At 37.0% G+C, this 230,686-nt stretch carries 240 protein-coding genes, 1 tRNA gene and 3 pseudogenes; 186 read left to right on the top strand and 58 right to left on the bottom strand.

Going from position 1 to position 230,686, the window contains the following annotated elements:
* Positions 1-22 precede the first annotated feature (22 nt).
* The 3 genes from AN964_RS23635 to AN964_RS23625 all read right to left on the bottom strand — a co-directional run bounded on the left by AN964_RS23635 (position 23) and on the right by AN964_RS23625 (position 3,633).
* Entirely contained in the window at positions 23-802 is a 780-nt protein-coding gene (locus AN964_RS23635) for a TraR/DksA C4-type zinc finger protein (protein WP_055742508.1), read from the bottom strand.
* Between the two features lie 168 nt (positions 803-970).
* Positions 971-2,239, bottom strand: coding sequence for an MDR family MFS transporter (locus AN964_RS23630; protein ID WP_055742238.1), 1,269 nt, complete (start codon positions 2,237-2,239; stop codon positions 971-973).
* 158 nt (positions 2,240-2,397) lie between these two features.
* Entirely contained in the window at positions 2,398-3,633 is a 1,236-nt protein-coding gene (locus AN964_RS23625; protein WP_055742237.1) for an aminopeptidase, read from the bottom strand.
* A gap of 159 nt (positions 3,634-3,792) precedes the next feature.
* Here AN964_RS23625 and AN964_RS23620 point away from each other — a divergent pair, with 159 nt between their 5' ends.
* Complete coding sequence (locus AN964_RS23620; RefSeq protein ID WP_055742236.1) at positions 3,793-4,143, top strand: DUF488 domain-containing protein; 351 nt, start codon at positions 3,793-3,795, stop codon at positions 4,141-4,143.
* Between the two features lie 15 nt (positions 4,144-4,158).
* Here the strand turns inward: AN964_RS23620 and AN964_RS23615 are convergent, their stop codons facing one another.
* Positions 4,159-4,596 (bottom strand): RrF2 family transcriptional regulator, encoded by a 438-nt coding sequence (locus AN964_RS23615; RefSeq protein ID WP_055742507.1) that lies wholly within the window; start codon positions 4,594-4,596, stop codon positions 4,159-4,161.
* A 331-nt stretch (positions 4,597-4,927) separates the two neighbouring features.
* Here AN964_RS23615 and hmpA point away from each other — a divergent pair, with 331 nt between their 5' ends.
* Positions 4,928-6,148, top strand: coding sequence for an NO-inducible flavohemoprotein (gene hmpA / locus AN964_RS23610; protein WP_055742235.1), 1,221 nt, complete (start codon positions 4,928-4,930; stop codon positions 6,146-6,148).
* Positions 6,149-6,313: 165 nt separating this feature from the next.
* On the opposite strand, the gene AN964_RS26860 is transcribed toward hmpA, so the two are convergent.
* The gene (locus AN964_RS26860; protein WP_163258570.1) at positions 6,314-6,469 is read right to left on the bottom strand and encodes a hypothetical protein; all 156 of its coding nucleotides are present in this window, start codon (positions 6,467-6,469) and stop codon (positions 6,314-6,316) included.
* A gap of 174 nt (positions 6,470-6,643) precedes the next feature.
* Here AN964_RS26860 and AN964_RS23605 point away from each other — a divergent pair, with 174 nt between their 5' ends.
* The 4 genes from AN964_RS23605 to map all read left to right on the top strand — a co-directional run bounded on the left by AN964_RS23605 (position 6,644) and on the right by map (position 10,097).
* Positions 6,644-7,018 carry a DnaJ family domain-containing protein gene (locus AN964_RS23605; RefSeq protein ID WP_055742234.1) on the top strand — a complete coding sequence of 125 codons (375 nt, stop codon included), beginning with the start codon at positions 6,644-6,646 and terminating at the stop codon, positions 7,016-7,018.
* Between the two features lie 307 nt (positions 7,019-7,325).
* A complete protein-coding gene (gene motA, locus AN964_RS23600) occupies positions 7,326-8,120 on the top strand; it encodes a flagellar motor stator protein MotA (protein ID WP_055742233.1) in 795 nt (264 codons plus the stop codon).
* Positions 8,113-8,901 (top strand): flagellar motor protein MotB, encoded by a 789-nt coding sequence (motB, locus tag AN964_RS23595; RefSeq protein ID WP_055742232.1) that lies wholly within the window; start codon positions 8,113-8,115, stop codon positions 8,899-8,901. The genes motA and motB overlap by 8 nt, the downstream gene beginning before the upstream one ends.
* A gap of 443 nt (positions 8,902-9,344) precedes the next feature.
* Entirely contained in the window at positions 9,345-10,097 is a 753-nt protein-coding gene (gene map / locus AN964_RS23590; RefSeq protein WP_055742231.1) for a type I methionyl aminopeptidase, read from the top strand.
* 53 nt (positions 10,098-10,150) lie between these two features.
* Here map and AN964_RS23585 read toward each other — a convergent pair whose 3' ends face one another.
* Positions 10,151-10,372 carry a DUF1128 domain-containing protein gene (locus tag AN964_RS23585; RefSeq protein WP_055742506.1) on the bottom strand — a complete coding sequence of 74 codons (222 nt, stop codon included), beginning with the start codon at positions 10,370-10,372 and terminating at the stop codon, positions 10,151-10,153.
* A 366-nt stretch (positions 10,373-10,738) separates the two neighbouring features.
* Here AN964_RS23585 and AN964_RS23580 point away from each other — a divergent pair, with 366 nt between their 5' ends.
* Positions 10,739-11,581 (top strand): YihY/virulence factor BrkB family protein, encoded by an 843-nt coding sequence (locus AN964_RS23580; protein WP_055742230.1) that lies wholly within the window; start codon positions 10,739-10,741, stop codon positions 11,579-11,581.
* 384 nt (positions 11,582-11,965) lie between these two features.
* Here the strand turns inward: AN964_RS23580 and AN964_RS23575 are convergent, their stop codons facing one another.
* Entirely contained in the window at positions 11,966-13,138 is a 1,173-nt protein-coding gene (locus AN964_RS23575; protein WP_055742229.1) for an MFS transporter, read from the bottom strand.
* Between the two features lie 491 nt (positions 13,139-13,629).
* On the opposite strand from AN964_RS23575, the gene cax reads away from it, so the two are divergent.
* The 4 genes from cax to AN964_RS23560 all read left to right on the top strand — a co-directional run bounded on the left by cax (position 13,630) and on the right by AN964_RS23560 (position 18,317).
* Entirely contained in the window at positions 13,630-14,685 is a 1,056-nt protein-coding gene (cax, locus tag AN964_RS23570; RefSeq protein ID WP_055742228.1) for a calcium/proton exchanger, read from the top strand.
* Positions 14,686-14,848: 163 nt separating this feature from the next.
* Positions 14,849-15,661: a YfkD famly protein gene (locus AN964_RS23565; RefSeq protein WP_055742227.1), complete on the top strand. Its 813-nt coding sequence runs from the start codon at positions 14,849-14,851 to the stop codon at positions 15,659-15,661.
* Between the two features lie 653 nt (positions 15,662-16,314).
* On the top strand, positions 16,315-16,491 hold the full coding sequence (locus AN964_RS26855; protein WP_163258571.1) for an SE1561 family protein: 177 nt from the start codon (positions 16,315-16,317) through the stop codon (positions 16,489-16,491).
* Between the two features lie 278 nt (positions 16,492-16,769).
* Positions 16,770-18,317 carry a fumarate hydratase gene (locus AN964_RS23560; protein WP_055742226.1) on the top strand — a complete coding sequence of 516 codons (1,548 nt, stop codon included), beginning with the start codon at positions 16,770-16,772 and terminating at the stop codon, positions 18,315-18,317.
* 45 nt (positions 18,318-18,362) lie between these two features.
* Here AN964_RS23560 and AN964_RS23555 read toward each other — a convergent pair whose 3' ends face one another.
* The gene (locus AN964_RS23555; RefSeq protein WP_055742225.1) at positions 18,363-18,788 is read right to left on the bottom strand and encodes a hypothetical protein; all 426 of its coding nucleotides are present in this window, start codon (positions 18,786-18,788) and stop codon (positions 18,363-18,365) included.
* A gap of 267 nt (positions 18,789-19,055) precedes the next feature.
* On the opposite strand from AN964_RS23555, the gene pdaA reads away from it, so the two are divergent.
* Positions 19,056-19,853 carry a delta-lactam-biosynthetic de-N-acetylase gene (pdaA, locus tag AN964_RS23550; protein ID WP_055742224.1) on the top strand — a complete coding sequence of 266 codons (798 nt, stop codon included), beginning with the start codon at positions 19,056-19,058 and terminating at the stop codon, positions 19,851-19,853.
* Between the two features lie 40 nt (positions 19,854-19,893).
* Here the strand turns inward: pdaA and AN964_RS23545 are convergent, their stop codons facing one another.
* Positions 19,894-20,166, bottom strand: coding sequence for a hypothetical protein (locus AN964_RS23545; RefSeq protein WP_055742223.1), 273 nt, complete (start codon positions 20,164-20,166; stop codon positions 19,894-19,896).
* A gap of 18 nt (positions 20,167-20,184) precedes the next feature.
* A complete protein-coding gene (locus AN964_RS23540) occupies positions 20,185-20,751 on the bottom strand; it encodes a helix-turn-helix domain-containing protein (protein WP_055742222.1) in 567 nt (188 codons plus the stop codon).
* A 178-nt stretch (positions 20,752-20,929) separates the two neighbouring features.
* Here AN964_RS23540 and rlmD point away from each other — a divergent pair, with 178 nt between their 5' ends.
* The 5 genes from rlmD to AN964_RS23515 all read left to right on the top strand — a co-directional run bounded on the left by rlmD (position 20,930) and on the right by AN964_RS23515 (position 27,902).
* Positions 20,930-22,315: a 23S rRNA (uracil(1939)-C(5))-methyltransferase RlmD gene (rlmD, locus tag AN964_RS23535; RefSeq protein ID WP_055742221.1), complete on the top strand. Its 1,386-nt coding sequence runs from the start codon at positions 20,930-20,932 to the stop codon at positions 22,313-22,315.
* A 470-nt stretch (positions 22,316-22,785) separates the two neighbouring features.
* Positions 22,786-23,715: a DpnII family type II restriction endonuclease gene (locus tag AN964_RS23530; RefSeq protein WP_047334632.1), complete on the top strand. Its 930-nt coding sequence runs from the start codon at positions 22,786-22,788 to the stop codon at positions 23,713-23,715.
* 19 nt (positions 23,716-23,734) lie between these two features.
* Positions 23,735-25,018 carry a hypothetical protein gene (locus tag AN964_RS23525; RefSeq protein ID WP_055742220.1) on the top strand — a complete coding sequence of 428 codons (1,284 nt, stop codon included), beginning with the start codon at positions 23,735-23,737 and terminating at the stop codon, positions 25,016-25,018.
* 15 nt (positions 25,019-25,033) lie between these two features.
* Positions 25,034-26,992 carry a DEAD/DEAH box helicase gene (locus AN964_RS23520; protein WP_055742219.1) on the top strand — a complete coding sequence of 653 codons (1,959 nt, stop codon included), beginning with the start codon at positions 25,034-25,036 and terminating at the stop codon, positions 26,990-26,992.
* Entirely contained in the window at positions 26,967-27,902 is a 936-nt protein-coding gene (locus AN964_RS23515) for a protein NO VEIN domain-containing protein (protein ID WP_055742218.1), read from the top strand. The genes AN964_RS23520 and AN964_RS23515 overlap by 26 nt, the downstream gene beginning before the upstream one ends.
* Positions 27,903-27,930: 28 nt before the next feature.
* On the opposite strand, the gene dcm is transcribed toward AN964_RS23515, so the two are convergent.
* Positions 27,931-29,382: a DNA (cytosine-5-)-methyltransferase gene (gene dcm / locus AN964_RS23510; RefSeq protein ID WP_083489529.1), complete on the bottom strand. Its 1,452-nt coding sequence runs from the start codon at positions 29,380-29,382 to the stop codon at positions 27,931-27,933.
* Positions 29,383-29,557: 175 nt separating this feature from the next.
* Between dcm and AN964_RS23505 the strand changes: the two genes are divergently transcribed.
* The 17 genes from AN964_RS23505 to AN964_RS23435 all read left to right on the top strand — a co-directional run bounded on the left by AN964_RS23505 (position 29,558) and on the right by AN964_RS23435 (position 42,266).
* Positions 29,558-29,932: a helix-turn-helix domain-containing protein gene (locus AN964_RS23505; protein ID WP_047334635.1), complete on the top strand. Its 375-nt coding sequence runs from the start codon at positions 29,558-29,560 to the stop codon at positions 29,930-29,932.
* Positions 29,932-30,597 (top strand): ImmA/IrrE family metallo-endopeptidase, encoded by a 666-nt coding sequence (locus AN964_RS23500; RefSeq protein ID WP_047334636.1) that lies wholly within the window; start codon positions 29,932-29,934, stop codon positions 30,595-30,597. Before AN964_RS23505 ends, AN964_RS23500 begins: the two co-directional genes overlap by 1 nt.
* A gap of 88 nt (positions 30,598-30,685) precedes the next feature.
* The gene (locus tag AN964_RS26545) at positions 30,686-30,856 is read left to right on the top strand and encodes a hypothetical protein (protein WP_161794071.1); all 171 of its coding nucleotides are present in this window, start codon (positions 30,686-30,688) and stop codon (positions 30,854-30,856) included.
* A gap of 154 nt (positions 30,857-31,010) precedes the next feature.
* Positions 31,011-31,169 (top strand): hypothetical protein, encoded by a 159-nt coding sequence (locus AN964_RS26850; protein ID WP_163258572.1) that lies wholly within the window; start codon positions 31,011-31,013, stop codon positions 31,167-31,169.
* Between the two features lie 163 nt (positions 31,170-31,332).
* The gene (locus AN964_RS23495; protein WP_055742217.1) at positions 31,333-31,902 is read left to right on the top strand and encodes a sigma-70 RNA polymerase sigma factor region 4 domain-containing protein; all 570 of its coding nucleotides are present in this window, start codon (positions 31,333-31,335) and stop codon (positions 31,900-31,902) included.
* A gap of 45 nt (positions 31,903-31,947) precedes the next feature.
* A complete protein-coding gene (locus AN964_RS23490) occupies positions 31,948-32,166 on the top strand; it encodes a hypothetical protein (protein WP_055742216.1) in 219 nt (72 codons plus the stop codon).
* Positions 32,141-32,464 (top strand): hypothetical protein, encoded by a 324-nt coding sequence (locus tag AN964_RS23485; protein ID WP_055742215.1) that lies wholly within the window; start codon positions 32,141-32,143, stop codon positions 32,462-32,464. The genes AN964_RS23490 and AN964_RS23485 overlap by 26 nt, the downstream gene beginning before the upstream one ends.
* Entirely contained in the window at positions 32,457-33,593 is a 1,137-nt protein-coding gene (locus tag AN964_RS23480; protein WP_055742214.1) for a DUF2800 domain-containing protein, read from the top strand. The genes AN964_RS23485 and AN964_RS23480 overlap by 8 nt, the downstream gene beginning before the upstream one ends.
* Before the next feature lie 4 nt (positions 33,594-33,597).
* Positions 33,598-34,146, top strand: coding sequence for a DUF2815 family protein (locus tag AN964_RS23475; protein WP_001064737.1), 549 nt, complete (start codon positions 33,598-33,600; stop codon positions 34,144-34,146).
* Positions 34,147-34,353: 207 nt separating this feature from the next.
* Positions 34,354-36,153, top strand: coding sequence for a DNA polymerase (locus AN964_RS23470; protein WP_496197093.1), 1,800 nt, complete (start codon positions 34,354-34,356; stop codon positions 36,151-36,153).
* Between the two features lie 93 nt (positions 36,154-36,246).
* A complete protein-coding gene (locus AN964_RS23465) occupies positions 36,247-36,999 on the top strand; it encodes a phage antirepressor KilAC domain-containing protein (RefSeq protein ID WP_055742212.1) in 753 nt (250 codons plus the stop codon).
* The gene (locus AN964_RS23460) at positions 36,999-37,433 is read left to right on the top strand and encodes a DUF7768 domain-containing protein (RefSeq protein ID WP_055742211.1); all 435 of its coding nucleotides are present in this window, start codon (positions 36,999-37,001) and stop codon (positions 37,431-37,433) included. The genes AN964_RS23465 and AN964_RS23460 overlap by 1 nt, the downstream gene beginning before the upstream one ends.
* Positions 37,430-39,796 carry a virulence-associated E family protein gene (locus AN964_RS23455; protein WP_055742210.1) on the top strand — a complete coding sequence of 789 codons (2,367 nt, stop codon included), beginning with the start codon at positions 37,430-37,432 and terminating at the stop codon, positions 39,794-39,796. Before AN964_RS23460 ends, AN964_RS23455 begins: the two co-directional genes overlap by 4 nt.
* 218 nt (positions 39,797-40,014) lie before the next feature.
* Positions 40,015-40,296, top strand: coding sequence for a VRR-NUC domain-containing protein (locus AN964_RS23450; RefSeq protein WP_055742209.1), 282 nt, complete (start codon positions 40,015-40,017; stop codon positions 40,294-40,296).
* Positions 40,277-41,638: a DEAD/DEAH box helicase gene (locus tag AN964_RS23445; RefSeq protein ID WP_055742208.1), complete on the top strand. Its 1,362-nt coding sequence runs from the start codon at positions 40,277-40,279 to the stop codon at positions 41,636-41,638. Before AN964_RS23450 ends, AN964_RS23445 begins: the two co-directional genes overlap by 20 nt.
* Positions 41,635-41,856: a hypothetical protein gene (locus AN964_RS23440; protein WP_015926212.1), complete on the top strand. Its 222-nt coding sequence runs from the start codon at positions 41,635-41,637 to the stop codon at positions 41,854-41,856. Before AN964_RS23445 ends, AN964_RS23440 begins: the two co-directional genes overlap by 4 nt.
* Positions 41,853-42,266 (top strand): DUF1492 domain-containing protein, encoded by a 414-nt coding sequence (locus tag AN964_RS23435; protein ID WP_055742207.1) that lies wholly within the window; start codon positions 41,853-41,855, stop codon positions 42,264-42,266. The genes AN964_RS23440 and AN964_RS23435 overlap by 4 nt, the downstream gene beginning before the upstream one ends.
* 114 nt (positions 42,267-42,380) lie before the next feature.
* Here the strand turns inward: AN964_RS23435 and AN964_RS23430 are convergent, their stop codons facing one another.
* Positions 42,381-43,010, bottom strand: a complete 630-nt coding sequence (locus AN964_RS23430; RefSeq protein WP_055742206.1) for a GIY-YIG nuclease family protein — start codon at positions 43,008-43,010, stop codon at positions 42,381-42,383.
* Between the two features lie 236 nt (positions 43,011-43,246).
* Here AN964_RS23430 and AN964_RS23425 point away from each other — a divergent pair, with 236 nt between their 5' ends.
* From AN964_RS23425 to AN964_RS27390, 36 genes are all read left to right on the top strand, one after another.
* Positions 43,247-43,627 (top strand): HNH endonuclease, encoded by a 381-nt coding sequence (locus AN964_RS23425; protein ID WP_437177123.1) that lies wholly within the window; start codon positions 43,247-43,249, stop codon positions 43,625-43,627.
* 264 nt (positions 43,628-43,891) lie between these two features.
* Positions 43,892-44,290: a P27 family phage terminase small subunit gene (locus tag AN964_RS23420; protein ID WP_435406650.1), complete on the top strand. Its 399-nt coding sequence runs from the start codon at positions 43,892-43,894 to the stop codon at positions 44,288-44,290.
* Positions 44,291-44,292: 2 nt separating this feature from the next.
* On the top strand, positions 44,293-45,477 hold the full coding sequence (gene metK / locus AN964_RS23415; protein WP_055742205.1) for a methionine adenosyltransferase: 1,185 nt from the start codon (positions 44,293-44,295) through the stop codon (positions 45,475-45,477).
* The gene (locus AN964_RS23410; protein WP_055742204.1) at positions 45,467-46,708 is read left to right on the top strand and encodes a site-specific DNA-methyltransferase; all 1,242 of its coding nucleotides are present in this window, start codon (positions 45,467-45,469) and stop codon (positions 46,706-46,708) included. The genes metK and AN964_RS23410 overlap by 11 nt, the downstream gene beginning before the upstream one ends.
* Positions 46,701-48,860, top strand: a complete 2,160-nt coding sequence (locus tag AN964_RS23405) for a DNA cytosine methyltransferase (protein ID WP_055742203.1) — start codon at positions 46,701-46,703, stop codon at positions 48,858-48,860. The genes AN964_RS23410 and AN964_RS23405 overlap by 8 nt, the downstream gene beginning before the upstream one ends.
* A gap of 100 nt (positions 48,861-48,960) precedes the next feature.
* Positions 48,961-49,653 carry a hypothetical protein gene (locus AN964_RS23400; protein ID WP_055742202.1) on the top strand — a complete coding sequence of 231 codons (693 nt, stop codon included), beginning with the start codon at positions 48,961-48,963 and terminating at the stop codon, positions 49,651-49,653.
* Positions 49,650-49,877, top strand: a complete 228-nt coding sequence (locus tag AN964_RS23395) for a DUF4314 domain-containing protein (protein WP_055742201.1) — start codon at positions 49,650-49,652, stop codon at positions 49,875-49,877. The genes AN964_RS23400 and AN964_RS23395 overlap by 4 nt, the downstream gene beginning before the upstream one ends.
* 23 nt (positions 49,878-49,900) lie before the next feature.
* Positions 49,901-50,089, top strand: a complete 189-nt coding sequence (locus AN964_RS23390) for a DUF5049 domain-containing protein (protein ID WP_015926203.1) — start codon at positions 49,901-49,903, stop codon at positions 50,087-50,089.
* A gap of 89 nt (positions 50,090-50,178) precedes the next feature.
* Positions 50,179-51,783: a terminase large subunit gene (locus tag AN964_RS23385; protein ID WP_055742200.1), complete on the top strand. Its 1,605-nt coding sequence runs from the start codon at positions 50,179-50,181 to the stop codon at positions 51,781-51,783.
* Positions 51,784-51,826: 43 nt separating this feature from the next.
* On the top strand, positions 51,827-53,071 hold the full coding sequence (locus tag AN964_RS23380; protein ID WP_001048933.1) for a phage portal protein: 1,245 nt from the start codon (positions 51,827-51,829) through the stop codon (positions 53,069-53,071).
* Positions 53,072-53,770, top strand: coding sequence for a head maturation protease, ClpP-related (locus tag AN964_RS23375; protein WP_055742199.1), 699 nt, complete (start codon positions 53,072-53,074; stop codon positions 53,768-53,770). It begins immediately after the preceding gene.
* A 19-nt stretch (positions 53,771-53,789) separates the two neighbouring features.
* Positions 53,790-54,983, top strand: a complete 1,194-nt coding sequence (locus tag AN964_RS23370; RefSeq protein WP_055742198.1) for a phage major capsid protein — start codon at positions 53,790-53,792, stop codon at positions 54,981-54,983.
* A 12-nt stretch (positions 54,984-54,995) separates the two neighbouring features.
* A complete protein-coding gene (locus AN964_RS23365; protein WP_055742197.1) occupies positions 54,996-55,208 on the top strand; it encodes a head fiber protein in 213 nt (70 codons plus the stop codon).
* Positions 55,209-55,234: 26 nt separating this feature from the next.
* A complete protein-coding gene (locus tag AN964_RS23360) occupies positions 55,235-55,555 on the top strand; it encodes a head-tail connector protein (protein WP_000257312.1) in 321 nt (106 codons plus the stop codon).
* Position 55,556: 1 nt separating this feature from the next.
* Entirely contained in the window at positions 55,557-55,892 is a 336-nt protein-coding gene (locus tag AN964_RS23355) for a head-tail adaptor protein (protein ID WP_055742196.1), read from the top strand.
* Positions 55,893-55,897: 5 nt separating this feature from the next.
* Positions 55,898-56,329 carry an HK97-gp10 family putative phage morphogenesis protein gene (locus AN964_RS23350; protein ID WP_040303601.1) on the top strand — a complete coding sequence of 144 codons (432 nt, stop codon included), beginning with the start codon at positions 55,898-55,900 and terminating at the stop codon, positions 56,327-56,329.
* A gap of 71 nt (positions 56,330-56,400) precedes the next feature.
* The gene (locus AN964_RS23345; RefSeq protein WP_244885904.1) at positions 56,401-56,667 is read left to right on the top strand and encodes a hypothetical protein; all 267 of its coding nucleotides are present in this window, start codon (positions 56,401-56,403) and stop codon (positions 56,665-56,667) included.
* 3 nt (positions 56,668-56,670) lie between these two features.
* Positions 56,671-57,261 (top strand): major tail protein, encoded by a 591-nt coding sequence (locus tag AN964_RS23340; protein WP_018664396.1) that lies wholly within the window; start codon positions 56,671-56,673, stop codon positions 57,259-57,261.
* A gap of 11 nt (positions 57,262-57,272) precedes the next feature.
* The gene (locus AN964_RS23335; protein WP_053995425.1) at positions 57,273-57,659 is read left to right on the top strand and encodes a hypothetical protein; all 387 of its coding nucleotides are present in this window, start codon (positions 57,273-57,275) and stop codon (positions 57,657-57,659) included.
* Positions 57,660-57,706: 47 nt separating this feature from the next.
* Complete coding sequence (locus tag AN964_RS26845) at positions 57,707-57,847, top strand: hypothetical protein (RefSeq protein ID WP_163258573.1); 141 nt, start codon at positions 57,707-57,709, stop codon at positions 57,845-57,847.
* Positions 57,848-57,861: 14 nt separating this feature from the next.
* Positions 57,862-60,282, top strand: a complete 2,421-nt coding sequence (locus AN964_RS23330; RefSeq protein ID WP_055742195.1) for a phage tail protein — start codon at positions 57,862-57,864, stop codon at positions 60,280-60,282.
* Positions 60,272-61,147, top strand: coding sequence for a phage tail family protein (locus tag AN964_RS23325; RefSeq protein ID WP_235950457.1), 876 nt, complete (start codon positions 60,272-60,274; stop codon positions 61,145-61,147). Before AN964_RS23330 ends, AN964_RS23325 begins: the two co-directional genes overlap by 11 nt.
* A gap of 2 nt (positions 61,148-61,149) precedes the next feature.
* Positions 61,150-63,087 (top strand): siphovirus ReqiPepy6 Gp37-like family protein, encoded by a 1,938-nt coding sequence (locus AN964_RS23320; protein ID WP_055742193.1) that lies wholly within the window; start codon positions 61,150-61,152, stop codon positions 63,085-63,087.
* A 167-nt stretch (positions 63,088-63,254) separates the two neighbouring features.
* On the top strand, positions 63,255-63,608 hold the full coding sequence (locus AN964_RS23315; protein ID WP_233276194.1) for a hypothetical protein: 354 nt from the start codon (positions 63,255-63,257) through the stop codon (positions 63,606-63,608).
* A gap of 16 nt (positions 63,609-63,624) precedes the next feature.
* Positions 63,625-65,979, top strand: coding sequence for a hypothetical protein (locus AN964_RS23310; RefSeq protein ID WP_055742192.1), 2,355 nt, complete (start codon positions 63,625-63,627; stop codon positions 65,977-65,979).
* A gap of 75 nt (positions 65,980-66,054) precedes the next feature.
* Positions 66,055-66,495, top strand: a complete 441-nt coding sequence (locus AN964_RS23305) for a phage holin family protein (RefSeq protein WP_027625352.1) — start codon at positions 66,055-66,057, stop codon at positions 66,493-66,495.
* Positions 66,496-66,526: 31 nt separating this feature from the next.
* A complete protein-coding gene (locus tag AN964_RS23300) occupies positions 66,527-67,228 on the top strand; it encodes an N-acetylmuramoyl-L-alanine amidase (RefSeq protein ID WP_055742191.1) in 702 nt (233 codons plus the stop codon).
* 198 nt (positions 67,229-67,426) lie between these two features.
* The gene (locus AN964_RS23295) at positions 67,427-67,675 is read left to right on the top strand and encodes an SHOCT domain-containing protein (RefSeq protein ID WP_083489528.1); all 249 of its coding nucleotides are present in this window, start codon (positions 67,427-67,429) and stop codon (positions 67,673-67,675) included.
* 52 nt (positions 67,676-67,727) lie between these two features.
* A complete protein-coding gene (locus tag AN964_RS23290) occupies positions 67,728-69,290 on the top strand; it encodes a recombinase family protein (RefSeq protein WP_055742190.1) in 1,563 nt (520 codons plus the stop codon).
* The gene (locus AN964_RS23285) at positions 69,291-69,704 is read left to right on the top strand and encodes a recombinase family protein (RefSeq protein WP_055742189.1); all 414 of its coding nucleotides are present in this window, start codon (positions 69,291-69,293) and stop codon (positions 69,702-69,704) included. It abuts the gene before it with no gap.
* Between the two features lie 3 nt (positions 69,705-69,707).
* Positions 69,708-71,279: a recombinase family protein gene (locus AN964_RS23280; protein ID WP_055742188.1), complete on the top strand. Its 1,572-nt coding sequence runs from the start codon at positions 69,708-69,710 to the stop codon at positions 71,277-71,279.
* 114 nt (positions 71,280-71,393) lie between these two features.
* Positions 71,394-72,599 carry a nucleotide exchange factor GrpE gene (locus AN964_RS23275; RefSeq protein WP_055742187.1) on the top strand — a complete coding sequence of 402 codons (1,206 nt, stop codon included), beginning with the start codon at positions 71,394-71,396 and terminating at the stop codon, positions 72,597-72,599.
* Positions 72,600-72,643: 44 nt separating this feature from the next.
* Positions 72,644-73,690 carry a hypothetical protein gene (locus AN964_RS23270; RefSeq protein WP_083489562.1) on the top strand — a complete coding sequence of 349 codons (1,047 nt, stop codon included), beginning with the start codon at positions 72,644-72,646 and terminating at the stop codon, positions 73,688-73,690.
* 79 nt (positions 73,691-73,769) lie between these two features.
* Positions 73,770-74,489: a restriction endonuclease gene (locus tag AN964_RS23265; protein ID WP_055742185.1), complete on the top strand. Its 720-nt coding sequence runs from the start codon at positions 73,770-73,772 to the stop codon at positions 74,487-74,489.
* A gap of 1,067 nt (positions 74,490-75,556) precedes the next feature.
* Complete coding sequence (locus tag AN964_RS23255; protein WP_055742183.1) at positions 75,557-75,973, top strand: hypothetical protein; 417 nt, start codon at positions 75,557-75,559, stop codon at positions 75,971-75,973.
* A 712-nt stretch (positions 75,974-76,685) separates the two neighbouring features.
* The gene (locus AN964_RS27390; protein WP_268888302.1) at positions 76,686-76,820 is read left to right on the top strand and encodes a hypothetical protein; all 135 of its coding nucleotides are present in this window, start codon (positions 76,686-76,688) and stop codon (positions 76,818-76,820) included.
* A gap of 256 nt (positions 76,821-77,076) precedes the next feature.
* Here the strand turns inward: AN964_RS27390 and AN964_RS27210 are convergent.
* Positions 77,077-77,422, bottom strand: a pseudogene (locus AN964_RS27210) (IS4 family transposase); the annotation flags it as partial.
* On the opposite strand from AN964_RS27210, the gene AN964_RS26840 reads away from it, so the two are divergent.
* Both AN964_RS26840 and AN964_RS23240 read left to right on the top strand, forming a co-directional pair.
* Entirely contained in the window at positions 77,404-77,853 is a 450-nt protein-coding gene (locus AN964_RS26840) for a hypothetical protein (protein ID WP_055742181.1), read from the top strand. The pseudogene AN964_RS27210 and the gene AN964_RS26840 overlap by 19 nt on opposite strands.
* A gap of 15 nt (positions 77,854-77,868) precedes the next feature.
* Positions 77,869-78,555 (top strand): ABC transporter ATP-binding protein, encoded by a 687-nt coding sequence (locus AN964_RS23240; protein WP_200915645.1) that lies wholly within the window; start codon positions 77,869-77,871, stop codon positions 78,553-78,555.
* A 1,451-nt stretch (positions 78,556-80,006) separates the two neighbouring features.
* Here AN964_RS23240 and AN964_RS23230 read toward each other — a convergent pair.
* Both AN964_RS23230 and AN964_RS23225 read right to left on the bottom strand, forming a co-directional pair.
* Complete coding sequence (locus AN964_RS23230; RefSeq protein WP_055742179.1) at positions 80,007-80,285, bottom strand: glutaredoxin family protein; 279 nt, start codon at positions 80,283-80,285, stop codon at positions 80,007-80,009.
* Positions 80,286-80,310: 25 nt separating this feature from the next.
* Positions 80,311-81,093: a biotin--[acetyl-CoA-carboxylase] ligase gene (locus AN964_RS23225; protein WP_055742178.1), complete on the bottom strand. Its 783-nt coding sequence runs from the start codon at positions 81,091-81,093 to the stop codon at positions 80,311-80,313.
* 132 nt (positions 81,094-81,225) lie between these two features.
* Between AN964_RS23225 and AN964_RS23220 the strand changes: the two genes are divergently transcribed.
* Complete coding sequence (locus tag AN964_RS23220) at positions 81,226-82,023, top strand: hypothetical protein (protein ID WP_055742177.1); 798 nt, start codon at positions 81,226-81,228, stop codon at positions 82,021-82,023.
* Positions 82,024-82,673: 650 nt separating this feature from the next.
* On the opposite strand, the gene AN964_RS23215 is transcribed toward AN964_RS23220, so the two are convergent.
* The 3 genes from AN964_RS23215 to AN964_RS27585 are packed head-to-tail and all read right to left on the bottom strand — an operon-like array spanning position 82,674 to position 84,026.
* Positions 82,674-82,895 (bottom strand): hypothetical protein, encoded by a 222-nt coding sequence (locus AN964_RS23215; RefSeq protein WP_055742176.1) that lies wholly within the window; start codon positions 82,893-82,895, stop codon positions 82,674-82,676.
* A 1-nt stretch (position 82,896) separates the two neighbouring features.
* Positions 82,897-83,430 (bottom strand): sigma-70 family RNA polymerase sigma factor, encoded by a 534-nt coding sequence (locus tag AN964_RS23210; protein ID WP_055742175.1) that lies wholly within the window; start codon positions 83,428-83,430, stop codon positions 82,897-82,899.
* Positions 83,431-83,489: 59 nt separating this feature from the next.
* A complete protein-coding gene (locus tag AN964_RS27585; protein ID WP_367591998.1) occupies positions 83,490-84,026 on the bottom strand; it encodes an energy-coupling factor transporter transmembrane component T family protein in 537 nt (178 codons plus the stop codon).
* 249 nt (positions 84,027-84,275) lie between these two features.
* Between AN964_RS27585 and AN964_RS23200 the strand changes: the two genes are divergently transcribed.
* Positions 84,276-84,347 (top strand) — tRNA-Cys (locus tag AN964_RS23200).
* A 538-nt stretch (positions 84,348-84,885) separates the two neighbouring features.
* On the opposite strand, the pseudogene AN964_RS25835 reads toward AN964_RS23200, so the two are convergent.
* A pseudogene (locus AN964_RS25835) lies at positions 84,886-85,907 on the bottom strand (transposase).
* 107 nt (positions 85,908-86,014) lie between these two features.
* Between AN964_RS25835 and AN964_RS23180 the strand changes: the two are divergent.
* The 4 genes and pseudogenes from AN964_RS23180 to AN964_RS27205 form a co-directional block, all read left to right on the top strand.
* Positions 86,015-86,206, top strand: a complete 192-nt coding sequence (locus tag AN964_RS23180) for a hypothetical protein (protein ID WP_055742172.1) — start codon at positions 86,015-86,017, stop codon at positions 86,204-86,206.
* Between the two features lie 187 nt (positions 86,207-86,393).
* On the top strand, positions 86,394-86,660 hold the full coding sequence (locus AN964_RS23175) for a hypothetical protein (RefSeq protein ID WP_055742502.1): 267 nt from the start codon (positions 86,394-86,396) through the stop codon (positions 86,658-86,660).
* A 977-nt stretch (positions 86,661-87,637) separates the two neighbouring features.
* Positions 87,638-88,243, top strand: coding sequence for a C39 family peptidase (locus AN964_RS23170; RefSeq protein ID WP_055742171.1), 606 nt, complete (start codon positions 87,638-87,640; stop codon positions 88,241-88,243).
* Positions 88,244-88,616: 373 nt separating this feature from the next.
* Positions 88,617-88,950 (top strand): annotated as a pseudogene (locus AN964_RS27205) (NADP-dependent oxidoreductase); the annotation flags it as partial.
* A 281-nt stretch (positions 88,951-89,231) separates the two neighbouring features.
* Here the strand turns inward: AN964_RS27205 and AN964_RS23165 are convergent.
* Positions 89,232-89,543 carry a hypothetical protein gene (locus AN964_RS23165; RefSeq protein ID WP_055742170.1) on the bottom strand — a complete coding sequence of 104 codons (312 nt, stop codon included), beginning with the start codon at positions 89,541-89,543 and terminating at the stop codon, positions 89,232-89,234.
* Between the two features lie 199 nt (positions 89,544-89,742).
* On the opposite strand from AN964_RS23165, the gene AN964_RS23160 reads away from it, so the two are divergent.
* The 4 genes from AN964_RS23160 to AN964_RS23145 all read left to right on the top strand — a co-directional run bounded on the left by AN964_RS23160 (position 89,743) and on the right by AN964_RS23145 (position 93,859).
* Complete coding sequence (locus AN964_RS23160; RefSeq protein WP_083489525.1) at positions 89,743-91,107, top strand: amino acid permease; 1,365 nt, start codon at positions 89,743-89,745, stop codon at positions 91,105-91,107.
* 309 nt (positions 91,108-91,416) lie between these two features.
* The gene (tnpA, locus tag AN964_RS23155) at positions 91,417-91,872 is read left to right on the top strand and encodes an IS200/IS605 family transposase (protein ID WP_055742169.1); all 456 of its coding nucleotides are present in this window, start codon (positions 91,417-91,419) and stop codon (positions 91,870-91,872) included.
* A 645-nt stretch (positions 91,873-92,517) separates the two neighbouring features.
* Positions 92,518-92,979 (top strand): hypothetical protein, encoded by a 462-nt coding sequence (locus AN964_RS23150; protein WP_055742168.1) that lies wholly within the window; start codon positions 92,518-92,520, stop codon positions 92,977-92,979.
* 217 nt (positions 92,980-93,196) lie between these two features.
* The gene (locus AN964_RS23145) at positions 93,197-93,859 is read left to right on the top strand and encodes a putative endonuclease domain-containing protein (protein WP_055742167.1); all 663 of its coding nucleotides are present in this window, start codon (positions 93,197-93,199) and stop codon (positions 93,857-93,859) included.
* A gap of 418 nt (positions 93,860-94,277) precedes the next feature.
* On the opposite strand, the gene AN964_RS23140 is transcribed toward AN964_RS23145, so the two are convergent.
* Positions 94,278-94,490 carry a hypothetical protein gene (locus tag AN964_RS23140; RefSeq protein WP_244885910.1) on the bottom strand — a complete coding sequence of 71 codons (213 nt, stop codon included), beginning with the start codon at positions 94,488-94,490 and terminating at the stop codon, positions 94,278-94,280.
* Positions 94,491-94,764: 274 nt separating this feature from the next.
* Here AN964_RS23140 and AN964_RS23135 point away from each other — a divergent pair, with 274 nt between their 5' ends.
* The 8 genes from AN964_RS23135 (at position 94,765) to AN964_RS23100 (ending at position 103,795) form a co-directional block, all read left to right on the top strand.
* Positions 94,765-95,781 (top strand): oxidoreductase, encoded by a 1,017-nt coding sequence (locus tag AN964_RS23135; RefSeq protein ID WP_055742165.1) that lies wholly within the window; start codon positions 94,765-94,767, stop codon positions 95,779-95,781.
* Positions 95,782-95,949: 168 nt separating this feature from the next.
* Complete coding sequence (locus AN964_RS23130) at positions 95,950-96,321, top strand: DUF956 family protein (protein ID WP_055742164.1); 372 nt, start codon at positions 95,950-95,952, stop codon at positions 96,319-96,321.
* Positions 96,322-96,813: 492 nt separating this feature from the next.
* A complete protein-coding gene (locus AN964_RS23125; RefSeq protein ID WP_055742163.1) occupies positions 96,814-97,785 on the top strand; it encodes a mannose/fructose/sorbose PTS transporter subunit IIA in 972 nt (323 codons plus the stop codon).
* A gap of 35 nt (positions 97,786-97,820) precedes the next feature.
* Entirely contained in the window at positions 97,821-98,627 is an 807-nt protein-coding gene (locus AN964_RS23120) for a PTS mannose/fructose/sorbose transporter subunit IIC (protein WP_055742162.1), read from the top strand.
* A gap of 19 nt (positions 98,628-98,646) precedes the next feature.
* Positions 98,647-99,558: a PTS system mannose/fructose/sorbose family transporter subunit IID gene (locus AN964_RS23115; RefSeq protein ID WP_055742161.1), complete on the top strand. Its 912-nt coding sequence runs from the start codon at positions 98,647-98,649 to the stop codon at positions 99,556-99,558.
* 419 nt (positions 99,559-99,977) lie between these two features.
* Positions 99,978-100,940 (top strand): tRNA dihydrouridine synthase, encoded by a 963-nt coding sequence (locus tag AN964_RS23110; RefSeq protein ID WP_055742160.1) that lies wholly within the window; start codon positions 99,978-99,980, stop codon positions 100,938-100,940.
* 289 nt (positions 100,941-101,229) lie between these two features.
* On the top strand, positions 101,230-101,547 hold the full coding sequence (locus AN964_RS23105; protein ID WP_055742159.1) for a Uma2 family endonuclease: 318 nt from the start codon (positions 101,230-101,232) through the stop codon (positions 101,545-101,547).
* A gap of 175 nt (positions 101,548-101,722) precedes the next feature.
* On the top strand, positions 101,723-103,795 hold the full coding sequence (locus AN964_RS23100; RefSeq protein WP_055742158.1) for a DUF4179 domain-containing protein: 2,073 nt from the start codon (positions 101,723-101,725) through the stop codon (positions 103,793-103,795).
* A gap of 95 nt (positions 103,796-103,890) precedes the next feature.
* Here AN964_RS23100 and AN964_RS23095 read toward each other — a convergent pair whose 3' ends face one another.
* The gene (locus tag AN964_RS23095) at positions 103,891-105,942 is read right to left on the bottom strand and encodes a S9 family peptidase (RefSeq protein WP_055742157.1); all 2,052 of its coding nucleotides are present in this window, start codon (positions 105,940-105,942) and stop codon (positions 103,891-103,893) included.
* Between the two features lie 503 nt (positions 105,943-106,445).
* Here AN964_RS23095 and AN964_RS23090 point away from each other — a divergent pair.
* The 3 genes from AN964_RS23090 (at position 106,446) to pruA (ending at position 112,535) form a co-directional block, all read left to right on the top strand.
* Positions 106,446-108,116, top strand: a complete 1,671-nt coding sequence (locus AN964_RS23090; RefSeq protein WP_055742156.1) for a M4 family metallopeptidase — start codon at positions 106,446-106,448, stop codon at positions 108,114-108,116.
* 296 nt (positions 108,117-108,412) lie between these two features.
* Positions 108,413-110,641 carry an AAA domain-containing protein gene (locus AN964_RS23085; RefSeq protein ID WP_055742155.1) on the top strand — a complete coding sequence of 743 codons (2,229 nt, stop codon included), beginning with the start codon at positions 108,413-108,415 and terminating at the stop codon, positions 110,639-110,641.
* Positions 110,642-110,903: 262 nt separating this feature from the next.
* Positions 110,904-112,535: an L-glutamate gamma-semialdehyde dehydrogenase gene (gene pruA / locus AN964_RS23080; RefSeq protein ID WP_055742154.1), complete on the top strand. Its 1,632-nt coding sequence runs from the start codon at positions 110,904-110,906 to the stop codon at positions 112,533-112,535.
* 157 nt (positions 112,536-112,692) lie between these two features.
* Here pruA and AN964_RS23075 read toward each other — a convergent pair whose 3' ends face one another.
* Both AN964_RS23075 and AN964_RS23070 read right to left on the bottom strand, forming a co-directional pair.
* Positions 112,693-113,457 (bottom strand): SDR family NAD(P)-dependent oxidoreductase, encoded by a 765-nt coding sequence (locus tag AN964_RS23075; RefSeq protein WP_055742153.1) that lies wholly within the window; start codon positions 113,455-113,457, stop codon positions 112,693-112,695.
* Between the two features lie 86 nt (positions 113,458-113,543).
* The gene (locus tag AN964_RS23070; protein WP_235950461.1) at positions 113,544-114,893 is read right to left on the bottom strand and encodes an APC family permease; all 1,350 of its coding nucleotides are present in this window, start codon (positions 114,891-114,893) and stop codon (positions 113,544-113,546) included.
* Positions 114,894-115,345: 452 nt separating this feature from the next.
* Between AN964_RS23070 and AN964_RS23065 the strand changes: the two genes are divergently transcribed.
* From AN964_RS23065 to AN964_RS23050, 4 genes are all read left to right on the top strand, one after another.
* On the top strand, positions 115,346-116,953 hold the full coding sequence (locus tag AN964_RS23065) for an ATP-binding protein (RefSeq protein ID WP_055742151.1): 1,608 nt from the start codon (positions 115,346-115,348) through the stop codon (positions 116,951-116,953).
* The gene (locus AN964_RS23060; protein WP_126648689.1) at positions 116,946-117,629 is read left to right on the top strand and encodes a response regulator; all 684 of its coding nucleotides are present in this window, start codon (positions 116,946-116,948) and stop codon (positions 117,627-117,629) included. Before AN964_RS23065 ends, AN964_RS23060 begins: the two co-directional genes overlap by 8 nt.
* A gap of 101 nt (positions 117,630-117,730) precedes the next feature.
* Positions 117,731-119,089 carry a CitMHS family transporter gene (locus AN964_RS23055; RefSeq protein WP_268888303.1) on the top strand — a complete coding sequence of 453 codons (1,359 nt, stop codon included), beginning with the start codon at positions 117,731-117,733 and terminating at the stop codon, positions 119,087-119,089.
* Between the two features lie 98 nt (positions 119,090-119,187).
* Entirely contained in the window at positions 119,188-120,111 is a 924-nt protein-coding gene (locus AN964_RS23050; RefSeq protein ID WP_055742148.1) for an AEC family transporter, read from the top strand.
* A 205-nt stretch (positions 120,112-120,316) separates the two neighbouring features.
* Here the strand turns inward: AN964_RS23050 and AN964_RS23045 are convergent, their stop codons facing one another.
* Positions 120,317-121,120 carry an AIM24 family protein gene (locus AN964_RS23045; RefSeq protein WP_055742147.1) on the bottom strand — a complete coding sequence of 268 codons (804 nt, stop codon included), beginning with the start codon at positions 121,118-121,120 and terminating at the stop codon, positions 120,317-120,319.
* A gap of 709 nt (positions 121,121-121,829) precedes the next feature.
* Positions 121,830-122,189 (bottom strand): Lin0512 family protein, encoded by a 360-nt coding sequence (locus AN964_RS23040; protein ID WP_055742146.1) that lies wholly within the window; start codon positions 122,187-122,189, stop codon positions 121,830-121,832.
* Positions 122,190-122,401: 212 nt separating this feature from the next.
* On the opposite strand from AN964_RS23040, the gene AN964_RS23035 reads away from it, so the two are divergent.
* Entirely contained in the window at positions 122,402-123,799 is a 1,398-nt protein-coding gene (locus AN964_RS23035; RefSeq protein WP_055742145.1) for a right-handed parallel beta-helix repeat-containing protein, read from the top strand.
* A gap of 124 nt (positions 123,800-123,923) precedes the next feature.
* Complete coding sequence (locus tag AN964_RS23030; protein ID WP_055742144.1) at positions 123,924-124,763, top strand: DUF1835 domain-containing protein; 840 nt, start codon at positions 123,924-123,926, stop codon at positions 124,761-124,763.
* 196 nt (positions 124,764-124,959) lie between these two features.
* Here AN964_RS23030 and AN964_RS23025 read toward each other — a convergent pair whose 3' ends face one another.
* The 5 genes from AN964_RS23025 to AN964_RS23005 form a co-directional block, all read right to left on the bottom strand.
* Positions 124,960-126,891, bottom strand: a complete 1,932-nt coding sequence (locus AN964_RS23025) for a BglG family transcription antiterminator (RefSeq protein WP_055742143.1) — start codon at positions 126,889-126,891, stop codon at positions 124,960-124,962.
* Positions 126,892-126,953: 62 nt separating this feature from the next.
* Positions 126,954-128,405 carry a glycoside hydrolase family 1 protein gene (locus AN964_RS23020; RefSeq protein WP_055742142.1) on the bottom strand — a complete coding sequence of 484 codons (1,452 nt, stop codon included), beginning with the start codon at positions 128,403-128,405 and terminating at the stop codon, positions 126,954-126,956.
* Positions 128,406-128,410: 5 nt separating this feature from the next.
* Positions 128,411-129,658 (bottom strand): PTS sugar transporter subunit IIC, encoded by a 1,248-nt coding sequence (locus AN964_RS23015; RefSeq protein WP_055742141.1) that lies wholly within the window; start codon positions 129,656-129,658, stop codon positions 128,411-128,413.
* A 14-nt stretch (positions 129,659-129,672) separates the two neighbouring features.
* Positions 129,673-129,993 (bottom strand): PTS lactose/cellobiose transporter subunit IIA, encoded by a 321-nt coding sequence (locus AN964_RS23010; protein ID WP_055742140.1) that lies wholly within the window; start codon positions 129,991-129,993, stop codon positions 129,673-129,675.
* A complete protein-coding gene (locus AN964_RS23005) occupies positions 129,993-130,313 on the bottom strand; it encodes a PTS sugar transporter subunit IIB (RefSeq protein ID WP_055742139.1) in 321 nt (106 codons plus the stop codon). Before AN964_RS23005 ends, AN964_RS23010 begins: the two co-directional genes overlap by 1 nt.
* A gap of 279 nt (positions 130,314-130,592) precedes the next feature.
* Between AN964_RS23005 and AN964_RS23000 the strand changes: the two genes are divergently transcribed.
* From AN964_RS23000 to AN964_RS27385, 4 genes are all read left to right on the top strand, one after another.
* Positions 130,593-131,783: a macrolide family glycosyltransferase gene (locus AN964_RS23000; protein ID WP_055742138.1), complete on the top strand. Its 1,191-nt coding sequence runs from the start codon at positions 130,593-130,595 to the stop codon at positions 131,781-131,783.
* A 174-nt stretch (positions 131,784-131,957) separates the two neighbouring features.
* A complete protein-coding gene (locus tag AN964_RS22995; RefSeq protein ID WP_055742137.1) occupies positions 131,958-132,398 on the top strand; it encodes an Rrf2 family transcriptional regulator in 441 nt (146 codons plus the stop codon).
* 59 nt (positions 132,399-132,457) lie between these two features.
* Positions 132,458-133,363, top strand: a complete 906-nt coding sequence (locus tag AN964_RS22990) for an NAD(P)/FAD-dependent oxidoreductase (protein ID WP_055742136.1) — start codon at positions 132,458-132,460, stop codon at positions 133,361-133,363.
* Between the two features lie 36 nt (positions 133,364-133,399).
* Entirely contained in the window at positions 133,400-133,522 is a 123-nt protein-coding gene (locus AN964_RS27385; RefSeq protein ID WP_268888304.1) for a hypothetical protein, read from the top strand.
* 184 nt (positions 133,523-133,706) lie between these two features.
* Here the strand turns inward: AN964_RS27385 and gad are convergent, their stop codons facing one another.
* The gene (gad, locus tag AN964_RS22985) at positions 133,707-135,080 is read right to left on the bottom strand and encodes a glutamate decarboxylase (protein ID WP_055742500.1); all 1,374 of its coding nucleotides are present in this window, start codon (positions 135,078-135,080) and stop codon (positions 133,707-133,709) included.
* Between the two features lie 628 nt (positions 135,081-135,708).
* Between gad and AN964_RS22980 the strand changes: the two genes are divergently transcribed.
* The 5 genes from AN964_RS22980 to AN964_RS22965 all read left to right on the top strand — a co-directional run bounded on the left by AN964_RS22980 (position 135,709) and on the right by AN964_RS22965 (position 138,547).
* Entirely contained in the window at positions 135,709-136,305 is a 597-nt protein-coding gene (locus AN964_RS22980; RefSeq protein WP_055742135.1) for a hypothetical protein, read from the top strand.
* A 306-nt stretch (positions 136,306-136,611) separates the two neighbouring features.
* A complete protein-coding gene (locus AN964_RS26835) occupies positions 136,612-136,755 on the top strand; it encodes a hypothetical protein (RefSeq protein WP_163258568.1) in 144 nt (47 codons plus the stop codon).
* Between the two features lie 655 nt (positions 136,756-137,410).
* The gene (locus tag AN964_RS22975; RefSeq protein WP_055742134.1) at positions 137,411-137,806 is read left to right on the top strand and encodes a VOC family protein; all 396 of its coding nucleotides are present in this window, start codon (positions 137,411-137,413) and stop codon (positions 137,804-137,806) included.
* A gap of 23 nt (positions 137,807-137,829) precedes the next feature.
* Positions 137,830-138,195, top strand: a complete 366-nt coding sequence (locus AN964_RS22970) for an MmcQ/YjbR family DNA-binding protein (RefSeq protein WP_055742133.1) — start codon at positions 137,830-137,832, stop codon at positions 138,193-138,195.
* Between the two features lie 103 nt (positions 138,196-138,298).
* The gene (locus AN964_RS22965; RefSeq protein WP_055742132.1) at positions 138,299-138,547 is read left to right on the top strand and encodes a DUF6429 family protein; all 249 of its coding nucleotides are present in this window, start codon (positions 138,299-138,301) and stop codon (positions 138,545-138,547) included.
* A 104-nt stretch (positions 138,548-138,651) separates the two neighbouring features.
* Here AN964_RS22965 and AN964_RS26175 read toward each other — a convergent pair whose 3' ends face one another.
* The 5 genes from AN964_RS26175 to AN964_RS25810 form a co-directional block, all read right to left on the bottom strand.
* Positions 138,652-138,795: a DUF4021 domain-containing protein gene (locus AN964_RS26175; RefSeq protein ID WP_126648674.1), complete on the bottom strand. Its 144-nt coding sequence runs from the start codon at positions 138,793-138,795 to the stop codon at positions 138,652-138,654.
* Between the two features lie 459 nt (positions 138,796-139,254).
* Positions 139,255-139,428 (bottom strand): YjfB family protein, encoded by a 174-nt coding sequence (locus tag AN964_RS25820; protein ID WP_083489523.1) that lies wholly within the window; start codon positions 139,426-139,428, stop codon positions 139,255-139,257.
* A gap of 661 nt (positions 139,429-140,089) precedes the next feature.
* On the bottom strand, positions 140,090-140,284 hold the full coding sequence (locus AN964_RS22960; RefSeq protein ID WP_055742131.1) for a hypothetical protein: 195 nt from the start codon (positions 140,282-140,284) through the stop codon (positions 140,090-140,092).
* A gap of 71 nt (positions 140,285-140,355) precedes the next feature.
* Complete coding sequence (locus AN964_RS25815) at positions 140,356-140,475, bottom strand: YjcZ family sporulation protein (protein ID WP_083489522.1); 120 nt, start codon at positions 140,473-140,475, stop codon at positions 140,356-140,358.
* A 68-nt stretch (positions 140,476-140,543) separates the two neighbouring features.
* Positions 140,544-140,621, bottom strand: coding sequence for a YjcZ family sporulation protein (locus AN964_RS25810; RefSeq protein ID WP_209391946.1), 78 nt, complete (start codon positions 140,619-140,621; stop codon positions 140,544-140,546).
* Positions 140,622-141,473: 852 nt separating this feature from the next.
* Here AN964_RS25810 and AN964_RS22955 point away from each other — a divergent pair.
* From AN964_RS22955 to AN964_RS22945, 3 genes are all read left to right on the top strand, one after another.
* Positions 141,474-141,995: a CbrC family protein gene (locus AN964_RS22955; RefSeq protein ID WP_055742130.1), complete on the top strand. Its 522-nt coding sequence runs from the start codon at positions 141,474-141,476 to the stop codon at positions 141,993-141,995.
* A gap of 306 nt (positions 141,996-142,301) precedes the next feature.
* Positions 142,302-142,808, top strand: a complete 507-nt coding sequence (locus tag AN964_RS22950) for a GNAT family N-acetyltransferase (protein WP_055742129.1) — start codon at positions 142,302-142,304, stop codon at positions 142,806-142,808.
* A 378-nt stretch (positions 142,809-143,186) separates the two neighbouring features.
* Positions 143,187-143,822 carry a hypothetical protein gene (locus tag AN964_RS22945; protein WP_055742128.1) on the top strand — a complete coding sequence of 212 codons (636 nt, stop codon included), beginning with the start codon at positions 143,187-143,189 and terminating at the stop codon, positions 143,820-143,822.
* A 436-nt stretch (positions 143,823-144,258) separates the two neighbouring features.
* Here AN964_RS22945 and AN964_RS22940 read toward each other — a convergent pair whose 3' ends face one another.
* Positions 144,259-145,239, bottom strand: a complete 981-nt coding sequence (locus AN964_RS22940) for an aldo/keto reductase (RefSeq protein WP_055742127.1) — start codon at positions 145,237-145,239, stop codon at positions 144,259-144,261.
* 188 nt (positions 145,240-145,427) lie between these two features.
* Between AN964_RS22940 and sigZ the strand changes: the two genes are divergently transcribed.
* From sigZ to AN964_RS22920, 4 genes are all read left to right on the top strand, one after another.
* Positions 145,428-145,958: an RNA polymerase sigma factor SigZ gene (gene sigZ / locus AN964_RS22935; RefSeq protein ID WP_055742126.1), complete on the top strand. Its 531-nt coding sequence runs from the start codon at positions 145,428-145,430 to the stop codon at positions 145,956-145,958.
* Positions 145,959-146,059: 101 nt separating this feature from the next.
* Positions 146,060-146,263, top strand: coding sequence for a hypothetical protein (locus tag AN964_RS22930; RefSeq protein ID WP_235950462.1), 204 nt, complete (start codon positions 146,060-146,062; stop codon positions 146,261-146,263).
* A 907-nt stretch (positions 146,264-147,170) separates the two neighbouring features.
* The gene (locus tag AN964_RS22925) at positions 147,171-147,611 is read left to right on the top strand and encodes a hypothetical protein (RefSeq protein WP_055742124.1); all 441 of its coding nucleotides are present in this window, start codon (positions 147,171-147,173) and stop codon (positions 147,609-147,611) included.
* Between the two features lie 438 nt (positions 147,612-148,049).
* The gene (locus AN964_RS22920) at positions 148,050-148,544 is read left to right on the top strand and encodes a hypothetical protein (protein WP_055742123.1); all 495 of its coding nucleotides are present in this window, start codon (positions 148,050-148,052) and stop codon (positions 148,542-148,544) included.
* Between the two features lie 230 nt (positions 148,545-148,774).
* Here the strand turns inward: AN964_RS22920 and AN964_RS22915 are convergent, their stop codons facing one another.
* The 3 genes from AN964_RS22915 to AN964_RS22905 are packed head-to-tail and all read right to left on the bottom strand — an operon-like array spanning position 148,775 to position 151,480.
* A complete protein-coding gene (locus AN964_RS22915; protein ID WP_055742122.1) occupies positions 148,775-149,854 on the bottom strand; it encodes an NAD(P)H-dependent flavin oxidoreductase in 1,080 nt (359 codons plus the stop codon).
* A 3-nt stretch (positions 149,855-149,857) separates the two neighbouring features.
* Positions 149,858-151,054: a YbfB/YjiJ family MFS transporter gene (locus AN964_RS22910; protein ID WP_055742121.1), complete on the bottom strand. Its 1,197-nt coding sequence runs from the start codon at positions 151,052-151,054 to the stop codon at positions 149,858-149,860.
* A 36-nt stretch (positions 151,055-151,090) separates the two neighbouring features.
* On the bottom strand, positions 151,091-151,480 hold the full coding sequence (locus AN964_RS22905) for a tautomerase family protein (protein ID WP_055742120.1): 390 nt from the start codon (positions 151,478-151,480) through the stop codon (positions 151,091-151,093).
* A 184-nt stretch (positions 151,481-151,664) separates the two neighbouring features.
* Between AN964_RS22905 and AN964_RS22900 the strand changes: the two genes are divergently transcribed.
* The 8 genes from AN964_RS22900 to AN964_RS27380 all read left to right on the top strand — a co-directional run bounded on the left by AN964_RS22900 (position 151,665) and on the right by AN964_RS27380 (position 157,004).
* Positions 151,665-152,525: a LysR family transcriptional regulator gene (locus AN964_RS22900; RefSeq protein WP_055742119.1), complete on the top strand. Its 861-nt coding sequence runs from the start codon at positions 151,665-151,667 to the stop codon at positions 152,523-152,525.
* Between the two features lie 439 nt (positions 152,526-152,964).
* Positions 152,965-153,957 (top strand): NADPH:quinone oxidoreductase family protein, encoded by a 993-nt coding sequence (locus AN964_RS22895; RefSeq protein ID WP_055742118.1) that lies wholly within the window; start codon positions 152,965-152,967, stop codon positions 153,955-153,957.
* A 565-nt stretch (positions 153,958-154,522) separates the two neighbouring features.
* Complete coding sequence (locus tag AN964_RS22890) at positions 154,523-154,843, top strand: PadR family transcriptional regulator (RefSeq protein ID WP_055742117.1); 321 nt, start codon at positions 154,523-154,525, stop codon at positions 154,841-154,843.
* A 221-nt stretch (positions 154,844-155,064) separates the two neighbouring features.
* The gene (locus tag AN964_RS22885) at positions 155,065-155,418 is read left to right on the top strand and encodes a DUF1048 domain-containing protein (RefSeq protein WP_055742116.1); all 354 of its coding nucleotides are present in this window, start codon (positions 155,065-155,067) and stop codon (positions 155,416-155,418) included.
* Complete coding sequence (locus tag AN964_RS22880; RefSeq protein WP_055742115.1) at positions 155,415-155,747, top strand: DUF1048 domain-containing protein; 333 nt, start codon at positions 155,415-155,417, stop codon at positions 155,745-155,747. Before AN964_RS22885 ends, AN964_RS22880 begins: the two co-directional genes overlap by 4 nt.
* Before the next feature lie 56 nt (positions 155,748-155,803).
* Entirely contained in the window at positions 155,804-156,337 is a 534-nt protein-coding gene (locus tag AN964_RS22875; RefSeq protein WP_244885903.1) for a DUF3916 domain-containing protein, read from the top strand.
* Between the two features lie 251 nt (positions 156,338-156,588).
* On the top strand, positions 156,589-156,741 hold the full coding sequence (locus AN964_RS26830) for a hypothetical protein (protein ID WP_163258574.1): 153 nt from the start codon (positions 156,589-156,591) through the stop codon (positions 156,739-156,741).
* A 134-nt stretch (positions 156,742-156,875) separates the two neighbouring features.
* The gene (locus tag AN964_RS27380) at positions 156,876-157,004 is read left to right on the top strand and encodes a hypothetical protein (RefSeq protein WP_268888305.1); all 129 of its coding nucleotides are present in this window, start codon (positions 156,876-156,878) and stop codon (positions 157,002-157,004) included.
* A gap of 32 nt (positions 157,005-157,036) precedes the next feature.
* On the opposite strand, the gene AN964_RS22870 is transcribed toward AN964_RS27380, so the two are convergent.
* Positions 157,037-157,396: a darcynin family protein gene (locus AN964_RS22870; RefSeq protein ID WP_055742113.1), complete on the bottom strand. Its 360-nt coding sequence runs from the start codon at positions 157,394-157,396 to the stop codon at positions 157,037-157,039.
* Positions 157,397-157,570: 174 nt separating this feature from the next.
* Between AN964_RS22870 and AN964_RS22865 the strand changes: the two genes are divergently transcribed.
* Positions 157,571-157,864 carry an antibiotic biosynthesis monooxygenase family protein gene (locus AN964_RS22865; protein WP_055742112.1) on the top strand — a complete coding sequence of 98 codons (294 nt, stop codon included), beginning with the start codon at positions 157,571-157,573 and terminating at the stop codon, positions 157,862-157,864.
* Positions 157,865-158,023: 159 nt separating this feature from the next.
* Here AN964_RS22865 and AN964_RS22860 read toward each other — a convergent pair whose 3' ends face one another.
* Positions 158,024-158,401: a hypothetical protein gene (locus AN964_RS22860; RefSeq protein ID WP_055742111.1), complete on the bottom strand. Its 378-nt coding sequence runs from the start codon at positions 158,399-158,401 to the stop codon at positions 158,024-158,026.
* A gap of 390 nt (positions 158,402-158,791) precedes the next feature.
* Between AN964_RS22860 and AN964_RS22855 the strand changes: the two genes are divergently transcribed.
* The 14 genes from AN964_RS22855 to AN964_RS22775 all read left to right on the top strand — a co-directional run bounded on the left by AN964_RS22855 (position 158,792) and on the right by AN964_RS22775 (position 169,517).
* Positions 158,792-159,310, top strand: coding sequence for a GNAT family N-acetyltransferase (locus AN964_RS22855; protein ID WP_055742110.1), 519 nt, complete (start codon positions 158,792-158,794; stop codon positions 159,308-159,310).
* Between the two features lie 614 nt (positions 159,311-159,924).
* Positions 159,925-160,473: a P-loop nucleotide/nucleoside kinase family protein gene (locus tag AN964_RS22850; protein WP_055742109.1), complete on the top strand. Its 549-nt coding sequence runs from the start codon at positions 159,925-159,927 to the stop codon at positions 160,471-160,473.
* Between the two features lie 302 nt (positions 160,474-160,775).
* Positions 160,776-161,417, top strand: coding sequence for a DUF4304 domain-containing protein (locus tag AN964_RS22845; protein ID WP_055742108.1), 642 nt, complete (start codon positions 160,776-160,778; stop codon positions 161,415-161,417).
* A 164-nt stretch (positions 161,418-161,581) separates the two neighbouring features.
* Entirely contained in the window at positions 161,582-162,049 is a 468-nt protein-coding gene (locus tag AN964_RS26825; protein ID WP_055742107.1) for a hypothetical protein, read from the top strand.
* Between the two features lie 247 nt (positions 162,050-162,296).
* Positions 162,297-162,632: an MmcQ/YjbR family DNA-binding protein gene (locus AN964_RS22835; protein WP_055742106.1), complete on the top strand. Its 336-nt coding sequence runs from the start codon at positions 162,297-162,299 to the stop codon at positions 162,630-162,632.
* Between the two features lie 228 nt (positions 162,633-162,860).
* The gene (locus AN964_RS22830) at positions 162,861-163,316 is read left to right on the top strand and encodes a DinB family protein (RefSeq protein WP_055742105.1); all 456 of its coding nucleotides are present in this window, start codon (positions 162,861-162,863) and stop codon (positions 163,314-163,316) included.
* Between the two features lie 918 nt (positions 163,317-164,234).
* Positions 164,235-164,696: a UPF0715 family protein gene (locus AN964_RS22815; protein ID WP_055742102.1), complete on the top strand. Its 462-nt coding sequence runs from the start codon at positions 164,235-164,237 to the stop codon at positions 164,694-164,696.
* Positions 164,697-164,826: 130 nt separating this feature from the next.
* Positions 164,827-165,153, top strand: a complete 327-nt coding sequence (locus tag AN964_RS22810; RefSeq protein ID WP_055742101.1) for a hypothetical protein — start codon at positions 164,827-164,829, stop codon at positions 165,151-165,153.
* 141 nt (positions 165,154-165,294) lie between these two features.
* Positions 165,295-165,600 carry a hypothetical protein gene (locus AN964_RS22805; protein ID WP_055742100.1) on the top strand — a complete coding sequence of 102 codons (306 nt, stop codon included), beginning with the start codon at positions 165,295-165,297 and terminating at the stop codon, positions 165,598-165,600.
* 186 nt (positions 165,601-165,786) lie between these two features.
* On the top strand, positions 165,787-166,293 hold the full coding sequence (locus AN964_RS22800) for a DUF3916 domain-containing protein (protein ID WP_055742099.1): 507 nt from the start codon (positions 165,787-165,789) through the stop codon (positions 166,291-166,293).
* Positions 166,294-166,457: 164 nt separating this feature from the next.
* Complete coding sequence (locus AN964_RS22795; RefSeq protein ID WP_055742098.1) at positions 166,458-166,712, top strand: hypothetical protein; 255 nt, start codon at positions 166,458-166,460, stop codon at positions 166,710-166,712.
* 535 nt (positions 166,713-167,247) lie between these two features.
* Complete coding sequence (locus AN964_RS22790) at positions 167,248-167,823, top strand: hypothetical protein (protein ID WP_055742097.1); 576 nt, start codon at positions 167,248-167,250, stop codon at positions 167,821-167,823.
* 392 nt (positions 167,824-168,215) lie between these two features.
* Complete coding sequence (locus tag AN964_RS22785) at positions 168,216-168,776, top strand: hypothetical protein (protein WP_055742096.1); 561 nt, start codon at positions 168,216-168,218, stop codon at positions 168,774-168,776.
* Positions 168,777-169,280: 504 nt separating this feature from the next.
* A complete protein-coding gene (locus tag AN964_RS22775) occupies positions 169,281-169,517 on the top strand; it encodes a hypothetical protein (protein WP_055742094.1) in 237 nt (78 codons plus the stop codon).
* A 143-nt stretch (positions 169,518-169,660) separates the two neighbouring features.
* Here AN964_RS22775 and AN964_RS22770 read toward each other — a convergent pair whose 3' ends face one another.
* Positions 169,661-170,059, bottom strand: coding sequence for a hypothetical protein (locus tag AN964_RS22770; RefSeq protein ID WP_213083988.1), 399 nt, complete (start codon positions 170,057-170,059; stop codon positions 169,661-169,663).
* A gap of 369 nt (positions 170,060-170,428) precedes the next feature.
* Between AN964_RS22770 and AN964_RS22765 the strand changes: the two genes are divergently transcribed.
* The 3 genes from AN964_RS22765 (at position 170,429) to AN964_RS22755 (ending at position 172,091) form a co-directional block, all read left to right on the top strand.
* Positions 170,429-170,767, top strand: coding sequence for a hypothetical protein (locus AN964_RS22765; protein WP_055742092.1), 339 nt, complete (start codon positions 170,429-170,431; stop codon positions 170,765-170,767).
* A 275-nt stretch (positions 170,768-171,042) separates the two neighbouring features.
* Positions 171,043-171,240, top strand: coding sequence for a DUF5316 family protein (locus AN964_RS22760; protein WP_244885908.1), 198 nt, complete (start codon positions 171,043-171,045; stop codon positions 171,238-171,240).
* Between the two features lie 572 nt (positions 171,241-171,812).
* Positions 171,813-172,091, top strand: a complete 279-nt coding sequence (locus AN964_RS22755; RefSeq protein WP_055742090.1) for a hypothetical protein — start codon at positions 171,813-171,815, stop codon at positions 172,089-172,091.
* A gap of 870 nt (positions 172,092-172,961) precedes the next feature.
* On the opposite strand, the gene AN964_RS22750 is transcribed toward AN964_RS22755, so the two are convergent.
* Complete coding sequence (locus AN964_RS22750; protein WP_055742089.1) at positions 172,962-173,477, bottom strand: hypothetical protein; 516 nt, start codon at positions 173,475-173,477, stop codon at positions 172,962-172,964.
* 384 nt (positions 173,478-173,861) lie between these two features.
* On the opposite strand from AN964_RS22750, the gene AN964_RS22745 reads away from it, so the two are divergent.
* From AN964_RS22745 to AN964_RS26945, 9 genes are all read left to right on the top strand, one after another.
* Positions 173,862-174,896 carry a threonine aldolase family protein gene (locus AN964_RS22745; protein ID WP_055742088.1) on the top strand — a complete coding sequence of 345 codons (1,035 nt, stop codon included), beginning with the start codon at positions 173,862-173,864 and terminating at the stop codon, positions 174,894-174,896.
* Positions 174,897-174,963: 67 nt separating this feature from the next.
* Complete coding sequence (locus tag AN964_RS22740) at positions 174,964-176,565, top strand: PucR family transcriptional regulator (RefSeq protein ID WP_244885902.1); 1,602 nt, start codon at positions 174,964-174,966, stop codon at positions 176,563-176,565.
* Between the two features lie 119 nt (positions 176,566-176,684).
* Positions 176,685-177,953, top strand: a complete 1,269-nt coding sequence (locus AN964_RS22735; protein ID WP_055742086.1) for a cytosine permease — start codon at positions 176,685-176,687, stop codon at positions 177,951-177,953.
* Positions 177,950-179,053, top strand: a complete 1,104-nt coding sequence (locus tag AN964_RS22730; RefSeq protein WP_055742085.1) for an S-methyl thiohydantoin desulfurase family protein — start codon at positions 177,950-177,952, stop codon at positions 179,051-179,053. The genes AN964_RS22735 and AN964_RS22730 overlap by 4 nt, the downstream gene beginning before the upstream one ends.
* Positions 179,046-180,596: a hydantoinase/oxoprolinase N-terminal domain-containing protein gene (locus AN964_RS22725; protein WP_055742084.1), complete on the top strand. Its 1,551-nt coding sequence runs from the start codon at positions 179,046-179,048 to the stop codon at positions 180,594-180,596. Before AN964_RS22730 ends, AN964_RS22725 begins: the two co-directional genes overlap by 8 nt.
* Positions 180,597-180,715: 119 nt before the next feature.
* Complete coding sequence (locus AN964_RS22720; protein WP_055742083.1) at positions 180,716-181,258, top strand: GNAT family N-acetyltransferase; 543 nt, start codon at positions 180,716-180,718, stop codon at positions 181,256-181,258.
* Between the two features lie 167 nt (positions 181,259-181,425).
* Positions 181,426-181,824: an MMPL family transporter gene (locus tag AN964_RS22715; RefSeq protein ID WP_083489520.1), complete on the top strand. Its 399-nt coding sequence runs from the start codon at positions 181,426-181,428 to the stop codon at positions 181,822-181,824.
* 450 nt (positions 181,825-182,274) lie between these two features.
* Positions 182,275-182,625 carry a PadR family transcriptional regulator gene (locus AN964_RS22710; RefSeq protein WP_055742081.1) on the top strand — a complete coding sequence of 117 codons (351 nt, stop codon included), beginning with the start codon at positions 182,275-182,277 and terminating at the stop codon, positions 182,623-182,625.
* Positions 182,612-183,343: a permease prefix domain 1-containing protein gene (locus tag AN964_RS26945; protein ID WP_055742080.1), complete on the top strand. Its 732-nt coding sequence runs from the start codon at positions 182,612-182,614 to the stop codon at positions 183,341-183,343. The genes AN964_RS22710 and AN964_RS26945 overlap by 14 nt, the downstream gene beginning before the upstream one ends.
* A gap of 162 nt (positions 183,344-183,505) precedes the next feature.
* On the opposite strand, the gene AN964_RS22700 is transcribed toward AN964_RS26945, so the two are convergent.
* Positions 183,506-185,443 (bottom strand): hypothetical protein, encoded by a 1,938-nt coding sequence (locus tag AN964_RS22700; RefSeq protein WP_055742079.1) that lies wholly within the window; start codon positions 185,441-185,443, stop codon positions 183,506-183,508.
* Entirely contained in the window at positions 185,436-185,666 is a 231-nt protein-coding gene (locus tag AN964_RS22695) for a hypothetical protein (protein ID WP_152982454.1), read from the bottom strand. The genes AN964_RS22700 and AN964_RS22695 overlap by 8 nt, the downstream gene beginning before the upstream one ends.
* Before the next feature lie 689 nt (positions 185,667-186,355).
* Between AN964_RS22695 and AN964_RS22690 the strand changes: the two genes are divergently transcribed.
* From AN964_RS22690 to pepF, 8 genes are all read left to right on the top strand, one after another.
* Positions 186,356-186,712, top strand: coding sequence for a PadR family transcriptional regulator (locus AN964_RS22690; RefSeq protein ID WP_055742077.1), 357 nt, complete (start codon positions 186,356-186,358; stop codon positions 186,710-186,712).
* A complete protein-coding gene (locus tag AN964_RS22685) occupies positions 186,696-187,256 on the top strand; it encodes a DUF2812 domain-containing protein (RefSeq protein ID WP_055742076.1) in 561 nt (186 codons plus the stop codon). Before AN964_RS22690 ends, AN964_RS22685 begins: the two co-directional genes overlap by 17 nt.
* Before the next feature lie 42 nt (positions 187,257-187,298).
* On the top strand, positions 187,299-188,183 hold the full coding sequence (locus AN964_RS22680; RefSeq protein ID WP_055742075.1) for an ABC transporter ATP-binding protein: 885 nt from the start codon (positions 187,299-187,301) through the stop codon (positions 188,181-188,183).
* A 1-nt stretch (position 188,184) separates the two neighbouring features.
* Positions 188,185-189,396 carry an ABC transporter permease gene (locus AN964_RS22675; protein ID WP_055742074.1) on the top strand — a complete coding sequence of 404 codons (1,212 nt, stop codon included), beginning with the start codon at positions 188,185-188,187 and terminating at the stop codon, positions 189,394-189,396.
* A gap of 439 nt (positions 189,397-189,835) precedes the next feature.
* Positions 189,836-190,597: a MurR/RpiR family transcriptional regulator gene (locus AN964_RS22670; protein ID WP_055742073.1), complete on the top strand. Its 762-nt coding sequence runs from the start codon at positions 189,836-189,838 to the stop codon at positions 190,595-190,597.
* A 310-nt stretch (positions 190,598-190,907) separates the two neighbouring features.
* Entirely contained in the window at positions 190,908-192,470 is a 1,563-nt protein-coding gene (gene malX, locus AN964_RS22665) for a maltose/glucose-specific PTS transporter subunit IIBC (RefSeq protein WP_055742072.1), read from the top strand.
* A gap of 16 nt (positions 192,471-192,486) precedes the next feature.
* A complete protein-coding gene (locus tag AN964_RS22660; RefSeq protein ID WP_055742071.1) occupies positions 192,487-193,668 on the top strand; it encodes a MalY/PatB family protein in 1,182 nt (393 codons plus the stop codon).
* Positions 193,669-194,141: 473 nt separating this feature from the next.
* A complete protein-coding gene (gene pepF, locus AN964_RS22655; RefSeq protein WP_055742070.1) occupies positions 194,142-195,950 on the top strand; it encodes an oligoendopeptidase F in 1,809 nt (602 codons plus the stop codon).
* Positions 195,951-196,268: 318 nt separating this feature from the next.
* On the opposite strand, the gene AN964_RS22650 is transcribed toward pepF, so the two are convergent.
* The gene (locus AN964_RS22650) at positions 196,269-196,478 is read right to left on the bottom strand and encodes a hypothetical protein (protein WP_055742069.1); all 210 of its coding nucleotides are present in this window, start codon (positions 196,476-196,478) and stop codon (positions 196,269-196,271) included.
* Between the two features lie 283 nt (positions 196,479-196,761).
* Here AN964_RS22650 and AN964_RS22645 point away from each other — a divergent pair, with 283 nt between their 5' ends.
* Both AN964_RS22645 and AN964_RS22640 read left to right on the top strand, forming a co-directional pair.
* The gene (locus AN964_RS22645; RefSeq protein ID WP_055742068.1) at positions 196,762-197,730 is read left to right on the top strand and encodes a YncE family protein; all 969 of its coding nucleotides are present in this window, start codon (positions 196,762-196,764) and stop codon (positions 197,728-197,730) included.
* A 188-nt stretch (positions 197,731-197,918) separates the two neighbouring features.
* Positions 197,919-198,452: a ClbS/DfsB family four-helix bundle protein gene (locus tag AN964_RS22640; protein WP_055742067.1), complete on the top strand. Its 534-nt coding sequence runs from the start codon at positions 197,919-197,921 to the stop codon at positions 198,450-198,452.
* A gap of 212 nt (positions 198,453-198,664) precedes the next feature.
* Here AN964_RS22640 and AN964_RS22635 read toward each other — a convergent pair whose 3' ends face one another.
* The gene (locus AN964_RS22635; RefSeq protein WP_055742066.1) at positions 198,665-199,084 is read right to left on the bottom strand and encodes a VOC family protein; all 420 of its coding nucleotides are present in this window, start codon (positions 199,082-199,084) and stop codon (positions 198,665-198,667) included.
* Between the two features lie 248 nt (positions 199,085-199,332).
* Here AN964_RS22635 and AN964_RS22630 point away from each other — a divergent pair, with 248 nt between their 5' ends.
* Positions 199,333-200,211, top strand: a complete 879-nt coding sequence (locus tag AN964_RS22630) for a sigma-70 family RNA polymerase sigma factor (protein ID WP_055742065.1) — start codon at positions 199,333-199,335, stop codon at positions 200,209-200,211.
* A gap of 338 nt (positions 200,212-200,549) precedes the next feature.
* The gene (gene lepB / locus AN964_RS22625) at positions 200,550-201,089 is read left to right on the top strand and encodes a signal peptidase I (protein ID WP_055742064.1); all 540 of its coding nucleotides are present in this window, start codon (positions 200,550-200,552) and stop codon (positions 201,087-201,089) included.
* Between the two features lie 130 nt (positions 201,090-201,219).
* On the opposite strand, the gene AN964_RS22620 is transcribed toward lepB, so the two are convergent.
* Positions 201,220-201,915 carry a LuxR C-terminal-related transcriptional regulator gene (locus AN964_RS22620; RefSeq protein ID WP_055742063.1) on the bottom strand — a complete coding sequence of 232 codons (696 nt, stop codon included), beginning with the start codon at positions 201,913-201,915 and terminating at the stop codon, positions 201,220-201,222.
* A 183-nt stretch (positions 201,916-202,098) separates the two neighbouring features.
* Here AN964_RS22620 and AN964_RS22615 point away from each other — a divergent pair, with 183 nt between their 5' ends.
* From AN964_RS22615 to ltrA, 12 genes are all read left to right on the top strand, one after another.
* Positions 202,099-203,724: a flavin-containing monooxygenase gene (locus AN964_RS22615; protein WP_055742062.1), complete on the top strand. Its 1,626-nt coding sequence runs from the start codon at positions 202,099-202,101 to the stop codon at positions 203,722-203,724.
* A 44-nt stretch (positions 203,725-203,768) separates the two neighbouring features.
* Positions 203,769-204,503: an SDR family NAD(P)-dependent oxidoreductase gene (locus tag AN964_RS22610; RefSeq protein ID WP_055742061.1), complete on the top strand. Its 735-nt coding sequence runs from the start codon at positions 203,769-203,771 to the stop codon at positions 204,501-204,503.
* Positions 204,504-204,634: 131 nt separating this feature from the next.
* On the top strand, positions 204,635-205,606 hold the full coding sequence (locus tag AN964_RS22605) for an alpha/beta hydrolase (protein WP_055742060.1): 972 nt from the start codon (positions 204,635-204,637) through the stop codon (positions 205,604-205,606).
* 250 nt (positions 205,607-205,856) lie between these two features.
* Positions 205,857-206,480, top strand: a complete 624-nt coding sequence (locus AN964_RS22600; RefSeq protein ID WP_055742059.1) for a TetR/AcrR family transcriptional regulator — start codon at positions 205,857-205,859, stop codon at positions 206,478-206,480.
* On the top strand, positions 206,477-206,608 hold the full coding sequence (locus AN964_RS27375) for a hypothetical protein (RefSeq protein ID WP_268888420.1): 132 nt from the start codon (positions 206,477-206,479) through the stop codon (positions 206,606-206,608). Before AN964_RS22600 ends, AN964_RS27375 begins: the two co-directional genes overlap by 4 nt.
* A 56-nt stretch (positions 206,609-206,664) precedes the next feature.
* Complete coding sequence (locus AN964_RS22595) at positions 206,665-208,176, top strand: DHA2 family efflux MFS transporter permease subunit (protein ID WP_055742058.1); 1,512 nt, start codon at positions 206,665-206,667, stop codon at positions 208,174-208,176.
* A gap of 357 nt (positions 208,177-208,533) precedes the next feature.
* Positions 208,534-209,493: a LacI family DNA-binding transcriptional regulator gene (locus AN964_RS22590; protein WP_055742057.1), complete on the top strand. Its 960-nt coding sequence runs from the start codon at positions 208,534-208,536 to the stop codon at positions 209,491-209,493.
* Between the two features lie 50 nt (positions 209,494-209,543).
* A complete protein-coding gene (locus AN964_RS22585; RefSeq protein WP_055742056.1) occupies positions 209,544-209,870 on the top strand; it encodes a YnfA family protein in 327 nt (108 codons plus the stop codon).
* Between the two features lie 86 nt (positions 209,871-209,956).
* Positions 209,957-210,328, top strand: a complete 372-nt coding sequence (locus AN964_RS22580; protein WP_055742055.1) for a hypothetical protein — start codon at positions 209,957-209,959, stop codon at positions 210,326-210,328.
* A gap of 171 nt (positions 210,329-210,499) precedes the next feature.
* Positions 210,500-210,997, top strand: coding sequence for a hypothetical protein (locus AN964_RS22575; RefSeq protein WP_055742054.1), 498 nt, complete (start codon positions 210,500-210,502; stop codon positions 210,995-210,997).
* Between the two features lie 195 nt (positions 210,998-211,192).
* Complete coding sequence (locus AN964_RS22570; protein ID WP_235950776.1) at positions 211,193-212,062, top strand: putative RNA methyltransferase; 870 nt, start codon at positions 211,193-211,195, stop codon at positions 212,060-212,062.
* A 603-nt stretch (positions 212,063-212,665) separates the two neighbouring features.
* Positions 212,666-213,925 carry a group II intron reverse transcriptase/maturase gene (gene ltrA, locus AN964_RS22565; protein ID WP_055737770.1) on the top strand — a complete coding sequence of 420 codons (1,260 nt, stop codon included), beginning with the start codon at positions 212,666-212,668 and terminating at the stop codon, positions 213,923-213,925.
* 52 nt (positions 213,926-213,977) lie between these two features.
* Here ltrA and AN964_RS22560 read toward each other — a convergent pair whose 3' ends face one another.
* Positions 213,978-214,703, bottom strand: a complete 726-nt coding sequence (locus tag AN964_RS22560; protein WP_055742053.1) for a MerR family DNA-binding transcriptional regulator — start codon at positions 214,701-214,703, stop codon at positions 213,978-213,980.
* 163 nt (positions 214,704-214,866) lie between these two features.
* Between AN964_RS22560 and AN964_RS22555 the strand changes: the two genes are divergently transcribed.
* From AN964_RS22555 to ant(6), 3 genes are all read left to right on the top strand, one after another.
* Positions 214,867-215,745, top strand: coding sequence for an alpha/beta fold hydrolase (locus AN964_RS22555; protein WP_055742052.1), 879 nt, complete (start codon positions 214,867-214,869; stop codon positions 215,743-215,745).
* A gap of 414 nt (positions 215,746-216,159) precedes the next feature.
* Complete coding sequence (locus AN964_RS22550) at positions 216,160-216,573, top strand: YjdF family protein (RefSeq protein WP_055742051.1); 414 nt, start codon at positions 216,160-216,162, stop codon at positions 216,571-216,573.
* 871 nt (positions 216,574-217,444) lie between these two features.
* On the top strand, positions 217,445-218,308 hold the full coding sequence (gene ant(6), locus AN964_RS22545) for an aminoglycoside 6-adenylyltransferase (RefSeq protein WP_055742050.1): 864 nt from the start codon (positions 217,445-217,447) through the stop codon (positions 218,306-218,308).
* Between the two features lie 133 nt (positions 218,309-218,441).
* On the opposite strand, the gene AN964_RS22540 is transcribed toward ant(6), so the two are convergent.
* From AN964_RS22540 to uvsE, 3 genes are all read right to left on the bottom strand, one after another.
* On the bottom strand, positions 218,442-219,257 hold the full coding sequence (locus AN964_RS22540; RefSeq protein WP_235950823.1) for a class I SAM-dependent methyltransferase: 816 nt from the start codon (positions 219,255-219,257) through the stop codon (positions 218,442-218,444).
* Between the two features lie 13 nt (positions 219,258-219,270).
* Complete coding sequence (locus AN964_RS22535) at positions 219,271-219,705, bottom strand: MarR family winged helix-turn-helix transcriptional regulator (protein WP_055742048.1); 435 nt, start codon at positions 219,703-219,705, stop codon at positions 219,271-219,273.
* Positions 219,706-219,925: 220 nt separating this feature from the next.
* A complete protein-coding gene (gene uvsE, locus AN964_RS22530) occupies positions 219,926-220,891 on the bottom strand; it encodes a UV DNA damage repair endonuclease UvsE (RefSeq protein WP_055742047.1) in 966 nt (321 codons plus the stop codon).
* 133 nt (positions 220,892-221,024) lie between these two features.
* Here uvsE and AN964_RS22525 point away from each other — a divergent pair, with 133 nt between their 5' ends.
* Complete coding sequence (locus tag AN964_RS22525) at positions 221,025-221,210, top strand: hypothetical protein (protein ID WP_055742046.1); 186 nt, start codon at positions 221,025-221,027, stop codon at positions 221,208-221,210.
* A gap of 7 nt (positions 221,211-221,217) precedes the next feature.
* Here the strand turns inward: AN964_RS22525 and AN964_RS22520 are convergent, their stop codons facing one another.
* Positions 221,218-221,583 carry a carboxymuconolactone decarboxylase family protein gene (locus tag AN964_RS22520; RefSeq protein ID WP_055742045.1) on the bottom strand — a complete coding sequence of 122 codons (366 nt, stop codon included), beginning with the start codon at positions 221,581-221,583 and terminating at the stop codon, positions 221,218-221,220.
* Positions 221,584-221,738: 155 nt separating this feature from the next.
* On the opposite strand from AN964_RS22520, the gene AN964_RS22515 reads away from it, so the two are divergent.
* On the top strand, positions 221,739-222,029 hold the full coding sequence (locus AN964_RS22515) for a hypothetical protein (protein ID WP_055742044.1): 291 nt from the start codon (positions 221,739-221,741) through the stop codon (positions 222,027-222,029).
* A 39-nt stretch (positions 222,030-222,068) separates the two neighbouring features.
* Here the strand turns inward: AN964_RS22515 and AN964_RS22510 are convergent, their stop codons facing one another.
* On the bottom strand, positions 222,069-222,650 hold the full coding sequence (locus tag AN964_RS22510; protein ID WP_083489519.1) for a M15 family metallopeptidase: 582 nt from the start codon (positions 222,648-222,650) through the stop codon (positions 222,069-222,071).
* 219 nt (positions 222,651-222,869) lie between these two features.
* Here AN964_RS22510 and AN964_RS22505 point away from each other — a divergent pair, with 219 nt between their 5' ends.
* Positions 222,870-223,346: an SRPBCC family protein gene (locus AN964_RS22505; RefSeq protein ID WP_055742042.1), complete on the top strand. Its 477-nt coding sequence runs from the start codon at positions 222,870-222,872 to the stop codon at positions 223,344-223,346.
* A gap of 85 nt (positions 223,347-223,431) precedes the next feature.
* Here AN964_RS22505 and AN964_RS22500 read toward each other — a convergent pair whose 3' ends face one another.
* Complete coding sequence (locus AN964_RS22500) at positions 223,432-224,676, bottom strand: aminopeptidase (protein WP_055742041.1); 1,245 nt, start codon at positions 224,674-224,676, stop codon at positions 223,432-223,434.
* 274 nt (positions 224,677-224,950) lie between these two features.
* Between AN964_RS22500 and AN964_RS22495 the strand changes: the two genes are divergently transcribed.
* From AN964_RS22495 to AN964_RS22470, 6 genes are all read left to right on the top strand, one after another.
* Positions 224,951-226,570: a catalase gene (locus AN964_RS22495; protein ID WP_055742498.1), complete on the top strand. Its 1,620-nt coding sequence runs from the start codon at positions 224,951-224,953 to the stop codon at positions 226,568-226,570.
* Between the two features lie 281 nt (positions 226,571-226,851).
* A complete protein-coding gene (locus tag AN964_RS22490) occupies positions 226,852-227,331 on the top strand; it encodes a GNAT family N-acetyltransferase (RefSeq protein ID WP_055742040.1) in 480 nt (159 codons plus the stop codon).
* A gap of 73 nt (positions 227,332-227,404) precedes the next feature.
* Positions 227,405-227,989: a histidine phosphatase family protein gene (locus tag AN964_RS22485; protein ID WP_055742039.1), complete on the top strand. Its 585-nt coding sequence runs from the start codon at positions 227,405-227,407 to the stop codon at positions 227,987-227,989.
* Positions 227,979-228,434, top strand: coding sequence for a GNAT family N-acetyltransferase (locus tag AN964_RS22480; protein WP_055742038.1), 456 nt, complete (start codon positions 227,979-227,981; stop codon positions 228,432-228,434). Before AN964_RS22485 ends, AN964_RS22480 begins: the two co-directional genes overlap by 11 nt.
* A gap of 163 nt (positions 228,435-228,597) precedes the next feature.
* On the top strand, positions 228,598-229,353 hold the full coding sequence (locus AN964_RS22475) for an SDR family NAD(P)-dependent oxidoreductase (RefSeq protein ID WP_055742037.1): 756 nt from the start codon (positions 228,598-228,600) through the stop codon (positions 229,351-229,353).
* Positions 229,354-229,381: 28 nt separating this feature from the next.
* The gene (locus tag AN964_RS22470) at positions 229,382-229,813 is read left to right on the top strand and encodes a MarR family winged helix-turn-helix transcriptional regulator (RefSeq protein ID WP_055742036.1); all 432 of its coding nucleotides are present in this window, start codon (positions 229,382-229,384) and stop codon (positions 229,811-229,813) included.
* Positions 229,814-230,549: 736 nt separating this feature from the next.
* Here the strand turns inward: AN964_RS22470 and AN964_RS26165 are convergent.
* Positions 230,550-230,686, bottom strand: a 137-nt coding sequence (locus tag AN964_RS26165) for a transposase (protein ID WP_200915643.1), incomplete at its 5' end; no start/stop codon positions are given.

Raw genomic sequence — 230,686 nt, 5'->3', positions numbered from 1 at the left:
TTGCGCTTTTCTTATTGAATCTTTAATGTCGCGGATCACTATCGTCATTTTCATCCTCGACATACGGATCATGCTCATACCTTGGCAAATCTCCAAATGTCGTCATGATATTTTCCTCTTCCAGCACATCATTGTATTTCTCATACTGTTCATTCCGATAAATATATCGATAATTTCCTTCTATATCGGTTCCGACAAAGTTTTCGTAGTCTTCCACGTATCCAACATTTTCATCCGAATCAATATACATTTCATTATAGTGATCCGGTGGGTTCACAAAATCGGACGGTGATTCCGAGGTTCCCCATTTCGCAACATCCTGCCACGAATCTTCTGCATCATAAGCTTCTGACTCATCAAGGCTGTCATCAAAATTAAATTTTCCCCATGGAGGCATAAGGACGCCTTCTTCTATTGGACGATTAGTCGAAACTGTCTTATCTGGTGTATGGTCAATACAATAGAGTGTCTGTGGGATGGCTTCCAATCGTTCTAATGGGATTTCTTTTCCACAAACTATACATTTGCCATAGGTGCCATTTTGAATGGCATCAAGGGCACGCTCTATATTTTTTAATTCGTACTCACTATGTTCATTTAGGGCAATATCTTTTTCACGCTCATATAATTCTGTTCCTTCATCACCTGGATGATTATCATAGCTGGATAATTCGCCTACTGCATCATGAGGGTGACCATCCTCTAAGCCATAATTATCATTTAGTTGAAACTGATGTTCAAGTTCTTCTTTTGCCTTTTGTAGTTCAGATTGGAAGTGAGATAACTGTTGTGAAGTAAGAATAACAATCACTTCTTTCCTTTAAATTCTTCATCTGACTGTATTATTTAACAAAACAAAAGAAAACATGACTGTCAAAAAGTTCATATAAGAAATACGCTAGCCGATGCTGAAGCTAGACCGAGAATACACCTGTTCAATAATTTTTATAATATAAAAAAGGAAAGCATTTTAAATTTGCTTTCCTCTTTGCATCTCAAATTTCCGAAATACAACTAAATAAATTCCAGCTGCAACAATAGCTAATAATGCTAATACAATAAACGTACTATAATATCCTATCCAAGAAGCAAGCGGAATCGAGATTGGAGCAATCGTTCGCCCGATGGTATAACGCAAGCTTGCTGCTGCAAAATATTGACCGCGCATTTCTTCAGGCGCTAATTTCGAGATAAACGTTTGCTGGATACCGGCAACCATTAGTTCGGCAAACGAGAAAATGGCCATGGCAATGATGAATCCCCAGACAAACGGAAATTGTCCGAAGAAATAAATGGATATAGCATAGGCAAAGCACGATAAGATAAATACATTTTTTTCCTTATACACATTCATCCACCTTGTTACAAATACAGTCAAAAGTGCCACAAGCAATCCATTTTCAGACAGGATCAGTCCAAATGTTTGCTCTCCAGTTATAGATATATGCATAGACCCAAAGTGGAACAGGGTTGCCAGCTTAACCGTTTCTTTTGTAAAAACAGGTAAAAGAAGATCCAATTGCATAAAGGTCTGCGAGATTAGAATACCAGCAATAATAAACAGTAAAAAAATACGATCCTTTACAATGATGCTGTAAGAATGCAGCTGAGAAAGAAGGACTTGATACCAATTTTTCTCTTTATTGCTTTGTTCACTTATCTTGACCGGTGAAGTTTCGCGAGTATATTTTAATAAAAGCAATCCTAAAAAAATACAAACTGCTCCTGCAATAACAAGCAGCTCGAATCGGTAATTATTAAAAAAGATACCACCCAATATCGGACCAATTACGACTGAAATATTGGTAGATGTATAAAAAATCGCAAAAACATCACTGCGGTCTTTTTCCTTCACAACATCCGCAACCATTGCCTGACTTGCCGGATAATAAAAAGACCCAAAAACACTTGCAACAGTAAAACAAATAAAGCCGATACTAGCGGATTCAAACCAAGGGGAGTTAGAAAATCCAAAGATTAAAAAGGCAACCCCTTGTCCAATGGAAGAAAGAACCATCATTTTCTTTCTTCCAAAACGGTCTGCATAATAGCCGCCAAGTAAATTCGCTATCACCGAAAATATTTGTGAAATAATTAAGAGCCATCCTGCAGTGTTTTTTCCAAAGTTTTCCGTAAAATAAATCGTCAAAAACGGAAAGAACATCCAGAAGGTTAGATTCATCATGGATTCTCCGATAAGACGAATTTTCAAGTTTTGATCCCAATCACGTATTCTCATAGCTGTTACCTCTAAAATAATCTGTTAAGACAATATCATAAACGAAACAATATTGGAAAACAATAGAAAGGTATCAAAATTTACTATTGTCGGAATAGTGGAAAAGATAAACGAAAAACTTCTACTGAAATTCAGTAGAAGTATAAGACATACCTTGATTAAAATGCCCAATCCCCATTGCGGAAAATAGGTTCTGCTGTTCCATCCTCTTTAATGCCATCGATATTCATTTGGGCGGAGCCTACCATGAAATCGACGTGAGTAATACTTTGATTCAAGCCATGTTTTTCAAGCTCTTCTTTGGACATTTTCTTACCGCCTTCAATACAGAACGCATATGCACTTCCAATTGCAAAGTGATTAGAAGCATTTTCGTCAAATAATGTATTGAAGAAAAGAATATTGGATTGTGAAATTGGCGAATTATGAGGAACTAGGGCCATTTCACCTAAATAATGAGAGCCTTCATCTGTTTCCACTAATTGCTTTAAGATTTCTTCGCCTTCTTTTGCTTTTACATCGACAATGCGGCCTTTTTCAAAGGTAATCGTAAATTCGTCGATAATATTGCCACCGTAGCTTAAAGGCTTTGTACTTGAAACATATCCATCTACCGCATCTTTTTGAGGAACTGTAAATACTTCTTCTGTGGGCATATTTGCCATAAATTCGTTGCCTTGTTCATTGATGCTTCCGGCACCAACCCATAAGTGTCCATCTGGAAGACCAATTGTTAAGTCAGTACCAGGTGCAGTATAGTGAAGCTTTTTATATCTTTTTTCGTTTAAGTAATCCACTTTTTTATGAAGAGTTTTATCATGTTCCTTCCATGCTTGTACAGGATCCTCTGTATCTACGCGGGTAGCTTTGAAAATAGCATCCCAAAGCAATTGTACACTTTCTTCTACAGTTGGAGCTTGTGGAAATACCTTCGCAGCCCATGCTTTTGATGGTGCAGCAATAACCGTCCAGCTCACCTTATCAGATTGTGTATATTGACGGTATTTTTCAAGCGCTTGTCCGGCTGCTTTCTGGAAATTCGCAATACGTGCCGGTTCGACCCCTTTTAACAAATCAGGACTAGCAGAAACAATACCCATAAATGCAGCCCCATTTTCCGCTAATTCTATTGTTTCCTTCGCCCGCCATTTTGGATATTCAGTGAAAGCTTCATCCGGTGCTAAATCATATTTAATACGGGAAACAGTATCGTCACTCCAATTAACGACTACATTTTTTGCGCCAACTTCATAAGCTTTTTTTACAACTAGGCGCACAAATTCTGCCGCTTCAATGGAAGTATTAACGACTAGAGTTTGTCCCTTTTGGACATTCACACCAACCTTAACCGCTAATTCTGCATATTTCTCAAGATATTCTTGAAATTTATTCATATATGTATTCTCCTTTTTCCTCTTTTCAGAATGTTCTATTCTATTTTAGCAATCCCGCGTTATGATAACAAGTAAGTGCGAGGAAGAGTTTTTTCTGTTTTTTCAAACTGGATGATAAAATATGGTTATGAAAAAAAGCTAACAAATAGGAGCATGAACATGTTTAAAATAAAGCGAATTTACGATGAGTATAGTAGTGATGATGGAATACGAATTTTGGTTGATAGATTGTGGCCACGAGGGATTTCAAAGGAAAAAGCAAAGCTTGATCATTGGTTCAAAAATGTTGCACCAAGTACGGAGCTTAGAAAATGGTTTCATCATGAACCGGATAAGTTTCAGGAATTTATTTTGAAATATAGGCATGAACTTGATGAAAATAATCCAGTTGAATTGCAGGAGCTTATTAAATTAGGTAAGGACCATGTTGTCACACTTTTGTATTCTGCTAAGGATGAAGAACATAATCAAGCGAATGTGCTGATTGATTATTTACAAGATAGATTTTAAATGAGAAAAAAGGCACTATTTTGTGCCTTTTTCAAAAAGTTGCCGATAAACTAAAGGGTTATGAACAATATCTGCTAATGTATATCCGTCCAAAACCTCAAAATAAGCAGAAAGAGCCTTATGAAGCATATGCTTAAGACCGCATATTGGGGTTAATATACACGCCCCTCCATCGAAACACTCTACCACTTTAAAATCATCTTCCGTTTTGCGGACAATAGAGCCAATATTAATTTCGTTTGGCGGATGTGCTAATTTAATCCCGCCATTTCTTCCTCTAATCGTTTCAATTACTCCCATTTTCCCGAGATCATGGGTCACTTTCATCAAATGATTTTTGGAAATCCCATATACTTCTGCAATCTCTTTAATATTAGAAAGCTTGGAAGGCTCTTGGGAAGCTAAATATATTAAAACACGTAACGAATAGTCTGTGTAATTGGTTAATCTCATATACATCACCTGTTCATTGAAGGCTGTTTTCATATAAATTGTTGCTATCATGATGGTTTTAAATCCTAAAATACTCTTCGTTCTTAAAAGGATATCAAATTTTAAGCCGAATGAAGAGGTTCATAAGATTTTATTTTACAAAAGTGACAATAAAGAAAAGAGCCTTATTTAATGGTAATATTATAACTTTTTGTTCAATAACTGTCCAAAATTGTGACAACTTATTAAAAGATGTATTTGAAATATTGCTTTTAGGCTTGGAACGATGTAATTTAAAAACGTAGATTAAAAATGTATTTTAAATATATCTTTTTAATAAGGAGAGATAACCATGTTATCACAAAAAACAATCGATTTAGTAAAGTCTACGGTTCCAGCTTTAGAAGCAAACGGAACTACAGTAACTTCCACTTTCTATAAAATGATGTTTGCCGCACATCCTGAACTATTAAATATTTTTAATCATGTTAATCAGGCGCAAGGCCGTCAACAAACTGCATTGGCAAATACAGTACTAGCGGCCGCAAAGTATATCGATAAACTAGAAACAATCGTACCGGTTGTAAACCAAATTGCTCACAAACATCGTGGATTGGGAATTAAACCAGAGCATTATCCAATTGTAGGAGAGTTTTTACTTAAGGCAATTAAAGAGGTAATGGGTGATGCTGCAACAGATGAAATTATCAATGCATGGGCGGAAAGCTATGGTGCGATTGCACAAGTATTTATTGATATCGAACATAATATGTATGAAAGCGCAGAAAAACAAGAAAACGGCTGGTTGGATTTTAAAGAATTTGAAGTTGTGAAGAAAGTAAAAGAAAGCAATGTCATTACATCTTTCTATTTAAAAGCAAAGGATGGAAAGGGAGTACCGACATTCATTCCTGGACAGTATATTACGGTAAAGGTGAAGATACCTACTGAAACATATATATTAAACCGTCAATACAGCTTATCCTGTGCCCCTGGACATGACTATTTCCGTATATCTGTTAAGAGAGAAGCAGATCATGATCCAAATGGTAAAGTCTCTAATTATCTTCATGACTTTATTAATGAAGGGGATACACTTGAAATCAGTGCTCCAGCTGGAGAATTTACTTTAAATGAAAGAGAAGATGCACCAATAGCACTTATTAGTGGCGGTGTTGGTTTGACACCGATGATGAGTATGCTAGAAGCACTTGCAAATAGTGGATCCAAACGTGAAGTTTCTTATATTCATTCAGCGCGTAGTGAGGAATTCCATGCATTTAAAGATGCCGTATTAGAAAATATCAGTAAATTGGAAAACGGCCGTGTATTCTTTGGCTATGACAAACCTTTAAATAAAGAAGGAAATCATCATTTTGAAGGATATATCACAAAATCATTCTTACAAAATATTGTAGATGAAAACACGGTTTGCTATATTTGCGGTCCTGTTCCGTTCTTAAAAAATATTGTAACAATTCTTCAAGAAATCGGATTAAAAGATGAAAATATCCGCTATGAATTCTTCGGACCTGCTATGAATTTAACTGCAGAAACTGCTGCAACGAAGTAATGTAAAAAAGCTTGAACACCCTTATTGATGGGATGTTCAAGCTTTTCTCATTCTAAGCCTTCTTTTATTGGCGGATTGCTAGTCACATATGTAATAACATTAAAAATAACCTAAGCATGTCTAAAACAAAAAACACCCATTCAAAATGGGGAAAAGTATCATGGTTTACTCTTCTTCCACACGATTTTTAAACGCTTCTTGGGTCACGATAAATTCCTCATCTTCAATTCTTTCCTTCTGATGCTTTTCAGCGATAGAATTTTGCGGGAAATTACCGGGATAACTTTTTTTCTTATGATGAAAAGCATTACCGCGAGCCATATTTCTCCTCCTTCACTCATCTTTCAACATTAGGTTCTCCTCCAAAGGTTGATTTATCCGAGTAACGAAATCTAAATGTTGGAATATTGTCAATTTTTATCTTGTTTAAGATGATTCAATGTATTCCTTTCCGATATAATAAAGATATACCATGTCGGAAAGGAGAAAAAACGTATGGATTTTTTTAGAATAACCGAGCATCGAATTAAAGAAGCCTATAAGAACGGTGAATTAGATAATCTCCCTGGAATGGGGAAGCCTCTGCCCGAGGATGAATTTGCACATCTTCCTGAGGATTTAAGAATGGCTTATCGGATAATGAAAAATGCCGGCTTCACACAGGAAGAAACTGCGTTAAAAAAAGAAATGACATCGATCCAAGATTTAATCCGACAATGTGGAAATGATAAAGAGCAAGAAGAATTAAAAAATGAGCTTAATGAAAAATTGCTTAAATATAACGGGATGTTATCAAAACGAGGAGTGAAAACGAATTCCTCCTTATTTAAAAATTATGAACGGAAAATTGAAAATAAACTTTTGAAATAAGCACAAATGCGCGGTGCGCTTCAGATTTCGTAGTCACTGGGGAGACCAATTGAAACAATTTAAAACTGTGCATCCGCTAGCCGTTGGATGTTTGTGTAGATACAGACAGTTCACAGGGTTGAATTTTATAATTTCCATATTAATAATGCAGAGAGACAGGACTCCACCAAAAGTCCTGTTTTTTTATGTTTTTAAAGAAATCCTGGATATAACGAAGGATTTGTCGAACTTTCACAGAAAATCTCTTAAAAAAATACTTAGTCAGCCGATATAAAGGGAGAAGTGAATAAATTATAGGGTGAATAATATGGACAAAACATCGGTTATTGGAGTTATATTAGGTTTTATTGCTGTCGGAGTAGGAATGGTGTTAAAAGGAGTAAATCCTTCTGTCATCATCAATCCTGCAGCACTATTAATTATTATTGCAGGTACTATTGCATCTGTAATCATTGCGTTTCCGTTAAGTGAAATTAAGAAGGTTCCTAAACTATTTAAAATCATTTTTAAAGAACAAAAATTGCTCGATGCTAAATCGATTATTACGTTATTTTCTGATTTAGCACAGCTGGCACGTAAAGAGGGATTACTGGCATTAGAAGGGAAGCTGTTGGAAGTAGAAGATCCATTTTTGAAAAATGGATTAAGTCTTGCTGTCGATGGTCAGAGCGCTGAATATATTCGTGATGTATTAAGCGAAGAGATTGATGCTATGGAAGAAAGGCATCAGGCTGGAGCAGCGATATTTTCACAAGCTGGCACATATGCTCCTACATTAGGGGTTTTAGGGGCCGTATTAGGATTAATTGCTGCCTTAGGAAATATGGATAATACCGATGAATTAGGGCATGCAATTTCTGCTGCTTTTGTGGCAACTATGTTAGGGATATTTACTGGATATGTCTTATGGAATCCATTTGCAAATAAGTTAAAGCAAAAATCGAAACAAGAAGTGAAAGTGAAAGAAATGATGTTGGAAGGAATCCTGTCCATTTTAGAGGGTGAAGCACCACGAGTCATCGAACAAAAGCTTGCATCCTATTTACCTGCAGAAGAACGTAAAAAGATTATGGCAGAAGGCAGTGAGTTCGCTAATGAGTAGGAGAAAAAAGAAGAATCACGACGATTCTCATATCGATGAGGCATGGCTGCTCCCTTACGCAGATATTTTAACCTTGCTGTTAGCATTATTTATTGTTCTTTTTGCCATAAGTTCGGTAGATGCACAAAAGATGCAAAAGCTTTCAAAAGTGTTTAACGGCATTTTTGTAAGCGGCGTTGGCGTGCTGGATTACACAAAGCCTGCTCCGCAGGATAGTATCAAATCAAATGACGGGATGAAAAACCAGGTTACTGCTCCTAAAACTAAACAAAATATTGATCAATTAAAAAAATTGCAGGATCAGGACAAAGAGGAACTGAAGGAACTACAAGCAAAAGTTAATGCATATATTAAGGAAAAGAAAATGGAGGGAAAATTCGCCACTTCCTTAACAGATGAGGGTTTATTATTAACGATTAGGGATAATGTTCTCTTTGAATCAGGACGAGCCGATATACGACCTAAGGATGTTCATACAGCGAAAGAGCTATCGAATCTACTTGTGATGAACCCACCGCGCAATATTATGATCAGCGGGCATACGGATAACGTTCCTATACATAATGCTAATTTTCAGTCTAATTGGGAATTAAGTGTTATGAGAGCCTTGAATTTTATGAAAATTATTTTAGAAAATAAACAACTGGACCCTAAAAATTTCAGCATAAAAGGCTATGGAGAATTTAAACCGATTGCTAGTAACAGTACTGATGAAGGCAGAGCGAAGAACCGGCGTGTTGAAGTTCTAATTATGCCACGGGTAAAAATGACTAAACAATAAAGGCTTTTTGTACAAGTAGGTACAGAAAGCTTTTTTCTTTGGATGTGAAAGATTAAAGCTTAATGGAGAGTGATAATAACACAAGCGGCAGCACATAAGTGAAGTAATTCCACTAATCGACAAGATGTTATTATTTGCGGAATTATCAAATAATTTAACTTGATTTCTCGGGAAATAAATAGATTTTTGTCATTTGAAGTGAATTGTTTTGTCACGGAGTTATTTTAGCGATATGATGGTTGTGGTAAGTTCACATTAAATTGGGAATGACATACATATAGATAGGTAGGGCTGGTTCGGAATAATTGTCGTTACTCGTTTTGGTTAAAAAATCTTTGGCAGGGTTGGTTTCTGAATAATTTTTTACCATAATTAGAATTACGTATAAAAAGCAATAAAGTTAAGAAAAGAGCCATAGGTAAAGAAGTGAAAGGAAGATTAACATGATAACATTAAAATCACAGCGGGAAATAGATATGATGAAAAAAGCAGGAGAATTATTAGCAAGGACGCATAAAGAAATAGCAAAAATGATTAAACCAGGAGTAACTACTTGGGAAATTGATGAATTTGTAGATCATTTTCTAGCCGAAAATGGAGCGACTCCAGAACAAAAAGGATACAAAGGATATGAGTATGCGACATGCGCCAGTATTAATGACGAAATATGCCATGGTTTTCCAAGGAAACAGCCTCTCCAAGAGGGAGATATCGTAACGATTGACATGGTTGTCAATTTGAATGGTGCTTTAGCTGATTCAGCGTGGAGCTACGCAGTTGGGAATGTAAATCCGCTTACCCAAAAACTCTTAGATGTGACGAAGGAATCCTTATATAAGGGTATTGAACAGGTGAAGGTTGGTAATAGGATTGGAGATATCGGTCATGCTATTCAAACGTATGTAGAAGCGCAAGGATTCTCTGTTGTCCGAAACTTTATCGGTCATGGAATTGGACCAACGATCCATGAAAAGCCAGAAGTTCCTCACTATGGTCTACCTGGAAAAGGACCACGTATTAAAGAAGGAATGGTATTTACTATCGAACCAATGGTCAATATTGGCGGCTTCGATACGAAAATGGATAACAATGGCTGGACAGCCCGTACAAGAGACGGTTCCCTTTCTGCACAATATGAGCACACCATTGCGGTAACGAATAATGGAATTGTGATTCTTACAGATCAAGAAGATTAAATAAATAATATAAAAAACGGCATCTGAATTTAAAGATGCCGTTTTCATATTGCTTACTTGCGTATATTACCTAATTCCTCTACAATTGCTTGCATTTCATTCGGACTGAATGTGTTTTTCTTCATAACCATTTCATAAATATCGCGTAAATCATCGTACATTTCTTCTGTGTAATTAGCAGCTTTGATTGCTTCTGCATTAACCATTTTCAATTTTGTCGTTATTTGTGTAATCATGTATTCAATGTTTTCAGTCGTTTTATCAGTAAGATTCATGGCAAGCATCCTTTCGTGTCGTTTAGGAAATTTTCCTCCGTTTAGCTACAAGCGCTACGTCTCCTCCCTGTCGGTCAGGGCATCAGTTGAAAATGGAAGTACAATTTTCACTTGGTCAAAATTACATTTTAAATTATACCCGTTGAAAATTGAACTGCCTCGCCGTGTTTCCTTTATCTTAGTCGAAGATTCCGAAATTCAAGCAAGGCGCTTTCTCACTTGTTTTTAAAGGCTAATACTATATTTTCACGAAAAGAAACAGGTGTCAATTGGAATTTATCAGGATTATTTAATGGAATCATGTTTTTTCTATCTTGAACAAGGGAAAATAATGAACAAGCATGGTTACATAGTTGAGGTGAAAAAATGGGGAAAGGTTTTAATATTATTAAAAATGGATTATGGTTTGTTAAAGGCCTTGTGAAAAGAATTGATGGGAACGATATTAATGGTGTGGCGGCACAGTTAGCATATTTTTTTCTTTTATCCCTGTTCCCGCTTTTATTATTTATGGTTTCTTTACTTTCATTCCTTCCGATAACAACGGAAGATTTACTAAATGTAATCCGTGACTTCGCCCCTAAACAAACCACCGCCATGATTGAAGCAAATCTTCAAGAAATATTAAGTAACCGAAACGGGGGATGGTTGTCATTTGGAATCATTGCAGCACTATGGTCTGCTTCCCTAGGAATGAATGCCATTATTAGTGCAATGAATCGAGCATATGATGTAAAGGAAACGAGGCCCTTTTATATCACGAGAGGTTTATCTATTCTGCTAACGATTGCGATGATTCTTGTTTTATTAATTGCCTTAATCATCCCTGTATTTGGAGAAATCTTTGGGATCTATATTTTTTCTTATTTCGGTATATCTGAACAATTTATAAGTATATGGAATGGATTAAGATGGTTAATCAGTATTGTTATTTTATTTGTTGTATTTATGTGTCTATACTTCATTACACCAAATAAAAAGATAAAATGTTTAACTGTGATCCCAGGTGCTTTTATCGCCACAATAGGATGGGCGTTTGTTTCCTTTGCTTTCTCTTATTATGTTGGGCATTTCGGTCATTACTCCACAACATATGGAAGTTTAGGGGGAATAATTGTATTAATCCTTTGGTTTTATCTGACAGGCTTTATTTTAATGATTGGCGGAGAAGTGAATGCGATGCTTTCGGATAAACAAAAGCCTTGTTAAAAAGTCTCTTTCAAAAATCTAACAAGAAAAGATGCCCCGAAACCAAGCTTAATAAAAAAGAATAACTTAACAAAAGATACCACGAAAGCTTTTTATGTTAAGGAAGAAACTAATGATGCAAGTTCATTTCCGATGAAAAGAGGGATACGAATGGGCAAAACGAAGCAAAACAAAAAACAAAAGCCTAAGGGAAAAACATCCGGTTCAGCAAATGGGCAAAACGGGTACCACTAAAAATTAGGACAGTAAAAAGGGTGGCGAATCGGCCACCCTTTTATTAAAAGAGGAGAGAAGCGGGCATCGACTCGTCTCTTACTATAAACTGAAATAGGAACTCCACGTCTCGCTTATCCTTACACCGACGGGCAAGGCATTTTGGCTTTCTTATTTCTGTCTAACGGTGACAAGTGATTTATGCCCAAAGGTGAGAATAGTAAGAAAGACTACAAAAAGTATAGTACTAATAATATGGAAATAACTGATATTCCGGAAAAATTGAATAAATAAACCGCCGATAAATGGTCCGCCTAGGCTTCCCAGACTATAAAATATCCCACACATTAAATTTCCGGTGGGCAGTAAGTTCTTTGGCATTAAGTCTGCCATATAAGAAATTCCAAGTGAAAAAGTGGAACCTACCAACATTCCGGCAATAAACAGGCAGAGAAAAAGGGCTGTTATCGAACCTTCTACAAAGCTTGCCGTTGTAAAGCAAATACTTCCAAAAAGCAGAATGAAGATTAAGATGTTCCGCCTTCCATACTTATCACTCATCATGCCAAGCGGAAGCTGGAAGACAATAGCTCCAATTGCAAAGGCTGCCAAAAGGATGGATACATTTTTTACATCAATACCATTTCGGAGTGCATAGACCGGAAAACTGCCGTTTAAGGATGACTCTAAAAATCCATATCCTAAAGGCGGCAAAAAGGCAACCCAACCATATTTAAGGGCAGATGAAAACCGTTTGATAGTTTTTAAAAATGAATTTACTTCGATATCTTGATCCGGAAATTCATTTTTTAAGGTAAAAACAAATAACCAGCCGATTAAGCATAGTAACGATGAAATGATAAACGGCAATGCTTGATTGACTTTTACTAAAGGTGTCATCAAAGGACCTACCGCAAATCCAATTCCAAAGAACAACCCATATAATGAAATATTTCTTCCTAATTTTTTGGGGGAAGAAAAGGATGTAATCCATGTCTGAGTGGCAAAATGCAATGCATGATCGCCAATCCCAATAAGCAGACGTAAGAAAAACCAAAACCAAAATGTTTTCCATAAAGGAAAAGAGATTAAGGAGACAACGACTGCTAAACCACCAAAAATAATAATGGGTTTATAACCGAACCTTCTCAGCGGCTGTTCCATGAAAGGAGAGGCAACTAGTGTTCCAATATATAAGGCAGTTGCATTAATCCCATTCAAGGAGGATGGCAAACCGCTATTTTCAAATATGACAGAGATTAAAGGAAGCAGCATTCCTTGTGAAAATCCAGAAATCGAAACAATACTAACTAATATCCAAAATCTAAAATTATTTTTCCCCATATGTATTCCCTCGGTGATTATTTTTTTCTAACTATCATAATACCTAATTGTGGCAACTATTGAAATGCAATTTAACAAAATTCTTATTATTACAATTTATTGGCATAATTTTTTGTGGTGTTTTACATATCATTAAAGAAAGAATGTTTTCGTACAACTAGTTGTTTAGCTCTCTTTGAGATTTTCGGGGCATCTTTCGTAAAACATAACTGCTTTTCCAAGCCCAATTGAGAAATGATTAAAGAACGATAAAAAGAGCAGAATATCTTTCCTGCGTTTTCGTTTTTAGAAGGGGTTAACATAATAGAAGGCGGTGTTCGTACAGATTATAGCTTTTCGCTCTTTGTGCAAAATAATAAAAACAGTATAGTTTCGCGGGATCTTTTCTAAAAAAAAGCTTCGATTTTAAAATAAGCAGAGAAATGATTGCAAAAAGCAACAAAAGTTAAGAAAAGAGCCTTAGAAAGCAGCAAATTTTTTAGGAGGCTATTATGAATAAAGTCTTTGCAATAATGGTTTTCATTGGGGTACCAATATCAGTTATTGGAGCAATTTTTCATTGGCCAAGTGTCATCATGTTTATTATATATTGTTTAACGATCATTGCTTTAGCAAGCTTTATGGGAAGAGCTACTGAAAGTTTAGCTATTGTAGCGGGGCCGAGGATTGGCGGTTTATTGAACGCAACGTTTGGCAATGCGGTGGAGTTAATTATATCCATCTTTGCTATCCGAGCGGGGTTAAACGAAGTAGTTCTCGCTTCCTTAACAGGTTCTGTATTAGGAAATCTGCTTTTAGTAGCAGGTATGTCTTTTCTTGTAGGCGGACTTAAATTTAAACGTCAAAAGTTTAATGTTTATGATGCTCGGCACAATTCCGGATTATTGATTTTTGCAGTCCTCGTCGCTTTCGTTATTCCGGAAGTTTTCTCCATGAACCTAAATTTATCGAACACCATCCATCTTAGTGTTGGGGTAGCGATTATCTTAATTTTGCTTTACCTTGCCGCATTATTCTTTAAACTAGTAACGCATCGAGGAATATATCAAGATCCTTCAGTTAGTGAGGATGATGAGCAGGAGGAACCGGAATGGAAAAAAGGAAAAGCCATTACAATTCTTTTTTTGGCAACCATTGCAGTAGCTTATATCTCGGAAAATCTTGTTCATACTTTTGAGTCTGTAGCAAGAAGCTTCGGGTGGAGCGAACTATTTATCGGTATTATCATTGTTGCAATCGTTGGAAATGCAGCAGAACACGCATCTGCGATCTTAATGGCTTATAAAAATAAAATGGATGTTGCGGTGGAGATCGCTTTTGGCTCAACTTTGCAAATATCCATGTTTGTAGCACCATTACTTGTCATTTTATCGCTATTTTTCAATCATCCAATGCCGCTTGTGTTTACAATGCCGGAATTAGTTGCAATGGCAACCGCGGTTATGTTATCCATCATTTTAGCAAATGACGGGGAGACGAATTGGTTCGAGGGCGCTACCTTATTGGCAGCATATATTATTATGGGAATCGGGTTTTACTTACTTTAATGCTCAAGCTTCCGTTCTATTTTATATGAAAATGCGACCACTTAGTCCACATTACTAAGTGGTTTTTTCATCCGCGTAATATGAAATTTTGTGGATAAGAAATAATCCGACTGGAAAAATTAAAAACAAATGATTACTTATTTTTTGAAGGGAGTCTCTCACTATGAAATGGCAAAGGCTTTTACTTGTGTTTTTATTAATTTTTCTATCTGCAACGCCTAGCGCATTCGCAAATAAAGTAAGCCCACCACCTGCAGGGATGAAGAAAATGACGATTCCTTCTTCTGTGTTAGATATTACGAAGGAAAATACGTATCCAAACCCAACGCAGGATCTTCCATATTTGCAACCAAGTGAGTTTACCAAAAAGGTTTTAAAAACATCTAAAGTAAAGATTGATAATCCAAATTTAATAAGAATGTTAAATGAATCGTCTATTAATAATTCACCTTTATCCATTGGCCTAAGAGCCACTATTTATTTGGGAGAATGGCCGCTGAATTATGAATCAATGGAAACATCCCCAAATTGGCAATATCAAAAGATCAATACCAATTATTTTGACAATCGCGGTGGGAATTCCAATTACCAAATCCATTATGTGCAAGAAACTCAAAAAGTGGTGAGAGGCGGATTGACTGCAAAAGTAGACAAAGCAGAGGATGTTAAGAAAATGATGCTTTTAAAAGCAATGAACACCACAAATCTACCTCTTTCCTTTGAAACCATCATTGGCGGAGGTACAAAGAAAGACCGTGTTTATAATATTCCTCCGAAAAGACTTGGTTACCTTTATGCATATGCGCCTGCCATCAACGAAAAAGGCAAGGTTACTTATGGAGAAGTATATTTAGTATTAAAAGGAAAACAGAAAAAAATCATGGTTAAAAACGTAACATCCCAAGGAATAGGCGCTTGGATTCCGGTACAAGATCATATTTCTTTTGGGTTTTTGGCGAGCGATCATCCACGGTAAAAATGTAGTAAACTGCACCCCGCGAAGGTGCAGTTTTTCGCTTGAATAAGGTGGTAGTCTAGGCGGCTAAAACTTTAACCGGACAGAGGTTCCGTTATCTGTGACAAAAAGGGGGTTTTTTGGGAATTAGCGGACACACGATCCGTTATGGAGGCAAAAGGTAGCTATTTTCCAATGATTTTCATCCAATAACGGAATGAGAGTCCTCTAACATGATAAAAAAGCTGTTTTTGAAAGGAATAACGGAACGTGTGTCCGGAAAAATGCAGATAGCGGTAAAGGATAAGATAGCTAAACCACCGTCCGGACAGAGTTTCCGTTATCTGTGACAAAATTTGTACGTTTCACTGAATGTAAAATGCCTTATTCCAAAAATTCCACGAAAAATCTTGCATTTCTCCAAATAGATAATATAAATCCTTATTAAAAAGTCAAAAATAGAAATAAGTTGTCCTTTAACAATTGCACATCTAACAATTTTTGTTATTATATAAGTGGGTCTACAGAAACGTACTAGTTAAAAATCTATTAAGGGATGGTTTCGAGGCATTTTTTCTTAAAGGAATATCTATTTCTAAAGCCAACCTAAGGAATAAAGATTTTCGATTAAAAACATCAATGCATAAAAAACAGCCTTAGAAAGGAGAGACATCATGGGAAATGCCGTTCATGATAAAGAATCACAAGTAGAATATTTGAAACACCGTTTAAATATGTTCTTAGAGGTTATTGACTCCATGGATCCGGAAAAAACGGATCTTGAAGATATCGATCGTTTAATACAGATGATAGATGACTTAGAACTTAAATGCGAACAATTTAATAAGTAATGAAAAAGGTCAGCCTGAAAATGGTTTGGCCTTTTTTTCATGATAAAAGTTTAGCTACAGCGCCTATCGGCAAGCTTTCGTCTCTTCCCAGCGGATAAAAAATCAACGCGTGAACTACTTCACTGTGTTTTCGTTGATCCCGCCTGCAACTACGAAATCCGTACGATAGAACTGCGGCGCTTTGGAAAAATCTCTTCTTTAATAAATCCATTGATAGGAGTATAATTGGAGGCGGAAATATACATATAAAAGAACTAAGCTGCAAGGGAGAGAAGAAAATGAACGTAGAAAAGTTCCAAGAGAGCATGTACCAATTAATTGTGGAAACGTCTACAAACTTGCCTAAGGACGTCCGCAGAGCTGTAAAAAAAGCAAAGGAAAGTGAAAGTGCCGGCACTCGTGCAGCATTAAGCTTAGGAACCATTACAAATAACATTCAAATGGCAGACGAAAATATCTCACCAATTTGTCAAGATACTGGTCTTCCGACATTTAAAATCAAAACTCCAGTTGGGGTAAATCAAATAAAAATAAAAGAAGCAATCTACAATGCCATTGAACAAGCAACAAATGATGCCAAGCTCCGTCCAAATTCTGTTGATTCTTTAACAGGAAAAAACAGCGGGAATAATCTCGGCGGCGGAACACCGGTTATCAAATTTGATCAATGGGAAAAGGATTATATCGATGTGCGTCTTATTTTAAAAGGCGGCGGCTGCGAGAATAAAAATATTCAATACAGCTTGCCTTGTGAATTAGAAGGTTTAGGACGTGCTGGACGCGACTTAGATGGAATTCGTAAATGTATCCTTCATTCTGTGTACCAAGCTCAAGGTCAAGGCTGCAGTGCCGGCTTTATTGGGGTTGGAATCGGCGGGGACAGATCTTCCGGATACGATCTTGCAAAAGAACAATTATTCCGTTCCGTGGAAGATGTCAATCCAAACGAAGATCTTCGCAAACTCGAAGACTACATCATGGAAAACGCTAATAAGCTTGGTATCGGTACAATGGGATTCGGCGGCGAAACTACCCTTTTAGGCTGTAAAATTGGCGTTATGAACCGTATTCCGGCTAGTTTCTTTGTATCTGTAGCATACAATTGCTGGGCATTCCGTCGTCTCGGCGTAACTGTTGATCCTGAAACAGGCGATATTCAAGAATGGTTATATCAAGATGGTGAAAAAATTGAATTCCAAAATGATGCAGAAAAAGAAACTGCTGCAGCTTCAGAAGAACAAACAAAAGTAGTATCGCTAAAAGCTCCTATTACAGAAGAGCAAATCCGTGAATTAAAAGTAGGAGATGTTGTTCGTATCGATGGCCGTATGTATACAGGCCGTGACGCGATTCATAAATACTTAATGGACAATGATGCACCGGTGGATCTTAACGGACAAGTCATCTATCATTGCGGACCAGTTATGGCAAAAGATGAAGAAGGAAACTGGACAGTGAAAGCTGCTGGACCAACTACATCTATTCGTGAGGAGCCTTATCAAGGCGATATCATGAAGAAATTTGGTATCCGCGCTGTAATCGGTAAAGGCGGTATGGGTCCAAAAACACTTGCTGCGCTTAAAGAGCATGGCGGTGTATACTTAAACGCAATTGGCGGGGCAGCACAATATTATGCAGACTGTATCAAAAAAGTCGATGGTGTGGATTTAACACAATTCGGTATTCCAGAAGCAATGTGGCACTTAAATGTAGAAGGCTTCACTGCCGTAGTTACAATGGATTCTCATGGTAACAGCTTGCATGCTGATGTAGATAAATCATCATTAGAAAAATTAGCACAATTTAAAGAGCCAGTTTTTAAATAATAATTAAAACGAAACGCTTGGAGCCAATTACCTCCAAGCGTTTTCTTAATACCCACGCGGTTTATAATTCAACTTTCTCAAAAGAGTATTGGTTTCCCCTTCAAATAGAAAAAGATGGGTTCTATTTTTTTCATCCATTACTAAATAAAACGGGTGTTCTTTTGGTGGAAAAACAAGAATTACCTGATTCAATCTACCGTGCAGCCATTGATTTCGTATCTCCACAGCAGGCTCCAGCGGAACTTTTATCATAAAACCTCTGCTCGGAATAGGTTTTACTTTCGGATAAACACTTGTTGTTCGCTCTAAAAATCGTTTCACATCTTCTTGAATATCAGCAGACATAGGGACTTTCTTTACTACCCTTTCCTTGCCTATATCATAAATTTCAATTTGTTTATTGGTTTGTGCTGAGGCGTTTGTAGTCGTCAAAAAAAGGAGCAGAAAACTAAAAAACAGTTTTTTTATCATGGATTTCACCTCATTTTTAGTGATTCCCCAAACAATAGAATGTATTTTGCAACAAATCCCCCAATAACGGCAAATTATATAATTTTTATCCACAATCTTTCAACTATCCACAACAAATTTTTTGACAAATGGAAAGTTTTCCACTTTTCATTCGAAATAATCCACAAACTCTGAATAACTTTATTTTCTATCCACAATTTTGGCAATTATTAACCGGAATAGTTTTATTTCGGAAGTAAAAAAATATAGAAAAAGAGAGGTGCCAAAATGAAAAAGTGGTTTATGATTCCCATAGCAATTTCATTATTATTAGCTATCACCTATCCTACCTATGCCATTTCAAATCGAGCTGTCCATTGGGGCTTTACAAAAGGGAAGAACGAACAACAAGCAGATGCCGGGAAGGAATATGATGAACTGTTAAAAAAGCATCATGCTGTCTATAAAGGAAATCCACAAGACAAAATCTTGTATTTAACTTTTGATAATGGCTATGAAAATGGGTATACAGAAGCCATTTTAGATGTGTTAAAAAAGGAAAAGGTACCCGCTACTTTTTTTGTGACAGGTCATTATTTAAAATCACAGCCTAATCTAGTGAAAAGAATGGTAAAAGAAGGCCATATCATTGGTAACCATTCCTGGAGTCACCCTGATATGACGCAAATATCGGATGAAAAAATAAGAGAAGAATTACGAAAGGTAAAGGAAGAAACGGCACGCATTACGAAGCAAAAAGAAATGCACTATTTACGTCCTCCAAGGGGAATATTAAGCGAGCGCACAATGGAGATTGCTAATCAGGAAGGGTATACACATGTGTTATGGTCACTCGCCTTTTTAGATTGGAGAATCAATCAACAAAAGGGCTGGAAATATTCCTATGATAATATCATGGCTCAAGTCCATCCTGGAGCTATTATGCTTTTGCATACCGTATCAAGAGATAACGCTGAAGCACTTGAAAAGTCCATTAAGGATTTAAAAGGGCGCGGCTATCGTTTTGAAAGCTTAGACTACTTTATGATGAAGGAAAAAGTAAAAAGTCCGCTGCCCGGATCCTAAGGCAAAAAAATAAAGGCCTGTTGTTGGGACAGGTCTTTTCTTAGTTGTTTTTATTTTGTTCCATATCTTCCTTCGTTGCAATACGGAAAATCATGTCTAATCTTATTTCGCTCTCAGTAACTCCATATTCATGGCAAATACTGTCCCTGAATTTTTTGTTAAACTTAATCATCATTTGAAGGTCGTTTTCACACGCAACTCCAAATACATCTTTAATAACGTCTCCATACCGCAATTGTGTTTCCGTTGCAATAGTGGTGATATTTCTCTCTGGGTTATTTAAAAAGTATAAAGTCTCTATAGCTGTTGCCAATCATATCACCCTTTCATTTTAGATAAATTGTGGATTTGAATAATGAATAACCATATTAAATTCACATGGTTCCTCTTTTAGATTCCGATACATTTGATCAACGTCAGTGGAAAAGGAAATCGCATCCCCTTTTTCTAGTGTGTACTCTTCGTCCCCAATTTCAATCGATAAGCTCCCGGTATAAACGGTAACAATTTTAATAACGCCTATTCCTTTCGCTTCTGAATGATGAGTGCATCCTGGCATCATCCGAATATGATAGTTTTCTAAAGGAATTCCCGGAGAAGCGAATGTATTATATGTCTCAAACAGATCATTGTCTTCCTTTAAAAATGGCTGATCCTTCATCGGAAGATATTTAATGGACGGATTTTGCATTAAAAAGGAAGCAATTGGCACCTGCAAACCAGCTGCAATTTTCCAAAGCACCGCAACGGTTGGATTTGATGTACCGCGTTCAATTTGACCGAGCATTGGTTTGCTGACTCCCGTAATCTCTGCAACCTCATCCAAAGAAAGCTTTCGTTGCTGCCTGTAAAAGCGTAAACGCTGACCAATTTGTACAGATAAGAAGTTTTTGTCCATAACGCTCCTTTTGATGTGTATGCTATATTATTTCTTTATTTATATTATAACATTTTTTGCTCGCAATTGGGTGAATGGTGCATATTGGTAAAGATTATTGCTGTTTAACATTGTGGTATAATACAGAAAACTAAAATGCGAATTACATATGAAACATGGACAGGCGGAGTGATTATTGTTGAAAAACGAGAAAACATTATTGATAAAAGAAAAACAACAATTCCCTTTAACAATCAAACGATTAGGAATTAACGGAGAAGGGGTTGGCTACTTTAAAAAACAAGTCGTCTTCGTACCGGGTGCTCTTCCAGGTGAAGAGGTCGTAGTAGAGGTAACAAAAGCTCATCCCAAATATGCAGAGGCAATTGTGAAAAAGGTGCGAAAACGTTCTGAGCACAGAGTAAAAGCACCGTGCATCGTCTATGAACAATGCGGAGGATGTCAGCTTCAACATTTAGAATATGGCCAACAACTGAAAGAAAAGCGAGACATTTTGATTCAGGCGCTAGAAAGACATACCCGTTTTCATTTAGAGGAGATGGATATCCGAGAAACAATCGGAATGGACAACCCCTGGCATTATCGCAACAAGAGCCAGTTCCAGCTTGGAGAGGACCACGGAAAAGTCATCGCTGGAATGTACAGTATTGATTCCCATAGATTAATCAACATTCCAGAATGCATCGTCCAGCAACCAGTTACCAATAAAGTAACTAATGTCGTAAAACAAATCTTAGCTGATTTCAAAATCCCTATTTATAATGAAAAAACAAGAAAAGGTATTGTCCGGACGATCGTAACACGTGTAGGTATCGAAACAGGCCAAGTTCAAGTTATGCTTGTCACAGCTAAAAAAGAATTGCCACGTAAAGAAATGATCATTTCTGAAATTAAAAAGCGATTACCTGAAGTTGTGTCCATCATGCAAAACGTAAATCCGAAAAAGACGTCGATTATTTTGGGCGATGAAACTATTCATTTAGCCGGTGATAAAATTGTGGAGGAACGTCTTGAAGAATTTACATACGAGTTATCGGCCCGTGCATTCTTCCAGCTCAATCCTGTTCAAACGGTCAAACTATATAACGAAGTAAAAAAAGCGGCCGGACTTACAGGAAAGGAAAAAATCGTGGATGCTTATTGCGGTGTGGGAACTATTGGACTCTGGTTGGCAGACGGTGCCGCTGAAATTCGCGGTATGGATGTCATCCCTGAAGGTATCGAGGATGCTAAGAAAAACGCAAGGAAGCATGGTGTAGAAAATGCCAGCTATTTTACGGGCAAAGCGGAAGAGCTCATGCCGAAATGGGTGAAAGAGGGATGGCGACCAGATGTGGTAGTGGTGGATCCGCCAAGGACAGGCTGTGATGCGAAATTTTTAGATACGATTTTGAAAGTGAAACCGAAGAAGTTTGTATATGTATCGTGTAATCCATCTACGTTGGCTAAGGATCTTCAGGTGTTGAGTTCAAAGTATAAGGTGGAGTATTTGCAGCCTGTGGATATGTTTCCGCAGACGGCGCATGTGGAGTGTGTTGTCTTGATGTCACGGGTGGAGAAATAGCTCTACTAAAAATACTGATAAATAAAGGGTTTCCTGACATTGCATTTTTCGTTCAACTATTTTTACGAAGATGCTGATGCCGGGAAACCCTTATTTTTATTCTACGAGGGAACATATCAACTACCCTGAAAGCGATAGGGTTGAGTTGACAGATTAGATTTTTCGCTGGGGTTGAGGAGATAGGATAGATAACTTTGTGGGTTGAAGAGATAAATTAATATAATTATACGCTAGTACTAGTACGCTCTCATAATGGTATTTGAATTATTCGAAATAATCAAAATAAAATTACCATTTTATGGTTTAGGGGAAATTCTGTTGTACTGAACAGATGGTTAAAAATTATTGCGTAAATATGAAAATATGGCTCTCTAAAAAATTCTCAAATATGCGTAAAGTTTTGATTGTAAATATATGAAATGTGTGATACGATATTTACATACTAACCGAGGATGGGAAGGAGGAGTTAGATGTCTGAAGTAATAGCTCGGAAAATAGAATTTGATGAATTATTTAACTCGACAACTATGTTTTATGTGAATGAGCAATATGAACATGCAATAGAACAGGAAGTGAAAAACAAGGTTGATGAGTTATATCACGAATTGAGTTCCATAGACACAAAAGAAGACTTGAAAAGGTATATAGTAGAATACAAAGATTCACTTGATAACCTGACGAGCCTTATGGAAATCTCTACAGAGAGATTCAAGCGTATGGTATCTATGATAAGAAAAGAACGTGGATTTGTATTTTCTACTGAGTGGGGACTAGGTAAGATACGTACTGCAATGATGGAAAGCCCGGCGATGATGGAAAGTGTGCTAAACCTTATTTGGGCAGGCCGCGATGACGGAAAACTCAGAACCAAGATACCATATTTTTATTTAGAAAACATGGCAATAGATGACACAACACGTAAAAAGCTTACTGATAAAAATTCCATCCGACTCTTTGTTAAAAGGGGTCTGGAGGGAAGGTACAGTAATAATATTGGTGATCTTGTTTTGAACGAAGTAGAAGATAAGTTAAGAGCTGTATGTGCTAAACATGGGATTGAGTATCAGAAGAATGTTAGAGTGCCGATGCTAGACAGAGCAGTAAGTTTTGTTTTGGAAAGTCCTCAGAACCCGAAAATTATCATCGATGTTTCCTATAGTGTGACTACTTCAAGCAGTCAGGGAAGCAAGAAAGAAGCTGCACGTAAAACTGTTGAGGTGTTAAATCTTCAGCGTAAGTCAGGAAACAATATTATTTTTATAAACTTCCTTGATGGTGCTGGTTGGATTGGCAGACAGGCAGATATGAGAGAAATCCATAGATGTTCGGACTATGTTCTAAATTTCAATAATCTAAACTTGTTAGAAGACATTGTTTACAGCTATAGCGCTGAATTTTGAAAATTTGGAGGTTGCATTAATGAATGCTTCAGAAAGAAAAGCAAAGTTACGTGAACTAGTTGCGACCAAGGAACCTTGCCGTACTGGTATTCCGATTATGTATCATGGAGTGAGAAAAGAGTTTGACGCATATGAAATACCGTTAGAATATCTGATTTATAATCCTTATAACGGTCGTATAGGTAGTGTGGTTAAGTCCTATGAAAGACAGCACCACATAATCAATCCAGAAGATCCACAGGATAAGAAACTGATTGAAAAATTTCTTTGGGAATCCAAGGTTGAAGCCAATAAAAAGACGAAAGAACGTCTCCTTCGTGAACACCAGGAAAAGCACGGTATTGTAACTTCGGATGGTATTATTATTGACGGAAATAGAAGGTCGATGTTGTTAAATAATATAATGGCAGATAGCAGTATTCCATTTAATGAAAAGAGTCACTGCCAGTTCTTTATAGCGATAATTCTTCCGGATGACGCAGATAAAAAGGAAATCTTGGCACTTGAAACCACATACCAGATGGGTGAAGATGCAAAGGTTGACTACAATCCAATCGAAAAATATCTAAAATGTAAGGATTTACAGGACGCAGGATTTACAGCTGATGATATTGCTGGAATGATGGATGTAAAACCTGGAGAAGTCAGAACTATGCTTTCAGCATTGCAACTTATGGATGATTATTTGGATGAATATGGCTACTCCGGTATGTATACACAGTTAGATAAGAATGAAGATTCATTCTTGAAACTCGACTCTGCACTAAAAAAATATAAAGCTGGTGTGCCATCAATGTGGGCATATGATCCAGACGCGGATGTTTCCGATTTGAAGCTCATTGCATTTGACTATATACGTGAAGGTTTTGAACAGACCCTTTTCCGTAATATTATATCGGCTCCAAGTGCAAATAAGCCTGCAAGTAGTTTCTTTGCGAAAGAAGAAGTTTGGAAAGATTTTAGAGATAGACATTTTGCTATTACTGATGCTATCGAGGAAACATCTGTCGATGATATTATGGCTACCAATCCTCCTGATCTTGGTCGTGCCTTGAAAGCAAGGGATCAGCAGTGGAAACTTAAAGTTGAGGATGACTTTGAAGAAAACTATACGCGGAGTTTAGATAAATTGAACAACCATGCTGAAGCAGCACGGCCTCTTCAGTTACTTATAAAGGCTTGCCAAGCATTGGAGGTTGTCGATGTAACGCAAGACAGTTTTCAGACAGATGGAAATATTAGAGGTTGTGTAAAGTCACTAGATGAATTTGTGAAAAAATTCAAGAACATCCTCGAAATGTAAAGGAAGAGGTACCCTATGAAAAAACTATGTCTTGAATCCAATGAGAATACATCAAATTTAATCATTACTGGAGACATAGCAGCTATTTTTGACAATAGACGAGCATCGAGGTATCTGAAGGATACTCTGAAATATACTCTCCTAGAGGATAGCATCGTAATTGAAACTGAAGATAATATTAACAAAACGATCGACAGGGTCAAAAAAATCTGCGAATATATTTCAGCCGAATTGGTTTATTCGGGAGGGGTGTCAGAGGCAGTAAACAATTATGCCCTGGAAGAAGAGAAATTTATGGAATTTGCAGAAAAGGCAAGGTTGATTAGAGATAATCAATGTGAGAAGAGTGATTTCTCGGCATTCGTTGACTCGGTAAGTAAGCATCTTACTAACAGAAGCCTATACCAATTACAATTGCTGTCTGCATACCATCTTGCATTTTCACAGAATGGATGCAATTTCTCTGTTCCTGGTGCAGGAAAGACTAGTGTTGTTTACGGTGCTTTTGCTTACTTGTCAAACTTAGATCGCTCTGACAAGAAATTTGTAGATAAGTTGCTAATTATTTCTCCATTAAGCGCTTTTGGACCTTGGGAATTGGAATATGAGGAATGTTTTGGCGTAAAACCATCCTCTAAGAGACTTAATGGAAAAATTCCAGTTGAGGAAAAGAAGCAGTATTTGTATTCCTTGAATCCAGCGAAGATTACATTACTGTCTTATGCATCCGTTCCAGCACTCCGTGAAGAACTAATATATTTTTTAAAGAACAATAAGGTAATGGTCGTCCTTGACGAAGCACATAAGATTAAGAACACTTCTGGTGGAATCACTGCTACCGGTGTTCTTGATATTGCAACATACTGCTCGTCGAGAGTGGTTTTGACAGGTACTCCGGCACCAAATGGATATGAGGATTTATACAACCTTTATAAATTCATTTGGCCGACTCAAAAAATTATACCATATGAAGTATATCAATTAAAAGATATGAGTAAGTCTGATTCTGATGCGCGAGTAAATTCTTTACTTCATGCAATTGAGCCCTTTTTTATCCGTGTAAAAAAGAGTGATTTGGGTATACCTCCTGCTACTGAAAATGCACCAATCATTGTACCTATGGGTGAATCACAGAGAAAAATATATGATGTCATTGAAAAAAAATATATGAGTGACATTGTGTCGACAAAAGACAGCAGTTTTCAGCAGGATTTAGTTAAGGCAAGATTGATTCGAATGATGCAAGCTGCAACAAATCCAGATTTGTTAAGTGTTCCTCTACGTAATTTTGCTTCTTCAGAAGGTTTTGACGCTGAAGCTGTAACAGAAGATACTTCATTTATTAAAGAAGTACTTGAATATTCCGCAAATGAGACTCCTGCCAAGTTTGTGAAAGCTAAAGAGATTATCGAGCAAATTATTTCCAAAGGTGGTAAGGTAGTAGTTTGGTGCATCTATATTAAAAATATATTAGATTTTAAGGAATATTTGCTTACTAATGGCATACCATGTAAGACTTTATATGGAGCTACTCCAGTCGCGACCGGTAATGAGGACGATAACGAAGAGGAAACACGTGAAAAAATTATTGCTGATTTCCATCGACCAGATTCCGACTTCAGCGTGATTATAGCTAACCCGTTTGCTGTGTCAGAGTCGATTTCACTTCATAAAGTTTGTCACAATGCTATTTATATGGAGCGAAGTTTTAATGCTGCACACTTTATACAATCCAAAGATCGTATTCATAGATATGGTCTGAAACCAGGAATAGAGACCAATTATTACTATTTGCTTTCAGAGGATTCAATAGATAGTGCAATCCATGAAAGACTTATTGCAAAGGAAACGAGGTTGCGCGAAATCATCGAAAGTATGCCAATTCCCCTATTTGACAATGCAGAACTTGAAACAGGGGATGATGATATTAAAGCGCTAATTGCAGAATATGTTAATAGAACTAAAGCGATGTAACTCTATCGGGAATATTGATGGGCTGCTTTTTCTGGTTTCAATGCTGTCTAGCAAGAATTCCATAAGTAGAAAAGAAGTTGTAAATCGTTCTTCCTTAGAAAATGGATTAAACATAAATTGTAGCGGAGCTTTAGCATTCCTTGAATACTTAGAATATGTCGAGTTTTCCGAGGATAACATTATAGTAACAGAACGACTCAAAGAACTGAAATTATTAGAAGGGAGTAGTATTATAGATACACTTGTAAGATCCTGCATTTCAAAGCTAATTGATGAAGGAATATTCGATTCGGATAGAACAGGCTTCGATGTAGACAAGGGGCATATAAGCATAAAACGATCAGCATTTCCATTGGCATACGCTGCTATTAGGAACTTTTTGACTATTGCAGGAGCCCTAGATAAAGATGAGAATGGTGACATAGGTATATCTGAAACATATGAGTCTGATTTCTCATCACAAATTAGGAAACGTAAAAGTAAATTTACGTTGGAACAGTTACTTAAACAACAGGAGGAACAAAGCAAGCGTGGTCTTGAAGCAGAGGAGTTTATTTTGGAATTTGAGAGAAAAAGACTCCTGACGAAGGCCTGTAAAATCAAAAGAATTTCTGATATCGATGTTTCTGCTGGATATGATATAGTATCGTTTCAAAGTGATAGTAGTACAACTTATGATAGATTTATAGAGGTTAAATCATATTTGGGAAAACCACATTTTTATTGGTCAGAGAATGAATCTGACACTGCAAGAATAAAAGGTGATAAATATGTTCTTTGCCTCGTGGATTATGCACGAATTACAGAGCCGGGATATAAACCTGAGTTTATTCAAAATCCGCATAAAATTATCTTTGAAGATGACAACTGGCTTGTTAATACTGCGTCTTATAGAATACAAAAAATATAGGGCGTGTTTAATAACATGCCCTATAAAATCAAGCCTTGTACATGTCAGCTAAGCGTTCAGAAATAGCATGAATAACTGGAACACAGACTGTATTACCTAAGAGATCAAACGCTTCGCTCTCTTTTAGAAAAGAAAGGTCATAGTCATCTGGAAAACCAAACAGGCGCTGAATTTCTCGAATAGTTAACCTTCGTAGTCCACCATTGTCGATGACTCCAAGACGTGAAACATCCATAGCTACAAGTGTTGGTGCTAAATCGTTAGGGTCAAGGATTTTGGTGAATTCAAATGACAACTTGCCAGTTACAATGTTATACCCTTTTGGCTTAGTTTCGTCCGGCACTCTTCGATTGTTTTCTCTTTTGCGAGGATATTCCAAAGTAAGATATCCCATTTCAACTAGTTCATCAAGAATTTCACGTAGGTTTTCCTTTGGGTAAAAGGTAGATATTTGTTTCTCAGTGAGAGGCATACCATCCATCCAATCAATGCCGATTTCAGCTGCCCACTTTTTTTTCCTTCGCTCGCGAAGAAGAAGATTGAGAAGTTCTGTTTGTTCATGGGTTGTTTCACCTTTTAGACCAATTTCCCAACTATGAATGTTATCATTACCACCTCTCTTGTCCTTGATTGCTTTACCGATAACTTCTTTTGGAGTGAAGTGCTCAAATAACTTTCTTGTAAAAGTTGAATCTACTGTTGGTAGGTTATGATCCAAGATGTCACCGAGAACGGCTGTGTGTTCTTCAAAATTATCCAATGAGATGTGTGCATCTTTTGTCCCTACAATATAGACTCTTTTTCTCGATTGTGCCAAGCCGAAGTATTTACTATCAATCAATTTGTAGGATACATAATAATTAAGTTTCTTTAGACGGCTTACTATAATCGATAATGTACGCCCATTATCATGTTTAACAAGACCCTCAACATTTTCGAGCAAAAAACCATACGGCTTTTTTGCTTCCAGGATACGTTCTATTTCGAAAAACAATGTTCCACGAGTATCTTCAAAACCAAGTTGCAACCCAGCGGCTGAAAATGGCTGACATGGAAAACCTGCTAATAGAAAATCAAAATCTTCGATATTTTGCGCAGGAATTTTGGTAATGTCTCCCGATACCTCAGTATCCTTAAAATAATTTTTATATGCTTTAATGGCATAATCTTTGAGTTCACTACTAAATACACATTTAGGTTCAAACCCTTTTTCACGAAAAGCATTTTCAAATCCGAGTCTTATACCACCTAATCCGGCAAACAGGTCGATGAACTTAACTTCTTTGTTCTCAGAGCGTTTTCTACGCTCAAGCTGTGTGCTAATTAAATCTATACATTTCTCGGAGAAACTATTACCTTTTGCGTACGTTTCAATATCCTCGTGCTGGGTAGGAGTTATATAAATGGTTTTAGCTATTTTCTTTTGATTTGCAGGCAATGGAGTACGGCCAGAGCCCTCTCGTTTTCCTCCGTGATGCATAGCTTATACTCTCCTTTTCAAATATACACTATGATTATAACACAATCAACTTGATTTTGCAATGCGTAAAATCAAGTTATAAAAATTATTATTTAATATGCTGCTTGACATTATATGGACAGTAATATATAATTAAATTACGCATATTAGCGTAAAAGCGTAAGGAGGGGGAAACATGGCTGGTGAATTTGGAGCTTATATTGCTCAAAAGAGGCTTGAAAAAGATGTAAAATTGAAGCCTATTGCGGAAAAATTAGGTGTTTCTGTAACTTATCTATCGGACATAATTAAGGGAAGAAGAAATCCACCCGATATTGACGGATTAGAGGCTTTAGCTGAAATTCTGGGATTATCTGAGGAAGAGAAAAATGTAATGTTTGATTTGGCAGGACGTGATCGAAAGCAAGTATCGCCTGATTTGCCTGAGTATATTATGGATGAGACACTACCTAATGCTAGGGTAGCGTTAAGAAGGGCACGCAATGCGAAATTAGGAGACGACTTTTGGAAAGAGGTTAATCAAATCATCGATAAAAAAGGAGGCGAATAATGATGAATTATAATATGCGCACCCTGATTCCTATAATCCCGGCATCGGAGTATGATAACGTCGCAAAGGAATTTTTAGAGGATTATTTCCCTGAAGCTTTACTGGAGCCGAGACCTGTTCCCATATTGGATATTGCAAGAAACATGATGGGGTTAGATGTTCAATTTATTTGCCTGTCGGAGGAACTGGATGTTTACGGTATGACAGTGTTTGCCGATGGACTGGTTGAAATATATAACCCCGAAGAAGGGCTGTACGATAGCAAATTTTTCAAGCGAAAGACTATACTAATTGATCCAGAGGCGTATAAAAAGACGAATGTAGGATGTGTGAATAATACTATTGCTCATGAATGTGTCCATTGGTATAAACATCGGATGTACTATCGAATGCAGAACTATGTACTTCCTCGTCAAGCAAAATACTGTAAATGCTATATTGAGCAATTACCATACGCAACGGAGGAAGAAATTATTCTTGAAAACCAGGCTATAGGTATAGCGCCTCGAATATTAATGCCAAAAAGCTCTTTTATAGAAAAGGCATATGAATTTAACGTGGGGTACGGGAAAGATAACAGTTACGCAATTGCTCAATTGGCTAAATTCTTTGAGGTATCAAAACAGTCTGTAACAATACGACTAGAAGAGTGCAGTTTATTATGATTCTTGTTGCAGTTCAAATGCAGCAAGAAAATTTTTTAACTATATATTACGCAAATAAGCGTAAAAGTGTAATTGGGAGGTAGTTAAAATGAGGGATGTATATCATTATAAATGTCCAAATGAATCAACATGCATTGCTCATAAGCATTGCCATGTACTAAAGACTACAGAAAAATTAAAAACTTTAATCTCTGCAGTTGTAAAGTGCCCAGCACAGAAAAATAAGGAGATTATCGTTAAAATTGGAACAGAACAGTGACTATATGATATCAAGAGTGACTCACAGGTAAGCCGCTTGGACGCGCTATGCTGTAGGACTCAACTACAGGGAGAAACCCTTTGTTGATCTTACAGCATGCAATGTCCAAGCGGCTTTATTGTTATAACATTTCGGAACAAAGGAGGAAATCGAGATGAATCAAGTCACAAATCTAAATAAGAAAAGAGTGTGTGATCTGAGTGAGGACAAGCGTGTAGCTGAAATCCGGAAAGGAAATTGTTTGACTAGGATAAAGGCAAACCCAGATGGCACACTTGATATTACTCATCAATGTGATGAAAAAGTTTCATAAAAACAAACAGTAATTTAATAGCTAAATCCGCCAGAACGCAAGACGGCAGTGCGAAATCTTAGTCCTTTTCATAAGGCAAGATTCTACTGCCGTCTTTTTTTGTTTAGTGCGGATTTGGCGGCTCTGGCGGATTTCAGATTTTGAAAACCAAAGGAGCCAGGATATGAAAATTAAAATTATGTACGAAAACAAACCTACCTATTTGGAGGTACCGGACGAGGACTTTACCTTAATGATTGATATGGACTACGAGGACAGGCTATCTTGCGCCGAAGATAAGGAAACCGTTACTCGACGTTCGCCACAGGAGATTATGGACGAGCGTTTTAACAAGCCCGACTACAATAACTGGCGTAAACTTGATCGTCATTCAGCTACTACTACCCCTCCCAAGAAACTTAATGGAAAAAGGGGTTACACAAAAGCCAATGACGATAATGATGGTAAAAACATAAAGGAAAATACAATTGAGTTATTTCCTGACAATTCAAATGAAGAAGTTCGTGAGAAACAAGAAGAGTATGAATACCTCTGTGAAATTATCCGTAAGACCCTCAAGGAAAAACAAGCGGAGCTACTGATTGCTATAGTCTTGGATGGTGTTTCGGTAACAGAGTATGCAGAACGTGAGGGAGTAAGTGTAAGTGCCATTTCCCACCGATTAGATACAGCTAAAAAGAATTTCAAAAAAATCTATCCCAAATCCTCAACTTTCCCCTCTTGCCACGGCTAATAGTTAGAGGGCAGCACATAAACGCTCTCGGAAAGAGGTGAATACATGAAGCACAACTTGAAAATCAGTGTTTCAAAAAAACCACAGACTGGCGGGATTATTTCCTGTCGAAACGTCACCATTAGGGAGCGTTTCCTTCGTTTCTTACTTGGTGATAAGCAGAAACTGACCATCCTTGTTCCGGGTGACACCGTACAGGAACTCGCCATCAGTGAGATTAAGGAAGGAGGAATAAGCCATGAGCAAGATCAAGCTACTCCTTGATGTGGTTTCCGATATGCGCTCTTTGGCAGACAGCATGCAAGCGGTTGCTGATGTAATGGCGGGCAATGAACCTGTCGAAACAAAAGAACCGACTACACCTGTAAAAAAACCTGCGCCAAAGAAAAAGGAAATCACTTTGGAGGAAGTCAGAGCAAAACTCGCTGAAAAGAGTCAAGCCGGTCTTACTGCCCAAGTGAGAGAAATCATCCAAAAATACGGTGGCTCTAAATTAAGTGAAGTTGACCCGAAACATTATGCAGATATGTTGAAAGATGCGGAGGTACTAGGGAATGAGTGATCACGCAGTACTTTCCGCATCGGGGTCCCATAGGTGGCTGAATTGCCTTCCATCTGCAAGATTGGAACTAGAATTTGAAAATAACGAATCCAATGCAGCTGCTGAAGGCACCGCCGCCCATGCTCTTTGTGAACATAAACTTAAAAAAGCACTTCACATGAGAAGTAAGCGTCCTGTTTCAACTTATAACAACGATGAGATGGAAGAACACAGCGATGCTTATGTGGAATTTGTAATGGAGCAGTTTGAACTGGCAAAACAAAGCTGTACGGACCCGTTAATACTTATTGAACAACGTCTTGATTTTTCCTGCTATGTACCACAGGGGTTCGGAACTGGTGACTGCATCATCATTGGCGATAAAAAGCTTCATATTATCGATTTTAAGTATGGCATGGGTGTGTTAGTAGATGCGGTGGATAATCCGCAGATGAAATTGTATGCCCTTGGTGCTTTGGAAATCTACGATAGCCTGTATGATATCGAGGAGGTTTCCATGACCATCTTCCAACCCCGCAGGGAAAATGTCAGTACATGGACAATCCCGGTAAAGGAATTAAAAGACTGGGCAGAAAACGAGCTGAAGCCAAAGGCGAAAAAGGCCTATGAAGGCGAAGGTGACTACCTTCCAGGTGAATGGTGTACATTCTGCCGAGCGGCTGTTAAATGCCGTGCAAGAGCTGAAGAAAAGCTGAAATTAGCACAGATGGAATTTAAACTGCCACCCCTGCTTACAGATTCTGAAATTGAGGAAGTTCTCTCTAAATTGTCCGACCTTACAAAGTGGGCAAATGAAATCATTTCTTATGCTACGGATGCCGCCGTTAATCACGGGAAAGAGTGGCACGGTTTTAAGGTAGTTGAGGGTAGGTCTATCCGTAAATATAAGGACGAAGAGGCTGTGGCTGAAGCAGCCAAGGCAAACGGCTATAAAGATATTTACCGTCAGAGTCTCATTACCCTTACGGAAATGCAGAAGCTGATGGGTAAGTCGAAATTTCAAGAAATCCTCGGTGGTCTCATACATAAACCACCAGGTAAGCCAACGCTGGTTCCACTTTCGGATAAGCGGCCAGCTATGAATATATCAAACGTAAAAAACGAATTTAACGAGATAACGGAGGAATAGGAATATGAATAATCAAAACAGAACGAAGGTTGTTACAAGCGTCAACACACGTCTTAGCTATTTTCACGGCTGGGAACCCGTATCCATCAATGGCGGAGCGGAAAAGTACAGCGTATCTGTATTGATTCCCAAAACAGATAAGGAAACTATCAATGCTATCAATGCAGCAGTAGATGCAGCCATTGAAGAGGGCATTGCAAAGTTTGGTGGTAAAAAGCCGAATAAGGCGGCTATCAAACTGCCACTTCGTGATGGTGATGTAGAACGTGATGATGAGGCTTATAAAGGGCATTATTTTGTAAATGCCAACAGCAAGACTCCACCCCAAATAGTAGATAAAGCAGTCAGACCTATCTTGGATCGCAACGAGGTGTACAGTGGTTGTTATGCAAGAGTATCCCTAAATTTCTACGCTTTTAACTCTAATGGCAATAAGGGTGTAGCTTGTGGTCTTGGCAACATCCAAAAGATAAGAGATGGGGAGCCTTTAGGTGGAAGAACCAATGCAGCTGATGATTTCACAACTATTGAAGATGATGATTTTCTAGCATAAGGAATAAATACAGATGAGGTGGTGGAGGTTGTTCTTCTGCCACCTCGTTTGCATTGGAAAGGGTGGTAATACATGAACTCTATTTCTATTGACATTGAAACATTTAGTGGCGCCAATCTTCAAAAATCTGGAGTTTACCGTTATGCCGAGAGTGATGACTTTGAAATTCTACTATTTGGCTACTCGGTGGATGGCGGTGAAGTACAGGTGGTTGACCTTGCTTGCGGGGAGGAAATCCCCGATGAAATTATAAACGCACTTTTGGATGATTCCGTTACCAAATGGGCTTTTAATGCAATGTTTGAGCGTGTGTGTCTATCAAAATGGCTTAACCTTACAGAATATCTTGACCCCGCATCCTGGAAATGCTCCATGATATGGTCGGCATATATGGGGTTACCACTTTCTTTGGAGGGAGTTGGGGCGGTTCTAGGTTTGGAGAAACAAAAGCTAACAGAGGGTAAAGACCTCATCAAATATTTCTGTACACCTTGCTCCCCTACTAAATCAAATGGTGGTCGAGTTCGTAATCTGCCAGAACATGACATGGATAAATGGGAGCGGTTTAAAGCCTATAATCTTCGGGATGTGGAAGCTGAGATGTCAATACAACAGAGATTTTCTAAGTTTCTGGTGCCGGAAAATATCTGGGAGGAATATCATCTCGACCAGGAAATCAATGATCGCGGCATTGCCATTGACATGACTTTCGTAAAACAGGCTGTTGTGATGGATGAACATTCCCGTGAAAAGTTAATGGCTTTAATGCAAGATATAACCAATTTAGAGAATCCAAACTCTGTACAACAAATGAAAGACTGGCTTGCCGATAATGGGCTAGAAACAGATACCCTTGGTAAAAAAGCAGTTGCTGAGATGCTAAAGACGGCTCCTGAACCACTAGGAACTGTTTTAGAACTCCGTCAGCAGCTTGCAAAATCATCGGTGAAAAAATACACGGCAATGGAAAATGCGGTATGTAGTGACGGTCGTGCAAGAGGAATGTTTCAGTTTTACGGAGCCAACAGAACCGGCAGATTCTCTGGCAGGCTGATTCAGTTGCAAAATCTCCCCCAAAACCATATGCCCGATTTGGAACAGGCTCGTGCTTTAGTTCGAAGCGGAAACTTTGATGCTCTTACTTTACTCTATGATTCAATCCCAGAGGTACTGTCGGAACTTATCCGTACTGCTTTTATACCGCGAGAAGGTATGAAGTTCATTGTGGCAGATTTTTCAGCGATTGAGGCTCGCGTCATTGCTTGGCTTGCAAGTGAAAAATGGAGAATAGATGTATTCCAAAACGGCGGTGACATCTACTGTGCCAGTGCCTCTCAGATGTTTAATGTACCTGTTGAAAAGCATGGTGTGAACGGTCACCTTCGTCAGAAAGGGAAAATAGCCGAACTTGCCCTCGGTTATGGTGGATCTGTTGGAGCATTAAAATCAATGGGTGCTTTGGAGATGGGAATTGAAGAAGAGGAACTTCAGCCCCTTGTAACGGCTTGGAGACAATCCAATCCCAATATCACAAAACTTTGGTGGGATGTTGACCGTGCAGTAAAAACTTGTGTTAAGCAAAAAACTCCTACAGAGACACACGGCATTAAATTTATCTATCAAAGTGGAATGCTCTTTATTGTCCTCCCCTCTGGTAGACGGCTTGCCTATGTGAAACCTCGTATGGGAGAGAATATGTTTGGCGGTGAGTCGGTTACTTACGAAGGGGTCGGTGGGACGAAGAAATGGGAAAGAATCGATAGCTATGGACCCAAATTTGTAGAGAATATTGTTCAGGCAATCAGTCGTGACATTTTGTGTCATGCCATGCAGACATTAAAGAATTGTTCCATTGTGGCTCATGTACACGATGAAATTATCATCGAGGCAGATATGGGAATGTCACTTTCCGCTATCTGTGAACAGATGGCTAGGACACCAACATGGGCAAATGGTCTGTTACTTAGCGCTGATGGCTATGAGTGTCAGTTTTATCAAAAAGATTAAAATAAATTTTTTCAAAATCCTCAACAATCATTACCTCCTGTGGCTATTAGGTAGAGGAACTTTCCTCTGACTATATTGCAGGAGGTAATTCGTATGGACGAATTAGTAAAAATCAATTATGAAAATCAACGACCAACCGTACTCGGTCGTGATTTACATGAAGCCTTGGAAGTAAAGACCGCTTATAAAGATTGGTTTCCAAGAATGTGTGAGTACGGATTTGAGGAAGGGTCAGACTTTAGCTCATTTTTGAGCGAAAGTACTGGAGGCAGACCACGCATAGACCATCAGTTAACAATTGATATGGCAAAAGAGCTATGTATGATACAGCGTACTCCAAAAGGAAAACAATGCCGTCAATACTTTCTTGAAATAGAAAGACGATGGAATTCCCCTGAGGCGATTATGGCAAGGGCATTACAGTTTGCCAATCAACAACTAACTCAAGTAAGGAATCAAAATAAAGTGCTTGAAGGTACGGTTGCTGTTCAGAATCAGCAAATTGCAGAAATGAAACCGAAAGTCTCTTATTACGATGTAGTTTTAAATTGTAAAGACCTCATTTCCACCTCAGCAATTGCCAAAGATTACGGCAAGTCAGCTATTTGGATGAACCGCTATCTTAATAAAAAGGGCATCCAGTTTAAACAAGGCGGCATTTGGCTCTTATATCAGAAGTATGCGGAAAAAGGCTACACCAGTACTAAGACACATAGCTACCTTGGCAGTAACGGTGAACAGCATACAAAGGTCCATACATATTGGACTCAAAAAGGCAGACTCTTCATTTACGAACTGATGAAGGCGGACGGTATTTTGCCTCAGATAGAAATGGAGGGTGTGTAATGGGGATCAACAAATTTAACCATGAAGGATACCATGACCCAACTCCCCATGAAGCACTGACCAACATAATGAGAAAGGAAAAGGCAGAGAAAAAATCTGCCTTTAAGCCACTTGTATATATCTGTTCTCCCTATTCCGGTGATGTAGAAGGAAACATTAAAAAGGCTCGCAGTTTTTGCAGGTTTGCCTTAGACCAAAACTGTATCCCAATTGCTCCCCACCTTATGTTTCCGCAGTTTATGGATGATGAAAACCCAGAGGAACGAGAGCTTGCCATATTTATGGACATCGTTCTTATGGGCAAATGCTCTGAGGTGTGGGTGCTGGGCAATACCATCTCAAGCGGTATGGCAAGGGAGATTGAAGTAGCCAAGAAACGCAGACAAACGGTCAGGTATTTTAGTCCGGAACATGAGGAGGTCGAAAGTTTATGAAAATTGCAGTGGGCAATAGTCGGATGGACAGGAAATGGAAAAACAAAGATATCTCCTGGGGGGATTTTTGCTCCCGTGTAAAGACAACACAACGTACTACAGAAACGGTAGAAGAATATCGGAAACTTAAAAAAGGCCAGCAAGATGATATCAAAGACGTGGGCGGCTTTGTCGGGGGACATTTAAAAGAAGGAAGGCGAAAGAAGGGCAATGTTCTGTGTCGTTCTTTGCTTACCCTTGATATGGATTACGGTAGACCGGATATCTGGGAACAAATCAGCATGCTTTTTGACTTCAAATGTTGCGTTTACTCCACTCATAAGCACACACCAGAAAATCCGAGACTCAGACTTATCGTTCCCCTTGCTCGTGAGATCAGCGAAGAAGAATATGCAGCTGTTGGACGTATGGTGGCAAAAGAAATCGGCATTGACCTTTTCGATGATACGACATATGAAGCCCATCGCCTTATGTATTGGCCATCCACTTCCTCTAATGGTGAATTTGTCTACGAAGAGCAGGATGGAGCATTACTTGACCCGGATATTTATCTTGCAAAATATGAAAACTGGCGAGATACGTCAACTTGGCCAGTATCAAGCAGGCAGTCTGAGGTTATTAATCGCAGTCTTAAAGAACAAGCCGATCCGCTTTTAAAGGAAGGTGTGGTAGGAACTTTCTGTCGTGCCTATTCCGTTCGTGAAGCAATTGATAAATTTTTAGGTGCAGTTTATGCCCCATCTGCTATGGAAGGGCGATATGACTATATTCCAGCTGACAGTAGTGCGGGTGTGATTATCTATGATGATAAATTTGCATACAGCCACCATGCTACTGATCCAGCAAGCGGCCTGCTTCTTAATGCTTTTGATCTCGTTCGTATTCATAAATTCGGCTCTTTAGATGATAGAGCTTCCACTACTACGGCTCCTGGCAGGATGCCGTCTTTTGTGGCAATGTGCGAGTTTGCTATAAAAGATGAAGCGGTAAAAGCCGAGTTCGCAAAGGAAAGACAGGCTCAGGCTGAAGAGGAGTTTAGTGATGAGGATTGGCAGACAGGTTTGGAACTAGATAAGCAAGGTCGGATAAAAGACACTTTGGATAACATCGTCTTGATTATTCGGCATGATGAGGAATTACAGCATATCGCTTTCAATTGCCACCGTGACGGTATTGATGCCAAAGGTGGTCTGCCTTGGGAACAGATTAAATGTGGTTGGAATGATTCGGACAATGCACTGCTGAAGGTGTACTTAAGCAGCAAATACGGAGTCTATTCTCCTACCAAGACCAAGGATGCTGTGTTGGCGGTAGCGTCAGAACGAGCCTACCATCCTGTTAAGGAGTATCTTGACTCCCTGCCAAAATGGGATGGTATTTGTCGAGTGGAAAATCTACTTATTGATTATTTCGGTGCAACAGAAAATTCCTATACAAAGGCAATTATTCGCAAAACGATGGTTGCGGCGGTAGCCCGTATTTATAGACCAGGCACAAAGTTTGATAGTGTTCTTATCTTAAACGGTCCTCAAGGCATCGGTAAGTCAACTTTCTTTGCCAAACTTGCAGGGGATTGGTTTTCAGACAGTTTAACTCTCACGGACATGAAAGATAAATCTGGGGCTGAAAAACTTCAGGGATATTGGTTGTTGGAACTCGGTGAGCTTGCTGGGATGCGTAAGACGGATGTGGAGATTGTGAAGTCCTTTATTTCGAGGGCGGATGATAAGTACCGTGCCAGTTATGGGGTCAACGTGGAAAGCCATCCCCGTCAATGCGTGATTGTAGGTTCTACCAATGCGGAAAGCGGTTTTCTTCGTGATATTACGGGCAACCGCAGATTTTGGCCAGTCCGCATTAGTGGTAACAGTAGAAAGAAAGCTTGGCAGATGACTAAAGAAGAAGTACAGCAGATTTGGGCAGAGGCACTAGTATTATATGAGAAGGGCGAAAAACTCTACCTTGAAGGTGATGATGTAACCATGGCAACCAGTGAACAGGCAGATGCTATGGAAACAGATGAACGAGAAGGACTGGTTCGTACTTACTTGGATACGCTCTTGCCGGATGATTGGGACACGATGTCTTTGTACGAGCGTAGAAATTTCCTCGGCGGTAGCGAATTTGGTGGCGGCACCCGTGTTGGAACAGTAAAAAGGACTCTTGTCTGCAATATGGAGATTTGGTGTGAATGTTTCGGTAAAGAGGCATCAATGCTAAAGCCTTCAGATTCCTATGCCATCGGTGCCATTATGAGAAAGATCAGTGAGTGGAACAAGTACACTGGGAACAAGAATGGTGTTGTGACGTTTCCTGTCTACGGAAAGCAACGAGCTTATTCCCGAGTCGAGGAACAAAACTAAGTTGTACCTTACCTTGTTCCCATACTGGTTCTTTCCCTAAAGTTAGTAATGATAAGGAAAATCAACGGTTCGGAACAAGTGGAACAAGAAGTATCCTATTTATTTATAAATAGTAAAAAGAAGTAATAGTAGCCTGTGCATACACGCATACGCACGCGTATAGGAAAAATGGGTCAAAGTTGTTTTCTTGTTCCGAGCCTTTTATATGGGAGGTATTTATGCTTGAAAAATATATCGAAAAGAAACTGGTGGCTGAGGTAAAAAAGATGGAAGGCATTGCTGCGAAGTTTGTTAGCCCAGGTTTAGATGGAATGCCAGATCGCCTAGTGCTTTTACCACATGGGAAGATGGCATTTGTGGAATTAAAGGCTCCCGGAAAGAAACCTCGACTATTACAGATTAGAAGAATAAAACAATTACAGAAGCTAGGTTTTACCTGTTATGTCATTGATGATGTTAAGCAGATTGGAGTGATACTGGGTGAAATACAATCCTCATAAATATCAGACTTATGCAACGAACTTCATACTTGAGCATCCCATCGCTGCGGTGTTTTTAGAAATGGGTCTTGGCAAAAGTGTCATTACTCTAACGGCTATATTTGACCTATGTCTTGATCGTTTTGAAATTGGAAAGGTTCTGGTCATTGCTCCACTTCGGGTAGCGAGGGATACTTGGCCAGCTGAGATAAATAAGTGGGAGCATTTAAAAGGACTGGAGTTTTCGGTAGCCATCGGAACAGAACAGGAGCGGTTGGCAGCTCTTAGGAAACCTGCAAGTGTCTATCTTATAAACAGAGAAAATGTTGACTGGTTAGTAAATAAAAGTGGCATCCCTTTTGATTATGACATGGTGGTCATCGATGAACTATCATCCTTTAAGTCCTATGGTGCCAAAAGATTTAAAAGTCTACTAAAAGTCAGACCAAGGGCAAAACGGATTGTGGGTCTTACGGGTACACCATCGAGTAATGGATTAATGGATTTGTGGGCAGAGTTTCGTATTCTTGACATGGGTAAAAGACTCGGCAGGTACATAACTCACTACCGCAATTCCTTCTTTACACCAGATAAACGTAATCAGCAAATCATATTTTCATATAAACCATTGCCAGGTGCTGAAGATGCCATATATCGGCTCATTTCGGATATTACCATTTCCATGAAATCAGTGGACTTTCTGAAAATGCCAGAGTGCGTGATCAATGAAGTGCCTGTGTATCTAAATGACAAAGAACAATCCGTATATGATCACTTTCGTGAAGAGATGGTGCTTGAATTTGCTGATGAAGAAATAGATGCCATGAATGCAGCAGTCCTTTCAGGTAAACTCCTGCAAATGGCAAATGGTGCTATCTATGATGATGATAAAAACCCCCATATTATCCACGGACGCAAGCTAGATGCTCTTGAGGATTTAATTGAAGGTGCTAACGGAAATCCTGTCCTTATTGCCTATTGGTATAATCACGATTTAGAGCGTATTAAGGCAAAATTCAATGTCAGAGAAATTAAAACTTCTAAGGATATCAAGGATTGGAACAACGGCGATATTTCTGTGGGGGTTATCCATCCTGCATCAGCGGGACATGGTCTCAATTTACAAAGTGGTGGTTCAACGCTTATCTGGTTTGGACTTACTTGGAGTCTAGAACTCTATCAACAAACAAATGCGAGACTTTGGAGACAAGGACAAAATGAGACAGTGATTATCCATCACATTATTACTAAAGGCACAATTGATGAAGATGTGATGAGGGCTTTGAAACGAAAGGAAAAGACACAATCCGATCTTATCAATGCGGTCAAAGCAAATCTTGGGAAAGCGAGGGATGCTGTATGATGGACGCTTTTGAAAAACTAGCAAATGCCATTATTCTACAGGCGGTCAAGGATTATCGTTTTGCTTTGAAAAGATTAGCAAAACACCCTCGCAATGATTCTGCTTTATATACAAAACGTGAGGTGGAGTGCTTCTTTCATTCTGGATTGTTCAATGTCCTCACCTCCCTAAACCCTGACATGTTAATTCAACAGCTACAAGAGGAGGTGGTGCGATGATGACAGCTAAGGAATTCTTAAAGCAGGCTTATCGCTTGAATGAATTGATTAATTCCGACCTTGAAGAGTTACAAAACTTAAGGGAACTATCAAGAAGTGTTTCATCCCCCGTTCTTGAGGAAAAAGTCAGTCGAACCAAGTGTACTGACCCACCCTTTGAAAAATATGTGATTAGAATAGTAGATTTGGAGCAACAGATACAACAAGAGGTGGAACGATTAATAAAACTGAAATCAGATATCCGTGAAGCGATTAACCAGATGGAAAATGTGGATGAGAAGCTACTTCTTCGCTACCGATACATTAACTTTCTTAACTGGGAAGAAATCTGTGTTAACCTTAATGTTTCCATGAGAACCGTACACAGACTCCACTCATCCGCTTTGCAACATTTAAAAGTTCCAAAATAAAAAGGAAAACAGTTGTGGATAGGGTAAAAAATTAATACCAAATTTTAAATAAGGAAAAGGCATTACATATTTATACTGCTAATATGCAATGCCTTTTTTGCTCAACTAATTGTCCTAAACAGACAAATCTCTAGTTTTTCCATTTGCTATAGCTCCCGATAATCCATCTAAAACTCCACCAGCAGTTCTATTCAAAAGATATTTATTATCAAATTGATTAATTAATTTATCTTCGAGGCGATAAGTGTTAGATGTTAAATATACAAATATCCTTGTAGTATCTAAAGCCCTAAAGCTATTTATGGATAAAATTGAATTTTCTTTAGTGCCAAATATCATTCGATCAAAAAACATTTGCATACGCCAATGTTGTTGTATTCGCTTTTTGATGTCACGACTTGTACCAATATAAACTTGAGCATATTCGTCTAACACCATAATGTAATATCCAGATTTACCATCTACAGAAGTTAAGTCTGTAATTTCCTTAAAGTTCATATTTTCACGGATGAAATTTTCTAACTCTTTATTAAAATCTTCATGAGATAATGAATGAAAATAGTTCATATTCTTATCGTAATTATATAAACAAGCTTCTGTGTGGCTATTTATAATTGAATCAGTATAGAGTTTCTTTAAATGTGAATCTTTAAAAGTTACTTTCTCTATATAATTTTCTCTTGTTAATTTTAATCCACTAGGTTTTTCAACTACATTTACCCCAAAATGTTTAACGAACGGCATCTCTTCCCCCCCTCATATACATTTTACCAAGAATTACAACTCCTTTGTTAAGTTATTCTGTTACGCTAACATCAAAAGCTATAGTTCCAGACGATAATCTATAAAGTTGGCACACTTTGGCACAGTTTGGCATACGCTGACACTGTTTGTCCGTAGTGAAAGTTATATAATGGTAGTGTGGAGTATTAATAAACAGAAGCCTTCACGGGAGCATTTCTCCTGCGAGGGCTTTTTCTATGGGAAAAAGGAGGTGCAGTATGCCAAAGAAACCTAAGCGACCGTGCTCTTACCCTGGTTGCCCAGAGCTAACCGACAAGCGCTTTTGTGAAGAGCATAGCAAGAAGGAAGCCGCACGGTATGAAAAGTATGACCGTGACCCAGCAACACGTAAGCGTTATGGTCGTGCTTGGAAAAGGATACGTGACCGCTACATTGCAGCTCATCCTCTTTGTGAGGAATGCAAACGACAAGGAAAGCTGACCCCAGCAAATGAAGTCCATCACATTCTTCCTCTTGCAAGAGGAGGGACTCACGATAGAAGTAATCTGATGGCTCTTTGTACTCCTTGCCACTCTGCTATCACAGCAAGAGATGGAGACCGTTGGGGAACCCGGTAGGGGGAGTCAAATCTCCACAGCTTTTCATTTGTGTAACGGGCGTGGGGTAACGCGTGAAAATTCGCGGTTTCAAACGGGGTAATAGGTCCATCGATGAAAAGAGGTGAGTGAATGGCCAAAGACGGAACAAACCGAGGCGGCGCCCGTATAGGCTCCGGTCAAAAGAAAAAACCACTTGCTGACAAAATTGCAGAGGGAAATCCCGGTAAAAGAAAGCTTGAGGTCGTCGAGTTCAAGAATACTGCTGACCTGAAGGGGCAGGAAATGCCAAAGCCAAGGGCCATGCTCTCCGCAGTGCAAAAGGATGGGAAAACCTTAGAAGCGAGTGAAATCTATGAAATTACATGGAAATGGCTTGAGGAGCGAGAATGTGCCCATTTGGTACTTCCACAGCTTCTAGAACGGTATGCCATGAGTGCGGCCAGATGGATACAGTGTGAGGAAGCGGTAACCGAGTTTGGTTTTCTAGCAAAGCATCCAACTACCGGCAATGCAATTCAAAGTCCTTATGTAGCGATGAGCCAGAGCTTTATGAGTCAGACAAACAGGCTATGGATGGAGATATATCAAATCGTTAGGGAGAACTGTGCTACAGAGTACTCTGGTTTAAACCCACAGGACGATGTGATGGAGCGATTGCTATCTGCCCGCAGAGGAAAATAAAGATGAGGAGATACGGTGTAATGAGTAAGAGATATTTAACAGCAGAAAGTGTATGTGCTGGACATCCTGATAAACTATGCGACATTATTGCAGATAGCATTTTGGAAGCATGCCTACGTAAAGATAAGGCATCACGTGTCGCTTGTGAGGTAATGGCAACTAAGGGGAAAATTATCGTGGCGGGCGAGATCTCCTGCAGCGAGAAAGTAAATATTAGAGACATTGTAAAAACTGTACTGAAGGATGTGGGATACAATCCTCTAAAATTTTTGATTTATGTATATGTACATAATCAAAGTGTAGATATTGCGGCTGGTGTGAACACCGCACTGGAAGCACGAAATGGGATAAACGAACAGTACGGTTCTATCGGTGCTGGAGACCAGGGAACTATGTATGGTTATGCTACAAAGGAAACAAGAGAAATGCTTCCCATGCCCCTTGTACTTTCCCACAGAATCGTAAAGAGACTGGATGATTGTCGCAAAGGAAAACTGATAAAAGGGATTCTTCCTGATGGTAAAGCACAGGTAACAGTGGAGTATGAAGATGACACTCCAGTAAGAATAAAGACGATTGTGATTTCGGTACAGCATGATAAGAATAAAACACAGGAAGAACTTAAGGCGGATATCCTTAATAATGTCTTATGGCAGTGCTTTGAGGACTTCCCTTTTGATGATGAAACCGAACTTCTCATCAATCCGTCAGGGCAGTTTGTTCTTGGTGGTCCCGCTGCTGATACAGGTTTGACTGGAAGAAAAATCATGGTCGATACCTATGGAGGGCTTGCATCCCATGGGGGTGGTGCTCTTTGTGGCAAAGACCCAACCAAAGTTGACCGAAGCGGTGCTTACATGGCTCGGTATATTGCTAAACATATCGTTTGGTGTGGTTATGCCAAGAAATGTGAAGTGAGTATTTCCTATGCCATTGGTAAGGCAAATCCTGTAGCCTTTACTGTAAATACCCTTGGCACTGGAACTGTTTCTGATGAAGTATTAACTCTGGCTGCTCAGGAGACTTTCAACTTAAGACCTGCGGCCATCATTGAAAAGCTGCGTCTAAGAAATGTGATTTATTCTGATACAGCGGTTTATGGTCACTTTAATAGCTGTCTGTTCCCATGGGAGGATGTAAATAAATACGGTGAGTTTAGAAAGGCGGTGGAAAAGTATGTTGATTGAAAAGATTAAAACAAAACAACTCATCCCCGCTGACTATAACCCAAGGAAGGATTTAAAACCAGGTGATCCAGAGTACGAGAAACTTAAACGTTCCCTTGAGGAATTTGGGTATGTAGAACCCGTTATATGGAATAAGACCACAGGCAGAGTTATCGGAGGTCATCAACGCTTGAAAGTCCTGCTGAGTATGGGCATGGATGAAATAGAATGCGTAGTAGTTGAAATGGATGAGCAAAAGGAAAAGGCCCTGAACATTGCACTAAATAAAATAAGTGGTGATTGGGATAAAGATAAATTGGCGCAACTTATCACAGACTTAAATGCTTCTGACTTTGATGTATCTCTAACAGGTTTTGACCCAGGAGAGTTGGATGATCTTTTTAAGGATTCCCTTAAGGATAATATAAAAGAAGATGATTTCGATGTAGATAGCGAGCTGAAAAAGCCCGCTATTTCACATTTAGGGGATGTTTGGATACTTGGACAGCATCGATTGGTCTGCGGAGACAGTACAAGGAAAGACACCTTTGATGTCTTGATGGATGGGAAAGCTGCCAATCTAGTAGTTACAGACCCTCCATATAACGTCAACTATGAAGGTTCTGCTGGAAAAATAAAAAATGACAATATGGGTAATGAAGCGTTCTATGATTTCCTGCTTGCAGCATTTCAAAATACTGAAGCAGCGATGGCAAAGGACGCTTCTATTTATGTATTTCATGCCGATACGGAAGGACTCAATTTTAGAAGAGCGTTCTCCGATGCAGGATTTTATCTTTCCGGTACTTGTATTTGGAAGAAACAGTCCCTTGTTCTCGGCCGATCCCCTTATCAATGGCAACATGAACCAGTACTTTTTGGATGGAAAAAGAAAGGCAAGCATCTCTGGTATTCAGACCGCAAGCAGACCACCATCTGGGAGTTTGAGAAACCAAAGAAAAATGGCGACCATCCAACCATGAAACCATTGGCACTTGTAGCATACCCCATTATGAATTCGAGCCTTAGTAACTGTATCGTGCTTGATCCCTTTGGTGGTTCAGGAAGTACACTGATTGCTTGTGAGCAGACCGATAGAATTTGCTACACCATTGAACTAGATGAAAAGTACTGTGATGTCATTGTGAAAAGGTATATTGAGCAAGTCGGAAACTCGGATGGTGTGTTTCTTTTAAGAGATGGTTCGAAATTCAGATATGGTGACCTGCCGGAGGTGAATGCAGATGAGTAAATTGACACTCGGTTCCCTCTTTGATGGCAGTGGTGGTTTTCCTCTAGGTGCTTTGCTTTGTGGCATTGAGCCGTTATGGGCTTCTGAAATTGAACCGTTTCCTATAAGGGTTACGACTAAACGCATCCCACAGATGAAGCATTATGGAGATATAAACAAATTAAATGGTGCGGAGCTTCCGCCTGTAGATATCATAACCTTCGGTTCTCCATGCACGGATATGAGTGTGGCGGGTAAAAGAGCTGGTTTGGACGGAGAGCAATCCGTCCTTTTTTATGAAGCAATCCGAATTATTAAGGAAATGAGGTGTAAGACCAATGGACAATATCCAAGGTACGCAGTCTGGGAAAATGTCCCCGGTGCATTCTCGTCGAATAAAGGAGAAGACTTCAAAGCAGTCCTCGAAACGGTCATCAGTGTCAAAGAACCGAATACCTCGGTGCCTTTACCTGAAAAAGGACGATGGCCATACGCTGACATCTATATGGGAGACGGATGGAGCGTGGCTTACCGAACTATCGATGCGCAATATTTCGGAGTCCCCCAACGTCGTCGTAGAATCTACCTTGTCGCAGATTTTGCAGACGGATGTGCCGGAGAAATACTATTTGAGTCCGAAGGCTTGTCAAGGGATTTTACGCCGAGCGGCAGCCCGTGGCAAAGAACTGCCGGAAATGCTAAAAACCGCTCTGGAAAAACAGGCGATAGCATAATTTGCCTAAATGACCAAGGCGGAAGAGTGATGTCTGTTTCGAAGGATATTACAGCAACACTTCGAGCAGAGGAACATGGACATCAGCCTTGCGTAATGCAGTCAAGCGGATTTTGTACTGAACACAGTGCCAAGAGCAGAAGTGTAGGATATGAGGAAGAACGTTCCCCTACACTTAGAACAGGTGTTGTCCCAGGTGCAGTCATGTCCTTTGAACCGGGTGCTGCTTCTCGAGTTGGTGGCCATACTGACGAAAACTTAAGTGGATCACTTCGTGCAAACATGGGAGATAATCAAACAGCTGTTGTAATAGAAAACCATCCAACCGATAGCCGTGTGAAACTCTCGGAGGATAATAAAATACAGACGCTAACCTCTCGGATGGGAACTGGTGGCGGGAATGTACCCCTTATTATGAACACTCCTAAAACGTTAAAAATCCGCTCTGGCTGTGAAGGCGGTGGTAAGGGTGCATTGATACAAGATGATAAGTCTGCAACTCTTGGATGCAATAATGATCAAACCGTTTTTGTGCCTACCGCATATGGCATATGTTCTGATAAAAGCAATTCCATGCAGTCAAGCAATCCACATAGCGGTATATATGAAGCGGATACTTCTAGAACTATTGATGCCAATGGAGGAAATCCGGGGTGTAATCAAGGTGGTATTGCAGTAGTTGCTCTGCAAGGCTCGATGATTGGTAGAGAGGATAAAAACGGTCCCCAAGGAAGCGGTATAGATGAAGAGGTTTCTTTTACGCTTAATACCGCTGATCGTCATGCTGTTGCCTATGCCATGACTACCGGAGCCTATGCACAGGTTGAAGAAGATAAAGCACCTACTCTATTGTCGAGAGATTATAAGGATGCTCCTGTTGTGACTCAGCCTTCTTACGGTATTGATCGGGCGGCTTTTAATCAAGGACAGAACGCTCTTTATAAACCGACTATAGATGAAGAACAGCAACCTACGCTTACAGCAAAAGGTCCTGGAGCAGTGGCACAACCAGCATCATTTTATCCTCAGATGAAAGCTGAAAGTCAATGCTACAGACAGGACGGTACATCAAATACGATTATCAATGGCACCAATCCAGGCTATCAAAATGGATTGGTTGAACCGGACTATATTGTTCGAAGGCTTACACCAACGGAATGTGCAAGATTGCAAGGCTTCCCCGATGATTGGTGTGATGACCTTGGTACGGAAAATCCTACAGAAGATGAAATTTCATTCTGGACGGAGGTTTGGGAAACCCACCGCAAAATTATAGGTAAAAGTAAAAAGCCAAAAACAAGAAATCAGATTATAAAATGGCTTAACAATCCTCATTCTGATTCAGCTGAATACAAAATGTGGGGTAATGGTGTAGCACTTCCATGCGTTTGTTTTGTGCTGACTGGCATTGTGTTATCTACACAAAATACCGCCGATTAATGGAATCCTATTTTCTACAGAAAGATGCTCTAAATGACTTGATAATAACAGCTTTTAGAGTGATATATGTACGTACCGAAAGTAGAAAGGCGGTATGAAAATGCAGATTAACTATAATGTTACAGGACCAAAAAGAAAAGCACTGGTTAACGCAATCAGCCAAGAACTAAATGCCCCTGTAAAATATCTCGGAGCACCTACATTTGCATATGAGGTGGCAGACTACAATGTTAACAAAAACGGAGTTCTAAGTGGACCAGACAATAAGGAACTGGTCGATGATCTATTGAGATTTCACGATCTCAAAGCAATTTCAGAAGAATTTGACACACCACTTCCGAAAGCAGAAGTAAATGAAAGGGAAGAATCTATCAATCTGATAATTCAAATGCCACGGGCGGATTTTACCGACACGGCAATCGAGAACCTAAAAGGATTAGTAGAAAGTAAAGCTACTCTTATAAAGAAAGCACTTGATACGGACTCCATTCCCATCATTGAAGATGAGGAATATGTCACCTTCCCTTGGTTTCAAGGTAAGTGCGCCTCAGAGGAGGTTAAGGCATACACCCATTTTGTCACGGCACTTTGCGAAATGGCGAAAAAACAGACCCGTGTCAACTCCACCGAGAAATCAGTAGAGAATGAAAAGTACGCTTTCCGTTGCTTCCTGCTAAGGCTCGGCTTTATCGGACCAGAATATAAGATGGGACGAAAGATTCTCCTCTCGAAGCTTTCAGGTAGCTCCGCTTTCAAAAGCGGAACGTTCAAGCAGGAGGTGAGTGAACAATGAATATCATTCACCCTGAAATGCTAAAGCAACTTAGAAGCTATTACACTCCAGGAACACGTGTGATGCTACTTAAAATGAACGACCCTTATACTAAACTTCAGCCTGGATCTAAAGGTACGGTTACTAGTGTTGATGACATAGGAACAATTCATGTCAGTTGGGATTCGGGTGGTTCCCTTGGAGTAGCCTTTGGTGAGGATTTATGCAAGAGAATCGAAGAGTAAACATGAATCGGGGGAGGTAATCAATGAATGAGATAATCAAAGAACAAATCCTTTCCATCCGAGAAAGTGGAGTCACAAATATGTTTGATGCAAATCGAGTCCAGTATGAAGCAAATGAACGAGGGTTTTATGAATTGGTAGTCTATTTAATAGACCATAAAACGGAATATGCTCATTTCATACTGACGGGGGAAGTGGATGAAAAGAAGTAAATAAAATTTAACTAGGATAAGGAGAAGGGCTTCATCTATAGGATTGAGGCTCTTTTCTTTTGTCCTTTTTCATAAAAGGGGCGGTGTTTATGCGGAAACTAAAGAAATATAAGCCGACCGCCTTTATAGCTGATGGGTCATATTACGATAAGGATGCTGCTGATTACGCTGTAGCTTTTATCGAAGCACTCTCCCATACGAAAGGTTTATGGGCAGGTAAGCCTTTTGAACTTATCGATTGGCAGGAGCAAATAATCCGTGATTTATTCGGAATTTTAAAGCCAGATGGATATCGGCAGTTTAACACTGCTTATGTAGAGATACCTAAAAAGATGGGAAAAAGCGAGCTTGCCGCAGCAATTGCGCTTCTCCTCACTTGCGGTGATGGTGAAGAACGGGCAGAGGTGTACGGTTGTGCCGCTGACCGCCAGCAGGCATCAATTGTATTTGAAGTAGCAGCCGATATGGTGCGGATGTGTCCAGCGCTGAATAAACGAGTAAAGTTGCTTGCTTCAACTAAGCGATTGGTGTACCTGCCGACCAACAGCTTCTATCAGGTATTGTCGGCTGAAGCCTACTCCAAACACGGCTTCAATATACATGGTGTTGTTTTTGATGAACTTCATACTCAGCCAAATCGGAAACTATTTGATGTTATGACGAAAGGATCTGGGGATGCAAGGACCCAACCGCTGTATTTTCTTATCACCACTGCGGGGACGGATACTCAGAGTATCTGCTACGAAACACACCAAAAAGCGGTTGATATTATTGAGGGCAGAAAATACGATCCTACCTTTTATCCCGTAATCTATGGCGCCAAAGAAGAGGATGATTGGACAAATCCAAAAGTTTGGAAGAAAGCAAATCCAAGCTTGGGAATTACGGTGGGGATTGACAAGGTAAGGGCTGCTTGTGAAAGTGCAAAGCAAAACCCTGCTGAAGAGAACAGCTTCAGGCAGTTAAGATTGAATCAGTGGGTTAAACAGTCTGTCCGTTGGATGCCAATGGCAAAGTGGGATGCCTGTGCATTTCCAGTTATACCAGAAAGTCTTGAAAGGCGGGTATGTTATGGGGGTCTTGACCTATCTTCTACAACAGACATTACAGCCTTTGTGTTGGTGTTCCCACCAGAGGATGAAACAGATAAATACATTGTTCTTCCGTATTTTTGGATGCCAGAGGACAACATTGACCTCCGAGTCCGAAGAGACCATGTGCAATACGATCTTTGGGAGAAGCAAGGGTATATTCTAACCACAGAAGGCAATGTAGTGCATTACGGCTACATTGAGCGGTTTATTGAAGAACTGGGCGAAAAGTATAACATTCGAGAAATTGCGTTTGACCGTTGGGGAGCTGTTCAAATGGTTCAGAACCTTGAAGGATTAGGCTTTACTGTCGTTCCTTTCGGTCAAGGCTTTAAAGATATGTCACCACCAACCAAAGAACTGATGAAATTGACATTAGAAGAAAGAATAGCACACGGTGGGCATCCAGTGCTTCGTTGGATGATGGACAACATCTTTATAAAAACTGATCCGGCGGGCAACGTGAAGCCGGATAAAGAAAAAAGTACAGAAAAAATAGATGGCGCGGTGGCAACTATCATGGCACTTGATCGTGCTATTCGTTGTGGCTCAGGTAATAGTGGAGATTCGGTGTATGACGAGCGAGGTTTGATTGTCTTTTAAACCTTAATGGTTAGCACAATGTTTATATTCGGAGGTGATGCCTATGAATCTAATAAAAGGACTGTTTCGTTCAAGAGACAAACCGCAAAATCGTGTGGGTAGTGCGTTCTCCTTCCTGTTTGGCGGTACATCATCTGGCAAAATGGTTAATGAACGTACTGCAATGCAGGCAACAGCAGTGTATGCCTGCGTAAGGATATTAGCTGAAGCGATTGCCGGACTGCCACTTCATGTATATAGATATCGTTCTGATGGAGGTAAAGAAAGGATTCCTTTCCACCCGCTGTATTACCTTCTTCATGATGAACCAAATCCAGAGATGACTTCATTCGTGTTTCGAGAAACACTGATGAGTCATCTTTTACTTTGGGGAAATGCCTATGCACAGGTGGTCAGAAACGGTCGTGGGCAGGCAGTTGCACTTTATCCCCTACTTCCTAACAAGATGGAAGTTAGTCGAGCAACAAACGGAGAGCTGGTCTATACCTACTATCGTGATACTGATGAAAGTGGCCTAAACCCAAAAGGTGGCTATGTCACACTCCGTAAAGATGAAGTTCTACACATACCTGGCTTAGGTTTTGATGGACTCATTGGCTATAGCCCAATCGCTATGGCGAAAAATGCAATCGGTATGTCACTTGCTACTGAAGAGTACGGTGCGGCATTCTTTGCCAATGGTGCTAATCCCGGAGGTGTGCTGGAACACCCAGGAGTAATCAAAGATATACAGAGGGTCAAGGATAGTTGGAATAGTGCCTACCAAGGCACAGGCAATGCTCACAAAATTGCTGTGTTGGAAGAGGGCATGAAGTTCCAAGCCATTGGTATCCCGCCTGAACAGGCACAATTCCTAGAAACACGGAAATTCCAAATTAATGAGATTGCGAGGATTTTCCGAGTACCGCCCCATATGGTGGGAGATTTAGAGAAATCCAGTTTCTCCAATATTGAGCAGCAGTCTTTGGAGTTTGTAAAATACACCCTCGATCCTTGGGTGGTGCGATGGGAACAAAGTCTCCAGCAATCGCTTATTTTGCCTTCTGAGAAAACTTCACTGTTTATCAAGTTCAATTTGGACGGTCTGCTTCGTGGTGATTACCAAAGTCGTATGAATGGCTACGCTACAGGTCGTCAAAATGGCTGGATGTCAGCCAACGATATCCGTGAACTGGAGGACATGAACAGAATACCGGCTGAGGAAGGCGGCGATTTATATCTGGTTAACGGAAATATGACAAAACTGGCTGACGCAGGTGCGTTTGCCAAAACCGAAGGAGGTCAGTAAATGAGGAAGTTTTGGAACTGGGTGCGAGATTCTGATGAAGAACGTACCCTCTATTTAAATGGAGTGATATCCGAAGAAACGTGGTGGGGCGATGAGGTCACACCTAAGATTTTTAAAGATGAATTGCTGGCAGGCACCGGCGATATTACGGTGTGGATTAATTCCCCTGGTGGTGATGTGTTCGCAGCAGCCCAGATTTATAACATGCTGATGGAGTATACCGGAAAAGTCACTGTAAAGATTGATGGGCTTGCGGCAAGTGCGGCATCCGTTATTGCAATGGCAGGTGGGGATGTGTATATGTCCCCAGTTTCCATGCTGATGATCCATAATCCATCAACCATTGCTATCGGTGACAGTGAGGAAATGATGCGAGCAAAGGTTTTATTGGATGAGGTTAAGGAAAGCATTATTAATGCCTATGAGTTAAAGACAGGTCTTTCTCGAACAAAACTCTCCCATCTGATGGATGCAGAGTCCTGGATGAATGCCAATAAAGCGATTGAACTTGGTTTTGCAGATAAGATCATGTTCATGGAAAGTGAAACACCGGATTTGACAGATAGTCTTATCTTTAGCAGGATGGCGGTTACTAACTCGCTTATCAGCAAACTGCCAAAACAACCAAAACAACCAAAACAGAAAACAGGTACACCCATTGAGTCGCTGGATAAGCGGCTTTCTTTAATTTCGCACTAATTTTAAGGAGGAAATAACAATGAGTAAAATTCTTGAATTGCGTGAGAAACGCGCTAAAGCTTGGGACGCAGCAAAGGCATTCCTTGATTCAAAACGTGGCGGTGATGGACTGTTATCCGCTGAGGACACGACAACCTATGAAAAAATGGAAGCCGATGTGGTGGCTCTTGGTAAGGAAATTGAGCGTTTAGAACGTCAAGCATCTATCGACTTGGAACTGTCGAAAGCAACCAGTAACCCAATTACGAACGAACCTACTAGAACTGGAGAGGAAAAGACTGGTCGCGCAAGTGCTGAATACAAAAAAGCTTTCTGGAATGCGATGCGTGATAATGTCAGCTATGAAGTAAGGAACGCTTTAAAGATTGGCACTGATTCCGAAGGCGGATTCCTCGTGCCAGATGAGTTTGAGCGTACGCTTGTAGAAGCTCTAGAGGAAGAAAATATCTTCCGTAGGTTGGCCAATGTAATCACTACATCTTCTGGTGACCGCAAGATTCCTGTTGTTGCAAGCAAAGGCACTGCAAGTTGGATCGATGAAGAGGGAGCTATACCAGAGAGTGATGACAGCTTCGGTCAAGTATCGATTGGTGCTTATAAACTAGCAACGATGATCAAAGTCTCTGAGGAACTGCTAAATGATTCCGTGTTTAATCTCGAAAGCTACATCACAAGAGAATTCGCCCGTCGCATTGGTAACAAGGAGGAGGAAGCCTTCTTCATAGGTGACGGTACAGGAAAGCCAACAGGAATTCTGAATGCTACTGGTGGTGGTCAAGTTGGGGTTACTGCGGCAAGTGCCACTGCCATCACTTTGGATGAGGTATTAGATTTATTCTACAGCTTAAAAGCACCGTATCGAAATAAGGCAGTATTCGTAATGAATGACGCCACTATAAAAGCTATCCGTAAATTAAAGGACGGAAACGGACAGTACTTATGGCAACCTTCTGTCCAAGCGGGGACACCTGATACGATTCTTAACCGCCCGCTGTACACCTCATCATATGTACCTACTATTGAAGCAGGTGCAAAGACTATGGTATTCGGTGATTTTAGTTATTACTGGGTGGCAGACCGTCAAGGACGCGTATTCAAACGATTAAATGAACTCTATGCTGTTACAGGTCAAGTAGGATTTATTGCGACTCAGCGAGTTGATGGAAAGCTGATCTTACCGGAGGCCGTTAAGGTACTCCAACAGAAAGCCTAACGGAGGTGCTTTATGAGTTATAACACGAAGAATTATACCGAACAAGGCGGAGAAAAAACTGTCATCGGAGGTGTTTTAGAAATTAAAGAAGGGGCCTCGGTTATGGGGCTTCCTGTTGCTGTAAACCAGGCAGACAGCACCGCCACCGATGTTGCTGGTCTAGTTACGGACTTCAATGCCCTGCTTGCCAAACTAAAAGCAGCTGGGCTTATGGAGGCTGACTAAGGTGGAATGTAAAGGAGGTTGGTGGTATGGCAGTGGCAGATAATCTCTTGCCTAAAGTTAAAGCGAACTTAATTTTAGCACATGATCAGGATGATGCCCTCCTTATTGGATTTATCACTGCTGCAGTCTCCTATGCACAAAGCTATCAGCACGTTCCTGAAAACTATTATGAAACACATGCCATGCCTCCAACAACAGAACAAGCAGTGATCATGTTGTCGAGTCATTTCTATGAAAGTAGAGATGGCTCGACGGCAGGTTTCTTTGCTGACAGTGTACAGGCGGGGCAACAAGTATGGAACACAGTGAACCTGCTTTTACGGCTTGACCGAGAGTGGGGTGTTTAGCATGAGTTTTGGAAAGATGAACACATTCATAGATATCATCAGTACGGTACCAATAAAGGATGAGGAAGGCTTCTCCAAAAAAGGTGACAATATACTCGTTAGTGTACTTGCTTACAAGGAAGATCGTCATGGCAGTGAGCGGTGGACGAATATGGCATCATTTTCATCTGCAACTTCTTTGTTTCGGTTTAGGAAAATTTATGGACTTAAGGTGACGAATGAAATGGTCATCGTCTGTGATGATGGCAGATATCAGATTTTAAGTGTTGAGGATGTAAGAAACCGAGGGATGTATGTCGAGGTTTTAGCCGAAAAGCTAGAACCAACTGTGAGGTGATGGATATGGCAAAAGCGAATATAAAGATGCCAGAAGAATTCCTTTTAAAGGTATCTCGATTAGCTGACCAGACCGATGTGATTCTTCCTAAGGTTTTGGAAGTTGGCGGTGAAGTGGTGCTGGATAAAGTTAAGGGAAATTTGAGCAAGGTGGTTGGCAAGGACACGAAATATCCATCCAAAAGCACTGGTGAGTTGCTATCTTCACTGGGCCTTTCTGGTGCAAAACAGGATAGAAACGGAAACTTCAATGTAAAAGTCGGCTTTGCTGAGCCGCGCTCTGATGGTGAGAGCAATGCTAAACTTGCCAGCATTATCGAATATGGCAAACATGGTCAGCCTGCAAAACCCTTCCTAAAGCCTGCGAGGAATGCATCTAGGAAACCTTGCATCAATGCAATGGTCGCCAAGCTGGAGGAGGAAATCGAGAAGATATGAATATCTTAGAGGAATTGAATACACTTGTGACCGCTATACCGCTCCCCGTGGAAACCGGGGTTTTTTCAGGTTTGGCACCAGATGAGTATGTCGTGATTCTCCCTCTTTCGGATATTTTTGAAGTTCATGCGGATAACCGTCCAGGCTTTGATGTGCAGGAAGCGAGGATATCACTGTTCTCAAAAAATAACTACCTAGAGCGGAAAAGACAGCTCACAACGGCTTTAATAAATGCAGATTTTACTGTGACCGAACGAAGATATATCGGTCACGAGGATGATACTGGATATCATCATTACGCCATCGATGTGGCGAAAAACTATAGATTGGAGGATTAACACATGGCAACGATTGGTCTTGATAGACTGTACTATTCAAAAATAACCGAGGACGCTAACGGTGAGGAAACTTATGCCCAACCTTCTGTGCTGGCAAAAGCCATCACTGCTGAACTTTCGGTAGAACTGGTGGAAGCAATTCTGTATGCTGACGATGGTGCGGCTGAGGTTGTGAAAGACTTTAACAGTGGTACTCTCACTCTCGGTGTTGACGACATTGGTCCGACAGTTGCAGCGGATTTAACTGGTGCTTCTACAGATGACAACGGAGTATTAATCTCAGCCAGTGAAAATGTGGGTACACCAGTTGCAGTAGGGTTTCGTGCACAAAGGGCTAATGGAACATACCGCTATTTTTGGCTGTATCGCGTTAAGTTTGGACTACCAGCTACCAACTTACAGACAAAGGCTGATTCCATTACCTTTTCAACACCCACCATTGAAGGAACTGTTATGCGTAGAAATAAGCTGGATGGATTGGGCAAGCACCCATGGAAAGCGGAAGTTACAGAAGGTGATCCGGGTGTTTCATCGACCACCATAACAGGCTGGTTCACTGAGGTCTATGAACCTGTATATACACCTGAACCATAGGAGGAGAAATAATGGATAATGAAAGAAGTGCCTCAATCAACATAGGTGACAAAGAGTATGAACTGGTTTTAACTACACGTGCAACAAAGGCCATTGCCGGTCGTTACGGTGGTCTTGAAAACCTTGGAGAAAAACTGATGAAATCAGAAAACTTCGAGATGGCACTGGACGAGATTGTTTGGCTAATCACGCTGCTTGCAAACCAGTCCATTTTGATTCGCAATCTTAAGAATAAGAACGCACCAGAAGAATTGTTGACAGAGGAAGAAGTGGAGCTTCTTACCTCACCGCTTGACTTAGCGGCATATAAAACTGCAATTACCGAGGCGATGTTCAAAGGTACAAAGAGAAATGTAGAAAGTGAGGAGGAAACTCCAAAAAACGTGGAAGTCGGGTAACGGACGCTGAGGTCTTTACCCGGCTTCTTTATTATGGAACGGTTCAGATGGGCATGGAAGCAGAGGAATTCTGGCTTATGCCAATTGGGCTGTTTTTTGATTTATGGACTTGCCACAAGCAATGGCATGGTATTGAAAAACCAAAGAAAACTCGGACAATTGACGATATTATCCCACTAGGCATATAGGAGGAGGTGAAGGGATGGCGGACAATTTTGGATTAAAAATAGGTGTCGAGGGTGAGCGAGAATTTAAGAAGGCACTCTCGGAAATTAATCAATCATTTAAGGTACTAGGTAGTGAAATGGCCCTTGTAACCAGTCAATTTGATAAGAATGATAAATCCATTCAATCGATCACGGCACGAAATGCCGTTTTAAATAAAGAAATTGACGCACAGAAAGAAAAGATTTCAACCCTTAAGGCTGCCCTTGACAATGCCTCCTCCTCTTTCGGTGAAAATGACCGCCGCACCCAAAACTGGCAGATCCAATTAAATAGGGCTCAGGCAGAACTGAACCTTATGGAACGTGAACTTGAGGAGTCTACAATTGAAGCGGATAATCTCGGTGAAGAGTTAGAGGATTCCGGTAAAAGTGCAGAGGATGCTGGTGGCAGGTTTGAAAAGCTTGGCGGTGTACTCAAGGGAATTGGTGTGGCGATGGGTGCGGTTGCCGTTGCCGCTGGAGCCGCGGCTATTAAGTTAGGTAAAGAGGTAGTTACTCAGTTCGGAGAATTAGAACAAAACCTAGGTGGATCGGAGGCGGTTTTTGGAGCATATGCTGCATCGATTCAGAAAACTGGTGAGGAAGCCTATAAAAATCTAGGTGTTTCCCAAAGTGAGTACCTTGCAACTGCTAACAAAATGGGCGCGTTATTCCAAGGTTCTGGTATACAGCAACAGAGAAGTCTTGAGCTAACTGAAAAGGCCATGCAACGTGCGGCAGACATGGCATCTGTTATGGGTATTGATATGTCCTCGGCATTGGAGGCAGTCACTGGGGCGGCAAAGGGTAACTTTGATATGATGGATAACTTAGGTGTTGCGATGAACGCTACAAACATCGAAGCCTATGCTCTCGCAAAGGGTCTGGATTTCACTTGGAATACTGCAACACAAGCGGAAAAAGCCGAAGTAGCAATGCAAATGTTCTTTGAGAACACAGAGCAGTATGCAGGTAACTTTGCAAAAGAATCAACCGAGACAATCTCCGGTTCTATTGGGTTACTACAGGCCGCACTTGGTTCATTTACAGCTGAACTCGGTAATGCCAATGCTGATATGACGAATCTGACTGAGAATCTTGTTGATGCTTTCGAGGCGGTTGTCACTAATATTGTACCGGTTTTAGAAAATATCGTAGCCGCCTTGCCAACAGCGACAGGCGCAATATTAGCGGCGGTTGCAGACTTGCTACCAATGCTTCTTGAATTGGTTACAAATATATTTGCGCAAGTACTGGAAACAATTTTAAATCTTTTACCAGAACTTATCCCAGCAGCAGTAAGTGCTCTAATGACGATTGTTGGAGCGTTAATTGATAACCTTCCGCTACTGATAAATGCAGCAATCGAACTAGTAACAGCACTAGTGGAGGGGATCGGCATCGCTTTACCACAACTCATCCCTGCGGCAGTTTCTGCTGTTATGCAGATTGTCCAAGGATTGATGGATAACCTACCACTCATTTTGAATGCCGCTTTGCAGTTGATTATAGGGTTAGCACAGGGATTGGTAGAGGCAATACCTCAGCTTACTTCTGCCTTACCGGTCATCATCAAAGCAATAGTGGATTTTATCATTAAATCTATTCCGCAGATTATTGAAGCGGGTATTCAATTATTGTCCTCACTGGTTACAGCTTTGCCTACCATTATTACAGCAGTTGTGGAAGCAATCCCGCAAATTATCGACAGTATCATCAGTGCTGTTATTGGTTCAATCCCTTTGATTATTGATGCAGGTATCCGGCTTTTGGTATCTCTCATTCAAGCATTGCCACAGATTATTACTACTGTTGTAGGTGCTATTCCCAAGATTGTTACCTCGCTGGTCAATGCCATTATTGGTAACATCGATAAGGTTATTTTAGCGGGTGTTCAACTGTTTGTGGCACTGATTGCAAATCTGCCAAGGATAATCGTAGAGATTGTTAAAGCAGTACCGCAGATCATCTCTGGACTGGTCAGAGCCTTTACTGGTTATATCGGTCAAATGGCTCAAGTGGGTGGCAATTTGATTAAAGGTCTATGGCAAGGTATATCAGATGCAGGTGCATGGCTATGGAGTAAAATATCTGGATTTTTCGGAAATGTTGTATCGAAGATTAAAGACTTCTTTGGTATCCGCTCCCCTTCAACTCTATTTGCTGGAATTGGCCGCAACATGGGTGAAGGTATCGGTGTGGGGTTTGAGGATGCAATGACAGCAGTTTCAAGGGATATGCAAAATGCAGTACCAACCAGCTTTGATTTTAATTACAGAGGTATATCTGGGCAAGGCAATGCCACTGGTGCAAGTATCACTCAAAACATCTCGGTAGTGACACCTAAGGCTCTATCAGAAAAAGAACTAGCACGGCAGTTTAAGAACTTATCCCGTAAACTGGCACTTGAATTGTAAAGGAGGTACGGAAATGGAGCTAACATACACCAATAGAGATGGAGAGAGCATTACGCTTAAGCAAAGCCGACCGTATTTTCTTATGAAGATAGATGGTACTGGCAACATCCGTCAAACTGTCAACACTTTCAAGGCACCAGACCAAGATGGCGCTTTTTATATTTCCTCCACACTAGATATGCGAAACATAACGATTGAAGGTACGGTTGTTGCTGATACTCCCGATGAGGCGTATAAAAGGAGACAACGCTTCCTTCAAATATTTAGTCCAAAGCTATTAGGGACGCTTCAATACCGCGAGCGACAGATATCCTGTGTTGTGGAGGAGGCAGGTTTTAGTGTTTCTAATCGGCAACGAATACCAAACTTCTTTGTCAGTCTGCTCTGCCCATCCCCTTTCTTTGAGACATTAAATGAAGTGCGAGAGGAACTAGCATCATGGATACCGCTATTTGAGTTTGAATTGGAAATTCCAATGACTGGGATGGAGTTCGGAATGCGTCAACCTAGCCAAATCATTACGGTGGAAAATATAGGGGATGTATCTTGTGGATGCGAGATAGTGTTTAGGGCCTTAGGTACTGTGTCGAACCCTGAACTATTAAACATAGACACGGGAGAATATATCCGACTTCTCACTACAATGAGCGCTGGGGATGAACTTCGTGTATATACCCATTTCGCTGGTAAGCGTGTAGTCCAGATTGATGGGTCAACGGTTACAAATGCATTTTCACTGTTAGATACGAATTCGGTGTTCTTTCAACTAGCGGCGGGTCTTAATACACTGCGTTACGATGCTTCTGTCAATATGGAACTGTTAGAGGTTAGTATTTACTTTCGTCCGCAGTTTCTGGGGGTGTGAAAATGGAACTGTATATCTACAATTCAAACCGAGAGCTTGCGGGCATTGTGGAATCTTTCGAGTACTTACGCTGGACGAGACGCTATTCCCAGTGTGGCTCATTTGAGTTAAAGGCGATAGCAACTCCAGAGAATACAGAACTCTTAAAGGAAGGGAATATCATCTGGAAAAATGATGATGAGGAAGCCGGGATCATTGAGCATCTGGAACTTTCTCAAACCGAGCATGAAATTATTACTGCAAGTGGTCGTTTTGCAACTTCCTTCCTCTCCCGCCGCATTGTTTGGCAAACGGAGAAACTGTCTGGTGACATTTCTACTTGTGTAGAGCAACTTTTAAATAATAATCTTATCAATCCTTCTGATACAGCAAGGAAGATTTCAAACATAACCTTTTCTGCTCCAAACTTAAATGTTCCCATCAGCACACAAATATCGTATAGAAATTTGATGGATGCGGTGACAGGACTATGTGTTGCCTCAGATATTGGCATTAAGACCGTGTTCTCTCCTGCGACAGGGGGATTTACCATATCGTTGTATAGAGGAAAGGAATCACAAGCAGTATTTTCTAAGGAATATGAAAATCTTACGGAACAGATTTATACAATAAGTGCAGGAGATTATGCCAACACTGCCCTTGTTGCTGGTGAAGGAGAAGGCACAGAGCGAACCTTTATTTCGATTACAGGTGGCTCAGGTGAGACAAGACATGAAATTTTTGTGGATGCTAAGGATTTGCGGGCGGAAGACTTTGGTTCGGATTACATTGATACACTAATCTTTCGAGGTCAAAGTAAGCTTAGTGAGCAGGCAATACGCTATTCATTTGATACATCTGTCAATCCACACGGTAATTTGTCATATAAGATAGACTTCGATCTTGGGCAAACCGTCAAAGTTATTTCCAAAGCATGGGGTGTATCCATGACGACACGTATCACCGAAGTCGAGGAAACCTATGACGCAGACGGCCAGAGCATCAGTGTAGTGTTTGGAAAAGCGGAGTTAACGATAGCACAAAAAATCCGCTCTGACTTAAGCGAGGTTAAAACAGCGATATTTGCTCCAACGGGCATATCCGAAATTGCACAGGCTATAGGGACCGTGGAGGAAACGTTGGGAATTGTGGAGGAAACCTTAGGTGACTTGACTGAGGTAGATTCAGAGATTCAAGGAGACAGCGTAGCATCTACTATCAATAATCTGTATGGTAAACTACCAGCACTCGAAATCAATGTGGGCGGAGGTACTATATCCATTGGACAATATGCGTTGTACCATATGAACTCTGGGGATGCCTTTTATTTCACCTCATGGAGTGGCAATAAGTTTAGTGACCAGCCAAGTGATGACGGTCATGTCTTTTTGGTAAAGCATAACGGGGATAACACGGGGAATGGCTATCAGCGGGCAATGGGTTTCTTTATTTCTCGTAATACCATGACATTTTATGTGATTTCTGTTTTCGTATTTAACAACCCTTCTGTTCAAGCAAACTGGCTTAATATCAATAACGAACCTGTAACTACTGCAAGGATTGCCAATGGAGCAGTCACTGGCTTGAAAATTACAGACCGTACAATTACAGCCACTAAACTGGCTTCTTCCTTTAGCGACTATTCAACTACAGAACAAAACACAGGGCGGCTATGGATAGATGGCAAGACGATTTATCGTAAAGAGATAAATCTCGGTTCGCTTACGGATACAACACCAAAACATGTACCTCATGGTATAGCAAACCTCAGCACTGTTGTCAGTTTAACCGGTTTTGTCACGAATGGGAGTGTTTTCTTGCCACTGCCCCTTGCTCGTTACAACAACTTTGCATCTCAAATCGGACTCTTCGTGAATATGACCGACATTGTAGTCGAACCAGGCAATGATAGAACTGCATATACAGGCTATGTAGTTATAGAGTACACAAAAACCGTTTAGTAAGGAGGGAATAGTTTATGGAGAAAAGTGGATTTTTCAACTCATCTGATGGAGATAGAATCTATGACGCAACAGATTTCGCTGCATATTTTGGAAGCCTTGTCTCGAATGGTGTATTTTATTCTACACCAACAAACCTTCTGGTGTCTCCAGGGATTGGGTTGGTAGTGAGCATAGCAGCGGGCAGTGCGTGGATTAATGGTTATCGATATGAAAATACGGATGTTTTAAACAAACCACTTTCTACAGCAGACGGAAGCAATCCTCGCATAGACCGGGTTGTGGTTCGCTTAAGTCAAATTACGAGGAGCATTCAGCTTGCCATTGTCACGGGTACTCCCGCAGCAACACCCATAGCTCCAGAGTTGACAAGAACAAGCGATGTCTATGAACTTGGCATCGCTGATGTTTTAGTACCTTCGGCTGCCACATCGATTTCAGCAAATAACATTATAGATACCCGATTGAATACTAGCCTTTGTGGGCTGGTAAACTCGCTAGTTTCGGCTGTTTATGAATAGGAGGAGGTGAATGTAAGTGGCGGATATTAATGGCATCACTCTGCAGGCGGGTTCTAGCCCGACCGTCCATTACACAATTACTTATACCAAAAGCCGTCTAAATAATAGTCAGATGAGATACAATTTCACCATATCCGCTGCGTTGGGTTCATCAGGTTCCTTTATCCGTAGTGGTTATGCATTGCTTTGCACTATGACTGTAAATGGATCTTCTTCACAGGTACGTATTAAAGCGGCGGATGGAGATAACTGGGAAGGGACCACACCAAGGCTCAGATATGTTTCGGTAACCTGCGCTTCTACTACAGGTAATGCAACCCAGCCAGTCACATTCAAAGTGGTATCTGATGGACGATTGCCATTATCCTCTGGTGTAATTACCAATTCAAGCTATACGGTACTAAGTGCTCCATTGCTTACTACAGCTTGTGGAGCCCCAACATCTTGTACTGTTTCTCCAACACTTGCAGAAGGGAATGTGACTCTTTCTTGGAGTGGGGCTTCTGGAGGTATTAATAATGCGATTTCCAGTTATGAGATTCAATATAGTGAATCTACCGATAACGTCACATGGGGAGCATGGACTGCCTTGACCACGCTGACCACCACAGCAACAAGTGGTAATGTATCCGTTGCGCCACCTCCTACCCGAGGTAATTACCGTAGATTTCGGGTGCGAACCCGTGGTTCAGCAGGTGCTAGTTATTACTCTGGCTGGAAAGTATCCACAAACAGCGTCCGCAGAAACACTGTACCAAAGCCAGCAACGACCGCTATTGCATCCCCTGCAGCATATAGTGATGAAACGATTACACTGACTTGGAGTGGGGCATCAAGCGGTACGAGTCCAATTAAGGGATATCAAATTGCCAGTCGTACTTCAACGGATAATAGTACTTGGGGTGCGTGGAATGTGTTGACTACGTTGACATTGGCGGCAAGCGGTGGCAGTTATAATCCAATAGTATCGAGGACTCCAGGAACATATACACAATTTGGTATTTGGACAATTGATTCATTGGATGTTTATTCAATAGAGAAAGTCAGCAATAGCATTTATTGTAACGTGACAGCTTGTACAGCACCGACCCTTTGCACGGTAAGTGCAACATTATCCGAAGGAAATGTTACTCTCTCGTGGAGTGGAGCATTTGGTGGTGCAGGTAATGCCATCACATCCTACGAAATACAATATAGTGAGTCGCCTGATAATAGCAACTGGGGTGCTTGGTTGGCATTGGCTATCGTCAATACTTCAGCAACAAGCAGTATTTTAAATGTCAGTCCACCTACCACACGTGGTCATTATCGTCGGTTCCGAATAAGAACCCGTGGTACGGCTGGAGAAGATTTTTACTCAGACTGGGCTATATCTAGCAACACTGTTCGTAAAAATATACTGCCGATCCCACCGACTATTTTTGCCGCAAACCCTCCAATATATGAAGCTAATACAATAAATCTTTCATGGAGTGGGACGGTACCTGGAACCAGTGCGATTAAGCAGTATGTCATACAACAGTCTACATCGACAGATGGTGTGAATTGGTCGGCATACGTAGCACTGACGACTATTATTTCAAGCAATACCTCAGGTAGCCTTCAGGTAAATGCTTCACAAATAGCTGGTCGGTATACCCGTTATCGAATCAGTGTTACAGATGCACTTGATGCAGTTTCTGCCTTTGTAGTTAGCAACATGGTAAAGAAAAACAGCCCACCTGCATCACCAGTAGTGGACTGTCCAATGTCTGGCAATTTTACTTATAACTCTACACCACGTTTTATGATTACAACAGGAATTGAACCAGATGGACAAACACAAATAGTGGAGGTAAGGATTGATTCTGGTCCATGGCAAAATAGCGTGGACAATCCTGAGCGGTTTTCTGTAAGCGGCTATCTTGGTAATGGTGTCAAGACGGTTTACCAAGCAGAACCTCTTTCTGTAGGAAATCATACGGTTACTTTTCGTTGCCTTGACAGTGATATCGAGTCAGCAAGCACAGAAGTTGTTCGTACCTTCACGATTTTAGCATTACCTTTTGAAATCATCACCGCTAATGTGACTCATGTAAAGGCAGCGCATATTAAGACGCTTCGAACTGCTATAAACAGGGTACGTAGCTATTACAATATGTCCCCTGCAACTTGGAAAGAGGAGATCATCGCAAGAAAGACCACTGTTAAGAATTGGCCATTCCATATCGTTGAAATGCGTAAAGCTATTGATGCGATTACTATGATAATTAATAGTTTTGATTCTTCCCATGCATTCGATATACCATCTGTCACATGGCTACCTATTGGTACAGGAAGACCTAGGGCAGATGTGATGCAACAAATTCATGACCTAATAAAAATAATGTAAAAATAAAATTCAGCGCTCTTGTCATTTGCAGGGGCGCTTTTCTATATGGAAATACACGAAACGGAGGTGTCTTTAATGAAAGAAATTTGGAATTGGATACAGCTAGCTATTGCCGCAGTCGGTGGATTTCTTGGGTGGTTTCTCGGCGGTTATGACGGATTTCTCTATGCACTGGTAGCCTTTGTGATCATTGACTACCTGACAGGTGTCTTTTGTGCAATTGCAAACAAAAAACTGTGTAGCGAAATCGGTGCTAAGGGGATTTTCAAAAAGGTACTCATCTTTATAATGGTAGGCATCGCTCATATTATCGATACACAAATTTTGGTTAGTATTGGAGAAAATAGTGGGATTTTACGAACTGCAGTAATCTTTTTCTACCTAAGTAATGAAGGAGTATCCATTTTAGAGAACGCTGGACATATAGGACTGCCTATTCCAGAAAACCTAAAATCTGTTCTACAGCAACTACATGGACGTGATGGGGAACCGCCTAAGCCTGGTGGTGGAAGATGATTGACTTAATATTTGATTAGAGGTGATTTTAATGAAGTTACGCAAACTATTACTTACGAACAATGCCTGCTATAAAGCGGGTAAAACCATAACACCAAAGGGTATTATGGTTCACTCGACTGGTGCAAACAACCCATGGTTGAAGCGCTACGTTGGCCCAGACGATGGCTTGCTAGGAAAGAACCAGTATAACAACCATTGGAATCAAGACAAACCTGGAGGGCGTAAAGTCTGTGTCCATGCCTTCATTGGTAAATTAGCAGATGGTTCCATTGCTACCTATCAAACATTACCTTGGAATCACCGAGGTTGGCATGCTGGAGGAGCCGCTAATAATTCTCATATTGGTTTTGAAATTTGCGAGGACGGATTGACCGATGCCTCGTATTTTTCTGCTGTTTACAAGGAAGCTGTGGAGCTTTGTGTACATCTTTGCAAACTCTATGGGTTTAGTGAAAAAGATATCATCTGTCATAGCGAAGGTTATAAACGAGGCATTGCCAGTAATCATGCAGATGTGATGCATTGGTTTCCTAAGCATGGGAAGAGTATGGACACCTTTCGAGCGGATGTAAAGAAACTATTAAATGCTGAAAATAAAACAGTTGAGCTGGTGAATAAGAAATATTACCGTGTGCAAATTGGTGCTTATTCTGATAAAGCAAATGCGAATGCACAGCTAGCCAAAGCTAAAAAGGCAGGCTTTACGGATGCATTTATTAAGTATGATTAATCAAAAGGGCGAGTTTAAAACGGTGTTTCTTGATTTTCACAAAGTCTCTCAAATAAATTATTATTAAACAATTAATTTATCTAGCCTGTGGGGGTTCTTCCCTTGCAGGCTCTTTTTTTATGCCTTGATTCTAATTAAATTTTACAAATCCTCAACTTCGACCTGTTCCTACGGCTATTAGGTAGGAGGTGATTCCTAGTGAATCAGCACGAGGATAAAAAAGTTACGAAGATTTCGGATGAGGTTATAGACAAAAGCACCACCGCACTTAAGAGAGTTTCACAGGAACAGTTACAATGTGAGTTTGATTATATCCAGGCAGAAAAGATGCTGAGAAAGATGCTCGAAAAAGGCTTAATAACTGAAGTGGAATTTAACAAGATAGACGCATTAAACCGCCAAACTTTCTCCCCTTTTTTAGCTGAGATAATGCCCTGGAATCGTTGATATATAAGGGTTTCAGAGGTAATATGTGACCTACCAAGAAGGAGGTGAGAGGATGAAAAAGATAACGAAAATAGAAGGAAATCTAGCCAACTCTTTTATTAAGCCAAAAACCCGAGTAGTTGCCTACTGCCGTGTTTCAACAGATAGTAATGAACAGCTAGTCAGCTTGCAAGCACAAAAGGCCCATTATGAGACCTACATAAAGGCGAATCCAGAATGGGAATATGCAGGCCTATATTATGATGAGGGAATCAGTGGCACGAAAAAGGAGAATCGCTCTGGCTTACTTAGGATGTTATCAGACTGTGAAACTGGGAGAATTGACCTAATCATTACAAAGTCCATCAGCCGATTTGCGAGAAATACTACAGACTGCTTGGAGATGGTTCGAAAACTGATAGACCTTGGGGTTCATATCTATTTTGAGAAGGAAAACATCAATACAGGTTCAATGGAAAGTGAATTGATGCTCTCCATTTTAAGTGGGCTTGCAGAAAGTGAGTCAATTTCCATTTCAGAGAATACGAAGTGGGCCATTCAAAGACGATTTCAAAACGGAACCTTTAAAATTTCCTACCCACCATATGGGTATCAAAACATTGATGGTCAAATGAAAGTAATCCCTAAGCAGGCTGAAATTGTGAAGTATATTTTTGCAGAAGTATTATCGGGCAAAGGTACACAGAAAGTTGCAAATAATCTTAATCAAAAGGGTATCCCATCAAAAAGAGGTGGCCGTTGGACGGCTACTACCATTCGAGGGATTCTGACCAACGAAAAATATACTGGCGATGTTATTTTGCAAAAGACTTATACGGACAGCCATTTTAACAGGCACACCAATTACGGTGAGAATAATATGTATCTAATAGAAAACCATCATGAGGCAATTATTAGCCATGAGGATTTTGAAGCTGTAGATGCCATTCTTAATCAGAGAGCAAAAGAAAAAGGCATCGAAAAACGCAACAGCAAATATCTAAACCGATATTCTTTCTCCAGTAAAATTATTTGCTCTGAATGTGGCAGTACCTTTAAAAGACGGATTCATTCATCTGGAAGAAAATACATCGCTTGGTGCTGCAGTAAGCATATAAGCAATATAACGGAATGTTCTATGCAGTTCATACGAGATGATGATATAAAGACTGCATTTGTTACGATGATGAATAAACTCATATTCGGTCAGAAATTCATATTAAGACCACTTTTGAATGGATTACGTAACCAGAACAATGTGGCAAGTTTCAGCAGAATTGAAGAATTGGAAACTAAGATTGAAAATAACATGGAGCAGAGCCAGATGCTGACGGGTTTAATGGCCAAAGCGTATCTGGAACCTGCCCTGTTTAATAAAGAAAAGAATTCACTGGAAGCAGAAAGAGAAAGGCTTCTTGCTGAAAAGGATCAACTTACTCGTTCCGTCAATGGCAATTTTGCAAAAGTAGACGAAGTTGCCCGTTTACTTAAGTTTGCCACTAAGTCCAAAATGCTCACAGCCTATGAGGATGAGCTGTTTGAAAATTACGTAGAAAAGATTATTGTTTTTTCACGAGAGGAAGTCGGATTTGAATTAAAATGTGGAATCACATTGAAGGAGAGGTTGGTGAATTAGATGGGTCACACACCCTATGGATATAGAATTGAAGATGGAAAGGCTGTTGTGGATGATATAGCAGCAGAAAAAGTAAGAGAATTATTTTCAGGGTACTTGGCAGGACTTTCTTTGAAGGGGGCTGCTAAAAAAGCCGGGATAGACTGCTACCATGCCACAGCAAGTAAGATGTTGCAGAACAAGCATTACTTGGGCGATGAATTCTACCCTCCAATTATTGATGAAGAGACCTTTGAAAAAGCCAGAGTAGAAAAACGAAAACGAGCAGAAAAGCTCGGAAGGATATGGGAGCCTAAAGATGAACCGGTAAGGGATTACCCTGTAAAGTTCAAAGTAAAACCTCTGGTGCAAAAATATGAAGATCCATACAAGCAGGCGGAATATGCTTACAGTCTGATAGAAAGTGAGGTGTAACAAGTGGCGGTAAGTAGGAATGTAACAGTGATTCCGGCAATTAAACGGGTTGGAAATAATAAAAATAGTGAAAGCAAACCCAAAATACGAGTGGCTGCTTACTGTCGTGTTTCAACGGATAGTGAAGAGCAGACTTCAAGTTATGAAATTCAGATCGAGCATTATACAAAATATATTAAGAAGAACAAGGAATGGGAACTGGCAGGTATTTTTGCAGATGACGGCATCACAGGTACAAATACCAAGAAGCGTGAAGAGTTCAACCGCATGATTGAAGAATGTATGGCAGGAAAAATTGACATGATTATCACAAAATCCATCAGCCGATTTGCCAGAAACACGTTGGATTGCCTTAAATACATCCGTCAGTTAAAGGATAAAAACATAGCGGTATTCTTCGAGAAAGAGAATATCAACACCATGGATTCTAAGGGTGAAGTATTACTGACTATCATGGCATCCCTTGCCCAACAAGAAAGCCAATCCTTAAGCCAGAACGTTAAGCTAGGTATTCAGTATCGATATCAGCAAGGTGAAGTACAGGTCAACCACAAGCGTTTTCTCGGATATACTAAAGATGAAAACAAGCAACTGGTGATTGACCCAGAGGGTGCAGAGGTTGTTAAACGAATTTACAGAGAGTACCTTGAGGGTGCTAGCCTTTTACAGATAGCAAGAGGGTTAGAAGCAGATGGTATTCTAACAGCGGCAGGCAAAGCCAAATGGAGACCAGAAACATTGAAAAAGATACTGCAGAACGAAAAATATATTGGTGATGCACTTCTACAAAAAACATATACGGTTGATTTCCTTTCTAAAAAGCGAGTAAAGAATAACGGCATCGTTCCCCAGTATTATGTGGAAAATAGCCATGAGCCTATCATTCCACGTGAGCTTTTTATGCAAGTTCAAGAAGAGATGGTTCGAAGAGCAAATCTTCGCAGCGGCAAGGGTGGTAGAAAGCGAGTTTACAGCAGTAAGTATGCTTTATCGAGTATTGTTTACTGCGGACACTGTGGCGATATTTACCGACGGGTACATTGGAATAACCGAGGTTACAAGTCAATCGTTTGGAGATGCGTTAGTCGATTGGAGGAAAAGGGCTCTGAATGTACTGCACCTACCATAAACGAGGAAACGTTGCAGACAGCAGTGGTCAAGGCTATTAACGACCTTTTGGCTAACAAAGAACCCTTCATCCAGGCGCTACAGAAAAACATAGCTACTGTATTTAATGAAGAAAATGATAATGCCACTGATGACCTTGATAGCAAATTGGAAGAATTGCAACAACAGCTTCTTATCCAAGCAAAGTCCAAGAATGACTATGAAGATGTCGCTGATGAAATTTACCGCCTTCGAGAATTAAAGCAAAATGCACTAGTTGAAAATGCAGAGCGAGAAGGAAAAAGGCAACGAATCGTTGAAATGACTGATTTCTTGAATGAGCAATCCTGCGAGCTGGAGGAATATGATGAGCAGTTAGTAAGACGGCTTATTGAGAAAGTAACAATTTACAACAGCGATTTAACTATTGAATTTAAATCAGGAATTGAGAGACAAATAGAAATGTGAAATATAAATCTACCCAAGCCCATGTTAATGCATACATGGGCTTATTTGAGTATCAAATTGACTGAAAACTTTTGTAGATATAAAATGAAGCAAAGGATAAAGAGAGGGAAAATCATGCTATCAATCTCGAGAAAAGATTTATATGAAAAGCTATGGACTATTGGTACCACTAAAACAGCTAAAGAGTTAAATGTACCCTATAATAAATTGAAAAATACATGTACTAGCAATGATATTCCATTACCTACAGCATCTTATTGGAGCAGTTTACATATGGGGAATGAGAAGCCAGTCCAATCACCACTACCAAATCCAAATGATAACCGAATAGTTGTCATTGAAACAGCTAAAAAACAAATTGCAAAGGTACCTAAAAAAATAACAGTTGCAGTAAATAAAGAAAAGTCCAGTAGCCCTCCTACAGAAAAGAGCGTCGCTTCACCTACAAAGAAGATAGAAAAGGAAAAACCGTCCTATTTTCCTGACCTAGAATCTGACCAAGAAAAATTAACTAAAATATACAACTCATTAAAGGTTAATAAGACTTTATCCAATAAACCCCATAAAGAAATAGTGGGATACCGTAGAAAAACGCAATCATATAGAGAGGATAAATTAAGAATTAATTCTGCTTCGGGTGAAATCATTCCAGAAGTTTTACCTTTCATTGATAGCTTATTTAAAGCGCTTGAAATGGCTGGAGCAAAAATCGTTAGTAAATATGATGAAACACAAGTATTGTATAAAAAGTATACATTCAGTTTGAAATTTAGACTTCCTTGTAAAAAAGTCACATTATCCCCAGAGGATAAAGACTATTCACGTTACAACACATTTAAATATGAAACAATAGGAAAAATAAATGTTGAAGTAGGTTATAAGTTGTATTGGCGTAAATGGGGCAAGCATGAAAAATTAATAAAACAAACGCAAACTATGACAACTGAAGATTTATTAAGAAAGGTGTTCTTATACATATTTTCGCTTCCGCCAATTATGGATGAAGAAGAAAAGGCGCATATCCTAGAGGAAGAAAAAAGATTGATAGAAGAACGGGAGAGGGAATTACTTAGAGAACGGAGAGAAAAAGAGCGTAAAAAAACTGAGGATTTGCTGACTAACTCGATAAACTATTTTTACTCGAAACTAATAAAGGAATATATTTCTGCTGAGCTGGATGAAACAACAGATGAATATGAATGGGCTATGGATAAGGCTAATTGGATTCAGGATTCTAGTAAATATCCGGATGATTTGTTAACAGAAAAAGACAAAGAAGAATTATTTAATATAAAAACGACGAGTAAATACTTTTTATAAAAGAAGATCAGTGAAGAACTGTGACTTTTATAAATGTGATAGAGGTGAATGATTTGCTTGATTATGAATATTACATGAAGAGCAGACCACATGTAGTTCTACTGGGCGCAGGTGCGAGTTGTGCGGCTATCCCAAACGGCGATAACAATGGTAGGAAAATATCCGCAATGAATGGTTTCATTGAAAAACTTGGATTGACAGATATACTAGAAAAAATAACGCTACATACTTCTTCTGACAATTTAGAAGATATTTATATGGAACTTGATGAGCGCAGTAAAGCAGAACCCAATTGCATGGATGCCAAGCAAAAGTTAGAGGCAGTCATCCGTGACTACATGTTAAACTTCAAGTTACCTGATAGTCCTACGGTTTATGATTATTTGATTATGGGACTAACTTCAAAGGATTTAATTGCTACCTTTAATTGGGATCCACTATTAGTGCAGGCTTATGCACGTGCTATGGCTTATACTACCAATTTGCCACAGTTAGCTTTTTTACATGGAAATGTTGCAGTGGGATATTGTTCAGAGGATAATGTCATGGGTAATGTAGGAATGCCGTGTAGATGTGGTGAACCCCTCGCTCCCACAAAACTCTTATTTCCAATAAAGAATAAAGATTATGCTAGTGATACAGCTATATCAAAGTCATGGAAATCATTAAATAATGCTTTAGAGGTAGCATATATGGTTACTATTTTTGGATATAGCGCACCAAAGAGTGATGTTGAAGCTATTGCCATGCTGAAAAAAGCATGGGGTGCGGTGAAAGATAGAAATCTTGAAGAAATAGAAATAGTTGATTTGCGTGATGAAGATGAGGTTATCCAATCGTGGGATGATTTTATTCATACGCATCATTATTCATACCATTCCAATTTTTTCACAACAACAATAGGAAGATGTCCTAGAAGAAGTTGTGAAGCAACGTTTGACAGATTGATGATGAATCATTGGTTAAAACCAGATAAAGGGTTTAAACCAGATATGGATTTTAGTGATATAGATAAATTGACTTGTGATTTAATAATTGATGAGGAAAATAAAAAAGGGACAAAGAAACTCCTTTTAGATCCATATGTGTAGATGTATTAAATCGCGAAATGAAAGTTACCTGTTAAATAACTGATAAATAGGAATTTGTATATGAGGAGGGTGATATAATATGATGCGGTTTTCCAAGGACTTTTATATAAAATGCAATAAATGTGGTCATGTAACATTGGTTGAGACAGATAGTCTAGAGTGTGACACTTCAACGTATGATCGAGCTATGGGAGAAGAAATAGAGTATAATTTTTATGGTGAAATATGTTGTGAAAAATGTAATACATGGATAGATTTTAGTATTAGAGGCTATGAATATCCCGTTGGAGCATTCAATTTTTCAGATTCTGATTGTAACGGAGGGGGATTTGTAAAAGAACCAACATTGGAAATAGAGTATGAATTTGATGATGGCTATAGTAATTATGCATATGAAGAATATATTGAAGCTGAATCTATATTAGATTATTATAAAGAACAGATAAAAAACATGTCTCCAAGAGATTTTGAATTTTTTGTTGGTGACATATTTGAAAAGTTAGGATTTAGTGTGAAAATTACGAAGGCGACGCGAGATGGTGGACGAGACATTATTGCAACGAAAGCAGAGCCAATTCCGTTTACATTAATTGTTGAATGTAAACATTGGGGAGCGAAGCATAAAGTAGATGTAAGTGTAGTTAGAAGTATATATGGAGTCCAAACTGCTATGCAAGCAAATCAATCGATGGTTGTGACTTCTTCAAAATTTACGAAGGATGCGAGAAAATTTGCAGAGGAACGTAAAACTTTAATGGCACTATGGGATATCGATGATTTGATAAAACTTATTGAATAATAATTGTATATAGAAAAATTCAGCTTGTCAGGTAGATTGGCAAATTGACAAATTCTAATTTTTCGATGAATTTATGAGCATAATGTGTTTTGTTACGGATATAGTGGATATGTTCCCTTCTACCGATAGTGCTAAAATCGTAGTGGATATGTTTCCGAGAACGAACATACTCAAATGACATTCATTCTGTCCTCTCGAGCCATGTGGAGTGCTGTGCGTTGATAAAATTAAAAGTGTAAACCCAAAATAATCTCCTGACATATAAAACAAACCATTGCCACAATCAAAACAAAGTTCTGATATGCTTGTGGAAAACGTGTGGGTAAATGCAGGAAGAAAAGGAAAGATAGGAAGGGTGGGAACAGAAATCCCATCCTTTTTGATTCAGGGAAAAGATTAGAGGGAAAGAAGGGGAACCCTTGTCCTATCAGCGTTTGAATAACTGTGTGAGGGGTTCTTACGAACCCCAAAAGTATGAAAGAGAGAAGGGAAAAATCCCCCTAAATCCTGTTCCCTGTCCTATGACTTTATTTTAAAAAATAATAAAGTTGTGGGAGAAAAAAGGGAGAAGGAAATCGGAAAAATGCGGGAAGTGTGCAGAATGGGATAAATTAGGTAACGTAGGAATGCGGTTGGAGAGGGATGGAGTAGCAGGACTATTTTTTCACTGAACAAAAAGAATAAATAGTTTAAATTATGCGGATGGGGCAGTCGGTTTTTTAAATCGATAATGAACGGTGGCAGTTCCATCTGCATAAACTTCAATTTTATCAACCGCGTATGAAGCATTTCTGGGGTAAGAGTTTTACTTTTTATGAACTTATCCAAGTTCTTCTTAAAATTTGTTAATTCTTTTTCAACATTTTGATGCTCTAATTCTTTTGTGAGATGAATGAAAAAGGTTAATTTTATTTTGTTAATTTGTGTCTTAGGAATAGTACTGTGTTCTTGTGGGCAGAAAAATAGTGAATATAAGGATATTAAACCAGAAAAATCAACAAAAAATTCCCTGGCAGTAGGAACACAAGTAAAAACTGAAAAATTTCAAATCTCAAAGGAAAAAGTCCTTGCCTCAAAATGTTCTTGATAATATGCCGAATTTCAGTCAAGAAGGTACGAATGGAGCGACGCTATACCTTTGGAGTAAAAATGAACCTAACAGTGATAACTTTATTCATAAAATTGAAGTAACTTTCAATAAAAATGGATTTAAAATGTATCATTACAAGAACTACTCTTTCGCTGTAACAAAGAATAAGGTTTCAAAAGCTGTTGCTGAAAAAATGGTTGAAAATTTTGCAAAAGATTTTATTAGTGATGGGGAACAATTATCTTTTGTACATAAACCTGCGTATGATAGTCTTTATGAGAAAGGCGTAGTTGAAAGCTGGGTAGCAGAACAAAACAACACAGTTTACATTGTAATGGTGAACTTGAGATATGGTTATGTTGAGTTTTTTACAAAAGAAGAAAAATTAAATTGAATGCAAAAAGTTAGGGCGGGGAACTTAATCCTAGACTAAAAAGTAAATAATGAAGATATCAGTGTTACAAAAATATTAATTAGTTGAAAAGATATTAAAGAAAATATAGAAAATTACAATGAAACAAAACCTGATAATAAAAAACTGAAAGTGTATAGTAAAAAAACTGCCTCAAATAAAATAAGAAACGCAAATATTTCCTTATTAAATAAGGATTTTTAGAGAAGTGGAAGAAACCTCAAAGGAAAATTGTATTAAAATAGATCAAGGGGAAATATACCCTCTATTGGGAAATTAGGGAAAAGTTATTACACTTGACTAGAAAAGTAATGAGGAATTAATACTTCCATTTCATGATAAAAAATAAAACAAATACAAGATTGTTTTTACTAATAAACAATTATCCCGATCAATTAGCCTTTAAACACCTTAAAGACTTGGAAACTCATAAGGTCGATCAATATTAGAACTTTTCATATATTACAGAAATAGTTTATTAAAGTTTTCAGGCATATTATAAAAGTGTAGCTTTAGTATAATTGGAAGGTTTACTCTATCAATCTAGTTTAAAGTGAGTAAAATAAAAACGTACCTTGACTGTACGTTTTTATTTTGGAATAAAGGATTGGTAAGCCCCAATGAAACAACGTATATAAACGCACAGCGCCTCCTGGTACTTTGAATGTATCAATTTAGGGGAGGTGCTTTTAATTTGCCGCAACAAAAACTTACAATCGTCCCCGTTACATTATATTCCGAAAATAAAGTTTCACATACAACCTCGTCATCACCAATCACTTCCAATAACGCTTGCACGATCAAAGCGGCCATCAAGCAGCAAAATTAACCATTATATAAATAAATACTTTTGTATATAAGTATTTGAAAAAATAAATAGTCCTATAGCCGAAAAAAACGCCAAACGCTTTGCGGTAAATTGCAACATGATTTACAGTGAATTTTAGTAGGAGTTATGTGAGAATCATAATGTAAGGGAATAAAAACGGGAAGAAAGATAAGGGGGCTGATGTAGCAGGAATCTTATTAGTGGGAGTTTCTCTCTCTGTGTTTCATCTATGTTTCTACTTGAGAGGGGGGGAAAGCTAAACTATTGGAACAAAATGGGCTATTTCAAATCTTTCGCAGAGCGAAATTGGCAAAAAAGACTTGATAACTAGGAAGGCCAGAAATCCACTGCTCAAGTTGACTTAGAATTAACATTTTGATTTTCTTATTTGTCTGTTTTAGAGCATCTTGAAGAAGCTTGATTAACTGCTGCAAAGCGAATACCCAAGCAAGTTCATTTACTTCATCGCACAATTCGTAAAACATTCCGCCAATTGTGAGTTGATCAGTGTTACAACGATTTTGCCATGACAGAACGATAAAACGGCCAAACACAATAGTTGGATGGCTAATAGGCGCTTCATATGAACGGCTCTGAAACTCTTATTCGAGTTTTAAAAAAAAATTATCAAAAAAATCTCAATCAGTATTTTATTGTTTCTATTATTCCATTTGTTATATTTTCTCTCCTATCAATCATAGGAATTTGGGGAAACAATAGCGTAATTAATTTAGAAAACGAAAAAACATTTGCAATTTACTATATGCTAGGTTTGAGTAACAGAAAATGTGCATTTATTGAAGGGATTCGTGGTTTTACAGTAATTATTTTTTCTTTTGCTGCTATGTTAGTTCTCTATAATTTACCTTTAATACACAACCTTTTTGGGTTAGATCCGACTACTACTGTCAATTGGTTAACCTTTACATTCATTGGTTTATACTTAACAATAATCTATTGTGTAACTTCAGTCGGATTTATTATAAAAATGGAAAAAAGTAATTTAATAGATTTATATAGAAACCGAGATTAATAGGAGAGATGTTGTGTGGCACTAATTGAGATTAGGGGAGCAGTAAAAAAATATAAAATAGGTACCAGTGCGGAGTCTATTGCATTAGATGGCGTAGATTTGACAGTTGAATCAGGGGAACTAGTAGCAATAAAAGGTGCGTCTGGTGCTGGTAAGTCTACTCTAATGAATATAATTGGTTGTACTGATATAACTACATCGATATCTTACTTGCTTAATGGTGAAGATATATCGAATCGAAAAACAAGTTCCATGACGGAACTTAGAAATAAGTCCTTTGGCTTTGTAATGCAAGATTTTGGTCTCATTAATAACCAAAGTGCGATTAATAATGTAGGTTTACCGCTAATGTTTAATAAAACTCCACTGAGAAAAATTCGCGCAAAAGCTTTAGAGCAACTTAAAGAGCTAAATATTGAACATCTTGCAGAAAGGCGAGTTTCTGAACTTTCTGGAGGGGAAAAACAGAGAGTGGCTATAGCAAGGTCATTAATCAATAATCCAGCAGTTATTCTAGCAGACGAGCCTACGGGTTCACTTGACACAAAGAATACTGAATTGATTATGTCTATTTTTGAAGAGCTTAATGCTAGTGGAAAAACGATTATAGTTATTACACATGAAGAAAGTGTAGCTCGTCGGTGTAATCGAATTATCTCTATGAGTGATGGGCGGATCATTTCAGATGTTTTAACAACATAGACAATGTAAAAAAAGAGAGTGTCTGCCCCCCACGCCACTGAAAAAGTCCTTTTCTGCTAATAAAGTGATTTCCTGAAAACTGAATCCCCAAAAATTGCGTTTTTCACCATCAAAGTAAGGGGGAATGGTTTTTTCAGGGAATCACCTTATGCAAAATATCTTGGACTTTTTGAGTGGTCTCTCTGCTCTCTCGGTAGTTTTCCTCGTCTACCTGTCCGAAGTGTCACTGAAATATTGCATAGCTGTATTCATTTATATAATTTTAAGTGTAAAATGATCCCCATCTGGTTGACAGGTGGGCTACTTACGCTTACTTTAATAGATTTCTTTCAGTTAAGCAATGTTCTCCAGCGTTACGGGATTAACAACAATAAGGCGATTCCAATTATACACACCATAAACCTACGAACTATTACGGTTAAATTATCTACTGAAGAATGAGTTGAGAAATCTGTTATTCTAGTAATAATTACCGACAGGAAATCTATCTTTTATATTTGCCAGTGGCACTGAGGGTGACTGATAATCACTTGCCGCGGCAATGCCCCTGGCGATTAATCCGACATCGAATGTGTCTGCGGACACCATGTTTTTCCGGGAACTTTGACCAATATCTAAAGAGTAGGGCGTCCGTTTCATTATAATGAAAAAATTGTTTTACAAAGCTATTACTCCATATCAATTTAACCTTAAATGGCAGGAAATTCGTACCCATAGATGAACCAAGTCAAGTCCTTAACCACTTATTTTGACACTCATATGCATAAAGGTAAAATGTGCATTCTACCAATTTTTTTTGATGATGCTGTAGATAAAGATCGTTTTAGTTTAACAAGAAATATGTGTTAAAAGCATTTGAGAATTGTCTCTTTTTTTCAAAGCTTAAAAAGGTATTCTTTTATTTAGATATGCTTTTTTTATAAAAAAATAAAAGGATGGAGGGCTTCCTTTCGTATTGTCTTTTATCCAAAAAATGTTTTCATACAAAAAATGAATCTTTTTTTATTTACTTTCTCTAATTAATAAAGGGGGAATTAGCGATATGGTTGCCCGTTGTCCATACACTATAAAAATAGTCTAATAAATATTATTAAAAAACCTCTACACATAATAAAATGTATAGGTTTTTAGTTACATGAGTCCAAAAAAATTCGTTTCTATTCTTCTTTTGATTGAATATACTTCTGAGTGAGTATTCCAGTATTAAAAACGGATACAATTGTAATCAATATAAAAAGATTTACTATTAGATTACTAATTTGATATGAATTGTTAAAGTTCATGAAGGTAAAAACAATAAAGAGCAAAGAAGTTATAACTGAGAGGATTAATTGATTTTTTACCGATTTGATCATCCTATTTCCTCCTTATTTGTTAACTCGATCTAAATAAATGTTAACATATAATATGCTGTAATTAAATAAATTTTACCAAAAATAATCCCCGAAACACTAATTTATTAGCAAAGGTTCGTTTTCGTGAGTATTTAACACCTTTTTTAATTTAGATTTATTAAAACCTAGAATGATTGTCTTCTCAACGGTTGTTAAGTTACTAATAATAATCAATGGTACAGAATCATAACCTAACGAAACTAATTCGTCAAAGTTTGATTTTTCCTGTATATTTTTTTCTGTAAATTCAATGGAATTCCTTTTTAACCATGATTTAAGTTGAATGCAGTACAGGCAGCTTTCTTTTGAATATAAAACTATTTTATAATTTTCCATATTTAATAGACCTCCCTAATAGGTATTATTTATATATTTTAACTAAATCACTATAATAAAATGTATAGTGTTGCTGTTTTTCCTTAGAGAAAACTATTAAATACCCTTTATCAGTTAACCCTACAAATTCACAATTAATGATTTCCCCGCTTTTTAATTTTCCAATAAAATGGTGAACGCTATGTTTTGAAAACTCTTCATTTATAAAATTAAATCCTGATGATTCATACCTAAGAATATTTTCTGTAAATTGTTTAATGATGTTAGAGCATATTTGTTCGCGAGAAAGGTCATTCCCGGATTCGATTTTTAATGAAGTAGCTATTTCGCTTATACTTAGCGGTAGGCTTTCATTATTTACATTCAATCCTACTCCAATAATAAGAAAGCTTTTATTTTTTGTAAGTTTAAATTCTTCTATTAAAACTCCACATATTTTTTTTGTTCCCAAGTAGATATCATTGGGGAATTTTATTTTTATGTTTAGCTTGGTCACTTTTTTAATGGCACTTGCGATAGAAATAGCCATGATTAATTTGGTGTGCTGCATGATATTAAGAATGTTCTTTTTGGGAATGGCAATAGAAAAATATAGTCCATTTCCTTTTGAAGTAATAAATTCCCTCGCATATTGTCCTCTAGCTTTTGTCATATCCTCCGCTCCAATTAAAGTGTGAAACTCATTAGTCTCCAAAATTTTTGATTTCATAACATCCTGACTTGATTCAATCTCGTCATACCATTTGACCTTTTTTATAAAGGTTTCATCACCTAGTAATTTAAGAAATAACGGTTTGTTAAAAGTCATCTGAAAACCTCCATTTTATTTTTGTTCCGTTCTATTAATAAAAGTGAAAAGTTTTTAAAAAAATAAATTCATTTAAGGTTTATTTTTAATTTTTAATCTCTCTTTATTAAGTAGAAAGGGGGAAATAACAAAATGACTAAAACAATTAATGAGATTACAAAGTCAGTTGTTAGCCAAAGTCTTGTGCGAAATGCACAGGAAAGATTTATGAAAGATGTTAGTAAAAAAGGGGGTGTCCACACACAATCTCTAAATTTCGATTTAGAAAAGGCAACGCTTAAAGAAATGGATTTTACCCATACTGAGGATTTGAAAGAATTGGGTGTTGTTCATCATCTGGAGATTCCAACTAATGATGGAAGAATCATATATTCATTTAATGATTCAGCTCATAGCGTACAAACTTATAAAAATGATGAAAACAAAAAAGAAGTATTGCTCGATCTGTTGAAAAATAATAAAGATTTTAATACCATTGTTGAATATGTCACTATCAATGGCGGGGTATTGGATTATGATTCAGCAGAAGCAACGAATTATAAGAGAGAATTATCTGATTCTGATCAAGTGACAGAATTTAATGTTTTAACAACTATTGTACGTGATACGAATACAAATGAACCTATTGGTCAAATCCAATACAATGATAATGGAGATAGAATCACCCTATACTTAGGGGAAGAAGAAGTCTCTGTTTCAGAAGGTGAAATGGAAGTCAATGCTGCTGCCTCGTGTTTAGTAAAGTGGATGAACTGTATGTTGAATTGTTTATGTGGTTCCACCGTCGGTTCATGTGCTATCGCCATTTCGGGTTGTATAGGTGCATGTTGTGGTTGTTCAGGAGTGGTTGGTTGCCTTCCTTGTGCCGGGTGTATGGCCGGTGTAGGTGCGTGTGGAGCCAAATGCGGCCCATCTGGTGGTGGAAAATAAACCATCTTTAAGTCCAACAGGATAAAGGATTAATAAAATGCAACAAGCTGGCTAAAAAGACTATCTCTTTTTGGTCAGCTTTTTTGTTTTTATAGGAACTAAGACTTTTTCTTTAATTAAATATTTTAGTATTGAAACGAGAGCGAGAGCTGATTACGGCCAGCTAAATGTACCACTAATGACATTGTTTGTACCAAGGAATGACAGGAATCTTACCACTAATTTACATGCTGTTTACCAAACCTACTTATCTTGGTTATATAAGACTCCAGTGGAAAAGGCAAGTGGAGCTATCCCTGATACAGAGAGAGTGGATACGATAGGCTGTCCGGCTGGCAGCCCCCAAGCGACCCACGGGAGTATCCCAAGAGGGGGATCTTGGCAAGGGCTGCCACACCACACCATATCCGCCGGGGGCTCAGTGTCAAGGTGCCTTGGAACGACCGGTAGAAGGGATTCCCCCCGCCTTTGAAATTGACGAAGTGTTTTTTATGGTAAATGGGGGGCAACGACTGGTAAATTTTTTGTCAATGAGTGGTACAAATGATGGCAAAGGTGGTAAATTACTACGGCCGTAACTGTGTACTATTATGCTGCAAAGAGGTATTAAAACGTAAAAAAAACGATGTCTTTTTTAAATAGACATCGGTTTAATTAGATTCTACATGCTTCGGTTTTATGCAACTTTCTAAAAATTCTTCTAAAGTTGGTGCCGTTATGGAGTTGATTTTTTCGGTTTTCTCTACTATTTTTAATTTGATATGTTGCTCTAAATCTTCTCTGTTTTGAGGGGTGGTTTGGAATAATTCTCTTTTAATCTTTGGTTCTAGCTGGATTAATAATTCTTCAACCGGCAATATGCAGTCGAACATATTATTCTTTACCTCCCTTACTAATACTATTTTGTAATTTCTTAATTGTCTTTTTTCGAATTTGAGATACATTTTGGGGAGTTGTGTTATAATACTCAGCTATTTCTAAATTGTTTTTTGAATGAATAAAATACATTTCCAGAATATTTATTTGCTTTGGTGTAAGAGACTTAATTGCTTTTAATAAATTTCTATTTGTAATTAAAGAATCTAAATTATCGCTTAGTGATAAATCTGTATGTTCCATCGAAGGTTCATCATTATTAAAGGAATCGGTTAAAATAAACCGGTTTGAATATTTCCGTGATTTTTTATCATAGTCAATTGCAATTCCTCTAATTAACTTTGACATATAATTTATCCTTTTGACATTTGTATAGTAATTCTTAAAACGCTCATTTAATAATGAGATATTGTAATCAGGTTCTTTTTCTGAGTTTTGAAGTAGGTGAGCATGTTCTTCCATGCTAAAAAAGCCTTTGATGATGGGATTCTCTAATATTTCTTTATTGGTTGTAATAAAATCAAAAATCATCATTTATCCTCCTTTAGAACATAAAGAAAGATAAATGATGATAATTACAACCCCTATACCTATAAAAATTTTGGTAGGAGCAGGAGAAGAGAAGTGAATATTAGGAAGGTATCCTTGAAGGTCCATTTTAGATTGTTAAATTGAATTTCTTTTGGATTAAGATTATACCCGCGTAAATCCATAGTAAGAGCAAGTTTTTCGGACCGTTCTATAGTATTAAGAATAATTGGCAAAATGATTGAGTAAACAATGATAGGGAATTTTTTGATACTTATTTTTCCGCCCCTTATTAATTGAGCATTCCATATTTTAATGGCCTCGTCATATATAACAGGGATGAATGTAATTGTGATCGAAATGGAAGTAGCAATATCTTTTACAGGTAGTCCCACGTATTTTAAGGGATATAGAAAAAACTTTAGTCCTTCGGTTAAGTCTGTAGGTTTAGTACAGTTCGTAATAAAGGTAGCTAATAACAAAACGGTTAGAATTTTAGTCATATATATGGTTCCAGATTCAAGACCTTCTATATATATATTTAGAAAAGAATATGAATACAATATTTCTCCTTTACCATAAAAAAATACCTGTAACAAAAAAGACCCTATCTACCTTTGGTGTTAAAAATAGGTTGTAAAACTTTATTGGTTGGATTATTTACATATTATGTCATAAAAATGAAAGGGTGAAAAATGCGAACGATAAATATGGGGAAAATATTAAAAGTATTTTGTGCTATTCTCTATTATTACTAAAATCTTGAAGGTACTCTATAAAAAATCTTAATAAATCTTGAATTCAGGTTGTTTATGGCAATCTTTATATTTCTTTATATAATAAAATATGGTGGTATAGCCAAGTGGTTAAGGCGAAGGTCTGCAAAACCTTTATCCACGGTTCGAATCCGTGTACCACCTGCTCTTCATTAATTTAGCTATTATCGCTTTTCCCTTATTTAAGACTTGTAAAATGATTTTTAAGGATTACAAGAAAAATCACCCAAATTTTAAACTGGTATAAGTCCTAAATTTGTTAGTTTCGTCATAACTGTTGTTCAATTCGAATTGAGATTTTAATTATTTCATCGTTGTCTAACATAAAGAATGCTGGAAAAAATCGATTTGCAATTCCTTTATAAAGTTATCTTTTAAAGGAGTATTTGAAAATATTGGTAAATCAAAGAAAGATATTCTTTTGCTTTATTATCATCTTCATGTAAAAAACGTAATAGTCTCTATGAGAAATCATTTTAGAACTTATACTAAAAACTCCTTAAATGGTTTTGGAATTTTTATAGTTTAACAACCCGAAATTTTCTTTTAAGTTTATACTAAAGTAATAGCGGTGTTTGTCAATATAGTTGTCGTATTTAATTACTTTAGTATTTTAATAGAATGTTATCAATCTCCGAGTTCAGTCAAGGCTACCGCGCTGCGCTTACTGGCCTGGTGAATATTATGATTTCCTCCATACCTCGGTTTGGCCCCCATCTCTCATTGGATTGAGCGCTACTTGTTCATTCGGTGCCCAATTTCTTGTGCCTTTTGACCATCGTTCTGGATGTCTAGCCTTCGCTTCTTTGTATACATTTTTCCGCTTTTCCAATATGGCTACGTGTTCCCCGGTATGACACTGTACAGGCGTCACAAAATTTAGTCCACTATGCAGGTGAATCTCGTTGTACCAATAGACAAATTGCTGTGCCCATTTTCGTGCTTCTTCGAGTGACGCAAAGCCTTTGTGTGGGAAATCTGGTCGATATTTTAGTGTCCGAAACATCGCTTTTTCGGTACGGGTCTTTTCGTAAGTGGGCGCTGATCAACCTTCACATTACCCTCTGCCACCCAACGTTCATAGGTCCGAACGCTGAGATGAAGTTCCTCACATGCCTTCGCTAATCGCGCACCATTTTGATTGGCTTCTTGGATAAGTTCGACTGCTAATGCGCGATTTGACGGGCTAATCATTCTTCCTCGTCGTCCCCCCAAATCGCTTGGGCCTTTTTTCGCAAAAGTAATAAAGCTGCAGCTTCGGCTAGTGCCTTTTCTTTCTTTTGTAGCTCCTTTTCTAATTGCTTGGCACGCTTCTGTTCTTCCTTCAAGGCACCATTCAGCTGTTTTACTTGGTCGAACAACTGACCATTTGCCTGAAGGCATACACTTTTCCATGCTTCAATCTGTTCACGGTAAAGCCCCCTTTTTACGACAATACTCGGCAAGCTCCGATTCGTTCATCGCAAACGTCTCCATCACGATTAAAAACTTGTCTTGGCTACTCCATTTGTCGCTTGTTTGTCCATTGCCGGGCGTAGCAATACCAGCCGCGCGAGCTTCTTTACGCCACTTGTACAACGTAACATCTGAGATGCCTTCTTCTTTCGAAATCTTCGTCACGGATTCATTATTTGGGGGCATCATGCGTTTGGTAATCGCCTCTTTTTGTTCTTGCGAATATCGTAGTCCATTTTTTCCTGTCATATTGATCAACCTCCGTGTTATTTACTTAACTATAACACTAAAGTATCATACGACATCTATCCTAACAGAGGGGGACACTTGAAAGTTTCAAAGAGGTTATAGAAAGAATGTTGGAACTTGAAAAAGCAAAACGCACTAAACAATCAGGCGTTTCTTTTGATGAAATCTCATTAATAATGAAAATTGGTATACTCGAAAATACACTTGAATACATAAATGAATTTGAAAAAAATATGTTGCATGAAAAATTCGAAAGGGAATTAGAACTCTATACTAGCTTTTATGTTAAAGATAAATAAAATCTAATATTCAAACCTTATTAGTTAAATCTAATATTATCCCCATATTGAAAGCCCCTCTGATGATTGAGGAGAACCATGGTGTTGGTCGTTCAGGAACGGAATTGGATAGAATGTCACTGTTATTTCTAGAGTCAATGGTATGTGGTATTATGTGAATATAAATACCTTAATCGGCGGTGATAAAATGAATAAGGTTATGTCTTCAGATGAACTTATGAAATACATTAATAATATGGATAGTGAAAATTCCGTAATTCAATTTTCTATTCCAGGTAAAGGGAGGTTTACTCTTGTTCTTCAAGAGGAAGACAATCAATCAATAGAAGCTGACATAAAGAAAAATCCGCAACTTGAAATGATGTTTAAAGAAAGTGCAGAACAATACAAGAATGGACATGGAGTTACCACTTCCGACCTTTTAAAGTCACTTTCGGTGAAGAATTTTAGCTAATGGAAACCCGTAATGTGATTTGGACTCCCGCTGTGAGACAGAAACTCATTAATTTAGAAGTTCAAGATTTACACCAGAAGAAACTCTCGATTTTATTTCTCAACTTGTATTAGAAACACAGGATTTTTTAAAAAATCCTCTTATTGGAAAAGCCTATACTGAGGAATTCGGAAAATACAAAGGAATTTCAAGAATTGTTATTAAGAAGTTCCAAATTTATTTCAAACAAGTTAATAATGATATTGTTATTATTCAATTTTGTTTCCTGGCGAAAATAAATAGCCATAATTTCAAATAAAACCGAAAAAATTCTTATTAAAGCTTAATCCGAGTCAAATCAATAGCATTTTCGCTGATTAGTAACGACATAATATTTGAATACTCACCAGCATCCCCTGTGTTGCCACATACACTCCGCGCATGTTGAGTGCGTAGCGTTGATAGAGTTAAAATAGCGTGATACCAATAGGTTGTCGATTTTTAGTTGAATATTGAAGTGTGTCATGTTCCCTTGGACTAATGGTTCAGGGGATTTTTTGACCCCTGAGGTCTAGCTTTTACAAGCAATAGACTATAGTTTAATAAATATGGTATTTTTGCGTAAAAGTATATTAGGATTTTAATACGATGCAGACTTGTTATTTTTAAATTGATTTTGTTCGCAATTAGGATATTTTTATAGTAAATGATTGGAAGAAGTTTTTTTCATGGATTATAATGTCTACCAAAAGAACTGCCTTAAAATGAAGAATATCAAAGTGAAGAGTTCAAACACTCTGTGCTAAAGATAGAATCAAAGGAGTTTCCACGGTTGGAATGGTTTGGGTAAAACTCAATGACGCTTAGGTACCAGAAGATGGAAGTGTTAAAAAGGTTGATGAGGTAGTAGAAAAATAAGAGTATTCATATTATGAAGGTAGTCAGAAAAAAATAAATGATATTGTGAATTTTTTTATTTTATTTAGTGGGGGATATATGTGGCAGTTGTTAATACCATTTTATTATGGCTTGTTTTAACAACCGTTTTTAATGCATATTTAATGACATTACCAAGGTTAGATTTAAAAAAGGGAGAGTTTCCAGAGAAATTTCAGATTTATGCAAAAAATAGAATCGATATACAAGAAAACTTTGAATGTGCAGCATTTTCTACTGCTTATGTTTTACGTCATTTTGGAATAGAAGCAGATGGGTTTGAAATATATGATAACTTTCCCAGTAAACTGAAAACAGGGTATGTGTATCCTAAAGGTATTCGAACTTATTTAAAGCAAAAAGGGTTTAAAACGATTTATTATAAAGGTAATATAAGTACATTAAAAAGGCAGATTAGTAAAGGAAATCCCGTTATTGTTTTTATTAAAGTACATAAAAAGAGTAATAATTTACACTTTGTTCCGGTAATAGGATATGATAAGGACTATTTATACATTGCAGAATCCTTGGATTATCTTGTGAATTGTAAAGATGATAATAATATTTATAATCGCAAAGTATCAATTGATGAATTCAAGAAATTGTGGAATATAAAAAATTTGCGAATCCCTTTTTATAGTAACACCTATATAACCATAGAAGGGTAATAGATTTAATATAAGAGAGACAAAAAGAATACAAATAAAATAGTTGAAATACGAAAAAGATTAACGATTTAAGAGGATCAGTGCCTGATCGTTGGTTAAAGTAAACAAAACCTTAATATGTCTTCAAACATCGGTTTCCGGAAAAAATACCAAAAAACGATTTATATGTTTCCGCAAACCTAGGTTTTTAAAATTATCAAATACTTCAACATTTTATACCGCCATTCTACATTGAACTAGACCAGGCATCTCTGTCCTTTGTCGAAAAGGAAAAGCCATATTCCCTAAAGAAGTCGAGATATATTTGAAGCTATCTGACAAGACGGTAAAAAGTACTTTCTCAACTAGTTGATAAAAAGATGTTGATTCCCGTTCTGATGCTGTATTCCCACTCCTTAATAAGTATGCTCATATTCCAATTTGCGGGGCAATTTCTTCCTATAATAATGTAAATATTGATATGGGTCCGCGTGTTCAAACTTATCTCATAAAAACTAGTGCGCTTATGAAAGGTTTCACACTTGGAGATTACTCTAATCGATTTAAAGAAGGTGGCGCAGCACTAGTCGCATGGTTAAACGAGGGGAAAACTTAAATATGAGGAAACCATTACAGAAGGATTCGACCATATTATTGATGCCTTTCTTGACCTATTTAAAGGAGCAAATCTTGGAAAGTCGCTCGTCAAAGTAGCGGATATTATGTAAAGGTGTGCACGTCTCTACAACAGTGAGTGTCAAAAATTTTGACTTTTTAGAAATAGATAAATAAAAATGACGTGTCTTTTTGACACGTCATTTTTGTTTAGGAAAACCCTAATACGCTTTTGTAGGATTGGCAAACCATTCTGCAATTTTATCCGCAATTACTTGGTCTTGGGCACCTTGAAGTAACAATTGAACAACATGATCGGGCAATGGTTTTGTCATGGAATTCGTTTACTTCTTTTCATATTGTTTTATTCGCTTCCAATAAGTCTCTCCTAGTTTTATTTCTCATTTAGAATTTTTGTGTTCCATAAGGGTTTCAAACAATTGTTCAGCTCAATATGAAGATAGGTTACAACCTTGACCTGCAATGGAATCGTTTTTTTAAAAAACACTATCTCCGCAGCCAACGAAAAGTTATTTTTATCAAGCAATACTGCTCCGAATAACGGGTGTAATAGCAGTTTGAAGAAAGCTATTTTCATCATCCAAAGCAAACTGTTCTTTATCGATTCTTCCGATTCTGGAAAACTGTTAAACTGTACTTTTCTTCTTAGAGGTAAAACTCTTCTGCCTATTTTATGCCTTTTCAATCCCCTCTTCCTATTTAGAAATTTGGTATTCCAATCGGAAAATTATCCTAGAATTCAATATAATTTTAACCCTTTTATTTAAGTAAGCCGGATGAGTTATTTGTCTACTTGAAAAATACAATTGAACTTTTTTACAGAATAATATTATAATTGAATAATAATTCAGATGAATAGATAGGCACAACAAGGGGGAAACAAAGTGGAAAAGGAAGAATTAAAGAGAGGCTTAAAATCGAGACATATTCAGATGATTGCGTTGGGTGGTACCATTGGTGTTGGTTTATTTATGGGTTCAGCAAGTACCATTCAATGGACTGGTCCATCTGTACTGCTTGCGTATATGCTGGCAGGAATTTTTATCTTTTTTATTATGAGGGCAATGGGAGAAATGTTATATGTGGAGCCAAGCACAGGTTCCTTCGCAACATTTGGTTATAAGTATATCCATCCGCTGGCAGGGTACTTAACGGCATGGAGCAACTGGTTTCAATGGGTAATTGTCGGTATGTCGGAAATTATTGCGGTTGGGACATACATGCAGTATTGGTTCCCTCATCTGCCCGCTTGGATTCCTGGGTTAGTTGCTTTTGTAATCCTTGGGGCAGCCAACCTTATTTCGGTTAAATCATTTGGTGAGTTTGAATTTTGGTTTTCTTTAATAAAAATCGTCACTATTTTAGTTATGATTGTTGCGGGGGTTGGACTCATTTTCTTCGGATTTGGCAATGGAGGAACCCCAACTGGGCTCGCAAATCTTTGGAAACATGGCGGCTTCTTTACAGGCGGCTGGTCAGGATTTTTCTTTGCTCTGTCACTTGTTATGGGGGCGTATCAGGGCGTTGAATTAATCGGGATTACAGCCGGAGAAGCAAAAGATCCACAAAAAACGTTAACAAAAGCGACCCAAAGCATTATTTGGCGGATTTTAATTTTTTATATCGGGGCCATCTTTGTGATTGTGACAGTTTATCCATGGAACCAGCTGAATTCAATTGGCAGTCCTTTCGTTGCCACATTTGCAAAGTTTGGAATTACTGCGGCAGCCGGTATTATTAACTTTGTTGTCATCACTTCGGCAATGTCCGGATGTAACAGCGGGATTTATAGTGCAGGCCGGATGCTTTACACATTGGGCGTAAATGGACAAGCACCAAAAATCTTTACAAAACTTTCTTCAAATGGAGTGCCCCTTTTAAGTACGATTGGTGTACTGATTGGTTTAGCAGTGGGAATTATTTTAAGTTATATTGCACCTAAAAATTTATTCGTCTACGTATATAGTGCCAGTGTACTTCCAGGGATGATTCCGTGGTTTGTTATTCTGATTAGCCAGATTCAATTCAGAAAAGCAAAAGGTGATAAAATGGCAAATCATCCATTTAAAATGCCTTTTACCCCAATTTCTAACTATCTGACTATCGTTTTTCTGGTTCTAGTATTAATAGCTATGTTGTTTAATAAAGATACCCGTGTATCGCTTATTGTGGGGATTGTTTTTCTGGCACTGGTTTCCATCAGTTATTACGCCTTTGGCATCGGAAAGCGTGTAGTAGGGAACGATTGAAACTAAAAAGGTCTTTTTTTTAAAATATCAATATTCTTACCGGGTACTTTCCTACAAAAACTGATTAGGGTTTATTTCGCTAAACCGTATTATAAGTAATTAAAGTTTTTAACAATTTTATAACAACAAGAAAAGCCTGTCCCTTCCAATAAACACGGTGGGGACAGTTTTTTTATTTAGTCTTTTTAAACCACAGGCTCTGCCTGTGTGCAAACGAAACTTGTAGAGTTGTATCAGAAAAAAAACTCCAATCGTTATAATAGAAGATGGCCGTCAAACCAACTTCAAATAACGAGAGGAGTCCTGCTCATGTCGAGCGACAATAGTTTATCACATACAAGGTGGAATTGTAAGTACCATATCGTATTTATTCCAAAGTATAGAAGAAAGATTGTGTACGGGAAATTAAGAAGAGATATAGGTGCCATATTAAGAAGATTGTGTGATATGAAGGATGTAGAAATTATCGAAGCGCATGCAATGCCAGACCATATACACATGTTAGTTAAAATCCCCCCAAAAATGTCCGTATCGTATTTTATGGGATATTTAAAAGGTAAAAGCTCTTTAATGATCCACGATAGGCATGCAAACTTAAAATATAATCATGGCAATCGTACATTCTGGGCAAAAGGCTATTATGTAAGTACGGTTGGCTTAAACGAAAAGACAATAGCAAAATATTTTCGAGAGCAAGAAGCAGAGGATCGTTTGCGAGACAACATGACCAAGCGAGAATATGTTGATCCATTCAAAGATAAATAGGAAAGTAAACGGTTGACGGTCAATTCGGAGGTCCCTTTAGGGACTTCGTTGGTAAAGTGCCCTTATAGGACGAAACTAAAACCGCCGGTTCTACCGGCGGATACTTACTTAACAGTAACCAAAGATGGATATAATCAAAACTTCGTAAAACATTAATTGGGAAAATTGCTGGAAATACTCTAAGAAAAATAATAGGTATGGGATTGTCACTAGTTCCAACTCTTTAAGTATAAGAGGATGTTGTTCAATGAAAAAAATCATTCCATTGTCATTTTAACTATAATAGAGAAATGGCAGAAAAAATGGACAATTAAGTTTGAACTGAACTTAAAACAGTGATTGTAACCGCCCGTATTTTATCGAATTTATTGGCAATATTCGGAGGAGTGACAACACTTTTCTAAAAAGTATTTGTCAAAATATTAGATAAACTATTGTTGACAAAATTAGGATTTCTTTTAAACTAAAAGTAGTTCCATCCCCAATAACTTCGACTAACAAAAATACTCATTTTTCCGTCCTTACTTATACCTGCTTCATGAAAAAACTTCTTTTACTCTGACAAAAACTTTACCTTCTCAGTTTAATTTCCTTTTAAAAAAACATATTAATCCCAAAAAAATTAATATAGGAGATGATAAATCTGTGGCATCGAATATTTATGCGACAAAATGCCCGTGTTGTGGACGTTCAGCTATAGAGGATTATTATTACAAAACGGGTGAACAATATACCTATTGCATGCGTTGTGGTTATAATTATTCAAAAACAATTGAAAAATGTACGACTGAATGCCTTGAATACAAAGAGGAAAAGAATGATGGAAATGGTGTAGTAGTTTTAGAAAAAAAAGACGGAAGCCGTAAAAAAATATTGTTGGATAGTGCTGTTACGGATGAGCAATTGGAAAACGATAAAACATCCTTTTTGGCTGATAATATCGATCAGAATAAAAGCTACTTAGTTTTATTTAGAGACGGAGTTTTCACAGTTCTTTTAGGGAATCCCCCTGAAAAATTCTATTTGTCCTTTGAAGAATATAAGGAAAAAATGTTTGCTAAGTATGGCGTTCCTGACTATGATTTCATGGTTCCTATTGAAGAATAGTTAGTTGATTTTAAAGGAAAATAAAAATTGTTTAGTCGAAGTTATGAATTCAATCCGGCACATTATCATTCATATCAAATTTCCCCGAGTCAACCTTTGCATGGAAAGAATACAAAAGACATCATTTAGTAGAGCTATTCCCGAGAATCTCATATTGATATATAGGCTATAAAGGGTGCTGTAATAGACTAGACCATTGGAGAGGAGCAGGGATACTGTGGGATTTGAAGAAGAATACCAGGCTTTTTTGAATATTCACTTGCAGGCAAGAACCGGTGAAAGGTTGCGGCGCTTGCAAGAAGGTCACAATCAAGCTGAAATGTTGTTTTTGAAGCAAGTGTGGTGGCCTTTATTTCACCATTTTCGATATCTTCATCCAGAATATGAAGTCGATGATTTCAAGGATGGCAAAAGGTATTTGGATTTTGCTTATATTCGACCCACCATCCAAATTTGCCTTGAAGTCGACGGGTATGGCCCACACCTAAGGAATATTAGCAGATGGCAATTTTCCGATAGCCTGGAACGTCAAAACCAGTTGGTGATTGATGGATGGACCGTGATCCGATTTTCATATGATCAAGTTAATGAGAAGCCTCGTCGATGCCAACAGATTGTTCAGCAAGTGATTGGCCAATGGCTGGGTGATGAACTGGATCAAACCTCTCTTTCCATTGTCGAAAAGGAAGTGCTGCGGCTAGCGATTCGAAAAGGAGAAGCCATATCCCCTGTTGAAGTCGAGAAATATTTGAAGCTAAGTGACAAGACAGTAAAAAAAGTACTTTCTCAACTAGTGGATAAAAAGATGCTGATTCCCGCATCTGGACTCAAAAGGATCCGCTCTTATCGATTGGGGGATCAGGTTAAAGGACCAATCTGAAAAATAGACGGAGAAATTCCGCTTATGTATTAATTAAAACAAAAAATATACTGAATAGACGGAGAAATTCCGCCTATTGACTCGGAAAACGCAAAAATGGCAGATTTTGCTTTACATAGTCGGAATTTCTCCGCTTATTTACTGCGAAATATGCTCCATTTTGCAGTTAGCCGGAATATCTCCGCTTATTTTTTTCGCTAGTTAGTTAAAAGGAAGTGAGATGAACGGGTTTCGTTAATTTTCATTTCTGTTCTTTAATTTTACTAACCAAAATAACTCATAACAAATAAGTGCCTATCATTATCCCATATTTACACGGGTAGTGGCACAACATCTATAGTGAGATTTAGAAAACAGGAATTGTATCAATCAATTGAAAAAGCTTTGATTCCAAAAAGGCGCGATCATCTCACGCCTATTAATCCATCTGTTCAGGAAGCAAACGGGCAGTATCCCCACGTGTTTCCTCGTTTTCAGTTCTGTTTTTAAAGGCTTCCCTGGTTACAAGGAATTCTTCGTCACCAAGCTCCTCTTTCGATGTTTTTTCTGCTGGTCCTGCATGTTTCGGAAAATCTCCGGGATGATTTTTATTTTTATGATTAAAATGTTTTCCTCGAGCCAAAATCGACACTCCTTTCATTTTCAACAGTAGCATTCCCGAAAAAAAGCGAAATAATTACCGAAGGGTTTCAACAATTATTTGGGTGGAATGTGGGTTTGAAGGGTGTCTCAGAAGAATTTATTTTGGTAGGTAGCCAAGGTTTGATTATAGAAGAATACATACTTATTTTCCCAATATACTTAAAACAGGAATTATTGATATTGGGTACCAAACAATTGCAAAGAACACTGGTCGAATAGTATCATCAAAAGATATTATATAAAAATATTATTAGGAGGCTGCTATGCTTACTATTGGTTATATTGGAAATGGGAAAAGCACGAACAGATATCATCTGCCGTTCGTACTGCAAAGAGAGAATATCAAGGTGAAAACAATTTATCAAAGAAATCCTAAGAATGAAAGTTGGGATAGGATTGCAGGAGTAAATTATACTTCTGATTTAGATGAACTATTAAATGACAAGGACATTCAACTGATTGTAGTTTGCACAAGAACGGACAGTCATTATGAATACGCAAAATTAGTATTAGAACATAATAAACACTGTTTGGTTGAAAAGCCATTTATGGAAACCTCAGAACAGGCTAAAGAAATATTTGCTATGGCAAAAGAGAAAGGCTTAATTGTTCAAGCGTATCAAAATAGACGTTTCGATAGTGATTTTTTAACGGTTCAAAAGGTCATTGCAGAAGGGAAAATAGGGGACTTACTGGAAGTGGAAATGCATTATGATTATTATCGTCCCGAAGTACCAGAGTCTGTACATGAATTTAACCCGATTGAGTCGTTTTTGTATGGACATGCGTGCCATACACTGGATCAGGTCATCAGCTATTTTGGCAAGCCGGATCATATCCATTATGATGTAAGGCAATTATTGGGCCAAGGAAGAATGAATGATTATTTTGATTTAGATTTATATTATGGTGTGTTAAAAGTTTCTGTAAAATCCAGTTATTTTAGACTCAAAGAAAGACCTAGCTTTGTTGTTTACGGTAAAAAGGGATGCTTTGTGAAAGAAACAAAAGATCGCCAGGAAGAGCATTTAAAGTTATTTTACATGCCTGATAACAAAGATTTTGGGATTGATACAATAAAACATTATGGTGTACTGACATATATGGATGAAGAAGGTACAATCCACGAAGAAAAAGTGAAATCCGTAAATGGTGATTATGGAAGAGTATATGATGATTTATATGAAGCCATCATAAATGGTAAAGATAAAACCATTACTGACGAACAGACGCTGTTGCAAATGGAAATATTAGAAACTGGAGTTAAAAACTTGAAGTAGCATAGTTAAACATGAATGGGGAACCTCGACAAATGAAGGTTCCCCTAATACTATATACAAATCAACATTTAGATTTAACAAGCTTGTACTTGTCCCAAGTATTTTTTGCTTAAAATACTAAAACGACGTATAATCATTTTTATTATAGAAAGAAATGGAGCACATCAAATGGTTCAATCAATCAATACAAAAGTCGATTTAGTTATGGATGCAACTGCGCATACAGGTCTTACAGATTATGGTAAAATCATGATTGGAGACAAAGGATTTGAATTCTACAATAATCGTGATGCTCGTAAATTTATTCAAATTCCTTGGGAAGAAGTTGATTACGTAATCGCTTCTGTCATGTTTAAAGGGAAATGGATCCCACGTTTTGCTATCCAAACTAAGCGAAATGGGACGTATACATTTTCTTCTAAAGACACGAAAAAAGTGTTGCGGGCAATTCGTGAATACGTTGATCCGAATCATATGGTCCAATCATTAAGTTTCTTTGATGTTATCAAACGAAGCTTCAAGAAAAATATTAATAAGTAATAGATACAAGACAGGTTGGAACTTGTCTTTTTTTGTTAGGACAATTCCAACATCGCTAAAGATAAACGGTTACAAAATTAAAGTAATTTAATAGCATCCCTCTTGAAAGAGGAATATCCGGTGTGCTATAATCTCCTATGGTAGCTCAATAAAGTGTTGCAGAAAACATTGAAATAGATTTTATTTGATGCAGGAGCTGTTTATTTTACACATCATGTACAGCGCTTGCAAAATAAATTTAAATAGCCATTATTTTTTACGTGTTACTGATTCGATCAGGCATGAGTGAAAAGTATTGATTGGAATGAAGCGTAAGGGGCATTCTATACCCAAATCTTCATTTAATCGACTTTTTGCTCATGCCTTTTTTGTTGTTTTTGTTGAAACTGTAACCGCTTTAGATGAGCTGGAAAAATACAGCTGAGAAAATACCGTTGGAAATTTTTATCCTGTTAATTGGCTGTAACAATAATAATAGAGGAGGTAAAAAAGATGGTAGGAATTATCATTGCTAGTCACGGTGAATTTGCCAACGGCATCTTGCAATCCGGAGAGATGATCTTTGGAAAACAAGAAAATGTAAAAGCCGTTACATTGATGCCGAGCGAAGGACCTGACGATGTAAAGGCAAAAATGAAAGAAGCAATCGCCTCTTTCGACAACCAAGACGAAGTATTATTCTTAGTCGATCTTTGGGGTGGAACTCCTTTCAACCAAGCCAATAGCTTGTTTGAAGAACACAAAGACAAATGGGCAATCGTTGCTGGTATGAATTTACCAATGTTGATTGAAGCTTTTGCATCGCGCTTCTCCATGAACACAGCGCATGAAATTGCCGCGAATATTTTGAGTCCAGCTAAAGAAGGGGTTAAAGTAAGACCTGAAGAATTGGAACCCAAAACAGCATCTGCTACAGTTGCTGCCGGTCCATCGAATGCAGGAGCTCCTGGTAAATTTGAATACGTGTTAGCACGTATCGACTCACGACTTCTTCACGGACAAGTAGCGACTGCTTGGACAAAAGCTACACAGCCTACACGTATCATCGTGGTATCTGACGCAGTAGCTAAGGATGAACTTCGTAAGAAATTGATCCAACAGGCTGCTCCTCCAGGTGTAAAGGCACACGTTGTGCCTATCCATAAAATGATTGAACTTGCAAAAGATGACCAACACTTCGGCGGTCAGCGCGCGCTACTTCTTTTCGAAAACCCGCAAGATGCACTTAGAGCGGTTGAAGGCGGCGTTCCATTGAAGACGATCAACGTTGGTTCTATGGCACACTCACCTGGTAAAGTTCAACCAAATAAAGTGCTAGCCTTTAACCAAGATGATATTGATACTTTCGCTAAGTTAAAAGAACTTGGTTTGAACTTCGATGTACGTAAAGTTCCGAACGATTCAAAAGGCGACATGGCCGAAATTATCAAGAAGGCTCAAGAGGAGTTAAACAGACAAAAATAACCTGACTATCAGGAGAAAAGGGAGGATTCATCATCATGGATTTGAATGTAATTCAAATAATATTAGTCTTTATCGTAGCATTTTTAGCCGGTATGGAAGGAATTTTGGATGAATTCCAATTCCACCAACCACTCGTTGCTTGTACGTTAATCGGCTTAGTTACTGGAAACTTAGTACCATGTCTTATCTTAGGTGGTACTCTTCAACTGATCGCTTTAGGTTGGGCAAACATTGGAGCTGCCGTAGCACCGGATGCTGCGTTAGCATCAGTTGCCTCTGCCATTATTTTAGTTTTAGGTGGACAAGGTAAAGCTGGTGTGTCTTCGGCAATCGCGATCGCTGTTCCGCTAGCAGTTGCCGGCTTATTATTAACCATCATCGTTCGTACGATTGCAACTGGATTGGCGCATCTTATGGATGCTGCAGCAAAAGAAGGTAACATCGGAAAAGTTCAATTTTGGCACATCGTCGCTATCTGTTTGCAGGGGTTACGTATTGCCATCCCAGCGTTATTAATCGTAGCAATTGGTGCTGGCCCAGTTAGAGACTTACTGACCTCTATGCCAGCTTGGTTGACTGACGGTTTAGCAATCGGTGGGGGAATGGTCGTAGCAGTTGGTTATGCAATGGTTATTAACATGATGGCTACAAAAGAAGTATGGCCATTCTTTGCGATTGGTTTCGTATTAGCGACTGTTTCACAAATTACACTTATCGGTCTTGGTGCTATCGGTGTGGCTCTTGCACTTATCTATATAACCCTTTCCAAACGAGGCGGTTCAGGTAATGGCGGAAACGGTAACACTGGTGATCCATTAGGCGATATTATTGATAATTACTAAGAAGGGGGAGGACATAAAAATGGAAAAAGAATTGAGATTATCAAAAAAAGATCGTATTTCTGTTTGGTGGCGTTCCACTTTCATCCAAGGTTCTTGGAACTATGAACGTATGCAAAACGGCGGTTGGGCATTTTCAATGATTCCCGCAATCAAAAAATTATATAAAACAAAAGAAGATCGTGCTGCTGCACTAAAACGTCACTTAGAGTTCTTTAATACACACCCATATGTTGCTTCACCTATTATTGGTGTAACTTTAGCGCTTGAAGAAGAACGTGCAAACGGTGCGCCGGTTGACGATACTGCCATTCAAGGGGTTAAAGTCGGTATGATGGGGCCTTTAGCAGGTATCGGGGATCCAGTTTTCTGGTTCACTGTTAGACCAATCCTAGGTGCGTTAGGGGCTTCTCTTGCGTTGACTGGTAACATCCTTGGGCCGATTATTTTCTTCGTTTTATGGAATCTGATTCGTATGGGATTCACTTGGTATACACAAGAATTTGGTTATAAAGCTGGTTCGAAAATTACGGACGACCTATCTGGAGGATTACTTCAAGATATTACGAAAGGTGCATCCATCCTGGGGATGTTCATCCTTGGTGCATTAGTTAACCGTTGGGTATCTGTAAAATTCACGCCAATTGTATCTTCCGTTAAACTTAGCAAAGGTGCTTATATTGACTGGGATAAACTGCCTTCTGGAGCGCAAGGAATTAAAACTGCGTTGGAACAGCAAGCTAGTGGTCTTTCATTAGAGCCTGTCAAAATAACTACTTTACAAAACAACTTGGATAGCTTAATTCCTGGTTTAGCTGGGTTGGCGATAACATTTTTATGCATGTGGTTGCTTAAGAAGAAAGTTTCTCCAATCGTAATGATTCTTGGGTTGTTCGTGGTTGGTATCGTCTTCCACTTAATACACTTAATGTAATATAATTTAGATTAGCACCTCCTGGTAGGATAAACCTATCGATTAAGGAGGTGCTTTTCATATGTCAAAACAAAATCTTACCATTGTCCCATATTGAAAAACATAAATACTTCTGCAAAATTTCCAGCAGTGTTTTCCCTGCCAATAATTTTTTTCACAAATTTAGGCAGGGACGAAGGGACAAGTATGTGATATGCCGATATCTAATGATTAGAGAGTTTCCAATAATATGTAGTAGAAACATGGACTGTATCTGTCCCTGTTATTTGTTAATATTAAAGGATATAGTAAGCAAAATATATTTTACTTTGATAAAAGTGCTTAAGCATGGTATAAGTGTAAAAGAAGCAGGGACATCTTTGCTTGATATTTTGGGGACAAGGGTTTGACCTGATGTCCCATAGTGAGAGGGATTGAAAATGAAAGATAATTTTTGGCGTGATTTACCACGACCATTTTTTATACTTGCACCAATGGAAGATGTAACGGATGTTGTTTTTCGCCATGTCGTGAGTAAAGCAGCCAGACCTGATGTGTTTTTCACGGAGTTTACAAACACGGTGAGTTATTGTCATCCTGAGGGGAACCAGAGTGTGCGTGGGCGTTTAACTTTTACAGAAGATGAACAACCGATGGTGGCACATATATGGGGGGATCAGCCCGAATATTTTAAGCAAACGAGTATTGGTGTGGCGAAACTTGGATTTCGAGGTGTGGATATCAATATGGGCTGTCCTGTGCACAATGTGGCAGCCAAAGGGAAGGGAAGCGGCCTTATCCTCCGTCCAGAAGTCGCTGCGGAAATCATACAAGCAGCAAAAGCTGGGGGATTGCCTGTAAGTGTGAAGACAAGGCTTGGTTACACGTATGTAGATGAATGGCGGGACTGGCTAACACATATATTGAAACAAGACATCGCTAATCTTTCTATTCATCTGCGTACAAGAAAGGAAATGAGCAAAGTAGATGCTCATTGGGAGCTGATTCCGGAGATTAAGAAACTTCGTGATCAGGTGGCACCAGATACACTTTTAACGATCAATGGGGATATTCCGGACCGTCAAACTGGCTTGAAGCTTGCTCATGAATATGGTGTCGATGGAATTATGATTGGGCGTGGTATTTTTACAAATCCATTTGCCTTTGAAAAAGAGCCGAAAGAACATAGCAGTGAGGAATTGCTGGATCTCTTAAGATTGCAGCTTGATCTTCATGATAAATATTCAAAAGAATTTGAGCCGCGTCCATTCAAACACCTTCTTCGCTTTTTTAAGATATATGTCAAAGGGTTTCGAGGTGCGAGTGAATTAAGAAATCAATTGATGGGCACAAAATCAACAGATGAAGTGCGTGCAATGCTTGATAACTTTAAAGAATGTTGACGGGACAAGGGGTCGGGAGGACATTTCAAGAAAAGAGCAAAGTGACTGTTAAAACTTTCTCTTTTCCTGTTTAATTGCTGTTTTTTTTTAAAATTAGCAAAAGCAAGAGAGGAGGACACAAGAGTTCTTTCTCTCTTTTCTTTTTTCCTCTATTCTTTCGCAAAACTATTTCTAAAATCCCAAACTTGTCCTATTTTGAGGAGCTGAATCCTGGTCCTTCATTGATTTTTATCTCCCCTTTAGCTAAGGTTTAATTAGCTAAGACCTAATCGCGGTGTATTTCAGTGTTGTGCAACCAGATTTGATGATTATATGTGATTTAGATGACCATTTGGATGAGAGGGACTATTACACGGGTGTACCAGCTCTTGTTGTGGAAGTGTTATCAGAAAGTACGCGAAGTAAAGATATCGTGAAAAAATTGGATCTGTACATGGAATCCGGTGTCAGTGAATATTGGATTGTCAATCCATTTAATAAGGAGATTACTATTTATCACTTCGAGCATCGTGATGTGAAAAGTGTCAGCACCTATAAACAGAATGAAACTGCACCGTCCTCCTATTTCGACGAACTTGAAATAGAAATGAATCGGATTTTTAAGTAGATAGATATATAGGGACGGATCCCATATTTCTTTTTTTGGAAACATGAGATCCGTCCTTATTGTTTCTTGAAAGTTCATAAAAGTTAATAAATAGGGGACTTCCAGTATTGCCAGTAACTTCCTCCTTCTATATCATAGTGTATAAAGAATATGCAAATAAGGGGGGAGGAAATTTATGATCACAGCAAAAATAGAATCCAATTCAATCACTTTGATAAGAGAAAAAAACGTGGAATCCGCCGTCGATTGGTTCAATCAGCATAAACAATCGTTCTATATTCTAGGTTGGTGTTATTTTAGGAATCAGCATCAAATAGAAGAGCTTTTTTACCGGTCCATTATAAAAGTGAACGAGGAGTTGCCTCGATTTAAAAATAAAACATCATACGAAACATGGATTACATCCATTTTTATACAAACCAGCCGGGAGCTTTCGGATGATAGAAGTTTACAAGTTTCGGAGGAAAGTGAACTACATAAGGATTTATTTAAAGCACTTAATCCGTTGAAACAGCTTGAAAAAGAAGCGGTTATTCTTACATATATATTAGGAATTTCTAAGCAAGAAACTGCACATCTTCTTAAGATTTCCGTGGAAGAGTTAAAAGATCATTTGTTTTCCGGAATCCAGTCACTAAAAAAAGGAATGGGGTATGAGTCAAGCTTTAATGGCTGTAAAGAATATCATAAGAATTACATCGATTACTTAGAAAAAACTCTGGATCGGTCGAAAAAGATTGATTTAGAGAAACATATTTACCATTGTCAAGAATGTCAGGATGATTTAAGTACCTTTCAGGATATCATGTTAACCATATTAAATTTTACTGAAAGGATGGACTACGTGCCATCTGGTTTTATGGAGAATGTCAAAGATAGGCTGGCAGAAAAGGAAAAGCATAGACAACGGAAGAGTAAAAAACGTAAAAAAATAGGACTTGTTTTTGCTAGTGTTTTCGTATTAGTAATGAGTATAGGGTTTTTTACAGGCTCGTTTACTGACCTCTACTATACATGGACAATAAAAGATCAGCAATTACGAGCCCTTTTGCAACACAACCTGGGTGAAAAGCTGAACTTGGTAGCGGAAAGTAATGGGGTAAAAATTAGAATTACAGGTGCGATTGCCGATGATGTTCAGACACTTGTATTTTATGAAATAGAAGATACAGCTGATGATAATCAATATGTGATAGGTTATGATGACGATGGTGTTGTTGTGGAGAACAAAAGTGAAATCATGAATCCTGAAACATATCCAAGGTACCATCCTCCTGACCTTAAATCGGATATAAACAATAAGGAAAAGAACGTGTATCACGGAAAGATGAGTCTGCAGCCGCTGACAAAGGATAAAGGGACCATCAAACTTACGATCACAAAACTTCAGAAAATTGTTCGTGATTCCTCTGACCGTAAACGTATTATTCCTTATGAGGACACGGGATATGAAACAGGGGAGTGGAACTTCGATATACCTGTAACAAAAAGTCCCTCTAAAGAATATGCATTGGCTGGAAAAACAAAAGTCGAGGGGGTGCCGGTTAGGTTTGAGAAACTAACCATTGCTCCAACGGCAACAATTTTGCAATTAGATGTTAATAATGGCCAGCCACAAAAGCGGATAGATTTTCTTAATGTTGATAATCTAGAAGTGAACAATAAAAAAGTGAAAACTGATATATATGGCAGCTCTTTTGCAAGTAATTACATGGATTGGAGTACTTTTCAGATACTCTTTGATCCACTTTTTGGAGAAAAACCAAAAGAGATTAACGTTCAATTCAATTCTGTTCATTTAACGATACAAGACGAAAAAACCATCAAATTGGATGCTTCAAAAGGTTATCCTCAGACCTTTGAATATGCTGGCAGCACCATTTCAATCGACAAGGTGGAAGTTGGACAGCCTGCCAATGTTGTGATAAGCAATCGTGAAATCAAGAATCGAGCATATGATTCACTTCAATTGGAGGTTGTGGGGAATGAGGAAAATGAGATTAATTCAAGAGAGATGAATTCTGAAGGAGTACTCATTGATAAAAACGGGGTCGAATATGATATAAATGATGTCTCTACTGTTTATGAGGAAATCGAGCAGCCTCGCTATTTGGCTACTGTTCAAAACATAATGTTGGAAAGTAACAACACTGGAGAGAAGGTAATTCCTAAAAAACTGGTGATTCATGGATATAATACAACAAAATATTTAGATGATGTTGTGAAGCTTTCGTTGAAACATAATTGAATTAAAAAATTCACCGGTGCCACATATTAACTGGACATTTTTAAGGCGCAATTATGATCATATCTTAACCCCCGATTACCGGGGGTCTTGATTTTTTATTCGGTAGCGACACCAAGCTTATTAAGAATAAATGCATAGCAAGCGGCAGCTTCCTTTAAGTGGTTGAAACGACCTGATGCGCCGAAATGACCCGCTCCCATATTCGTTTTGAGCACTAGGACATTGTCATCGGTTTTTACGGCTCTAAGGCGTGCAACCCATTTGGCCGGTTCCCAATAAGCGACCCTTGGATCGTTCAAACCAGTTGTGACATACATATGCGGATAGTCTTTCGCTTCTACATTGTCGTATGGGCTATATGACTTCATATAGAAATAGTCATCTCTATTTTGCGGATTGCCCCATTCATCCCATTCAAGGGTGGTAAGGGGAATCGTGGCATCGAGCATTGTCGTGACTACATCGACGAACGGTACTGCCGGAACAATGACCTGAAACAGTTCACCGGCCATGTTGGCCACTGCGCCGACTAGCAAACCTCCCGCACTGCCTCCGCGGGCAGCCATTTTACTTGAGGTTGTGTAGCCCTGCTCAATAAGATATTTCGCTGCAGCGATAAAATCGGTGAATGTGTTTCTTTTATTCTGCATTTTTCCGTCTTCATACCAGCTGCGTCCCATTTCGGAACCGCCACGCACTTGTACAGTAACCCATATAATTCCTTTTTCCAATAACGGAATACGATACGGGTCAAAATGTGGATCGCTGTTTGCACCATACGATCCATACGCGTACAAAATTAACGGCGCAGGCCCAGACCTAAGCGCTCCTTCTTGATAGACGATGTTCATCGGCACTTTGGCTCCATCCTCGGCTATCGCCCACAACTGCTCTTGACGAAAACGGGAACGATCATATTCTCCGCTGACAGGAGCAACTTGCAAAAGTTGCTTCTCTCCAGTAAGGAGATTCAGCCCGTAAGTTGTTTTAGGTGTGAGCAAGGATTCATATTGGATTAATACTTCCGCTGTCTCATAGCTTTGATCGGATAAAATCGACACGGTGTAAAGAGGTTCATCCCATTCAATTCGCTGTAACTCTCCTTCACGAAGTACCCAGATTTGCGTCAACCCGTTCTCGCGTCCAAAGATAAGCAATGCATCTCGAAAAGGGTACATGGCTTGAAGATAGTGATCTTCGTTATACGGGGCGACTTTTACCCGTGAATCGAGGTCACCTAGAGGGCAACGGAGTAACTGAAAGTTCGGTGCCCCTTCGTTTGTCAGGATGAGCAGTTCATCTCCCCAATGCTCGACATCATATTCTAATCCCTCTCGCCGTCCATCTAATAGCTGTAAAGGTGATAACGGGGAATCAGCATCTATCATGCGAATCTCGCTCGTCGTTTTCGATCTTGAATGTACAAAAATAAATTTACCACTTAATGATTTATACATACTTAAGGTAAAAGTAATATCTTTTTCTTCAAAAATCAGCTGATCATTTTCCACATCACTGCCTAAACGATGGCGCCACAACTGGTATGGGCGTTGACTTTTATCAACGGTAATGTAAAAAATGTATTCCCCGCACCTGCTCCATTCCATACTGCCATATAAAAAGACATCTGGAATTCGGTCGGACAGAAGCTCGCCAGTTTTCATGTCCTTGACATGGATGGTATATCGGTCCGTGCCATCCCGATTCTCCAAATAAGCGAGGCGGTTATGATCGGTACTCATACGCTGCATCGTTACGCTTAAATATTCACCATCTTTGGCTAATTCATTTAGATCAAGCACTACTTCCTCTGGCACTTTTGGCAAAAGATCTCGGCTTGTCGCCTGCTTACGTGCATAGATTGGATATTGCTTGTTTTTGTCCAAACGGGAATAGTAGAAGTATGGTCCATGCTGCACCGGCACTTTCACTTCTGAATCGGGAACACGGTCAAGCATGCTTTGATAAATTAGTTCGGTTTGTTTCTCCAATGGGCGCATGATTTCATCGTAATACCGATTTTCTTCCTCTAAATAATGGATGACCTCCGGATTGGTGCGATCCCTGAGCCAATAAAAGTCGTCTTCGCGTACATCGCCATGCAATTCATGGGGATGAGGAATGCGTTTTGCTATAGGTGGTTTCATAAAATCCTCCTTTCGTTATAGGTAATATTTCGTGAAATGGTAGGTGAATTCCTCTTTTTTCGACTTAATACTATTGGTGAGTAGAAAATGAAACTTCATTAGTAATTACAGCTGAAAAAATGTAAGCGAGTTTTTGTTTCCCAGGCTAAGAGTTTGGGGAATTCCCTGTTAAATGGTCTTGCAACTTTACTCAGATTTGTTCTTGTGTATGCTGACATAGGCACTCTGCCAAACCAACTATCATTCTACCTTTCATACTCCTAATTAAATGGTAAAGTCCCCTATTTCTATTATTAGGTTTTATAAGCAACGACAATTGCAATAGAAAATTCCATTCATTTAACAACATATTATTAATGTCATACGATTCATTCTACCTATTACAGCAAGTTTTATAGGATTTTATTGCTATTATTTTAAAAATTAAAATAATTCTAAGTATTCATGTAAATTATTTTCCTATTATTTATAATTATGGTGAGTAAAATAAAGGGGGAATAGAGTTGAAGAAAAAGTTTATTGTACCTGTAGCTCTGTCGTCAGTGATTTTGGTAGGTTCTATCCCATTAAGTGGTGTATTTGCGAAGCCTATTGATTCGAAGGTGGTTAGTAGTGTACAAGTTGCTAAAAAGTGGAATGAGAAAGCAAGTGTTCCTTTTTTTGTGAAGGATCGATTTACAGAGAAATTCTCTTCTAGCACTTCTTCCAATGCATTAAATTATTTGAAGAAAAACGAAGATAAAACCGGAATAAAACATCCAGATAAAAATCTTAAAGTAAAAAGTACAGAAAAAGATAAACTTGGTATGACGCATGTCCGTTTCAATCAGACAATAAATGGACTTAATGTAGAAGGATCAGAAGTTATTGTTCATTTTAATAAGAATAATGAAGTAGTATCCGTCAATGGACGAATCAATCAGACGATTGACGATGGTACTGTGGACACTACTGCTTCTTTAAGTAGTGATGATGCACTAAAGACCGCATTAACCTCTGTTAATGCTCCTGACGAACTGACATATGAACCAACTTCTGAGCTTGTGGTTTATCCTTTTGAAGGGGAAAATCATACAGCTTATAAAGTGAATGTTAACTTCATGGGGGATGAACCTGGTAATTGGTTTGTCTATGTGGATGCAAAAACGGGAGAAGTCATTGATAAGTATAACGGTATAATGGATTTTGATGAATTCAAACCACAAAATGGTGTTGGAAAAGGTGTGCATGGGGCTCACAGGGATTTACATATCTCCCAAGTGAAGGAACCGAAATCTGGAACAAAGTTTGCTTTAGCAGATTTGGCACATGAGAATCTTGGAGGTATATTTACGTTCGATTCTAAAAATGACACGAATACTAAAAATGATACTCTTTATGTTGGGAATTCTGCTGCATTTATCGGTGATTATGATCGAGCTGCAGTGGATGCACACTATAATTCAGAGAAGGTATATGAATACTATCTGAAGGAACATGGCCGAAATTCCCTTGATGGGAAAGGGATGGCTATTAACTCCTATGTTCACTATGATAAAAACTATAATAATGCTTTCTGGAATGGTGCTTGGATGACCTATGGTGATGGAGACGGTGAGTTCTTTATTTCACTATCTGCAGGTCTTGACGTTGCTGCCCACGAGATGACTCATGGTGTTATTTCCCATACCGCAAACTTAGTATATCGCAATCAACCTGGAGCGCTTAATGAATCCTTTACAGACGTCTTTGGTGCACTCGTTGACGATAAAGATTGGGAAATAGGCGAGGAGATTATGGCACCGGCTGCTAAAGCCAATGGTGTAACGAGATTGCGCAGTATGAGTGATCCAAATAGTGTTGTAGTTAGTAATGCACAAAGAGCTGCATATGGCAGCGGAGTTTATCCGGCACATATGAAGGAATATTATAATATGCCGCAATCAGTAGATAACGGCGGTGTCCATGTGAACTCCTCGATTACGAACCATGCCGCATACTTAATTGGTCAGGAAATTGGAAGAAAGAAATTAGGACAAATTTATTATCGAGCAATATCCGTTTATTTAACTCCAAATTCCAATTTTAGTGACGCACGTAAGGCTATTGTTCAGTCTGCAATTGATTTATATGGGGAAGGAAGTGCAGAAGAAGCTGCTGCAAATTCTGGATTTGATGCAGTGGGAATTTACTAAGTAAAGTTTCTGTTTCAAAACAAGGAAAAAAATAAGGTTATGTAAAAAAAACGGAATTAAAACAGGTGCTATCCAGGAAGTAAGAAAATCTTACTATTTGGATAGCACCTTTATCTTTTCCATCTACTTCCGTTTTTTAAAATTCCAATTATATGGATTTACGTTATTCTATGAGTCTAATTATTGTATGATAGAGTATGAACTTATGAGCGAAAGAAGTAAGGACAATGTCCTAATAAGAATAGATATAGGTATAACTACCTTTCTTATAAGTAGTAAATGACAAGGTGAAGCAAATGACAACAACGAAAACGTATATAAAAGAATGGCAGAACGCACTGCAACATGAGATTAATCACTTAAAAAAATTTGGCGGAAGCCGCTATTCTGTTACAAATGGAAGGCTGTTATCAAATGACGGCCCTTATAGCTATTATTTTGATACAGCTATCTCATTAAGGATACCGGTTGGTTCATCCATAAAATTGGAATGGGGAACGATGAAAAGTAGTGGAAAGATACTTTCCTCAGAAGGCAGGGGAGTTATTCTTGAGTTAGAACAAAACTTTGGCGATCTCATCCCGGATGCAAATCTGCTGCATGACCCTTGGGAATTGCTAGAACAATTAATAGAGCGCTTGGATGAAATCAAGAAAAGCAAACAAAAGCGGCTGCGAGTGAAGAGATTGATGAATCCTTCCATGGAAACTAAACATCCTAAGGCGAAGATCAAGAGTAATGTCCATGAATTGATTTTGAGGTCTAAATACAATCCTGCCACGTTCGTCTGGGGGCCTCCAGGTACCGGAAAGACCTACACCTTGGCAAGAACTGCAGCAAACAAATATTTTCAGAAGAAAAAAGTGTTGATTTTATCGCATAGCAATCAAGCTGTCGACGTTTTGATGGGTGAACTGACAGATTTTATTAAAAAGAAAAAAAGATTCCGAGAAGGGGATGTGCTTCGCTACGGCGGAAACATCGGGGAAACGTTATCTGCCCATCACGAAATTACCGCAAATCTGCTTATTGAAAAGCAGGACCCCCTACTTGCACAGGATAGAGAGAGACTAGGTGAAGAAAGACGTCACTTAAAGCAAGACTTGGCCAATTCTTTCAGTAAACGAGATTCGGAACATCTGCTGGAACTAGAAACAAAGTTTTCTAGGATACTGGAAAAAATTCGGAAGAAAGAAGTCCAATTAGTTAAAGATGCGTTCATAGTAGGAACGACGCTGGCAAAGGCGGCAAGTGACAGCGCTGTTTATGAACCGGATTATGACATCGTCATCCTCGATGAAGCAAGTATGGCCTATGTGCCACAGGCAGCTTTTGCCGCGGCCTTAGGAAAGCGGGTCATTATTTGCGGTGACTTCAAGCAATTGCCTCCGATTGCTTCAAGCAGGAATCCGCTTGTTTCCGAATGGCTAAAAGAGGATGTGTTCCATAAGGCAGGTGTGGTGGAATGGTTGAATGAAGGGAAGCTTCACCCTCAGCTCTTTTTATTAAAAGAACAGCGGAGGATGCACCCGGATATTTCAGCTTTTACCAATCGATACATCTACCATTCTCTTGTTGGAGATCACGAAAGTGTTTCTAAAAGCAGAAATAGCGTTACTCGTCTCGCTCCTTTTAAAGATCAAGCTGCTGTGCTTATAGATACAAGTTTCACGGGCTTGCATTGTGTAAGTGATAAAACAACTAATTCCAGATTTAATCTATGGCAACTATTGCTGTCTTTTCAATTGATTCATGAGTCATATTTGGGTGGGGCAAAATCAATTGGGTATGTGACACCTTACCGTGCACAGGCGAATCTTATGGAAATGCTTCTTGAGGAGATATATGAGAAAGAGCGCAGCGGGGCGGATATTATTGCTGCTACTGTCCACCGATTCCAGGGGAGTGAACGGGATGTGATGATATTTGATACGGTCGATAGTACCCCGCAAGATCGAGCCGGTATGCTAGTCACCGGCAAGGACAGTGAACGATTGATTAACGTAGCGATTACGAGAACGAAAGGGAAATTTCTGCACGTTAGCAACAGAAATTTTATCGAAAGCCACCTATATAAAGGAAAAACACTTCGAAAACTTGTTGACCATCAGGTTCGGAACAAACAAACGGTCACAACGAAAGAAATAGGTTCATGGATTCGAAATCAACACCAAAAATTAAGGTGGATTCATGCGCGAAAAGTGGAAGCGGTTTTTCAAGACCTGAGATCGGCAACGTCATCGATTACCATCTCCCTTCCAGAGGGTACCAAGTTATCCGAAGAATGGAATAGACAGTTAATAAATAGAGGAAAACAAATTAAATTGACCGTTATTTCCAATCAAAAGTGGAGAAGCTGTGATGTCTGGATTGACCAAAGATTTCCGTTTCCTTTTGTGATTATTGACGATAAAATTTTATGGCTGGGACTTCCGCTCGAAGGCGCAAAAGGAGTACAGCCCCCTTTTGTGGCAGCTAGACTTCGTTCGAATAACGTATGTGAATATTTATTAAAACAGATTTAGCTAAGTGGTTTTCCGATAAAATATTTTAATGTGTCATCATTATAAAAACAGCAATTATTAGCTTTGATTTAATAGTATTAAATATTTCCAAACTGAGTGCTACGGCATTTCAGGAAATATCCTAAATGACCCAAAATTAGGAATTTGAATTCGTTTGCAGAAAAGAAAGTATAAGAATAAAAAGTATGTTATAATTTGTCGAAGAAGATGAAATTTTGATATTAAAGTGACAAATTTTTTAAACAGGAAGGAATGTTGAAGAATGAGCAATGGAATTTTCAAAATCCCAACACCTAAAAATGAGCCTGGCAATACTTATGCTCCAGGTACAAAAGAAAGAGAAACATTAAAAGCAGAATTAAAACGCCAATCTGATATTGTAGTAGATATCCCTGTGATTATAAATGGAGAAAATATAAAGACAGATACAGTGAAGCAAGTCGTTATGCCGCATGATCATAAACATGTTCTAGCAAACTATTCACAAGCTGGTGAAAAAGAATTGCGTGAGTCGATCGAAGCTGCAATGGCTGCGAAAGAAGCATGGGCAAATATGCCATGGGAACACCGTGCATCTATTTTCTTAAAGGCTGCTGATTTAATCTCTGGCCCTTACCGTGATCTAATTAATGCTTCTACTATGTTAGGACAATCTAAAACAGCTTATCAATCAGAAATTGATGCTGCTCAAGAATTAGTAGATTTCTTACGTTATGACGTTGATTGTGCTAATCAAATTTATCAAATTCAACCAAGCAGTGCGAAGAATATCTGGAACCGTACAGATTACCGTCCATTAGATGGTTTTGTATTGGCAATTTCTCCATTCAACTTCACATCCATTGGTGCGAACTTACCGGTAGCACCCGCAATTATGGGGAACGTAGTCGTTTGGAAACCAGCAACAACTTCTTTACTATCAAACTACTACTTTATGCGTGTATTAGAAGAAGCAGGATTACCAAAAGGAGTAATCAACTTTGTACCTTCTCGTGGTTCACAAGTATCAGAAGTAGTATTAACAGACCCTCGTATGTCTGGATTCCACTTTACGGGATCAACAAGTACGTTCCAAACAATTTGGAAAACAGTAGGAGAAAACATTGCTAACTATCAATCTTATCCTCGTTTAATTGGGGAAACAGGCGGAAAAGACTTTGTATTTGTTCATGAAACTGCACAAGTAGATAAAGTGGTAGCGAACCTTGTTCGTGGCGCTTTTGAATACCAAGGTCAAAAATGTTCAGCAGCTTCCCGCGCTTACATTCCAGCTAGTCTTTGGGAAGAAGTGAAATCTGGATTAGTAGAGGAAACTGCGAAACTTAAAGTAGGCGATATCCAAGACTTTAGAAACTTTATGGGTGCTGTCATTGATAAAGCTGCTTTTGATTCCATTACAAGCTATATTGATTTTGCTGCAGCTTCTGAAGAGGCAGAAATTATTGCTGGTGGTACGTATGATGATTCTGTTGGATATTTTGTTCAACCTACCATCATTGTGACAACAAATCCAAACTTTAAAACAATGGTAGAAGAAATTTTTGGACCGGTCTTAACGATTTATGTATATGAAAATGATAAATTAGAAGAAACATTGGAAGCAGTAGATACAGCGTCTATCTATGCATTAACAGGTGCAATCTTTGCTCAAGACCGTGAAGCGATTATTCACTTAGAACGCCGCTTATCCGGTGCAGCTGGAAACTTCTATATCAATGATAAACCAACTGGTGCAATGATTGACCAACAACCATTTGGCGGTTCCCGTGGTTCTGGTACAAACGATAAAGCAGGTTCCGTATTTAACATGGTTCGTTGGACAAGTCCTCGTGTTATCAAAGAAAACTTTGCTCCAACTGCAGAAGTTGCATATCCGTTTATGGATGCAGAATAATTCTTTTAAAAAAGAGGTTGAAATGTTTTGGTTTCAACCTCTTTTATTTTTAAAATGAAGTAGATAATTGAATCACCCTTCCCTTATAGGAAGGCAAGACTTGGAAGATTGTTAGCTGAATAAAAAAGGTAAAACAGCTTTCAAATTAATTAACTATTTATACTCCTGCAGTAATTCCTCCATCTGCAATAATCGGAGAGCCTGTCAAAGCAGAAGAATCATCTGATGCTAAAAATGTTGCTACTTTAGCGATTTCAATAGGTTCGATAGGTCTGCCGATAGGTTGAATAGAATCAATATCTTTAAGAATGGCTTCTCTTCCACCAAATAAATCAGCATGTGCATCGTTGAATGTTGTATCTACCCAGCCAGGACAGATACAATTTACCCGAATATTATCTTTTGCATAATCTAGAGCCATTGCTCTTGTCAGCATAAGAATGGCACCCTTAGAAGAAACATAAGCTGAAAGGCGTGGTTCTGCAACGAAACTATTTGCGGAAGCGGTATTGATAATAGAACCTCCACCAGATTGTTGCATTATCGGAATGACATGTTTTGATACTAAAAATTGGGATTTGACGTTTACATCCATTGTTCTATCCCAAATATCTTCTGTTAATTCGGTCACGGAACCAGGAATGTTAATAGCTGCATTGTTGCATAAGATATTAATTTTGCCAAATTTTTCGACGGTAAATGCTACAAGTTCTTTTACATTCTGCTCGGAGGATACATCTGTTTTAAAAAAATAAACATTATGCCCTTCATTCTGTAATTCAGATGCAAGAGCTTGTCCTTCCTTCTCTAAAATATCGGAAATAATGACACTTGCTCCCTCATTTACAAAATCTCTTACCATCGCTTCGCCAATTCCTCGTGCACTACCCGTGACAATTGCTACTTTATTTTTTAATCTCATTAAAAATTCCTCCTCGTATAGATGTTGTTTTCTATTAATTTATATTTCTGTGGAAAGGATAATTTACGTTTTCCTGAAATAGCATATTACATTTTATAATTTTCCATGGATGGACCAGCCTGTTTGTAACCTTTTGATTTAATAAATCCAATTACTCCACCAACGAAAATCCAAGAAATTCCTACCAATTTTGTTTTCATATCGAACCCTGACCAAACAAAGGCACAAACTGCAAATCCGATGAATGGGAATAAAAGGTGATAGAAAAAACCTTTGATTCCACGTTCTTTCCTTTTAAAGAAGAAATAAACAATCACAGAAAAGTTAAGAACAGTGAATGCTGTAACTGCACCAAAGTTTACGAACATTAAAATAGTTTCAATAGGTACTGATAAAATTAGGACAACGGATATTATCATGGATAAAAGAATTGCATTCGCTGGTGTCCTGAATTTAGGTTGAATATGTTTTAACCATTGTGAACCAGGAAGAAAATTATCTCTACCCATTGCAAATAAAACACGGGCAACTGCTGATTGAACATTTAGCGTTACAGCAAGTCCGACTGCTACAACATTAATAATGATCATAGCAATATAGAAATAATAACCGCCAATTTCTTTGGAAATATCAAATAATGCCATGTCTGGATTTAAATTCATATACTTTGAATGAGCTAAAGAAGCCAAATAGGTTTGAATTAAGAACAGCATGGCTGTTGTGACTAATGCCACTACGGTTGCTTTACCGACCGTCTTTTTAGGTTCGGTTACTTCTTCTGCTAATGTACTAATACCGTCAAATCCCACGAATCCCAGCAATATGATGGAAGTAGCAGTTGCAATGAATTTCCAAGAAATGTGTTCAGGTTGTAAAATTGGAGCTAACGAGAAGCCGCCCATTCCTAAACCTTCGATAAAGACAAATTTGATTGCAAATCCTAAAAAGATAATTAGTGCAGCAATTTGAACCCAAAATAAAAATGAGTTTACTTTCGCATTTAATTCTATTCCACGAATATTGATCAATCCTGTAAGAATAATGAAGACAATGGCTAAAAATTTTGTATTAACCCCTGGAAAAATACCTGTTAGCCACAAACCAGAAAATAAACACATTAGTGCCGGACATAAAATATAATCGGATAAAATAGTCCATCCAGCCAAAAAACCAACATGCGGATTCAACCCTTTTCCTACGTATGAATATACAGATCCTGCATATGGAAACTCTCTGCTAAACCTGGCATAACTCAAAGCAGTAAAAAACATCAGAATGGCACCAATTAAATATACTAACGGAACCATTCCGTAACTAGCTTGGGCTACTGATCCGAATACCTGATAAGGAGCAAGCGGAGACATTGTAATCATCCCGAAGATGATTAAGTTCCTCATGGAAAGACTCCTTTTTAATTCTTGTTTTTCTGCTTGCAAAAATATGACCTCCTCTAGTTGAATTACCTACGGGATATAGGTGAATGGTCTTATGGATATTTATAACAATTATGAATTTGGGGTTTAGTCGAAAGATTGAGAAAATTGTTATAAATATACGAATATATTACCATTGGTAATCATTTTTTACCATATATTTTGACAAAAAAGGATAGGACTTGTGTTTCACTCAATGGGAAGAAAAAAGGCAGGTAGACATAGCAGTAGATTACGTCTGAGAAATAAGCGTAAAAATTGGGAATATGAATGAATGCAGGTAAGAGTATTAATAATCAGCAGTTATAGAATCTAGCACAAAAAGAGACGGAAAATGCCTTCAAATCATGTCAGATTGTTTCTCCTTTTTGAAAGTTTGCAAAAGAAATCAGTAACATGAAAGGTTATAATTATTTTAGGATACCTTCATGTTGATGAGTAAGGGGGGATGCTGCATGAAAACGAAAAAACGTTCACTTCAGACAAAAATTTTCGGGTTGGTATTATTATTGGGATTATTGTTAATCATGCTGCTGACTGTATTCTACAGTTTTATGGAGAGTAAGCAAATCGAAGAAAACAAAGGCAGAATGGCGCTGCAGATTTCAAAAACGGTATCGGTTATTCCAACTATTATTTCTGCATTTCAAACAGATGACCCATCCAAAATGATACAGCCGATTGCGGAAAGGATTCGTAAAGAAACTGGTGCAGAATTTGTGGTTATTGGGAATAAAGACGGAATAAGATATTCGCATCCGGTAAAATCGATGATTGGAAAGAAAATGCGTGGCGGAGATAACGAAAGGGCTCTTCATAATGGAGAATATTATGTTTCGAAGGCGAAGGGGTCACTTGGACCTTCTATACGAGGGAAATCTCCTATTTTAAATAAAAAGGGAGAAGTGATTGGAATCGTTTCCGTTGGATTTCTGCTCGAGGATATCCAACATCAAATATTGAAAAATGTTTCGAAGGTCATTTTTGTTTCCCTCTTTGCACTTTTGATTTCATTAATTGGCAGTATTCTGCTGGCTCGGAATATCCGCAAAGATACAATGGGCCTTGAACCATATCAAATAGCAACACTTTATAAAGAAAAGAATGCGGTGCTTCATGGAGTAAAAGAGGGGATATTAGCGATTGATCAAGATGGGTATATTACGGCGATGAATCAGCCTGCAAAAAAACTATTACATATTAAAGGTTCTGTCCGCCATTTAAAAGTAGACGGACTGTTTCCTTCTAACTATTTATATCAAGTATTAAGATCAGGTACTCCCCTAATTGACAAAGAAATGGTCTGGAAAGACAAAACCGTTATCGTCAATTGCACGCCACTTTTTGAAGAGAGTGGTATAAGTGGAGTAGTTGCTTCTTTTCGTGATAAGACAGAGATTGAGGATATGTTAAACACCATTTCAGAGGTAAAACGATACTCGGAAGATCTTCGGGCGCAAACCCATGAATTTACAAATAAATTATATGTGTTATTAGGATTGCTTCAATTAGGCGAATATGAACAGGCAGTTGAAATGATCCAAACGGAGACACGAACATTACAAATCCAGAATTCGATTGTTTTTAACCAAATTAAAGATACGAAAATCCAGGCCATCCTATTAGGAAAATTGGGTAAAGCATCGGAAAAGAAAATTAATTTTGAGATTGTGGTAGATAGCTATTTAGAGGTATTACCGCCTCATATTAAGCTATCAAATCTAATATTGATTATTGGAAATCTTATTGACAATGCTTTTGAGGCTGTCTATGATGCGAAATTCCCAACGGTAAAATTTTTTGCTACTGATCTTGGAAGTGATATCATCTTTGAAATTTCCGATAATGGGAAGGGGATTGGGGAAAAAGAGATTCCTCATCTATTTGATAAGGGATTTACAACAAAATCTGGGAATGAACCAAGAGGGTTTGGCCTTTCCAATGCAGAAGAAGCTGTTCAAGAGTTGAATGGGATGATAGAGGTGCAAAGTAGCCAAGAAAGCGGAACCATTTTTACGGTGTATCTTCCTAAAACAAACGAAAGGAATGAAAGTCTTGAATAAGATCAAAGCGGTAATCGCAGAAGACGACTTTCGAATAGCCGATATCCATGAGAAATTTTTACAAAAGTTCGAGGAAATAGAGGTAGTTGGGAAATCATTGAATGGTGAACAAACGCTGAATTTATTAGAGGAAAATAACCCAGACTTATTGTTGCTGGATGTTTATATGCCAGATTTATTAGGTTCTGATTTACTTCCACTCGTCCGGGAACGTTTTCCGAAGGTAAGTATCATTATGATCACCGCGGCAACCGATAAGGTTTTTCTTGAGAAAGCATTAAACTATGGGGTTGAGAACTATTTAATTAAACCTGTAGATAGGGATAGGTTTAATGAAGTTATCTATGAATATATCAAAAAGCACTCCCTTCTATTATCAAACCAAGAAGTAAATCAGAATTATGCTGATCTTCTTTTTGGTAAAAAAGTAGATGAGACAGGAGGAAAGGGGAAGGGATTGCCAAAAGGAATTGATGAAATTACTCTTGGAAAGGTGAAAAACGTCCTACAGATAAAAAACATGGGTCTTTCCGCTGAAGAGGTTGGAAAAGAAATAGGCGCATCCAGGATTACGGCCCGGCGATATTTGGAATATCTATCCTCGATTAAAGAAGCAAGAACGGAAGTGGTTTACGGAATTGTGGGGCGGCCGGAAAGGAAATATTATCCCATTTAAGGATGACAGCAGGAATTGCAGTCATCCTTTTTTTTGTGCTCACTTTTTTCTTGTGAACAAAATGAACAAAATACCATTTTATTTACGATATTAACTTTATTTTGAAAACGTTTTCACGACAAAAAGTTTCGATTATTATTAATTTACTTACAAAAGGGGTGAAGACTATGTTAGCTATATTAGGATTTTTAATGATTATTATTTTCATGATATTAATTATGACCAAACGTCTATCCGCTATGATTGCACTGATGGTGGTCCCTGTCGTTTTTGCATTAATAGGTGGTTTTGGCAGTAAAATTGGTCCCATGGCGCTTGAAGGGATAAAAAGTGTTGCTCCTACTGGAATCATGATATTATTTGCGATTCTATTTTTTGGTATTATGATTGATGCCGGCGTTTTTGATCCAATTATTTCAAAAATCTTGAAAGTTGTTAAAGGTGATCCAGTAAAGATTGCGATTGGTACTGCGGTTCTAGCGTTATTAATCTCTCTTGATGGTGATGGAACAACAACCTATATGATTACGATTTCCGCTATGCTTCCTTTGTATAAACGCATTGGCATGAAACCATTAGTTCTAGCGGGAATTGCTGTATCTGCGTCTGGTGTTATGAATCTTCTTCCTTGGGGAGGACCTACTGCCCGAGCAATGACAGCGCTTCATCTTGAGATGGGTGATATTTTTACCCCTGTTATTCCTAGTATGATTGGGGGAGTATTATTTGTATTGTTCATGGCTTATTGCCTCGGAAGGAAAGAGCGTAAACGGATTGGTGTTGCGGAAATAGATTATAGTACAATGTCCATGGTGGCTGCTACATCAGAAACAGCGTACCTTAAACGTCCAAAATTAATTCTTGTAAACTATTTATTAACTATTCTTTTATTAGTGGCTCTAATTAAAGAAGTGCTGCCAGCAACTGTCTTGTTTATGATTGGATTTGCCATTGCGATTACAATCAACTATCCAAATCTAAAAGAACAAAAAGAACGGATTATGCACTATGCGGATAATGCATTATCAGTTGTTTCCATGGTTTTTGCGGCGGGTATATTTACTGGTATTCTTTCAGGAACAAAAATGGTGGATGCCATGGCAAATACGGTTATTACTCATATACCAACTGCCCTCGGCTCACACTTTGCGCTCATTACAGCAATTTTAAGTGCTCCATTTACATTTTTTATGTCAAATGATGCATTTTACTACGGAGTTCTCCCTTTGTTGGCGAAAGCGGCAAGCGGGTTTGGAATTGACCCGGCAGCAATTGGACGCGCTTCACTTTTAGGGTTGCCAGTTCATTTATTAAGTCCTTTAGTTCCTTCTACTTATTTGTTAGTTGGAATGGTGGGAGAAGATTTTGGAGATTTACAACGCTCATTTCTAAAATGGGCATGTGGATCAGCGATAGTAATGATTTTAGTTGCACTTATTTTGACTATTATTCCATTTTAAATGAATTATAGATTAGGAAAAATTTTATAAAGTAAAGTCCAAAGATTCCAATTTTCGAATTTTTGGGCTTTATTTAGTGGAAAGGTATTTGGAACAATATGAGTGTATTTTTACTGATCGGATTAAATGTCATTTTACCAGTATTTATCTTAATAGGTGCAGGTGTATTTCTACATCGGAAATTTAAGTTTGATATGAACACTTTATCAAAATTAAATACTTTTTTTCTTATGCCTGCTGTTAGTTTTGTAAATATTTATCAAAATAATGTTGGCGGAAAAACACTTTTACATATTCTTGGATTTTTAATTCTACAATGTGTTTGCTTAATGTCTCTAAGTGCAATCATCTCAAAAGCAGCAAAATTTGAAAGCAGTCTTGCGTCAACTTTTAAAAATAGTATCGTACTAAATAATTCGGGTAATTTCGGGTTGCCTGTAAGTCAGCTTGTTTTTCAACACAGCCCATTGGGGGCATCTATTCAGATTGTTGTAATGATTTTTCAAAATTTACTTACCTATACATATGGTTTATTTAATTCCGTTTCCGTCGATCACAGTGGATTTAAAGCCATAAAGCAATTCCTAAAAAATCCTGTCATTTATGCCTTTTTATTAGGATTAATTCTTCATACTTGTGATATTAAAATCCCGGGTTTTTTATGGACTCCCATAAAAAATAGTTCAAATGCTTTTTTGGCAATAGCCCTAATTACGCTTGGTGCACAAAGTGCGTATATAAAATTAAGGCGCTTTTCCTTACCCTTAATCCTAAGTTTAATCGGTCGTTTAATTCTTTCTCCATCCATTGCATTGCTTATCATTTTCCTTTTAAAATTGGACGGAACTACTGCACAAGCTCTGTTTATAGCAAGTTCTTTTCCAACTTCAAGAAACAGTGCGCTGTTTGCTTTAGAGTATGATAATCATCCGGAATATGCAGCACAGGTAGTATTAATGTCAACATTATTTAGCATGATTACGGTTACTACAGTTGTATTTTTGTCGACCATTATATTTTAATTTCAAAGGGTAAACAAAATTGTAATCATTATTAGGGAATTTAGCATTTATCGACGTAACTAAGTCATTTTCCTTGGTGTACACATTAAAAGTGTGTGTTATGGAGTTCGTCAGAAAAAAAAAGATGGCGGTTAAAGAATCTTAGAAGTTTCTATAACTGCTATCTTCTTTATCATAACTAGAAATAGTGACACATTTCGTACCGCTAATTTTTTTTAGATGTTGTTATAGGGGATATAGCATTAGCCAACTTTTCGTAAACAGGTAAGGTTGGAGCAATAATGACCTTTCCGGTACCTCTAAATGTTTGAAGCAATCCTTCCCCGGAAGCAACAGAACCGAAAATGCTTTTTGTAGACTTTTCAACGGTAAAATCAATGTTGCCAACTCGGAAAAGTGTAAAGTTTCCATCAACCTGAACCATTTCATTTTGAATTTCAAATTCCACAAGCTCTTCTTCAGGAACAGGTATCTCAAATACACAATATCCGCTTCCAGAAACTTTTGTTTGAAAGAGTCCTTCCCCACCGACTATGGCGGAAGAGATATTTTTCATTGCCTGAACAGAAACGGAAACAGTGGATTCACAGCAATAAAAAAGACCTTTATCCGCAACAATTTCTTCGTTGTTAAGTTCAACAATAATGTAGTGCTTGAAACTAGGCTCCAGATAAATGACCCCGCTGCCTTTGTATTGCGGTTTGATAGCAGATTCATTCGTTAAAACGCTGGAGGCAATTCCTTTTAAAAATCCTTTGGCTCCCGTTCCCCCTAAGCTTTTTAATGTAATATCCCCTTTCATAAACTGTAGAGCACCGGATTCCGCTGTTAAAGAACTATTTTTTAGTGTAATCCTGACTTGTCTTAATTTGATATTGGACTTTTGAGCAAAATACAATTTTTCAGCAATAGAAAAATTATCATTGCCACCTAAATGCTGATATTCTAAAATCTCAATTTTCATGTTTTGATTTTCAACAAAACTAATAACTTGATAGGCTTCTGACATTAAACTTCCTCTTTTCAATTTTATTTAAATAAAATACAAAACAATAAAGATTTGTGATAGATAAATGTGGAAAATTTCTTCTTTGTTGATAATTATATATCATTTGTTCTAGTCATTGGAATAATATTCCTGTATTAATAGTTCTAATTTATCGTTTGGGGAAAGTATAATATAGATTTATTTCATAGGAAGGAGGTAGTTAATATTGCTGATATATTGACAAACAAAATAGTTTAATAAGCAAAATTCTTTTCGGACCATTAAGTTTAAAGACATACGCCAAACCAAACAAGAAAAAAATGGTTCCCGAAGAATCTCGAAAGATTCTTCTTGGAAACCATCTTCTTGACAAAAAAGTATAGATTAGATCGAGGTCTTTGTTAAAGTATGAAATTAAAATCAAAGGTACACAGAAACGCATGGGAATTGCGTTTTAATTAATGGTATCTAATTACGTTCACTTGGCTATGCATAGTTTCAATTGTTTCCACACTTTGCGGACACAGATTCCGTTATTTTCATAAAAAGTGCTATTTTCGGTTTGTTTGCGGACACAGATTCCGCTAAATGCCATAAATTACATCAAATTGACATACTTTTAGCTAATTAGCGGAACGTATGTCCGTTAAAAATGCAAAATCACCATTTTTGTCACAAATAACGGAATGTATGTCCACTCAGGTTTCAATATTTTTGCCGTTACTTTATACTAATAGCCAACTTCTACTGATGCCACAACAATGTACATCTTATCATTTTTATCGCCTTTTTCCTCAATAACAATTCCGCTAGTTGTCAGCATGCCTCCGTCCATCACTTCTACTGATACTTTTCCAAAAGGTATCGCCTCTTTTACCGTATCAATATCCAGTTTATCCTTATCGCAAGGGACGGCTAATTTTACATTTACAACCATATTGTCCAAGCTGTTTCCGGGCAATACAGAGCGGATACCCGGCATCGAATTAAAGTGAATGGCATTCTTTATAGCACGGACAGCTGCTTTCGTAATATCTTGCCCGTGAACATCAATACCCATCCCGGTTTCAATAAACATTAGTTTTTCCATCATTCATACACCTCACTGTTGACATTGATTCTATTTTATCAAAAATACCTCATTATGCATCCGATTAGTTCTAGGTTTTCCTGTTTTACTCCAATAAGCTAAATAAAATATAATTTATATAAAGCATACAAAGAGAAGAAGGGTATAATATGTGTTTGACATTAACCATTTCAAATTGTTTTATAGATTACTTTTAATAAAGGAATGATCGCGTGAAAAAAATAATATTAATCCTCTTAACTGCAGCTATGATAATGGTTGTTTTCATATTAAATAATACTATTGCAGAACAGGATAAGCCTATATACGTAGCTTTAAATGGAAATGATCATAATGATGGTTCAAAGTCAAAGCCCTTTCGCACGCTAGAAAAAGCAGCTGAAGAAGCAACAGCAGGGACAACAGTTTTTATTAGAGAAGGTACCTACAATGAAAAGCTTGCCGTTAAGCATAGTGGAACAAAATCAAAACCAATTATTTTTAAAGCCTATAAAAAGGAAAAGGTTGTTCTCAGTGGTGAGCATCTAAAGGGTGTGGAAGGGGATACCTCCTTAGTTACGATAAATAATAAAAACTATGTTACGATTAGCGGATTAACGATCCAGGATTTATCTACTAAATTAACAGATGAAACGGTAATGGGAATCTATGTTACGGGATCTAGCAGTCATATTGTATTAGAAAATAACCATGTAAAGCGGATTGAAACTTATGCAAAGGATGGAAATGGGCATGGAATCGCTGTATATGGATCTGGCCCAATGAAAGACATAAATATTGTAAATAATACGGTGGAGGATTTAAAACTCGGTTCAAGTGAATCTCTTGTACTGAATGGGAATATTGACGGTTTCAAGGTGGAAAATAACATTGTTCGCCGAAGTGATAATATCGGGATTGATCTAATTGGTTATGAAGGTGTTTCTAATAATAAAAGTGTTGACTATGTTCGTAATGGTGCAGTAAAAAATAACAAAGTTTATGAAATCTCCTCTTACGGCAATCCAGCTTATGGGGAGGATTATAGTGCAGACGGTATTTACGTAGACGGCGGGAAAAAGATAACCATTGAAAAGAATACCGTTTATCAATGTGATATCGGAATAGAAGCAACCTCGGAGCATGCCGGAAAATATGCTGAAAAAATTAATATAAATAACAATACCATATATAACAACTTTTACACAGGGATTTCGATTGGTGGATATGATAAAGATCGGGGAGGCACTCTAAATTCTACGATTTCCCAAAATATCATTTACCGAAACGACACGAAGGGATTAGACGGCGGACAGATTTTGCTACAGCATGATACAAAAAATAATGTAATCGAAAGAAATATTTTGACTGCCGGACCATCACGCATATTTATTGCCAATTATTTTAAAAGCAATAAAAATACTAAATTGCAAAAGAATATATTCCATAAAGAAAATAAAAAAACTGGTATTTGGGTATGGAAGGATGAAGAATATACGTCGTTTGCGAAGTTCAAAAATGCTTCAAAAAGTGACCGGAAATCCAGTTATTTAGATCCAAAATACGAAAATGCAAACCATGATGAATTTAAATTGAAAAAGAATTCACCTGCGAAGAAAATTGTAGAATAAATTTGATCATCCTCTTTCCGTTTAAAGATATAGATACAATAGTGTAATGAACGTACCAACTTTAACTCCTGAAACTCTATGAATCTTAACAGATTCTAAATATGGCGAAAGGAACAATTTAGATATGAAACATATTATATTCGGTGCATCAGCATCTGGTAGTTTAAAATTCGTTTTAAGAGAAATGGGGCTTAATAAAGAAGAAGTTATCGCTTTTTGGGACACATTCTCCATTGGTCCGATTTGGAAGTTACATGAGGAAAATGGAGTGAAATCAAGATTTGAATGGATGAAGAAATGTATAAGTGACGAATATGATGAATTCCCTGATTATAAGAAAAGGTTTAGAAAGACAATCAATGAAATAGCCTCCATCCCTGAAGGTACGCAAATAACCATTTGGACTTCTGATAACGCCCACGAACAGATTGGTATGCGAATGGCTATGTATCTTTTAAAGGAAAAAAATATGGATATCAGCATTATCAACACAACAGAAGAATATGAACAGAAATTTAGAATAAAAAAGATGAAGTATTCGCTCCTTCATTCAGGTGAAATTCCCCTTGAAAAGTTCCAATTTATATATGAGCATGGTCATAGAATACGGATTACAGACCATGATCGAGAGAAATTGGAAAATGAATGGATTTCTCTTTCAGATAATAAGGAAACGTTAAGAATATGGCAAAATGGAAGGATACAAATAGTACCTGAAGACTTTTTTGACGATTTTATAATAAAAAAAGCAAAAAAATTACATGGTAATAAAAAACAAAAGGACTTTATGAAATCTGCAAGATTAATAGGGGAAGTGCTGGGTCATTTAGAACAATATGTAGGGGATGAATTTCTTGAATATCGGCTAAAAAAGCTGATTGAAGCGGGAATTTTTGAGGCGGAAGGCAGTCTTGCAGCCATGCGTTTTTATAATGTGAGGTTAGTAGGCAAAGTTCCAAACTGACGCCTAAACGGTATAAGCAGCATCATACAAGTTGGTGTTTCCCTTCCGACCGCTGGTTTTAGCATTGAAAAGATAAAAATAAGTGCCTAATGCTCCGTACTTTAAGGTATACATAGTAGGAGGACAGGCACTATTTTTTGATTAGTTGGTATTATTATTAGTCAATTGTGTTAAACGTGTATTGGTAAACCACCCTTTATTCCGGAAAGTAATTATCCCGCACCATTAATTCAATTAAACGATCCATAAATTCGTCCCTAGTATTTGTACCAAAAAGATAATTAATATTATATGGTTCAGCAGCCAATTCAATAATTCGCGGGAAAATCTTGTTAAATGTATATGAGTCATCCTTGTTGACGGCAATCCCAATAATTAGTTTCACTTTAATACTATCCCACTCAACTTGGCTGACAGGTTTTAAAATCATTAATCCCGTCCTTATTGCTTCAAACTTCATTGTGTGGGGAATGGCGACACCGCTTGGATAAGCGGTTGAAGAAACCTTTTCCCGTTCATTCAATTTCTTCAAGTAGTCATTATCTACATAACCATTCTGTTGAAAAACATCAGCAATGGTCTCCATTATTTCCTCTTTTGAGGAATCATCACTAATGTTGATGAAAAAATTCTCTCTAAATAATTCTGGGATCTTTTCTTTAAGAAAGTTTAGGTAATTGTTATGTTTGATGCTTTCAATAGCACGGCTGATCAAAGCAATATCGTGTTTCGTTATAAATTCATGTATACTCACTATTTCCGTATGAACGGGTGCTAAATGATTTCTTAACTGTTCAGAGTTTTGCGTTGTGATGACTAATTCATTGGAAGTGAATGAATTCAAATCACTGATGTCTTCATAAATCCCTCTTATCACCAATTCATCATCAAAATGTTTTTGAATACACTCTTCAATTTCTGATTGCTGACCTAGATATGCCGGAGTAATAATAACTGTATTAATTTTGTTATTATCATCATGTTGACTGTTTAAAAATGATCCAATGTGTAATGCAATAAAGGCAATTTCATCATCATTAATCTCAACATTTAAATCATTCGACAGCACCGAAGCCAAATATACAGCAATATCAAAAATGATTGGGTATTTAATTCGAATGTTCAATACACTCATGTTTCTTGTATATTTATTTTGCATTAGCCGATTGTACAAGTTTTGCACATGCACTAATAGACGGGTTTTAAAATTTTGATCATCAAAATCAAGCATGTAGACTTCGCTTATTTCCTGAATGGCATGTTCTAATGCTTTCGAAACTTTGCTGTTTGCATAATCATCCATGGAAATCTCATCATCTTTTAGCTGGCCGGTAAATAAGATGGCCAATTCGTCTTTATCCGCTTGAGAAAACTGTATGTGGTACATTTTATATAGTTTATCTGTTATATCATTTACGATTTTAAAACTGGTTGTATTACGATTATGGATTGGAGATGAGCTCTGTTCTAGCTGTTCATTATCCGTTGCTCGTTCAACCGCAATTGCTAAATGCAAGATGAAATTTTTAAAGAAGTAAGTGTTTCGATGAACATGATACTTTTCAAAAATGGTCCTGCTTAATTTCATCAGCTCATGAAGGGATATTTTTCCTAAAAATCTCTGCACTTCTTCTTCAAGAGATGTTTTGGTTGGTTTCGATAAGTCAATTAAATCAATCATCAATTTTCTGCGGCTTTTCTCATCGCCAGTAAGGACATACCGATTATGCTGTTGAATGATTTGTAAGCCATGTTTCGTCACAAAACGATTGAGGTATATCATATCAGAACGGATTGTAGCGTCTGAGACGTATAAAGTATCTGCTAAATCGAATAAATCCAAGCCACGGTCAGAACTCTTAATAAGCCGTCTGAGAATATAAAAACGTCGATTATCAATATGATCATTATTTTCTGGATATTTAATAATATTGGAAGTATTATTACTTAACCTATAGCCTACTCTGCTCGATTCTATAAGATTAGGGTGTTTATCATTAATTGACTTAACGTAATGACGAATAGTTCGGTCGGTTACGCCTAATGAATCAGCTAATGTTTTAGCAGATATAAAGTCTCTTCCTGCATGTTTTTTAAGATAATCGAGTAACATATCCGTATTATTCATCAAATCAGTCCTTGTATAGTAAAAAGAGGAAGGTCAACTGCCATCTTCCCCTTTTTAGTATGTTAAATTTCTGAACCATTAGTTGATATGACTTGCTTATACCAATAAAAACTATCTTTCTTCAATCGTTTTGCAGAACCTTTGCCTTCGTCGTCTAAATCAACATATATAAAACCGTAACGTTTGGTCATTTGTTGGGAAGAACAACTAACAATATCAATTGGTCCCCAAGCGCAATAAGCTATGATATCAGCACCATCATATATTGCGCGACCAACCTGTTCGATATGATCACTTAAGTAGGATATACGATAATCATCATGGACCTTTCCGTCTTCAAGCGTATCATACATACCGAATCCATTTTCGGCAATTATGATTGGTTTCTGATAACGATCCCAATATTGAGAAAGCGTATTATATAATCCTTGTGGATCTACATTCCAGCCCCATGGATTAGCATCTAAATTAGGATTTACCGAAGTTGAATCAGCTTTATTCACATTTCTTGTTGAATCAACCATCTGGGAGAAATAATAGGAGATAGCAAGATAATCCATCGTATTTTCTTCTAACACCTTTATTTCTTCCTCTGTAATATCAAGATGAATATTGTTTTCCTTGAAATAATTGACAGCATATCTTGGGTATTCACCACGAAACTGAACATCTGTAAAGAAATATTGCATGCGATTATGCTGCATAGCTAATACAACGTCATCTGGCTTACATGAAAATGGATATACTGTCATGTCAGCAACCATGGTCCCAATCTCTAAATCATAATGTAATGTTTTGGCATATTTTTGAATTTTAGCAGAGGCTACCATTTGATTATGAACGGCCTGATATTCAGCCTCTTCAATATTGTCATATTGATCTCTGCATATACCTAAAGACAAGAATGGTTCGATTTGAACCATGTTGATTTGGTTAACAACAATCCAATACTTCACTCGATTTCCGAAGCGATCTAAAAGTACCTTTCCATAACGTTCAAACATATCAATGACTGTTTTATTTTTCCAACCGCCATACTGTAATGTGATGTTAATTGGTGTTTCATAATGTAACATCGTAATGATTGGTTCGATTCCAAGAGACTTCATCTTATCAATCATTTTGTCATAGTGATTTAAGGCTGCTTCGTTAGGTTCGGTTTCATCCCCGTTAGGAAATACTCGTGACCAATCTATAGAAGTTCTAAAAGTTTTAAAGCCCATTTCGGCTAGTAATTCTAAGTCACTTTCATAAGTGTGATAAAAATCAATACCGTGACGTTTAGGAAAGTAATGGGTTGTATCAGTAAGATTCTTTTTCACTTCATCTAACGTCATCCCTTGCTTTTCTAACTCTTGAATTTCTTCGTTGGACATTCCTTTGAGATATGGTTGAACATCAGATGAATTGGGTTGTTTTCCATCTTCATTAAAAGCACCGTCAGCTTGGCTTGCGGCAATTGCGCCGCCCCATAAGAAATCCTTTGGAAAACTTGCATATTTATTTTGTCTCATTTATGTTATTCTCCTTCCTCTGCTAATTCTGCATCTTGTTTAACCGCTTGCTTGTCATAAATTTTGAAAAATGGGTAATAGACAATCCATGAAATGACAAATAGTACAATGAAGTAAATCACCCCAGCGATGGATGCAGTAATAATCCAATTTTGGATCGGTGAGGGGATATACCAAAGTTGAAATGGTTGATGCGGAATTGGTACTAATCCAACTTTCATGACAAACCAAGTTAGAATAGGCCCTACCAATCCATTAATCCACATTGGTATCATCAAAATCGGGTTGAATGCGATTGGTGCACCAAACACGATTGGTTCGTTAATATTAAATATGGATGGAATTAGGGATGCTTTTCCTATCATTCTTAACCGTTGTGATTTCGCCATAAATGCTAGCATAATACATAGTGCCAGTGTTGCACCACCGCCACCGATAAGAAATAAAGATGCTGACTCGACCGTAAAAATATTCGTTACTGCTTTTCCTGCTTCAAAGTTTGCTTGGTTTTGTGCAATAGCCGGCAAGGCAATTGCAGTTTCAACTGGATAGATAACCCAACTTGAAATCCCGAAAGTATATAAGAATCCAAAACCAAGGAAGAGAATCAATACAAATCCCCAGAAACTTTGACCGAGATGAATCAATGGTGAAAAGATGGAATTTACAACATTATATAAGTTGATGTGCATTTCAAATGTAAAAATCCAACCAATGAGTAATATCACAATAATTGGAATTAACGTGTTAAACCAAACAGCAACAAAATCCGGAATCGCAGAATCTTCCCCAATAAATTTCCATTTTGAGAAAAGGTTCATCATAAAGCCAACAAACAATCCGGCAATTAAAGCAGCAATCATACCACCGGTACCAAATGTATTTAGGTCAAACTTTATATGGCCATCTGCAGTAATTTGTGGATATACCAATATTAAGAAAAATGCTAAGCCAGCAAGACCTGCTTGTTTGGAAACACCCTTATGGCCTTTATGGTTCATTATTGATTCTGGTATTAAATAAGCTAAAAATAACGAGAATAAACCAAATGAAAAAGTGCTGAGTAAAGAAAAGTCAGGAAAGCCCTTCCAAAAATCTTTAACGATTGACAAAATGGTTGCAAACGAACCGATAAAAATCATTGGCATGGCGGTCAAGATAGCGTCTTGAATGGATGCAACCCAAGCGTTTTTAGCTATCTTATTAACCTTTGGAGCAAAACTATCCGTCATCCAGGACATAAATTTATCCATCATTTTTACCCCCTTTAGATTTTTTTGTAAAGTTTTATAATCTCCCTCATAATGTTCATTTCTGATTTAACGGTCATTAATGTATCTTGAGCATGTCCAAATAATGGCGAATACGGAATCTCAATCCCTTCCGCTTCTTGTTGCAGAGTATTTGTTTGAACTTTATGAGCGATAACGATCTCGTCATCTGCTTTTTTCATTAGCTCATCTGCTTGATTGAAATCTCCATTAGAAGCCTTGTCTACTGCCTGAAAAACATAATCGCGTGCGTTACCAGCATGTAAAATTACATTCATTGAAATTAATGCTAGTTCTTCTTTATTTATTTGTTCCATTATTGATCTCCACCTTGTAAACAATCTTCGGCAACCTTAACTAATCCTTGACCATCTAAAGAACCATATACTTTTTGGGGAATGATACCGTATTTAACACCTGCTTTTTCACATGCGCTTTTTACATCGTCAATCATGTATTTCAAATGCGGTGCAACCAATAGAAGGTCAATGTCATTTAAATGTTCACCGATTTCTGATTCACTTTTTGCTTTAAATTCGATATCTACCCCTAATTTTTTGGTAGCTTTTCGGGCTGCTGCCGCCATAAAACCAGATGATGCTCCTGCTCCACAAACTAATAAAACTTTTTTTGCCATAATGTTTCCCTCCTTGTTATTTGCTTAAATCATAACAACAAAATAAAGCCCTTACATTTATTTTTCTTTCCTAGTACTAGGAAATTAGTCCGTCCTAATTAAAACGGATATTTGTAATAACCGAAATGACTTCGAAACCCAAAATGATTACAATGTTTGAGATTTTCCATATTTGTACTATGATAAAATTAATTCCACCGTTTGAGTTGAACTAGGGAAAGGAATAGTGACCTAACTCATATATAAGTGAGTGAACTTTTTATAAAAGGAGACGTTAAAATGGCACGTGTTTTATTTATTAATGGTGGATCAGAAGGGCATGTGAATCCAACAATTGGAGTTGTGCAAGAGCTTATTTCGCGAGGAGAAGAAGTAGTGTATTTTACTATTGAAGATTTTCGTGAACGTATTGAGGAGACAGGTGCAACCGTAAAAACCTTCGATGTTCAAAAATTTATAAATGCTTTTATTTCAGGAGGCAGAAATAATTTACTGGAAAGAATTAATGGTCTATTACATACGGCTGATATCATGATTCCTAGTGTTCTGGAGCAAATCAAAGGAGAGCATTTTGATTATCTCATCCACGATTCGATGTTTGGCTGCGGTCATTTGATTGCCCAAATCCTTAAGCTTCCGGCAATCAATTCGTGCACTACATTTGCGCAGACCAATGAATCGTTTGATAAAATGTTTGAACAGCTTTCTAAAAAAATCCCTGAAGAAACTTTCGATGAATTTCAAAGACTGACTGGAGTGGTGAAGGAAAAGTTTGGTGTCGAGATTCGTACCCCTTACGAAGTTTATTGTAATCCTGCCCCGCTTACAATTGTTTATACAACGAAGGAATTTCAGCCAAATGGTGAAGCATTCGACCAAACTTACAAATTTGTAGGTCCATCTATTTCTTCGCGATTAACGCAAGAAAACTTCGACCTTACTGCCATCGAGGGAAAAAGCACAATTTATATTTCACTTGGTACTGTCATGAATCAAGCAATTGATTTCTATAAGCTTTGTCTTGATGCATTTGGCAGCACTGATCACACCGTTGTTATGTCGATTGGCGAAAAAACGCAATTTACTGAACTGGGTGATATACCTGAAAATTTTATAGTGAAAAATTATGTTCCACAAACCGAGGTTCTCAAATACTCTAAATTATTTATCACACATGGTGGAATGAACAGTACTCATGAAGGTCTTTATTATGGAGTGCCGCTAATTGTAATCCCACTAAGTGCGGATCAGCCGATTATTGCCGGGCAAGTTGCTAGTATCGGAGCTGGAATAGCATTACAAATGAACAGCCTGTCTGCAAATCAATTGCGTGAAGCCGCAGACTATGTTCTAAACCAGCCGTCTTTCCACGAAGCCGTTACAAATATTAGGGAATCTTTTCAAAAATCGGGTGGGTATCAGAAGGCAGTTGATGAGATATTTAAATTAAAGAATCAGTATCATATCTAAATGAATACATTATCCGGAGGCTGATGAAGTTTATTGATAAAAAGGTGCAATATTAATTAAGTATATTAGAGATACATGTATATGAAATAAAATTGGTGAAAATTAATTAATTGACATATCTATTTCATTAAAGATATTATAGACTCATTAAGTCTTTAATTGGAGGTGAGAAAAATGAAGTATTCCAAAGCAACTAATTATGCCCTTCACACCATTGTTTATTTAGGGCTTTTGCCACCAGGAAAAACAATAGGTGTAAAGCCTTTGGCTGAAGTACAGAAAGTGTCACCAACGTATCTTTCCAAAGTATTAACTACTTTAGTGAAAGCTGGTTTTATTGAATCCGTTACAGGAGTTAATGGAGGATACAAGTTAATTAAAGATGTAAAGGATATTACATTCTTAGAAGTAATACAGGCAATAGAGGGAACAACTTCATTTTTTCATTGTAGTTTAGAAAATAATATACACGATAGACAAAATTGCTTTATTGAAAAAGTAATGAATGAAGCTGAGCAAAAAATGGAGGATTATCTAAGATCTCAAACGATTGAACATGTATTACAAAAGGTAAATGAAAATATGGTAAATCATATCAATTCAATTGCCAATTAATTTTTTTTATATTAATTATAGACTATAAATATCTTTAATATCGATAATGGGGTGAAAAAATGATTTTGGATTGTGCAATTATAGGTGGCGGGCCAGCTGGTCTGAATGCTGCTCTCGTGTTAGGTAGGGCTAGGAGAAATGTTATTCTTTTTGACAATAGTCGTTCAAGAAATGCTGTTACACAGGAGTCGCACGGATTTATTACGAGAGATGGTGTTGATCCAAGTGAGTTCAGAAACTTGGCACATCAAGATATAAGTAAATATCCGTCTGTAAAAATAAAAGACTCTAAAATTCAAGAAGTAAAAAGGGAAAGTCCCTCTCTATTTCAACTAATAACACAAGAAGGGCACTCATACTTAAGTAGGAAAATTTTGATTGCATCTGGACTTAAAGAAAGCTTACCTAATGTAAATAACATTAAGGATTATTATGGGAAAAGCATTTTCAGCTGTCCATATTGCGACGGCTGGGAATTAAGAGAACAACCTTTGGTTATAATCTCTGAAAACCAACATGCCTCACATTTGGCAAAAATGGTGTATCAATGGAGTAAAGACTTAATTGTTTGTACGAATGGGCATAAAATCCTCTCAGAATCAGAGGAGATGTTATTGAAGAAAAAAGGTATTAGGATTATGGAAGAACGAATCGTAAATTTAATTGGTTCAGATGGAAAATTAGAAAAGGTAGTGTTTGAGGACGGAACAGAAGTGAACCGAACTGGTGGTTTTGTTACGACAGATCTTGTGCAACCAAATGAGTTTGCTATTTCACTGGGGTGTAAATTGAATAAAAGTGGCGGGATTATTGTTGACGCCTTAGGCAGAACGAATGTAGAAGGTGTGTATGCTGCTGGAGATACAACTTTAAACGGCCCTTCACAGTTAATAATCTCTGCTGCTGAGGGGTCCCGTGCTGCAATGGGAATAAATTATGAGTTTACAATGGAAGAATTTAAATAATAGCAGTAGTAATGATCAGTTACGAAGAGGTTACACATGGAAAAGGGAAAAATTAGTTCAAAGAAAATGGAACATTTGGAAAGAAAAACAGAGCTTTTAGATAGTCCTAAAAAAAGGGAAATTCTGCTGATGGTCCACCGAGAATTTCCGCATCAATGATGGAACAGGAATTAATAAATGCCGGATTCAGTGTACTGCAAAAATTATTTCCAACAGACTCGTTATACGTTGTTATTGCTAAAAAGGGGCATTAAGGGCTACAGTTATATGTTAATCAACAAATTTAAATCAACAATTTAGAGAAAATAGAACCTTGCGATTGTTCGCATACAGGATCCAAAGTTTAATGGTGAAAAGAAATATCATATCTCAGGTCATGTGGTATCGGCCTATCCAAAGAATCCAGAAATGAGACGGTCTCCATAAGGTTTCTCAAGAATAAATTAGCCAATTCCATGGTGAATCCATTTCGAATCACAACACGCATAATCGTGACATTTTCCATATCCGGTGGTAAAGGATACGCGGGCACTTGCCAGCCAAGTGTTCTCAACCTGCGGGATAAGTCGTAAAGATTCCAGTTTGATGTGTATCCTTCTCTCAGGCGCCATGAAAATACCGGAAGATCCGATCCATCTGCAAATAGTTCAAATGGTCCTATTGTCTGAATGGCCTTGCTAAGGTATTGCGCCACTGATTGAGAGACCTTCTGTACTTCATAGTATCCCGCTTTGCCTAAACGAAGAAAATTGTAATATTGCAAGATGACTTGTGCGCTAGGGCGGGAGAAACTCAGGGCAAATGTTGGCATATTCCCTCCTAAATAGGATACCCGAAAGATGAGATCCTCGGGGAGATCTTCGGCCTCGCGCCATACAATCCATCCAACGCCCGGGTACACTAATCCATATTTATGTCCGGAAACATTGATGGATTTCACCCTGGCCAACTGAAAATCCCATACTAATTCTGGCTGCAGGAATGGAGCTATAAATCCTCCTGAAGCGGCATCCACATGTATTGGAATATCAAGACCTATTCTGATTTGAAGCTCGTCCAAGGCATTCGAAATTGCGGCGACCGGTTCGTAAAGGCCTGTATAAGTAACCCCAAGATTTGTTACTACACCGATTGTGTTTTCGTCTACAGCAGCAAGAACACCCTCGGGATCCATAGTAAGACGATCTGGGGTTATATTCACATAACGTGGTTCAACGTCCCAATAGTTCGCGAATTTTTTCCAAACGACCTGTACAGCGGAACTAAATACGATATTTGGGTGGTCAATTGGTTTTCCCTGTTTCCTGCGCTTGATTTGCCAACGCCGTTTTAATGCAAGGCCACCAAGCATGCACGCTTCCGACGATCCCGTTGTAGAAACCCCTATCGTTTCATGTGGACTTGGCGAATGCCAGAGATCTGCTAAAATTCTTACACACCGCTTCTCTATTTCCGCTGTCCTTGGGTATGCATCCTTATCAATCAAATTTTTATTGAATGATTCTGCATATAAGCGACCTGCGATAGGCTCCATCCAAGTAGTAACAAATGTTGCAAGATTAAGATAGGCATTGCCATCTAGGGCAACTTTATTGTGGACTTTTTTGTATGCCATTTCAGGTAACATGCCTTGGTTAGGCATTTGAAAAAGTGGAACAGACTCTTCACCTTTGCTTGGTGGGTATAGAGTATTTAAAGAAAATTCTCCTGGAGGCATCAATTGTTCACGGCGGCGGGAATACCGATTTAGGCTGCCTCTTTTTGCTGGTTTATACGGATTGTAATAAGAATCATATAATGGATTCCATAAGGTTGCTGGCTGTAAAGACTTACCGGGAGCCAGCTGTGATAGGGGTGAAGGCTGGTAGCTCCTATAAAAATTAGGGAAGCAAGAATATGTTTCGCTCTTTATTGGCAGGTAAGGATCAAAACGGGATAAATAGGGTCGATAGGTTTTATAATGAGTAATCATCAAGATCCTCCTTATTCAACAATTAGTTAATAAGTATGAGAATCCATCTTGATCTAGAAGTTAAAAAATACTGAACTCTTGCCCAAAGAGGGATAAGGGAAATCATATGGAATAATCTCAAAATAGGCTTCATTAACATTCATGAATAAGATTTTTCCATTTAGATGATTCATGTTGATAAAAGTACTGCAGCAAGAATTATTTATATATAAATTTACTAATCTTGATAAGAAACTTATGATAGAAGAAACGAATTAATCAAAGGACGTAGGAATTATTGCCGTTTTAGAATAATTCCGAATAGAAAAGAGAATGTTTTAAATATTTTTGTTTGAAAACTTAACTTTTACAGAAAGAGGAGGTCGAATTGAAGATGTATAAAAGACTATTCTTTATTTTACTTGGTTTAGTATTAATTGCATTGATTTATTTTACGGTAATAAGTCCTGCTACCACTCCAAAAGAAAGATCAAGTACCACTGAAAAAAATAATTCTGCAATTGAAGCAAGTCCTACCAAATATGAAGATAAATTTTGCGCGCAGTTGTCAGGTCAATCGGATGTTCCTGCCAAGATCGATTTTATTGATGTAAAGTCAAACTTAGTTTTTTGTAAGAATGATTTAGGAGTAATGCCCATACTTACCAATAAAGAGTTTACTGATGTAAAGAAAGCCTTTCATGCTTTGAATTTCGCTGAGTTTAAAGAGGAATTAGTGGAAAGAGGATATATTACTTGGCAAGCTGATAATTTTCCGAAAGAGAAATTTTCGATGATAAGCGGATTTGCTACTGACAAAGTAAAGACCATCATCATAAATAGTGAAGATAATATACAGCCAAATAAATTTTTCATTGGTGATAACGTGTGGTTTTGGTATGTTACTTTCCATAAAGATAAAGTAAATATGCCAATAAAAGTAACATCTTATGATGCAAAGGGGCATAATCTTACTGATGTAGATGAATAAACAATGTGAGATAGTTGGCTAAAAGGAATATCCTTTTTATTAGGAGAAATTTGAAAGATTGATAAAGTAATATAAAGAAAAAAGTTGATTATCTTGGATCACCTTTATCAGGTTACTAGTGCGATTGTTCATTAAGAGCAGTCGCATTTTTAATTACGTGGTGGAAAGAAAACAAAATAAACCAAGTTATTCTTAACATTTTTGGAAGGGGTGTGCACTTCTTTTGCTGAAATATTAAAGGAATAAAATGGTGAAATGTAGAAAATGGAACTAGAAGATTTTTACTGATCATTAAAGGAGAACCCTATGAAAATTGACGTACAATTAACAGATAAAAAGGAAGCATATATTATAAAAAACTTATATCCTTTGTATCTATATGATTTATCTGGTCATTATGGAAATCTTCCCAATAAACATGGAATTTACGAAGAAAGTGCTTCTAAATGATTTTTGGAAACATAAGCGGTCTTATCCTTAATTTAGTAACCAGTGATATTTAAAATAAGCGGAGAATTTCCGATTAAGCAAAGCAAATTTACCCATTTTTACGTTTTTCGAGACAATAGTCGGAATTCCTCCGTCTATTTAAGCCATTTTCAGTGCTATTTCCTCATTAAGAGAAATTTCTCCGCTTATTTATCAAACTCGCTTCAGCGTCAGATGAACTGGGCGCTTTAGTGAATAAAAGAAAAGTCAAAAAGGCTTAGAGATTTGCATCTCTAAGCCTTTTTGACTGTGCAATATACTGTGAATTGTGTTGTGAAATTTATGAGGTTTGCGATGGATTTAGGTTGTTTTACCTTTTTGTACCTGACAAGTAAACCCGTTAATGTGTGAACGGGTCGTTTTTTTTCTCAAAACGAAAATGTTAAAGACAAATCATTTTTATTGTGGTATCTTATATATAAGAACAAATGTTCTGTTGAACTTCTAATCACATGCTCTGCTAATCCTTTTCCTCAAATTAGAATTTTGGCAGGTTCAGTTCAATTTATTAGGACTGTATATTTTTCCAAATTCTTTTCGATAATAGAGAGGGATTTAAAAGCGAAAACCAGAATAAATGATGGAACATATTTTATATTCATATTAGGAGGAAATCATGGGAAGATTAGTGCATTTTGAAATTCACGTGGATGATATGGAACGTGCGAAAAAGTTTTATGGAGAGGTTTTCGGCTGGTCCTTTCAAGATTGGAGTGAGTATGCAGGAATGCCTTATTTTGGGGCTGTGACCGGAGATGAAAATGAACTTGGAATCAATGGTGCCTTGATGCAGCGTCAAAGTGCTCCGCCGGAAGCAAACCAAGCTTTAAACGGATATGCTTGTACAATGGAAGTAGAAAATTACGATGAAACAGAGGCCAAAATTATTGAAAATGGCGGTAAGGTTTCCCTTCCTAAATACGCTTTGCCCGGAATGGCGTGGCAAGGATATTATATGGATACCGAAGGAAATATATTCGGGATTCATCAACCTGATAAAAATGCAAAATAAAATGATGATAGGTGAATAAAAACATGGAATCTCAAGACACGGTTGGCATGCTAGAGAATTTACGCAATATCTGTCTTGCACTTCCCGAAGCCGTCGAACATATCGACGGTTTCGGTCACCATACTTTTAAAATCAATGGAAAATCTTTCGTGATTTCCGGTGAAAGCGACAAAGGGTTCCGCTTATCGTTCAAGTCAGATCGGGAAACCCAAGAAATATTGATACAGAAAGATCATTTTTTCAAAGCTCCTTATATAGGGCATCATGGCTGGGTCTCTATTCAAAATCCAAACGAGGAAAACTGGTATGAGTTGAATGATCTCATTCAAGAGGCATATTTGCATGCAGCGCCGAAGCGTTTGGTTAAGAAATGGAAAGAAGAGAGTTAAAAAAAGGATGAAAGGCTGAATGTGCTGCCTTTCTTTTTTTATTTGTAAATTGCTAACTTTTCTAAGCTAAGATAAAACTGATTTTAGAAAGGGTTTTTTAGGAATGGAAGAAAAGATTAAGGAACTTACTCTGTTATTGCTATATTTAACATCATGGAAAGAAAATGACCTTCCCGGTGAGATGAGAAGAAGTTGGAAGGGGTATCCCTTTGAAGTTTTAAATGAACTTACGGATGAGGATATGATTCGCGGGAGTATACGATCTAAATCTGTATATTTGACAGAGGCTGGTATAAAAGAGGCTAAAGAATTAGTGAGAAAGTATGTTGGGAATATAGATCAGGTAATGTAAGTATATTTTTAAGCTTGTCGGTATTTGAATGGGTGTCAATCACATTTTACCTTAATAATTAATTTGCTTACCCCATGGAAGTTAATTTCCGTGGGGTATTTTTATTACTGCCCTTCTGATTCCGGTTCCACCATTCCATATAACCCGTTCATCGCTTGATCCTCAATATCAACATCATTGACAGGATTACTTTGATAACTGTTTACATTTTCATTATTAGTTGCTACTTCCGAATTTTGCTTTTTCATGATATTCACCTCTTCATATAGAATGTCTAATTTGGGGTGAAATATGTAGCCCTGTATGAAAGGAATTCAAAGAATCATCTCGAATTTTACACATTAAATGAGGAGTTGATTCGATGAATTTGGAACAGCGAAAGGCTTGGAACGCAAACCATAAGTTATTGCGGGAAATATATTAAAACCAGATCAATATGCTCAGACGATTGAATTATTTATAACTAATCATGCATTCATTCATCTAACATTGGAAATGGAAGTATCCATTCCCTTGAGGATTTGCTTTTAGAGAATTTGGAGGAAGTTACGTTCAGAAGGTATCCGATAAACGCACCTGATACCAATTCAAGATTTGTTGAATATAGACGAATATCTTTAATGTCGCTGTTGACACATTATCTTAACTTGATTGAGAGTGGAAGAAGAAAAAAATGCATCCTATTTAGAATACATTTTTTCCGGAGCTTATCCTTTTAGGTCGATAGAGTTACCTAAAGTTGGATGTGGAGCTTGAAGCATTTCAATCATTTGGGCTGCATTTTGCTGCGTATTATCCAAAGACATTTTAGTTAAAGCTATGCTTACACTTTGACCGAGTGAAGCTTGGTGCATACTAACTGATAAAGCTGCAATATCCAAGAAACTCACCTCCCTTATTATTATCGGCAAAGTGTTAAAAATCTAAATTACTGAAAATAAGGGAATGACTTGTTCATTTGACTTATTTCCTGGAAGTAAAGTTTACAGAGGCGATAACGTTAGTTTCCCTGGTGTTATTGATAATAAACAAGAAAGAAGGGTTAAAGTCTATACATCTTAAAATCGTGCCGAGACATTGAAAAATATGCTTACATTTGCTGAAAAAGCAAAAATCGAAATATAGATTAATACGCATAACTAAGATTATGAGTCACATTGACCAGGAGAGAGGAAACATAGACTTGAGAAAGGGTTACATTAAACTGGTTCGAGGGAGCGAAAAAACGGTCAAGGCAAATAAAAGATTATATGTAATATAGAAACATGTTCGTTATGGAACAAGAGCGGCAATTTTGTTCAAGAAGGATAGATAGCAATCTATTGTGAACACTAGACCAAAATAGTAAGAAAAGTGCAGAGCAGATCAGGAAGCGCCGCTTTTTATACTTTCTTATCTTTTAAAAAAGGGTAGCTTCATATTCCCTCCTAATTTCTTTAGAAAATAATTTTGTTTTGGTCAACTCCATATCCTACTAGTTTGTGAAAAAAGTGTACTTAAAGTTAGCCCTTCTATTTTTGAGAAGGGCATTTTGAAATTGATTTAAAAAATACGCCTTCTAAATCGAAATGAAAAGACGAAAATAACAGCTGCAAATGGTACAAATCTTCTTCTGAAACCTGAGACCAAAAAGAAACCTCCTGGAGGTGGGTCTCCGCCAATTACTCCCCGAACTACTCTTCCGTCCCGCATCCTTACTTCAACTGGTTCGCCACGGTATCTCATCATAGGATTCATTTTACCACTTCCTTTCTTTTGGATTAATGAAAAGGGCAGAATTATCTGCCCTTTGAAAGATGCTCACTCTTTTATGACCAAAAAGATGTTCCTACAATGATAAGCAGAATAAACAATACAACGATTAGTACGAAGGAACTACCGCCATATGATGTTCCGCCATAACTATAACCGCCTGTTCCACACCACATATATATTCACCTCCATATAATGATTTAGAGTTCAATTTTACATAAGAATGGTTTTACGGTATTAATAATTAGTAACCGCCTCCAACAAAAGAAGTTCCTACTATAATAAGCAGAATGAATAATACTACAATCAAAGCAAATCCCATTCCCATTCCATGTCCATAATCTGACATACTTATCACCTCCTGCATTTAAACTGGATACCATCATCTATCCACTATTAAATTATGAAAATCCAAATTTATACGAAATGGACAAACGTATAAAAAATAGAAAATCCATATTTGTCTAATAGATTTAAATCCTATGAGAAAAAGCGTATGTACATAGACATACGCTTTTTTGGAGGTGCTCTTTATGGTGCCAGTGGAGGATACGGCTAATATAAACTATGTGAAAGTTAATAATCTGTTTGGACGAGTGTATTAGTATTAATAGATTTTTAAAAAATATATCATTGTTCCTAGTGAAAATATACTCATTAATTAGTCCTGTTTTATCTAGATAGGAACTTTACAGGTGTTATATCGACTAAAATTGCGGCTAAATCAACGATTGGTTCAAGTGGAGATGTGCACACTTACTGAAACCAATATAAACAATACTGTTAATAACCAAGCATACTGGATCAAACAATATTAGGAAATAATAAAAAATATCCCTCTCGAAGAATGAGAAGGGCTTTTATATTAAACTACCATGAAAATAAACTACCTCATAAACTTCAAAAAGACATTACTTTAGAGGCCCCCCCTTCACTGTAAAAAAAAGAGGAGCTAGATAATAATAAAGTTTTAAAGTGTCGATTGGATTAAGGTCTCTATATCAGTATTGACATTTCTGACCAATTTTCATTCTCTGTGGTGCAGGACTGTTTTTTGTTCTGCATGGTTGGCTAACGGGGCAGTTTAGTGAAAGAAGGGAAAATTCCTTTAAGTGCAGAATTAATATCTTTTAGAAATAAAGATTTACTGCATTCTATTAATTAGGGAGATTAAATATGGATATACCTTAAATACAATCCCAATGCACTATTCTTGGGTGTAATCATAAAAGAAAAAACAAGTTGCCCTGTATGTAAGAAAGAACGTGAATATATGTATGAGGGTCCTTTTTATGCAGAGGACAATGTTGAGGGAATTTGCCCTTGGTGTATCTTAGATGGTTCGGCTACCAAAAAGTATGATGGTGAATTCCAAGATGTTGATAGTTGTGAAGAGGTAGATAAGCAAGAATACATTGATGAATTAATACATAGAACTCCAGGATATGTGGGATGGCAGCAGGAGTATTGGTTGAGTCATTGTGGAGATTTTTGTGCGATAGTACAATATGTTGGTTGGGAAGAAATTAAACATTTTGAGAATGAATTAGCTGAAGATATTAAAAAAATTTGTACTGAATATGGTCTAACAAAACAAGGATTTCAAAATGGTTTAAAAAATGAAGGAAATCTTCAAGGTTATTTATTTGAGTGCATTTATTGTGGTAAACATCGTTTACTCGTCGATTCTAATTAAAGATGGATACTTTATTTGATATCGTCAATGGCGATCTTTTTTATCCGATTAATATTGTGAAGAAATGTACTTAAACAGCATTAATCGAAGAAGGATTAATGCTGTTTTTGTTGAAGTTATTAAGCTAACGGGGCAGATCTGTTATAGAATGAAATTAATTTTAAGTATGGAAATAATGGAGATAATTTAAGTTTTTTTCGATACTAAAATTGAAACATTTTTTATAAAATTATATTTATTTTTTACTAACAAGTGAAATAAATTGTTTCTCGTGAGAATATCTTGACTTGAAAAGGAGGTTATAAAATGACAAATAGATTCCCGGCAATGAATTTTGAAATAATAACTGAACGGCTTTACTTGAGTATGTGGGAGGAATCAGATGCATCCTGGTATAGGGAACTTGTTGGGGAACGGGGCGTTGCTAAGCCAACTCTTGAAACTGCTCTCAAAAATGTTATCAGTTTACGCGAAAGAGCACTGGAAAGTGGGATAAGTCTACTCACAATCAGACGCAAAGATGAAGGAGATATTATTGGATATTGCGGGTTAATTATCGGTCGTTCTACTATTGAAGAGCCGGAAATTGCTTATGAACTGTTCCAAAGAGTCCACGGAAATGGTTATGCAACTGAAGCCGCATCGGCAATTATAGAAGCTGCTGTCGCCACTGGACGGCGACGTCTGTGGGCTACTGTGGGTTCTTGGAATATTGCTTCCTTTCGAGTTCTTGAAAAGATTGGTTTCATTCGCCACCATAGTACCTGGAAAGAGAATGGAGAAGAAGTTGTTTGGAACATGCGTGATCTTTAGATAACAAAGGTTTCTTTTGTGAATAAACACCATTCGACCATGAAGATTACATATATAGAATACTGAAATCCAAAAGTGAAAGAAGACTGACAGCAGTATGTAATATTAGAAACACTTGAATGAGTTAGCTTTTTTATTTTGTTAGAAATATGCACATTAATTAACAGATGCTTTCCTTAAATAATAAGGGTGGTCTTTTTTTTTGTACAAAAAGTTGTTTTTTTAAATAACCATGAGAACTTTTTCTTATTATATAAACGGTGAGTTTAGTTGAAAAAAAGGGAATTGACTTTTCAAATCGAAACTATGAAGTTGGAGAGATGCTTTGTGCAATTAAATAAATAAGATAGTTATAACAACTATCTTGGAGGAGAATTGATGAAACGATTAATCATGTTATTACTATTAGTTGGTTTGATTGTAGGAGGATTCGTTCTAAATAGCGTGAAGGGAACGCTCACCTTACATGATCCAAAAATGGAGGCTGCCCTACAAACCATCGCCCGCGATAAAGTAAGCGTGCTTCAAACGAACAAACTTGGTGACAAATCAGCGATCGCCTTCTTTAGCGTCAAAAGTGAAAAATACGGAGAGATGTACGGATTTGCATTGCTAGAGAAAAAATGGAACGGGAAGTATCGGATACCGCCCATCACAGAAAAAAACGATTGGATGGTCCAGTGGGGGACAAATAATCTGACCGCAAGTGTCATCGAAACAAAAGATGGTTTAAGTGAAATCCTATACGGAAAACGAATCAATGATTTATACGGGAATGTACCCATTGCAAGCGTCGTGTTACAAGCACAACAATTCTCCGTTACCAAACAAAAACATGTTACATCACACATCAAAACAACCGTTTCCATACCAAAGAACAAAGACGCTTTCTTCATCGCTAAACCAGTCCCAAAAGACCTGTCACTACCATACTACAAAGGCGACAGAGCCAATCAAATCGGTTTGACGTTTAAGTTATTCGATGAAAGCGGTAAAGAAATCAACGTAAGGTAAGAACTGGTTTATTTCTACCTTGTTTGATCACTAAATGGAGGTAGGAAATTTAAAGTGATTTAACTTCTTCAACTAACGGGTGCAAGAGTTTAAGATCCAGCTGCCAATTTGGTGGCTTTTTCTTATTCGACTAACGGGGCAGTTTAGTTGAACAATTGTCAGTAGCTTTTTTTCAACAATCTGGCGCTTTTCTTTAATAAGAAGGCGTCCTTTTAGAAAAACACCTCATAAACTAGCATTTTAGAATAAATAAAAGAATCCATTTTGAAAAAAGATTTATCAAAATGGATTGATCTTTTATAAAAAAGTTTAATCTTTTCAATTAAAGCTAAGGATTGTTGAAAAGTAATAGTCTAACTATTTGCTAAAATCGAATTCTGCATTGAATTTCCCAACTATTGGAGTATAATTCTCTGTAAAGTTCTATCCAAAACGCTTACCAAGCGTATACCTCAGGCGTCTCTCCCCCAGGTCCTGGAAAAATTTCATTCAACTCGCGGAGTAATTCTTCTTCCAAACTAATTTCAACCGCTTTGATGACGTCCCGTAACTGCTCTATCGTTCTCGGTCCAATAATTGGGGCTGTTAAAACTGGATTTGCAAGGACCCACGCTAAAGCGACGTTGGCTTCTTTTTCCCCTAGTTCCTTGCATAAAGCCGAAAATCTCTCAAGCTGCGAACGGTACTTTTTAATTAAATCGGCTCTTTTAACCGTTCGAGTTCCGACATCATCTTTCAAGGCATGACCACCTAGAAGCCCTCCTGCAATGGGGCTCCACGCAACTACACCTAAACCTAGATCTCGTGCAGCCGGTAACACCTCCATCTCAGCTGTTCGCTCTAATAAACTATACTTATGCTGTTCAGTGACAATTCCCATAAAATTCCGTTTCTCAGCTGCAGCCTGTGCCTTTACTAAGTGCCAGCCTGCAAAGTTGCTCGATCCAATATAGTCGACTTTACCTGTTCGAACCTGAGTCTCGAAAGCTTCCCATATCTCATCCCATGGTGTCCGCCGATCTATATGATGCATTTGATACAATTCTACATGATCAGTCTGTAACCGTTGAAGTGACCCTTCTAGATGGCGTCTGATTTTGTAAAGTGACAAACCTCTCACATCGTTTGGTCCATCATTTCGATCAGAAATTGGCTCGTAAACTTTAGTTGCTAAAACGATTTTCTCTCTGCGTTGTCCCCCTTGCGAAAACCATTTTCCAATTATGCTCTCTGTCACTCCTGCATTCTCTCCCCAGCCATAGATGTTGGCAGTATCGAAAAAATTAATTCCTGCATCGAGAGCTTCATCCATAATACGGAACGCGGTCTTTTCATCTGTATCAACTCCAAAATTCATCGTACCCAAACACAAACGGCTAACCCGCAATCCAGTTCTTCCTAAAAAGGTATATTCCAAAATAAACTCCTCCATTTTTGTTTTAGTAACAGATGCAAATATAGTTGATTATCTTACTTAACATTTTGTCTTTTACTTACGAAAACAAATTGTTCAACTATCTTCTAACTTTCTGTTACTATAAAAAGGACGAAATAAACTTAAAATGGACGCAAAATTATAAAAAAATTAAGAGGAGAATATCTCAAATGGATGTAGAGTATCTTTGGGATAAATTTCACCAACCATTAAAAAAATTTATATCGATTAGAGTTCATGATCAATCTATAGTTGATGATATAATACAGGACGTATTTATGAAAATACAAGTTCATCTCCCAAATCTAATTGATGAACAAAAAATTCATGGTTGGATTTATCAGATTACCCGAAATACCATTATTGATTTTTATCGAAAAGAAAAATCAAATGAAAAATTTCTTAATCATATTCATTTCTACGACGATACCGCCGAGGAAAATTTTACAAAAGAAGCAGCTGCGTGTATTCAGTCAACTATTAAAAGATTACCGGGAATGTATCGCGAAGCTCTCGAACTCACTGAAATCCAAGGGTTGTCACAAAAGGAATTATGCGAAAAACTAGGCATATCTTATTCAGGAGCAAAATCAAGGGTTCAACGTGGTCGCGAAAAATTAAAACAACTGCTGGTTGGGTGCTGTCATATTGAATCAGATCGTTATGGAAATATCATCAACTTTCGTGTTTTAAAAAAATAATTGCAAAGTTCGTTACTATATGTAAAAGAAACGGTTTAACTTTTTATAAACGATTCTTCTTTTTTTCAAAACGGTACATCTTTATCTCAGATGTACATTTTATGGATTATGATATTAAAAGAAATGTTTACGGTAACAAGCCTAATGAAATTGTCTTCGGTGGTAGAAGAGGACTTGATGAGTGGGGCTATGATGAGATACTTCCGTTGAGTAGAAGGAAATTACAACATGAATTTCTTTTACATTCACAAACGAAAATACTTATTCATTACTCGGATATAAATATTAGAAAAATAAAAGCTTAGAAAATAAGATGTTCTTCTTCAACTATAGGGTGCTTTAGTTCAATAAGAAATAATCAAACTTTATTATAAACAATTTATATTTAATCAAATGGAAAACCGTCATTTTGCACAATCTTTTTTCGAAATAACGGTTTTCTATTTGTTGTTGTACATGGGGATGTATAAGTGCTGTGGGCATAGCAATAGTAAGTAACGGTACTCCTCTTACTAAATTATTAACTTCTATTAATCGTCGAACAATAATTTCAAAAGCAAAGGAGGAATTTATTGGAGTTTATTGAAATTGTTATTTTGCGGAACAGTTGAAAAATTTATTTATAGGAGTGGAGAAAAGGTGGAAGGATTGCAGTTGAGCCATTTACAGGTAAACACGGCAAATGGGAGTTTAAAAATACCTGTATAAAAGATCTTGATGGATACAATATCGTATTAGGTTCAATGCGAGAAATTCAGCAGTAATCTTAAATTTGTTTGCACATATCTAATAGGAAATCATTTATCTTGTTCGACTTAGGGTGCATTTGCGGCCGAGCTTAGATCGTATCATATAACGGGTGGGATTTCCGTCGAGTAGAACTGGTCATTCGCTCGTAGCGAGTCTTGGAGGGCTAAAGGTCACTTTAGTCCTTTAAGCGTAGACAGTTAGGTGATGGGCCGAAAGCAAAATGGTTGAAGGGATTGAGCTCCATATTGTTAGTAAACCGATACGGATGATGCTTTAAGCGCAGCAAAAAGCTACAAAAATGCTAACAATAGCAGAATTAGCAAAATCTGAACCTAAAGGATAGTGGAAAAAGATTTGATCTAATCTAAAAGAGAATTGGATATTTATGTTATATATAGAGTATTAGAATTATATAATTAGGGGGATGTATTCCTTAAATATTTGATAAAAGGAGGTTTTATTATGCTTCACAAGTGGTCAAAATGGGGCTTGAAATTATTATGGGTTGTAGGTTTATTTGGATTAATACTCATCGTTTACCATTTTGAACTGACAATAAAACAAACCGTTGATGAAACTTATAATGTATTGCCTCTAGTTTGGTTTGATTCCATTGTACCCTTTTTATTTGGAGTTTACATTTCTCTACTTTTCGTAAAAGAATGGTCTTTTAAAATCAATAAATCATTATTACTTTGCATCACTCTTCCTTGTTTAATTATTTCATTTTTTATTCCAATCGTATTTACCTTGGTTTCTAATACGACTTTCTCTTCTTACTTTAGTAATGAACCACTCCCGTTTTGGCTGTTTAAATTAAATTCCTCCAGAATCACCCCAATTGTGGCTAGTTTGACCTTAATCGTGGGTTTGTTCCAGAATACTCAACCATCAAAAAATTAATACTGATTTAAACTTACGGTGATTTCATAAAAAAACGAAGAATAAATGAAGAATGGCTCGAATCCAAAACTGTACTTTATTTGTAATGTACTGTGATTTCCTTTTCCATATTTGGTGATCTGGATTTTACTTGCGATATACTGTTTTACACATTACAAGTGAACCCGTTAGGATTACACATAAATGTTTATTATGAAGTTTGTGAAAAAGTGTACTTAAGTAACGGGTGCAGGAGTTAAAGTTCAGCTGCCAATTTGGCGGCTTTTCATTTAACTGTTTAGTAAGAAAACACTCTGAAACTATTGTATCTTGTACTCGTATAATATATTAGTTCGTTTATATATCATGCAGATGATTAGCAGAAAACCACTTAATTTTATTCTAATTTTACAACTAATTACGAGTACCTTATCTGAAGCATCCGAGGAAGGTGATATTGTGAAGGTATTACTTCATATGGGTTATTTCATTGCCCTTATTGTTCTCTCTTTTATTTCCTTTTTTACGTTATTTGGGACAGGATTTGTGGATGGGATTAACGCAATTGTATTATTTATTCCTTTAGTTTTTAGTGTGGTGTGGCTAAGTGATTACACATGGCGTTTTTTTAGTGTAAATTCATCTCCAGATAAGGTACAGCTGTTTCGTCCGACTAAAAATTGGACATTTATCAGTTTATTCCTTGCTGGTATTTTTACAGTGTATAGTTTATTTCTAACAACTTTGATTCCCTTTCCTGCAGCATTTGCTCCACCTTGGGTATTTCTTGGAACACCTCTAGTTTTGTTGCTTATTTGGTACTGGCTACTATATAGTTATACAAAGAATTATAAACAAAAGAGAACAAAGTCCGTAGTGTTGAATACGCTTCTTCTATTCCTTTCTTTGATATACACCTATCAAATATGCAGTATTTATATCAATGACTTTTGAATATTTGACTACTGGGTGCAAGGGTTTAAGATCCAGCTGCATTTCGGCGGCTTTCTTCGGGGGAGATTTGTTTAACAAAGCAAAAATAAAAATTAGAAGACAGTGTCTAATAAAGAGGCAAAAAGAAATTAATAAAATTAAATTTAAGCTTAACAAATATAGCACCGCCTTTTGACAGGGGTGCTAAAAATAAAATTATTTACTTTTATAATTGTTTAAGCATACACAATTTAAATATATGAATTTATGTTTTTAGCTTCTTCAATAATATTCTTTATTAACGATTTAACGGTTTGACTTTTGGCTAATCTTGGACTTTGACCAGACCAAAGTGACATAAAGTCTTGGTTGTTTTGTGTACTAGAAGCCTTTCTTATATCCTGGGTTAGTGTGTTTTGAACAGGATAATCTGGTAAAAGATTTTCTTTATCCTGCATTTCTATAATAAATTTATTTTTTATTCCTCTTGCCCATTTTCCAGAAAATGATCGAGTTAAGTCAGTTTGATCTTCGTTAGCATTAAGAATAGCTTCTTTGTGTACCTTATGTGCTCCACTTTCAACGCAAGTTAAGAAAGCTGTACCCATTTGTACACCCTTTGCTCCTAAACAAATCGAAGCCATTAACCCTCTCCCATCCATTATTCCTCCCGCAGCAACAACAGGAATGTTTACGGTGTCAACAACCTGTGGGATTAGGGACATTAACCCAACTAAACTCTGCTGATACTCATCGATAAAGCTCCCACGATGTCCGCCAGCTTCACTACCTTGGACAACAACAATATCTATGCCTGCTTTTTCATTTTCAACTGCTTCTCTAACGGTTGTAGCAGTTCCTATTAGAATAATGTTAGATTGTTTTAATTCTGCAATCACTTCTTTAGAAGGAATGCCAAATGTAAAAGAGCATACAGGCACCTTTTCTTCCATTACAATCTTTATTTGTTCCATAAATGTTTCAAAAACATCATTAAATCTAGGAATCTCAAAGCTATCTTTTTCTTGTAAATTCAATTGCTGACGAATTGGGTTTAAGAACTGGTTTGCTGAATGAACTTCCTTCTCTGTAACCATAAATTCTTTAGGAACAAATAGGTTAATACCAAAAGGATGTGATGTAAGCTGCTTTATTTCCTTAATTTGTTCCCGTGTTTGAACTGGTGTCAAGTACCCAGCTCCAATCATTCCTAACCCCCCAGAATTTGAAACCTCTGCCACTAATGTAGAAGTTGTTATTCCACCAGCCATAGGAGCTTGAATAATCGGATACTTAACTTTCAACAGCTCTGTCATTTTATTGTTTAACATAATTTACACCTCGTAATTTTTTTTACTTAATATTCCTTGAGATTTCCTCTCAAATTGAATTCCATTTAAAAGCATCCCTGCCCCAATTAAAACGACACTAGATGCTCCTATCAAAGCAGTATTAAAATTATGAGTGAATGATGATAAGACTCCAGCAAGGATTGGTCCGATCAACTGCCCAATAGCATAAATAGCAGTCAAAATACCGATTGTTCTATTACTATTAGTTGGATTCATTTGCCGTCCCAGTGTGGTAGCGAGCGTTGTGATTCCCATAAACGTAGCTCCAAATAATAAAGCACTTATGATAAAACTTGATTTCGAAATCCACAAGGCTGGCATCGCCATACCCAAAGATTGCAAGACCATTGCAAGTACTAAGGATTTCACGTATCCCCATTTCTTAGCTAGTATAGACCAGATGAGACAGGAAGGAATTGCTGCCAATCCAACCATCATCCAAACTAGAGTGGCACTTCTATGAAAGAATGTAGTCTTGTCAGCAATAGATACGATAAACGTACCGGTAACAATGTAACCCAATCCTTCTAATCCATATGCAATGATCAACCATAGCAGCCATTTAGTAGGGGGGGATTTTGCAGAAATTTCTTGTGTAGCTTTTATCTCGCCAGCGTTTGAATGATCATCTAGCCAGATCCATACAAAGAAAACTAGGATTCCACTAACAACAGCTAGTCCTATCCAAGTTCCTTCCCACTGAAATAATCGGTTTAATCTCGGGATACATAGACTGGATAAACAGATTCCCAAACCCACCCCTCCATAAAATAAACCAGACCAACTGGTTTTGTTTAGAACAGCAAGCCTATCTAACACGATACCGGAGGCCAGGACCAACACAAAAGCACTCGAAACCCCCGATAGAAATCGAAGAACATACCAAAGCGAATGCGAGTATGTTAGCCCCATTACGGCAGTGGTTAAGATACTGACGAGAAGACATATTCTCAAGAAAATCGTTCTATGCTGTTTTAGGGGAATTGCACCTGCTAAAACTGCTCCAAGCAAATATCCTGTGTAATTACTTGAGGCAATATAACCAGCAACAGTATTTGAAAAAGAAAGATCCTTTTGCATAAGTGGCAGAATGGGGGTATAAGCAAATCTTCCAATCCCCATGGCAATGATTAAAGACAATATTCCCCCTATTAAAAAAAGATAAGGTTGCTTCTTCAAATTAAAACCTCCAAATAGTAAAGAAAACTTTATTAGCTATAATGAACCAGTTAGAAATTGTGCTTCTCCCAGTCCAAAACTCCAGTCGGCATCGCTGTTTTCTGTTATAGAAACAATCAAATCTTGTGGGGAAATACCGCACTCAGCTTCAAGGTTACGGGCAAGAAGTGAGTACAAAGTTTCTTTCTGCTTAACGGTTCTTTTTTTACTTACAATACTAATAATTACTAGGTCTTTGCTTCTTTTATAACCCAGTCCTGTATCCTCAATGATGAGCTCATGCGGCGGGTGTTGATGAACTATTTGATAACGGTCACTTTCAGGCACTTGGAAAGCTTCCACCATCGCACGGTGAGCCGAATCCAATAATTTTTTTAGCGTTTCTTCGTTTCTGCCTTCTATTAAATCAAAGCGTAATAATGGCATTTTGTCTATCTCCCTTCAAATTGTAATGATGTTTTTAGAATGTGTGCTTTTTACAAAGATTAATCCCCAGTTAGGATAATTAAAGCATATCGCTTTTTTGTTATATGGTATAATACTTAAAAATGATATTTGGTATCACTATAATTGATGGCTGAAGGATATATCAAATGAAGGAGTGATTATTTTGGATTTGCATACTTTAAAAATTTTCCGCACCGTGGCAAAGTTGGGAAGTATTTCACAGGCAGCAAGAGAACTTCAATATGCACAATCGAATATCACGATGAAAATTCAGCAGTTGGAATCGGATCTGCAAACTACCTTATTTTATAGGCATAATCGTGGAACTGCTTTAACAGCCAAGGGGAGCATATTATTAACATACACGGAAAAAATATTTGATCTTATAGAAGAAACAAAAAGTGTGATGAGCGATGATCAAACACCAAATGGTCCGTTAATTATTGGGTCGATGGAAACAACTGCAGCAGTTCGTTTACCAGACCTGCTTGCAAAGTATCATAAAGACTTTCCAGATGTTGATTTAACGTTAAAAACGGGCTCTACTGAACAAAATATTCAAGGAGTTTTGCAGTATGAACTTGATGGAGCATTTGTGGCAGGACCTATCGAACACCCAGAGCTAAATGAAAAGGAATTAATCGAAGAGGAATTGGTAATCATTACCGATACTATTCATCCCCCTATTTCTTCTTTTAAAGATATTCAAACAAGGACGCTGCTTGTATTTCATGCTGGATGTTCTTATCGAGAAAAACTTGAACAATGGTTACATCAAGAGAAGGTAATTCCCAATAAAATAATGGAATTTGGCACCCTAGACGCGATTATCGGCTGTGTAGCAGCTGGTCTTGGTATAAGTATGCTTCCACAAAGTGTTGTTTCAAAGCATGTACAAGACGGAATCCTTAGACAACATTCCATTCCGAATCCATATGGAAAAGTCAAAACAGTATTCATTTATCGAAAAGATAAGTATGTACCTACTTCTTTAAAAAAATTTATCCATTTGATAAGTGATTAGGTGAGTTTTTTTAAAAAAAGAGTTTAATGAAAAGGGTGAAATATCGCACTTAGATGGGGATTAGGATAGTATCTATTCACTTTTTTAATTGTGCTGACTAACGTAGAAGATGAGTTTTAACTAAAAAATGAAGTTAATTAGCCTAAAACGTTTTATAAAAAATCGATATTTATATTACCCGACCACGTCCCCTTTTCAGCTATCACATTATCAGATAGCAATTATCTATTTTACATATTTTACGATAAGCATTTCTGGAGTTATGATTTATATATCAAAGTCTTAAGTGGCGGAATGTAGACCCTATACTTACATAAATTAAAGAGGCTATGCCTTAATAAGTAGAATTTTTCCAGCGAACATTAATTCAGCAACCAAATGATATACTAACAAATTTACTTAAATAGTGACTTATTATTAATTGAAAGGAGTACAAGTAATGATACAACCCTTTGATGCACTAGTTGTAAATAAACGAGAAGACCAATTTTCTGTAAAGATTCAAAAGCTAACGATTCAAGATTTACCAGATGGAGAAGTATTGATTGACGTCCAATATTCTGGTATCAACTATAAAGATAGTCTCGCTACAATTCCTAATGGTAACATCGTCAAGACTTATCCATTTGTCCCTGGAATTGATTTAGCAGGGGTCGTTGTATCATCAGAAGATCCTCGATTTCAAGAAGGTGACGAAGTTATCGCGACTAGCTATGAGATTGGTGTTTCCCATTTTGGAGGCTATAGTGAGTATGCTCGTATTCCAGCAAAATGGGTTGTTCCCCTACCAAAAGGTCTTACGTTAAAGGAAGCAATGATTATCGGAACAGCTGGTTTTACAGCGGCATTGTCGGTCCAACGACTAGAAGAAAATGGTGTTTCTCCCGAAAAGGGAAGGGTGCTTGTGACAGGAGCTACTGGTGGTGTAGGTAGCTTTTCTGTCTCTATTCTCTCAACTCGTGGGTATCAAGTGGAAGCAAGCACGGGTAAAGAATCTGAACAGGAGTATTTAGAGAAACTTGGAGCAGCCTCCATTGTTACTAGAAAAGAAGTATTTGATGGGAAAATCAAAGCATTAGGTAAACAAAAATGGGCTGCTGCCGTAGATCCTGTTGGTGGTGAACCACTTGCATCCCTATTAAGTCAAATTCAATACGGCGGCTCTGTTGCTGTAAGTGGTTTAACAGCGGGAACAAAACTTCCGACCACAGTCTTCCCTTTTATCCTAAGGGGGGTAAATTTACTAGGAATTGATTCTGTGTATTGCCCAATGGAAGTACGATTGAAAGTATGGAATAGATTGGCAACGGATCTTAAGCCAGTAAACTTAGAACAATTTATTCAACAAGAAATAACCATTCAGCAACTTCCAGAAGTCTTACCTACACTACTTAAAGGGCAAGCGCGAGGGAGAACACTTGTAAAAATATGATAAGAAATGACGAGATACATAATTTCTCGTCATTTTTCAATGTTAGCTAATATAAATTTGCTTTTTATCCTAAAATGTCCCGAACGATGTTCATGTTTGAAAAAATGGAAAGTGGAGGACTTAAGGGTGGTATCAATATCTGCTGAGTCCTTTTTGTTCATTAGTTCTTCATCCTCTTTCTACCAAGGAGTCAATTGCCATCCAAATTATTGTGTTTTACGCACTCACTTAATAGAACCAAGAGTTTATAGTTATCTTTAGCTTGTTTTTCCCAGAAGTAAATAAAATGGGTTTGACACAACAACTATTTTGTAATACTATATAGTTGTATTAAGTATTACTAAGTAGGAAGCGTTTCAATCTTAATGGTGTTGTATAGCCGTTAATATTGGTATCGAATTTTTTAAATAAATATAGTTGACACTCATCACTAATCAGTGTTACTATATACACGTAATAAGTAATACTAAATAGAGGGATTTTCTCAAAAGCTATTTGGAAATTATTCATCACAGTACTAAGTTATACTGAATATAAGTCAGACAGAATAGAGGTGGCTCTAAACATGGAAAATTTAACTGAAATGCTGAAGGGTTCACTGGAAGGCTGCGTACTTGAAATCATCAGCCGCCATGAAACCTATGGCTACGAGATTACACGCCGCCTGAACGAACTTGGGTTTACCGAAGTCGTGGAGGGGACGGTCTACACGATCCTCATGCGACTAGAAAAGAAAAAACTGGTGAGCATAGAAAAAAAACCGTCAGATATGGGGCCGCCCCGCAAGTTTTACACGCTTAATGAGGCTGGTCGCAAGGAACTTGAATTGTTTTGGAAAAAATGGGACTTTGTATCATCAAAAATTAACGTTTTGAAGTCAACATAGCTGCATAAGATATTCCATCCGATAATCTTGGATTATTCCTACAACTTGGTTGAGATTGGTCTTCAACAGATTAGATCAGAGTTACCGGCAACGACGGAGCAGCTTTCCGTGGTGCTCTCGTCATTGATGCAAAATAGTGGGTTGATAAGCAACGTCATAACGATGCGATTAAATAATAGAACTTTGCTGAACAGCTTAGTATCTTAAAGGAGGAGACTATAATGAACTTTTTAGAAAAAATCACCGGAAGTGATATGACTAAAGAAATGAAAGGATTTGAAGCACGAGCAAAAGCCTTGCCAGCGGAATATCAAACTGCTTGGAAAGAAATTACAAGTAATATCTGGATTCACGGCGATTTCACTGGTCGTAATCTGATGCCGATTCTTGACAGTGCTCTTGAACTGCTTGAAGTTACATCAGCAGACGGCCAAAGCATTGAAGAAGTACTAGGAGAAGATATCAAAGGCTTCTGCGCAGCGCTTGTCGGTGACGAAGGAGCAAAAACTTATAGAGATAAGTGGCGTAACCAACTTAACAAGAATGTTGCAAGAAAGTTAGGAGGATTGAAATGAGCATCAAAAAAATCATCGAAGGCAAAAAAGAATGGAGAGCCCATGTTTCGCGTGTCAAAGCACTTCCACAAGATTACCAAATTGTCTATAAAGAGATCCAAAAATATCTCTTCAAAGTCGGTCCTGTAGAGCTTAACGAAGGTATCGGACTGCTCTCGGAAATTGTAAGCTTCTTTGAAGAAGGCGCAGCTGCTAGGAAAGGTGTGCTTGAAGTTACAGGAACAGATGTTGCTGCTTTCTGTGATGCGCTGATGGAAGATTCAAAAACTTATGCTGACCTCTATCAAGAATCGGTCAATCAAAAAGTCGATAAGGCTATGAAAAAATAGAAAATTAAAAGATAAAATGGAATGTGAATAAATACAATTAAACGGGAGTTAGTATAGTGAGATGGAAATTTGATAACGGATCAAAAAAGAAAGTTAGGGGGTTAAGAAGAAGATACAATACTTTTGTAGAGGATTTAACTGACTTAACCAAAACTATGCCTAATCCTGATGATTATGGTTTAGGCTATTGGCACTTACACTTACCTTTTAGCCAAGAATATATTGATTCGAAAAAAACTCCTAACAAATTAAGACGAGAAATTATGCAAGAATTAATTGAACGGGTAAATCATTTAATAAATATAAAGTCAAAGGAACAGAGGGATTATTGCATCTATGCAATTATTTCATTGCCAAATTTATTTGACTCACAAATTGTAGTAATACCAGATAAAAGTTGGTTTGATGGTTTTTTCGAGAGAAACTCGGCAGAACAAAAATGGATACCTCTAGAAAGCGAAAGAAATTTAATAAAAGAGTGGAATCTTGTATTAATATCTGATTTAAAAGTCCGAGGTTTCAAGGAGATAATTTCGGATGATGACTTCAACTATGAAGGCGAAATCTGGTTTATTGGTGAATTAACTTAGAATAATGAGATTCTGTAAATCGGTGCCATTTCTTCAATCCAAGCAAGTTTATACTTTATAAGTTTGTGAAATGTTGTACTAAAACAATCGGGGGTAAGAGGTAAAAATCCAACTGCCAATTTGGTGGCTTTTTCTTATTCAGCTAACGAAAAAGTCTACTATATTTCCATTTCCGCCCAATAAAGGGGTTGTTATGTTAAAATTAAAAAAGACAATGGATAATCCTAATAGGTGGGAGGAGGAATTTAATTATGGTTGTTGGCTTAATTGTCTTGGGAATTATTTTATTACTTTTAGGATTTTTAACGCCTATTGCTTCGGGAACAACAATTTTAATTTCTGTAATTTTATTTGTTATTGCAATTGTGCTCTCATTCAAACAAAGACGGGGGTCAAATACCTGATTAAACTAAACTGTGTTTTCGTTGAACAGATGGTTGCTAGGGCAGCCATTTTTTTATTGAACTTAAAGGAAAAGTTACTTGAAGAAGAATGGTAATATAAAAAGTAATGAAAATTTATATAACGGGGTGAGAAGATGAGCCTTGGAATGGTATTAACTGGTACAAGAGTTAAAGATCCAGCTGCAGCTGCCAATTCGAATAACGAGGCAGGATACTATAAGAACAATGATACCTTTAGATTAACAAAAAAGGGAATGAAATGATTCATCCCTTTTGTTGCAGCTAGACTTTATTATTATTCTGAATCCATTTCTAAAACCTCTTCCTCAAATTTTTGATAGGCATTTTGGACACCCATAATAACTTTTTTAATTTTAAAGTAACCATTAGAATAGGCATATGTATCTCGTATTTCTTCCCACATAAAATGATACATTTTTAAATCTGATGTTTCACATAGAATAAAATCGGTGTAGGTACCGTCTCCAAATGCATCAGCGTCAAAAAATTTTACCTTAACGTGTTCGTTGTATTTTCTAATTATTGAATATAAATCCTCTGCAAGCTCTCTTCTTTTTTCACGAGGTAAAGCTAACCAAGATGGATAAAACTCTAATAAAACTATAATACCGTGATTTAAATTGGTTTTAGTCATTCCGTTGCCTCCTTTTAATTTACTTAAACACCATTTGATTATACTAATTTTCGGTAATTTTTGATAATAAGGCATTCCTTTAACAATGGATGTATTTTTTTATTGTAGTGGATAGTTGAATAAAAGCGGATAAATAACGTAGTAATGTTATACTTTCAAAAAGGGGGAATTTCGTTGATTTTGGAAGCTGTTTTACTGCAAGTTAAAAAAGGTATGGAAACAGAATATGAAGAAGCATTCCGTGGTGCATCGAAAATTATATCCTCTATGAAAGGTTACATATCTCACGAATTACAGCGTTGTATTGAGGTTGAGGGGAAATATTTACTACTGGTAAAGTGGGAAACATTAGAAGACCATACAGTTGGATTTAGACAATCTAACGAGTATCAAGAGTGGAAAAAACAATTACATCATTTTTATAACCCCTTTCCTACAGTTGAACATTTTGAGAAAGTGAAGCTTTAATATTGTTCTTAAACTGTCTTGTACGCTTCTTCAATAACGAAGGGTCGTTTTTTTTTTTTTTATTGAAGTAAAGGGTGGTATGTTTAACAAGGGTTTGAAAGATTCAAAAAAAGCTCTGATTTCATTCAAACAGAGCTTTTTAAATCTTTCTGCAAGCAATCAATGTATAAACTCTTCAAGAGAAAGACTCCATTGTCCACTTTGGAAAGGACTAGACCATGATCCATTAGCTTGCCAGGGAGGTATTGGTCTTTTGACTATAAATCTCCCACGATATTCTTCAGGGGGAAGAAAATGAATTCCAGAATATACACCTGCTAATGTAAACTCGGTATATCCATTATAATGAACAAATCCTGTGGTTCTTCTACCACCTATAAAGCCTGAAATACGACCAGTCCAGATATCAATAAACACTGAAATTGGAGATACAGTACCATTGTGTTGTTTAAATAGAGTCCCTGTAAACCTTCCGTTGTAAGGGTAAGAGGGGTCTTGTTGCCGTTTTATTGGTTCAATCTCTAAATGTTCATTCATAAATATCCTCCTATTTTAAAATCTATGCTTGATACCAATATATGGGTTTCGTGATAAATTGTTCGTTTAATAGCAAAAAAACAGGATATGAATCTTTAACATATTTAAAAGTCGGTGTTACGTATAATATACTTAAACTATGGGGTGCGATAGTCCAAGCAGGATTATCGCTTATTTTCGTTTAAGTTATTAAGCTAACGGAGTAGGATAGTGACAAAGAAAAGAAGGAGTTTGTAGTAAAAAAGATGAATATATTTTAGAATAATTAGATTGAGAGGAATTTTGAGGTACTTTTTAATTGGCTTTATCGTGATATTTATTTTTCTTATCTTATTACAAGTGCAACTCAACAAAGGTACTAACAATACTATTTGAAATGAGGGGACAGATTTGATAATTAGACAAATGGAACCCCAAGAGTTACCGGTTGTCGCAAAAATCTATGTAGATAGTATGAAGGCAACCCATAAGGGGATTGTGTCAGAAAAGTTTATGGAGTCAATATCGAACGAAAGTACAGTTGAAAGATTCAAGGAGATTTTGGAGAATAGCAATCTACAATCATTTTGTTATGTAGCTGTAAAACAAGATAAAATTATAGGATTTTCAATGGGCTCCTTACCTGATCATGCACCTCAAGGGTATCAAGGCGAGTTAAACACGCTTTATATTTCGCCTCATTATCAACGTAGTGGTGTGGGAAAAAAGTTGTTACATGCCGTTACTAATCACTTTAAACAGAATGAGATAAGGTCAATGTTTTTGGGAGTCTTTAAGGACAACTCTTCCGCAAGAAAGTTTTATGAGTCTGTTGGGGGTATCAAAATTGGTGAATTCCTTGATGAGCGTCTTAGTAAAATTAACGGACATGATCTAGTCATAGCTTTCTATGGGTGGAGGAGTATATAATTTTATGACTATACCATATTTAGAATGTATAGCGTCCATCCATCTTCTCAATAGATTTCAGGAGAGATGAAGTTAAAAGTTTTCTGAGGATGCAGGATTAATAGAGAGTGTTTTAGGAGCTCGAAAACGTGTTGGAAAGGTGAAGCCTATGCCGAATTCTTCTCCCAAACTTCCTTTAACGGAGGAAGAAAGAGCCAAATTAAGAACTTGTAAAATTAAAAGATATTTCGCATATTGGTACAGTGGAACTTTCTCAATGCTTGGGAATATCCAGTGATAGATCCAAATATCTGCGTGCTAAAGGGGGCAAGAGTTAAAGATCCAGCTGCCAATTTGTTGGCTTTTCTTATTCGACTAAAGGGGTACTATGGTAAAAAAAGGAATACCGAGGAATACTGTAAAAAGAAAATAAACCATTAGACTGTAGACTGAGAAAATGTTGAGTGATTAAAAAGATGTTTACTTACAAATAAAGTCGTTTATTTTACAATAAAGTTGTTTATAAACTTTAACGTCTTATTCCATTAAAGAGAGCAATTTAAATTGAACATTGCCTATTGGGGTAGCGTCCCGAAATAGAAAATGTATTAATGTGAAAAAATGAGGAGATAAATATGAAACATGGCAGAATTATTATAATTACTGGTTCACCAGGGACTGGTAAAAGTACAACGGCATCTATTGTTGCTAAAGAGTCTAATTTATCAAAGTCGGTACATATGCACACAGATGATTTTTATGACTATATTCAAAAGGGGGCAATACTTCCATTTTTACCGGAATCACAAGAACAAAACTTAATTGTTATTGAAGCTTTTTTGGAAGCTGCAAAACGTTTTGCACGTGGTGGGTACGATGTGATTATAGATGGAATTGTTGGTCCTTGGTTCTTAAAGCCGTGGCTAAAAGTCGTACAAGATAATTATGAAGTACATTACATTATCTTAAGAGCGACTAAAGAAGAAACGATGAAAAGAGCAATCAATCGTACCAAATTAGACGAAGATACCAACATTGAATTGGTAGAAAAAATGTGGGAACAATTTAACAATTTAGGCATCTATGAATCCAATATTATTGACACAACAAATCAATCAACAGAACAAAGTGTTTCAACAATAAAAGCTGTGATTGAAAAGAAATCTTCTTTACTTACTATATGATGTGATACAAAAGTTAAACAAACGGGCTCTATTGTTGAATTAAACTCCCAGATTTAAACGACTTTATTGTAAGAAAATATAATATTAGACTCGGAACGGCATTAAGCTACCGGGAGTATAACTGGTTCGCGAAAAATAATAATGACTACTGATAGGCGCAAAAAGGTAGCGCCTATTTTTAATTTAGGGTAACAAAAACTACCGTATTTACAATCATTCATTGTTCCACTAAAGGGGTAGTTTAGTTCAACAAGAAACCGATATATAATAGAGGGATTAAAGGGTTATGAGGTGGATAAACAATGATTGGCTCTCCTGAAATAAATAAAGTAATTAGACAAATTTTATCTCCTACATTAAAAGAAAATGGATTTGACAAAGTGAATACAAGACATAATTGGGGTTGGCATAATCACTGTACTTGGGTATTTGACATTACTGCTGTTGGGAAGAATTTTTCAGATATAACAGGATGGTCTCCTATGTCTGTTTACGTGGATTTAGGGATATTCTATGATTTTGTTCCACCTAAAGATGGTGAAATAAAAATTGGTACTAAAAATGAATTAATACCTAAACCACATCAATGCCAGTTACAAAAACAGCTCCATTGCAGGGTTGACCAATCTATTTATACTAATAAACTTGATAATCCTGCTGAAAAAAAGCGAAATGATATTTGGTGGATAGAACCCAATGGCTCCAATATCGAGGAAGTTATAAACGATATAAAACAATCTTTCTTGAGTGATGGATTAGAGTGGCTATTGAAAAATACAGATTTGGAGACGGCATTTAAAGAAATTGAAAGTGAGCACGATTCTTTTAACAAATTCTACAAGGCAAGATGTTTTGCAGAGCATTTAAATGATAATTTTAAGTTTGAAGAGTACAGTGAATTATTAGAAAAAGAGCAAAAAAGAATTGATGGCTTGTTCAGCTAACACGTGCAATAGTTTAAGATCCAGCCGCCATTTCGGCGGGCTTTTCTTATTAAACAAAAGGGCAGGTTAGTTGAGGAGTGTCGTTTAACTAAATTACACAATCGTGCGATTTTCTGAGATAATATTTGATAAATAAATTCGGTAGTTTAGGGAGAATTTTTACAATGAAGTATTTTGTAGATGATGACCATTGGGATGTAATGGGCTATTCAAAAGAGTTAAAAAAACTATTATCCAGATTTAATAAAGAGACATCCAATTTTTTGAAAAACCATTCATTTCATGATGGTAAGGTTGTTTCTCTTACGGTTTTGAATCAAGAAAATGGGAGAACAAAGGATCCGACCACAATTAAAATGGTGATTGAGCAATATGAAGAAGATGCGGGGATATATGAAATACAATGGTTAAACGTTCGTAAGTTTTTAATGGATTATGATATTAAAAGAAATGTTTACGGTAACAAGCCTAATGAAATTGTCTTCGGTGGTAGAAGAGGACTTGATGAGTGGGGCTATGATGAGATACTTCCGTTGAGTAGAAGGAAATTACAACATGAAATTCTTTTACATTCACAAACGAAAATACTTATTCATTCCTCGGATATAAAGATTAGAAAAATAAAAGCTTAGAAAATAAGATGTTCTTCTTCAACCATCGGGTGCAATAGTTTAAGATCCAGCTGCCATTTCGGTGGCTTTTCTTATTGAACAAAAGTGGCAGTTTAGTAAAAATTCATTGTGGACAATAGAATAACTTGTTGAGGACTCCTTTAAATATTTAGAATCAATTTTATGGTAAAATTATGATTATTTTTTTGAACTAACTAACGTTCCGTGTAAAGCTTTAAATGCTTTGATGTTGAAGGGGTGGTAAACAATGAAAATGAGAGAGGAAGCTATTGATTACTGTCTGAAGTTAGAAGAAACGTATGAAGATTATCCGTTTCGTGATAAGAATTGGACATTGATGCGGCATAAAAAAAACGAGAAAGTGTTTGCCTGGATATTTGAAAAAGATGACCACATCTGGGTCAATGTGAAGTGCGAACCAGGTTCGCTGGATTTCTGGCGTAAACTTTATCCTTCTGTAGTTCCAGCATACCATCTTAATAAAGAGCACTGGAATTCTATTATTCTTGACAGTACTATTCCAGAGGAAGAGATTTACGAAATGATAAGAGAAAGTTATCATTTAACAAAAGCAAAAAACTAAAGATTCTAACAGTGGTAAAAGGATTCAGCTGTTCAGGCAATATTATCGGAGAACGAGCCCGCTGATAACTTTTTAATAATTTATTGAATGTTATCTGAACCATCAAATAATAGTTGCTACTGCGAACCCTTTTTCTTGTTGCACTAATGGGGCAGTTTAGTTTAATAAGGGATATTAAAGTCTTTCGAAGAATATAGTTTTTTAGTTATATTGAAGGAGTGAAGGCGTGTGGAAGATATAATTAATGCAATAAACTATTGGATGCAAACATTACCAAAGGTATATAACTCAATGGCAGAAACAGAAATATCAAATCGCCCATTACCAAATAAATGGTCCCAAAAAGAGATTTTAGGGCATCTATGCGATTCTGCATTAAATAATATTAATAGGTTTATAAAGATTCAGTACGAAGAACAACCATTTGTTATCCAATCATATAATCAAGACCAATGGGTAATACTTCAGAATTATCAAGAAAGACCACTTGAGGAGATAGTAAATCTTTTTTTATCATTAAATGAGCAAATCATAAATATTATATCAAATATTCCAAAAGAGGGATTATCATATCTTTGTGATATAGGAAATAAACAAGAAACATTAGAGTGGCTCCTAAAAGATTATCTTAATCATATGGAACATCATATTAACAACCAAATTCTTAATAAAAATAAAGCGTAATATAGATATTCTCTTTAACTATCGGGTGCAAGAGTTAAAGATCCAGCTACCAATTTGGTGGCTTTATCTTATTCGACTAAAGGGGCAGTTTAGCTTAATAAGTTTTTTATACACACAACCTAGATAATGGGCTTATAATTAAGTGATTTGGATTATACAAGGAGCAACTTTATGCGTATTTCACATTTAGCAATTTCCCCTATATATATCATTGTACTAATAATGTGTATCGGATTTTTGTTATTCTTTCGTAAAGACAAAGGATTTTTTATGTTTATGGGAAAAATTTATGCTTACCTTCATATTGTTGTTTATTTTATTTCCTTTTATTTTTATCTTTATAAAGGCATATAGTTATTCCTCTTTTTCTTAAAAGGTATCATTAGTATCCCTTTTAAGAATGGGTGCTCTTTTCTTATTGCGGTAAGGAGCAGGTTAATAGGGAAAAACATATTTACAGTAAGATGTAGTGTTGAGGTGGGTATATGATAATAATTTCAATATTGAAGTGGATATTTTTCCTGCTTTTTATATGTTTTGGTATTTTATTTTTAATTGAATTCATAAAACTGTGGGTTTGGACAAGTAAAAAGAAAGAAAAATGGATAACAAGGAATGAATACTTAGTTAAATCTTTTAGATTCAGTATTTATTTCATAATTTCTGGATTAGCTGGTTTTTTTTTATAAATTTTTAAAAAGTCTTTTGTGAAACTTTTCTTCTTCAACTAGCGGGGGCAAGAGTTTTAGATCCAGCTGCCAATTTTGGTGGCTCTTTCTTATTCGACTTAAGGGGCAGTTTAATTCAAGAAGGATTAATGCTTTTTTGTTGAAGTTTCTTATTGTGCTAAAAAAGCAGGGTAGTTGAAAAAATATAATGAAATGGAATAAAATTACTCTTTAACAAGGGGTGTTTATTATGGAGACTTGGAAATTAACCGAAAAATTATGGGGACTTAGCGATAAAGTACCTTTTTACTTTTTTAGTTTATTATTTTCTAGTATCTCTTCTTCAATTATGATGATTGTCTGTTTCTTAGGACTATCTTGGCTTACGTTACTTGCCATTATTATGTATTCTGTCTTTGTTTTTATTTCTTATTTACTTTTTGCTATGCCTTTACAAATAATTTTAAATATACGTCCACATAAATATAGTGGATTATATCTTATAATTTATACGTTCGTTTTTTTTGTCGCGGTATTGTTGGTTAATATAATAATTGATAATACACCATTATATTTAATTAAAACCCCAACATATTGTGCTTTAAGTATTATATTTGCAGTTATATATTGGTTATGGGATTCTGTCCTTTTGCAAAAGCGAGTAAATGCTCGAGATGAAAAAGGAGCTACGTTTGAAGCTAAAGAGCGGTGAAGAAGGGAAAAGAGTTAATGTAGATGAGGTCGCTTTAAGTGCTCTTTTTTTGTTCCACTAAAGGGGAGGTTAGTTTAACAATAACAGCTGATAAAATAGAAATAAAAGATTCCCAAAAGGGGGTTGGATTATGGAGAATTTTCCGTTGCTTATTGATGTTTTACCAACACTCTCAAACAGAATAAAAGACTACTTTATTAGTAAATCGGAATTTGAATTAGCAAATCAGGTTGATAATCTGCAAATAAAAGGACTTTGCGAGTGTGGTGACCCAGATTGTGGTTCATTTTATCTTTCTCAGAATGTTGATAATGAGGATAAACTTGAATTCTTTTCATTTGAAGGGATAGGAACAATCGAAGTTTATAAAGGTAAAATCGGTTTTATTGAAGTTTTCCCAAGTAGTGAAGGTTATCAAATACGTTCAATATTAAAAAAAGAGGGTTTCTCTTATTAAGCTAAAGGGGCAGGTTAGTTTAACAAGGATTTAGATTAAAATATGGAAGATAGTACAGTAGAGTTGAGATTTTATTAGTGTTAGTAATTTTTATAAGATTAAATATTATTATAGGATTTCTCAAATTAACGGAGGCTCCAAATGGATAGCAAATTATTAAATAATATTATTAACAAAGGATCACTTATACTACTACTTTTAATTACTTTTCCGTTTGGTCTTGCTAACATTGTTAATTTTTTCATCCCTATTGAAGTGGTTTTTAACTCACTGCTTATTTTAGCTGCTGAGTTAGTGCTGATATTCACGACTGTTTATATCAAATTTTCAAAAAGAGAGAGAAGTATAGAGAAAGCGTTCTGGTTTTATATATTCTTTAACTTATTAACAAATATATTGTTTATTATTTGGGGAATATTTTACTTAGGTTCTGGTTTATCGATATAAAATAACTAATTTCATTATTAGACAATAATGGCTAGTGCTGATCAACCAAAAGTTAATCAGCTTTTTCTTTTTGCACTAAAGGTGCAGTTTAGTTTAAGGAGAATTAGGGTTATCGTATCAATGGGGAGTTAAAAAGATAGAATACATTATGCAAAATTCAAACCTTATATTTAGGAGAACAACAGAATGAGAATGAAAAAATTTCGAGGATTAAAAAGAAGAATTAGAAAGTTTTACAATGATTTTGAAGAAGAGACCAGAATTTTCCCAACAGACTTTGAAGGATATTATGAATACCATCTTCCTGATAATGGAGCATATTGGTTAAATTCCTCAAAAGTTTCAAATAAATTAAAATCCGAGTGTTTCCAGTTTTTGATTAACAGCACTAAACAATTAATTGATTTAAAACCAACTAAATTAGCGGATGCAAAAGTTGTTTTAATGATTGATTTTCATTATTGGTATGCCACAAAAATCTATATTTTTAATGAACCCAAAGAAGCTGAACTTGTGTGGAACGATGGAAATGTTTCGGTAGAAAAGTTAGAGGATTTTCGGGACTTTGCTAAAGAATGGAATGTGGAAATTCCTTCCGGACTAAGTGTTATCGGAACTAAATCCAAAGTGATAAATAGGGACTTTAATTCTGTTTTATATGGCGGTGAAACTTGGTATATTGGACAACTTTAATATTGAACCAACGGGTGCAAGAGCTGAAGATAAATACAGTCTCCTGCTCTTTCCTTATTGCGCTAACGGGGCAGATTACTTTAAAAACATATGGTAAGATTAGTGAATTATATTCTAGCTTTAAACGCTAATTTATCTATGAATACTAAATTTTGGAGGATCCAATGGTGGTAAACTTTTTTAAGTCTCAGGCTTTTGGAGGAATTATTTTAATACTTTTTGGTTTTGTATTCTTTTGGGGAATGAGAGGAATTACAAAAGATGTTTTTTTAAATACTGATAAATTTGAAGGCTTTAAAAAGTTCACGCCATTACCACCAATTATTAATTTTTATCTTATCCAAACAATATTAGGTCTAGGAGCAATGATAAGTATTTGTGGTGGGATATTTATTATTCGACCACTATTCAATATTTAGATAGATATAAAAAAATAGCTTCTTAATCAGCTAACGGGGCAGTTAGTGGAATAAAAAAGTAAAAGATGGTCAACCTAACAACTTTAATTATAATAAGAAGGAAATCATTTTTATGAAAAAAACAATACTAATATACATAGTAGGATTATTAATTTATCTTATACCGATTGGCGTTTATGAATCTTATAATAATAATTCATCACAAATCATTAATGTTCTAAGTTTTATATTTTCTTTATTTATCATAGCAGTGTTAAAGAGGATATTTTCAAAAGATCGAAAATGACTTCGTTAAACTAACGTGATATAGCTGATAATCTAAACGATTGTCGGCTCTTTTTAAACTAAAGGGGCAGTTTAGTTGAATAAGTGATGTTATAATATTATTAAAATTTTAAAAAATGTAGGAAATCTGTCTCAATAGACTTTACCTTATTGGAATTATGAATTGATACAATTAAGCAACTGAAAACCACAAGGGGATTAGCCCCAAAATAAAGGAGTTTTATATGAGTACAAAGCGTAAAAAAATATTTTGGGGATAGGTTTAGGAACATTCATTATAGTTATTATAATTTTTATTTCTATAATGACTTGGTATTATCCGTTATCGCCCTTTAGTGTCAATCATAGTTTTACTTATCATCCTGGTTGGGAAACACATAATGGTAAAACCTATAAAGAAGAGCTTAACGAGTTTAAAGGTACCTATGAAAAGGATTTAAAAGAGAGTTCAGCAAGTGATAATATCAATTTCACAGTAGAGCGAACCCGATATATTCTTCCGATTTTTGAACAGAACTGGCTTATTGGCACGGATCCCAAATCAATGGATAAAGATAAACTGAGTAGAATGCTTTTTGATGTAGAACAGGCAAGGAACACCCTGTTAGATCTTGTTTCTGAAGGAGATTATAACAAGGAAGAAAAAGAATACTTGGTTGACACTATAAAGAGTTTCTTAAGCTTAGAAGAAAGCATTAGACAGATAAAAGATGGAAAATACTTCTCGAGAAGCGATTTAGAAACTTTGTTTGGTAATTTACGTGGAGCTTTTAGAAGTGAATTTAATCTCTATACTACTAACTTTTATGATAGGTCTAACAAATAAGAGTTGCGAAACAATCAGGTGCGGTTGTTGAGTATCCGTCACTTTTCTTATTGAACAAAAGGGGCAGTATAATTTAATAAGAATTATAGTCACTTGTGGTAAAATAATGCAAAATTCATGCTAAGAATTAGGGGAGAATTATGTCTTATAATTTTGTTAGCCATTGTTGCAGGTGTTTTAACATATATTATTATGAGTACACCAATAAACCCAATTTTAATAACAAATATATTATTAGGACTCATAGCAGGACTACTGATAGACAGAAAGAAATCTTAAACTTTGGGTGCGTTAATCGAAGAAGGATTAACGCTTTTTTTGTTGAAGTTATTAATCTAAAGAAGCAGGATGTTAAAAGAATAAAACAAAGATTTTTTTAGGGTAGGGTTGAAATGAACCTTAATAATAAAGAAGAGAAGGAAATAGAAATAAAAAAGTTATATAAAGCTCAAAAAATAGCATTGTACTGGCTGTTAGCACTTATATATTTATCGTTTATAGGGTTACAGCTTGGAAGAATTCAATCTATTGCGAATTTCAATTATAGTCTCCACGAAATAATGAATTTACCTTTTATTATAGCTATATTTGTAGTACCTGTCTTATCTCTTATTTATATCTTCCTTTACATTAAATATTTACGAAAGAGAGGAAGAAAAAAGACGGATATAAAATCAATTATTCAATCAATATTGATAATATCTTCTATCGTAATCTTTATTACAATTACGGACTACCAATTCAATGAAGTATCGACTACTGGTATATTTAAAGTTGAACAGAAACTACATGATGACAGTAAATATTATTTGCTAGTCAATGATAAAAAGGTTTGGGTTTCTTATAATGAATTTCAATTAGTTCAAGAAAATCATCAGTATTTAATTAGCTTTCTATGGAATAAAAGAAATCCAGACAAAGGGAAACTCAAAAGTATTAAGCCATTAGATTAAAATAGTACAATATTATTTGCTTATTTCACTATGGGGAAGTAATAGTACAAGAAGGGATCGCTAATGGTGGTCCTGTTTTTTGTTGAACTAACGGGGAGTTGAACAATCTTCATTAGCGTTAATTCAACAATCGGGCCAGATAATTGAATAAACGTTTGCGTAAAATAGGGAAATTTGAAATAATTAGTATTTAATTAAGAACATTGAATAAAGAATAGTAACAAGAGAGATGGGGTATTTATGAAAGAGAAAAAACGCTTTTTTAGGACAAAGTTAATAATGACTCTAGTTTTAACCTGTATTTTTATTACTTATTACATTTGGAATACAGGGGCTAGTCACATTTCAATACCACAACTGTTGTTTATTCCTGGTATATTTATTTTGTTTTTTTTAGTTGAAATTGCGTTAATTAGATATTATGGAGAAGATAAAGGCGACTAAATTCAAAAAGGGTTTATGACACAATCGGGCCATTTAATTGAATGTGGGGTGTAGAAATTCTTGAAAAAGAAGCTGTTGTTTTTGGGTGTTTTCATGGTTTTATTATCCGCTGAGTGGTACGTTTGTGGGCACGTTAACCACTTTGTATTCGCACACATTTTGACAGGTCCTAGTTTTGCATTCGATTTCATAACAGTTTTATTTTACTTTCTAGTTGTCATTCCACTCCCGGGTTATTTATCGCAGAAAATCATCAATGGTGCATCTGCAAAAGAAAGGCTTTTATTTATTTCTTGAATGATGTTGTTCCAGAATCGGGCGCGATTGTTGAGTAAGCGTCACTTTTCTTGTTCAACAAAAGGGGGCTTTACTTCAATAGGGGTAAGGCATTTTTCCTGTTCAACTAAAAGGGCAGGTTAGTGTAATAAGGAAAGATTAAACTACTCCATTATTAAGTTAATTGTATCATTTGCTATTCCTTCACCTAATGCTTGTATATGTAAGTGGTCAAGAATGGATAGACGGTCAATATTCCAAGTAAATGTAAACAGATTATCCTTATCATCTTCTTTAATGTCATAGCCAAGGAGTTTTCTTTGATGCCAGGTTTGAGTACCAGTGGGCATTAACCAAAGCAAGACAGTTTCAGTGCTTTCGGCTTTCAATTTAAATGTAATCTTCTTTGTTCCTTTTGGTATTTGAACCCAGGCTCCTTTTTTTGGGAAATCAGTGTCAATGCTAATTATGTTAGGCGGGGCTGGAACAACCTTTTGATTACCCACAGGTTGTAATGGTGTTAAAAGACTTAAAACAAGACACGACTTCAAAATCAACAACAATTTGACTCATCTCAAAATTAGTGTTTCCCTTTTCAACATTAATATTTGCTTGTTCCACTAACGGGTGCAAGAGTTAAGATCCAGCTGCCAATTTGGTGGCTTTTTCTTATTTGACAAACTTGCCAAGATTCTTATGTAAGAAGTTGCAATTACACTTTCAAAATAATTATATAAAAATAATTCATTGTTCCTCTAGTAAAAGGAGTGACATCCTTATAGGTAAATCTACTTAAGATTCACCTTCTCCTTTTTTTATGAACTGCAAAATAGTCCAAAATAAGGATTTTTAAATATATATTGGATTTTCATGAAGAATATAAATACTATATAATTTAGATTATTTAGACAATAAAAAAGGGGAGTTTAAGAATGATTATTTTTTTTCGAGTGCTTTTTACTCTTATGATTTTATGTCAAATAATTGGGCTTATTTACTTGCACTTAAATAAATTTAAGTCTAAAGCAGTATATTTTTTAACCGATTCACCTTTAGAAGAAATAGATTCAGAAAAAATGGATCATGTACGTAGATTAAAAGTTAAAAGCGCTGTAACTATACAATCACTGATATTCATATTAATATCAGTCCTTTATATGATTGACTTTAAAGAACACGGTTCAGATATTAGAATTGCTTTGATATTTGCGTTTTTTATTGTTAGATATGGCTTTAAACACATAGTAAACATTATTATAAAATCAATATAAAAAGTCAAAAAATACATTAGTGAAGCATATGCAGTAGTGGTATAGGAAAAGACTCATCTGGTCCAGAAAGTATACCAAATTTTAAAGGTGAGCCTATACACCTATTACAACTAAATTAAACAAATTAGTTCAGATAAGGTGAAAAATTGTACTTAAAAAAAGGGGCAGGTTAGCGTAACAAGAACATAACTAATTGTTGGAAATTAATGAAACCTAATCAATTATAAAACGTAAAATGATTAAAGTATGGAGGGAGTTGGATATGGTTGTTCCAGGTGTTTCTCATTATCGGTTTATTGGGTATCGCTTTATCAGGAATTTTCTTAGGAGCTTGGACAGATGGACAACAGCAAAGAGCAAACTTTTTTTCAGAAACGGTACAACATAGAAAGTTCAGAACAAAAATCGCATTATACTCTGGTCTTCTAGGAGTAATCTCACTAGGAATAGCTGGTTTGATTTATATGTTTTGAATTGCTATCTTCGGACAGCTTTTCTTCTGTAACTACTATGAAAGTACAAAACAGTGAATATCTAAAAAAGACAATGCTAAAGTAGACCCAGCAATTTAAATTTTAAAAAAAGCTGAGCCTAAAATTAGACCTCATGTCGCAATATCAGTATTACCACAAAAACTCTACTTTCGTTCTTTGTGGTAAAGCGATGATTTTTTCGATTCATGGGTGGCTATAGGGACAGTTTAGTGGAACAATCCTCATTAACTTTTATTCAAAAATCGGGCGCAAGAACTGAACAATAATGGACTGTTACAGCGGTCCATTTTTTTGTGTCTTTATTTAGTAAATGGTAAGAAAAACACATCTGACAAGCAATGCTAAATTAACCAATATCGGAATAAGTATTTAATAAAGTCTAAGATGGGTAGGTGTTATATATTGTTTAAAAGGGTAAATATTCCAATAAAAGTTGTTTTAACCTTATCCATTGTAAGTGTATTGTTTTTTTCTCTTATGGCTCGAAAGGTTTAGTATCTACAAATGCGTCTGTTGAACAAAATGTGGGTGGCGTTAAGGATAATTTAATTATGGATATTTTTACACCAGAAATTTTGAAGGCTATAAAACAGCACTATAAAATGGCAGAAGATAGTTCGGTTGGATACGGAATAGAAAATTTTGAAGTTTCCAAGAGGAAAAAAGGCGACTATGTAAGTTATCATGTTTTGTTTAATATTGAAGTGCTGGATCACGATGTTAGTAAAAATAAATCAAAGATTTTGGGAAATGATACTTTAAAATTCGTTTTAGGATTTGATAAAAACATTCAAATAGACTTAATTAGCTATTCTCAAAATGATGAATAGAGATAAACGTTTATTTTCATTCTTCAACGGGTGCGTATCTTCAATAAGAAAACATAAATCATCTTCCACAATCGGGCGCGATTGTTGAGTAATCGTCACTTTTCTTGTTCAACTAAAGGGTGCTTTAGTTAAACAAGAATAAATAATAAAGACATACAAAAAACACCGTACTAATTTCGGTGTTTTTTGTATGAGATTTAACTTGTTATTACCCCATATAAATTTAGTTTTATACTTCAAAACTGAACTCGTTAACATGACTGTGGCTTTATCTATCGCCTCTAATTTAGTTTTCAAAGGCTATAAATTGGGAGCTTGTAATAAGGTTTTAAATTAAAAATAAACTTGAAATATTAAAACCATCCTTAGGGGCTTTTTAAAATTATGGATTAATTAGGGGGGCAATGGACAGATGTAAACGAATATTTTTGTACAGCAATTTTTCAATGATATTAAATGATTAGAGTTAGTGGACTCATGCTACCCGGATCAAAGCCACCAAATCTCGAAGTTTATAAACTACGTTTAGGTAATCTAAGGTAAATTAAATACAGATTGTTAAAAATTGTACTTACGCTAACTGGAGTTTAGTTTAATAAATATCATTAAAATAGAACATTTTCTATAACGATTAATTACAGAAAAAAATCCTCCATCCAATATGGATGAAGGATTCATAGAAGGAGATTTAATAACTAATTGGAGGAATTGGTCATCGACCATCCATTACTAAAGATGGTTATCGGTAACAGGTAAGAATGTAATTGGTAATTGGATTATTGGTTTTACCGTTTGCAATTACAATTGTACTTGAGTACACAAAAACATCTCCTTCTATGCCTTGAAGTGGAGTCTCACCGCTTCAAGGTTTTAGAAATATTTTTCACTATCAAAATTTAATTCTATGGAATAGTTTTTGGCATTAATTAAATTAGACAGTCGATTAGCTTGGCGTTCAATTTCTAAACCTTGTAACCGATACATTTCTGGATCAAACATCGCAACTTTAAGAAGAGATACACCCTCACAATAAGAATAAGGAAACTCCTCTTTAGGTGCTGTGCCGTATACCTTATATTTCCGAGCTTTAGCACGTAACTGGGTAGCAAGTTCTATTGCTTCAACAATCGTAAATAATTGATCATTAAAAGCAATTTCGTTTTCGATATTCGCTTTATACATGAGTTTGTCAAGTAAACGAAAATCTTTTCGGACTTCTTCTAAATCTAGTTCGACATCAGTTAAAGTACGAACTTGTTTCGGAACTTTACTTCCTTTTTCAATTTCTATAAACGCTACACGATCCATTTCTTCTTCTAATTCATGTATTCTTTTGGATAATAAGCTCTTTAATTTTACAGCTTCAGCAAGAGAAATATTAGGCATGGCATTAGCTCCTTATATAAATATACATATACTGTGTTTTGAGATTATCATTCTATCAAAAATCTTTCAACAGTAAGAAAAGAAGGACATAACATATTAGTCATATAAAATATGTTATGTCCTTTATTGATTTACCTTTTTTTTGCATTTAAGTCTTGGTTTTATTTTTCTTATCTAAAGTGGATATCTCCTTTACTTTATATTTTCTAACTTCTTACATTTAACAATATTAAACTCCCCAGGAAGCATAAAAATTTTCCTGCACTTCGATGATGTTGTATTAATGATAAAAAAGTAATTTTTGATTTTGGTGCATTACAGTAGTAAAATTTGATAATCAATACTTGAAATTTTCAGGATATATAATGTCTAGGGGTGAATGTAATGATTAATTTCCAGAGTGACTATTTAGAAGGATGCCATCCGAAAATTTTAGATAAATTAATAGATACAAATTTTAGGCAATCTTCAGGATATGGGAATGATGAGTATTCTAAGAATGCCATTGAAAAAATAAAAAAAGCCTGTAAAAAAGAGGATATAGATGTTCATTTTCTTGTAGGTGGAACGCAAACCAATTCTATTGTTATTGCATCTGTATTACGACCGCATCAAGGGGTAGTGAGTGCAACTTCCGGGCATATAGCTACGCATGAAGCAGGCGCAATAGAGGCTACTGGACATCAAGTACTGACACTTCCTAGTGAGGATGGGAAAATTCAGGCCGAACAGGTAAAAGAAATGTACGATGAGCATTGGAATAATCCAATGCATGAATCAGCTGTCCAACCAGGGATGGTATATATCTCTAATCCTACCGAAAATGGTACTCTTTATTCGAAAGCAGAATTAGAATCATTAAGCAAGGTTTGTCGTGAACTTGGCCTTCCATTATTTTTAGATGGAGCAAGATTGGGGTATGCTTTGACAAGCCCAAATAATGATTTGACACTTGAGGATATTGCAAATTTATGTGATGTCTTTTATATTGGCGGCACAAAATGTGGAGCTCTGTTTGGAGAAGCAGTTGTCATATGTTCGGATCCATTAAAAAGAGATTTTAGGTACATCATGAAACAACGTGGTGGGTTGCTTGCAAAAGGCAGGCTATTAGGTATCCAGTTTGCTGTCCTCTTTGAAGACGATTTATATTTTGACATTTGCGGAAGCGCAGTAAACTATGCATTACAATTAAAACATGCATTTGAGGAAAAAGGGATCAAATTATATGGAGAGTCGTTTACGAACCAACAATTTCCTATTCTTACAAATACACAACTGGATTATTTGAGTAAGAAATACGGTTTTGAGTTTTGGAGTAAGATTAATGAAAGAGAAACGGTAGTTCGATTCTGTACAAGCTGGGCAACAAAAAAAGAAGATATCGATGCACTAATTGATGATATAAGGCTAATGTGATTGGAATTAAATGGGTTTCTAATGATCGATTCTGATTAGTATTAACATAAATAGTGCAGAAGTGGTGGTGAATGAAAATGGGGTAACGGTAAAAGATTTGCTGCAATTGCCATCCTTTAGGGGTGCAGAGGTGCTGACTGGTAAAAATAATCTTAATCGAACCGTGTCATCTTTATCTGTGTTAGAAGTTTCGAATGTAGATTTTTTCTCTAACATCATCCAAACGGTTCAAGAAGAGTGGTATGCGGAAGAGCTTGTCATTAGCTCTTTTTATTCCATTAGAGATAGTATACAAAAACAATGCGAGACCATTCAACACTTACATGATTTAGGGGAATTAGGTCTCATTTTATATTATGTGGGAATTGTTTTGCCGGAGATACCAGAGGAGGTACTGCAATTAGCAGACTCTCAAGACTTTATTATCATTTGTATGCCTAAAAACGATTATTCTCTTCGTTATAATGAAGTAATCTATGAAGTGATGGAAGCGATTGTGAGTAATCAGACCGTTAATGATAGCTTTGTTAAGGAGACGTTAGAAAAGGTTTCCTTATTGCCAGAACATCTGCAGAGTGTGGAAATTACTCTTAAAATGTTATCTGATCGCCTGAAAGCAAATATTCTTTTGACGAATACACATTACGAGATTGTGAACCAAGTAATGTGGCCGCGCAATTCATCTTTAGATGTTTCGAAAGTTATCGAGGAATTTTTGCAATCCAATCTGAATAATAGAAGGGAGTACCAAAAATTAGATAGAAGTGCTCCAGCTTGTTTCATTGAGTACAAGAGTATTCACCAAAAAAACGGAGAGCTCCTTTATTTGTTTCTGATTAAGGAGAATTCAAAATTGCCGGCTAAGACCATTGAAAAAGTTAGTGAAGTGGTACAAGTCGCGATTAATCTATGGGGAGACAAGCATGATGAAGTTAGTGAATATGCTTTAGTAAAAGCGATTATAAATGATGAAAGCGAAAAAATGCGCAGATTAGGTAATTTGCTTCACATCGATGTCTCTGCTATTCAAATGATGTGGATGGTTTATATTAACGATCTCTCAGAAGAAAAGGCAATAAGAGAAGAATTAGAAGAGCAGCTTTCGAAGTATTATAACACTAGAGTGATTCAAATCATTGATGATTGCATTATTGTTCTTTTGGGGAATTGTTTATATAAATACCACGAGTTTGAGATAGCTAACGAGTTTATTGAAACGACGAATTATATCTCTCATATATCCGAAATTGTTTATTCTCCGAAAATGAAAAACACGCAAGATGTACGTCGCATGTATCAATTGGTCAATAATGTAGGGGGGAAAGTCCACCTAATCTATCCAATGCGTAAATTATATACGGCAGCTGAAATCAGGTCGATGAAGCGCGCCATTGATTTGAGTAAACAAGGAGAAGAAATGATTGAAGAATGCTTTTCCGTCATTGCTCCCATTTTAAATGATAAAGAGTCATTAAGGACTTTAATGACTTTTCTCTTGGATGCGAATGGGGATTTCGACAAGTGTGGGAAACTCCTTTTTATTCACAAAAATACCGTGAAGTATCGAATCAATAAGATTAGTGAACTGATTGGAAATGATGTAACGGTTTTTTCTGAATTCTACGATGTGTATATAGCTTGTATGATTTATCGATTAATTACTGGTTAGAATCATCCGCTGTTTTGTCGGAAATGACAAAATTGCGGATTTTTTTTTCATTTTAGAAAAAGACTTGCGTCCATACCTTCTTTTATAATAAGGAAAATCAAGAACTAAGGAGGGGCAATATGAGAAAAAATGGAGAGAATCAGTCGTGGTATAGTCTGGGGATTATCTGGGCTGGAGCGATGATTTGCATACCGAGTCTTTTAGTAGGGAATACGCTTATTTCTGGTATGAGCCTATCTAAGTCATTATTCGTAGCTTTTGTAGGGTATTCCATAGTAGTACTCCTCATGATTTTGCAAGGGATTCAAAGCAGTGATTTAGGAAAGCCAACCGTTCAAGTTGCAGGACAAGTGTTTGGTAACAAAGGATCTCGGACGATAATATCGATTATTCTGGCGGTTGCTTGCTTAGGCTGGTTTGGAATTCAGGCCAATGTTTGTGGTGCTGCGGTAGCAAATTTGTTAGCCGTGTACCACATGAATATGCCCGTTCCGTTAGCTTCTTTCTTAAGTGGCTTGGTGATGGTTATTTCAGCAATTTACGGTATTAAAGTGCTGCGTGTATTAAGTTATATTGCCGTTCCTTTATTAGTTGTAATTTGTGCATTTGGGTTAATTCAAACATTGACTGGAGATCATTTACAAATTATCCAGAACTACAAGCCTAAAGGGAATATGAGTTTTATGAATGGGCTGGCAGTAACGATTGGATCATTTGCATTAGGTGCAGTTATAGCGGGTGATTATTCACAATTTTCCAACAAGCGTTCAGATGTTTTGAAGGCAGCAATCTTTGGAATTATACCAGCTGGTGTATTTATGATTGGCATCGGTGCTGTTTTATCAATCGCCTATAAAACAAGTGATATTACTGCTGTCTTTATGGATATAGCCACACCATTTATTGGTGGTATTGCTTTGATTTTAGCTACATGGAAAACAAATTTGGTGAATGCGATCTCAGGTGGATTTGCGCTCATAAATGTTTTTAACATTTCCAAGCAAAAAGAAAAAATGGCGGTTGGAATTGCTGGTATGGTTGGGACATTGCTTGCTGTAGTAGGCATATTAAATTACTTTACACCGATTATGTCGATTTTATCAGCCATGATTCCACCAGTCGCAGGTGTCATGATTGCCTCTTATTGGGTGATGAACAAAGGGGATAAAAATAGTTGGAGAGAAGTGGAAGGCGTAAACCGCTTAGGTATTTATTCTTGGCTTGTTGGTGCTGTTATTGCTAGTATTCCAGTTGTTTTCTCTTTATTCCCTAGTTTGCCGCAAATACCTAACCAGCCCTTGATTGGGATTGTCATTTCATTTGTTATTTATTATTTCGGACATCGTATATCTGTACAAAAAACAATTATGTTGGAGGAAAATAGATGAGATATTTAGATAAAGAAGCTATAGAAAATATTGCGATAGGAGCAGCCTTCCTAGGGACAGGCGGAGGAGGAGATCCTTATATAGGAAAGTTGATGGCTCTTTCAGCCATTGAAAAAAATGGACCAGTTAAATTGTATTCAGTAGATGAAATAGAAGATGAAGACTTTTTTATTCCAGCTGCAATGATGGGGGCACCTTCTGTATTAATAGAAAAATTCCCACGTGGAGACGAGTTTGTTAAAGTTTTTCAAAAGCTGGCTAAGTATTTAGGAAAAGAAAAGATCACAGGAACGTACCCAATGGAAGCTGGCGGGGTTAATTCGATGATTCCGATTGTGGTAGCGGCCCAACTGGATTTACCACTCATTGACTGTGACGGTATGGGAAGAGCCTTCCCGGAATTACAAATGGTGACATTCAACTTGGATGGTATTTCGGCAACACCGATGGCGATTACGGATGAAAAAGGCAACATCGGGATTTTCGAAACGATTGATAATAAATGGACGGAACGCTTAGCCAGGACAGCAACGGTTGAGATGGGGGCCAGTTCTTTAGTTAGTTTGTATCCTACAACCGGCGTACAGATCAAGAAGAGTGGAGTCCATAATATCATTACGCTTTCTGAAAAAATCGGTAAAATTATTGCATCAAAAGATAAAGACGCGAACGAGAAACTTCAAGAATTACTAAATTTAGTTTCTGGATATGAATTATTCCAAGGGAAAATTGTCGATGTTATTCGAGAAACGAGGGGTGGATTTAACCTTGGGAAAATGAATCTGGAAGGAATTGAAATAAATAAAGACGAAAATATGAAGGTCCATTTTCAAAATGAAAATCTTATCGCAGAAAAAAATGATCAAGTTGTCGGTATGACCCCGGATTTGATTTGTCTAGTAGATTATGAAACTTTATTACCTGTTACAACAGAAAGTTTAAAATATGGAAAACGCGTTCGAGTGCTAGGATTGCCAGCTCATGAAAAATGGAGAACGGACAAAGGAATCGAAACAGCAGGTCCAAAATACTTTGGGTATGATTATGATTATGTTCCAATTGAGGAATTGGTTAAAAAGGTGGTAGTTGAAAATGTATAAGATTGGAATTGACGTTGGTGGAACGAATACAGATGCGATTATTTTAGATGAAAATCACAATCTGATTCATAATGTTAAATCACCAACAAGTTTAGATATTAAAACGGGCATTGAAACAGCTTTACGAAACTTATTAAAAGAAGCAGATATCGATAAGACGAAAATCACTCATGCGATGTTAGGGACAACTCAGTGTACAAACGCTATAGTAGAACGTAAAAAACTAGCTCAAGTTGGTGTGATCCGTCTAGGATATCCTGCTACTGCTTCTGTTCTTCCATATACAGCTTGGCCGAAAGATATGATTGAAAAGTTATCAGGGAATTATGCTCTGGTACATGGCGGGTATGAGTACGATGGGCAAATATTGAGTGAACTTGACGAACAGGAAATTAAAACAATTCTAGGTGAATGGCAAGATAAAGTGGAATCGATAGCTATCGTCGGAGTGTTTTCCTCCATCAAAAATGATCAAGAACTCATGGTTCGAGATATGATACATGAAGTATATGGAGAAGAATTTCCGGTATCTTGTTCTTCATTAATTGGTTCTGTTGGTTTAATTGAACGTGAAAATGCGACTATATTAAATGCGGCCTTATGCAAGGTAATTGAAACGACAACAAATGGGTTTGTGCAGGCGTTAGAAGAAGAAGGAATTTTTGATGCGGAAGTATATTTATGCCAGAACGATGGCACCTTGATGTCCATCGAATATGCTAAACAATTTCCTATTTTAACGATTGCATGCGGTCCAACTAATAGTATACGTGGTGCTTCCTATTTAGCATCAATCAAAAATACCATGGTTCTTGATGTTGGTGGTACGACCTCCGATATTGGAGTCTTACAAGACGGTTTTCCAAGAGAGTCATCTGTAGCAGTTGAAGTCGGCGATATTCGCACAAATTTTAGAATGCCGGATATTATTTCTGTTGGTCTAGGCGGCGGAAGCATTGTTCGAGCAGATAATGGCAGGATCACGGTTGGCCCAGATAGCGTTGGATACATGATTGGGCAGGAAGCGCTTGTCTTTGGTGGGAAAACCCTTACTACAACAGATATTGCTGTTCGTTTAGGCATGGCTGATGTAGGGGATAAGAGTTTAGTATCACATATAGAAGAACAGTTCGCCAAAGATGTACTATCAGTAATTTCTTCTTTAGTGGAGCAAGCCATTGATAAAATGAAAACTTCATCAGAAGACATTCAGCTCGTTCTAGTAGGTGGCGGAAGTATCATCATTCCGGATACTATACGCGGAGTATCCCAAATTATTAAACCTGAAAATGGGGATGTAGCAAATGCAATTGGTGCATCCATTGCTCAAATCAGCGGGCAATATGAACAGATTTATATCTATTCTAAAGAACCACGCGAGGATTCATTAAAAGACGCTCAAGACAAAGCGGTGAAACAATCCGTATTAGCTGGAGCGGTTTCTGAAACGATTGAATTAGTGGAAGTGGAAGAAACTCCGCTTGCCTATCATCCGGAAAATGCAACAAGATTAAGAGTGAAAGTAGTAGGGAAAATGAAATAAAACAAAGGGACGTTCCTTGTGTTTTCAAAAAACACAAGGAACGTCCCTTTGTTTATCTGTTTGGAGTAAAATGAATTTAGTAATAGGTTGCAAACAAATCTTTTTCAAGGAGGATAAAGATGAATACTAAATTATTTCATTCATTAGAAGGGGAAAAGATTTATTTCAAAGCTTTAAGCACAGAGGATGCACAAGAGATACATAGCTATGCATCAGATCCTGAAGTGTCTATATTTATCGGTTGGAATTTAATGAATTCATTGGATGAAACTCGCGAGTACATTGAATTAATGTTAAATCGTGAAGCGGAAGGTACCCATCTGTATGCATCTATTGTTCTAAAATCCACTAATGAAATTATCGGAACAGCCATGATCTTCAATTTTGACAAAGAAGCAAACAAAGCCGAAATCGGTTATATGCTTCACAGAGATCATTGGGGGAAGGGGTATGGGACAGAAATTGTTGCATTGATGACTGATTTTGCATTTCAATCACTTCATCTTCACAAGCTATATGCATATGTAGTGGATGCAAATATTGGTTCAGCTCGTATTCTTGAAAAGAACGGATATGAGTTAGAAGGTAGATTAAAAGATAACTATTTTATAGAAGATAAATATTACGATGCTCTGTTCTTTGGAAAAATTACAAATCAGTAAAAACAAAGGGACAACCATCTTGTTTCTAAATTGACAATTTAGGAATTTATCGATGATAATAACGCTTTAGGTAACAGTTACACCAATTCTGGTAGTGATCCTAATTATCAAGCATTGAAGCAAACGATTAATCAATTATCCACTTCATTAAACCAGATAACACCTCAATGGATACACGAGTAGACTACAGCATATTCTTAATGATGCGCTTTAAGGAATATCCGCATCTCTCACCTAAAGAGGCAATTGTGTTAGCATCTAAGCACACAGGTGGAGTCATTATATCAGCAGTCATCATACTGGGCGGTACCTTTGCGACCCTGATGCCTGCTGGAATAGTACCTTTATCTGAATTGTCTATAGCTGTCATTACTGGTCTGATAGTCCTTTGCTTTGTACTGCTTCCTATCTTTATTCCGGCATTAATTGCACTTCCGGATGCATTGGCAAATGTAATGACTAGAAAAAAAGGAAGAAGTTTTAAAAGTGGCGGAAGAATAATTAGTTTTCTTACCTCAAGGAATAAAATGTCCTTGGGGTTTTTTTTATTGCTTTATTGTGCTTGATGTTTCAAACATAAAGGATAAAAAAGTAACGAGTAATTAGATAAACACAGTTTACTTGTGAGGTGGAAAACGGTAAATCGAATCAAATAAATTTCACACTCCAATTCATTGTTATTGCACAGTCTAAAAAAGACTTATCTCTAAGTAACGGGTTCTGTTTTGAAGTACAAAAACATAATTCGCACCTTATTTCACACGTTAAATAACATTGAAAATCGCAGTAAAATAATATTAGAAGAAGCACAGTGATTTGTTCACTGTGCTTCTTTATATGGGGGTTTGAATTTTTAGAATGTTTTATGGAGATTTGTATTGAACTTGAAACAAGAAGTTGGTGAAGATTTACACTTAACGGAGGTTAATTAAACAAGGAATAATAAATTTATATAAATAATACCTTGTATTATAGAGTACATTGTAATATATTTTATTTATATGGAGGTGTAAATTTTGGAAGTTAATAAAGAGGTTTTAAAAGGGCATATAGATACTTTGATTTTATCCCTTTTACATAAAAAAGATATGTACGGTTATGAGCTAGCTAAATTTGTTAGGGATAAAAGTGAAGAACAATTCGAAATAAAGGAAGGCACACTCTATCTTTCTTTGAAAAGATTGGAAAAAAACGAATGGATTGAATCATATTGGGGTGCTGAACAAGGACCAGGGGGGAGAAGAAAATATTATAAACTTACCTCACTTGGAGAAACGTGTTTTGAAGAAAAACGTTCAGAATGGCGTTTTGTAAAAAAAATAATGGATTCTTTTTTGGAAGGAGGAACCGAAATTGAGACAAATTGATGTATTTATAGATTCAGTTTATCAAAATTTTGACGGAAATAAAGAAGATATAAACGAATTAAAAATAGAAATGAAGAACCATTTATTAGAGGCTGTACACGAATTAAAATTAGAAGGCAAAACAGAAACAGACGCAGTGAAGATTGCGATTGAACGTTTCGGTGGAGAAAAAGAAATTCAAACAGTTATTGGTCAATTATTTGTTGCACAAAAACTATTTGCAAGAAGATTACTCTATTGTGCATTATTTTTTCTTGTTTTGAGCCTCCTTATATTTGGTACCATTATGTCTATTGAAAAAATCAATCAGAATGAACGACATAAAATAAACAATGATATTTCTATGATTTTAAGCGACGTTAACAGTACCATTTCAAAGGAAAAGCAAGATAAAATTAAGTCTTTGATTCAAGGAACAGACCAGGTTTCGAAAGTTGAAATTTACAATATAGAGAATATAGCAGACAGATTTAATTATCCCGGTACAGCAAAACCAGAGTTTAAATACGAAAGAAAAATATGGGCACCAAAAACCCGGTTCATTGACTTAAATCGAGAAGGTAATGGGGATGATAAATGGTTTATCTTTATTACTTATAGGAGTATTGATAATTTAGCAGTTTTATCCCTATTGGGTATTGTTTTTTCTATTCCTTTATTTTTAATATGGGGAATTATAAATGTTTATCATAGAAGGAGTGTCATATTTAAATCGTAAAAGTCGTTGTTGAACGAACGGGTTGCTTTAGTTGAAGATGACATAAATTAGAAAACCGGCTCGAACTAAAATTTGAGTCGGTCTTGTTTGTTAATCCAGATTCAGTTCAGTTGTTTGCCAGTGTTTTTTTTCTATCCACCTAGATATTCTTTTGTGTCCCTTTTATCGTTTGTATATAATGTCTTCCCACTTATATACCTTGTTTGCGATTCCTAAATGTTGTGCCGGAGTCTTTTCCAAATTTCCGATTTTAACGGGTTGACAAAAGTTATAAAAGGTACGGAGAATCGTAATGCTCATTTGTGCATACTTTGGATTGAAGTTACTGTAAATATAGGATTTCCCGTCACCACGAGAAGTCACTAATGGTCTTTCTAATACAGACAGGCACCTTCTTATTTCCTGCAAAAAGGCATTAACGGAGTTGTCGTTAACTTTATCAACAAACTGTGCAAGGATTCGAGTTGGTAAATGTGTCATATCAGTTAAGCAATCGATTATTCTTTTCCCTCTATCTTTCATACCAAGTGGATGTTCAATCGGATTTTTGATGTAACAGTTGTAGGTATCACCATTTGAAGTGAAATTCTCCTTATGGAATTTGTGTGTCTTAAGTTGTTCCTCTAAGAAGTAATATGCTAAAAGCTGTACATCTTTTTCTTCAATACCTTTTAATTTTCCCCATTCCCTTAAGTCTCTAATTGATTGAATATATTCAGTAAACGCGTCAGTTCGTGAAAGAGTCTTATTTACTCTGCAAATAAATAAATAAGCATATTTTTTCTTTATTTCTTCCGTAAAGATACGATTTATAGAAGTAATCAATGAATTATCGTCATCCGTAATAAAACGCCACTTCGGAGAATTAATTATTTGTTTAATTAGCCAGAGGTGTCCCATTGTTGTATAAGTCTGATTAACGTGTAATCCATCAACATATACAAACCTCTTATTGTATTCCTCTAGCTGCCGGAAATACTCTTGCGTTGTTTGAGTATCATTTTGAGTAGGCTTTATTGGATGTATCCCATATTGATTAAAACGAGCATTTTTACTTAAAAAGTCATTTAAATGATCGTCTTTGTAAAATAAGGTATCGTCTAAAATTTGTTGTTTTGTGATTTCCCAATCAAAACCAACATCGGCTCTAAAAACATACCGTGAATGATGTTCACTACTAATCACGACTTGGGTTGGCAATTGTTTTTCCGCTGAAGAAGGCTTGGATTTAATGGATTCGCCCTTTTTTCTAACATTGTTTAATACATACATCATCTTATCTGTATTTACCCATATTTCATCGAACGCCTTCTTCTCAAAAGCTCTCTTTTCTCTGGTCTCTAAGAATTCTAGGCAACATCGATATAACCACTCAAGTTTAGAATAATAAGTACCTCGACCCATCTTTAATAAATGGCAAGTTCTTGATACAGCAACGTGATTAACCAAGTGATCTGCAAATTTAACTAATACATCATTTCTTTGCTGGTGATACCCTGTATTACGTTTCTTATCTGGTAATACATTAGTTAATTTTTTACAAGTTTTACACTGATATCGTTGTGAATTCGAGGTACTGGTTCCCCTTTTGTAAAAGTCTTTTGGATTTGAAAAAGGCGTTGTCTTTAAAGGGCAAGTTTCTTTATGAAAAACATAGTCAGGTTCAATTGGTACAACATTGTTAATTCTGTTTAATCGTTCAATTTCAGTAGCCACTGACCAATTTGACATAGTACGTGTTGTACAATTCAGTGACGGAATTCCACCTGGATCTCGATTATCATTTCCGCAAATGATAACCTTATCAGCATCGTTACCCGACAATTTATACCTCTTAGCTTTTCCTTTGTAATTCATTTGTTCCAAGCCATAATGTTTGCAAAATGGATTCGCACAGTGATTCACTTGTATTGTGTATGTCTTCCCATTTAACTCGAGTTTAACAGGTTGAAAAATTCCTTTACTAAAGCGTGCTCTGAATTGTTTCGGTGACAGTTCATCATATAAACTGTTTCTGTCGTATAATTCATCTTCCGAAAAAGGGCTATCAATCTGCAATAGTGCATCATTTGCAGTGGCCAATCTCTTCATCTTACTCATTAGCTAAACCAAACTCCTTCTTAATTCGGATATTGTTTCTTAAAGAATTAATGTGTTCAATAAATCCTTCATCCTCCAATAAATTTTGAAGGAATTCTTCTAACACTTGGCTATCTGTCAGGCCGGTATAAATTGCATAGTAATTAACGAGTTTACGGGTTTTTTCAGATAGCCTATATTCAATGGGTTCTACTTTAGAGTATTTAGGTTCTATAAATTTCACTGATTTCACTTCCTTTAAAAGTAAATTAACACAACGGTCAATTCGAGTGGAAAAAAGATAATGTATTAGCAGCGTTACAGAACTTTCTGTAACATCCATTTTTTATGTGCGATTTGGTATACCAAATCGCACCCCAATTATTAAAAAATCCATTTATATCAATAAAAAAAGGGTATCCAAATCGTTGCGATTTGATACCCTTTTTCATATACTTTTTAGGATTTTGTACTCGAAAACAGAACCCGTTAATCTCTAAGCCTTTTTTTTTATTTTTTTTACTAAAGCAACCGTAAGTTGTACAAGTTCATTAGACGCTAAAGCGAGTTTGATAAATAAGCGGAGAAATTTCTCTTATTGAGGAAATAACACTGAAAATACCTTAAATAGACGGAAGGATTCCGATTATTGACTCGAAAAATGTGAAAATGGGTGATTTTGCTTTGCTTAATCGGAAAACCTCCGCTTATTTATCCCGAACCGAGTTCTATTCTGCAGTCTAACCGGAAAATTTCCGCTTATTTTAAATATCTCTCACCTCTAAAGTAAACCGTTATAAATAGATACGATTCTTTTTTTGTTTAAACCAATTTTGATGAAAAGGATTGACAAATAAAATGGTAAATTTTATTATATCAATTAATGATATATCCATTATGGATATAAACTAAAAAGTACGGAAGGTGTTTTTTTTGTCCAGAACAAATTCGATGGAAATGAACCAGTTAACCGATCCGGCTTATTACATTATGCTATCAGTGCTGGAGGCAAAGCATGGATATGCCATTATGAAATATATAGAAGAACTTACAAATGGTGATTTTACGATTGGGCCGGCAACTCTATATACCTTACTGAAGAAACTTCAAAACGCCGGTTTCATTGTCCAGGATGAAACGGACGATGACCGTCGAAAAACATATACAGCAACGGAAAAAGGAAAGGCACTTTTGTGCAGCGAGATTAAAAGGAGAAAGCAAATGGTGGAACATGGTATAGAAGCGTTTAAATCTTTAAAGGGGGCTGGTGAACATGATATGGAAAGATAAACGTTTCATTATTGGAAGAGGGTTAGCCTTTTCCGAAACAAAGGAAATGCAACATCTAAGTAAACTGGCAGAGGAAGGTTGGTTTCTGGAATCTCCAGCATTTTGCGGTTTTGGGTATAAATTATGCAGAGGAGAAAAACAAGAGCTTCAATATTGCATCGATTATCAAAAACTGACAAAAGAAGAAAGTATTGATTATTTTGATATGTTTGCAGCAGCTGGGTGGAATCATGTTATGACAGTAGGGAATGTTATTCACTATTTTACTGCTGCTCCTGGGACGAAACCTATTTATTCCGACCAGACAACTTTATTGGAAAAGTATAAACAAGGGAAAGTGAATTTAGGTTTTACAAGCATTATCTTTGTCTTTCTTACGATTCTCATGAACCTGATGGGGCGATTGGTTGAGATAGAAAAGGTTCAGCAGATATTCCAGGGCTTGTTTCATATTTTCCTTGTAGTCACGATTCCGGTATTGATGACGTACTCTGCTTTCCTATTAAAATTATGGAGATTAAGACAGTCAAATTATCATTACTGAAATCTAGTTTTTAAGAAATAAATAAAGGGGAGAATCAATTAAATGGGGTTAAACATTTATCAATTAAGTAAATCCTTCGGGGAAACAAAAGCAGTTCAAAACTTAAACATTTCCTTAGAGAAAGGGCATGTACTCGGTCTTCTTGGAAGAAATGGTGCAGGAAAAACAACTACTATAAAAATGCTGCTAGGTTTGTTAACGCCAGATCAAGGTGAGATTACATGGGAAGATGGGCGACTTGACCGATCCAAGGTTTCCATCGGCTATCTTCCTGAAGAGCGTGGACTGTATTTAAAAAGTAAAATAAACGAACAACTTCGCTATTTTGGTGAACTTGAAGGAATGAGCCGTAAACAAGCCGATGATGCAATTGACTATTGGCTGGATAAACTTGATATAGCTAAATATAAAACCAAAAAGGCTAGTGAATTATCAAAAGGGAACCAACAAAAAATTCAATTAATCGCAACATTAATGCATAATCCGGAATTGATAATTTTAGATGAACCATTTAGTGGGTTAGATCCTGTGAATGCTAATTTATTGTCTTCCATCATAGAAGAGCAAATCACAGCTGGAAAAACAGTGATCCTGTCCAGTCATCGCATGGAGCAAATTGAAAGTTTTTGTGAACAAATTTGTTTAATGAAAGAGGGAGAGGTCATCGTTAAAGGGCGATTGGATGACATTAAACAAAATTATGGGTATCGCAATCTATCACTATCAAGCAATAAAACTATTGAAACTGCACTTAATGAATGGAATATACCTTTTGAAACAAAACAAGCAGATATCGTTATTAGAGTTAGGAATGATAAAGAAGCAATTCAGCTTTTGAACCGATTCGAAGTTCATTCGATTCCAATTCGTAACTTTAAAATGCTGGAGCCTACATTAAACGAAATCTTTATTGAGAGGGTGGGGTAATATGGGGAAATTTATGACGGTTTTTAAGTTTCACTTGAGAGAGGCCATAACATCAAAGTCTTTTATCATTGGCAATCTAATTACGCTGATTATCATAGTTGGTATTTTCGGCTTTAGCCATTTCTCCTCGAAGGAGTCAAAGGATAAAGTGGCGTTCATCAATTCAACTACCTATCAAACTAATATTAAACAGTTAAACAAAGGATTGGATTCTGTAAAACTTGTTTCTGGGGAAAAAAGTAGTATCGGGAAATTAAAGCAACAAGTGAAAGCTGGAGACCTTGATGGCATTGTGGAAGTAAAAGAAAAGAACGGTTCACCTGCCCTCTCGTATACGTATAAATCTTTTGCTGATCAGGAATTAGTTGCGATTTTAACACAGAAAGTCCAGCATATCGGCATCAATAAAACAATTACAGATTCAAAGGTAGACCCAAATGTTGCAACAAAACTCCTAGCACCAATTCCTGTAGAAAGTATTGCCTTAAAAGATACGACTGGAACGGTTGGAATTGTTTATATTTTTGTGTTCCTAATGTACTTGCTAATCCTTGGCAGAGGTCAAATGATTGCCAATACTATTACCGCGGAGAAAGCTTCTCGTGTTATGGAGATCATGATTCCGAAAGTGAAGCCTATCTACATGATGTATGGAAAAATATTGGTGCAGTTAGTGATCGGATTAGCGGACATTGTTGTGATGATCCTTGGGTTTCTTATTAGTTACTCTTTAGGTTGGTTTAACGGAAAACAATTTTCATTGCTAGGCTTTCATATCGATTTAAGTAATTTAACGCCATTTATCATCGTATGCTTTATTATTTACTTCATATTAGGATTTTTACTGTATGCGATTGGCTATGCCGCAGTTGGAGCGGTTGTAAGCAGAACGGAAGACTTAAGCTCGGTTTCTTTCCCGATTATTTTATGTATTATGGCAGCTTTTTTTGTCGGAATGACGTCCATCTTTTCTCCGGAATCGACACTTGTTACTGTATGTTCCTACATTCCGATTACATCACCGATTGTAACATTTTCAAGAATATTATCAGGTGAAGCAGGCTACATGGAGATGGGCATTACCATTGTAATTCTTTTAGCCAGCATTGCACTCCTTAACTACGCAGCAAATCGAATTTACTTGAATGGGGTTATGAATTACAGTGGAAAAGTAAAATTTAAGGATGTTGTCCAAATGGCGCAAAAACATTAGATGAAAGTGCTTGACCCCCGGTGCGTAAATACTTTTATTACCGGGAACCAAGCACTTTTTTTAGTTTTTTATGAAAAATTTTGGATGTTATTAAAACTATTAGTCTATCTTTTACGAATATATAACTGAGAGGATAAATCTACTAGGATGAGGATCAGAGATATGAGTAATGAAGGGAAATGGATAAAACAGATTCAAAAGAAATTGGATGAGAGTGCCTCCAATAATCTAGTTGCATTGATAATTTGAGGTAAATTACATCAGAAATTAACAGAGAATAAACTTCACCGAGATTTGGACCGTGTCATTATGTCGCCTTTCATGAACTTTCAATTCTGAAAATGATATATAATAAAAGAAAAGACAAAGGGAGAGTAACTATTATAACGTACTATATCATAGGGGTGGTACTCTTAATCGTAAAGTGTGGTGGAGAACAGTGAAAACTTTCTTAAAGCGTTTATCACAACGAAGAGATCAATTAAGTCAATTAGAGAAACAAGTTTTGGACTATATTTTAGTCAATCCCAATCGTGTCGTTCAGTCCAATGTAAATGAGCTTGCAAAAGAATTGTTTGTTTCTACTGCAACAATTAGTAGAACCTGTAAGCAATTAGGTTACGATGGTTTTCAAGATTTAAAATATACATTGAGTAGATATGTAGAACAGGATACAGAAGATGAAAATTATGTTGCGTCCAATTCGTTATTAACTCATATAGACCGTGTGAGAAAGGAAATGGAGCAAACACTGAATCATCTAAGTGAAGAAAAAATACAAAGAGCGTCAGTTTTAATAAAAGAAAGTCGATTTGTTGAGTTTTTTGGAGTGGGAGCTTCACTTCCAGTTTGTGTCGAGGCTGCTAGAAAGCTCACCTTTTCAGGACGAATTTCCAGTGCACGCGAGGATTGGGATGAGCTCAGAAGTGTGGCCCATGCCTTATCCTCCAATGATTTAGCTATTTTAGTATCCTACAGTGGTGAAACCTTACATATCCTCGAGTATGCAAATATTTTAAAAGAGCGAAACGTAAAAACCATTGCTGTGGTAGGAAGACAAAATAGTAGGTTACAACAAGAAGTAGATCTTACCTTTCATGCATTCATTGCAAATGGATATTATGGAGAGTTAGATATGAGTTCTAGATTTCCATTAAGTATTATCTTGGATTTTATTATTTTGGCCTATATGCAACAATAGTAGAAAAGAGGTTCTGGTTAAACTAGAACCTCTTTTTTTCTGGAAATCAGGGTGGAAATCTCGAATTACTTGGTTATGAATGTAAGCACGGTACAAAAAATGTAGGCGTATACAATAAGTATGAAAGCGATTGCTCCTGCATTTTAATCAAGTTATGCTATTCCTATAAGTTGATAGAATACGAACAGACAAGAATACGATGGAAATGATACGTTCCACTTTCTAGATAGTTAATCATGAATGTGGTGCATACGGGAATGAATCAATAGAAGACAACCCACATTTCCATAAAAAAGGAGAGTAGAACGGCATGAATAAGAAAAGCAAGAAATCACATTTTTGGGAGTTTTTTCAAGGATTGGGGAAAACTTTTATGCTCCCAGTAGCGTTATTAGCATTCATGGGCTTACTTTTAGGAATTGGAAGTGCTTTTACAAGTCCCTCAACGATTGAAGTTATCCCCTTTTTAGGAAATCCTGTTTTACAAATTATCTTTAGTTTTATGTCTACTATTGGTGGCTTTGCCTTTACCTATTTACCTGTAATGTTCGCAATAGCTATTCCGCTGGGACTTGTCAGATTTGAAAAAGGTGTGGCTGCCTTTTCTGGATTTGTTGGTTATGTAGTTATGCAATTATCAATTAATTTTTATTTAACACAAACGCATCAACTTGCTCCAGCGGATAAATTACGTGAGGCTGGACAAGGAATGGTCATGGGGATTCAAACCTTAGAAATGGGTGTCCTTGGTGGTATTATTGTTGGGATTATTGTTTATCTATTGCATAATAAATTTTACGACATTCAGTTACCAGATGCTTTCGCCTTCTTTGGTGGAGCACGATTCGTCCCGATTATTTCTGCGATCACCCTATCGATTGTGGGGATTCTCATACCTATAATTTGGCCAATTTTTGCATTAGCAATAGCTGGAATTGGAACAATCATTCAAAAATCGGGCGCATTTGGCCCCTTCCTGTTCGGTGCCGGAGAGCGATTGTTACTACCATTCGGGTTACACCATATTCTTGTTGCCATGATTCGTTTTACACAAGCGGGAGGAACACAAGTGGTAGATGGTCAAACCGTATCCGGTGCATTGAATATATTCTACGCACAATTAAAAAGTGGGGGGCAAATTAGCCCTTCCGTAACAGCCTTTTTATCGCAAGGTAAAATGCCATCGTTTATGTTTGGATTACCCGCAGTTGCATTAGCAATCTATCATACAGCACGACCTGAAAATCGTAAGAAAATAAAGGGTCTCTTAATTTCTGGTGTAATTGCTTCTGCTGTAACTGGAATTACCGAACCGATAGAGTTTCTATTTTTGTTTATATCTCCAGTGTTATACGGAATCCATGTTGTATTGACAGGATTAGGTTTTATGGTGATGTCTTTACTTGGAGTCACGATTGGAAATACAGATGGAGGTGTGTTAGACTTTATCATCTTTGGGGTTCTACAAGGAGCCTATACAAAATGGTATCTTGTTCTTCTAGTAGGGGTGATCTGGTTTGCCATCTACTACAGTGTTTTCCGGTTTGCAATTACCAAATTTAATTTGAAAACACCTGGACGTGAAAAAATTGCTGAAGATATCGGTGAGGGAGAAATCGCCTACAAGAAAAAAGGAAAATATGATGTGGAAAGAATTTTAGGCGCAATAGGCGGAAAAGAAAATATCGAATCATTAGATAACTGTGTTACACGCCTACGTCTTGTTGTGGATGATATGAGTAAGGTAAATCAACCTGTCTTAAAAGAGTGCGGAGCCCTTGGAGTAGTTGTACTTGATGAACACAATGTACAAGTCATTATTGGAACGCAGGTAGCTTCTGTTAAAACTCAATTAGACAAATTGGTATTATAAAGAAGGTTTGAATAACATGAAATATATATTTGATGAAGTAGTAAATCGGCTAGATACCTATTGTACGCAATGGGATTATATTGAGGATCGATTTGGAGAAAAGGATCTTTTACCATTCTCGATATCAGATACGGATTTTCTCTGCCCCCCCGAAATACTTTCAGCATTAAAGAAACGTATTGAACATGGAATCTTTGGATATACAAGGTGGAATCATAAGGAGTTTAAGGGTGCCATTCAACAATGGTATCGAAACAGATTTTCTACATCGATTCACGATAATTGGATTGTCTATAGTCCAACAGTTATTTATACTGTTTCAAAGCTTATTGAACAGTTATCAGAAGAGGGAGATCATGTTGTTATCCATACTCCTGCATATGATGCTTTTTATAAAGTGGTAATGGATAATAACCGTGTTTTTTCAGAAAGTAAGCTACTATATGAAAATCACGCCTACTCTATTGATTTTGAGGATTTAGAGGAAAAGCTGGCACATCCTCGTTCCAAAGTTTTTCTATTATGCAGTCCTCATAATCCGACCGGGCGTGTTTGGACGAAAGCAGAATTGAAAGAAATGATTACTCTATGTAAAAAACATCAGGTCTATGTGATTTCGGATGAAATTCATATGGATATTGTTCGCAAACCTCATGTGCATGTTCCGATAGTGAAGGTTGCAGAAGATCTAGATTTTGTATGCATTTGCACGTCAGCTAGTAAAACATTTAATGTTCCAGGATTAGGAGGATCGTATGCGATTATTCCAAATCAAAATATAAAGGAGAAGTTCTTAATTACCTTAAAGAACAAAGATGGACTTTCTTCAACAAGTACTTTAGGTGCTATTGCATTGATGACTGCTTATCAGGAAAATAGTCAATGGGTGGATGAAATGAATCAATATATTGAAAAAAACATGGAATTGATAAAGGAATTCCTAGATAGGTATATCCCTGCAGCACATTTAAAGATTCCAGAATCTACCTACTTAGCGTGGATTGACATTTCCCAGCTCCCCTATACTGATGAACAACTACAAGATGCACTGATTCACCATGGTAAAGTAGCGATTATGCCGGGGGAAGTATACGGAACAGAAGGGAAAGGTTTCCTGCGAATGAATGTAGGCTGTCCATCATCAAAGGTTATCGACGGACTCCAACGATTCAAAATGGCAATTGATTTTCTTGGGTAAAATAAAGCATGTTGAAGCAAGGGGACAATTCTCTTGCTTCTTTTGTGATATCTGGGGGAGAAATTTCGTAAAATAGTGAGATCCATGTTTAATGGTGACGAGATGATTCCGGTAAAAAAAATAGCAGCTAGTCCTACAGAAAACTGGCCAAAAAAATATTCATAAATCCCTAGAAAATATAGAAACCAGCCGGTTAGCGTTGAAACCATAATAGAGATTTTTCTACTCATCCCTTGTTGTTTATTCTTCCATAGAAAATGTCCAATAACAGGCACACATGCTGTGAAAAATGAACCAAATAAAAAATAAGTCAAGTTTGGAAAAGGAACTTTGAGTTTAAAAAAGGTTGTCAGTAATATGAAGGATATTTTTCAAGCGGAACTTTTCAAACATTCAGTTTTCTTGTACAATGTAAATATTAGTTTCGGAATACGAAATATTTTTCGGTAGCCAATTTGAAAAGGGGTATGTATATGACAGCTGTAAAAAACAAAACGTTGACTCGTTCTGAGGTTCCTTTGGAAAAAACCTGGGACTTGAGTGATTTATTTAAAACGGATGAGGATTGGAAAAAGGAATTAGAATCGATAGAAAACGATATCCACACAGTTACTCGATACAAAGGACGTCTTGCAGAAAATGCAAAAACTTTATTAGATTGTCTGCTTGCTAGAGATTCGTTATTAGAGCGGATGGTTCGTGTGATGACTTTTGCCAGCTTGCGTCAATCAGCAGATGGAACTGATTCTATGAATCAAGCAAATGCTGCACTTGCTGCCTCGATGTCTTCTAACGTTAGTGCAAGTATGTCATTCATTAATTCAGAAATTCTTGCAATATCGGAAGAAACGATAAAAGAGTATATAGAGCAAGAGGAAGGGTTAAAGGAATTTACCAAAACATTAATGGATTTATTGGAATTAAAAGACCATATGTTATCTCCTGATACGGAGGAAGTTTTAGCTGCTTTTGGAGAAGTATTGGATTCCCCGTATATGATTTATGAAAGAAGCAAAACATCTGATATGAAGTTCTCCTCCTTTAAGACAGATACTGGAGAGGAATACCCTTTAACTTTTAATTCTTACCCAAAATTTGAGGAATCATCTAATACAGAGCTCCGCAGAAAAGCATATGAGTCTTTTGTGAATACCCTTAATCAATACAAAAATACATATGCAGCTACGTATGCAACTGAGATAAAGAGACAAGTAATTGAAGCGAGATTGCGTAAATATGAATCCGTTACAGATATGCTATTGCATAGTCAACAAGTGACAAAAGAAATGTATCACAATCAATTAAATACGATACTAGAAGAACTTGCACCGCATATGCGCCGTTTCGCAAAGTTAAAACAGCGAGTATTAGGCTTGGATAAATTTTATTATAGTGATTTAAAAGCACCGCTTGATCCGGAATATGACCCTGAAATTACCTATGAAGAAGCATCTAAGCTCGTATTGGAAGCATTGGAAGTAATGGGGCCAGAATATATAGAAATTATGGAGCAGGGCTTGCGGAATCGCTGGGTTGATCGTGCAGACAATGTGGGAAAAAGATCCGGAGCATTTTGCTCAAGTCCTTACGGGGCACATCCATATATTATGATGACTTGGAGCAATTCCATGCGAAACGTGTTTACTCTCGCCCATGAATTAGGTCATGCTGGTCACTTCGTATTGGCTGGTCGAAACCAAACGATTTCCAATACTCGTCCTTCCAGATACTTTGTGGAAGCACCATCGACAATGAATGAAATGCTATTAAGCAAACATATTTTAAAACAGTCTGATGATGAAAATATGCGTCGTTGGGTTATTCTTCAATCATTAGGTACTTACTATCATAATTTCGTAACTCATTTACTTGAAGGAGAACTGCAACGCCGAGTGTATGATTTAGCTGAAAAAGGAACTCCGATAACAGCGAAAATTCTCTGCGAACAGAATCTAGAACTGTTAGCAAATTTCTGGGGAGATAGTGTCGAACTGGATGAAGGTGCAGGATTAACTTGGATGCGTCAGCCACATTATTATATGGGTCTATATCCATATACGTATTCAGCTGGTTTAACGGCATCTACTGCTGCAGCACAAATGATAGAGGAAGAAGGTCAGCCTGCAGTGGATCGTTGGATTTCCGTATTAAAAGCCGGTGGAACATTAAAACCGCTGGAGCTGATGAAATTAGCAAATGTGGATATGTCCACACCTGATCCGATTCGAAAAGCTGTCGCATATGTTGGATCTTTAATTGATGAATTGGAAAGAGCATTCTAATTGTATAAATCCAAGGAACATTTTCTAGTTTGGTGTTCGTTTTATAAAAAATATTGATAATATAAAGTTAGATTAAAATCCTGTTTTTGCAGGATTTTTTTTGTAACTATAGGGGGAGTATAGCTTCATAATGTGGACCAGTTTTACTTCGCAATTGCACCATGATGTGAAATTAATAGTGATAAATGTAGATGGATATTTTCTAATTCATATAGAGAAATTTTCTACCAATAAAAAGCATGTTTGAAATTTTCAAAATCAGCTTTTTTAACACCTATGAAAATAGCTAACTCCTAAGATTTTTACGCTCTCGTTTTTCTATGCTTTCTCTCTTTTTAGGATGAGGATTCCTCGTATAATTGCAAGTATTCCATTAATTATGGCACAAATAAGAATTATATAAGTAGTTGGTGCAATTTTTCCATCACCAATTGGACCAACTTTTGGAACAAAGAAAGTATAATAGCTACATCCTAGAGCAAATAATATAAGCGCGCTGCCAAGGATAATTAAAGCTTTTGCTTGCAAATATTTTCCCCCGTTCTTTAAAATTATTATTAATAATACTTACTCTATTACAAATTTTCTATTCAAAAAGTTTCAACTTACTCAGTTATTTCCTTAAAAAGTTCAGTATCTTGGATGTATAAACAAATAAAGGAACCTAAAATACTGCGTGTTAGAAGAAAATGCATAATAATAGATTCACATTTGATATACATTGCGAAGATACTGCAATTAACCCCGTTCTTGCACCAAAGGGGCAGGTTACAGAAGGATAACGTCGAAAGTAGACTTGGAGGCGGATTGTGTGTTTCAAATGAACCTAATAAAGAATTTAAAAGTTTCTTATGAAATAGTGCTATCGAATGACAAGAAGTTATTATGTCATACAATGGGGGGAAAAACAGTCATATTTGATACAGAAACTTGGGAAAAAGTTATAGAATTGAAAAAACCAAACAATCCGAGCCATCTTCGCTTTTCCCAAAATGATGAAATGTTGTACATAAAAAACACTGTCGGAACATTTTGTGTTTATGACACTAAGGAGTTTCAACTTATTAAGACAATTAAATCTGGAAAGTCTTTTCAAATAGTGGAAGGGAACTTTGCACTGCTTGAAAATCCATTTACTGTTCTTGATGTTCTTAAAATCAATGAGAAGAAACAGATTTGTACACTTAACATTGAAACAGGGAATTATCAGATATTAACTGAACTTGAAGGGACGCATATTGAATTTAATCAGTTTATCCCATACGATAATTCCTATTTATTTACGTTAAGTTATTTGGAAGGGGTAAAAGGTTATTTACGATATAATTTAATTAAGGTTGTAGACCCTTTAGTAAAACCATCTTATTCTATTGTAGAAAATTTAGGAATAACAAATTGGGTTTTGGTTTGTTATGTGCCCGTTCATCAAGTTTACATTTTTGTTCATCAAGACTATGAATTAACCATTATGGACGCTGAATTAAAAACCGTCTTAAAGAAATCAAATTTAACCGAAAATGGAGTTCAAAGTACCGATGAGTATTTTGTCCATCTAGCTGCTTCTTACGATGGCAGTTACATTGTTCTCACTTCAAGTAATAGGGTCTTTATATTAGGATTTGAAGACTTAACTCCTATTCAAATTGAAGAACTGGAATACGCCTGTTTTGCAGAATTTAGCAAAGATGATACTTATTTTCTTGTTGGTACTTGGTCAAAAGGCTTTGTATTAGAGAATAATCTTAAGGAATTAAACTTTAACACATCCTTATTTAACTAAAGGGTGCAAGAGTAAAAGAAGATGAGGTCGCTGCGGCGATCTATTTTGTTCTACTAAAGTGGAGTTTAATTAAAGGAATGGAATTAACTCCAATCAATAATATGGTAACTTCACCTCTGAATTTTTCGAATATTAATACAAGAGTATATACACTCGTGTTAATATATAGTAAAAAGTGAGGGAAATACATGATAGCGAAAAGTGACAAAGAACTTTTATTACATAATAGCGATAAAAATTTTAAATCATTGTTTGAAATAATTGAATCTGTACCAAGCAGAAAAAGGGGTATTTCTACTGAAACTGGGGAAAGAGATAAGAATTTTCGGGATGTATTAATGCATCTGTATGAATGGCATGCAATGCTTGAGAGATGGTATAGAGAAGGTATGGATGGAGATATTCCTTTTATGCCAGCACCTGGTTATAAATGGAGTACTATCAAGCTACTTAATATGCAGATTTGGGAAAACTATCAAGATGTAACATTAAATCAAGCCATAAAAAAATTGAAGTTAAGTCATGAAAGAGTAATGGAGCTAATTAAATTACACACCGATGAAGAACTCATAACAAAAAAATACTATAAATGGACAAAAACAAGTAATTTATATAGCTATTTCGCAGCAAACACTTCACATCATTACATTTGGGCAATAAAAAAATGTGAAGTAATTGCAAAGTATATACAGGACGGCGAAAAAGACAAGTATGTGAAATAATATCAGGTGCAGTAGTTGACCGCCACCTACATAATGTATAACTTGCGTGAATACAGTTTTGGTAAAAGAGTCGGTATTCTCACGCTAAGGATTACCGACTCTTTATGGTTTTTATATTCAGCTATCGTTTTCCGTTAGCCCACGGGTCTGCATGGTACAGATGATGCGAATAAGTTAACAGGTTTACTGCTAGTTATACTTACAGTAACGGATCATTGGCGTCCTTTGGCCAGGATTCGGAACGTAACACCGAATTTATCCGTAATATTACCGTAAGCGGGGCTAAAAAAGCTTGCTTGCATCGGATTGTTCACTTGACCGCCCTGCTTCAATGCTTCAAAATATTGGGTTGCCTTGGCTTTGTCATTCGTTTGAACAACGATGGTCACTTGCGTTCCCTTTTGGTAGCTGCTGCCGGTAACATTGTCGGTCAAATGAAGCTCTGATTCACCGATTTTCAAAACTGCGAAGCTTACCAAATCTCTTTTTTCCGGAGACAGCTCCTGATTTCCAGGTGAATCACCGAATCGCAGCGTATAAACAACCTTGGCATCCAGCGCTTTCACGTAAAAATCTATCGCTTCATTAGCGTTTCCGTTCATTTCAAGAAAAGGTATCAAACTCGTACTCATAACAAACATCTCCTTAGATTTAAATATTTTTTCTTGCTGGACAATGGTATCCACTTCTTTCTTTGTGGTCGGTTTTCCCTTGTCACTAACTATGTCGGAAGTCAACGAGGAAACGTGACCGATTGGTGAAAAAATTTTTTAGGATAAGAAACTTAAGAAAAGAATAATAGTTTACCTACTTGTGGTCACATCTGCTTAGTTTAGCTCGACATATAAGTAAAGAGGAAACGAAAGAAGGTATATGACATATGAACGATAATAATTGGCTTGTGGAACAATTCGAGGAATATCGGCAACACCTTCAGGCGGTGGCATACCGGATGCTCGGATCTCTGAGCGAAGCTGATGATGCTGTACAGGAGTCATGGATACGATTTAGCCGCTCCGATATTAGTGGAGTTGAAAATATAGGCGGATGGTTGACAACGATAGTCTCGAGGGTGTGTCTTGATATGCTGCGATCTCGCAAAACGCGGCGTGAGGAGCTTACAATGGAGAGTTTACCCGAGCCGGTAACTAGTCGCCAAGATGGAAGTGACCCTGAGCATGAAGCGCTGTTGGCCGATTCTGTTGGTCTTGCAATGCTCGTCGTCTTGAATAATTTAAATCCCGCCGAACGTATTTCATTTGTGCTGCATGATATTTTTGCCCTGTCCTTTTCGGAGATCGCTCCTATTATAGGGCGTAACGAGGTCGCAGCAAGAAAGCTTGCCAGCCGCGCACGCCGTCGGGTTCATGGTGCAAAAAAGACTGTGGATTCAGAAGAGCTGGATAGAAAGCGGAAACTTGTTGATGCTTTCCTGACTGCGTCGCGTACAGGAGACTTTGATAAACTTCTCGCGGTATTAGCCCCCGATGTCGTACTCAGAAACGACCCAGCATTTGCACCCGTTTCCACATCTACGTTGGTTCACGGTTCGCAAGCAGTCGCCAAACAATTCGCTGGTCGTGCTCAGGGTGCACGACCGATGCTTGTAAACGGATCTATAGGCGTTGTCGTAGCTCCTCTAGGTCGATTACTTTTCGTACTCGAACTGACGGTTGCGGATGGCAAAATCACCGAGATCGACATGATTGCCGATCAAGAGCGCATTAACCAGCTAGACTTAGCTGTTTTGAACAATTGAACAAAAGTATAAGAAATGCATTGTTGCTGTAGAGGATAATGCGTTTTATTCAAAAGATATGAGATATGATTTATTCGGTCTCAAAGGTATCCCTTTCGCGAACGGGCAGGTAACGGAGTCTATACAGAAATATTTTGAATGTAGTTATATGGGTTGATGATTTTAAAAAAAGATTGTTAATTGATAATAAAGTTTGATTAAAATCCTGTTTTGCAGGATTTTTTTCTTTAACTATGGGATGTTGAATAATATGGAAAAATCATACATTTAGGAGGGTTTTCAATAATAAAGAGAGAGTAGATAATTATTAGGATAATAACTGGGAGTTGATTTAACGAATGAAATCTAATTCAAAAGGTGAATGGAAGAGTTGGGGTAAAGCGTTGTTTCTTGCTTTAGGAATTGCTATTGTTGTAAGAACATTTCTATTTTCACCTTATGTAGTAGACGGTGAGTCTATGGAACCAACACTACATGATCACGAAAAAATGTTCGTAAACAAATTAAATTTAACCAATAGATTAAGTAGGGGAGAAATCGTAGTTATAAAAGGTAAAGAAGAATATTATGTTAAAAGAATTATTGGTCTACCTGGGGATACAATTTTAATGAAAAATGATAATTTATTTATTAATGGTGTTTTGGTTAAAGAACCTTATCTTTCTCATAATCTTAAATTAGCTAAACAAATGGGAAGTAAATTAACAGATGATTTTGGACCAATTACAGTTCCTAAAGATAAGTACTTTGTTATGGGTAATAACAGACTATATAGTAAAGATAGTCGTAATGGATTAGGGTATTTCTCTAAAGAACAAATAGTAGGTGAAAGCGAATTTGTTTTTTACCCTTTCTCACAATTAAGAAATACTAAGTAATTTCTATTCATTATTTAATTAGCGTGGGACAAGAGCTGGAGTTCATTTGACTATCAACTCTTGTTTGTATTGGAGTTAATCTCTTATGATAATTTTTTTGATAGTATATAATTTTGGAGAAACTAGTGGGCTAAGAAATTATTCCTTTTCGAAATAGCTCCCCTACCGCATGTGAGCGATTCTTAGCGCCAAGTTTTTTGATAGCTGACTTTACATACTGATTAACCGTTAAGTCACTAATGTCCATATAGTCAGCCATTTCCTTCGTGCTTTCTCCTGATGCGATTCTCCTCATCACTTCTAGCTCTCTTTTACTAAGTTGGTGTGTAACATCCTCTTTCCCTGCAAAGTTTATGACTTTTCCAACTAATTTTCCATACAAGGTAAAGGCAGAGAGCAGTTGTTCATCGATGATGGCATCCTCTTCGAATTCCGTACTGCATATATATCCAAAAACAAATGAATCAAAACATAAAGGTACAATGACAATAGAATTGTTGTCAGAAGGGATGGAATATTTGCTGCTCATTTGTTTAAGATATTCAAGGCCTGTACAATATTTAGCTTTCTTTTCGCTAATGGCGGAAAAGATAATGGGAAATGAACGAATATCGTCTCGAATTTCTCCAATATGAACCCCACCGGAAGAATGAAGGGAAATTACCCCTTCTGCAACAAAGCCAATTGGAGAGTATCTTAACAAAAAAGAATTAAGGACGGGGAAGATACTCAAATAAACCTCTAAAATATTTAATAGTTGCTCCTCATGACTTAAACTGGACTTCAGTCTTTGAATGGATCGTTCTATGGTATAGTTAGAGATCATTCTTTTACCCCTTTTTTAGGTATATAATACTCTAAAAATATGGAATATTCAAATCATTCCAAAGGGTCTATTCTTTAATTAGGAACATGAAACAACTGTTTCATGAAAGGAGGGAGATTCCTAATCGATGAAGTTGAATAGAATAGATTCATTATTATCCTAATTAAGGGAGGTATCAAGAAGATGACATCCAATCAAAAAGATAGCTTGGATGCAGTTGTCGTAGGTGCAGGATTTGCTGGATTATATATGCTTTATCGGTTGCGTGAGGCAGGGTTCACCACTCGTGTGTATGAAGCTGGGGAAAGTGTCGGCGGTGTTTGGTATTGGAATCGTTACCCTGGTGCCCGCTGTGATATAGAAAGTATCTATTATAATTACACCTTTTCAAAAGAACTCTATCAAGAATGGACTTGGACATCTAAATACCCGGAACAACCTGAAATATTGAGATACCTTAATTTTGTAGCAGATAAGTTCCATTTGCGTCAGGATATTCAGTTTAATACACGAATAACCGCTGCACACTATGAATCGGAAAGTAATAGATGGAAGATTTATATGAACGATGATGAAACCGTGTATGCAAAGTATTTTATCACTGGGATTGGCTGTCTGTCCGCTACTAATATTCCACATTTTAAAGGGCTGGATAGCTTTGAAGGTGAATGGTATCATACCGGACGATGGCCTCATGAAAAGGTGGATTTTAAAGGGAAGAAAGTTGGAATCATCGGTACTGGTTCAAGCGGTGTTCAGGCAATTCCTGTTATTGCAAAAGAAGCGGAACATCTAACTGTTTTTCAAAGAACACCACAATATACGGTACCAGCGAGAAATCATCTTTACGATCCTGAATATATAAAGCGGTCAAAAGAAAACTTCGAAATGATTCGAAAACAAATGCGAGAATCTACAAGCGGAAACGGATTTATATCTCGGGATCGTTCAGCATTGGATGATTCGCAGGAACAACGTTATCAAGTATATGAAAATGCTTGGAACGAAGGAGGATATGCATTCACGTCGACGTATAAAGACCTTTTTGTTAATGAAGAAGCAAATAAAACAGCGGCTGAATTTATCCGTACAAAAATTAAGGAGATCGTTTGTGACCCTAAGGTAGCGGAAAAATTATTGCCAAATTACTATTATGGTACGAAACGTCCAATCTTAGATACCAATTATTATGAGACTTTTAACCGAAAGAACGTTACTTTAATTGATGTAAAAAATGCACCGATTGAAAAGCTCACCCCAAAGGGACTTCGAACAGCGGACGCAGAATATGAGTTAGATATTCTTGTTTTTGCCACTGGCTATGATGGAATGACTGGTCCATTATTTAATATTGATATTCGTGGTAAGAATGGAGTCAAGCTGAAAGAAAAATGGGAAGATGGTTCAAAAGTAAGAACTTATCTTGGTCTTTCCACTGCAGGCTTCCCAAACTTTTTTACGATTACAGGTCCGGAGAGTCCTTCCGTATTGGTAAATATGCCTGCAGCAATTGAGCAGCATGTGGAATGGATAGCGGATTGTATCAGCTACCTCCAAGAGAATAACGTAGAAACAATTGAAGCAACAATCGAAGCAGAACAGAAATGGAGCAATCATTGCAGGGAAGTCGCGGAAATGACACTTTATGTTAAAACGGATTCCTGGTACACCGGTGCGAATATCGTCGGTAAACCACGCAGTTTTCTTATTTATCTTGGAGGGTTTGACGTATACAGAAAAATATGTGATGAGGTTGCATCGAATGGTTATAATGGGTTTCATTTATCTTCTTTAAAGATACAACATTAATGAAAATAGAAATTCAAAAAACTAGCAATTAATGGAGGGGTAAAATGTCTTTAACGCATGATGTAGCAGTAATTACTGGTGCTGGCAGTGGAATAGGAAGAGCTGTCTCATTAAAATTGGCGGATAGTGGAATGCATGTTGTAATGGTAGATTTAGATGAAAAAGGGGGAGAAGAAACACTGCGTCTTGTTAAAGAAAGAGGCGGGGAAGGTATATTTGTACAAGCAAATGTTTCGAGTAATTCGGATGTGGAGAAATACGTAGCAACTGCCATGGATGTGTTTGGAAGAATCGATGTATTTTTTAATAATGCCGGCATTTTAGGTGCGCCGGCTCGTTTAGCAGATTATAGTGAAGAGAATTTCGACCGGATTATCTCCGTTAATTTAAAAGGAGCATTTTTGGGACTTAAACATGTTTTAAAGGTAATGGAAAAACAGAAATCAGGGGTTATTATTAATACGGCTTCATCTGCTGGAGTTCATAGCACGCCATTTTTAGGAGGGTATTCTGCGAGCAAGCATGGTATCGTGGGGCTGACCAAAACTGCTGCGGTAGAATATGGACCAGAAGGAATACGGATCAATGCAATATGTCCAGGAGGGGTAACTACAAATATGACGAAAGGTATGGAAATGAATAACCCAGAGCAGAATGGCCCTCTGCAAAGACCAGCATCTCCTGAAGAGATTGCGAATGTGGTAAGTTTCCTGGCATCAAATGAGGCAAGCTACATGAATGGTTCTATTGTGACCATTGACGGTGGGTTAACAGCATAACAACTATTAACAGGATTAGTAACGTTTAAGCTAGATTATATGGGTGCAACAAAATGGAAACGCATACAATTCTAAATAGGATAATAGAATAGTAAAAAATAATGAATAAACTTGGTGAAGGAGAATGGATTGTGAAAAATAGAATTAATCCTGAATTGAAAGAAACACTAGAATTATTTCCACCACTTGATTTAGACAATGTCGAGGCTACCAGAAAAGCAATGGCTGAAAGCGCCGAAGCTTTTCCTATCCCCATAGATGAATCTGTTGCTATTTCAAACAGAATGGTACCCGGACCAGAAGACAATCCCTTTGTTCGCGTACGAATCTATGAACCGAAGAAAAAAAGAGAAACCTTACCGGGGTTACTATGGATTCACGGTGGGGGCTATGTCCTTGGAAATCCGGAAGGGGATGATGTATTATGTCAACGCTTTGTGAAAGAGGCGAATTGTGTCGTTGTTTCGGTTGATTACCGCCTTGCCCCGGAACACCGCTATCCAGCAGCGATAGAGGATTGTTATGCGGTGCTTAAATGGTTTTCCGAACATGCAGCAGAAGAATTAGGAGTAGACTCATCCAGAATTGGGGTTGGCGGGCAAAGCGCTGGAGGTGGCTTAACAGCGGCACTTGCATTATTAGCCAGGGATAGGAAAGGTCCGAATCTATGTTTCCAAATGCCGCTATACCCAATGATTGATGATCGCAATCAAACACCTTCAAGTTTGGAAATAACAGGACATATGATTTGGAATCATGATTTAAATCAAAAGGGATGGACCATGTACTTGGATGGGAAAAATGGAACAGAAGATGTATCCCAGTATGCTGCTCCAGCACGAGCGACAGATTTATCAAGCCTTCCTTACACCTATACATGTATAGGACAATTAGATCCATTTCGCGATGAAACACTGGAATACGTAACGCGCCTTTGCCGTGCAGGTGTTGATGTGGAATTCCATCTTTATCCTGGCTGTTACCATGGGTTTGAAGGTGTTGCACCTACTGCAGCAATTAGTCAGCGAGCTATTTCGGAATATGTTAATGCTGTTAAATATGTATTACATCATGCTCAGCCTGTTGGAAATAGTGCAGGTTAAAAAAAACATGACCTGATAAAGCAATTTAGCAAAATCCCACAAACAATTGTTTGTGGGATTTTGCTTTGAAAGTTCGTGCAACCTAAGATACAAGAAGAATATTGTGGAGCTTTAACATGGTGAAAATATTTATGTGAAAAAAATATGACACATTGTCATTTTAAGATTGACATGTGACATCGTGTCATATATAATTTTAATTTGTAATCACACATGACACGCTGTCACAAATCGAGGTGAGAGAGTAACGATGCCAAAACAAACGTTTTTTCATTTACCTAAAGATAAACAGGACACATTAATTCAATCTGCTAAAGAGGAATTTTCCAGAGTTCCATTACATGAGGCTTCTATCGCAAATATAATCAAGAATGCCTGTATTCCAAGAGGAAGCTTCTATCAATATTTTGAGGATAAAGAGGATCTATATTTTTACTTGTTAAATCAACTTTCACAAAAAAATGCGGAAAGATTCATTTCCGTTTTAAAGGAAAAGAATGGTGATATTTTTGAGACATTTTTTGAGTCCTTTCAATTCTCGATAAAGGTTCATAAAAACCCTGAACATAAAAGCTTTTTTAAAAATACCTTTTTAAATATGAATTATAAGCTTGAAAACACATTAGTGAATAATGTTTACGAGCAGAGTCAAAAAAAGCAGTATTTCGATATCATTAACTTAATCAATACCAAAAATTTAAACATAAAGGACGAAAAGGATCTGCACAATGTAATGAAAATTATGTTGGCAGTAACCTTCCATAATCTTGTTCAAATGTTCGGCAAGGAATTATCGGATGAAGAAGCATTAAAAAATTATATTGATCAAATGGAACTTATAAAAAGAGGCTTGTATAAGGAAGAGAACGAATGACCCTTGAAGAAAAGAAAAAGAAGAAAATGAATTTAAAAAAGATTGCAGAAAAACTTCAAGAAAAAGGTATCAACGTTCAGATTTGCAAACGACCTAGTTTTAAATGGATTAGCACGAAAAATGCCTAGGTAGACTCAAAAGCAATATCCATTAAAAAAATGACAGAATAAGGAGATACAAAAATATGGATTCAGCAATACAACAAAAAAAACCACCGTATTTAATGCTTGCGATTTTATTTGTAGGAGCATTTGTTTCTTTTTTAAATAACTCGCTCTTAAATGTCGCACTGCCGTCTATTATGGTGGACTTAAAAATTAAAGATTATTCAACCGTACAGTGGCTTGCTACAGGTTATATGCTTGTCAGCGGTGTTTTAATTCCAGCGTCGGCCTATTTGATTACACGCTTTTCAAACCGCAGTTTATTTATTACAGCAATGACGATTTTTACATTAGGTACTGCAACAGCAGCTTTTGCTCCAAACTTTGGGGTACTGCTTACTGGACGTATGATCCAAGCTGCAGGCTCTTCTGTAATGGGACCTTTGTTAATGAATATCATGTTAGTTAGCTTCCCGCGTGAAAAACGTGGTACAGCAATGGGTGTTTTCGGACTAGTAATGATCACAGCTCCTGCAATTGGACCAACATTATCTGGTTATATTGTAGAGTATTATGATTGGCGTTTGCTTTTTGAAATGATTTTACCGTTAGCAGTGATTAGTTTAGTGTTAGGAATTTGGAAATCGAAGAATGTAATGGCACAAAATAAAAATGCAACGATTGATTATTTATCTGTTATTTTGTCATGTATCGGATTTGGCGGGCTCCTATATGGTTTCAGTTCTGCAAGTTCAGATGGCTGGACAGATAAAATTGTCTTGATAACATTAATTGTCGGAGCTATTGCCTTAGTTGCATTTATCGTTCGTCAATTAAAAATGAAAGAACCACTTTTAGATTTACGTGTATATAAGTACCCAATGTTTGCACTTGCATCTATCATTGCGATTGTAAACGCAGTAGCCATGTTCTCAGGTATGATTCTAACACCAGCATATGTACAAAGCGTCAGAGGTATCTCACCGCTTCATTCAGGTTTAATGATGCTTCCAGGTGCTATTATCATGGGGATTATGTCGCCGATTACAGGAAAACTGTTTGATAAATTTGGTCCGCGTATGCTTGCCGTGGTAGGACTTCTGGTAACAGCAGTTTCAACATTCATGTTAGCACACTTACAAGTTGACTCAAGTTACACCTATATTATACTTGTTTACACTCTTCGTATGTTTGGTATGTCCATGGTAATGATGCCAATTATGACAAACGGTCTAAATCAATTGCCAAACCGTTTAAATCCACACGGTACAGCAATTAACAATACAGCTCAACAAGTATCCGGTTCCATTGGTACAGCAGTTCTTGTAACAATCATGAACTCTGTTACAAAATCAAAAGCGGAAGACTTATTGGCAGCTGTTGACCCAGCAACCTTTACGAAAGCTACACAGGCATTGTTAACACAAAAAGCTTTATTAGCTGGAATTCAATACTCATTCTATGTAGCACTTGGCATTAATATTGTTGCTCTAATTTTAGCTTTATTTGTGAAACGTGTTGATGTAAGTAAGGAGGCTGTCAATAAGTTAAATCAACAAGAAAATACGAAAATGAAGCCAGAGACAATTTAATGAGAATTTATTAGTTTAATAGAAGTTATTGTGTGTGAGAGGGGAAAATTTCCTCTCTTTTTTTAATATATTCAAGAAGTTTCGGAAAAATAGTATAACAGGTAATACTTTAGGGGTTGCGTAGATTACTCTTTTTTTGTATAAAAAGAAGTGCTCTTAAACTTTAAGAACACTTCCGACAAAGAATTGTTACGCCGCAGATATGCGTTACGCCAATCCTATAAATAGGTTAAATTATGAAACTGGTTTCAGAGCAAGAAAAAGTTAATATCTTTTTTTATACTGAAAGTGCTCTTTACTAATTTTGGGAATGTTACAATGAATAATGAGATATATAAGTTTTTTAAAGGTGATAGCATGACAAATATTAAAGAACTGGCAAAAATGGCTGGCGTATCGGTCACGACCGTTTCCCGAGTATTGAATAATCACCCATATGTGAGTATAGAAAAACGGAAGGCCGTGTTAGAAGCAATTGAGAAAAGCAATTATCAAAAAAATATTAATGCTGTTCATTTAAGCACAGGAAGAACACAGCTTATAGGTGTTGTTTTACCATTCTCTGATCACCCATATTTCGCTCTGTTATTAAAGGGAATAGCCAAAAAAGCATTGGAAAACAATTATAAATTGGTCTTATTTCAAACGGAATATTTGGAAAGCAGGGAACTGGAAGCTTTACAAATGTTGAAACAAAAGCAAATCGATTCCTTAATCATTTGCTCGAGAGCTTGTGATTTATCTGTGATTGAAGAGCATTTACTATTCGGTCCAATTGTTCTTTGCGAAAATATTAAAAGTGAAAAGATTTCTACTACCTTTGTTAACCACTATAAAATTTTTCAAGAGGCATTAGAATATTTATATCAAAAGGGTCATAGGGAAATTGGTTACTGCATTGGCAGATTGACAGGAACTAGCAGCTATAAACGGGAAAGGGCATACAGAGATTTCCTTGAAAAATATGGCTTACCGTATCACTCTGAATATATTATGGATAAATGCCTCTATTTCGAGGATGGAGAAAAAGTCATCAATCAAATAAAACAAATGGATACTCCTCCTACAGCACTTTTGGTCACAAATGATCAGGTTGCTGCCGGAATTGTGATTTGTTGTCAAAAACAGCATATCTCCATTCCGGATGAAATTTCTATTATTGGTTTTGATAATGAACCAATAGCAAAAATGATGAATATTACTTCCATTGAAATTCCTCTTGTTGAAATGGGAATGAATCTATTTTTACAAGCAGTTAGCAGTGATATATCCAATAAGGAGTGGTCTGTTAAACTAATGGAAAGAGAGACAGTTTGATTTCATTTCGAGTTATAATATATGTTACATTACGCTAGAAAAGGTGAATTATGATTTATACTATCGTTTTATTTATCCTTGCCGGAATCGCAGAAATCGGTGGCGGGTACTTGATATGGCAATGGTTGCGCGAAGAAAAGCCATATTGGTACGGAATCATTGGCGGTATCATTTTGGTGCTTTACGGAATCATCCCTACCCTGCAAAAATTTCCTTCATTCGGAAGAGTATATGCAGCTTATGGCGGAGTTTTTATTATTTTGTCTGTTTTATGGGGATGGGGAGTGGATCGAAAAGCACCGGATACCTACGATTGGATAGGAGCAATCATTTGTTTAATCGGGGTATCCATTATGCTTTGGGGACCGCGGCATTGATTTATAAAGTTAAAGTGATGTTGGTGTTCGTGAATGGATAAAAACAGGAAAGATAAACGCATAAGTACTTATACTGGATTTTACTATTGGGATGGTATTTGCTTGTTAATATTATTGCTACAACATACTGGAAGCATTTTGGCTGGTGGTTTTTAGTAGTATGCTTTGTCGCGCTGATTATAGGACTTGGCCCAATTGAAAAAAGATTATCACGACTAGAGGAAAAGCGGTCACAGGAGAAGATTTTAAGCAGATATCCATTCGTCAAAGAATTACAAAATGGCCAAGTAATGACCATTGAAATGAAGAATGGAGAGAGGTTAGAAAATGTTGTTCTGCTCACTCGTGTGGAATCTGAATTATTGATAGTATCAAAAAGTGAAAAGGATCGAGATGTTGATGAAAAGAAAATTCAGACAATAAAGCTTAAACGTGTAAAGTCAATAAAGGTGCATTAATGTCAAAACCCATAGAATCTTTTCAGATCTTATGGGTTTTTTGATTTTTCTTTCGGTATATCGGATGAAACACTTCGAATCTGGAAAAAAATTCAAAATACATATAAGGAAAGTTATTGGATATTTTAACAAGAAAGAGAAGCTAGTTAAAGTGAAAAGGATGTCCAATTTATGTCAATGAAAATGCGAATATTCCTGAATATTGCGATGGTATTATTATCATGGTCAACACTGCCCTTTTATGGGTTACAAAATATGAAAAGATTTTTCCCAGTTTCCCTCCTAATAGGAGTTATAGAAGCAGTAAATGTTTTAATCGGGAAAAAGCGTAAATGGTGGGTTTTCTATCATAAACCAAACTCTTACTTGTTTAATGAATTCCCTTTTAATATTGGTCCTTTTTTAATCGGGTCCATGTGGATTCTGAAGTGGACATATGGGAAATTCTTTCGCTTTGTCTTACTAAATGCGATTGTTAATGCGTTCTTTGCATTTCCGTTTTCTGTTTTATCAAAGAAGATACGATATTATACATTGGTCCGTTTTAACCACTTTCAATTTTTTCTTTATTTCTTTTTAAAAGCATTTGTATTTTATTGGCTGCAATATCTTTATGAGAAAAAAACCACCAAACTCAGAGTAATTGCGATTACAAAAAAGACTTGTTAGAATAGTTAAAGGGAAGTATACTCCCTTTTTTAAATTCAAAGGAGTCCTTTTCTATGATTATTCAATTCATTCGTTATAGATAAAGAGAGGTATAGACATTCACGAGCCCGATTCATATTTTTTTGAGCATGATGATGAGGGTTTATTTGTCTATGCCTTTTTCATTTATCAAAACGAATGAATGAGGTGTCTTCTTTGAATCAATTGAATAAAAGAATACTAAGCGCAAAGCATGTAAGCAATTTTGAAAACATGTTCAAATGTCCAATATGTGGTTCTTCGATAAAGGTATTTGAATATAGAAGTTTGGTTTGTATTAATCGTCATACATTTGATTTTACTAAATATGGATATATCAATTTATTTCCTCGTCCAATCAAGACAAAATACAGTAAAGAGCTTTTCGAGGCTAGAAAACGAATTACTGAAAATGGTTTTTTTGGTCTTCTAACAGAAACCGTTGCTGAAAGTATAAAAAATCATGTTAAGAAAAAAGACGTGACAATACTTGATATGGGATGTGGGGAAGGGTCTCATCTTTCTCAACTTTGTGACAATATTGGTTCACACGTAACAGGATTTGGAATTGATATTGCGAAAGAGGGAGTTTTAATAGCATCAAAGTATCATTCGAATCAAATTTGGGCAGTCGCTGATTTAGCGAATACCCCGTTTCAGGATAAGCAGTTTGACGTTGTATTGAATATACTATCGCCATCCAATTATGCGGAATTTAAAAGAATAATAAAATGTGATGGTTTGGTAGTAAAGGTTGTTCCTCAAAATAACTATTTAAAGGAACTAAGAGAATTTTATTTTGATGATCCTGAAAAACAGTCTTATTCAAATACAGAAACAATCGATCGGTTCTGTGAGAGTTTTCAGCTCATTAACCGATCAAGGTTATGTTATTCGGTAAAACTAGAAAAGCCATTCCTGCCATCATTAATTCAAATGACACCTTTAACTTGGGGTGTTACAGAAGAGCGGGTGAATACTGTTTTACAGAAGGAGACCGTTACTATCACTGTCGATTTGGAGATACTGATTGGAAAGACATTTTAGAGTAAGTTGGAGAACGGATCCTATAATGGATTCGTTCTTATTGTGCGCCCGGCATGGGTGTAGTCTCTAGGGTGAAAGTCCCGAACTGTGAAGGCAGAAGTAGCAGTTAGCTTAACGCAAGGGTGTCCGTGGTGACGCGGAATCTGAAGGAAGCGAGCGGCAAACTTCCGGTCTGAGGAACACGAACTTCATACAAGGCTAGGTATCATTGGATGAGTTTGCAATACAAAACAAAGTCCTTTCTGCCGAAGGTGATACAAAGTAAATGAAGCAGATAGATGGAAGGAAAGATTGCACTCTTACCCGGGGAGGTCTGGTTGATACGCCAAGTACACTTGGTAACCTATCTAGTAATGGATAGCTGAACAATCAGAAGTCAGCCGAAGTCGTAGTACTTGGTTTGCTCGAGAGAATCAAGGAAGGACTGAACCATTTTAGGAGAACAAACACTCGGCAAACGGTTCTTTATGTATGAAAGCAGAAAATTCTTACGGAACCTACCTGAAAGGAAGAAATGGTGAATTCCATGGGGGACTTCGGGAGGGCTTAGTAAAGAACCCACTTAATGAGAATGTATTGTTCACGTAGAAAGGATAAATCTCAATGTTAATGGAACGAATGCTGTCACGGGAAAATCTTTTACTGGCATTAAAGCGAGTAGAAAAGAACAAAGGAAGTCATGGAGTAGACAATATGTCCGTAAAAGACCTACGAAGACATATTCTCGAAACGTGGGATACACTTAAAACATCCTTAATGGAGGGTACTTATCAACCTTCTCCTGTCCGTCGGGTTGAAATCCCAAAACCGAACGGTGGAGTAAGGTTATTAGGTATCCCAACCGTGACAGACCGTTTCATCCAACAGGCGATTACTCAGATTTTAACCCCTATCTTCGACCCGACTTTTTCAACACAGAGCTATGGTTTTCGACCAAACAAACGAGGTCATGACGGTGTTAGACAAGCGAAGAAATATATCGAAGAGGGATACCGATGGGTAGTCGACATGGACTTGGAGAAATTCTTTGATAAAGTCAATCATGATAGATTAATGCGGACTCTATCCAAAAGGATTCAAGACAGAACGCTCCTATCACTAATTCGGAAGTATCTACAGTCTGGCATTATGATTAATGGAGTCATAACGAAATCCGAGGAGGGTACGCCCCAAGGTGGACCATTAAGTCCTTTACTCTCCAATATCGTTCTAGATGAACTAGACAAAGAGTTAGAAAAGAGAGGGCACAAGTTTGTCCGATACGCAGATGATTGTAATATCTACGTAAAATCGAGAAGAGCCGGAGAGCGAGTAATGGACTCGATTACTACTTTCATTGAATTTACTCTAAAACTAAAGGTGAATCGAGAAAAGTCAGCTGTAGACAGACCTTGGAAAAGAAAGTTTTTAGGTTTTAGCTTCACATTTCATAAGAAACCGAAGGTGCGGATGTCAAACCAAAGTATTCAACGTGTCAAGAAACGGATACGAGAATTAACTTCAAGGTCAAAACCAATTCCAATGGATTATAGAATAGAGAAGCTGAATCAATATTTGATTGGCTGGTGCGGATATTATGCATTAGCAGATACACCCACTATTTTCAAAGAATTAGACGAATGGATTAGAAGGCGTCTCAGAATGTGCCAATGGAAAGAATGGAAGAAACCAAAAACCAAAGTAAGAAAACTCATTGGATTAGGGATTCCAAAAGAGAAGGCATACGAATGGGGAAACTCTAGAAAGAAATATTGGAGAATAGCCAGAAGCCCAATCCTACAGAAAACCCTCACAAACTCCTATTGGGAGATGCGAGGGCTGAAGAGTCTTTATGTGAGATATTCTCAACTACGTCAGACATAAATGGAACCGCCGTATACGGAACCGTACGTACGGTGGTGTGAGAGGTCGGGGGTTAGTCACCTCCTCCTACTCGATTAATAAATTTAATGGTTTTCAGCATGTTAATATAATTACTTAAATCCGCTATCCCTGCAAACTGTATTTGAAGTTTTTCATTCAGATTCCCCAATGCAAGAGTATAAGCTTGTTCAATCTTCTCCAAATTTTGTGTATCAAGCTCTTCCAACAATTCTCGCATATTTTCGATATAGTATATCGTTTTTCTTAAACTGCTAATAAGAAGAATTTTTCGTAATTCCGTTACGGAAAATATTCTGTATCCACTGTTCTTATCCCTTTTTGAACGGATTAGGCCCTCATTTTCCCAATGACGGATTGCTGAAGTATTGACCCTTGCTATCGCAGCAACTTCGCCAATACTCATATTATCTTTTACTTTTTCATGAATGGTGAAATCCGCGTTCTTTACCATAGTTAATATCTTTTCTACACGTTTCTTTTCTTTTTCCATTTCATACTGTTGTTCATTGATTAGCCAAAGAGCAGTATTAATATCTCGAGCTTTTATTTTCCTCATAACCTCGTAAACAATAGGAATTTCATAACCTTGAAGCAATGCTCGGACCGTTATAAATGCCTGAAAATGGAGCTTAGTGTAATATCTGTGGTTACTTTCCGTTCGGGGAACATCCGGAATTAGCCCTTGTTCTTCATACCTTCTTAAAGTGGTGGTGCTCACATTGAGAAATTCTGCAATTTGTTTCGGCGAATAGGTCATAGAACCATCACTCCACTCTTCCATCTTTAAAGTAAAACCTTCAAGTGCTACGTTAACATAACAACTCAAGAATAGCATTATTTCAGGACAAAAATAATGTAAAACTGAAAGATTGCATGAATGTTGTATAGTGAAAATATAAAGCGTTAGGAGGGGTTTTTCATTGAAAAAGATGGTGAGATTATCTAATGGTTCTGAAATGGAAGTAGGGTTAACCGGAAAAGAAGATGGTAGCGTAATCATGTTGCCAATAGCGAAAAAATCTGTTTATGGTCAAGAGGCAGAGACTCTTAAAATGTGGGGTGTTGATCCTGAATTAGGTGAACATTTTGTTGATGGGTTAGCAGATAATTTTAAAGTGTTATATTTTGATTATGAAGGCCATCTTTTAAGAACACCGAATTTTGACTATCTTACTCCTGAGCATATAACTAAAGATTTTTTGCTGATTGCAGATGAAATGAACGTTGATCAATTTAGTTATTATGGTTATTCTTGGTTAGCCTTAGCAGGTCTGCAATTGGCTATTCGCACAAATCGATTAGAGAGCTTCATTATGGGTGGATTTCCACCGCTTGACGGCCCATATAAAGAAATGCTGATTGTGACAGAAAAAACATACCAGCAGGCATTGGATAATCAGAATCTCTCTAATTCTGCAAGAGTTAAAAACGATGTGCCGGACACACCCGATGAAATTGATTGGGAGAATGTTCAAGTGGAATTAGATCCCAATCAGACGAAACAATTCGTAACCATGTATCAAAACTTAATGAATTTCGATGACAAATCGATTCAAAAACAATTAACCATACCTAGACTAGCTTTTGCTGGAGAAATGGATACCATCGTTTACGGAGAGAATTTTGGAAATGTAACGGTTGATATTGTGGGATTACTTACAAAAAATAAAAAAGAACTAAAACAGTTAGGATGGGATGTTGAAGTTTTAAAAGGCGAGGGGATGGATCATACAAAAGCCATGCAGCCGATTAATGTTTTACCGCTAATAAAGCCGTGGTTAGTAGAAAAGTTAATGTAAGGAGGATTGATCAATTTGAGTTTGGCGGACTCTCGTTCCGTTATCTGTGACAAAATGGGTTCAATTCGTATATTTGCGGACATTGGTTCCGTTATTTGGTGAAAAAGTAGTAGTTTTCTTATGTTTTTGCATTGATAACGGAATCAGTGTCCGCTAAGTAATTAAAATAGGGCTATTTTATGGAAATAGCGGATTCTGTGTCCGCTAAATTTACCGTTATTATTTCTTTGGATGAAATTTGGAAAAACTTTTTGACTATTCATTTTTAAAACTGCTAACATATTATCAGGTGGAATGAAAAAACACGATTCGGTTGGTAGTCCGGATGCATCCATTCTTTTGGATGTCAGTAACCTTCCCCTCCTCGGGATGTCCGTCATTCCATGAATTCAAGAGTAAGAGGAGGGAATCGTCATGAAATTGACGGTTTATTTTGATGGTCAGTTCTGGATTGGAGTCATTGAAATTCAGGAAAACAAAAGATTAAAAGCTTTTCGTTTTGTATTCGGTGCAGAGCCCAGTGATGTTGAGATTTTAGAATTTATCCATACCCGTTTACTACCTATCATGCAAAATAGTAAGCTTGCTGGGGTCAAAGCAAGCAGGATGATGAAGAAGGAGATTAATCCAAAACGTATACAGCGGCAAGTAGCCAAAGAAATGAAGAAAAAAGGGATATCGACAAAAGCTCAAGAAGCTATAAAGGATGATATCAAACAGCGGAAAGCGGAAGGGAAAAAGCTGAAAAAACAGCAAAAGGACGCTTTTCAACAAAAAAAGTGGGAACTCAAAAAACAAAAGGCAAAGCAAAAACATAAAGGACGATAAATGCTTTCTACTATTTTTGATGACTCATAAATCTTAAGCTAACACCTAAAAATTGAGATCAAGTCTAAGCAGGACATGATCTCCTTTTTTATGAAGGCATTTTTCTTAGCTTTTGTATACGAAAAGTTCTTGGTTACAACCTTATTTGCGTTAAAAATGAATAAACTAGTAAGAAAAGTGCCCAGAAAACAAACATGTTTGGGTTTATAACAACTGAGGAAAAGCAACAAAGAATACGAAAACAGCCATTATAAAACTTGAAGAGCAATCCGAGTTCAAGTGGTCTTTATAAGGTATCAAAAGCCCAACATGATGAAGAATCCGAATCCCAATGGTCTTTATAAGGAATCAAAAGCCCAATGTGAGGAAAAATCCGGATCCCAACGGTCTTTAGAAGGTATCAAAAGCCTAACGTGAGGAAGAATCCGAATCCCAATGGTCTTTATAAGGCAACAAAAGTCCAACGTGAGGAAGAATCCGAATCCCAATGGTCTTTATAAGGTATCAAAAGCCCAATGTGAGGAAGAATCCGAGTTCAAATGGTCTTTATAAAGTATCAAAAGCCCAACGTGAGAAAGAATCTGAATCCCAATGGTCTTTATAAGGAATCAAAAGCCCAATGTGAGGAAAAATCCGAATCCCAATGGTCTTTAGAAGGTATCAAAAGCCCGATGTGAGGAAGAATCTGAGTCAGAATGGTCTTTATAATGCAACAAAAGCCCTACTGTCAATATTAACATACCTCATTATAAGGGTTTACAGAACAATTAGGTGAATAGTCAACATTAATCTCTGATTGAATGAACGATAAAACGGGTTGGAAACCGGCAAAACAAGTCAAAAATTTAAAGACGATTGGAGGGTCCACATTATGAGAAGTGAAATCGAAATGATGAATATGCTTGTTGATTTTGCCAGAAAGGATGACAGAATTCGATTGGCAACACTAGAAGGATCACGCACAAACAAAAACATACCCCGTGATTCATTTCAAGATTATGATATTTCCTATTTTGTTACAGATATGGATTCCTTCAAAGAAAATGATCAATGGCTCGATGTATTCGGGGAGCGTCTAATGATGCAAAAGCCTGAAGATATGGAGCTTTTTCCACCGGAGTTAGGGAATTGGTTTTCTTATCTTATTCTATTTAAAGACGGAAATAAATTGGACTTGACCCTTATTCCCATTAACGAAGTAAACGAATATTTTTCTAATAGTGATGGTCTGGTAGAAGTGTTGCTTGATAAGGACTCTCTTATCAAAAATCGAGTGATTGCCAGCGATCGTCAATATTGGATAAAAAGGCCCACTGCAAGGGAATTTGATGATTGCTGCAATGAATTTTGGATGGTTTCTACGTATGTAGTAAAGGGATTAGCAAGGGAAGAAATCCTTTTTGCTATTGATCATTTAAACGAGATTGCCAGGCCTAATCTGTTACGGATGATGACTTGGCAAATAGGCTTAAAGCATGGTTATTCTTTTAGTGTAGGGGAAAATTACAAATTTATTAAACAATATCTATCAACAGAAGACTGGGAAGCATTACTATCCACTTATTCAGAAAGTAGCTATACAAAGATGTGGGAAGCATTATTCACTTGCTATAAGCTATTTAGAAAATACTCTAAATCTGTAGCAGAAGGTCTCGGCTATCAGTATCCGGAATATGATAGCGCTATTACGGAATACACGCAAAATATTTATAACTCACATAGTAATAAGTCATAAGAAGAGGGAATCAACGAAGACATGGTTGAATTCAATCTCGTTTTTGAGAAGCAATTGTTTATGAAATGTGAGTGGAATAAGATAGGTTTAACGGATTACCGGGAAGGACTCATTAAGGTGAGTCCGTTTGAAATTAAAACTTATACGAAAGCAATCTCATCATATTTCGGAAGCTTGGAATGAAGCCCATTGCAGCATAAAGGTAACGTTCTTTTAATGGGAGTTTATGAATGTATCTCGATTTAAATATGGACACAGCGGCATTCCTTTTGAGTTTTGAATTTAGCTGATCAACTTGACGAACATCATCCACCATCCATTTGTGCTCAGCTCCAGTCGTTTCTTTCAGACTTTCTTTTCCAGATTGGATGGCAAATGAATTCATGACATCAAAAGCAATCTGTCCATGTGGAAAAAAGCTAGTTATACGGTTAAGAAGCTCTTTTACTTCCGATTCTGTAAGATATTCCAAAACTCCTTCTGCAATGACCATTACTGGATTAGTTCTTGGAATTTGTTCCAACCAATCTAATTCTGTGATGGAGGAGGATATCATTTCATAACCATTTTGATTCGAATAAAAATGCTTGCGTATTTCCATTACTTCAGGAAAATCAACATCATACCAGCGGACAGTAGACGGCGGTATTATTCTGGAAACTCTTGTGTCGAGACCGCAACCAAGATTAAGTACAGTAGCATTAGGGTACCGTTCAAGAAATTCCTCTAACCATGTATCTAACTGTTTAGCCCGAATAACCATAAGATTGTTTCCAAAGCCATTCACTTTTTCAAAGTCATAATCAATTAAACTAGCTATTTCCGCTGCTTTTTTATCATGAAGAATGGTATTTTTAGAACGGCTGTCTAAGGCTTTAGCGTGCAAAGTGATTAAAAGGGTTTCCATTTCTTTTTCTAAAAACACTTTATGAGGTTTAGGTGTTACCATCATTAACCCTCCTTTAACAATCAGCTATCTTTGTTAACAATACATTAACCTTGTGCAGGGCAAATTTTAAATCTAATTGCTCTTCATCGCTTAACTTAGAAATGCTGTCAGTAAACTTTTGATAGATCTTCGTCCACTTTTTATCCTGAATATCCTGACCATTTTGAGTCAGAGAAACTAATACGGCACGCTTATCTTTAACGTCAGGCACCTTACTTACATATCCGCTAGCTTCTAAATCCTTAATGATATTGGTTAGTTGTTGCTTTGCAATATTTAAACCATTACTAATTTCTTTAAGATTCAATGCCCGTTGCTGCATGTATATATACTCTATAACATGATTCTGCATATGGGATAGTTCTACCGAATGCTTATTTAACTCACTAAAACTGCTGAATAAATTTGGAATTAAGGTGATGTATTCTTTCGCTATTTCATCAATCATTTTTTATTCTCCTTATGATTTAGTAAATATTATATTACCATTTTCGATTATAATCAAACTCAATATTGATATTTGGTAAAAAAATATTTACTAATATGAAAAGAGATCGGTTAGCCTCAGAAAAATGTTAAAAAGGGTTATATTTTATTCTTTGATGCAATCTCTGAAATGGAAATAATTTTGCAAACAAAAATGATAGGCAGTTGTTGGAAAATTTCTGTCATTTTATATAAAAAGATGATGCATCTATAATCTCTATATTCGGCCATCCTTTAATATCCTCCATTAATTTAAACAACGCCTTATCTTTCTGCTTGGCTTCAATCATACAATCAATTTGTGGAACGCTACCTTTGATTTGATTTAGAAATGTAAAAAACATAGTGGGATCTACATAATCTGAATGGTAACGGAATTCCTTTTCACTTTTTGGACTGGAAATATGCATTTTAATTGGAAGAGGCGAGCTTTCCCATGTTTTTACTACTCTGCTCCAGTTATCCTCCCAATGGATATGATGATGGTGGGCAAGATGGTGATGATAATCGAACACCAAGGGAATTCCTATTTTTTCACATAGATAAAGTGTATCGCCCAGAGTAAATGAAGTATCATCGTTTTCAAGCATAATTATATTTTGAATAGACTTCGGAACAAGCCCCCAATTGTCTACAAATCTTTCGAGTGACTTTTCTGTTTCTTTATAATTTCCCCCAACATGCAACACACAGCGATGGGTTGTATCAATGCCCATATTTTTTAAAAGTAAATAATGAAGCTTTAACGTCATGATGGAATTTTGAAAAATGCTTTTCTTTGGGGAGTTAATTAATACAAAATGATCTGGGTGAAAGTCTAATCGCATCTTGTTTTCTTTGGCATAGTCTCCAACCTCACGCAAAGATGGAAGTAACGGTTTCATATAATCCCAATCTAAAAGTTCTTCGTGATTTGCAAGTGGAATGAGACGGGAGGTTAGACGATAAAAGTGGATGTCGGAAGCGGCATTGTGCTTTAGCAATCTAAGTGTATTGTTTAAATTTATAAGGGCAATGCGCTCTAATTTACGAAGTGCTGCTTCCCGGTCCTTTATTTTTTGAAATTGAGAGAAAGTCATTGTTTTCGATGGGGAAGCATTTTTTAACTCCATGCTCATTGCGACATAGCCTAAACGTACAATCGTCATTATTTCACCTCTTTTTACATGTTATTCTCCTATATCATTTGAAATAGTTCAGATTGTATGTACCTAACTAATCTAAAAACACCATTCCCTCTGTAAATTCATACAGATATATAGGTTAGGGGAGGTGCCTATAATGGAAAAACACTCAATTGAAATTTTTATGTGGGTTACAGCTATATTTGTGGCAAGCTTATTAACTTTTCATTCTATTCTTCTATTATTTGCTTTTGTATTTGGGATGGCTGCATGCCAAGTTTACTTAAAAACAGGCATTCCTTCACCATCAAAAATCACCCAGCAGAAAGAGGGTGATCTTTGATTTAACACTATTGTTTCAATTGATTCAGTTCTTCTATACATTCTTGTACAAGTGTGACAGCCTGACTCATGGAAGCACCTCCGCCAAAAGCAGCAGTAACGCCTATGGCTTCAAAAATTTCCTCCTCTGTACATCCTTGATCTAAACAACCTTTTGTATGATAGATAATGCAGTATTCATCCTGGGAGTATAAGCTAATTCCTAATGCAATCAATTGTTTTTGCTTTTGGGATAAAACGCCCTCTTTAAAGCATTCTTGTGTAAATGCATTATAATGTTCGGCGAGTTTTGGCATTTTTTTCGTAAAAGTTCCTAATCCAACCTTATACTGATATAATGCTTCTTCTGTTGAATTCCTTGCTTCAAATTCCATTTAACATTCATCTCCCATGTTTTTGTCGTCCAAATTATTATGAACACAAAAGTTTGTTTAATTCCCATTTATAAAATTTCTTCCTATAAGCGTGGAATATTTTGCGAATGAATGCACACTATACTATTAAATTTTGAGGGAGAGAGGTTCGGTGTATGCAATTTTTGCTTATCTTTTTAAGCATCATTATTCCATTAGGAATGTATGCTCTCCAATTAAAATGGACAATCCTGCGATTCCTTTATAATATACTTGCGATTATTTGTTCTCTTTTATTTGGTAATATTGCTTCGCTAGCAATACTTGAAGTTATTAGAAATAACACGGTATTTATGACAACTATCCATGCTGTTTTCCTAAACATCGCTTTTTTAATAACAGGCGCCTATTTGGGAGTGTATCTGCTTTATCAGCTAATCCATGTGACAATCGCTCAAAGAAAGTAAAAAAAGAGGCATTGCCTCTTTTGATCGATTCATATTTCATTATTTAGATTCCGCCGTTAAAGAGGATTCATCCGGTCTTGCACCATTCTGTAAATCGGCAATGGACAAGCCAAAATCCATTTGCAGATGGGGATAATCTTTAAATTTAACCCAGTCCCCGCCCCAGGTGAAGCCTAAATTTTTCGCTAAATCTACAACCTCGTACCAGTCTGATTTTCCATTCTTATTACCATCATATTGCATATCCCAAATAATTTTCCCGGAAGGAGTTTTTAACGCGAAATCAACAGCAAGCCCATAATTATGATAGGATTCCCCGCCTTTTGCATTGGTCACAATATTTCCGCTGACCGTTCGCCCTTTTTTATAAAGTTGATCTTGATCTGCAGCACTTCGAAAACCATCTGTAATAACGACCGCGATTCCTTTTTTTGCTGCTTGTTGAATTAATTGATTCATCCTCTTTTTTACAACTGGATTTAACTCCGTTGGAAAAGAATCGGAATGGTTTTGTTTTTTGGGATTATCATGTTCTTGGCTGGATTGTATATAAAAGATCAATATTAACACGAGAGGAATAATGAATAAGAAATTTCCAATTCGTTTTTTCTGTTTTTTCAAAGCTAGTATTCCTTTCCGAACTTCAATTATATCGTTATCAGTGACGAAAATGGTAGTTTAATTGTTTCATGAATTTTAAGGGAATACAAGAATATGATTATTCCAAATCGTTATAGTATAAATTACTTGTTAAATTGGGACTTTTTTCTTATCTGTATTATATGATATTATTATTTTGTCTTTTCAGTATTTTCAATAATATTATGGGTGGGAGAACAAATGGCACATTACAAATTCGAAACAAAGTGGGTATTTGATGCGTCAAGTAGTGCAACAATGGATCAGGTGTGGGATGTTCTTCGCTCACATGAATATGAAAAATGGTGGGAGGGAGTTAAAGCAAAGGTTCTTGAGTCTGGGGATGAAAGTGGCATTGGAGAATTGCGGGAAAGCTTTTTTAAGACTAAATTACCGTATACTCTTTCCTTTAAAAATCGATTAACTGCATTGGAAAAGCCTCATTTAATTCAATTAGAGGCTTATGGGGAATTAGAGGGGACAGGTACTTACCACATTTCAAAGTCCAATAAGTTAATAGAAGTAATATATATTTGGGATGTTATTACTACAAAACATTGGATGAATATTATGGCACCTATTATGAGGCCAATGTTTAAGTGGAATCATGATCAGGTGATGCATCAAGGGGCTGTTGGGTTAGCAAAGCACTTAAATATGAAACTGGTGCAGGGATAATGGTAATTGTTGTAATCAGGAAAATGATATAAAAAAGAAGGGCAAGAAATAGGTTCATTTTTCTTGCCCAATAATTTTTAGAAGACTAAATTGCCCAGTCTCCATTTCGGAAAATCGGAACTACAGTGCCATCTTGTTTAATACCGTCAATATCCATTTTGTCAGAACCAATCATAAAGTCCACATGAACAGTAGAAGTGTTCATACCATTTTTCAGAAGTTCTTCCTCGCTCATTTTTGTTCCACCTTGAATGGTGGTTGGATATGCTGCCCCAATAGCCAAATGATTCGATGCATTTTCATCAAATAAGGTATTAAAGAAAATGACATTTGACTGGGAAATTGGAGATGGGTCTGGTACTAAAGCAACTTCTCCCAAACCTGTTCCACCTTCGTTGTCAAAAACCAATTTCTTAATAGCTTCATCGCCCTTTTCTGCGGAGATATCCACGATCTTTCCATCTTTAAAATGAACTTCAATGCCTTCAATCAAAGTTCCTGCATAGCTTAATGGTTTTGTACTGCGGACTACGCCGTCCATGCGGTGGGTATCAGGAGCGGTGAATACTTCCTCTGTTGGCATGTTTGCGATAAATTCTTCCCCTTTTGGATTATAGCTTTCCGCACTTGCCCATATATGGTTTTTAGGTAAGCCCAAGGTTAAATCTGTTCCTGGAGCTGTATAGTGCAATGCATCAAATTGGATTTCATTTAATTTTGCTGCTTTTTCATTCAATGTCTTTTTATGATTATCCCAGGCAGCAACAGGGTCTTCCTCATAGACTCGACAGACCTTGAAGATTTGATCCCATAGGGCATCCACTTGTTCTTCAGAAGTAGAAAGATTAGGGAATACATGTGCAGCCCATCCAGCGCCAGCAGCAGCTGCTACGGTCCATTTCAAATCATCATTTTGAGTAGCAACACGTTGAGCTTTGAATGCTTTACCAGCAACATTTTGATAAGCAGCTACTTTTGCAGGATCCGCTTCATTAAGTAAACCCGGATCACTTGACACAATGGATAGACGGCTTACACGGTGATTCAATACATGGTCTTCTGATTCCTCAATTTCATATTTAGGAATATTTGTTAAAACCTCTGTTGGTTGATGTAAATAATGCAGTTTACTGATTTCATCATCTGACCATTTCACAATGACTTTTTCCGCACCTAAACTATAAGCTTCCTTTGTGATTAATCTTGCCAAAGGAGCTTGATCAACCGTAATCGTCATCTTTACCCAATCTCCGGGCTGAACATTAATACCTTTTGCAACTAAAAGTCTGGCATACTTTTGTAAGTTTTCTTCAAAATTAGGTAGAACCATTTTTTTTACCCTCCACTTAGGAACAGGTCACTGTCCATTTTAATCAGAATATCATTCTCGTTAGTTTAACCGTGATATCAGTTTGATATTATACTCTATCTTTGTGTTTGAGTGTACTAATTTGTTTGAGAATTTCCTTTTTTCATTCAGTAAAAACTTTTTTAAATAAGAGCGGGAAAATACATAATGACTAATTTTTATGTATTAGGTAATTATACTACTGGATTAATATGCTTATGAATCTTTAATCTTTACCGAAAAGAGGGCGATGATGATGGAAAAAGACTTATCAAAAAATCAAACGAATATGGAAGATGATGGTACGCTTACTAACCGGCAGGGACACCCAATTACAAATAATCAAAACATCAGAACCGTTAGCAATCGAGGGCCAGCAACACTCGAGAATTATGATTTTATTGAAAAAATCAGCCATTTTGATAGAGAAAAAGTACCGGAACGTATAGTACATGCTCGCGGTGCAGGTGCTCATGGATATTTTGAGACTTATGGATCGGTTGGAGATGAACCTGTTTCAAAATATACCCGTGCAAAAGTGTTTCAGGAAAAAGGAAAACAAACTCCAGTATTTGTCCGTTTTTCTACTGTTGTGAATGGTTTACACTCTCCAGAAACGGTTCGTGATCCTCGTGGATTTGCTATTAAATTTTATACGGAGGATGGGAATTGGGATTTAGTCGGTAATAATTTGAAGATCTTTTTTATTCGAGATGCGATGAATTTCCCTGATATGATCCATGCATTTAGACCTGATCCCGTTACTAATATTCAAGATCCACGCAGGTTTTTTGACTTTTGTGCTAATTCACCAGAATCCTTCCACATGGTAACGTTCGTTTATTCCCCATGGGGAATTCCAGCAAATTATCGGATGATGCAGGGATCCGGGGTTAATACATACAAATTGGTAAACAACGAGGGAAAAGCTGTCCTTGTAAAATACCATTGGGAACCAAAACAAGGCATAAAAAATTTAACCGTTAAGGAAGCGGAAGAAATCCAGGGTAAAAACTTCAGTCATGCGACGCAAGATTTATATGAAGCAATTGAACGTGGAGATTATCCTGAATGGGAATTGTTTGTGCAAATTATGGAGGATGGGCCGCATCCTGAACTGGATTTTGATCCTCTTGATGATACAAAGCTTTGGCCAGAAGATCAATTTCCATGGAAACCTGTAGGCCGTATGGTGTTAAACAAAAATCCGGAAAACTTCTTTAATGAAGTGGAACAAGTAGCATTTGGGACAGGTGTCCTTGTGGATGGTTTAGATTTTTCCGATGATAAGATGCTGCAGGGAAGAACATTCTCTTATTCAGATACACAGCGTTATCGGATTGGGGCAAACTATTTGCAGCTTCCAATTAATGCGGCGAAAAAACGCGTTGCCACCAATCAGGAGGGCGGACAACTTCGTTATTTTAATGATAAAGCGCCTGGACAGAACCCGCATGTCAATTATGAACCATCCAGCATGGGCGGTTTGAAAGAAGCGGAGCAGGTAGGTAAAGAGTTCACCCCTCATGTAGAAGGGAATCTAGTCCGTGAATCAATTGATCGAAATGATAATACAAAGCAAGCCGGTGAAACTTACCGTCAATTTGAAGACTGGGAAAAAGATGAATTAATCAATAACCTAGTCAATGATCTCGCCATTTGTCCTAAAGATATACAGGATAAAATGATTGCACTGGCTGAGCAAGCAGATGATGAATATGGCAGACGCCTTAGAGAAGGTCTCTCTGAGAAAGCCAAAGAAATGAATAGCATGAAGATGGAGATTGGAGTGGAGATGCGTCCGCTTGGTTTCAAAAATGCTCACAAAGCAGTGCAAAAAGCAGTAGAAGAAGGACATGAGGCAGATCCGTATTAAGCGTGAAGTGGCTATGAGGATTTTTTCCTTGTAGCGGCTAATGCAGTTAGACAAGTTGTTATTTTTAAGTGGATTGAAGAAAGTCTTGCCATATATGGCAGGGCTTTTTAATTTGAGCTAAAGGCCTTTTTATCTACCGTGTTTACAATCGCAGTAATTTTTTCTTTGTATTGGAAAGGGTATTTCGTTAAAATAACAAAAAGGAAAGATGATTCCGACTTTTAGGATATTTCCACTAAATAACGGCAGTTGGATAGGGAATTATCAATGGGGGAAAAAGAATGAAGATAGTTCAAACAAGTGAAATACCAAAACATATTGTAACGGAATTTTTTATAAAACATTGGGGCAGTCCTAAGATGGTAATATCCAGCGGTACTTATCAATGTGATGAATTAGATGGATATGCCGTTTTAGATGAAAATGAAAGAATAATAGGGTTAATAACATATATTATCTTTAAAAATGAATGTGAAATTATCTCATTAGACAGTACGGTTGAGAATAAAGGCATCGGCACAACATTAATTCAGAAAGTAGAAGAGGCAGTTAAACAAAAACAATGTAATCAAATAAAATTAGTGACAACCAATGATAATTTACATGCCCTGGGATTTTATCAAAGAAAGGGTTATAGATTAACTGAATTATATGTAGATGCGGTTGAGATTGCTAGAAAAAGGAAGCCAGAGATCCCCCTTGTAGCGGAAAATGGTATTCCTATTAGGGATGAAATATTACTGGTAAAAAAGTTGATATAATCGTCCATTTAAATTTAATGCTACATATTTTATAAATCTAAACTACTAAATATAAATGAAAGGCAGTGATAGTATGTCCAAAACAATTTATCTTGTCCGGCATTGTAAGGCAGAGGGGCAAGCATTTGATGCGAAGCTAACGCCAACAGGAATGAAGCAGTCAGAGCTATTAACTGAATTTCTTTACGATAAACAAATTAATTCCATCGTTTCCAGTCCGTATAAAAGGGCGGTAGATTCCATTAAACCCTTGGCAAAAAGATTAAACTTACCTATTAATGAAGACAATCGTCTAGGGGAAAGGGTTTTAAGTTCCCTTGAACGGGACGATTATCTTGAAATGCTTGAAAACTCATTTAAAGATTTGGATATTTGCTACGAGGGTGGAGAATCAAGCAGACAAGCAATGAATCGTGCCATCGGAGTAATAGAGGATGTTTTAAAGGGCTCTGCTAATAATATTGTAATTGCAACGCACGGAAATTTGATGTCCTTGATCTTAAAGCATTATGAACCATCCTTTGGGTTTAAAGAGTGGAAATCTCTATCCAATCCAGATGTATATTGTTTGAAATTTGAGGGTGATTCACCACAAATTGTCCGGATTTGGCAAGAAACTATTGCTCTACCACTTTCGGAGGTGTTTTATGGAAATTAAATTAGATGACTTAACAGGTACTGAAATAGCTGGTTTAATAATGGAGCATCTTCAAGGGATGGCATTAAATTCCCCGCCGGAAAGTATACATGCACTGAATCTTGAACAATTACAAAAACCGGAAATTACCTTTTGGAGTGCATGGGAAGGAAATGAATTGACAGGATGTGGGGCACTGAAAGAGCTTGATCGCCATCATGGAGAGGTAAAATCCATGAGAACAGCCCAAGCACATATGCGGAAGGGTGTTGCAAAAAAAATGCTCCAACATATCATTGAGGAAGCCAAAAGGCGGGGATATGCTCGTCTTAGTTTGGAAACAGGCTCAATGGAGGCATTTGAACCAGCTAGAAAGCTTTATGCAAGTTTTGGATTTAAATATTGCAAGCCATTTGCAGATTATGTAGAGGACCCAAATAGTGTATTTATGACATTGGAGTTATGAATAATAGATGGATTTTACAAAATAGAATCAAGTAGGTAATTCCGCATGTTGGAATTACCTTTCTTTTTTTTCTCTCTATTTGATGTAATTTACTATACAAAAAAATAGTTTACTATTAAACTAAAAATAGTTTAATAGTAAACTACTTTTAGGAGTGTTAAAAATGGGAAAATTACAAGACAAGGTAGTCATTATTACCGGCGGTGCCGGTGGTATAGGCAGTGGAATGGCTAAGGCAATGGTAAAAGAAGGTGCAATCGTTGCAATCGTAGATTTGAATGAAGAAACTGGTAAAACAATGGAGAAGGAATTACAAGCGATTTCTCCAAAATCAATGTTTCTTCAAGCAAATTTAATGGATCGGGAAAATCTTGGACAAATTATTAAAAAAGTTGTTGATAAATACGGTAAACTAGATGTATTAGTAAATAATGCGCATGCTTCCAAACAGAAAACTATTGAGGAAACGACCCAAGAAGATTTAGATTTTTCATTCGGGACTGGATTTTATCCAACATTCTACCTAATGAAAGCCGCACTTCCTTATTTAAAAGAAACAAAAGGAAATGTGATTAACTTTGCTTCTGGTGCAGGTCTTGAAGGGCATACAACACAAGGTGCATATGCCGCAGCGAAAGAAGCAATTCGCGGTCTTTCACGTGTTGCCGCAAATGAATGGGGCAAATTTGGCATTAATGTAAATATCATTAGTCCACTTGCGAACTCACCAGGTGTACAAGCATGGGCAAAAGCACAACCTGAATATTATGAAGATGTAAAAAGTAAAATTCCAATGGGCCGTTTCGGTGATGTAGAAGAAGATATCGGCCGTGTAGCTGTCTTCTTAGCTTCAGAAGACTCTCAATATATTACGGGACAAACTATCATGGTTGACGGTGGCTCAATAATGCTTCATTAATATTCTCGGTTACTCGAGGAGGATTTATTTGCAACAAACAAGTATTTTTAAACTCATTCATGCAATCGAATTTATGAATAATGAAAACATTAAGCGATTTACAAAAGCCTTTCCTTATCCGCTTGGTATTTCTCCCATTTTAGTATTAGGGGAACTCCAAACGAAGGGTCCACAAAAACAAGTTGAACTTGCAGAGACGGTAGGATACACAAAGGGTGCGATGACCAGTATCGCTTCTAAGCTTGTAAACTTAGGGCTTGTGGAAAGATTGTATGATGAAAATGATCATCGCACTATTCGGCTAAACATAACAGCTGAAGGTGAAAAAGCATTAATAATAGCCCATGAAATTGGCAAAAAGGTCTTTATGGAGCTTTTTGAAGTATTGAGTGAAGAAGAGATAAATCAATATTTACGCATTCAAGAAAAATTAGTGAATGGTATTCAAAGCAGAAAATAGGTTCAATCTAAAAAAGAATGCAACTTACCCCCGGTGTGAATAAAACAGCGGGGGTATTTTCTTATGTAATTATCTTTCATACACGTGATGAAGGACACTGCATTCTAATATCCCGTTTAGGTTGTCCTTCATTGAGTACATGAAGGACATCACAATCGAAAATACGCATAGATATGTCCTTCATGGAGCATATGAAGGACAAGGCAACCGCAAATACTCATGGACCTGTCCTTCATGGAGCATATGAAGGACAAGACAACCAAAAATGTCCATGGATATGTCCTTCATGGAGCATATGAAGGACAATACAACCAAAAATGTCCATGGATATGTCCTTCATGGAGCATATGAAGGACAAGGCAACCGAAAATACTCATGGCCATGTCCTTCATGGAGCATATGAAGGACAAGACAACCGAAAATACTCATGGACCTGTCCTTCATGGAGCATATGAAGGACAACACAACCGCAAATGCCCTTGGACCTGTCCTTCATGGAGCATATGAAGGACAACACAGTCAAGTCCATTTAATTGTGTAAAAGTGTTAACAATATTTTCGAGTTAATTCAACTTGTGTAATGAACTATATTATTTCGAATTTACTTTGAGGGTGGGCATGATAGCCTGGAGGGTAAGCCAGGTGTTGTAAACTCCTGGCTTCCTGGCTTTTTATCATGCCTACTGGAGGCTCAAAGTCAATTCGAAATTAGGCTTTTACACTCTGTATGATAGAGTTAATTATCTTTTGATTTTTTTAAATATGGGTAATCCTTTGACGTCCATTCTTCATTAATATCCATCAATACTGAGCCAATAATCCTTATGGCAGACTGATCATTGGTAAAAATACGAATGACTCTTTCTCTTCTAC

This window comes from Heyndrickxia shackletonii (assembly GCF_001420715.1).
GTDB lineage: Bacteria > Bacillota > Bacilli > Bacillales > Bacillaceae_C > Margalitia > Margalitia shackletonii.
This window is presented reverse-complemented; position numbering and strand designations above follow the sequence as displayed.

Bases quoted from the DNA above. Each gene is read 5' to 3' on its own strand.
- AN964_RS23630 (WP_055742238.1), bottom strand. From the start codon at position 2,239: ATGAGAATACGTGATTGGGATCAAAACTTGAAAATTCGTCTTATCGGA.
- AN964_RS23625 (WP_055742237.1), bottom strand. From the start codon at position 3,633: ATGAATAAATTTCAAGAATATCTTGAGAAATATGCAGAATTAGCGGTT.
- AN964_RS23620 (WP_055742236.1), top strand. From the start codon at position 3,793: ATGTTTAAAATAAAGCGAATTTACGATGAGTATAGTAGTGATGATGGA.
- AN964_RS23615 (WP_055742507.1), bottom strand. From the start codon at position 4,596: ATGAGATTAACCAATTACACAGACTATTCGTTACGTGTTTTAATATAT.
- hmpA (WP_055742235.1), top strand. From the start codon at position 4,928: ATGTTATCACAAAAAACAATCGATTTAGTAAAGTCTACGGTTCCAGCT.
- AN964_RS26860 (WP_163258570.1), bottom strand. From the start codon at position 6,469: ATGGCTCGCGGTAATGCTTTTCATCATAAGAAAAAAAGTTATCCCGGT.
- AN964_RS23605 (WP_055742234.1), top strand. From the start codon at position 6,644: ATGGATTTTTTTAGAATAACCGAGCATCGAATTAAAGAAGCCTATAAG.
- motA (WP_055742233.1), top strand. From the start codon at position 7,326: ATGGACAAAACATCGGTTATTGGAGTTATATTAGGTTTTATTGCTGTC.
- motB (WP_055742232.1), top strand. From the start codon at position 8,113: ATGAGTAGGAGAAAAAAGAAGAATCACGACGATTCTCATATCGATGAG.
- map (WP_055742231.1), top strand. From the start codon at position 9,345: ATGATAACATTAAAATCACAGCGGGAAATAGATATGATGAAAAAAGCA.
- AN964_RS23585 (WP_055742506.1), bottom strand. From the start codon at position 10,372: ATGAATCTTACTGATAAAACGACTGAAAACATTGAATACATGATTACA.
- AN964_RS23580 (WP_055742230.1), top strand. From the start codon at position 10,739: ATGGGGAAAGGTTTTAATATTATTAAAAATGGATTATGGTTTGTTAAA.
- AN964_RS23575 (WP_055742229.1), bottom strand. From the start codon at position 13,138: ATGGGGAAAAATAATTTTAGATTTTGGATATTAGTTAGTATTGTTTCG.
- cax (WP_055742228.1), top strand. From the start codon at position 13,630: ATGAATAAAGTCTTTGCAATAATGGTTTTCATTGGGGTACCAATATCA.
- AN964_RS23565 (WP_055742227.1), top strand. From the start codon at position 14,849: ATGAAATGGCAAAGGCTTTTACTTGTGTTTTTATTAATTTTTCTATCT.
- AN964_RS26855 (WP_163258571.1), top strand. From the start codon at position 16,315: ATGGGAAATGCCGTTCATGATAAAGAATCACAAGTAGAATATTTGAAA.
- AN964_RS23560 (WP_055742226.1), top strand. From the start codon at position 16,770: ATGAACGTAGAAAAGTTCCAAGAGAGCATGTACCAATTAATTGTGGAA.
- AN964_RS23555 (WP_055742225.1), bottom strand. From the start codon at position 18,788: ATGATAAAAAAACTGTTTTTTAGTTTTCTGCTCCTTTTTTTGACGACT.
- pdaA (WP_055742224.1), top strand. From the start codon at position 19,056: ATGAAAAAGTGGTTTATGATTCCCATAGCAATTTCATTATTATTAGCT.
- AN964_RS23540 (WP_055742222.1), bottom strand. From the start codon at position 20,751: ATGGACAAAAACTTCTTATCTGTACAAATTGGTCAGCGTTTACGCTTT.
- AN964_RS23530 (WP_047334632.1), top strand. From the start codon at position 22,786: ATGTCTGAAGTAATAGCTCGGAAAATAGAATTTGATGAATTATTTAAC.
- AN964_RS23525 (WP_055742220.1), top strand. From the start codon at position 23,735: ATGAATGCTTCAGAAAGAAAAGCAAAGTTACGTGAACTAGTTGCGACC.
- AN964_RS23520 (WP_055742219.1), top strand. From the start codon at position 25,034: ATGAAAAAACTATGTCTTGAATCCAATGAGAATACATCAAATTTAATC.
- AN964_RS23515 (WP_055742218.1), top strand. From the start codon at position 26,967: ATGTTAATAGAACTAAAGCGATGTAACTCTATCGGGAATATTGATGGG.
- dcm (WP_083489529.1), bottom strand. From the start codon at position 29,382: ATGCATCACGGAGGAAAACGAGAGGGCTCTGGCCGTACTCCATTGCCT.
- AN964_RS23505 (WP_047334635.1), top strand. From the start codon at position 29,558: ATGGCTGGTGAATTTGGAGCTTATATTGCTCAAAAGAGGCTTGAAAAA.
- AN964_RS23500 (WP_047334636.1), top strand. From the start codon at position 29,932: ATGATGAATTATAATATGCGCACCCTGATTCCTATAATCCCGGCATCG.
- AN964_RS26545 (WP_161794071.1), top strand. From the start codon at position 30,686: ATGAGGGATGTATATCATTATAAATGTCCAAATGAATCAACATGCATT.
- AN964_RS26850 (WP_163258572.1), top strand. From the start codon at position 31,011: ATGAATCAAGTCACAAATCTAAATAAGAAAAGAGTGTGTGATCTGAGT.
- AN964_RS23495 (WP_055742217.1), top strand. From the start codon at position 31,333: ATGAAAATTAAAATTATGTACGAAAACAAACCTACCTATTTGGAGGTA.
- AN964_RS23490 (WP_055742216.1), top strand. From the start codon at position 31,948: ATGAAGCACAACTTGAAAATCAGTGTTTCAAAAAAACCACAGACTGGC.
- AN964_RS23485 (WP_055742215.1), top strand. From the start codon at position 32,141: ATGAGCAAGATCAAGCTACTCCTTGATGTGGTTTCCGATATGCGCTCT.
- AN964_RS23480 (WP_055742214.1), top strand. From the start codon at position 32,457: ATGAGTGATCACGCAGTACTTTCCGCATCGGGGTCCCATAGGTGGCTG.
- AN964_RS23475 (WP_001064737.1), top strand. From the start codon at position 33,598: ATGAATAATCAAAACAGAACGAAGGTTGTTACAAGCGTCAACACACGT.
- AN964_RS23465 (WP_055742212.1), top strand. From the start codon at position 36,247: ATGGACGAATTAGTAAAAATCAATTATGAAAATCAACGACCAACCGTA.
- AN964_RS23460 (WP_055742211.1), top strand. From the start codon at position 36,999: ATGGGGATCAACAAATTTAACCATGAAGGATACCATGACCCAACTCCC.
- AN964_RS23455 (WP_055742210.1), top strand. From the start codon at position 37,430: ATGAAAATTGCAGTGGGCAATAGTCGGATGGACAGGAAATGGAAAAAC.
- AN964_RS23450 (WP_055742209.1), top strand. From the start codon at position 40,015: ATGCTTGAAAAATATATCGAAAAGAAACTGGTGGCTGAGGTAAAAAAG.
- AN964_RS23440 (WP_015926212.1), top strand. From the start codon at position 41,635: ATGATGGACGCTTTTGAAAAACTAGCAAATGCCATTATTCTACAGGCG.
- AN964_RS23435 (WP_055742207.1), top strand. From the start codon at position 41,853: ATGATGACAGCTAAGGAATTCTTAAAGCAGGCTTATCGCTTGAATGAA.
- AN964_RS23430 (WP_055742206.1), bottom strand. From the start codon at position 43,010: ATGCCGTTCGTTAAACATTTTGGGGTAAATGTAGTTGAAAAACCTAGT.
- AN964_RS23425 (WP_437177123.1), top strand. From the start codon at position 43,247: ATGGGAAAAAGGAGGTGCAGTATGCCAAAGAAACCTAAGCGACCGTGC.
- AN964_RS23420 (WP_435406650.1), top strand. From the start codon at position 43,892: ATGCCAAAGCCAAGGGCCATGCTCTCCGCAGTGCAAAAGGATGGGAAA.
- metK (WP_055742205.1), top strand. From the start codon at position 44,293: ATGAGGAGATACGGTGTAATGAGTAAGAGATATTTAACAGCAGAAAGT.
- AN964_RS23410 (WP_055742204.1), top strand. From the start codon at position 45,467: ATGTTGATTGAAAAGATTAAAACAAAACAACTCATCCCCGCTGACTAT.
- AN964_RS23405 (WP_055742203.1), top strand. From the start codon at position 46,701: ATGAGTAAATTGACACTCGGTTCCCTCTTTGATGGCAGTGGTGGTTTT.
- AN964_RS23400 (WP_055742202.1), top strand. From the start codon at position 48,961: ATGCAGATTAACTATAATGTTACAGGACCAAAAAGAAAAGCACTGGTT.
- AN964_RS23395 (WP_055742201.1), top strand. From the start codon at position 49,650: ATGAATATCATTCACCCTGAAATGCTAAAGCAACTTAGAAGCTATTAC.
- AN964_RS23390 (WP_015926203.1), top strand. From the start codon at position 49,901: ATGAATGAGATAATCAAAGAACAAATCCTTTCCATCCGAGAAAGTGGA.
- AN964_RS23385 (WP_055742200.1), top strand. From the start codon at position 50,179: ATGCGGAAACTAAAGAAATATAAGCCGACCGCCTTTATAGCTGATGGG.
- AN964_RS23380 (WP_001048933.1), top strand. From the start codon at position 51,827: ATGAATCTAATAAAAGGACTGTTTCGTTCAAGAGACAAACCGCAAAAT.
- AN964_RS23375 (WP_055742199.1), top strand. From the start codon at position 53,072: ATGAGGAAGTTTTGGAACTGGGTGCGAGATTCTGATGAAGAACGTACC.
- AN964_RS23370 (WP_055742198.1), top strand. From the start codon at position 53,790: ATGAGTAAAATTCTTGAATTGCGTGAGAAACGCGCTAAAGCTTGGGAC.
- AN964_RS23365 (WP_055742197.1), top strand. From the start codon at position 54,996: ATGAGTTATAACACGAAGAATTATACCGAACAAGGCGGAGAAAAAACT.
- AN964_RS23360 (WP_000257312.1), top strand. From the start codon at position 55,235: ATGGCAGTGGCAGATAATCTCTTGCCTAAAGTTAAAGCGAACTTAATT.
- AN964_RS23355 (WP_055742196.1), top strand. From the start codon at position 55,557: ATGAGTTTTGGAAAGATGAACACATTCATAGATATCATCAGTACGGTA.
- AN964_RS23350 (WP_040303601.1), top strand. From the start codon at position 55,898: ATGGCAAAAGCGAATATAAAGATGCCAGAAGAATTCCTTTTAAAGGTA.
- AN964_RS23340 (WP_018664396.1), top strand. From the start codon at position 56,671: ATGGCAACGATTGGTCTTGATAGACTGTACTATTCAAAAATAACCGAG.
- AN964_RS23335 (WP_053995425.1), top strand. From the start codon at position 57,273: ATGGATAATGAAAGAAGTGCCTCAATCAACATAGGTGACAAAGAGTAT.
- AN964_RS26845 (WP_163258573.1), top strand. From the start codon at position 57,707: ATGGGCATGGAAGCAGAGGAATTCTGGCTTATGCCAATTGGGCTGTTT.
- AN964_RS23330 (WP_055742195.1), top strand. From the start codon at position 57,862: ATGGCGGACAATTTTGGATTAAAAATAGGTGTCGAGGGTGAGCGAGAA.
- AN964_RS23320 (WP_055742193.1), top strand. From the start codon at position 61,150: ATGGAACTGTATATCTACAATTCAAACCGAGAGCTTGCGGGCATTGTG.
- AN964_RS23305 (WP_027625352.1), top strand. From the start codon at position 66,055: ATGAAAGAAATTTGGAATTGGATACAGCTAGCTATTGCCGCAGTCGGT.
- AN964_RS23300 (WP_055742191.1), top strand. From the start codon at position 66,527: ATGAAGTTACGCAAACTATTACTTACGAACAATGCCTGCTATAAAGCG.
- AN964_RS23290 (WP_055742190.1), top strand. From the start codon at position 67,728: ATGAAAAAGATAACGAAAATAGAAGGAAATCTAGCCAACTCTTTTATT.
- AN964_RS23285 (WP_055742189.1), top strand. From the start codon at position 69,291: ATGGGTCACACACCCTATGGATATAGAATTGAAGATGGAAAGGCTGTT.
- AN964_RS23275 (WP_055742187.1), top strand. From the start codon at position 71,394: ATGCTATCAATCTCGAGAAAAGATTTATATGAAAAGCTATGGACTATT.
- AN964_RS23265 (WP_055742185.1), top strand. From the start codon at position 73,770: ATGATGCGGTTTTCCAAGGACTTTTATATAAAATGCAATAAATGTGGT.
- AN964_RS26840 (WP_055742181.1), top strand. From the start codon at position 77,404: ATGAACGGCTCTGAAACTCTTATTCGAGTTTTAAAAAAAAATTATCAA.
- AN964_RS23230 (WP_055742179.1), bottom strand. From the start codon at position 80,285: ATGGAAAATTATAAAATAGTTTTATATTCAAAAGAAAGCTGCCTGTAC.
- AN964_RS23225 (WP_055742178.1), bottom strand. From the start codon at position 81,093: ATGACTTTTAACAAACCGTTATTTCTTAAATTACTAGGTGATGAAACC.
- AN964_RS23220 (WP_055742177.1), top strand. From the start codon at position 81,226: ATGACTAAAACAATTAATGAGATTACAAAGTCAGTTGTTAGCCAAAGT.
- AN964_RS23215 (WP_055742176.1), bottom strand. From the start codon at position 82,895: ATGTTCGACTGCATATTGCCGGTTGAAGAATTATTAATCCAGCTAGAA.
- AN964_RS23210 (WP_055742175.1), bottom strand. From the start codon at position 83,430: ATGATTTTTGATTTTATTACAACCAATAAAGAAATATTAGAGAATCCC.
- AN964_RS23180 (WP_055742172.1), top strand. From the start codon at position 86,015: ATGTTGGAACTTGAAAAAGCAAAACGCACTAAACAATCAGGCGTTTCT.
- AN964_RS23175 (WP_055742502.1), top strand. From the start codon at position 86,394: ATGAATAAGGTTATGTCTTCAGATGAACTTATGAAATACATTAATAAT.
- tnpA (WP_055742169.1), top strand. From the start codon at position 91,417: ATGTCGAGCGACAATAGTTTATCACATACAAGGTGGAATTGTAAGTAC.
- AN964_RS23135 (WP_055742165.1), top strand. From the start codon at position 94,765: ATGCTTACTATTGGTTATATTGGAAATGGGAAAAGCACGAACAGATAT.
- AN964_RS23130 (WP_055742164.1), top strand. From the start codon at position 95,950: ATGGTTCAATCAATCAATACAAAAGTCGATTTAGTTATGGATGCAACT.
- AN964_RS23125 (WP_055742163.1), top strand. From the start codon at position 96,814: ATGGTAGGAATTATCATTGCTAGTCACGGTGAATTTGCCAACGGCATC.
- AN964_RS23120 (WP_055742162.1), top strand. From the start codon at position 97,821: ATGGATTTGAATGTAATTCAAATAATATTAGTCTTTATCGTAGCATTT.
- AN964_RS23115 (WP_055742161.1), top strand. From the start codon at position 98,647: ATGGAAAAAGAATTGAGATTATCAAAAAAAGATCGTATTTCTGTTTGG.
- AN964_RS23110 (WP_055742160.1), top strand. From the start codon at position 99,978: ATGAAAGATAATTTTTGGCGTGATTTACCACGACCATTTTTTATACTT.
- AN964_RS23100 (WP_055742158.1), top strand. From the start codon at position 101,723: ATGATCACAGCAAAAATAGAATCCAATTCAATCACTTTGATAAGAGAA.
- AN964_RS23095 (WP_055742157.1), bottom strand. From the start codon at position 105,942: ATGAAACCACCTATAGCAAAACGCATTCCTCATCCCCATGAATTGCAT.
- AN964_RS23085 (WP_055742155.1), top strand. From the start codon at position 108,413: ATGACAACAACGAAAACGTATATAAAAGAATGGCAGAACGCACTGCAA.
- pruA (WP_055742154.1), top strand. From the start codon at position 110,904: ATGAGCAATGGAATTTTCAAAATCCCAACACCTAAAAATGAGCCTGGC.
- AN964_RS23075 (WP_055742153.1), bottom strand. From the start codon at position 113,457: ATGAGATTAAAAAATAAAGTAGCAATTGTCACGGGTAGTGCACGAGGA.
- AN964_RS23065 (WP_055742151.1), top strand. From the start codon at position 115,346: ATGAAAACGAAAAAACGTTCACTTCAGACAAAAATTTTCGGGTTGGTA.
- AN964_RS23050 (WP_055742148.1), top strand. From the start codon at position 119,188: ATGAGTGTATTTTTACTGATCGGATTAAATGTCATTTTACCAGTATTT.
- AN964_RS23045 (WP_055742147.1), bottom strand. From the start codon at position 121,120: ATGTCAGAAGCCTATCAAGTTATTAGTTTTGTTGAAAATCAAAACATG.
- AN964_RS23040 (WP_055742146.1), bottom strand. From the start codon at position 122,189: ATGGAAAAACTAATGTTTATTGAAACCGGGATGGGTATTGATGTTCAC.
- AN964_RS23030 (WP_055742144.1), top strand. From the start codon at position 123,924: ATGAAACATATTATATTCGGTGCATCAGCATCTGGTAGTTTAAAATTC.
- AN964_RS23025 (WP_055742143.1), bottom strand. From the start codon at position 126,891: ATGAATAATACGGATATGTTACTCGATTATCTTAAAAAACATGCAGGA.
- AN964_RS23020 (WP_055742142.1), bottom strand. From the start codon at position 128,405: ATGAGACAAAATAAATATGCAAGTTTTCCAAAGGATTTCTTATGGGGC.
- AN964_RS23015 (WP_055742141.1), bottom strand. From the start codon at position 129,658: ATGGATAAATTTATGTCCTGGATGACGGATAGTTTTGCTCCAAAGGTT.
- AN964_RS23010 (WP_055742140.1), bottom strand. From the start codon at position 129,993: ATGGAACAAATAAATAAAGAAGAACTAGCATTAATTTCAATGAATGTA.
- AN964_RS23005 (WP_055742139.1), bottom strand. From the start codon at position 130,313: ATGGCAAAAAAAGTTTTATTAGTTTGTGGAGCAGGAGCATCATCTGGT.
- AN964_RS23000 (WP_055742138.1), top strand. From the start codon at position 130,593: ATGGCACGTGTTTTATTTATTAATGGTGGATCAGAAGGGCATGTGAAT.
- AN964_RS22995 (WP_055742137.1), top strand. From the start codon at position 131,958: ATGAAGTATTCCAAAGCAACTAATTATGCCCTTCACACCATTGTTTAT.
- AN964_RS22990 (WP_055742136.1), top strand. From the start codon at position 132,458: ATGATTTTGGATTGTGCAATTATAGGTGGCGGGCCAGCTGGTCTGAAT.
- AN964_RS27385 (WP_268888304.1), top strand. From the start codon at position 133,400: ATGGAAAAGGGAAAAATTAGTTCAAAGAAAATGGAACATTTGGAAAGA.
- gad (WP_055742500.1), bottom strand. From the start codon at position 135,080: ATGCCTCCAGGAGAATTTTCTTTAAATACTCTATACCCACCAAGCAAA.
- AN964_RS22980 (WP_055742135.1), top strand. From the start codon at position 135,709: ATGTATAAAAGACTATTCTTTATTTTACTTGGTTTAGTATTAATTGCA.
- AN964_RS26835 (WP_163258568.1), top strand. From the start codon at position 136,612: ATGAAAATTGACGTACAATTAACAGATAAAAAGGAAGCATATATTATA.
- AN964_RS22975 (WP_055742134.1), top strand. From the start codon at position 137,411: ATGGGAAGATTAGTGCATTTTGAAATTCACGTGGATGATATGGAACGT.
- AN964_RS22970 (WP_055742133.1), top strand. From the start codon at position 137,830: ATGGAATCTCAAGACACGGTTGGCATGCTAGAGAATTTACGCAATATC.
- AN964_RS22965 (WP_055742132.1), top strand. From the start codon at position 138,299: ATGGAAGAAAAGATTAAGGAACTTACTCTGTTATTGCTATATTTAACA.
- AN964_RS26175 (WP_126648674.1), bottom strand. From the start codon at position 138,795: ATGAAAAAGCAAAATTCGGAAGTAGCAACTAATAATGAAAATGTAAAC.
- AN964_RS22960 (WP_055742131.1), bottom strand. From the start codon at position 140,284: ATGAATCCTATGATGAGATACCGTGGCGAACCAGTTGAAGTAAGGATG.
- AN964_RS25815 (WP_083489522.1), bottom strand. From the start codon at position 140,475: ATGTGGTGTGGAACAGGCGGTTATAGTTATGGCGGAACATCATATGGC.
- AN964_RS25810 (WP_209391946.1), bottom strand. From the start codon at position 140,621: ATGGGATTTGCTTTGATTGTAGTATTATTCATTCTGCTTATTATAGTA.
- AN964_RS22950 (WP_055742129.1), top strand. From the start codon at position 142,302: ATGACAAATAGATTCCCGGCAATGAATTTTGAAATAATAACTGAACGG.
- AN964_RS22945 (WP_055742128.1), top strand. From the start codon at position 143,187: ATGAAACGATTAATCATGTTATTACTATTAGTTGGTTTGATTGTAGGA.
- sigZ (WP_055742126.1), top strand. From the start codon at position 145,428: ATGGATGTAGAGTATCTTTGGGATAAATTTCACCAACCATTAAAAAAA.
- AN964_RS22930 (WP_235950462.1), top strand. From the start codon at position 146,060: ATGGATTATGATATTAAAAGAAATGTTTACGGTAACAAGCCTAATGAA.
- AN964_RS22925 (WP_055742124.1), top strand. From the start codon at position 147,171: ATGCTTCACAAGTGGTCAAAATGGGGCTTGAAATTATTATGGGTTGTA.
- AN964_RS22915 (WP_055742122.1), bottom strand. From the start codon at position 149,854: ATGTTAAACAATAAAATGACAGAGCTGTTGAAAGTTAAGTATCCGATT.
- AN964_RS22905 (WP_055742120.1), bottom strand. From the start codon at position 151,480: ATGCCATTATTACGCTTTGATTTAATAGAAGGCAGAAACGAAGAAACG.
- AN964_RS22895 (WP_055742118.1), top strand. From the start codon at position 152,965: ATGATACAACCCTTTGATGCACTAGTTGTAAATAAACGAGAAGACCAA.
- AN964_RS22890 (WP_055742117.1), top strand. From the start codon at position 154,523: ATGGAAAATTTAACTGAAATGCTGAAGGGTTCACTGGAAGGCTGCGTA.
- AN964_RS22885 (WP_055742116.1), top strand. From the start codon at position 155,065: ATGAACTTTTTAGAAAAAATCACCGGAAGTGATATGACTAAAGAAATG.
- AN964_RS22880 (WP_055742115.1), top strand. From the start codon at position 155,415: ATGAGCATCAAAAAAATCATCGAAGGCAAAAAAGAATGGAGAGCCCAT.
- AN964_RS26830 (WP_163258574.1), top strand. From the start codon at position 156,589: ATGGTTGTTGGCTTAATTGTCTTGGGAATTATTTTATTACTTTTAGGA.
- AN964_RS27380 (WP_268888305.1), top strand. From the start codon at position 156,876: ATGAGCCTTGGAATGGTATTAACTGGTACAAGAGTTAAAGATCCAGCT.
- AN964_RS22870 (WP_055742113.1), bottom strand. From the start codon at position 157,396: ATGACTAAAACCAATTTAAATCACGGTATTATAGTTTTATTAGAGTTT.
- AN964_RS22860 (WP_055742111.1), bottom strand. From the start codon at position 158,401: ATGAATGAACATTTAGAGATTGAACCAATAAAACGGCAACAAGACCCC.
- AN964_RS22850 (WP_055742109.1), top strand. From the start codon at position 159,925: ATGAAACATGGCAGAATTATTATAATTACTGGTTCACCAGGGACTGGT.
- AN964_RS22845 (WP_055742108.1), top strand. From the start codon at position 160,776: ATGATTGGCTCTCCTGAAATAAATAAAGTAATTAGACAAATTTTATCT.
- AN964_RS26825 (WP_055742107.1), top strand. From the start codon at position 161,582: ATGAAGTATTTTGTAGATGATGACCATTGGGATGTAATGGGCTATTCA.
- AN964_RS22835 (WP_055742106.1), top strand. From the start codon at position 162,297: ATGAAAATGAGAGAGGAAGCTATTGATTACTGTCTGAAGTTAGAAGAA.
- AN964_RS22815 (WP_055742102.1), top strand. From the start codon at position 164,235: ATGGAGACTTGGAAATTAACCGAAAAATTATGGGGACTTAGCGATAAA.
- AN964_RS22810 (WP_055742101.1), top strand. From the start codon at position 164,827: ATGGAGAATTTTCCGTTGCTTATTGATGTTTTACCAACACTCTCAAAC.
- AN964_RS22805 (WP_055742100.1), top strand. From the start codon at position 165,295: ATGGATAGCAAATTATTAAATAATATTATTAACAAAGGATCACTTATA.
- AN964_RS22800 (WP_055742099.1), top strand. From the start codon at position 165,787: ATGAGAATGAAAAAATTTCGAGGATTAAAAAGAAGAATTAGAAAGTTT.
- AN964_RS22795 (WP_055742098.1), top strand. From the start codon at position 166,458: ATGGTGGTAAACTTTTTTAAGTCTCAGGCTTTTGGAGGAATTATTTTA.
- AN964_RS22785 (WP_055742096.1), top strand. From the start codon at position 168,216: ATGAACCTTAATAATAAAGAAGAGAAGGAAATAGAAATAAAAAAGTTA.
- AN964_RS22765 (WP_055742092.1), top strand. From the start codon at position 170,429: ATGATTATTTTTTTTCGAGTGCTTTTTACTCTTATGATTTTATGTCAA.
- AN964_RS22755 (WP_055742090.1), top strand. From the start codon at position 171,813: ATGGATATTTTTACACCAGAAATTTTGAAGGCTATAAAACAGCACTAT.
- AN964_RS22750 (WP_055742089.1), bottom strand. From the start codon at position 173,477: ATGCCTAATATTTCTCTTGCTGAAGCTGTAAAATTAAAGAGCTTATTA.
- AN964_RS22745 (WP_055742088.1), top strand. From the start codon at position 173,862: ATGATTAATTTCCAGAGTGACTATTTAGAAGGATGCCATCCGAAAATT.
- AN964_RS22735 (WP_055742086.1), top strand. From the start codon at position 176,685: ATGAGAAAAAATGGAGAGAATCAGTCGTGGTATAGTCTGGGGATTATC.
- AN964_RS22730 (WP_055742085.1), top strand. From the start codon at position 177,950: ATGAGATATTTAGATAAAGAAGCTATAGAAAATATTGCGATAGGAGCA.
- AN964_RS22725 (WP_055742084.1), top strand. From the start codon at position 179,046: ATGTATAAGATTGGAATTGACGTTGGTGGAACGAATACAGATGCGATT.
- AN964_RS22720 (WP_055742083.1), top strand. From the start codon at position 180,716: ATGAATACTAAATTATTTCATTCATTAGAAGGGGAAAAGATTTATTTC.
- AN964_RS22715 (WP_083489520.1), top strand. From the start codon at position 181,426: ATGGATACACGAGTAGACTACAGCATATTCTTAATGATGCGCTTTAAG.
- AN964_RS22700 (WP_055742079.1), bottom strand. From the start codon at position 185,443: ATGAGTAAGATGAAGAGATTGGCCACTGCAAATGATGCACTATTGCAG.
- AN964_RS22685 (WP_055742076.1), top strand. From the start codon at position 186,696: ATGATATGGAAAGATAAACGTTTCATTATTGGAAGAGGGTTAGCCTTT.
- AN964_RS22680 (WP_055742075.1), top strand. From the start codon at position 187,299: ATGGGGTTAAACATTTATCAATTAAGTAAATCCTTCGGGGAAACAAAA.
- AN964_RS22675 (WP_055742074.1), top strand. From the start codon at position 188,185: ATGGGGAAATTTATGACGGTTTTTAAGTTTCACTTGAGAGAGGCCATA.
- malX (WP_055742072.1), top strand. From the start codon at position 190,908: ATGAATAAGAAAAGCAAGAAATCACATTTTTGGGAGTTTTTTCAAGGA.
- AN964_RS22660 (WP_055742071.1), top strand. From the start codon at position 192,487: ATGAAATATATATTTGATGAAGTAGTAAATCGGCTAGATACCTATTGT.
- pepF (WP_055742070.1), top strand. From the start codon at position 194,142: ATGACAGCTGTAAAAAACAAAACGTTGACTCGTTCTGAGGTTCCTTTG.
- AN964_RS22640 (WP_055742067.1), top strand. From the start codon at position 197,919: ATGATAGCGAAAAGTGACAAAGAACTTTTATTACATAATAGCGATAAA.
- AN964_RS22635 (WP_055742066.1), bottom strand. From the start codon at position 199,084: ATGAGTACGAGTTTGATACCTTTTCTTGAAATGAACGGAAACGCTAAT.
- AN964_RS22630 (WP_055742065.1), top strand. From the start codon at position 199,333: ATGAACGATAATAATTGGCTTGTGGAACAATTCGAGGAATATCGGCAA.
- lepB (WP_055742064.1), top strand. From the start codon at position 200,550: ATGAAATCTAATTCAAAAGGTGAATGGAAGAGTTGGGGTAAAGCGTTG.
- AN964_RS22620 (WP_055742063.1), bottom strand. From the start codon at position 201,915: ATGATCTCTAACTATACCATAGAACGATCCATTCAAAGACTGAAGTCC.
- AN964_RS22615 (WP_055742062.1), top strand. From the start codon at position 202,099: ATGACATCCAATCAAAAAGATAGCTTGGATGCAGTTGTCGTAGGTGCA.
- AN964_RS22610 (WP_055742061.1), top strand. From the start codon at position 203,769: ATGTCTTTAACGCATGATGTAGCAGTAATTACTGGTGCTGGCAGTGGA.
- AN964_RS22600 (WP_055742059.1), top strand. From the start codon at position 205,857: ATGCCAAAACAAACGTTTTTTCATTTACCTAAAGATAAACAGGACACA.
- AN964_RS27375 (WP_268888420.1), top strand. From the start codon at position 206,477: ATGACCCTTGAAGAAAAGAAAAAGAAGAAAATGAATTTAAAAAAGATT.
- AN964_RS22595 (WP_055742058.1), top strand. From the start codon at position 206,665: ATGGATTCAGCAATACAACAAAAAAAACCACCGTATTTAATGCTTGCG.
- AN964_RS22590 (WP_055742057.1), top strand. From the start codon at position 208,534: ATGACAAATATTAAAGAACTGGCAAAAATGGCTGGCGTATCGGTCACG.
- AN964_RS22585 (WP_055742056.1), top strand. From the start codon at position 209,544: ATGATTTATACTATCGTTTTATTTATCCTTGCCGGAATCGCAGAAATC.
- AN964_RS22575 (WP_055742054.1), top strand. From the start codon at position 210,500: ATGTCAATGAAAATGCGAATATTCCTGAATATTGCGATGGTATTATTA.
- ltrA (WP_055737770.1), top strand. From the start codon at position 212,666: ATGTTAATGGAACGAATGCTGTCACGGGAAAATCTTTTACTGGCATTA.
- AN964_RS22560 (WP_055742053.1), bottom strand. From the start codon at position 214,703: ATGACCTATTCGCCGAAACAAATTGCAGAATTTCTCAATGTGAGCACC.
- AN964_RS22550 (WP_055742051.1), top strand. From the start codon at position 216,160: ATGAAATTGACGGTTTATTTTGATGGTCAGTTCTGGATTGGAGTCATT.
- AN964_RS22540 (WP_235950823.1), bottom strand. From the start codon at position 219,257: ATGGTAACACCTAAACCTCATAAAGTGTTTTTAGAAAAAGAAATGGAA.
- AN964_RS22535 (WP_055742048.1), bottom strand. From the start codon at position 219,705: ATGATTGATGAAATAGCGAAAGAATACATCACCTTAATTCCAAATTTA.
- uvsE (WP_055742047.1), bottom strand. From the start codon at position 220,891: ATGACGATTGTACGTTTAGGCTATGTCGCAATGAGCATGGAGTTAAAA.
- AN964_RS22525 (WP_055742046.1), top strand. From the start codon at position 221,025: ATGGAAAAACACTCAATTGAAATTTTTATGTGGGTTACAGCTATATTT.
- AN964_RS22520 (WP_055742045.1), bottom strand. From the start codon at position 221,583: ATGGAATTTGAAGCAAGGAATTCAACAGAAGAAGCATTATATCAGTAT.
- AN964_RS22515 (WP_055742044.1), top strand. From the start codon at position 221,739: ATGCAATTTTTGCTTATCTTTTTAAGCATCATTATTCCATTAGGAATG.
- AN964_RS22505 (WP_055742042.1), top strand. From the start codon at position 222,870: ATGGCACATTACAAATTCGAAACAAAGTGGGTATTTGATGCGTCAAGT.
- AN964_RS22500 (WP_055742041.1), bottom strand. From the start codon at position 224,676: ATGGTTCTACCTAATTTTGAAGAAAACTTACAAAAGTATGCCAGACTT.
- AN964_RS22495 (WP_055742498.1), top strand. From the start codon at position 224,951: ATGGAAAAAGACTTATCAAAAAATCAAACGAATATGGAAGATGATGGT.
- AN964_RS22490 (WP_055742040.1), top strand. From the start codon at position 226,852: ATGAAGATAGTTCAAACAAGTGAAATACCAAAACATATTGTAACGGAA.
- AN964_RS22485 (WP_055742039.1), top strand. From the start codon at position 227,405: ATGTCCAAAACAATTTATCTTGTCCGGCATTGTAAGGCAGAGGGGCAA.
- AN964_RS22480 (WP_055742038.1), top strand. From the start codon at position 227,979: ATGGAAATTAAATTAGATGACTTAACAGGTACTGAAATAGCTGGTTTA.
- AN964_RS22475 (WP_055742037.1), top strand. From the start codon at position 228,598: ATGGGAAAATTACAAGACAAGGTAGTCATTATTACCGGCGGTGCCGGT.